We start from the raw sequence: 229,396 nt of genomic DNA, 5'->3' as shown, positions 1-229,396 counted from the left end.
AGAATTGCGAAATGGGCTGTGTTGAAATTCCGTTTAAACGGCCTGTATTCATTTTATTCAGCAGATTGGAACTCTCTTGAGCGCTTATCAAAAGACAATTGGTCGTGCGGTTACGCTTTCGGGCGTCGGCGTTCATGGCGGAGCTCCAGCTTCGGCGACGTTTTTCCCGGCCGATGCCGATACGGGAATCGTATTCCAGCGTTCAGATCTGAAGGGAAAGGCGCCGGAAGTACGGGCCCATGTTTCACAGATTGGCGCCACTGACCTCTGCACGTCGCTCGGACCGAAAGAATCCAAGATCGACACGGTTGAGCACCTGATGGCGGCGGTCGCCGCACTGGGCATTGATAACCTTGTCGTTGAAATCGACGGTCCTGAAGTTCCCATTCTCGACGGTACTTCTGCGCGTTTTATCGAAGCTTTCGATGAGGCGGGTGTTGTCACACAGGAAGCAAAACGACGCTTTATTCGCATTCTGAAAACGGTCCGCGTCGAAGCTGGCGGTTCCTGGGGTGAATTCCGCCCCTTCGCCGGTACGCGGTTTGAAGTTGAGATCGACTTCGAATGCCCGCTGATCGGTCGGCAGAAGTTTGCAGACGATGTGGACGAAGCGACCTTCCGCAAGGAGCTTTCCACCGCGCGGACTTTCGGTTTCATGAAGGATGTGGAACGCCTCTGGGCTTCCGGCCATGCGCTTGGCTCGTCGCTCGACAATTCGCTTGTCATTGGTGACGACAATTCTGTCATCAATCCGGGCGGGCTGCGTTTCAAGGACGAATTCGTTCGTCACAAGACGCTCGATGCCGTCGGCGATCTGGCACTTGCCGGTCTGCCGTTCATCGGCTGTTTCCGTTCCTACCGCAGTGGTCACAGGCTGAATGCGGAAACGGTGAAGGCGCTGCTGTCGGACAAGACGGCGTTCGATATTGTCGAGGCTTCCGGTGTTCGCCAGAACTCGAGAGCATCGGATTTCGTTGCTGTGAAGCCGAATATAGCGGCTCCATGGGCGCTCTAAATTTAGCCAAGAAATAGTATGTATCGGCGCATGGCCTTAATTGAGCCGTGTTCGCCGGTTCACCTCACAATTGAGTCGGTGCGCCGTTCTACGGTGGATTGATCGGGGAGCAACTACCCATACGGGTAGCCAATACCGGGGCCAATTCACACTGGTTACGCGTTTCGATACGCCGTCCGGCGGATTCAGACCACTAGACGATTGCCGATTTCGCCTGCATGTGGTTTATGGACGGCCAAAACAGCGTCAGCTATGTTCGTACATTCGCTGAAGCTGAATGATTTGTATGGATGGAGCTGCCGTGCAGTGCTAGAAGCACGCAACTCCAAACAGGAATGACGCTGTCAGAAGGCCGGAGACCGCATGACGAGTTTCAAATTCAAGGGTGTGACGAAAACCGCGCTGCTGACTGGCGCTATCGCCGTTCTTATCCCGCTCGCCGGTTGTGCCAGCAAGGACGACGACATCGATCTCACCAAGTATGTCGAGACGATTGATCCTGCCGACAAAACCTACAATGAAGGTCTCGCCAATCTGGACGCAGGTCGCCTTGATGAAGCTGCGAAGAAGTTCGCCGCCGTCGATCGCCAGCATCCCTACACGGAATGGGCACGCAAGTCGCTCGTGATGGCTGCCTTCACCAACTACCGCAAGGGCAATTACGAAGAAGCGATCTCGATGGCGAAGCGTTACAACACGCTTTACCCGACTTCGCCTGAATCGGCCTATGCCTATTACATCATCGGTCTTTCCTACTTCCGCCAGATTCCGGACGTGACCCGCGATCAGGCTGCAAGCCGTCGCGCAATCGCTGCGATGCAGGAAGTGGTCGATCGTTTCCCGGATTCCGAATATACGGATGATGCCAAGGCCAAGATCCGCTTCGCCCGCGACCAGCTCGCTGGCAAGGAAATGCAGGTTGGCCGCTATTATCTGGAACGCAAGGAATACCTTGCCTCTATCAAGCGCTTCCGCGGCGTTGTGGAGGAATATTCCAATACCCGTCAGGTGGAAGAAGCACTGGCTCGTCTCGTCGAAGCCTACTATGCGCTTGGCTTGACGTCGGAAGCCCAGATGGCCGCTTCGGTTCTCGGCAAGAACTATCCGGACAGTCCGTGGTACAAGGACAGCTACAAGCTTCTGCAGAGCGGTGGTCTTGAGCCACGCGAAAACGGTAATTCGTGGCTGGCCAAGGCTTCGTCGCTCATCACCGGCGGCGGCTCATAAGCTGATTCTCACATGCTGTCGCACCTGTCGATCCGCGATATTGTTCTGATTGAAAGGCTCGACATCGAGTTCAAAACAGGCTTGTCCGTACTTACCGGTGAAACCGGGGCGGGCAAGTCTATTTTGCTTGATTCGCTTTCACTGGCACTTGGCGCACGTGGCGACGCCTCGTTGGTGCGTCATGGTGCCGATCAAGGGCAGGTGACTGCAGTGTTCGATGTGCCGGGCGCGCATCCGGCTCGGATTTTTCTGCGTGACAACGGTTTTGACGATGATGGCGACATCATTCTGCGTCGCCTGCAGATGGGTGATGGTCGCACGCGCGTCTTCATCAACGATCAGGCGGCGAGCGTCGCGCTTCTTCGTGATCTCGGACGCAGGCTGGTGGAAATCCATGGCCAGCATGACGACCGCGCGCTGATCGATACCGATCTTCACCGTACATTGCTGGATGCTTTTGGCGGTCTCGAGCCAGAGGCCGCAGTGGTTCGCGAGCGTCACAAGGCTTGGCGCGATGCGGAAACAGCACTTGCCAAGCATCGTGCCCGCGTCGAGCAGGCCGAGCGTGAAGGCGATTACCTGCGGTCTTCAGTTGAAGAACTGACCAAGCTGGATCCGCAGCCCGGCGAGGAAGAAGAGCTCGCCGAGCGCCGCGCGATCATGATGAAATCCGAAAAGATCGCGGGTGATGTGAACGAAGCCGGTGAGTTACTGTCGGGGCAGGGATCACCTGTGCCGTCTCTGGCAAGCCTTGTGCGTCGTCTGGAGCGCAAGATCCCGGAAGCGCCGCATCTGCTGGAGCCGGTTTGCAAGGCAATTGACGAGGCGCTCAACAGTCTGGCTCTCGCGCAGGACGGTATAGATCATGCCATGCGCGAAATCGATTTCGATCCGCGCGTGCTGGAACAGGTTGAGGAGCGGCTTTTTGCTTTGCGCGCCGCCGCACGCAAATATTCTGTCGCAGTAGAGGGATTGCCTGCGCTGCGTGACAAGATGGATGCTGATCTTGCCGATCTGGATGCCGGAGCAGAAAAGCTGATCCAGCTTGAAAGTCAGGCGGCCGAAATGCGGGTGGCCTATGACACGGCGGCGGCCAAGCTTTCCAGTTTGCGTAAGGAAACAGCAGAGCATCTAAAGGTTGCAGTAATGACCGAATTGCCGGCGCTGAAGCTTGAGCGCGCCGAATTCATTGTCGAGATGACGACCGACGCGCAAGCACGGGCGGCTGAAGGCATCGATACTGTCGAGTACTGGGTGCGCACCAATCCGGGCACACGGGCCGGGCCGATGATGAAGGTCGCCTCGGGTGGCGAGCTTTCACGTTTCCTGTTGGCACTGAAGGTGGCGCTTGCGGATCGCGGTTCTGCTCCGACGCTCGTATTCGATGAAATCGATACCGGCGTGGGCGGTGCGGTGGCAGATGCCATCGGGCAGCGCCTTGCACGGCTTTCTGGTCGCGTACAGGTGCTTTCGGTCACACATGCGCCGCAGGTGGCAGCGCGTGCTTCCACGCATTTCCTGATTGCCAAGTCTGCGACCAATGAAGACCGTATGTCTACCTCGATCCGTTCCATCGGGGTGGATGAGCGGCAGGAAGAGATTGCCCGCATGCTGGCCGGTGCCAGCATTACCGACGAAGCGCGCGCAGCAGCAGAACGCCTGCTGGCTGAGAATTGAGCATTTCCAGCAAAAGTGCGAAGCGCCTACGCGGGGAAATCAGTCCACTGGACTGATTTCTGATCCCGCTTCGATGCGTCGGATAATGCGTACAAACAAAGAGATAGTGCGCTCGTCTCCTGACATGACGCTGTCAGGGGATATGCATGTTCGTAATGTCGGGCCGGTGTAGGCGCGATGCCATTTCTTGGTTATGTTGAGCAAAATTGAATCAGCAGGTTTTGCTCCGCTTATGACCGATACTCCCGTCGAAAAACTGACTGAACCTGAAGCCGCTTCAGAACTGGAACGGCTGGCGCGTGAAATTGCGCATCATGATGAGCTCTATCATGCCAATGACCGGCCAGAGATTTCGGATGCCGAGTATGATGCGCTGAAGCGGCGTAACGATGCGATTGAAGCGCGCTTCCCGCATCTGGTGCGGACAGACAGCCCGTCCTTGCGTGTTGGTACAGCACCTGTTTCCAAATTTGCGCAGGTTGTTCATGCACGCCCGATGCTTTCGCTCGGCAATGCGTTTTCAGACGATGACGTCCGCGATTTCGTGGGCAGTGTCTATCGCTTTCTGGGGCATCTGCCGGATAATTCCATCGCATTTACCGCTGAACCGAAGATCGACGGGCTTTCCATGTCGATCCGCTATGAGAATGGAATTCTGGTTAGCGGTGCGACGCGTGGTGACGGCACGACCGGCGAGAATGTGACGGCGAATATCCGCACCATTGCCGAAATTCCGAACCGGCTTCCGGCTGGAGCGCCTTCCGTCGTTGAAGTACGCGGTGAGGTCTATATGGCTAAAAGTGACTTCCTCGCGCTCAACGAACAGATGGCCGCTGAAGGCAAGCAGACCTATGTGAACCCGCGCAACACGGCAGCAGGTTCCCTGCGCCAGCTCGATGCCAAGGTGACGGCGAGCCGCAAGCTGAAATTCTTTGCCTATGCCTGGGGTGAGATGTCGGACATGCCTGCCGATACGCAGACGGGTATGGTCGAGGTTTTTCGCGAATGGGGTTTCCCGGTCAATCCGCTGACGAAGCGGCTTCACGGTGCAGATGAATTGCTTGCGCATTACCGTGCCATTGGCCTTGAGCGCGCTCAGCTCGACTACGACATTGACGGTGTCGTCTATAAGGTTGATCGGCTCGATCTGCAGACGCGGCTCGGTTTCCGCTCGCGCAGCCCACGATGGGCCATTGCGCACAAGTTTCCGGCAGAACAGGCTACGACGATCTTGCGCGGCATCGACATTCAGGTCGGGCGCACCGGCGCGCTGACGCCAGTGGCGCGGCTGGAGCCGATCACTGTCGGTGGCGTGGTCGTGACCAATGCGACGCTGCACAACGAGGACTATATCAAGGGTATCGGCCTCAAGGGTGAGCGTATTCGTGCTGATGAGCATGATATTCGCGTCGGCGATACGGTAATCGTGCAGCGCGCAGGTGATGTGATCCCGCAGATTGTCGATGTCGTGCTGGAGAAGCGCAAAGCCGATGCAACGCCGTTTGTGTTCCCGCATGAATGCCCGGTCTGTCACAGCCATGCTGTGCGTGAAGAGGGCGAGGCGGTCTATCGTTGCACCGGCGGCCTGACCTGTGCTGCGCAGGCGGTCGAGCGCATTCGTCATTTCGTATCGCGCAATGCGTTCGATATTGAAGGCCTTGGCGAGAAGCAGGTCGAGTTCTTCTTCCATGCAGAAGATGACAGCCTGAAGATCAAATCGCCTGCCGATATCTTCACGCTGCAAAAGCGACAGGCGGATTCGCCTCTCAAGAAACTGGAGAACATTGAAGGTTTCGGCGCGACTTCCGTGAAGAAGCTTTATGATGCGATCAATGATCGGCGCGAGATTGCCCTGCATCGCTTTCTGTTCGGCCTTGGTATCCGTCATGTTGGTGAGGTGAATGCCAAGCGCTTTGCGCGCGCCTATCTGTCTTATACCGCCTTTGAAAAAGCGGCTCTGGAAGCGGTTCCGCCAAAAGAAGGCGACCGCACCGACAAGGGTAACGACGCCTGGCAGGAATTGATTGCGGTTGAGGGCATCGGTTCCATCGTTGCAGAGGCAGTCGTGGATTTTTATGCGGAGCCGCATAACGTGCAAGTGTTGGCGGCTCTTCTCGCCGAAGTGACGCCGCTTGACGAGGAAGCACGTGTTGCCACCGGTTCGCCGGTCGAAGGCAAGACGGTGGTATTTACCGGCAGTCTGGAACGTATGTCGCGCGATGAGGCGAAAGCCATGGCCGAGCGCTATGGGGCAAAGACGGCTGGATCGGTTTCGAAAAAGACCGATCTTGTGGTGGCCGGACCGGGCGCTGGTTCCAAACTCGCCAAGGCGTCCGAGTTGGGTATCGAAGTCATCGATGAAGACGCCTGGTTCACACTGGTCGGAGAAGAATAATGGCCCCGTTCAGCGGTTTTGGTGAAAAAGCGATCCCGTTTCTGAAAGCTCTGGATTTTCACCAGAATCGCGAATGGTTCGTCGAGAACAAGGATCTTTTCGAGCAGCAATTGAAGGAACCGCTTGGCGATCTTGTCGAGGAACTGACAGGTCGTTTTGCAAAGGCCGGTCTGCCGTTCAAGGGCGACCGGGTGAAATCGCAGTTCCGTATCAAACGCGATACGCGGTTTTCCAAGGACAAGGCCCCCTATAACCGTCACCTGTCTGCGCTGCTGTCGCAATCGGGTACAAAATGGGACGAGAGCGGCTGCTTCTATGTCTGTATCGGCCTGCCGGGTGTTCGCGACTGCTACGCCTGTGTGGCTTGGTGGGGAGCGAGAAAAGAGCTGCTTCTGGCTATACGTACGGCCATTGCCGAGAAGCCGGAAGAATTCCGCGCCATGGTCGCGAAACTCAAGAAAAACGGTTTGAAAATCAGCGATTACGACCGGCTGAAACGCACGCCACGTGGTTTCGAGGCCGTCACTGATGATGATTTGCTGGAAGCAATTCGCAATCGGCATTTCTCGGTGCGGATGGAAATCGACCCTGAAACGATTACCCGTGCCGATCTGGCGGATCGTCTTGTCGACTTCACCGAACGGGCTCGTCCGCTCGTAGACTGGATGCACAAAATCGAAAAGACAGTTCCGCAACAATCATGATCGTTCATGAATGCATCAGCCGGATTTATGAGTGATGCGCAAATGCGGCATTCCTGTTTAATAGTATGATTTTTTGGGAAATCATATTCCAACAGGCCCCAGAATTTCCTAACTACTCTTCATTCGGAGGAGTGAATATTCGTGGATCAGACTTTTCGGCCCGTAAGGGCTTCAGCGCGCGCCGATATTATTGACGGTGTCCGGCGCGGACTTCCGCTTGTCGTTGCCGGCGCGCCCTTTGGCCTGCTGTTCGGTGCGCTTGCTGTCGATAACGGATTGTCGCTCGCCGAAGCGGTGTTCATGAGTTCCATCATCTATGCCGGTGCCAGCCAGATGGTCGGGCTAGATCTTTTCGGCCAGAACATTGCGCCGTGGATGATTGTCATGTCGATCTTCGCCGTCAATTTCCGGCACGTGCTTTACTCGGCGAGCACAGGTCGGCGTATCCGTCACTTCAAGCCATGGCAGAAGGCACTGGCCTTTTTCGTACTGGTAGACATCCAGTATGCGGAAGTTGAACAGCGAGCGGAAGCCGGTAAGCCGGTCACCTTCGTCTGGTATATGGCCATCGGGCTCACATTCTATCTGACCTGGGTTCTCGAAGCGCTGATTGGCGGGCTGTTCGGCAATCTGATCACGAATCCCTACGCCTTCGGCATCGACTTTCTGCTGCCGATCTATTTTCTCGGCATGGTGATGAGTTTCCGTCACCGACAGAACTGGCTGCCGGTCGTTATCGTCAGTGCGATTTCAGCCGTGGCGGCCTACAAGTTCGTGGGATCTCCGTGGCATGTATCGCTGGGCGCACTTGGCGGCATTGTTCTTGCGGCGATTATTGCCAAGCCACGCGAAGGGGAGGCGTAAATGTCCACCACAATCTGGATCATTCTTGCGGGCGCGCTCTGCACTTATCTCACCCGTATTGGTGGGCATCTGGTCCTGTCACGCTTCAGCCGTGTGCATTACCGGGTGGAAGCGGCGCTCAACGCCGTGCCTGCAGCCGTTCTGACGGCCATCGTGGCTGCGCCTGCTTCGGATCATGGCTGGCGGGAACTGCTCGTACTCGCGGTTTGCATCGTGCTTTCGTTGCGGCTCAGCATGATGACCATGTTCTTTGCTGGCGTAGCGCTTTTGATCGCGCTACGCCATTTCACGGTGTGAATGCATTATCAAAGCGGCGCGGTTGCCGCTTCAAGCCATTTGCGTTCAGCGTCCTTGAGGTGGCCTGAAAGCTTCTCGCGCACGCTGGCATGGTAGCTGTTCAGCCAGTCGATTTCCTCGTGCGTGAAAAGTGACTTGTCGATCAGGCGCCGGTCGATAGGGCAGAAAGTCAGTGTCTCGAAGCCCATCATCGGAATGTCGCCGCCTTCCGGCACTTCCGGTTCGGTGACGATGATGAGGTTTTCGATGCGGATGCCGAATGAACCGGGTTTGTAATAGCCCGGTTCATTGGAAAGGATCATGCCCGGCAGCAGTTCCTGCGCGCCCTTTTTCGAAATGCTCTGTGGGCCTTCGTGCACTGACAGGTAGGAGCCGACGCCATGACCGGTTCCGTGCGCATAGTCAAAACCATACTTCCATAGTGCGATGCGCGCCAGAACGTCGATATCCTGCCCGCGTGTGCCTTTCGGGAAACGCGCCGTCGTGATCGCAATCACACCTTTCAACACGAGCGTGAATGCCTTGATCGTCTCTGGCGTTACCTTGCCGATGGGGACGGTGCGGGTAATGTCGGTGGTGCCGTCGCGATATTGTGCGCCGGAATCGACCAGATAAAGCTCGCCATCTTCAAGCGTTCTGTTGGTGTCGGTATTGACGCGATAATGGATGATTGCGCCATTTGGCCCCGCACCGGAGATCGTGTCGAAGGATATGTCTTCCAGCGGCATTTGGAAGTCGCGCCCGGCATCGGCACGCGATTCTTCCAGCTTCTGCGCTGCGCTGATTTCATCGATTGTGCCGGGCTTCTGGCCGTCGACCCATGAGAGGAAATTGACCATAGCCACACCGTCGCGCTCATGGGCGGCGCGTGAGCCATCAAGTTCCGCCTTGTTCTTGATTGCGCGTGGAATACGGGCAGGGTCTTTGCCTTCGATCACACTGCCGCCTGCGCTGGTGACAACGAGGCGGAGCTGTTCAGCCGCAAGGGTCGGGTCGAGAAGAATAGCTTCTGCCTTGGCCGCGAGAGCACTGAGGTGCCCTTCCAGATCGCTCGGTGCCGAGAGCTTGGCGAGCTGGGTCAGATAGGCGCGTGGTTCGATGGCGAGCTTGCGTTCATCAATGAAAAGCTCTGGTTCGCCCTTTGCAGGGATAATGGCAAAGCTCAGCGGCAGTGGTGTGTTGGACACGTCTTTGCCGCGGATATTGAACACCCATGCAACTGATGACGGATCGGTCAGGACAGTTGCGCTGGCGCCGCTTGCGGCGACTGCCGCCTGCATTTCCTTGATCTTGTCTTCCGCTTCATGGCCGGAGAAGCGGGCAGGCTGGATCGTCACCTCTGCCGTTGGCACTTCAGGCTGATCGTTCCATACGGCGTCAACAAGATTGATTTCGACGGGAACGAGCTGACCGCCCTGATTTTCAAGCGCTTCGCGCAAGGCGCGGGCTTCGGAAATTGTATGGAGCCAGGGATCGAAGCCTATATTCAGGCCTTTGCCGTTTTCTGCCAGCCAGGAAGCCGGTGGATTTGTGACAAGGCTTTCATAGGAGAAGACCTTCGGGTCGGTCTGGGCGCGGACCTGCAGTTCATAACGTCCATCGACGAAGATATAGGCGCTGTTCTCGAGGATGAGCGCGGCACCAGCCGATCCGGTGAAGCCGGTCAGCCAGGCAAGGCGCTGCGCATGGGGCGGAACATATTCACCCTGATGCTCGTCTGCGCGAGGAACCAGAAATCCGTCAAGGCCAAGTTCGGCCATTTTCGCGCGCAGCTTCGCAACGCGTGGGCCGCCATTGGCCGGATTTGTGGTGACGTCGAAACTCTGAAAAGCCATAGGTTTAACTCGCTCAAAACAGGAATACGCCGTGGTTCAAACGGCCTGTTATTTCAGATGAATTGCTACCCAGCCTTCGCGATGCAGCGTCTTTTGGTGGGTGAGTCCCTGTGCCTGATAGGCAGCGAGCACTGCATCGTGTTGACTGTCAAGTATTCCGGAAAGAACAATGGAACCGCCGGATGCCAGATGCTCCTTGAGGGAAGGTGCCAGCTCGATAAGCGGATTGGCAAGAATGTTGGCGACGATCAGGTCGAATGGCGAATAGGAACGGAAGATCGGGTGACTGAAGCCTTCCGCCGTTGCCGTAACGATATGTTCTGCCACACCGTTCTTGGCGGCATTTTCTGCGGCGACGGTGACAGCGACAGGATCGATATCGGTAGCCAGTACAGGAATGGGAGCGAGCTTGGCTATGGCGATGGCAAGAACAGCGCTGCCGGTGCCAAGGTCGAGCGCATTGGTCGGATGTTCGCCGTTGACAGTTTCCTCGATCAGTTCAAGGCATCCTGCCGTCGTTCCGTGATGGCCGGTGCCGAAGGCAAGACCAGCATCGATTTCAATGGGGATGTCGCCTGCTTCGATCTTGTCGCGGTCGTGCGAGCCATGGACAAAGAAATGCCCGGCTCTGACAGGCTTCAGACCTTCCAGCGAATGCGTGACCCAGTCGATGTCAGGCAGTTCTTCGACGGAGAAAATGTCCGCACCGACCAACGCATCGATCCGCTTGGCGACATCTTCGGCATCGTCCTCGACATAGACCGACACCTCGAAAATCTGCCGGTCTTCATCGATTTCGGTGATAGCGATGGGGAAGCCGTCTTCCTCGAAAGTCTGTTCGAGAATGTTGTAGACGCGCTCGGCTTCCGCCTTATCCGCCGAAAAGAAAAGTCGTGACTGGGCCATGAAGTAATAAAGCTCTCTATCTTTGAGAGTCTGTACCAAAAGCCGACCTGTATGGCTGCAAATGGCAATTTTTCTGCGTTCCGGTGCTCATGTAGCTTTCTCGGGTGCATAGTCTTATCCGTAAAGTCTGCAACTTTTCGGGACCATGCTCAGAAGTACATTGCGTTCCGGTACTCGAAAATCACCATTTTCGCACATACATGCCGCTTTTTGATTCAGGCTCTGACGCATTTCCGATGGAAATGCTTCGTAGATTCTATTTAGCTCTTTGCAGCGCCTTTGGCCAGATTCTTCAACTTTTCCAGAGCCGTATCCGGGTTTTCCTGATAGGCGATTGTGCTGCGGAAGCGACCGCCTTTGTCGAGCAGAAATACCGATGCTGTATGATCCATCGTATATTCGCCGTCTTCGCCCGGAACCTTCTTGGCATAGACGTGGTAGGATTTGACCATATCAGCAATATTCTGTGGTGTACCGGTGATGCCAATGATGCGGTCGGAAACGTTGCCGACATAGGTCTTCATGACTTCCTGCGTGTCGCGTTCCGGATCAACGGTGATGAAATAAGCCTTGATGTCACTGGCTTCCGGCCCAAGCTGCTTCAGCCAGCCATCAAGCTCATAGAGCGTGGTGGGACAGACGTCCGGGCAATGGGTGAAGCCGAAAAAGATTGCTGCTGGCGCAGCGCGCAGGTCGTTCTCGGTGAAAGGCGTGCCATCCATGGTCACAAGGTTAAGCGGACCGCCGAAGGGTTCTTTAGCCGCTTCCTTGTCTCGGAAAAGATTGAGACCCGCAGCGCCGACGATAACGACGATGAAGGCGATGATGAAGATGGGCAGGAATTTTTTCATGTCCAGTCAGCCTTGAATTTCCGAACGCGCCTTGATGCGCTGATCAACAATCTATCTTTTCTTTATGCGTTGCAGAACGGTCGATATAGCCGCATCCTGCATCATGAAGAGCATGGCGGTAATGTACGGCCATTTGCTCAATTTTCAATAATTTCTGAAACTTTTGACTATTTGTCGCGCGGTGGAAATGGCTCTTCGCACAGTTTGGCTCCTGTCTCATTCGCGTGACCAAAGTTGAACAGCTTCTTCGTTCTTTCTTTTTGCAAGGTTGATCGAACTGATATATTTCGGTCATAAAATTGCAATTTCTTGTGAGAGCAATATTGGAAGTCGATTACGTAATCGCTTGGGTTGACGGGCAGGATCCCGCGCATACGGCTGCCAGAAAAAGGTTCGCGCCAAATTCTGATCGCACGCATTTCGAAGCCGTTACAAACGAACGTTATCTCGATAATGGCGAGATTTATTATAACATCGCTTCCGTCATCAAATTCGCCCCGTTCATCAAGCGCATTTTCATCATCACCGATCATCAGAAGCCACGTTTCCTCGATGCATTCAAGCATGAGGGCAAATGTGATGCTTCTTTTATTCAGATCGTATCACATGATGATATTTTTGATGGTTTGCCGGCTGCTCGCCCTTCGTTCAACGCCCGCGCTATTGAAGGTGCGATGTGGCGGATACCCGGGCTGTCGGAGCATTTTATTTATTCCAACGACGATTTCTTCGTGAATGCTCCGCTGACAGTATCCGATCTTTATGAGAACGAGCGCCCTGTTCTTCATGGCGATTGGGTGCGGCCTGAAAACACCCGCTGGAAGTACAAGCTGCGCCATTTGCTTGGCAAGATATCGCGGTATGAATATACGTTTCCGAAATTCCGCATGGCGCAATGGAAAGGCGCTGTCACTGCTGGCATGAAGGATCGATTCATGTCGATCCATCATCACCCACATCCGTTGCGGCGCAACACGCTGGCGGCTTTTTTCACCGAGAAACCCGGCGTTCTGAATAAGCAGGTCAGTTTCCGATATCGCGATATCGAACAGTTCAATACGGTTGCTCTCGCCAATCATCTGGAGATTTTGCGGCACAAAGCTTCTGTTCGTCCGGCGAGAGAACTGGCTTATCTGGATTTTGTCCAGGAAAAACATTGGGCGGAAGAACTTGAGGCGATCGAGGCCGGTTCAGCGCCCTTCGGCTGCGTGCAGGGTTTTGAGCGTTTCGATCCCGCATTTCGAGCCCAAATTCACCAGACCCTCATTGCGAAGTTTGACGATGTTCTGCCGAATGTTATCAAGGATTATCTTTCCGGCGAGCAAGATAGTTCGCAGGAAGCGGCTTAAGCAGTTCGTTCCAGAGCTGACTGCGCTGCAGGGAAGCTTGAGGTGAGTTTGCAATGATGTCGTCAGATGATCTCCGTTTCCAGAACAGTGAACCCCGCATTCATTCGACGGCTCAACTGAAATCCGTCAAGCTGGGACGGTATGCCGATATTGGCGAGCGTGTGATTCTTCGTGAAGTCATGGTCGGCGACTTCACTTATTTCGAGCGGAACGGCGAGGGAATCTATGCCGAGATCGGCAAGTTCTGTTCTATTGCCGCGAATGTTCGCATCAATGCGCTCGAACACCCGATGGAGCGGCTCACGACTCATAAAGTCAGTTATCGACCGAATGAGTATTTTCGTTATCTGGGCGTTGATGGCGAGTTCCGGGCAAGGCGTCAGGAGCAGCGCGTGATCATCGGCAACGATGTATGGATCGGCCACGGCGCGGTCATCACACCGGGCGTTCAGATTGGCCACGGTGCCGTGATTGGTGCGAATGCGGTCGTGACGAAGAATGTGCCACCCTATCATGTGGTCGGCGGTGTTCCCGCTCGTTTCATCCGCAAACGCTTCGATAATGCTGTCATAGACCGACTGCTCGAACTCGAATGGTGGAACTGGTCGGTGGAAAAGCTCTATGAAGCGGTTCCAGACATCCAGACGCTCGAAATCGAGGCGTTTCTGGAAAAGTGGAGCAGCTGAATTCCGGCTCTTGCAAAGCCGCAATTGTTTACCCACCTTGGCATCACAACAGTTCTGGAGGCTGGAAGATATGGTCGGACTGAAGCGTTTTGCCGGGTTGTTGCTTGCTCCCATGCTGGTCGTTGCGGCTTCGGCCGCTCCGGCCGAAGAAGTTGGCAAGGTTGGCGTCGACTGGCTTGGAAACGATATTGTCATCGATGCGGTACAGGACCCGAAAGTGCAGGGCGTAACCTGTCATCTGGCGTCGTTTTCGCGCGGCATGATCGACCGGCTGCAAAAAGGCAACTGGTTCGAGGACCCGTCCAATGCTTCCATCTCTTGCGAGCAGACAGGGCCGATCACTATCGCAGATATCGATCTCGGTAAGGGCGGGGAACGGGTGTTCTCCGAGCGTACAAGCTTGATCTGGAAGAAGCTTGTCATCACGCGCATATACGACAAGACAAACAATACTCTGCTCTATCTCGCCCATGCGACACAGGTTCAGGATGGTTCAGCGAAAACGTCGCTTTCAACCGTGCCGCTTTACAAGGGTGATGTAACATGGGCGAAGGGCAAGCCGGAATAATCCGGCTGCCCTGATCCTTCATCTGTGATGGAAACTAGATCGGCTGGACGAAACTATCGAGAACGCGCTTCTGTCCGGCCTTGTCGAAATCGATGGTCAGCTTGTTGCCGTCAATAAGCGAGATCGTTCCGTTGCCGAACTTGATATGGAACACGCGGTCGCCCGCCTTGAAGGCCGATGGCTTGTCGGCCACTGACTTGGCCACCAGTTCACCGTCAATCGTGCGTCCCTTGATGGAGCCACGACCAGCTCCAAAACCGGAATCGGTCTCGCCATAGCCGATGCGTTCCACTTTGCTGCCCGAACGAGAACCCCAGTTGTTACGGGTGGCATCGGAGCGATTCTGCTGCGCGCGCTGCCAGCCGGGTGTCGAATAGGAATTCTGGAATGGATCAGCCTTGTCGAAGCGGGACTGTCCATAGCCACCGCCGTAACCGCCGTAATTGCCTTCCAGTTCGGCCACTTCCACATGCGCTTCCGGTAGTTCTTCCAGAAAACGGGAAGGAATGGTCGATTGCCACATGCCGTGGATGCGTCGGTTGGAAACGAACCAGATATGCAGGTTTTTCTTGGCGCGGGTCACGCCGACATAGGCGAGGCGGCGCTCTTCCTCAAGGCCGGAACGCCCGCCTTCATCAAGCGCGCGCTGGTGTGGAAACAAGCCTTCTTCCCAGCCGGGAAGGAAGACGGTTTCAAATTCCAGACCTTTGGCCGAATGCAGCGTCATGATGTTGACGGCATCCAGATCCTCATTCTGCTCGGCGTCCATCACGAGTGCAACGTGCTCAAGGAAACCGCGCAAGCTTTCATATTCCTCCATGGAACGGATCAGTTCCTTGAGGTTTTCAAGCCGGCCCGGTGCTTCTGCTGATTTGTCGTTCTGCCACATGCCCGTATAGCCGGATTCATCAAGGATGGTTTCGGCCAGTTCGGTATGCGGCGTGTTGTCGATCAGGGACTGCCAGCGCAGGAAGTTCTCGACCACTTCGCGCAGTGCGGAACGTGGCTTCGGCTTCAATTCCTCGGTTTCAATGAGATCGCAGGCCGCAGAAAACATCGAAATATCGCGTGCGCGGGCATAATCATGGATCTGGCGGATGGCGGCTTCACCCAGACCACGCTTCGGCGTGTTGATGATGCGCTCCAGCGCCAGATCGTCGGCCGGTTGTGCAACGACACGCAGATAGGCCATCGCATCACGGATTTCGAGCCGCTCGTAGAAGCGCGGGCCGCCGATGACGCGGTAGTTGAGACCGAGTGTGACAAAACGGTCTTCGAATTCACGCATCTGGAAAGAAGCGCGGACGAGGATCGCCATGTTGTTGAGGAGATGCCCCTGACGCTGGGCCTGCTCAATGGCTTCGCCGACAGCACGGGCTTCCTCTTCCGAGTCCCAGGCCGCATGAACTTTGACCCGTGGATCGTCCGGATTGGGTGCTTCGGTAAACAGCGTTTTGCCAAGGCGACCCTCGTTATGTGCGATCAGGTGGGCGGCTGCACCGAGGATATGCGCTGTGGAGCGGTAATTGCGCTCAAGCTTGATGACGACTGCGCCCGGAAAATCCTTTTCGAAGCGAAGAATATTGTCCACTTCTGCTCCGCGCCAGCCGTAAATCGACTGATCGTCGTCGCCGACGCAACACAGATTGACTTTATCTCCGCTCACGCCGAATTCGCTGCGCTCATCGGTCCTGCGGGAGGCTTCGGATGCCTTGGCGGGCTGTACCGGCGAGCCTCCGGCCCGCGTTGGCGCTGTCGTTCGTGATTTTGGTCGTTGCGCCAGCAGACGCAGCCACAAATATTGCGCCGTATTCGTATCCTGATATTCATCCACCAGAATGTAGCGGAATTTCGCGTGATATTCGCGCAGGATATCCGGATGATTGCGGAAGATACGGATCGGATGCAGCAGAAGATCGCCGAAATCGCAGGCGTTCAATGTGCGCAGGCGTTCCTGATAGGCCTGATAAAGCTCGCGTCCGCGACCATTGCCGAACGAGCGTGCATCGCCTTCTGGAATATCGGATGGTCCGAATCCCTTGTTCTTCCAGCCATCGATCATGTTGGCGAAGGTGCGGGCAGGCCAGCGCTTGTCATCGAGGCCTTCAGCCTGAATGAGTTGCTTGATGAGGCGGATCACGTCATCAGTGTCGAGGATGGTGAAATCCGATGTCAGATTTGCAAGTTCCGCATGGCGGCGCAAAAGCTTAACACCGATCGAGTGGAACGTGCCGAGCCACGGCATGCCTTCGACTGCGCCGCCGACCAGATGACCGATACGCTCCTTCATTTCGCGCGCGGCCTTGTTCGTGAAAGTCACGGCGAGAATCTGGCTTGGATAGGCAAGGCCGGTGGTCAGAATATGTGCGATACGCGTTGTCAGAACGCGCGTTTTTCCCGTGCCCGCACCGGCAAGCACCAGAACAGGACCCTCTGTCGTCAGGACAGCCTGACGCTGTTCCGGGTTCAGCCCTTTTAGGTAATCGGGTTCGCCACGCTGCTGGTTGCGTGCTGCCATGGCACGTGCGGCAATGCCACCGGGAGCAGGCGTGCGGCCTGCCGGAGCGTCGTCATCGCCGAAAAACGGCATATCGTCGGGAAAGTCAGACATTTGACCCGAATGTAATGATTCGCGGCTGAAAGACCAGCGAAAGGGTTAAAATATTCGACTACTCTAATTGAGTAACGCGACGATCCGTAAAGTTCAGGCGATGCGAGGCCAGTGCTTCAACCAGTCCACGCAGTTCCGGTTCACGCTGCAGAAGATCATCGAGCTCCGTCATCTGGTTCATTGCGATTAGCCGCAGAATGTCGTCTCGGATGGTCCCATCGGCGCGCCGCGGCAGATGCGCAACCGGCTGGATCAGTTCAACCTTTTGGCCTTTGAGCCTTGCACGCAGACTTTTCTCATCGGCGTTCAGTGTTTCCACAAAAGCGTAGATGCCGACGCCCTTGGCTGGCAGTGAATAGAGCGCGAGCGCTACATCGGTCACGCGTGGATCGGATTTGAGGGCAGCCTGAATTGCAGGGCCTTCATTGTCGATCCGGTCACCAGTGCCTTCACCGTCCGACCAGCTGAAAATGCCGCGAGTGATGAAGTTGTAGACTTTCTTGCCTGTCGCCAGCCAGATGCGCGACGGCAGAGAACGGCGCGCCAGAATGCGCTTTTCCGTCGGTGTCATCAGGTCTTTTGCGAAAGCACGCTTCTGCTTGATGAGATGGCGGAAGTCTTCATAGGCCATCAGGCGATAGAGCGCGCCACGACGACGATGAACGCTTGCAAGCTGGAAATCGATGACCGCTGCTTCACCTTCGGGTGTCATCAGCCAGTTTTGCGGTTTGGCGAGGTCGTTGTGGGTGACACCAAGACGACGCATATCGCGCAGGATGCGGTGCGCGGTGCGATACCATTTCGGATCGGAAGGCCGCGCAAGATGCAGCGGTGTGCCTTCCGTCCAGGATCGATACAGCCCGTCCTTGTCGATGGCGAGGAGCTGTGGGACACCTTCGATGCCGCGTACCGTCTTGAGGCCGCGGATTTCGCGCCGGGCCAATATCCATGCCAGCGGCTTCGACCACCATGGAGCAGCGCTTACGACGCGCCGAATGATGCGGGTCTCGGGGTTGCCTATGAAATAACCGGCATGCGTTTCCGAGAACACGTCGCGCTTGAATACGGCGGTTTCGACAAATTCCGGTATTTGATCGCCTTTCAGAGGCACATCTATATTGGGGTTCTGAACCATAGGGCTCCACTAGTGGATTGCATCCGATCAATCAAGTTTGATGGCGGACAACCCTTATTGCAATCACGTGATCGAAGGCGCACAAGGAACGCACAGATTTCGTGCAGCTCATCGGGGAAATGCAGAGAATGGCACAGGGCGACGACAGCAAGCAGGCGATTGCGCAGATCATTCGGCAGGAACAGGCGCTTATTTTTCCGTCATTTGACGAGAATGAAGCATTCGCGCTTGGTCATCGCATTCGCGATATCGCCGTGAAGGAAAAGCTCGGCATTGCCACCGAAATTTCCCTGTGGGACCGGCAATTGTTTTATGCGACGACCGCCGGAAGCACAGTGGACAATCAGGAATGGTTGCGCCGTAAGTTCAATGTCGTGCGCCGCTTTCATGCTTCGACCTATCGTCTTGTTCTGGAGCAGAATCGCGACGATCGCATGTTTGCTCTCCATAAAGCATTGAATGTCGAAGATTACGCGCTGGCGGGCGGCGGATTTCCGATCCGCGTTGCAGGGGCAGGCGTGATCGGCGCCGTAATCGTATCGGGGCTGCCGCAGCGCGAGGACCATAATCTGGTGATCCGCGCCGTTGCCGAGCATCTTGGACAAGACCCGGTCGCATTGGCGTTGCCTGTCGTTTGACTATGAATTTCGGAGAATGAACGATGTCGCTTGAAAATGTTGTTGCGCTTGCACGCAATGAGGACGGTATTGCCGCAGCAGTGGGTATTCTCAAGCAGCGTTTCGGTGAGCGTGCGCAGACCGGTCAGGCTATCCGCGAACAACACGGTCACACGACGACCTATGTGCCGACGCAGGCGCCGGACATCGTCATCTTTGCCCAGACCGCACAGGAGGTGCAGGATGTAGTCCGCATCTGTGCTGAACATCGCGTTCCGGTTATCGCCTTCGGTGCCGGTTCGTCGCTCGAAGGGCAGGTGAACGCGCCCGCTGGTGGTGTCTCTCTTGACCTTACGCGCATGAACAGGGTGATTGCCGTACATGCGGAAGATCTGGATTGCGTGGTGGAACCGGGTATTACGCGCCGGGAATTGAATGAATATCTGCGCGATACCGGACTGTTCTTTCCAATTGATCCGGGCGCCAATGCCACACTGGGCGGTATGGCTTCCACCCGTGCGTCCGGTACGAATGCGGTGCGTTATGGGACTATGCGTGAGAACGTGCTGGCTCTGAAAGCCGTGATGCCGGATGGACGGCTGATCGAGACCTCCAAACGCGTGAAGAAGACGGCTGCGGGTTACGATCTCACGAGGCTGCTTGTCGGAGCCGAGGGAACACTTGGCATCATCACCGAGCTGACATTGAAACTGCAGGGGATTCCGCAGGCAATTTCCGGCGGTATCTGTCCTTTCCCGGATGTGGCTTCGGCTTGCCGCACGGTGATCGAAACCATCCAGATGGGTATCCCCGTTGCACGTATCGAGCTTGTAAACACGCTTCAGATGCAGGCGTTGATCCTCCACTCCAAACTGCCTTATGAGGCGCAGCCCTATCTGTTTGTCGAGTTCCACGGCACGGAAAGCGGCGTTGCCGAACAGGCGGAATTGTTTGGAGAAATTGCTGCAGGCAATGGTGGTGGCAATTTCCAGTGGACCCACGATGCCGAGGAACGCGACCGGCTATGGCGGGCGCGTCACGACGCCTATCTTGCATCTTTTTTGCTGAGGCCCGGTTGCAAGGGTGTTTCCACTGATGTCTGCGTACCGATTTCGCGTCTGGCCGATTGCATCGGCGAGACGGAAAAAGACCTTGCCGAAACAGGCCTGATAGCACCAATTGTCGGGCATGTGGGGGATGGTAATTTCCATCTTCTCCTGCTTTTGGACACGGATGATATGAGCGAAATGGAGCGTGCCGAAGCATTCATGGACCGATTGGCAAAACGTGCCATTGCCATGGAGGGAACCTGCACCGGCGAACATGGCATCGGGCAAGGCAAGATGAAGTATCTGGCCATGGAGCTGGGTGAAGCCACGGACTACATGCGGGCCATCAAGAAAGCGCTTGATCCAGACAACATCATGAATCCGGGCAAAATACTGATTTCCTGATTCAATTCAGCTGTTTGGGCGGGTTTGCCAAGAGTTTGATTCAGGCAGGCGTGCATATCGATATGGCTGTGATGCAATTTGCCTTGTTGTCGCCGGATCGATGCCGTTATGTTGCGCAGATAAAGACAGCGTGATTCACTCTTTGTTTCGCGCTAACTTACAATCTGTTTGACCGGAGCTGGTTCTTGGGCCGCATATTCGTCATCGTCGGCGGGCTTCTCGTGCTGCTGTTGACGGCAGCACTTGTCGTGCCGCCTTTTGTTGACTGGAGCGGCTATCGTGCCGATTTCGAGCGCGAGGCGAGCCGTGTTCTGGGGCGCCCTGTCAAGGTCGCTGGTGACGTCAACGCCCGATTTTTGCCGTTTCCCTCTGTCGCTTTCTCCGATGTGCGCGTCGGGGCCGATGCTGCTCATCCGGTGATGACCGTCGATACGTTTTCGATGGATGCTGAACTGATGCCGTTTCTGCGCGGCCAACTTCTGATTTTCGATATGCGCGTGGATCGCCCGCGAGCCACGATTTCCCTGGACAAAAGCGGCAAGGTCGATTGGGCGATCCGCCCGTCGACACCGCTCGATCCGACGAAAATCAAGCTGGAGCGGCTTTCCGTTAGTGACGGAATAATTACCCTTCGCGAAGAGGCAAGCGGCCGCAGTCATACAGCTACCGGACTCAATGCCGTGATCTCCGCAAACAGTCTTGCAGGTCCGTGGCAGGCAAACGGAAGTCTCGTTCTTCAGGGCGAAAAGCTGGCGATCGACCTTACAAGCGGCGAGGCGAAGCCGGACGGTTCGCTGCGCGTACGCGCTCGCATTTCGCCGGAGGCAATCCCGGCTACTTTCGAGACCGATGGCGATGTGACCGTGACCGAAGGTCGGCTCGACTACGCCGGTGATTTTTCGCTCCGCTCTTCCGATATGGTTGCCAAGACGGCTAAGGATCAGAAGACACCGACGATAACGCCTTTTTTCAGTGGTGTACGCGTAACCGGTAAATTCAAGGCGGATCGCAGTCGCTTCGATGCCAGCGAATTCCGGATGGAGCAGGGGCCTGCCGACAATCCTTATGTGGTGAATGGCAAGGCATTCATTGATTATGGCGCCAAGCCGCGTTTCGAGGTCAGCGCCGACGGACAGCAGCTTTTCTGGGGCCCGAATGAAGCCGCCAGCGAAGAACAATCCGGTTCTGCCGTGCCGGTTACTGATCGTATTGCGATAGCGCGCCGCGTTCTCGAACAACTTCCCATTCCCACCATACCCGGCAATGTGGATTTGCGCCTTCCTGCCGTCATCGCGGGCGGCACAACGATACGCTCGGTCACAGTGAGCGCGGAACCTGACGGAAAGAACTGGAATATTCGTCAGTTCGCTGCTGATCTTCCGGGGCGAACCAAGGTGGAAGCCAAGGGTACGCTCTCGGTTGGCAAGGATTTCGGCTTCAAGGGGGATATGCTCGTTGCCTCGCGTCAGCCGTCCGGTCTCGCAAGCTGGCTGAACGAGACCGTTGACGATTCCGTGCGCAAGCTCGAAGGCGCGGGTTTTTCAGGACAGGTCGATCTTCGCGACGGAATGCAGCGGATCAACAATCTCGAAATTGCGTTGGGGAAAACCACACTCAAAGGTTCGTTTGTTCGCGAAGTAAAGGGTCTGGCACAGCCTGCAATTACGCTCGCCCTCAATGGTGGAGCGGTGGAAAGCGAAGCGCTGCAAGCTTTTACAGCCTTTTTTTCCAGTGGTGACGGGCTGGATTTTCTCGATGGCCAATCGCTGAACCTGGCATTCAAGGCAGGGCCTGTCCGCTATCAGGACATGGAAGCGGCCAATGTCGACATGGCGCTCCGGCTGCATGACGGGCGCTTCGATTTCGACCGGCTGCTGGTTGGCGATGTAGCGGGCACGACGCTTACTGCAACAGGCACCTACGAACCCTTCTCCAATACGCCTTCCGGCTCGCTCGATGCGACGATACTGTCTGGAGATCTTTCGCGTTTCCTCTCGCTGATGGCCAACCGCTATCCCCAGCTACCGCTGTTTCATGCGCTTTCGTTGCGCGCGGCAAATTTCCCTGGGCTGTTCGAGGATAGCGAGATCAATGTCATCGCCAATGCGGTGGCGCCGTCCGTGCCAGTGGCGGACAAGACACCTGCTAAAGGCGCGGCATCCAAGGGTAAGAGTGCCCGGCCTGCTGAGGCGAACACCAAAAGCGCTCCCGGTGTCGGGGAGTTTTCGTTCAGTGTTACCGGAAAAACAGGCGGCATGAAGCTGGACCTGTCGGGCACGGCGAGCGGTGGCGAGGGTGAGAGCGAGCCGTTGCAGATGCAATTGAACGGCACTGCTACATCGGATCAAGGTGAAGTGGTACTTGCGTTGATCGGTATGCCCGCCTTGCCCTTGGGGCTGGCTGGTGAACTTACCGCCGACCTGAGCATGCAGGGCGCGCCGAGTGCAGGTATGCGGACATTACTCAAACTGGCGGCGCCTGACGGGACGGCCACAACTGATGGCGTGATTTCGCTGGTCGGAGGGGATATCGCTGCCAGTGGCAAGGCCCAGCTGAGTTCCGCCGATCTGCAACCATTCATCGCAACGGTCGGTTTCGCGCTGCCCGGATTTGGTGAAGGTCTTTCAGCAGACCTTACCAGCGATTTTCAGTTCGCAAAGGGTATCTTGCGGTTTCCCAATCTGACAGGAAAGCTGGATGGCGAAGATGTTTCCGCGCGGCTGGAGGCCAATTTTGCCGATAGCGGCCTGCCGCAGTTGAAGGGTGAGGCAAAGCTCGCGACGCTCGAGGTTGATAGTCTTGCTGCTATCATGCTTGGGCAGGATGCATTTGAGCCGGCAAAGCCCACCGCGAAGACAATCTGGCCACGTGGTGCATTCGCGGTCCGTCCGTCCCTGCCGTTATTGCTGGATATGAAGCTCAACGTGGCGCAAGCTCATATGGAAGGGTTCGGGACCGCTACGGAGTTTTCAACACGGCTTCTGAAGACCATGGATAGTCTTCAGTTGAACGAATTGACCGGCAACTGGGCAGGTGGATATCTGGTTGGAAATGTTTCTCTGAGCAATAGCGACAAGAATGCACTCCTCTCGACAGAGCTCAAATGGAGTGGCGCAAAGCTCAAGGATTTTTACCAGCTAGAGAACGGTTCTGCACCGCTGGGCGGTGTGGTGAAAGCTGCCGTCAATCTGAATGGTAGCGGCGAGAGCGTTGCGGCGCTGGTCGGATCGCTGGCGGGAGCGGCAAGTTTTGACGTGGAGAATTTCACCGTCGACGGTCTGGATGGGGCGGCATTGCCTGCAATGATAGCGGCGGCCGATGCAACGGGCGATCAGTTCTCCGGTTCCGACAAGCTTGCTTCCAAGCAATTTGTCGGCATTGCCGACAAGGCAGCCGGGCAGGGCACATTTGCGCCAGGCAACACGCGGTTTGACTTTACGATCAGCGGCGGTGTCGCGCGTATGGCTGCGGCAAATCTGAGCGATGGAAATGCGGCTCTTCTCAGCGATCTGCAATTCGATCTGTCGACACTGGGAATTGGCGGAAACGGTACTTTGACGTTCCAGAACGGGGATGGCGCCGATACAGGTATTTCTCCGCAGGTGGCCTTTTCTCTCGGCGGAAGTTATAGCGCGCCGGAGGTGTCATTCGACAAGCAGCCGCTCGTTCAGTTTCTGACCCAGCGTGCGCTTGAACGCGAACAGGAACGTGTTGAATCCATGCAGGCGAGTTTGATGGAGAAGCAGCGCCTTCGTCGTCAGCTTGGGCTGTTCGAAGCAGATGAAGTGGAACGTGATCGTTCGCAGCGTGAGGACGAGGTGAGACGTCGTGCCGAAGCCAGTGCGCGCGAAGCGGCTCGGAAAACCGCCGCGGAAGCTCAACGGCTTGAGGCTGAGAAGCCGCAAGGCGGACCGGCGGGTGGATCGAAAGATCCTCTGGCATCGCCGGAAGGTGGTCAATCCCTCAACGAATTCCTGAAAAGTCTGGAAACGACGCCTGTGGTGCCTGTACCTCAGCCTTGAGTTACTCTGGATTTGAGCCAATCCAGAACATGAAGTCTAAGTGCGGAAGACAGATTGATTGATCTGTCACGCTTGCTGTCGACTTCTGCGATCAGGGCCGCTACGGAAAGCTCCCGTGTGGCCGCAATTTCCTCAACCAGTTCGAAAAACGGGTCTTCAAGCGTATAGCTGGTTGCGTGCCCGCGAATACTGACGGAATGTTTGCGTAAACGTCCTGACGAGTTCACTTTGTCTCGTCCGGCTTATCGTTTTTTTCCAGACGGTTCTGATCCAGAAAACGTTCCGCTTTTGTCGTCTCCGTGCGAGCGAAAGCTTTTTCGGTCTTCGTACGACCGAATTGAATGCGGTTCTGGTCAGCCTGCTTTTCTTTTTCAGCGCGGGCTTTCTGCTTTTTGAACTGTCTGAGATTGACGATATCGCTCATGGAACCACGCGGAAATGTTGAAGGCTCCTGAAAAATTACCGCGTTTCGGCCCTGTCTCGCAAGCTCGTAATAGGCTGGTTCTACTTCTGTGGATCTTTGGGGTTGGTGAACCACCAGATGGCCAAGGACGCCAGAATAAGAAGTATAAGCCCAACTGTCATCTGCAGAAGCGGAAAGTTGGGTTCGTCTTTTGCCACGAAGAAAGCCGCGACAATGCCGCTTACCCACAATACTGCCTGAGCAATTGCACGAATCATCGAACTCAATCCTGAACTGGTTGCCGTCAGAACAGAGTATAAAGCGCCGGTTTGCTTTTCACCATTGATCACGATCAACAGTGAAACGGAACTGTCCAATCAAACAAACGGGTTTCTGGCCCATTATTCACATGAGGATGGTGTGTGCGGAATTACTTTTTCCGGAAAGCATCCAGTGAAACAACATCGGCAGAAGGTTTGGCTTCCTTGTCGGTGCCATCATCTGGATTGTTGTCTTTGGCCGCAGCGGCTTCTTTTTCGGCTGCAGTCTTGCGCGACTTCGATTTAGGCTTTTCTGCCTTCTCGACCGGTGCTTCCGTGGGGAGGATTTCGATAGGGGCTACATTGCCGCCTTCGTCATTGTCGCTTTCTGGCTGTGCGATCGCGACATCGAATTCGAGTTCGAAATTGACCGAAGGGTCGTAGAAACCACGGACGGCAGAAAAAGGTACAGTCAGCTTTTCAGGAATGTCACCGAAAGACAGACCGACTTCGAACAACTGATCCGTAACGAGCATGTCCCAGAACTGATGCTGTAAAACGATTGTCATCTGCTCGGGATATTTCTCCTTCAGGCGCGAGGAAATTCGCACACCGGGCGCTCCAGTCAGGAACGTGATGAAGAAATGATGGTTGCCTGGCAAGCCAGCCTTGGCCACTTCCGCAAGAACCTTGCGAATGACGCCGCGTAGGGCTTCCTGAGCGAGAATATCGTAACGGATTAGGTCCTGTACCATGGTTTGCTTATCCCACGGATTCGGAGGTCGATGTCAAGTTCGTTCTCGCCGGAACGGATGATATATGATCTGAAAAAGCAATAGGGCGACGCCTGTGGCGGAAAGATGTGCAATTTTTGAACGCAATAGGGTGCGCTTGCCTCTATCGACTTCCGAAGGCCATCAGGAACGTGCGTACTCCGTTGACGGCGCTCTTTTCGATGATTGCATCGTCCACACCCTGACCGGTTAGCATATGGTAGTGCGTGTCGGCATTGATAAGCGCCATAAAATGGCGTGCGGCAAGGTCCGGATCGTCGACGCGCAGATGACCATCCATGGCGAGGCGCGCCAGACGGGCTGCTATGGCCGGGATGGCTTGTGCCGGGCCTTTGGTGCTGCAAATATTGGCTGCAAGCGGCAGGTTGGTCTCATTGGTCTGCATTACCTTGCGCAGAAACGCACCGGACGAATCGTATATGCAATTCCGGCTCATACGGATCGAGAAAGCCACCAGATCATGCTCCAGATTTTCGCCAGTCTGGGGGAAAGTGGCCAGAACTGCGAACAGGCTCGCGTTCATACGTGCAAGCGCATCCTCGACGACGGCAGCAAGCAAAGCTTCCTTATCGCGATAGTGATTATAGATGGTTTGACGTGACACGCCCGCTTCGTTGGCAATGAGGTCTATGCTCGCGCCTTGAAATCCGTCGCGATTGAAAACACGCGCAGCAGAGCACAAAATGAAGTCGCGCTTCATGCACTGTCCGGGCTTTATTACCGCGGAATTCAGGCCCTTTTCGGATGCAGCACGCTTCTCGGGCAGGGCGGCCATGTCGATAATGTCAGTAGGCTTCATGACTCCAACATAAGATAGCTTGACGTTTTGGACAATGGTGTCTAATTTGACATCAGTGTCAAATCTGTTTTGACCATGCGTATAGAATGCCTTTCGCTACAGAGTTTTCAAGTGTCGACCGTAATGGAAAACAGGTCGATATCGTTAAGATGGAACGAAAACCGGTAGCGAATACAAATATTTATCTGTCCTGTACCGGTTTTGCGAGCCCGACGGCGCCATCCTCCCAAGCAAAACCGGAGATCCGAAATCGGTGCGGGAACCTCACGAAACATTGATGAAAGCGCGTCCCCCATGGCTTCCAGTCTTGTGCGCAATGCCATTGTTCTTGGCCTTCTTTCCGCCATTGGCCCATTTGCGATCGATATGTATCTGCCAGCTCTGCCCACCATTGCCGCCGATTTGCACGCGGAAACTGGTGCGGTGCAGATGAGCCTTCTGGCCTTTTTCATTGCTCTCGCGGTTGCGCAGCTTTTCTGCGGGCCGCTGTCCGATATGGTCGGGCGTAAACTTCCGCTCTATGGCGGTCTGGTCTTGTTCGGTATCGGCAGCATTGGCTCCGCCGTCGCGACCGATATAGATGTGCTCGTGCTTTTCCGCTTCGTTCAGGGGCTGGGTGCCGCAGCTGGTATGGTCATCCCGCGCGCCGTCGTGCGAGACCTTCACACAGGTATCGAGGCAGCGCGTCTGATGTCGCTTCTGATGCTGGTTTTCTCCATTTCGCCGATTCTGGCGCCGCTGACCGGTTCCGTCATCATCAGCTTCTTTGGCTGGCGTGGTGTTTTCTGGGCGGTTCTGGTCGCTGCCGTTATTGGTATCATTCTGGTGGCCACTGCACAGAAAGAGACGCGGACAGCAGAGGCCCGGCTTGAAAGCAATCTGGGCAGCGCCTTGCGCGGCTACGGTCGTCTGCTTAAGGATCGCTATTTCCTCGGACTGGTCTTTGTTGGCGGCTTTGGCATCGCGTCCTTTTTCGTCTATCTCGCCAACTCGTCCTTCGTGCTTATCGACCATTACGGCCTGACGCCGACGCAATATGCCATCGCGTTTTCGGCCAATGCAGTATCGTTCTTTGGCGTTTCGCAGTTGAACGGCTGGTTGGGGGCACGCTTCGGGCTTCGCCGTGTCATGCGATTCGCCGTTTCCGGATTTGCAGCGGCAATGCTCGCCATGTTCGCCGCCGCACTCATGGGGCATCAGTCGCTCTGGTTGATCGCAGGCTTCCTGTTCGTTGGCTATGGTTTCCTTGGCCTTGTCATCCCGACAACGGCGGTGCTGGCTCTGGAAGACCACGGCGAGATTGCAGGAACTGCTTCTGCGCTGATGGGTACGCTGCATTTCGTGATTGGCGGCGTTGCCATTGGTGTGACAGGCTCGTTCTTTGACGGAACGGCTGTGCCGATGGTCGGCGGAATTGCCGGTTGTGCGCTCACAGCCTTCGTGCTGACGCAGATCGTTCTTTCGCGCAAGGCAAGTGAACTCGATACGGAAGCCGCCGCTGCATAAGCAATGTGAAAGGGAAAGTGGAGGCTTCTGTTGCCAGGTGCCTCCGAACCCCGCCTTAAGGGGCTAACCCTAAGGACTTTAGAGTGGGTTTCCCGCACCGCCATTAGGCAGCGAGAGCATAACCCTGAGCTTTGTTGTCATTTGCAACTACTCAATTGACCCGATAACGGTGGTATCATGCCGAGTAAAAGAGCGATCTTTACACCCTTGTCGATCCTGTTTCGCCCCCGCCACAATACAAACCGATAGGCTGATTTGTATTCTGGTGGAGGCGCCGGGTACCGCCCCCGGGTCCAATGGGTTTATTACACCGTCCATTTATCACCATAGTCAGCTTGCGCCGACACGCCGTATATAGGCGCGGTTGATCATGATTGGAAGAGGGTGCGTAGTTTTTAACGGGTTTTGCCAATAGGCTCCCGACAACCAGCCCTTGTGTTCATTTTTCATTGACAGCCTGCATTTGCTGGTCAATCCTCGCAACATATCGGGGTCGGCAAGTAAATTCTTATATAGCCGGATTCCGTGGCTGAAACGGGGTGCTGATACCCCATTCGAAGGAGAGTGGATATATGAGTGAATATCTCGCGGATGTCCGTCGCTACGATGCCGGTGCCGATGAAGCTGTAGTCGACAAGATCGTCAAGCATCTGGGTATTGCGCTGCGCAATCGCGATTCCTCGCTCGTTTCGGCAACGGACCCGGAAGAATTGAAGCGCGTCCGCACCAATTGGGTTGCCAAGAAACTCGGCGTTGATGACGAAGCTAAGGGTGACGAAGTCGTCGCGCATGTTGCGGAAGTCATGAAGGGTGATCGCAACAAGAATCGCGTTACCTTCTATTATCTGGTCGCCAAGCAGCTCGGAAAACTCGGCGGCCTTTGATCCACAGCGATCTGGTGAATCCGAAGCCCCGGTGCCTTACACCGGGGTTTTTCTTTATAGTGGCTTAAACGAATCGGATTCTGGATCATCCCCCATGCGCACCTATCTCGATCTTCTTCAACATGTGCTGGATAACGGCACCGACCGTGGTGACCGCACGGGTACAGGTACGCGATCGGTTTTCGGACATCAGATGCGCTTCAATCTCGAAGAGGGGTTTCCGGTTCTCACGACCAAGAAGCTGCATCTTCGCTCGATCATCCATGAGCTGCTCTGGTTTCTGAAAGGTGATACGAATATCGCCTATCTGAAGGAAAATGGCGTCTCGATCTGGGATGAATGGGCAGACGAGAATGGCGACTTGGGCCCGGTTTATGGTTATCAGTGGCGCTCCTGGCCAGCGCCGGATGGTCGTCATATCGATCAGATCGCGAATCTTCTCAAGATGCTGCATGGAAATCCCAATTCGCGGCGACTGATTGTATCGGCATGGAACCCGGCGCTGGTCGATGAAATGGCTTTGCCGCCATGCCACTGTCTTTTCCAGTTCTATGTCGCCGATGGAAAACTCTCCTGCCAGCTTTATCAACGCTCTGCGGACATATTTCTGGGCGTGCCGTTCAATATCGCTTCCTATGCGTTGTTGACGATGATGATCGCGCAGGTTGCCGGTCTGAAACCGGGAGAGTTCATCCATACGCTCGGGGATGCGCATATTTACGCCAATCATTTCGATCAGGCGCGCCTGCAGCTTACCCGAATACCAAAGAAATTGCCGACAATGTGGATCAATCCGGATGTGAAGGACCTCTTTGCCTTTCGTTTCGAGGACTTCCAGCTTGAGGGCTACGAGGCCGATCCGACGATCAAAGCGCCGATTGCTGTTTGAGGCATTCCATGTCCGTACAAGAACCGATTGTTTCGATCATTGTTGCTGCCGCCGAAAACGGCGTCATTGGGCGCGACAATGATATGCCGTGGCGGCTTTCAACCGATCTCAAACGCTTCAAGGCCCTGACGCTCGGCAAGCCGGTTATCATGGGGCGGCGGACTTGGGAATCTATTGGGCGCCCCTTGCCGGGACGGCCCAATATTGTCGTGACGAGGGACAACGGATTTCAGGCTGAAGGTGCAAGTGCTATCGGTTCTCTCGAAGAGGCAATTGCGCTCGGACAAAAACTGGCCGCTGACCTGGGTGTCGGAGAGGTTTGCGTCATAGGCGGCGGGAAAATTTATGCGCAGGCTTTGCCTCTCGCGGACCATATTCACCTGACCCGCGTGCTGGCCGAGATCGATGGAGATACGCATTTTCCAGAAATCGACCTCCAAATCTGGCGCGTCGTTTCGCAGGAGGATGTGCCCGCTGGTGACAAGGATAGTCACCCAACGCGCTATTTTGTGTACGAAAAACGTGCTGTGTAAAGCATAGTTCACGAATTTTGTCGTCTTCGCGTTGAAAGCGGACCTCCCGATGCCTATAAAACGGAAACATTAGTTGATGACGGGAGTGGGCAGCTCGCTTTCCCGTCGCCTGGACGAGAGGTGAGGATGCCCTGGAGTAATCAGAATGGTGGCGGCGGCCCATGGGGTGGCGGCGACGATAATAACAATAACAACAATAACAACAATAATGGCGGTCCTTGGGGACAAGGGCCAAAGGCCCCACGTGGCGGCGGCCAGAACACACCACCTGATCTCGAAGATATTCTGCGCAAAGGACAAGATCGTCTGAAGCAGGTCTTCCCCGGTGGTGGTGGCAAGGGCGGCAGCAATCGCGGCGTTCTTTTCCTTATTGGCGCGGCAGTTGTCGGCTTCTGGCTCTTCCAGTCCGTCTATACCGTGCAGCCGGACGAACTCGCTGTTGAATTGCGCTTCGGCAAGCCGAAGGAAGAAGTGTCCGAACCGGGACTGCATTTCCATTGGTGGCCGATTGAAACCTATGAAAAGGCGCAGATCGTCGAAAAGCAGATCAATATCGGTGGGCAGGGCAACCGAAGTGCGACGCAGGGCCTGATGCTGACGGGCGACCAGAACATCGTCAACGTTCAGTTCTCGGTTTTGTATCGCGTTTCCGATCCGCAGGCCTATCTGTTTAACGTCGATAATCCGGATGCGATGGTGCAGCAGGTTTCTGAAAGCGCGATCCGCGAAATCGTTGGCCGTCGACCGGCTCAGGACGTTTTCCGCGACAACCGTTCGGCAATCGCATCCAGTGTTCGCGATATTGTTCAGCAGACGCTCGATACCTACAAAACGGGTATCCAGATCAATGCCGTTTCCATCGAAGATGCAGCACCGCCGCGTGAAGTGGCTGATGCCTTCGATGAAGTGCAGCGTGCCGAACAGGACGAAGACCGTTTCGTGGAAGAATCGAACCAGTATTCGAACCAGAAGCTCGGTCAGGCTCGTGGTGAAGCAGCCCAGCTTCGCGAAGAAGCAGCCGCTTACAAGAACCGTGTCGTTCAGGACGCGGAAGGTGAGGCGCAGCGTTTCAGCTCCGTTCTGGGTGAATACCAGAAGGCGCCGGAAGTAACGCGTAACCGTCTGTTCCTCGAAACCATGGAACAGGTGCTGAAGAGCACCAAGAAAGTCATTGTCGAACCTGGAAAGGATGTCGTGCCTTATCTGCCGCTGAACGAACTCATGCGCCAGCAGCCACGCCCAGGCGTGAATGCGACCACGACGACCCCGAGCGGAGGTAACCAGTAATGGCTCAGAACAGGCTCCCAATCATTGGCGGCATTATCGCCGTCATCGCTTTCCTGATCTACTCCGCCACGTTCATCGTATCCGAGCGTCAGCAGGCTATCGTGCTTCGCTTCGGTCAGATCGTTGATGTGAAGACGGAACCGGGCATCTACTTCAAACTACCTTTTGGCTTCCTTGATGCAGATACTGTGCAGTTGATCGATGATCGCCTGCTGCGCTTCGATCTGGACGATATCCGCGTTCAGGTTTCGGGCGGCAAGTTCTATGACGTCGACGCGTTCCTCGTTTATCGCATTACCGATGCGCGCAAGTTCCGTGAAACCGTTTCGGGCAGCACGCTGCTTGCCGAGCAGCGTCTTCGTACTCGTCTTGATGCTGCATTGCGTAGCGTCTACGGCCAGCGCGGATTCGAAGCGGCACTTTCGGAAGAGCGTGGCGACATGATGCGCGAAGTGCGTGACCAGCTTCGTCCCGATGCGACGTCGCTTGGCTTGACCATCGCCGATGTGCGTATCCGTCGTACCGATCTGACGGCTGAAGTTTCGCAGCAGACCTATGACCGCATGAAGGCAGAGCGTCTTGCCGAAGCAGAGCGCCTGCGTGCCCGTGGCCGTGAAGCTGCCCAGCGCATCCGCGCTGTCGCGGATCGTCAGGTCGTCGAAACGATTGCAGAAGCGCGCAAGGAATCGGAAATCCTTCGTGGTGAAGGCGATGCGCAGCGCAGTGAGATATTCGCAGGCTCTGCAGGCAAGGACCCTGGCTTCTTCGCCTTCTACCGCTCGATGTCTGCTTATCGTGAAGCCCTTGAGACCCCGGATACAACGCTGGTTCTCTCGCCGGACTCGGAGTTCTTCAAGTTCTTCCGCGATGCTGGCGGCAAGCTGGCAACGCCTGCCCAGTAACAACCGGGTCAAACGCTCATGAGCGATTTTCTAGCCGCCGTAGGTCTTCTCTTCGTTCTCGAAGGGCTGCTCTACGGCGGCTTTCCTTCCTTGGCGAAGAAGCTTGCTCGTGAAGCGAGTGAGACGCCGGAGAACATGTTGCGCATTGCCGGGATTGCAGCGCTCGCAATCGGCGTCGGCATTGTCTGGCTTGTCAGGGGATAAGCCGCTTTCCTTCCGTTATTTATTGTCTGTAGTCTATGCGGGGCCGTAAACAGGCCGTATTTTGCAGCGATCAAGCCTTAGTACATCTATCGCTAATCAAACGACTGCAAGCAGACAGGAACGGAGCAGGGCTTCATGGTAATTGCACCAAAGGCGGGATTTGCTCGCACCCTTTTCGCAACCGTGGCATTGGGGGCGATGACCGTCGCTGGCACTCTTTCGGTAGGAACACCTCCGGCAATCGCGGCTCAGGGGCCGGCTTCTGTTGCCGATTTGGCCGAAGGGCTGCTGGATGCAGTGGTGAACATCTCGACCTCACAGACCGTCAAGGAAGATGGCGAAGGTGACGGTGCGGTTCCGATGCCGCAGGTGCCGGAAGGCTCTCCGTTCCAGGAATATTTCAAGGACTTCTTCGGTGACAAGGGCGGCGCGCAAGGCGATGAATCACGCAAGGTCCAGTCGCTGGGTTCCGGCTTCGTCATCGATGCCGAAAAGGGCTTCATCGTCACGAACAATCACGTCATCGCCGATGCGGATGAGATCGAAGTCAATTTCAACGATGGGTCCAAGCTGAAAGCGGAACTGGTCGGAAAAGACATCAAGACCGATCTGGCGATCCTCAAGGTTGATCCGTCCAAGCATAAGCTGAAGGCCGTAGAGTTCGGTAATTCGGAAAAGGCGCGTATCGGCGACTGGGTCCTTGCGATTGGCAATCCCTTCGGTCTTGGTGGAACGGTGACTGCGGGCATTATTTCGGCCCGCAAGCGAGATATCAATTCCGGTCCCTATGATGACTTCATCCAGACCGATGCGGCCATCAACCGTGGCAATTCCGGTGGGCCGCTGTTCGATATGGATGGCAAGGTGATCGGTATCAACACTGCAATCATCTCGCCCTCGGGCGGCTCTATCGGTATCGGCTTTGCCATCCCTGCGGAAATGGCTGTGGGTGTTATCGACCAGCTCAAGGAGTTCGGTGAAGTTCGCCGTGGCTGGCTTGGTGTACGTATCCAGCCTGTTACCGAGGATATCGCTCAGAGCCTTGGACTGAAGGAAGCCAAGGGCGCGCTGATTGCCGGGCTGATCGAAAATTCCGGTGTCGACAACAAGGCCATTGAAGCCGGAGATGTCGTGATCCGCTACGAAGGCAAGCCGGTCGATACCGCCCGCGATCTGCCGCGACTGGTTGCAGAAACCCCGGTTGGCAAGGAAGTCGAGATTGTCGTGGTTCGTCAGGGTGAGGAAAAGACGGTGAAGGTCAAGCTCGGACGTCTGGTCGAGGATGACAAGAGCACCGAAGCTGCGACGGAAGATCAGGCTCCGCTGCCCGAGGGCGAGGGCGGTGATGAAGGTGCGGAAACGCCGGATACGTCAAAAAAAGAACAGAAGAGTGACGCTGCCCCGAGCGTTCTTGGAATGAAGCTCAGCGAGCTGAATGACGATGTTCGCGGAGAATTTGGCATTGCCGAAGATGTAGAAGGCGTTGCTGTTCTTTACGTCTCTCCTGGTTCAGCTGCTGGCGAGAAGCGTATCGAAACCGGCGATGTTATCGTCGATATCGGGCAGGTGAACGTGAAGACGCCGGAAGACGTGAAGAAGCGCATTGACGCACTGCGCCGAGAAGGACGCAAGAATGCACTTATGATGCTGGCTTCTCGTTCGGGGGAACTGCGTTTCGTGACTGTCCGGATCAATTGATCCTCAATTGAATGTACTGCTGAAGCGGCATTGCAGGGAAATCTGCAATGCCGTTTTGTTTTGCGGTTTGAGCCACTTGGCGCCAGAACCGTACAAAGAGATTCGAGCACTCCCTTATTTGTCGTTCGAAATGGCAGAGCCTTCTGTTTCATTCGCCTCCGGTATGCTATGGACCGGCGCCATTCGGAGTAGGGTGAGTTGGAAACAGTCGATATTGTGGTCATAGGCGCTGGCGCGGCAGGCATGATGTGTGCCATCGAGGCGGCCAAACGCGGGCGTTCCGTGCTGGTCGTGGATCACGCAAAGGCAGCCGGTGAGAAAATCCGCATATCGGGCGGTGGTCGCTGCAATTTCACCAATCTTCATGCAAGTCCGAAAAATTATCTCTCGCAGAACCCGCATTTTTGTATCTCTGCTATGAGCCGCTACACGCAGCGCGACTTCATTGCGCTCGTGGAACGTCATCGTATCGCCTATCACGAGAAGACACTCGGGCAGCTCTTCTGTGATGGCTCGGCGTTGCAGATAATTGAAATGTTGCTGGGGGAAATGAAGCGCCATGGCGCGCGACTAAAGCTTGGTTGCAGTGTCAGTTCGGTCGAAAAATCCGCACATGGTTTTACGCTTCAGCTAACGGATGGACCGGTTCGCTGTCGATCACTGGTCGTGGCCTGTGGCGGGAAATCTATCCCGAAGATGGGAGCTACAAGCTTCGGCTACGATATCGCGACACAATTTGGATTGCGGATTGTCGAAACCCGCCCGGCACTGGTGCCGCTGACATTTGAACCCAACACGCTGGAACGGCTGAAGCCGCTGGCCGGTGTTGCCGTCGATGCCGTTGTCTCCTGTGGCAAAACGAAATTTGCCGAAGCGATGCTTTTTACACATCGCGGTATCAGTGGCCCTTCGATCCTGCAGATTTCTTCCTACTGGCGTGAAGGAGATGAAATCCGCCTTGCGATGCTACCGGAGACGGACATTTTCGAAGCCCTGCGTGAGCAGCGCAAACAGAACGGCAAGCAGGCATTGCAGACCGCACTGGCGCTTTATCTTCCGAGAAAACTTGCGCAGACCATAGCCGAGGAAATTGGTGTGACCGGTCATCTGGCGGATATGTCCGACAAGATGTTCCGCCGTGTCGAGGCCGTGATAAACGACTGGCGCATCAAGCCCGCCGGTTCGGAAGGCTATCGTACGGCGGAGGTTACGCTTGGAGGGGTCGATACGCGCGATCTCGACTCCAAGACCATGGAAGCCAAATCCGTTCCCGGCCTGTTTTTCATCGGCGAAGTCGTCGATGTTACCGGCTGGCTCGGCGGCTATAATTTCCAGTGGGCATGGTCTTCGGGCTGGGTGGCCGGTCAGGCTGCTTGAATGCGGTAGACCGAATGAAGCTTCAAATGCGGAGTTTCATCCGGCACGCGGGGATGGTCGAAATCGCTCGACGGGTCGCCGGTCATGCCGATGCGGCGCATGACGGCTGTAGACCGCTCATTATTATGGACAGCGAAGGAAACCACTTCGGTGAGGCCAAGGGTGCCGAAAGCGTATTCGATCAGCGCTTTGCCTGCTTCGGTCACATAGCCTTTGCCCCAAAAGGGAGGGGCCAGCCGCCAGCCGATTTCAACGGTGCCATCCGGTAAATAAGGTTCAAGGTCAGTGCGGGCGAGACCGGCGAAACCGATGCACTGACCTTCTTCTTTTTCTTCCAGCGCATAGAAACCGAGACCCGTTTCAGAAATCATCTTCCGGAGGTGGTCGAACAGTTCATCCGATTGCGAGCGATTTCTGCGAAAGGGAAAGAAACGCATGACTTCTTCATCGGAATTGATGACATGGAAAAGGTTGCGGTCGCGATCTTCCCAGTTCCGGATGATGAGGCGTGGCGTTTCCAGAATGATCATTGAACGAAATCCGTCTTTCGATAGCCCTGAATATAGAGGAGGGCGGTCAGGTCGCCATGGTCAACCCGCATTCTGGCCTGCGCAGCTACGGTCGGCTTTGCGTGGAGTGCGACGCCGGTGCCTGCAAGCTGAATCATGCCGAGATCGTTCGCCCCGTCACCTACTGCGATTGCATCATCTGGTGTGAGGCCAAGACGTTCGGCGATTTCCTCGAGTTTCTCGACCTTGGCTTCCCGGCCGAGAATTGGTTCTGTGACCAGCCCGGTCAGATGCAAGCCATCGTCGATCAGCCTGTTCGCACGATCTTCGTTGAAGCCGATCATTTCGGCGATACGCTGGGTGAATGAGGTGAAACCGCCGGACACAAGCGCCGTGTAGGCGCCATGTTTACGCATGGTGCGCACGAGTTCCGGGCCGCCGGGCATCAGTGTAATGCGGGTTGAAATGACCTTGTCGATTACGTTGAGCGGCAGACCTTTCAACAAGGCGACCCGCTCGCGCAAGGCTGGTTCGAAAGCGATCTCGCCGTTCATGGCGCGCGCGGTGATTGCAGCCACATGCTCGCGCAGCCCGGCTTCCTCTGCCAGTTCATCGATGCACTCCTGCTGGATCATCGTGGAATCCATGTCGGCAATCAGAATTTTCTTGCGTCGGTGCTCCTGTTCCTGCACCACCACGTCGACCGGCGCGCCATCAAGCGAATGGCGCAGCAGGGTTTCGGCTTCGTCACTGCTGATCCCCGATGGAAGCGCAATGTCGCAGGCAATGTTGTCGGCCAGCCAATAGAGTCCAGTTGCATTCACTGCCGCTGAGGCTTTAATCCCAAGCGCTGATGCAAGCGAGGCCTTGGCCGGATTGGCAATCAAAGTGGCGACGAGAGAAACCTGTTGGGACATGGAGAGCAATTCCGACGATGAATGAGGGTGCGATCACGAATGCAATCCTGATAGCTGGCCCGACGGCCAGCGGCAAGTCGGCACTTGCCATTCGCATGGCTCATGAGACCGGCGGTTTCATCGTGAACACTGATTCCATGCAGGTTTACGATGTTCTTGACCTTCTGACTGCGCGGCCGAACAAAGCGGATCTCGCTGCGGCAGAACATCATCTCTATGGACACGTCGCGCCATCGACGTCCTATTCGACCGGACGATGGCTGGATAATGTAGCTGACCTGCTAACGCAACCTGCCATGAAGCACAGGACCCCGATCTTCGTTGGCGGGACGGGGCTTTATTTCAGAGCGCTTCTCGGTGGACTGTCGCAGATGCCAGAGGTGCCGGGTGATGTTCGCGCCTATTGGCGAGGACGTATGGAGACGGACGGTCCGGAACTTCTTCACCGGCTTCTGAGCGAACGTGACCCGGAGATGGCCGCAACCCTTCAACCTTTCGACAGCCAGCGCATCGTTCGGGCGCTGGAGGTTTTTGAAGGCACTGGAAAGTCGCTTCTTGTATGGCAACAGACGAAGGGACAGGCACTGGTAGACGATGATAGCGCCCGCAAGATCGTCTTGCTGCCGGACCGGACATGGCTTTCAGAGCGTATTGCCCGGCGGTTTGCCCTGATGTGGGACAATGGTGCGATTGACGAAGTGAAGGCATTGCTGGTGCTTGATCTCGACCCGGCATTGCCGGCAATGAAGGCCATCGGTGTGCGTGAAATCACGGCATTTTTGCAAGGCTCGATGTCGCGGGAAGAAGCCATTGAACGTTCGGTTATCGCCACTCGGCAATATGCAAAGCGTCAGTCGACCTGGTTTCGAAATCAGCTTGATGATCGCTGGTGCACGCACGCAAATTCCGATGATGCCTTCGCTCAATTAACGACAACGAAATAACTCGCTGGCACTCTCTGAAACAGGAGAGGTGGGCGCGGGCTATGCGGTTTCATAAATCGGAACGGGCATTTTTTATTCTGATTGTTTTGATGTTCGGTATCGGGCTGTTGCTTTATCAAGCTCGTGTCGACATCGGACAATTGCAGACATTGCCTCTTGATGCGAACGCCTATGAGCTGGTTTCGAGACTCGACCAACTGAACCACGTCACAATCTGGGTGCTGATTGCGACAATCGCTTGCGGGTTGTTCCTGATCTATCCCCAAATTCGCACCGATGCGCTGGACCACGGCAAACTGCAGGTCATCACGCAGGATCTTTCCGAACGGTCGCAGACCCTCGAACATGCCGCGCTGACGGACAGCCTGACCGGTATGCAGAACCGGCGCTATTTCGACGAGGCGCTAAAGGAATATCTGGTCCAGTTCGACCGTATACAGCGGCCTGTCGGACTGATGATTATCGATCTCGATCACTTTAAGGCCGTGAACGATACCTACGGACATGACATTGGCGATGTCGTGCTGCAGGAGGTGGCGCGGTGTCTCAAGGACTATACACGGTATCATGATGTTGTCGCCCGGCTTGGTGGCGAGGAGTTCGCAGTCCTTGCGCCGAACATGGACGCGGAATTGATGATCAAGCTTGCTAATCGTATTCGCAAGGCCATATCGACGCTCGAAATCGATCTTGGCGATGAAAAGCTTGGCGTTACCGTCAGTATCGGTCTTGCGATATGGGATCGGCGCGAGACCTCGAAAGATCTCTATCGTCGCGCTGACAAGATGCTCTATGCCGCGAAGAATATGGGCCGTAACCGCGTCTGCGCCTAGCTTCAGGCTGATAGGACTTTCGGATTCGCTACACTATCTAGCGCTCGCGATCCTTGCGAAAGCTGCGCACCAGTTCGCCCATCTTCTCAATACTCTGTTTTGTGTCGAGACTGAGTGATGTTTGTGGCCTCGGCGAAGAAGATGAGCGATGGTAAGCTTCGTCGGTAGGCGCTTGGTCACGGCGACTGGTGGAGACTGGGCTGCCCCACAGATTATCCTCGTCTCCGAGTTGGTCCACCGGTTCCGTCTGTGAACTGTTCTCAAAAGCACGTAATTTTTCAACGATACGGTCGAGGGATATCTTTTCGTCGTTGCGCCAGCTGGAAAGAGCGCTCTCGCTTTTGCTGCGTCCGGGAAGCTGATGAGGTGGGATGGTTTCGAATGTGAGACGCATCGGTGTTGAGAACGCTTCGCCGAAGGCTATCGCTTCGCGGTTGGCGATGGATGACAGGAAGCCTGCCATGCTCTGTGCGCCGCCGCGAATGGCACCTTTGATGATTTCCTGATCACGTTCATTACCGAGCCGCATCGCAAAAATCGAATTGCACTGTGAGAGGATCGTTGGATCAAGCTCGCCGGGGCGCTGGCTTATAACTCCGAGATAGGAACCGTATTTTCGACCTTCTTTGGCAATTCGGGATATTGCCTGCCTTGTCGGCCAGAACCCGGCGTCGCGGTCGGTTGGAATATAGCGGTGGGCTTCCTCGCAGATTACCAGTGTCTGTAGGCTGCCCTCACTTGAAAGGGCGATATCGAATGCCAGTCTGCACAAGACGGAAGCAACAGCGTTGACAACCTCGGATGGTAAGCCTGCAAGCTGGAATGTGCAGATGGGTTTTCCGTTCAGCGGGATGCGAAAAATCCGGCCAATGGCCTGTCGCATTGTTTCCGAGCCGCCAGTTACAGCGAACATGAAACGGAAGCGGGGATCGGCAGAGATCGATTCAAGCCGAGCTTTGAGGCTGCGCAGATAGGGACGTTCCGCCTTGCTGTCGAGGAGACCCATACGCTCATCGATGAGGGCTATCAGGTCAAGCAGACGGTAGGCGATGGGAGTGTCGGCGCTGACGCTCTGGCGGTCGGCAAGCTGCCGTCGCAATGTTTTCGCGGCTGACAGTTCTGTGCCCTGCATTTTTTCGCGGGCTAGCTGAACCAGATCACGCAATATATCGAGTTCCATCGGGTCCGGCGCGCGCCCGCGAAAGATCACATCTGCAAATTCATCCAGCCGCAGCATCCAGAATGGCAGTTCGATATTCGTCTGATCGACCGCCACGGCCAGATCGGGAAATGCGCTCGCGAACTCATTGTGTGGATCAAGAATGAGCACACGCAGATTGGGCTTTTCGGCGACGATCCGGCGTAGCAGCAGGATGACTGCGCTCGATTTGCCGACGCCCGTTGTGCCGACGATAGCGAAATGTCGGGAGATAAGATCATCGACCGATATGTAAGCCGGAACGGTTGCGTCCTGCGTGAGTGTACCGATTGAAACGCTGCTGTGACCTGTTTGCGCATAAATGGCAGCAAGGTCGGTGGCGCGGATACGGTGAGCAATAGCGCCGGGATGGGGAAACTGCGAAATACCGCCGTTGAAAGTGGTCTGCCCGGTCGGTTGCACGCGAACTTCACCCAGAAACTCGACATGGACATGGAGCGTGTTGTCACCGCCGCGTATCCAGACATCACCGGGAACAAGCACGTTGCGGATGAGTCCCACGACGCGATTGTCGCCTGCCTGAATGGATATAAGCTGGCCTACGGCCCAATAATCGTCAGATGCTGCCGAAGAGGGGCCTGATAGCGCTGAGACGATGGCACTCTCGCCATCGCATTGGATGACATAGCCTTCCGTGCGATTGCGCTGCACATATTCGCTCTGTTCTCGCGCGTTGGAACTGTCCCCGATTTCGCTCATGCTGCCCACTCCGCCCCAACTTTCAACAGGAGGTTTCGCGTCAGGATAAGAATCTTCCGTTGAAATAAAGTTATCGTTTGGGGCGGGTGAGCCTAAGAAAATATCGCGGGCGATGTATTTATGCGTTGACGACGCCAAATCCGGCTATTAGTGTCCGCCACCATGAACACGATTATTATTCTTGTGGTACGGGCGCGCATGGGCAGGATGGTGTAACCATCCGGCGAAAGCTCCCATGCGCGAAAGACAGGCTCCCTCGGGGGCCTTTTTTATTATCCAAATCAGAAATGAAATGCAGACGACGGGAAGAGAACAATGACTGCAGGTAAACGTGAGGCGGACGCAAACGCCGCAGAAACGCAGGAAGCAAGCAATCCACGCGAAATGACCGGCGCAGAAATGGTCATTCAGGCTTTGATCGATCAGGGTGTGGAGAGCATCTTCGGTTATCCCGGCGGCGCTGTGCTTCCGATCTATGACGAACTGTTCCAGCAGGACAAGGTTCAGCACGTTCTGGTCCGACACGAGCAGGGCGCAGGACACGCTGCGGAAGGCTACGCGCGTTCGACCGGAAAAGTTGGTGTGATGCTTGTTACCTCCGGTCCGGGTGCGACCAATGCCGTTACGCCGCTGCAGGATGCCCTGATGGACTCCATTCCGCTGGTTTGCATTTCCGGTCAGGTTCCGACAACGCTGATCGGCTCCGATGCGTTTCAGGAATGCGATACGATCGGTATCACGCGCCCCTGCACCAAGCACAACTGGCTGGTGAAGGACGTCAACGATCTGGCACGCATCCTGCACGAAGCCTTTCATGTCGCTTCCACCGGTCGTCCCGGTCCCGTTGTGGTCGACATTCCTAAGGATATCCAGTTCGCCAAGGGTATTTACACGCCGCCGGAAACCGCGCCGCGCACCAGCTACCGTCCGGTTCTCGACGGCAAGGCGCAGGCAATTTCGGACGCCGTTCGTCTGCTCGTCAATGCAAAGAAGCCCGTCATCTATTCTGGCGGCGGTGTGATCAATTCCGGCCCGGCAGCTTCCCGTCTGCTGCGCGAGCTGGTTGAGATCAGCAATTTCCCGATCACATCCACGCTGATGGGGCTGGGCGCCTATCCGGCCTCCGGCAAGAACTGGCTCGGCATGCTCGGTATGCATGGCACTTACGAAGCCAACATGACCATGCATGACTGCGATGTCATGCTGTGCGTCGGTGCCCGTTTCGATGACCGTATTACCGGACGTCTGAACGCATTTTCTCCGAACTCGAAGAAAATTCATATCGATATCGACCCATCCTCCATCAACAAAAGCGTTCGCGTTGATGTTCCGATCATCGGCGATGTTGCGCATGTTCTGGAAGATATTGTTCGGCAGTTCCGTGCCTCTGACAAGAAGCCGGAAAAGCAGGCAATCGGTGCCTGGTGGGAACAGATCGATCGCTGGCGTGCCCGCAATTCACTCGCCTATGCGCCGAACAAGGACGTCATCATGCCGCAGTATGCAATTCAGCGGCTTTATGAACTGACCAAGGATCGGAAGACTTACATCACCACGGAAGTTGGTCAGCACCAGATGTGGGCTGCGCAATTCTATGGCTTCGAGGAACCGAACCGCTGGCTGACCTCTGGTGGCCTCGGCACCATGGGTTACGGACTGCCGGCAGCGCTCGGAGTACAGATCGCACACCCTGATGCACTGGTTATCGATATCGCGGGCGATGCCTCGATCCAGATGTGCATTCAGGAAATGTCGGCTGCCATCCAGCACAATGCGCCAATCAAGATATTCATCCTGAATAACCAGTATATGGGCATGGTGCGCCAGTGGCAGCAGCTCCTGCATGGCAATCGCCTGTCGCACTCATATACCGAGGCGATGCCGGATTTCGTGAAGCTGGCTGAAGCCTATGGCGCACATGGTATCCGTTGTGACAAGCCGGGCAACCTCGATGCCGCCATTCAGGAAATGATCGACATCGACAAGCCGGTTATTTTCGATTGCCGCGTGGCAAATCTCGCCAACTGCTTCCCAATGATCCCATCGGGTAAGGCGCATAACGAAATGTTGTTGCCGGATGAAGCAACGGATGAAGCTGTCGCCAACGCCATCGATGCCAAGGGCCGCGCGCTCGTCTGATCCGGAGGAAAGAAATCATGAATGCACAGAACCTAGCTTCCGGATCGGCCTATTTCATTGCAGCCGAAACGCAAACGCCGGAAACGCATACGCTTGCGGTACTCGTCGACAATGAGCCGGGTGTCCTTGCCCGTGTGATCGGTCTTTTCTCCGGACGTGGCTACAATATTGAAAGCCTGACGGTTTCGGAAACCGAGCATGAAAAGCACCTGTCGCGCATTACGATCGTGACGCGCGGCACGCCGCACGTGCTTGACCAGATCCGCCACCAGCTGGCCCGGATTGTTCCGGTTCACCGCGTCGTTGATCTCAGCCATCGCGCCTCTGAGCTTGGCCACGACCGTCCGGTTGAACGCGAACTGGCACTGGTGAAGGTTGCCGGCAAAGGCGAGGCGAGGGCGGAAACGCTTCGTCTTGCCGACGCATTCAAGGCCAAGGTGGTTGACGCGACGACAGATCACTTCATCCTGGAGATCACCGGGAAGACTGCCAAGATTGATCAGTTCATCTCGATCATGAAGCCACTCGGACTGGTTGAGACCTGCCGTACGGGTGTTGCAGCCATGAACCGTGGCCCGGAAGGCATGTAAAAGCTTTCAACTGAAATCGATACAATATGTTTGAAAACCGGCACAATGTTTCGATTGTGCCGGTTTTTTATTGAGCTAATTTGTCCCCATAAATTGGGGCCGTCCTATGTCTGTTGAAATTTTTCTGGCGCTTCTTGTCTTCGCCTTCGTGTCGTCCGTTACGCCGGGGCCAAATAATCTCATGCTTCTGGCATCAGGCGTAAATTTTGGTTTCCGTCGAACGATCCCGCATATGCTGGGAATCGGTGTGGGCTTCTTCGTGTTGCTGCTTGCGATCGGCTTCGGGCTCGGCGCTTTGATCGAAACGGTGCCGTCATTCTATGCCGCGCTGAAATTCGCTGGTGGCGCCTATATGCTTTACCTTGCCTGGAAGATTGCTATGTCGCGTTCCATCGGAGAGGCAAAGCATCGAGATAAAGCTGAGCCAATGACTTTCTTGCAGGCAGCGGCATTCCAATGGGTCAATCCGAAAGCCTGGGTAATGGCGATCACGGGAATTGCCACCTATGCCAATCACGACAACTATTATGTCGCCGTGCTCCTGGTCAGCTCCGCCTTCGCGATTGTGAATTTGCCGAGCGTTTCGGTCTGGGCAGGGTTTGGCACATTGCTGCGCAACTGGCTTTCCGATCCTGTTCGATTGAAATGGTTCAACCTTATCATGGCCCTGCTGCTCGTTCTGAGCCTATGGCCGATGCTGAAATAGAGAATGAAGAGGCGAATGATGAACCAGCTTCCAACTTATGATGATGTTATTTCGGCCGCAAAGCAGATCGAAGGATACGCGCACCATACGCCGGTGTTCACGTCGTCAACTATCGACCGCGAAACCGGCGCTCAGTTCTTTTTCAAATGCGAGAACTTCCAGCGCATCGGTGCCTTCAAATTTCGTGGTGCTTTCAATGCTCTGTCGCGGTTTACGGATGAGCAAAAAGCGCGAGGTGTGCTGGCTTTTTCGTCCGGTAATCACGCGCAGGCGATCGCGCTTGCGGCAAAACTGCTCGGTATTGGCGCGACCATCATCATGCCTGAGGATGCGCCGCGCGCGAAACTTGATGCAACGCGAGGCTATGGCGCGAAGGTTGTTACCTATAACCGTTATGAAGAAGACCGCGATGTGCTTTCGAAGCGCCTGGCCGAAGAGGGTGGGCTGACCCTCATTCCGCCATTCAATCATCCTGATATAATTGCGGGGCAGGGAACTGCGGCAAAGGAATTGATTGAGGAAACCGGTCCCTTTGATGCCCTGTTTGTCTGTCTTGGCGGTGGTGGCCTGTTGGCCGGTTCAGCGCTAGCGGCAAAAGCCTTGTCGCCGGAATGCGACGTCTACGGTGTCGAGCCGATGGCCGGAAATGATGGCCAGCAGTCGCTCCGCTCCGGCAAGATTGTGCACATCGACGTGCCGAAGACCTTGGCGGACGGCGCCCAGACGCAAGCTCTTGGCGACATGACCTTTGCCATCATCCGCGAAACTGTTCGTGATATTCTGGCCGTTAGCGACGATGAACTGGTTGACGGCATGAAATTCTTCGCCAGCCGGATGAAAATGGTGGTCGAACCGACAGGCTGTCTCGCTTTTGCTGGCGCACGACAGATGGCGTCGAAGCTGCAAGGTAAGCGTGTAGGGGTGATCGCCAGTGGTGGCAATGTCGATCTCGACAGATTTGCAGCACTGGTGAGCAAAACCGTTTGATCACGGTTTGATCTTGTTTTCGGGCGGCGAATCCTGTCTGAAAGGATCATGCAGTTTTCACCGGAACAGGATCAGGCGCTGAAGGCCGTCGGGCAGTGGCTCAAAGACGGCCGCAGCCCTATTTTCAGATTGTTCGGCTATGCGGGTACGGGCAAGACGACGCTCGCCCGCTATTTTGCCGAGCATGTGGATGGCGATGTGCAGTTTGCGGCCTTTACCGGCAAGGCGGCACAGGTGCTGCGCTCGAAAGGCGCTAGCAACGCACGCACGCTTCATTCGCTGATCTATCGCCCACGTGGCGAAGAAGCGATTGAGGACGAAACGACTGGCAAGACTTCCATCGCGCCGACCTTCTCGCTTAACCGGCAGAGCCCTGTCGCCAAAGCCGCGATGATCGTCGTGGACGAATGTTCCATGGTCGATGAGGCGCTGGGGCGGGATTTGATGAGTTTCGGCACGCCCATCCTCGTTCTTGGCGATCCGGGGCAGTTGCCGCCGATTTCCGGCGGCGGCTTTTTTACGGAACACGAGCCGGATTATCTTCTGACCGAGATTCATCGTCAGGCGCAGGACAATCCGATCATCCGTATGGCGCTTGATGTGCGGGAAGGGCGTGAACTTCCTTATGGTGACCATGGCGCTGCAAAGGTTATCGGAAAAGGCGACGTCAATCAGGAGATGGTGTTAGCCGCCGATCAGGTGCTCGTCGGTACCAACCGGACGCGCCGCCGCTATAACCAGCGCCTTCGGGAGCTAAAAGGCTTTACTGCTGATTACCCGCAGGCTGGCGACAAACTGGTTTGCCTGCGCAACGATCCTGCCAAGGGACTTCTCAACGGATCGCTCTGGAAGGTGATGACATCGTCCAAGGAAACGGTGAAGCCCGGTATCAATCTGCTGGTTACACCTGAGGATGATGATCGCGGTGTGGCGAAGATCAAGCTGCTGAAGGCGCAGTTCGAAGACCCCGACAGTGAAATTCCGTGGCAGACCAAAAAACGCTACGACGATTTCGATTACGGTTATGCTTTAACTGTGCACAAGGCACAGGGCTCCCAATGGGATGAAGTCGTGCTCTTCGATGAAAGTTTTGCGTTTCGCGATACGCGTGAGCGGTGGCTTTATACGGCGATCACGCGGGCTGCCGAACGTTTGACCATTGTAAAATAATTATTCGTCTGTCGGTCGGGCACTCAGCCATTCCCAGGCCTCGTTTTCTTCGTCGGCTTCGAAAGCGCGAAGCTCTATGGACAGGAAAGGCTGCATGAGGGTTATGCTGGCTTGTATCCACAAGGGGCCACCGACGATTGCATAATGTCGGAGCTTTTTCAGGGATTTGGAGCGCATGGACAGCATGCTTTCCGAGAACGCAGCCGTCCAGTCGAAACCTTCATATCCGGTGAGGCGGATCAGGAGGTCAATTTCTTCATGCGTTTCGTAAGCTGCGTCGAGAAGCCCGTAGAGGTTCTCCAATGACGCATCGTCGAGATGTCCTTCAATTGCAAAAGCAAAAACGTCTTCCCGGTTTGTTGGAATGCGGCGAATGACGGGTATGTCCTCATTTCGCATCATAGACCTCCATCATTGATCAGATTTAAACGTCGAAGCGGGGGCAAAGGTTGCGGACAGTCTCCAAATTGATGCGAACTGGAAAAACTATGCAAACCCAGTTTGTTGCAGGCAGATTTCATGGTTGGGGATTGCGGCTGCGGTGCGACGGCAAAGCACTCACATTTTTTCGTGGCAGGCGTTATAAAGCGGGATATCTATCCGGGAGTCTCCAATGCCTGCGAAATTATCGGTCAATCTCAACGCTGTTGCGATGCTGCGAAATCGGCGTGATTTGCCTTGGCCAAGCGTTACCGGTCTGGGCCGCGCTGCGCTTGCAGCAGGCGCTGCGGGATTGACAGTGCATCCGCGTCCCGATCAGCGTCACATCCGGTTTTCCGATCTGGGTGATATACGCGCTTTGATCGATGACGAGTTTCCGCAGGCGGAGTTCAATATCGAAGGTTTTCCAAGCGAAGCATTTCTCGATCTGGTGGAGAAACATCAGCCTGAGCAGGTGACGCTCGTTCCTGATGATCCAACACAGGCGACCTCGGATCATGGATGGGATTTCGTGTCGAAATCTGACTTTCTGGCTCCTATCGTGGCCCGTTTGAAAGTAGGCGGAATGCGGGTGTCATTGTTCGCCGACCCCGATCCGCTTGGATACGAACGCGCAGCTGCTATCGGTGTGGACCGTGTGGAGCTCTATACCGGCCCTTATGGTGCGACCTATGATGACCGGGCAGCCGCAATACGTGAACTGGATCGACTGGAAAAGGCTGCAAATGCCGCTACGGCGCTAGGCCTCGATATCAATGCGGGGCATGATCTTACAGTAGACAACCTGCCGGCGCTGGTAAAACGTATCCCTCAGTTGAGTGAAGTTTCCATTGGACATGGATTGACCGCCGATGCACTCATGTATGGAATGCCGGTAACTGTAAGCCGCTATATTGCGGCATTGGCATAAGATGTTAGTCAATGCGCTTGGTGCATGGCTCGGGTTGAAGCTTTGCAAAAAGCGCATTTGCATTCGGGTGAGACAAGCTTTAGGCGTCCGCCACTATTCAGATGCGTTGGGGGACGCGGGATCGTATGAGGGAAGCATTGAAGCAGTTTTCCGACGTCTGCTTTCTGCGCCGAGGCAGTTCTATTGCGGTTGCGTTTGGACGAATTGCTACGTTCAATCGATACCATGCTTATGATTAAAGCTGATTTGGGCAACGGTGCGGCGGCGATGCGGCAATTCGCAACTTTTTGCGAATACACTCATTATCTGAAATCGATCTCCAGTAACTCCAGCCAGAATCTTTTCAGGAAGTTGCGAGGTGCCTGCATATGAGCGGCGAGCTAAATGGCAATGACACGCCCACACAGGCCGCTATGCCTGCCGTTGGTGTTCCTGAAAGCGTCGCTTTTGCTGAAGATGCCGAACAGCACAATGAGAGCATGAAAACGCTGGTGCTTGGGGCGCTGGGCGTTGTCTACGGTGACATCGGCACCAGCCCCATCTATGCTTTTCGTGAAGCCCTTCATGCGGCGGCGAGCGATGGCATTCTCGCCCGCAGTGACATTCTGGGCGTTGTTTCTCTGATCTTCTGGGCCCTGACGCTGGTTGTGACCATCAAGTATGTGCTGTTTGTTCTGCGCGCTGATAACAACGGTGAAGGTGGCATTCTTTCGCTGATGGCTCTTGTCAGAGGTGCGTTGAAAGGCCGGCCTGACCTTATCTTGGGGGTAGGCATCTGCGGTGCGGCGCTGTTCTTCGGCGACGCGGTCATCACGCCCGCAATCTCCGTTCTATCGGCGATGGAAGGTCTTGAGATTGTCGCTCCTGATCTTACTCCGTTCGTCGTTCCCATAACTGTCGTTATTCTTGTGACGCTGTTTTCGGTGCAGAAACTCGGCACTGGCAAGGTGGCCATCGTCTTCGGACCGATTATGGCATTGTGGTTTTTGGCGCTGGGTGCGTCGGGTCTCTGGCATATTTTCGATGATCCTACGGTGATGGTGGCGCTGAATCCCTATTATGCTGTACGCTTTCTGATGATCAGCCCGGGCATTGCCTTTATCACGGTTGGTGCCGTGTTCCTCGCAATGACCGGTGCCGAAGCTCTTTACGCCGATCTCGGTCATTTTGGACGCAAGCCAATCGTTCGCGCATGGCTTTGGATCGTGTTCCCATGCCTTCTGCTCAACTATTTTGGACAGGCAGCCTTCATCCTTTCACATGGCGAAGCCGCTGCATTGCCATTCTTCCAGATGATGCCGAGCTTCGCGCTGTTGCCCATGGTCCTGCTGGCAACTGCAGCGACTGTTATCGCTAGCCAGGCAGTTATTACGGGCGCTTATTCGGTGGCACGTCAGGCCGTTCAGCTCAACATTCTGCCGCGCCTTGAAATCCAGCACACCTCGGAAAAGCTGCACGGCCAGATTTATATTCCGCGCGTCAACCTGCTTCTGGGGCTGGCGGTGGTTATTCTGGTGCTCGGATTCGAGAAGTCCAGCAATCTGGCCGCTGCATATGGCATTGCAGTTACCGGCAACATGCTGGTCACGACGGTCCTTCTCTATATCGTGATGACACGCATCTGGAATTGGCGCGTGAGCCGCGCCCTGCCGATTATTGTTGGCTTCCTGATCATCGATATTATGTTCTTCGGTGCAAATATCATCAAAGTCCATGAGGGTGGTTGGGCTTCGATTGGTATTGCCGCGATACTTGTTCTCATCATGTGGACCTGGGTGCGCGGAACGCGGCATCTCTTTAACAAGACCCGCAAGGCCGAAGTTCCACTGGATCTGATCGTCCAACAAATGACCAAACGTCCGCCGACCATCGTGCCGGGCACGGCTGTGTTTCTGACGGGCGACCCTAAAAGCGCTCCCACTGCGCTCATGCACAGCTTGAAGCACTATAAGGTTTTGCACGAGAATAACGTCATACTGACGGTTGTGACGGCATCGAAGCCGTGGGTTTCAAGTGCCGACCGCGCGCGTGTATCCCAATATAACGAGCGCTTCATGCAGGTGACGCTTACCTTCGGCTATATGCAGCAACCGAATATTCCACGAGCGCTCGGCATCTGTCGAAAGCTTGGCTGGAAATTCGATATCATGACGACGTCGTTCTTCCTGTCGCGCCGCTCGCTCAAGGCGTCGGCTCATTCCGGCTTGCCGCTATGGCAGGACAAGCTGTTTATCCTGCTTGCCCGAACGGCATCGGACGCGACCGAATATTTCCAGATTCCCACCGGTCGTGTTGTGGAAATTGGAACGCAGGTGAATCTGTAACTCATCTGAATTGATAGTTTTAAAGAGCGCTTTTCCGGTTTTGGGGAGGCGCTTTTTTGCATTTGTTGTCGATGAAAATTAATCCCGCTTTAGGCGACCGTAATTTTTGAAAACATGCTTGACCGCTGAAGAAACAGTAATTATGAATTGGGAACCGTACCGTACGGTACAAGGTGGAGGAAAAGACCCGTGACTGATACCAGCGACGAAATGCAGGCTCAAAAGCAGCAGGCTCTTTCGCCGCGTCAGAACGATGTTCTGGAGCAGGCGTTGCGCCTTCTAGTGGAAGGCGGGGACCGCGCTTTGACGACGGCAAGTATTGCTCGTGCCGCCAACTGCTCGAAAGAAAGCCTCTATAAATGGTTTGGCGATCGCGACGGTCTGTTGACGGCAATGGTTCGCTGGCAGGCATCGAAAGTTCGCGTCGTTCCGCTGACCCGTGAAAAGCTGGATGCGGAATCTCTTTTTTCGAGCCTGGAACATTTCGCGCGCGACTGGCTGCTGGTGCTGTCGGGAAAAACCTCCATTGCCCTGAACCGGCTGGCGGTCAGCCATGCGGCGTCCGGCAAGTCCACATTAGGTGATATCGTGCTGGCCAACGGTCCTGTGGCCATGGCCAAGCGCCTCAAGCCCATTCTCCATATGGGGCAGGAGGCACGTTTGCTGGCCTTCGACGATATCGATGAGGCATTTCGCACGTTTTTCGGGCTTGTCGTCCGGGACATGCAAATACGGTTGCTGCTTGGCGACCATCTCGAACTGACTGACGACGTGGTCATCCGGGACGCCCGGCGCGCCACCAAGCAGTTTTTCGCCCTCTATGGGGCCTAATCACATCGGTGGACGCAAGGAAGCCGAAGAACAATCTGAACGAAGGGAATAAGGAAATGCGCGTTTACTACGATCGGGATGCAGACGTTAACCTGATCAAGTCGAAGAAGGTGGTTATCGTCGGTTATGGCAGCCAGGGCCGCGCCCACGCGCTGAACCTCAAAGACTCCGGTGCCGCTAACGTGCGTGTGGCCCTTCGTGAAGGTTCTGCGACCGCGAAGAAGGCACAGGCTGACGGCTTCGAGGTGATGAATGTTGCTGACGCCGCCAAGTGGGCCGATCTCATGATGATGGCAACGCCTGACGAATTACAGGCTGACATCTACAAGGAACACATTCACGACAATCTCCGTGATGGCGCGGCAATCGCTTTCGCTCATGGTCTCAACGTGCATTTTGGCCTCATCGAGCCGAAGAAGTCGGTTGACGTCGTCATGATCGCACCGAAGGGCCCAGGCCATACGGTGCGCGGCGAATACCAGAAGGGCGGCGGCGTTCCTTGCCTCATCGCCATTCATCAGGATGCCTCGGGCAATGCTCATGATCTGGCTCTCTCCTACGCTTCGGGCGTTGGCGGCGGTCGTTCAGGCGTCATCGAAACTACCTTCAAGGAAGAGTGCGAAACCGATCTGTTCGGCGAGCAGGCTGTTCTCTGCGGCGGCGTGGTTGAGTTGATCCGCACCGGTTTCGAGGTTCTCGTTGAAGCTGGCTACGCGCCGGAAATGGCTTACTTCGAGTGCCTGCACGAAATGAAGCTGATCGTGGACCTGATCTACGAAGGCGGCATCGCCAACATGAACTACTCGATCTCGAACACTGCAGAGTGGGGCGAATACGTCACTGGTCCGCGCATCATCACCGCCGAAACCAAGGAAGAAATGAAGCGTGTTCTGAAAGACATTCAGACCGGCAAGTTCACTTCCGATTGGATGCAGGAATATCGCGCAGGTGCTGCTCGCTTCAAGGGCATCCGTCGCAACAACGATAGCCACCAGATCGAAGAAGTTGGCGAAAAGCTCCGCGGCATGATGCCATGGATCGCAGCGAACAAGCTTGTCGACAAGGCTCGCAACTAAAATCGGCGGGGTTCAGGTTCTGGCCGTCTGCAAATGACATGGGCGCCAGAACCAGAATGCCATCTGGTTTTCGGCCTCGATGAAGGTCGAAAAGAGGGGGCGCTTCTTGCGCCCCCTTCGTAGTTGGCACTCTATGGCCGGGTTGATCGTCAACGTAAGGCGAACGAAAAGAACCCAAATTCTGTGCCAGATTTTTCGTTTCGTGCACTTTGAGGCCCAAAACAATTCCGAATATCTTTATTCCATAGAAGCATGGGAAAAGCTGTTCTCGCTTGCCGAAAAGTGCGCTAGAGCTTCACATCCAATAGCCAAGTTTTGAGGAGACTTAGCTATTACAAGTTCCGTAAAATGTACGGATAGTCTAATTGAGGAGATTTCCCGTGTTGGACTGGGAAAATGTATTTGCAACGCGCTCGAAACGTATGCGCGCATCGGAAATCCGCGAACTGCTGAAGCTTCTGGAACGCCCAGATATTATTTCGTTTGCGGGCGGAATTCCTGATCCGGCTCTTTTCCCGCACGAAGAATTCCAGGCAGCCTATAAGGACATTCTTACGGGTCCAGAAGCCAACGCAGCGCTGCAATATTCCGTTTCGGAAGGCTACAAGCCGCTGCGCACCTGGTTGGTCGGAGAACTTGCCAAGATTGGCATTCCCTGCACGGAAGACAATGTGTTCATCACATCGGGTTCGCAGCAGGCTCTCGATTATCTGGGCAAGCTGTTTTTGTCGCCCGCCGACACAGCACTGGTGACCGCACCGACCTATCTTGGCGCGCTGCAGGCTTTCAACGCTTACGAGCCCAATTACGATATGCTGGCGATCAACGGCAACCGCACGCCGGAATCCTATGCAGAGGCTGCCAAGAAAGCCGGCGGTCAGGTCAAGTTCGCTTATCTGTCTGCCGATTTCAGCAACCCGACAGGGGAAACCGTCGATCTTGCCGGTCGTGAGAAACTGCTCGCACAGGCTGATGAGCTCGATATTCCGGTTATCGAAGATGCGGCTTACCAGTATCTTCGCTACAATGGCGATGCGATTTCGCCAATTCTGGCGTTGGACATTGCCCGCAATGGCAGTGACATCGAGAAGACCCGCACCATCTATTGCGGTTCCTTCTCCAAGACGCTGGCTCCGGGTTTGCGTGTCGGCTATGTGGTTGCGTCGAAGCCAGTCATTCGTAAGCTTGTTCTCATGAAGCAGGCTGCGGACCTTCATTCGTCCACGATCAACCAGATCGCTATTCAGCGTGTTGCGAGCAGCGGCTTTGGTACTCAGGTCGCGAAGCTGCACAAGGTTTATAAGCACCGTCGCGACAAGATGCTCGAAGCGCTGGCGAAATATATGCCTGAAACCACAAGCTGGACGAAGCCTGAAGGCGGTATGTTCATCTGGGTCACGCTGCCGGAAGGCATGGATGGCGCAGCGCTACTTGCTGCATCCATTGATAGCGAGAAAGTGGCGTTTGTTCCCGGGCGGGCATTTTTTGCTGATGGCAGCGGTGCCAACACGCTGCGCCTCAGCTATTCATGCGCCAACGATGAGATGATCGATGAAGGCATCAAGCGCCTTGGTCGTTTGATACGTGCTCATACGAAATCCGCTGCCGCCTAGGTTGGTGGAAATAAAAAAGCCGGGTTCAGACCCGGCTTTTTTCTTACTGGAATGGCGAATTGCAGCCTGTCCTGGGACCAGCCAACGGCTGGAATGTATTGTCGGATGTTCGGTAACTGCGATACCGATTTGAACACCACTGGATATGATTGCTGCTGGGGCGCGCGCCTGCGGTCGGTGGCTGCATCGTGCGTCGATATTGCAGAGTATCGCCGTTCTTGTAGTTTAATACGCCATGTTCGGTGATATAAGTTCCACTTTCCCGGCAAAGCGTTGAACCGTAGCAGTTGCGAGCGCTCGGATCTGTGCGATTGGCACCCGCCTGACCGCCGATAATCAACGGTCCGCTCGGTTTCAGCGAGGGAAGATATTGGCTGTTACGCAGTTCGACGGCTGAACCCACACTTGCAATGCCTGCAACGAATAGCCCTGTCAGTATCGTCAGGCGCACAATTTTTCGCATCGTTTCAGCTCGCTTTAATCATCGTTCTCCCGATATATGGGTATACTTTATATCCAAGTCACCGCTTCGGCAGAAATTTATTGGTTTCGGAAATCATCCTCTTGCCAATCGCCCAGCAAGCAGAGAGATTGCGAAGACATGTTTACCATAGCTACTTTCAATGTCGAAAATCTGATGCGCCGGTTTGATTTTTCCGGCTTTCGCAATGAATTGCATCAGGATCGCACCCTGCAATTGTTCGAGATCAACGATGAGGCGCAGTATCGCCTTCTTGAGCAGGCGCGCGCTGTGGCGCACGCAGACGACACACGCCAGATGACGGCTCTGGCGATTGCCGAAACGCGGGCTGATATTCTCTGCCTGCAAGAGGTGGATAATCTGGCGGCGTTGAATGCGTTTGAATATGGCTATCTTTTCAAGATGATAGGCCACGGTTTCCGACATAAATATCTCATAGATGGCAATGACAGCCGCGGCATAGATGTTGCCGTTATGATGCGCGACACGACACGGGACGGACAGCCCATCGAAGTCGACGAAGTCACCAGCTATGCTTATGTAACCTATAATGATTTTGGCCTCTACGAGCCCGTACTTGGGGAACTTGGGCTGGAACCCCATGACCGAATCTTCAAGCGGGATTGCCTGAATGTGGATATCCGCATTGCCGGGAAGCCCATATCGCTCTTCGTTACGCATCTGAAATCGATGACGGGCGCGCGCAACGGATTTGACGGACGGACAGCATCTCTGCCGGTGCGACGCGCAGAGGCGCGCGCCATGCGCCGTATCATCGAAGATAAGTTCGGACCATCCAATGTTGCAGATCGCCGCTGGCTGATTTGTGGTGATTTCAATGATTATCGTGAGCGGATCATTATCGGGGGCGATGAATGGAACGGCTATCAGTTCACGCCAATGGTTGAAGAAGAAAGTGCGTTGGACGTGCTCTTAGCCGACGGGTTTGCGGTCAATCTGGTCGAGCGCCGTCCCGTTATGGACCGCTGGACGCTTTACCATACGCGCGGGCCGCAGGAGCGTCATCTTTGCCAGCTTGATTACATCATGGCATCGCCTTCTTTTGCGAAGAAGAATGAGAAGGCGGTTCCGAATATCATTCGGCGTGGCCAGCCTTGGCGCACGATTTTTCCACCTGATCAGCAGATCGAGCGTTATCCTAGAACAGGTTGGGATCGCCCGAAAGCAAGCGATCATTGTCCGGTTGCAGTGACATTGAACATGGTTTGAGCGATGAAGCAGGTTCGGGAAAATACTGTCCACATTATTGACAGTGCCGATGTCCGGGTACTGCCCGGTCCTTTATCATATACCGTGGATAACCACGAAGCGATTGCTTCGAACTGGACACGTGAGCGGGCAGCCAACCCCACTTTGTTCGATGGCGAATTCTATCTGGCACCACACGCAGAACTGATTGGCGGCATGTTTCAGGCCGGCTTCAAGCGCACCAGTTTTGCAACGCTGATGCACTGGCGGCATGACGTATCGCAGGAACGTCCGTGGCACATTTTCGGTGTCGGTGTGATTGTCTCGAGCGAAGGACATTTGATCGCCGGGCGTATGAGCACACAAAATGCCGGGGCGGGAAGGGTCTATTTTCCGGCAGGCTCAGTGGATGATAATGACATTGTCGATGGAGCTGTCGATTATGACGCCAATCGGCAACGGGAGGTTCGCGAGGAAACGGGTCTTGATCTTCTTGACGCACGTGCGGAGCGACAGATCAATCTTGTGACAGGAAACCGTAGCATCGCGCTTTTCCGCCGTTATTATTTCGATGCACCGTCAACCGATCTGGTATCACGGATTGAACGATATCTTTCTGCGGAGGAAGAACCGGAACTATCAGAGATCATACCAGTGAAGGCAGCTCAAACGATGGGAGACGCAACACCGTCCTATGTGCGAGCATTTGCCGACTGGCATTTCAACAATCTCTAAAGCTTGGCCAGACTTGCAGATGACAGCGGCGCGAAATTGGCTATGCTCGCAGACAATGCGAAGCATGAGACATTGGAGTGAAACCGACCTCGCAGTCGGTTTTGTGTGTAGGTCGAGGGGAGAATAAGGGATGAATGACGCCGCCGTTTCCGGCAGATTCTATGAGGTTTTCGACGTTTTCGCCGACAAGGCTCTGGCTGGAAATCCGCTGGCTGTCGTCCATGATAGCGAAGGTTTGACCGATGCGCGTATGCAGGCCATCGCACGCGAGTTCAATCTTTCCGAAACGGTTTTCATTTTTCCCCCGAACAATCCCGCACATGAAGCGGCGGTGCGTATCTTCACGCCTGATTATGAGCTTCCCTTTGCCGGGCACCCGACAGTAGGGGCTGCCGTGTCGCTGGCTCGCCGTCGTAAAACGGGTGATGAGACCGACAGGCTCGTGGCTCTGGAAGAGAAGGTCGGTATTGTTCGCTGCGGTGTGATATTGGGAGAGAATAGCGCCTTCGCCGAGTTCGATTTGCCCCGCCTGCCAGAGCGAGTTGATGTCAAGGTCGAGAAAGAGGAGGCCGCTGCTGCGATCGGTCTCGGTACACATGAGATCGGATTTGAGAACCATGTGCCTGGCGTCTGGAGCGCGGGTACACCTTATCTGCTCGTGCCGGTTCACAATCTGATTGCCGCAGCAAAAGTGTCCATTGACCCGGTCTATGTGAACGAAAGCCTCCCACACGTCGATGGCCGACCTTTGCCGATTTACGTCTATTGCCGCGAAACGATTTTGTTCGACAGCAATTTCCATGCGCGCATGTTTGTAACGGGGGCGAATGTCTATGAAGATCCGGCTACGGGCTCGGCTGCAGCCGCCTTTGCAGGCATGATCCAGAAGAACGACAAACCTGTTGACGGCAGTTCGCAGTGGTGGATCGAGCAGGGAATGGAGATGGGGCGACCTTCGCGGATCCGTCTCGAACTGGACGTTGCCAAGCAGCAGCTCACAGGAGCGAGGATTGGAGGCACGGCGGTCAAGATCGCGGAAGGGCGTTTGTTCGTCTGATAAATTAGCTCTGCTTGTGTTTTGATTGCAGTCAAAGCTGTAGGCCCGCCCTATGTTAGTTTGTTGGCAGATAAACAAACAACGGAGGCGTGCCATGATGATCAGGGAAATGTCGGAATACGATATCCGGGACATGATACAGCACACCCATCTCGGGCGGCTGGCTTATGTTCTCGAAAATCGCCCGTTTATCGTACCGCTTAGTTTCCGGTTCAGCGGCGGCTCGCTCTATTCTTTTACCACCGATGGGCAGAAGACCGAGGCCCTGCGCAAGAATGATGCAGTTTGTATTCTTTTCGATCATATCGAATCCCGGACAAACTGGCGCACCGTTGTGCTGAACGGTCATTATCGGGAAATCGATGGTGATGACGAAAAAAATGCGATCGTCGCGCTTATGGCTTCGGAACCGACCTGGTGGGAACCGGCATACATAAAGACGGTCGCGAAGGACGGACACGAACGCAAACTTGAACCGATCTTCTTCCGTATCGATATCGAAAGCGCGACGGGTCACCAGACTGGCTGAAAAGGAAGAAGGTCCGATAATTTCGGGCCCTTTCGATGTGGCTTTATTTTACCACTAGAACCGGTGTGTTGCTGCGCGTCAGGACCTCGTAGGTTTGACTGCCAAGAAGCATACCTTTCAGTCCGCGACGACCATGGGAAGCCATGACGATAAGATCGTTGCGCAGTTCTTTAGAAGTTTCGATGATTGATGTCGCCGGATGTGGCGCAACCACATGCAGCGTATGAACTTCGACTTCCGTTTCTGCCGCCAGTTCGCGCGCACGAGCGAGGGATTTATCGGCATACTCGTTCCATTCTTGTTCGAAGCGCTCGATGAAGGCAGGGCTATCAGTCCAGCCGCCAGGAAGCCCCGAAACGGAATAGGGAGCGGTGACAGTCAGCACCGTCGCCTTCGCGCCGACTGTTCGTGCCAGTTTAAATGCGTGGACGAGCCCGCGCTCTGCAAATTCTGACCCATCGGTGGTTACGAGAATATTCTTGTACATGCTGCCCTCGCTGTTGCTTTTCTATCTTTAAGCTACAGCATCGGGCCAAAAATCGGGATCGATTTTTTGGAAAGCACGATGCGTAATTTCAGTAAATTAGAGCGACCTTTGTGCGTCCAAATGGACCCACGGCGCTCTGATGCGTTAAAGAACCATTTCAAACCCTTGCCTGACGAGTTGTTTAGACGGAACGATTTCATGCCCCTCGACTGCGATGCATTTCATGCCAGCTGGATAGCGACAGTTCTCAATCTCGATTGGCCGTCACGCAGTTCGTCCCGTATCGAGGACGATGCCGAACGCATAAAGCGTCAGAAAGAAGAGCTGCTCAGACTTTTCGATGAAGCATCTGAGCATGGTATCAATGCTGTCATCTTTCAGGTTTCGCCGACTGCCGATGCATTTTATCCGTCATCCTATTTGCCGTGGTCGTCCTATCTGACTGGAACTCTCGGTAAAGATCCCGGCTTTGATCCGCTGAAATTTGCAATTCAGGAAGCGCATAAGCGCGGCATAGAACTGCATGCATGGCTTAATCCCTACCGTGTTTCGATGGATACGAAGCCGTCTACCCGCAAGGAATTGCGGAATTCGTCAAACGAGTCGCCAGTCAGTGTTTTCAAGTCCCATCCCGGCTGGGTCGGTGTTTCAGCCGACCGTTACGTCCTTGATCCTGGCATTCCGGCTGTCCGTGAATGGGTGACGAATGTGACGGCAGAGGTCGTCCAGAAATACGATGTCGATGGGATTCAGTTCGATGATTATTTCTACTACGAAACCGCATCGTCGAAACTCGACGACGACAAATCATATGCACGGTTTGGCACACGCTTTTCGAGCAAATACGAATGGCGACGTTACAATACCCATACATTGGTGCGGGAGATTTCGGACAAGATAAAAGCCATCAAACCAAATGTCCGTTTCGGCATCAGCCCGAGTGGCGTTTGGCGCAACGCTGCGGACGATCCCCGCGGTTCTGCAACCCGCGCCGGGAAAACGAACTATGACGGAGATTTTGCCGACACCCGGCGTTGGGTGAAAGAAGGCATGATCGACTATATCGCGCCGCAGATTTACTGGTCCTTTGGCCGCAAGGATGTGTCTTACGGGACGATTGCGAAATGGTGGGCCGATACCGTTCGCGGCACGAAGACCGATCTTTATATTGGTTTGGCACTCTATCGGGCCGGTTCTGGAACCACACTTGAACCCAGTTGGCAGGCGGGCGAGGGCGTGACCGAAATCAAGCGCCAGCTAGAATTCAATGAATCTTTGCCGGAGGTGAAAGGGAGCATTCTCTTTCGTCAGGGTTTCCTCTCCGACCCGAAGCTGAAAGGTGTGTCGAACTATCTGAAAAAGACGTGGGGCAAGTGCAGGCCCCGGAAAAACTAACGGCAAAAAACGACGACGATTTGCGGAATTGTTGTTTGTTTGATTGAAATCAAAGAGCTTCGTTTGAGTGGGTGCTAACCAACAATCGTTGCCGGTTTCCACCAGAGTCGGTGACCCGGGGTGCCGAGGCCCTACTCGAATGGCACCCCGGCTAAATCAATCTGTCGAGCGCATGAGCGCGATCTTTCTGTAACGTCGTCTATCGACAGCCAGCGGGTGCTGTCGGCGTTACTCCCCTCTGTTTCATAAAATCAGCACCCGCGTCTCTAGCAACATTGTTCTATATTTTAGCAGTTCTTGATCCTAATCAAGGCGGGCAACCTTTACTCCGATTAGAGCAGGTCTAACCGGGAGTTTGCGATTCTGGATCGCTTCCCCCAATTCACCGGTTGCTAAATGAAAAGGTAGTTCCATATCATTCCCGAGAAGGTTCTGGCAGATGCCGGAGGCGGGGCGGTGGGGACAATCAAAACCCTTGCAGGCGGCGACTGCTTGCCGGTGCTTCGTTTGAAGACGGCGTTGTGACGACGATGGCAATGAGGGTGTTTCATTATGGCTTTCAACCGTAAGCAATGGATATTGGCTGGAGCGATTATCGTCCTTGCCGCAAGCGGGTACTATGCTTGGAAAACGCTGAATGGCGATGGGTTGCCGGACGGTATCGCCAAGGGCAATGGACGCATCGAGGCGGTTGAAATCGATATTTCGACGAAGAGCCCGGGACGCATTCGCGAAATCCTCGCAGATGAAGGGGATTTCGTTCAGGTAAATGATATTCTTGCACGTATGGATACGGATCAGCTGGAAAGCCAGCGCAAGCAAGCTGAGGCGCAATTGCGCCGGGCAGAGATCGGTATCGAGACAGCGCGCAGTCTTGTCACGCAGCGCGAAGCCGAACACACGGCTGCAGAAGCGACGGTGGCACAGCGCGAAGCGCAACTGGATGCCGCCCAGCGCCGTCTGGCCCGCTCCCAGCAATTGACGCAATCGCGCACGGTTTCCCAGCAAGTCCTGGACGATGACCGTGCAACTGCGCAGGGTGCAGAAGCTGCTGTCGGTGCAGCCAAGGCGCAACTTGCGGCCACCGAGGCCGCCATTGGGGCTGCCAAGGCACAGGTCGTGGATGCCGAAGCATCGGTTGAAGCCGCCAAGGCGGCAATCGCGAGCATTGAAGCCGATATCAACGACGCCACTTTGAGAGCGCCGAAGCCGGGACGTGTTCAATACCGCGTTGCCCAACCGGGTGAAGTGCTTTCCGCAGGTGGGAGGGTGCTCAATCTTGTAGACGTCAGCGACGTTTACATGACTTTCTTCCTGCCGACGGGGCAAGCCGGGCGGGTGGCCATGGGGGCCGACGCCCGGATTGTTCTCGATGCCGCGCCGCAATATGTCATTCCTGCAAAGATCAGCTTTGTGGCCGATGTGGCCCAATTTACGCCGAAGACCGTAGAAACGGAGGAAGAGCGCCAGAAGCTGATGTTCCGCGTGAAGGCTAAAATCCCGCAAGAACTGCTTCAAAAATATATCCAACAGGTGAAAACCGGATTGCCGGGCATGGCCTATGTCAAGCTTGACCCCAATGCCGAATGGCCGAAGAATCTCGCGGAAACCGTGAAATGAATGGTTCTACTGTCAAAGCTGGCGCCAATGACGACAGCTTTGTCGTCCGGGCGCAAGGCGTAGGGCTGTCCTATGGGAAGACGCGTGCTCTGCGCAACGTCAACGTTGATATTCCCGTCGGCTGCATGGTCGGTCTGATCGGACCTGATGGGGTCGGGAAATCAAGCCTGTTATCGTTGGTCGCCGGAGCGCGAACGATGCAACAGGGACGCATTGAGGTTCTCGGCGGTGATATTTCGGACAAGCGTCATCTTCAGTCTGCCTATCCCCGTATCGCCTATATGCCGCAGGGACTTGGGAAGAACCTCTATCCCACGCTTTCGGTGTTCGAGAATATCGACTTTTTCGGACGGCTGTTCGGGCATAATCGAAAAGAGCGTGAGCGTCGTATCGCCGATCTTCTGGCGCGCACGGGTATGTCGGCTTTCGCCGATCGTCCGGCTGGCAAACTATCGGGCGGCATGAAGCAGAAGACCAGCCTCTGCTGTTCGCTCATCCATGATCCCGATCTACTCATACTCGATGAGCCGACGACCGGTGTCGACCCCTTATCCCGGCGCCAGTTCTGGGAGCTGATTGATGATATCCGCAAGGATCGCCCCGGAATGAGCGTCATTGTCGCGACCGCTTATATGGAAGAAGCCGAGCGTTTCGACTGGCTGGTCGCGATGAATGATGGACAGATTCTGGCGACAGGTACACCGCAGGAATTGCTGCAGCGCACCAACACTCCAAATCTTGATGCGGCCTTCATTGCGCTCCTGCCGGAGGAATTGCGGAAAGGCCATCAGGATATCGAAATTCCGCACCGCGACTTCGGTGCGGATGCTGAAATCGCGATTGAGGCAGAACACGTCACCGTTCGTTTTGGCAGCTTCACTGCGGTGAATAATGTAAGTTTTCGAATTCCGCGCGGTGAAATCTTCGGTTTTCTGGGTTCCAACGGTTGCGGCAAGACCACGACCATGAAGGTTCTGACCGGGCTGTTGCCTGCCAGCGACGGAACGGCGCGACTGTTCGGGCGAGAGGTCGATCCCAAGGATATCGATATACGCCGCCATGTCGGATATATGTCGCAAGCGTTTTCGCTTTATTCGGAGTTGACTGTTCGTCAGAATTTGGAACTCCACGCCAAATTGTTCGATATGGCGCCGGATCTGACCGAACGCCGTATCAAGGAATTGACCGAACGCTTTGATCTCATTGAGGTCATGGATTCCTTACCCGATGCCTTGCCGCTCGGTATCCGCCAGCGCCTGTCACTGGCTGTGGCTTTGATCCATTCACCTGATATTCTCATTCTCGATGAGCCGACATCGGGTGTGGACCCGGTCGCTCGTGATGCTTTCTGGCAAATCCTCGCTGATCTGTCGCGCAAGGACAATGTGACGATTTTCGTCTCTACCCATTTCATGAACGAAGCGGAGCTTTGCGACCGGATTTCGCTGATGCATGCGGGCAAGGTGCTGATCAGCGATACGCCGAAGGCGATTACCAAGAGTCGCAATGCTGAAACTCTGGAAGAAGCCTTCGTCGCATATCTGCAGGACGCTATTGGCGAGACAGAACAGTCAGCGCCATTGCCGGTAGCTATTTCAGATCAAATGGGAGAGGCAGGTGAAGCACATCCAAAGAAGGCTCCAGGCTGGTGGCCGGACCTGCGGCGAATGCTGGCGTACACACGACGTGAGGCTTTGGAACTGAAGCGTGATCCGATCCGCGCAACGCTGGCTATTCTGGGTAGCGTTATCCTGATGTTCGTTATTGGTTACGGTATTAACCTGGATGTCGAGGATTTGAAGTTTGCCGTGCTTGATCGTGACGATACGACGATCAGCCGCGATTACACGCAGCAGATTGCAGGCTCGCGATATTTTTCTGAACAGGTTCCCATAACCGATTATGACGATCTGGACCGACGAATGCGCGATGGCGAGATCAGTCTGGCTATCGAGATACCACCAAATTTCGGCGCAAATGTCATGCGCGGCCGCCCGGTGGAAGTTGCTGCCTGGATTGACGGTGCGATGCCCACTCGTGCCGAGACGATCAAAGGCTATGTTCAAGGCATGCACGCCAACTGGCTGACGCAAAAAGCCCGTGAGCTTTATGGCAATGCGGCGAATGTTGGCAGTTTCAATCTGGAGATACGCTACCGCTATAATCCGGATGTGCAAAGCCTCGTAGCTATGGTGCCGGCGGTGATTCCATTGCTGCTGCTCATGATCCCTTCGATGCTGGCGGTATTGAGCGTAGTTCGGGAAAAGGAACTGGGGTCGATCATCAATTTTTACGTGACGCCGGTGACGAAATTCGAGTTTCTGTTTGGCAAGCAGTTACCCTATATCGGGCTGGCATTTTTGAATTTCCTGATGCTGACAGCCTTTGCGGTGTTTATTTTCCAGGTGCCGTTCACAGGGAGTTTTCCGACTTATGCGCTGGCGGCGCTGCTCTATGTCACAATTGCGACCGGCATGGGGTTGGTGCTGTCCACCTTCATGAACAGCCAGATTGCAGCGATCTTCGGAACGGCACTTCTGACACTCATTCCGGCTGTGCAATATTCCGGTATCATTGACCCCGTATCGTCGCTGCAAGGTGCGGGCGCGTTCATCGGTAAAATCTATCCCGCGACTTATTTTGTGACCATTTCTCGCGGGGTTTTCTCCAAGGCACTGGGTTTTGCCGATCTGGCAGGTTCGTTTTTGCCGTTGTTGATCGCGGTGCCGGTTCTCATGGCGCTCGCTATCGTTCTTCTCAAGAAACAGGCGAGCTAAGATGCGGATATCTAACATATTCCAGCTTGGCGTGAAGGAACTGCGTGGTTTGGCTCGCGATCCGATGCTGCTGATCCTGATTGTCTATGCCTTTACGCTTGCGATCTATACGGCATCGAAAGCAATGCCCGAAACCCTCAACAATGCGGCGATAGCGATTGTCGACGAAGATCAGTCGCCGGTTTCGAGCCGGATCACGACGGCATTTTATCCGCCATATTTCGTGCCTCCGAAGCTGATTTCATCCTATGAAATGGATGTCCGGATGGATGAGGGGCTTGATACTTTCGCTCTGAATATACCGCCGAATTTCCAGCGTGATCTTCTGGCGGGTCGTTCGCCGACAATTCAGCTCAATGTCGATGCAACCCGAATGAGCCAGGCCTTTACGGGTGGCGGCTATGTGCAGTCGATTGTGTCGAGTGAGGTGGGCGAGTTTCTAAATCGCTATCGCGGTGGCGCACAAACGCCGGTTGAACTCAATCTCAGAGCGAGATTCAATCAGGATTTGAACAAGGGCTGGTTCGGCGCGATCAACAATGTGATTTCATCGGTTACGATGTTATCGATCATCCTGACGGGCGCGGCGCTCATTCGGGAACGCGAACACGGAACCATAGAACATCTATTGGTTATGCCCGTGACGCCGGTTGAAATCATGGTCAGCAAGATTTGGTCCATGGGGCTGGTCGTGCTGGTTGCCTCGGCATTTGCATTGGTTTTCGTGGTGCAGGGGCTGCTTGCCGTTCCTATCTATGGGTCGGTGTCGCTGTTTCTCGTTGGTGCAGCGCTCCAGCTTTTTGCGACGACCAGCCTTGGCATCTTTCTGGCAACTGCGGCTGGTTCGATGCCGCAGTTCGGAATGCTGCTCATGCTGGTGCTTCTGCCTTTGCAGGTGCTTTCGGGAGGGACAACACCTCGCGAAAGCATGCCTGAAATCATCCAGACAATCATGCTGGCAGCGCCGAATACGCATTTCGTCATATTGGCCCAATCGATCCTGTTTCGCGGAGCAGGGCTCGGTGTCGTCTGGCCGCAATTTCTGGCGCTGATCGTCATTGGCTCTGTGCTGTTCTACTTCGCGCTTCAGCGTTTCCGTGCGTTCCTGCGATAGGAAAATTCTTTAAAATCAGGAGGCTGAATCCATTCCTTGCCAATGTGATTCAGTTTTCTGTGCCGGATTGTGCTTTAGCGGAGTTGCGAATCCTTAACCATGTTGCTATCGCAATTCTCAGGAAACGGTTCCGCTGTTCAGGCGGATGAAAAGGGAACACGGTGAAGCCATTCTGGTTGATGCCGCGACTGCCCCCGCAACTGTAACCGGAGAGCTATCCTCCACAGCCGTGTGAACGGTAAAAGCCACTGAAAGCATTAGGTGCGATCGGGAAGGCGGAGGGGAAGCGAAGACCCGGAAGTCAGGAGACCTGCCGTATCCGGTCACCCATGCATGGATACGGGGTGTGTCCAGGCGCGGCTGTCCGTGGCGGTGACATTGTTGAAATGTTGCCGTCGGGAAGAAGGGCCTTCAGTGCCACGATCACTTCAACCTGCGGTGCGAGGAAAAGCCGGTATCGTTCTTCGGTTCGGCGGGTTGAGGGAAAAATGCATCTTTTGAAATCATCTGTTTTATTGGTATCGGCCAGCGTTCTTGCGCTGCCGTCCACGACGCTTGCTCAAAGTCTGCCGAACGGTGCTGACAGTGTCGTCCTCGATACAATCGTGGTTACGCCATTGCGCCGCGCGTCTTCGCTGCAGCGCTCGACCTCATCTGTAACGGTTATCGATTCAGCGGATATCGAACGGTCGGCTGCTCCCGATCTCCAATCGTTGCTGAAGTCCTATAGCGGTATCTCCATAAAGACGAACGGCGGGCAGGGCTCGTCGTCGGACATTTACATGCGTGGCATGTCTTCCAAGCAGACGGTTGTTCTCATCAATGGTGTGCGCACAGCGTCGGCGACAACCGGAGCAACTGCGCTTGCGAACATTCCTCTGAGTTCCATCGACCGTGTTGAAATTGCCAAGGGTTCTCATTCTGCGCAATACGGTGCCGATGCCATGGGCGGGGTGATCAATATCATCACCAAGCAAGGCGGAGCCTGCGGTGAGCGCTCGTGGTGCGGCAGTCTTTCTACCGGTGTCAGCCATCCATGGGGTGGATATGCTTCCGGGACCATACAGGGAAGAAGCAACGACGGTGTCGACTATGCCTTTGGTGCGGCCATAACCGGCACGCAAGGATATGACTTCACCACATCGGATGCCTATGGCCATGAACCAGATCGCGATGGATTCTTGCAGGGCTCGTTCAACTTTGCCCTGTCGAAGGATTTCGACTGGGGTAAAATTTATGCGGACGGTCTCCTCAGCCGAGGGCGCAATCAGTATGATGCCAAGGCACCGTCACCGAACCAGGCCGATAGTACCGCATTTACGGGCAAGATCGGAACACGCATTGATCATACGGCGGATTGGTCATCCACGCTGGAATTCAGCACCGGTATCGACAACAGCCGTAACTTCCGAAAAGACGTGAGCGGTTCGGACCGGTTTGAAACCAAGCGTTATGGCGTTTTTGCCTCGACCGAGAAGAGTTTCGACACCGGCACGGTTAACCACACCGTGACCGCCGGTGTGGAAGCCTATCGCGAGGAGATCAACACCACCGTTGCTTATGATGAAACCAGCCGCGATCTGGCTGCTGTATTTGGTCAGTATTCGCTGGAGTATGAGGCGCTGCGCTTCGATGGCGGGCTGCGTTACGACCATAATGGGCAGTTCGGCGATGTCGTGACCTACAATCTCGGTACGAGTTATGAAGTTCTGCCGGACCTTGTTTTGCGGTCATCCTATGCCACGGGTTTTCGGGCGCCGACTTTCAACGAGCTTTATTATCCGGGCTTCGCCAATCCTGATTTGCAGCCGGAAAAGTCCCGATCATATGAAATCGGCTTGAACTGGCAGGCTACGGCTTCGACAAGCCTTGATATGGCTTTCTACCAGACATGGTTGCGCGATGCGATCATGAGCACCGCACCATCCTATCTGCCTTATAATGTTGCCAGCGCGAAGGTTACGGGTTTCGAAGCCACATTGGCGCATCGTTTTGATGATCGCTGGGGCGTCAAAGGTTCTATCGACCTGAAGCAGCCAATCGATGACGATACGGATAAGGATCTTCCTTATCGCGAACGTTTCAAGGCTGCGGCTGAGGTCAATTTCACGCCGATTGAAAAGCTCGATCTGACCGCAAGGCTGATCTATGGCGGTTCGCGTTATGCAGATGCTGCAAATAGCAAGAAACTCGGAGATTATGTGACGGCTGATTTTGTGGCGCTCTATTCCATCGACAAGCAATCGCAGTTGAAGTTCTCGGTCGAGAATATTTTTGACAAGGACTATCAGACCAGCTCTGGCTATATTGCACCGGGACGCACGATCAATCTCGGATTGACCCGGAATTTCTGAGGCTGAACAGAGAATGAAAAGGGCATCCGCAAAATGGATCACCAGCTTCTGCCTCGCGGCGGGGCTGGCCCTATTCGTTCGAAATTCGGCAGACGCGGGGGACATTCCCCATCACGTCGTTTCCATTAATGTATGCACCGATCAGCTGGCATTGTTGCTGGCTAATGAGGGCCAGTTGCGATCGGTTTCTTACTTGTCGCAGGACCCGGAACTATCCGTCATGGCTGTGAAAGCCTGGGAGCTTCCGGTCAACCATGCGCAGGCAGAAGAAGTCTTTCTGATGAAACCTGATCTCGTGCTGGCGGGCACATTCTCGTCGAGAGCAACGGTTGAGCTGTTGCGCAGACTGGGTATCCGTGTGGAAGAGTTCGCGCCCGCCCGCACGTTCGGCGATATAGAAGATCATCTGCGTCGCATGGGTGAGGTGCTTGGAAGACAGGCGGAAGCCGACCGGGAAATCGACAAAATGAAAACCGCTCTGGCGGCAATCCAACCTCCGACCCGTCGCAAGACAGTCGCGCTTTATTATGCCAACAGTTACACATCCGGTCGGGGAACGCTGGTCGATGAGGCTGTGCGTCTTGCCGGACTTGATAATCTGGCCGACAAGGCGGGGGTCAGCGGTTCAGCTCTGCTGCCGCTGGAAAAGCTGGTGCTCGAGAAGCCGGATATTCTGGTGCGTAGTTCAAGAGATCGCGCGCCTGCGCTGGCTTTCGAGAATTTCGAACATCCGGCGTTGCGAGTGCTTGAAAAACAGGCGAGGGCGGTGACGATAGCGGATAATCTGACGGTTTGCGGTGGGCCATTCAGCGTCGAAGCTGTGGCAGAACTTGCGGAGGCGGCGCGTGACTGAACGGAACCGCTTCTATCTTCTGCTCGTCGGACTGGCCATGCTTGTGGCTTTGCTTTTCATCGTTTCGTTGCTGACGGGGCCTGCTGCGATCGGTATGACCGACAGCCTCAGGGCGCTTTTCGGCGATGACAGCGAGATGATCGTACTGGTCATGCGCGAAATCCGCCTGCCGCGGGCACTGCTCGCGCTCCTCATCGGCGCTTCTCTTGGTTTGTCCGGTGCTGCCTTGCAGGGTTACCTGCGCAATCCACTTGCGGAACCCGGCCTGCTTGGTGTGAGTGCATCCGCGTCATTCGGTGCTGTTATTGCTATTTATAGCGGTCTCTCGCTTCTGTTCCCGCTGGCTTTGCCGCTCCTCGCGCTTGCAGGTGCCTTTGTGTCGGTGTTTCTCGTCAAGCTTCTGGCGGGGCGCAATGCTGGTACGCTTGCGGTCATATTGGCCGGTGTCGCGGTGACCAGTCTCGCCGGTGCATTGACGGCGCTGGCGCTCAACCTGTCACCTAACCCCTTTGCTGCAATGGAGATCGTCTTCTGGATGCTCGGTTCACTGGCCGACAGATCGATGACGCATGTGGCTCTCGCCGCACCATTCATCCTTGTTGGCTGGGCGATGCTTCTGGCACTCGGGCGATCACTCGACAGTCTGACACTGGGGGCTGATGCTGCGGCAACGATGGGCGTCAATCTGGCTCGTGTGCAGCTTTTTGCCGTGCTGGGCACAGCGGCCTGCGTGGGTGCTTCCACCGCTGTTGCCGGTGCAATCGGTTTTGTGGGACTGGTGGTTCCTCATCTTCTGCGACCGCTTGTCGGTGCACGTCCGTCACGATTGCTGGTTGCCAGCGGTTTCGGCGGGGCTGCCCTATTGTTGGCTGCTGATGTGTTGGTGCGCATCGTCATGCCGGGACGTGAACTGAAACTGGGCGTCCTGACGGCAATCATTGGCGCACCATTCTTTCTGTGGCTTGTGTTCAAGTATCGGAGGCAACTCGTATGACATCGCTTTCGATAAAGAATCTTTCCGTTACGCTTGGCGGGAAGGCAGTACTCAGCGAGGCAAGTTTCGATATGCATGGTGGTGAATTCATCGGACTGATCGGACCTAACGGTGCTGGCAAGACGACATTGTTGCGCGCTATTTTGGGACTTGTGAGGTCCAGCGGGGAAATTTCGCTCGACACAGGCGATGTGCGCCACATGAGCGCTTCGACAAAAGCACAGAACCTCGCTTATCTGCCGCAGGAGCGTGATGTCGCGTGGCCGGTATCCGTGGAGATGCTTGTTTCTTTGGGACGCTCCGCCTTGAAGCCGGTTTTTGCGAGCATGAGCGCACAGGATAAAATGCTCATCGAGACCGCAATGCAGCGTATGGATGTTACCCGATTTCGGGAACGGTCGGCGATCGAGCTTTCCGGCGGAGAACGGGCACGCGTGCTGATTGCGCGCGTTCTGGCGCAGGATACGCCCGTAATACTCGCCGATGAGCCGGTGGCCGGGCTCGACCCTTCTCATCAGCTTGGATTGATGGAAAGTTTTGCCGAACTTGCAAAAGAGGGGAGGACTGTTGTCGCCTCATTGCATGAGCTGAGCCTTGCGGCACAGCATTGCACGCGCCTTATTTTGCTCGACAAGGGACGTATCGTTGCAGATGGGGAGCCAACGAAAGTTCTCACGCCACAGTTGCTGCACGACGTCTATGGTATTCGAGCGAAAATCATGACGGTGGATGGCGAGTTCATCGTCCATCCGACCTCACGTATTGGCTAGTGGATTGAATTTGACGTTTGATACCCGTCCGATATAAATTTCGTTTCAAACGTCAAATTCGAAAAATCCACTAGATTCATAAAGTTACTAGTGGTCTTTTTGATTCCGACATTTGCTCAGCGCTCATATCCGAGGGATACAAATGTCGGAATCAGACCACTAGACATTTTTCCACCGATGCTCGCGGGAAGAGGCGTAGATGGTTTCTACAGCCTTCTGGACTTCGTAACCCTCGCGGAAGTCGGCGTGATTGGTCTTCTGCCCCGCAATGGCCAACAGGAAGTCGCGAACTTCGATCGTCTTGAGATCGTTGAAGCCGATCTGGTGGCCGCCCGCTACGCAAAATGCGCCATAGGGTTCGTGTTCGGGGCCAGCAAAGATCTTGCGAAAGCCTTGTTGTCCTTTTTTGTCGGAAAAGAGAAACAGGTCGAGCTCATTGAAGCGTTCCTGTGAAAAGAAGAGGGAGCCTTTCGATCCGGAAATTTCGAAGTCGTGCTGCATCTTGCGACCGCTGGCGATCCAGCTCGCTTCGATTGTGCCCGTTGCCCCGTTTTCAAAACGCACGAAAGCGCGGCAGACATCGTCTGTTTCCACGGGTTTCATCTGCGAAAGGTTCAAACTATCTGGGCGTTCATTGATGATGGTGACGGCGTCTCCCATGACCGTTGTTATCGGCCCAACGAGATAGCGCGCGGCGGCAATGATGTGACTGCCGATATCGGCTAATGCTCCGCCCCCACCTGCCGGATAGAGCCGCCAGGTCCACGGAATGCGGGCATCGGCCATGAAATCTTCGGCATGAATACCGCGAAAACTGCGAATTTCACCTAGCTCTCCGCTGTCGATGATTTCCTTGGCCAGTTTTATCATAGGGTTTTTCAGATAGTTGAACCCAACGGCTGTCTGAACACCTCGCCGTTCTGCGGCGAGCGTCATTTCGAGGCACTCGGCAGCGGTGGGTGCAAGCGGCTTTTCGCAATAAACGTGTTTGCCCGCTTCAATGGCGGCGAGCGCCATCTCCTTGTGAAACCGGTTTGGCGTCGTGATGTCGATGAGATTGATATCCGGGTTGGTGATCAATTCCCGCCAATCTCCAGTGGCATTTGCAAATCCCAGTTGTTTTGCGGCTTTTGACGCCGTTTCAGAATTCACATCGGCCAATGTGTGAAGCTGCACATCGATAGGTAGGTCGAAAACGCGATTGACGTTAGCGAGCGCAAGGGCGTGCGTCTTGCCCATGAAGCCGGACCCGATCAAGCCCGCCACCACAACCTCAGCTCTATCAGCCATTGTCATTCCTCCAGAAACGATGGTCGAAGCGTTTGGTGCTGCGCAACTCCTTTGGGAAATAAGCATATCGTCGGCAGCTTATGCGATTGACATGAGCTACCAGAAATGGAATTATAATTCTACGAGAATTTGTTATGAATGTTTCATTCTATTGAAAAGATCCACGATCTGCATGTATTCACGGGTAAAACGCTTGGAGGAGCGCCGGAATACAGCAGGCGGAAGGTAAAGCGTTAACGCAAACCGGCGGGGAGTGCCGGACAAGGGAGGAGTGAACATGCAATCTCTATTGAAATCGGCAGTGGCCGGGGTGGCGTTGCTGGCTGCGTCTTTCGCAGCCCACGCGGCCGATATTAATATCGTTGTCGTCAGTCACGGTCAGGCATCGGATCCGTTCTGGTCTGTCGTCAAGAACGGCGTCGCCGAAGCGGCAAAGGATACGGGCGCAAAGGTCGATTATCGTGCACCGGAAACCTTTGACATGGTGCAGATGGCCCAGCTTATCGATGCGGCGATCAATCAGAAGCCGCAGGGTATTGTGGTTTCCATTCCAGATGCGGATGCGCTTGGACCATCGATCCAGCGTGCTGTAGCAGCCGGTATTCCCGTCATTTCCATGAATTCCGGTTCCGATGCCTCGAAGAAGCTTGGCGCTCTGCTGCATGTCGGTCAGGATGAGTTCGATGCCGGTAAGGTAGCAGGCGAAGCATTGAAGAATGCTGGCGGCAAGAAGGGCATTTGCGTCAACCAGGAAGTGGGTAACGTCTCGCTCGATCAGCGCTGCGCAGGCTTCAAGGAGGGCTTTGGTGATGTAACGGTTCTGCCGACATCGACCGATCCTGCTGAAAACGAAGCCAAGGTTCGCGCTGCTCTGGCATCTGATGCTGCCGTCGACACAATCCTGACGCTCAATGCGACACTTGCAGGAGAACCGGCTGTGAAAGCCGCTGCCGAAAGCGGTCGCAGCGGAATCCACGTTGCGACGTTCGACATGTCGGCTGGCTTCCTGGAAGCTGTTGAAAAGGGACAGGCGGACTTCGCCATCGACCAGCAGCAGTTCCTGCAAGGCTACCTTCCGGTCTCGTTCCTCGCGCTTAATGCAAAGTACGGTTTGATGCCGGGCGGTAATGTTCCATCGGGCCCGAACCTGATCACCAAGGACAAGGCCAAGCAGGTCGTGGAACTTTCGGCCAAGGGCATCCGGTAAGCATTGTTTCGACTATCTGATATCGAACCCGCCCATGAAAATGGGCGGGAACGGGTCTCTGTGCCCAGAATGCATCAGGAGAAGATCATGAGTGAGCCACTTCCCCATGAAAAGGCCAACACAGCGGCGCTATCGAAGGATGAGCGGCTTCAGTCGGCGAGCCCAATGCAACGGCTCCTGAGCCGACCGGAATTAGGAGCGGTATCCGGCCTGATCCTAATTACGGTCTTTTTCGTTTCAGTTGCCAATCCGGCGATGTTTACTGCTGCCGGCATCATGAACTTCATGGCTCCTGCTTCGCAGCTCGGCATTCTGGCAGTCGCCGCAGCGCTTCTTATGATCGGTGGTGAATTCGACCTGTCTATCGGCTCGATGGTAGCTTTTGCAGGCCTGATCTTTGCCGCTGCTCTGGTCGTCTGGCAGGTGCCGCTCGGTGTCGCCATCATCGTCACGCTGCTGTTCGCCGCTTTCGTGGGGATGGTGAATGCGCAGATTGTTATCCGTACTGGATTGCCATCATTTATTGTGACGCTCGCATTCCTGTTCATTTTGCGTGGTCTGTCGCTGGTCGGGCTGAAATGGGCAACAGGTGGCGCTACGCAGCTGCGTGGCGTGAAGGAAGCTGTAGCGGGCAGTTATCTGGCAGGCCTGTTTTCCGGCGATGCTTTTCAGGGACTTTTCGCCTGGATGGCTGAAAACGATCTGATTGACAAATTTCCCAATGGTGAGCCTTCGGTAAAAGGCGTGCCGGTCGAGGTTCTGTGGTTCATCGCCATCGCACTTATTGCAACCTATGTGCTGGTACGCACACGCTTTGGCAACTGGATTTTCGCGGCCGGCGGTGATGCTCTGGCTGCACGCAATTCCGGTGTTCCTGTCCGTCGCGTCAAGACAACGCTATTCATGTGCACGGCAATGGCTGCGGCATTGGTGGCTATTCTTACCGTTCTGGATGCCGGTTCAACCGATGCGCGCCGTGGCTTCCAGAAGGAGTTCGAGGCGATTATCGCTGCAGTCATTGGCGGCTGTCTGCTGACCGGCGGTTATGGTTCTGCAATTGGTGCGTTCTTCGGCGCGATCATCTTCGGCATGGTTCTGATCGGGCTGACCTATACCCAGATCGATCAGGACTGGTATTTGGTCTTCCTGGGAGGAATGCTTCTGATCGCGGTGCTCTTCAACAATTTCATTCGCAAGCGTGCGACCGGCGAGCGCTGAGAGGGAGATTTGCCATGACGACACCCATCATCGAAGTTCGCAATCTCGTTAAACATTTCGGCCCCGTCATAGCGTTGAACGGCGTCTCGCTGAGTGTCGAGCCGGGGCAGGTCCATTGCCTGCTTGGCGACAATGGTGCCGGTAAATCAACGCTGATCAAGACGCTTTCTGGCGTGCACAAGCCGACCAGCGGCGACTTTCTGGTCGAAGGAAAGCCCGTCACCTTCAACAGTCCGCGCGATGCGCTCGATCATGGGATTGCGACAGTTTATCAGGATCTTGCGATGATCCCGCTAATGTCGGTCATGCGGAATTTCTTTCTGGGACGGGAACCGACCAAGGGCATCGGCCCAATACGCTGGTTCGATACGCAGCAGGCGGAAGAAGTTACGCGTGAGGAGATGCGCAAGATCGGGATCGATGTCCGTGACCCGCAGCAGGCTGTCGGAACGCTTTCCGGCGGTGAGCGGCAGTGTGTGGCGATTGCCCGCGCCGTCTACTTCGGCGCGAAAGTGCTGATCCTCGATGAACCGACCTCCGCGCTGGGGGTCCGGCAAACGGCGATGGTTCTCAAATACATCAATCTGGTGCGCTCACGCGGGCTGGGTGTGATCTTCATTACGCACAATGTCCGTCATGCTCATGCGGTCGGTGACAAATTCACAGTTCTCAATCGCGGGATAACGCTTGGAACGCGAACGAAGAACGATGTGGACATGGACGAATTGCAAAGCCTCATGGCAGGTGGGCAGGAACTCGCCGACCTGACTGCTGAACTGGGCGGTCGGGTCTGACCGGGATTTTCGGAGCGTAGAATGAACGGACAATTCAATGGCAAAGTTGCCGTCATTACCGGAAGCACGCAAGGGCTTGGCGCAGCAACTGCGAAACTGTTTGCAGAGAGAGGCGCCAAAGGTCTCGTTATATGCGGGCGTTCGGTTGAAAAAGGGCTAGCGCAAGTCGATCAGTTAGCAAATCTCGGAGCCAAAGCGGTCTTCGTGCAGGCTGATCTTGAGAAGGTGGAAGACTGCCGCAGGATCGTTTCGGAAGCCGACCGTGTTTTTGGAAGGCTTGACGTTCTCGTAAACGCTGCTGGTTTGACGGATCGGGGCACTATTCTGGATACGAGCCCGGAATTGTTCGACCGTTTGTTTGCGGTGAATACACGAGCGCCATTCTTCCTCATTCAAGAAGCGATAGAGCTGTTCCGGCGCGACAAGATCGAGGGAACGATTGTCAATATTTCTTCGATGTCGTCCATGGGCGGCCAGCCTTTCATTGCAGCCTATTGCGCTTCCAAGGGGGCGTTGGACACACTGACCCGCAACGTAGCCTATTCGGTTTTGCGCAATCGTATTCGCATCAATAGCCTGAATATTGGCTGGATGGCATCAGACGGCGAAGACCGTATCCAACGCGAGTTTCACAATGCGCCGGAGAACTGGCTGGATGAAGCGGCTAAGAGCCAGCCTTTCGGAAGGCTGATTGAACCAGTCGAAGTTGCCCGCGCGATAGTATTTTTGGCTTCGGAAGAATCCGGCTTGATGACTGGCGCTATCGTGAATTTCGATCAATCCATTTGGGGCGCTTACGGTTCATCTCCGCATCCCGATCAGCCGCTTTGAGCGTTTGATAGTATCTGTGTGTTTGAATGAACGGGATAGTAACCGGTTCAATAGCTGAAATGGCGCGGAAGGTATTTCGTTGAAATTACCAATGATTTTTGTGTTGCCGTGTTCGAGTATTGCTTGAGAAAGCCCAAAAATATTGTGAGGAACTTTTACGATCCTGCTTGCGCTTGCAATTTCAGGTAGTTAGAGCATCTGTCTGCCTGACCGATTCAGGCTGTGTGTTTTAAGCAGTTGTTTCAGCCGTATTTACGCGATGTCGAAACCTCCCTTTCGTCAGCGAATTCGTTCTGGCAATGGCTTGCACAGACACCGTTTTAATTTGCGCTGAAAGGACCAGCATCGTGGAGCAGGCAAAGAACGGAACCCGTAAGGGTGGGCGCAAGGCGCTGTGGGCGGCAGTTGCGGTAATCGCTATCGCTGCCGCCGGTTTGACCGGATACAAGATCACACTTGAGAAGACGATCACGTCGCAGCTTGAGAAGCGTGGCGGCAAAGCATCTTCCGTCGAAGCCGACTTTCTCGGACGTATTCATCTGCGCGACGTGACGTTGCCGTTGAAGGATGGCTCCAACGTTCGTATCGCTTCGGTTGACGGTCGCCCCAAGTTTCTGTTCCTGACCGGCATGTTGAATGCGTCGGGCATTGATACGGAGATCGGAAACTACAAGATTTCCATTCCAAGCGTGGCAATCGAAGACGCTAATTTCGATACAGCCATGCTGAAGGATACTTTCGGCAATAGTGGTCTGACGCTGCCGGAACGCGTTGGTCGTTTCTCGGCAAAGCGCCTGACTGCGCAGGAAATCAAGGTTGTCCAGACAGTCGCGAATAACGAACAGAACATCGTCTATAAAGACGTTGCGCTGGAAGATATCAACCTCGGTAAGGTTGCTCGTTATACGGCGGGCGGCACGATTTTCGACTTCACGATCCAAGTGCCGGGTGAAGACGGCGAAAAAGTCACGGACAAGATGACAGGCACCATGGGTGCCGCAGAGGGCAAAGACATTGATGGTGTCTTCCTCGCCCGCCTCTATACCGAAAAGGCAGGCCCGGACGATAAGGAAGCAAAGCCGGTCTATGGCCCGTTTTCGGCGAAGAACATCGTCATGAAGACGAAGGATGCGAACTTCAGCTACGATGAGATTCGCAGCAACGGTTTCACGGCTCGTATGCCCGCCGTACCGTTCACCGAAACCTTGGAGAAGCTCCAGTCTCTCGAAAATGCGGACGAACTTTCACAGGAAGAGACGCGCGAGCTTATTCTTCAGTTGAGTTCCCTGTTCGACACGATCGGTAAGGGCGATGTCGAAATGCTCGGCATGAAGATCGAGCCAACTGATGCATCGAAAGGCAAGGGCGGTATCGAACGCGTCGCAGTTGCTTTCGACAATCAGAAGATGGATGCGACCATCAAAGGCTTGGCCTTCTCCGAAGGTCAGGACTACATGAAGATGGAGGAAGCTTCCTTGAAGGGCTTCTCCTGGGCGACTTCAGTCGAAGCCTTGAAGAAGTTTGCGGCGCTGAATGAGGACGAAGTTGAAAACTTCCCTTTCACGACCATGCTTCCGGAATTCGGCACGCTTCGGGTAGTGGGGATCGACGCCGATCTGCCATACGAAAAGTCTGAAGATGTGGACGCAGGCGAGGAAAATGCGGATGAGGGAGAGCAGGCTGCAACCGAAGAATCGTCGGTTCCTTCGCTGCCTGAACGCATTCAGTTTGCCATGAAGAGCTATGAAGTCGCTCTCAACAAGCCTTACAACGGTATTCCGACCGATGTGCGCGTCGCGTACGAAGACATGTCGATCAAAGTGCCGACACAGGCTGATGACGAATTCTACCAGCAGCTTCGGAAGCTTGGCTATGATAGTCTCACCATGTCTTCAAACTTCGAAGCAAGCTGGGATGAGGCAAATCAGGATCTGATCATCAAGGACATTTCGATCAGCGGTAAGGATATGGGTTCCGTATCCATGTCTGGTTTGATGGGCGGCCTGACGAAGGAATTCTTCTCTGGCGATAAGGTGATGATGCAGGTCGCTCTGCTCGGGCTCAAGGCCAAGCAGGTAAACCTGAAGGTTGAGGAAAAGGGCATTATCGCCAACGCGATCAAAATTTATGCCGAAGAAAAAGATATGTCGGAAGACGAAGTACGCGGCACGATGTCTCTGATGGCTGCAGCCGCTCTGCAAGAGCTGGCAGCGGAGCAGCCACAGTTGCAGGATGTTGCGACGGCGTTTTCGACGTTCCTGGCTAAGCCGAATATTTTCGAGCTGACTGTCAAGTCGAAAGCCGAAAAAGGCATTGGCGCTCTCGAAATGGTAGCTGCATCGCAGGATCCGACCTTGCTGCTCGACAAGGTCGATATCGAAGCCAAGGCGGAATGATCGACTATTCCGCTGATCTGAGCGAAACGCCGGCCTTTGGCCGGCGTTTCTGTAATCAGAGCTTCACCAAAACATTACACAAGGGTCATGCCCTTGATATATAAGGGTCCTAGTAAGCCTCGGAAATAACGAGGCCAACATGACCAGAAAAAATGTCCTGCTTATCGTCGTTGATCAATGGCGAGCAGATTTTATCCCCCACCTGATGCGGGCGGAGGGGTGCGACCCCTTCCTCAAAACTCCCAATCTTGATCGCCTTTGCCGGGAAGGCTTGACCTTCCGCAACCACGTCACAACCTGTGTGCCATGTGGACCAGCAAGGGCAAGCCTGCTTACTGGCCTTTACCTGATGAACCATCGGGCAGTGCAGAACACTGTTCCGCTTGATCAGCGCCATTTGAACCTCGGCAAAGCCCTCCGCGCCATCGGCTATGATCCCGCGCTCATTGGTTACACGACGACGACGCCTGACCCGCGTTCGACGTCCCCAAGAGATCCGCGTTTCACGGTTCTTGGCGATATCATGGACGGGTTTCGCTCAGTGGGCGCATTCGAACCCAATATGGACGGATATTTCGGCTGGGTGGCGCAGAACGGTTTTGAACTGCCGGAGAACCGGGAAGATATCTGGCTGCCAGAAGGTGAGCATTCCGTTCCCGGTGCTACCGACAAACCGTCGCGTATCCCGAAGGAATTCTCGGATTCTACATTCTTCACCGAACGTGCGCTGACATATCTGAAGGGCAGGGACGGCAAGCCCTTCTTCCTGCATCTCGGTTACTACCGCCCGCACCCGCCATTCGTCGCTTCCGCGCCTTATCATGCGATGTACAAGGCCGAAGATATGCCTGCGCCGGTTCGCGCGGAAAGTCCGGACGCCGAAGCGGCACAGCACCCGCTTATGAAGCACTATATCGATCATATCAGGCGTGGTTCGTTTTTCCATGGGGCGGAAGGCTCCGGCGCAACGCTGGACGAAGGCGAGATTCGCCAGATGCGCGCCACCTATTGCGGCCTGATTACGGAAATCGACGATTGTCTGGGGCGGGTCTTCGCTTACCTTGATGAAACTGGTCAGTGGGACGACACACTAATCATCTTCACCAGCGACCATGGCGAGCAGCTCGGCGATCATCATCTGCTCGGCAAGATCGGCTACAACGACGAAAGTTTCCGTATTCCTTTGGTTATAAAGGATGCGGGAGAGAACCGGCACGCTGGCCAGATCGAAGATGGGTTTTCCGAAAGCATCGATGTCATGCCAACCATCCTCGAATGGCTCGGCGGGGAAACGCCGCGCGCTTGCGACGGGCGTTCGCTGCTGCCGTTTCTGGGTGAGGGGAAACCCGCCGACTGGCGCACAGAATTGCATTACGAGTTCGATTTCCGCGACGTCTTCTACGATCAGCCGCAGAACTCGGTACAGCTCTCCCAGGATGATTGCAGCCTCTGCGTGATCGAGGACGAAAACTACAAGTACGTGCATTTTGCGGCCCTGCCGCCGCTGTTCTTCGATTTGAAGGCGGACCCGCACGAATTCAACAACCTGGCTGAAGACCCCGCTTATGCGGCTCTCGTTCGCGACTACGCCCAGAAGGCTTTGTCGTGGCGGCTGTCTCATGCCGACCGGACACTGACCCATTACAGATCCGGCCCGCAAGGGCTGACAACGCGCAACCATTGATCTCAGGAGCAACCAAATGATCAATCTGACCCGACGCGGGATGCTTGGCCTTTCAGCCGGTGCCGCCGGTTCGCTCGTCCTGCCGCGATTTGCAATCGCACAGGCTGACAATCGCCCATCGATCACTATTGCTGTGCAGAAGGTGGCAAACAGCAACACGCTCGACGTTCTTCGCGAACAGTCGAATGTCGGCGAACGCGTTTTCTTTTCCAGTATCTGGGAGGCGTTGATCGACCGCGACTGGCTGGGCGGTCTTTCGGCTGTGCCTGGTCTTGCGACCGAATGGACCCGCATCGATGACAAGACGGTTGAGCTAAAGCTCCGTCAGGGGGTGAAGTTCCACAATGGCGATGAGATGACCGCCGAAGACGTTGCCTTCACTTTTGGCAAGGAGCGCATGTTTGGCGACACGCAACCAGCCGAAGGCAAGACGATTTACGTCACGGAGAAAAATCCGCTCGGTCGTGAAAGCAAGGAACTGCCGCTTGAAGTGCCAGCGACGGCCCGTCGTTCCTGGCCAGCCTTGCTGGGTGTCGAAATTGTCGACAAATACACGGTGCGCTTCAAGAACGGTACGCCAGACGTCACCATGGAAGGCCGTATCTCCCGTTACGGCAGCCAGATTATGAGTCGTCGTGGCTGGGAAGAGTCGCCTAGCTATCTCGACTGGGCGCGCAAGCCGGTTACCACCGGGCCCTACAAGGTTGTCGAGTTCAAGCCGGACAACATGTTGGTGCTCGAAGCTCACGACGAATATTGGGGTGGACGCCCACCGCTGAAGCAAATCCGTTTCATCGAGGTGCCGGAAGTTGCCTCCCGCATCAATGGTCTGCTCTCGGGCGAATATCAGTTTGCCTGCGATATTCCACCGGATCAGATCGAAGGTATCGAAAAGAATGACGCTTTCGAGGTTCAGGGCGGTACGATCCTCAACCACCGTCTAACTGTGTTCGACAAGTTCCATCCGCAGCTGGAAAATCCGTTGGTGCGTCGCGCATTTACCCATGCGATCGACCGTCAGGCGATCGTGGATTCGTTGTGGGCCGGTCGTACGGTCGTTCCGGCTGGTCTCCAGTGGGACTACTATGGCGATATGTTAGTTCAGGGCTGGAGTGTTCCGGAATATAACCCGGATCTCGCCAAGCAGCTTCTGAAGGAAGCCGGTTACAAGGGCGATGCCATCCCTTACCGCCTGCTCAACAACTACTACACGAACCAGACCCCAACCGCGCAGATCCTTGTGGAGATGTGGAACCAGGTGGGGCTGAACGTCGAAATTCAGATGCAGGAAAACTGGCAGCAGGTTCTGGAGAAGAGCCCGGGGCGTGCCGTACGCGACTGGTCCAACTCCGCACCGTTCAACGATCCGGTTTCGTCTATCGTCAGCCAGCATGGTCCGAACGGTCAGCAGCAACAGGTTGGTGAATGGACGAATGAGGAGGCGAACAAGCTTTCCGTCATTATGGAAACGAGCACGGATCACGCCAAGCGCAAGGAAGCATTCAAGCGGATGCTGGAAATCTGCGAACGTGAAGATCCAGCCTACACCGTCCTCCACCAGAACGCGACTTTCACCGCCAAGCCGAAGTCATTGAAGTGGAAGGCGGCGCCCGCTTTCGCGATGGACTTCCGCAAAAACAACTGGGCCTGATCCATTTGTAGAGGCGAGCCCGGTTCAATCGGGCTCGCTTTTCCTTTGGGGTTTCAAACCCCGCGACTGTGAATGAACCAGAAGGATTGCATGATGCCGCTGGTCGAAATTTCCAATCTCAAAGTGGCCTTTGATGGCGTACCGGTTCTGCATGGTATCGACCTTTCGATTGAGCGAGGCGAAGCTGTCGGATTAGTCGGGGAGTCCGGCTGCGGCAAGTCTGTCACCTGGCTGGCAGCGCTCGGTCTCTTGCCGAAAAAGGCGTCGATCTCCGGTAGTGTTCTCCTTGAAGGAACAGAATTGCTGACCGCATCGCGCAGCACGCTCGAAGGTGTTCGGGGTGGCCGTATTGCGATGATCTTTCAGGATCCATCGAGTTCCCTAAATCCGGTTATTCGGGTCGGGCGCCAGATTGAGGAGGCCGTGCGGCTTCATCGCAATTTGAGAGGACCTGCAGCCCGATCAGAAGTTTTGCGATTGATGGAACTGGTGGGAATACCCGATGCCCGTCGCCGCATCGATAATTATCCGCACGAATTTTCCGGTGGCCAGAACCAGCGTTTGATGATTGCCATGGCGCTGGCGGGCAATCCTGATATCCTTATCGCGGATGAGCCCACGACAGCACTTGATGCTACGATTCAGGCTCAAATTCTTGATCTATTGGCTGCATTGCGTGCGGAAACCGGCATGGCTGTGGTCTTTATCAGCCATGATCTTGGTGCAGTGTCGCAAATTTGCGAACGTGTTTCCGTCATGTATGCCGGGCGTATCGTTGAACAGGCCCGGACCGAAGCACTCTTTGCTGCTCCGCGCCATCCTTATACGCACGGCCTGTTCGATTCCATTCCGAACCTTGATAGCGGGCGCAATCGTCTGATCCCCATTGAGGGCACAGTTCCTGAGCCGGGCAAGCTTCCGCAAGGTTGCGCATTTTCGCCACGCTGCTTGAGCGCGAATGATCTCTGCGCGCGAAGCCTCCCCAGACTCGGTGTTCCGCAGGACGATGCCGGTGAGGGGCGTATGGTCGCCTGTTTTCATCCCTATTCGGCCGCGTCGTATTTGCTGCCGTCCATCGGCGGCCATATTTCAACCCCGGCGAGCACAAGGGCAATAGCACAATGACAGCCGCTCTCATCGAAGCTCGCGACCTTGTCAAAACCTACACATCGCGCAAAGGTCCGTTCGCAAAACCGGTCGCGGTGCGCGCGGTCGACGGGCTTTCCATATCGGTCGCTCCGGCGACAACACTGGGCATTGTTGGCGAGTCCGGTTCGGGTAAATCCACGACCGGGCGGCTGCTTCTCGGTCTGGAAGATCCCAGCGAGGGAGAGGTGACGTTTGAAGGTTCAGCCCTACCTCGCCAGAAAACCGCAAGCTGGCGCGCTTTGCGGGCGCGTATGCAGCTTGTCTATCAGGACCCTCTGGCAGCTTTGGACCGACGGTTGCCGATTGGCCGTCAGATTGCTGAGCCACTGGAGATTCACGGAATTGGAATCGCTGCTGAGCAGAAAGCGCGTGTTGCAGAGCTGATGCGAGCGGTCGGCCTTCGTCCCGATCAGGCTTCGCGCTATCCGCATGAGCTTTCAGGCGGGCAGCGCCAGCGTGTCGTCATTGCACGCGCCATCGCATGCAAGCCGCAACTCATTGTTTGCGACGAACCTGTATCGGCGCTGGATGTTTCCATTCAGGCGCAGGTTGTGAATCTTTTGCGCGATTTGCAGGAACGCGAAGGCATCGCCATGGTTTTCATCAGCCATGATCTGAAGGTGGTACGCAATATTTCGGATCGTGTTGCGGTCATGTATCTGGGCCGGATCGTCGAAGAGGCGTCCTCGGACGAGATTTTTGCCAAACCGCTTCACCCCTACACGCAGGCGCTGGTGTCCAGTGTCCCTGTCGCTGGAATTCCTCTCAGTAATCGCATCATCCTGCAGGGAGAGCCGCCGAACCCTGCCGCGCGACCTAATGGCTGTGCGTTTCACCCCCGTTGCCGTTTCGCGGCTCCGCGCTGCAGCAGCGAGACACCTGAACTTCTCGACATGCCAGCGGGACGCAAAGTGGCCTGCCATTTTGCAGGAAGCCTGCAGACGGACAATATTCATGCTTAGATTTTTGATGGTTCGCGGGGTTCGCGCATTTGTGACCATTCTTCTTGTGGTGACATTCGCTTTCGTCGTTTTGCGTATGTCCGGTGATCCGGCCCAGATCATCATGGGACCGGACGCGCCACCGGAAGCGATAGCTGCCTTCCGGAAGAACTGGGGGCTCGATGATCCGCTCTGGCAGCAATATTTGCGCTATTTCGGCGCTATTGTGCGCGGCGATCTTGGGATATCGATGCGCGATGGTCAATCTGCAATCGCACTGGTGACCGAGCGCATTCCCGCGACGCTTCAACTTACGATACCGGCATTGTTGATCAAACTTGGGCTTGGCATTCCGGCCGGAATTTATGCTGCGTTGCATCGCAACAGCTTCATAGACCGGGCTGTCATGGCTACTGCCGTCATCGGCTTCACTTTACCGAGTTTTGTACTTGGCTTGTTGCTCGTGCTGGTGTTCTCGGTTTCGTTGGGCTGGTTGCCCTCGGGCGGGCAGGACAGCTGGATGCATGCCATTCTACCCATAATCACCATGGGGCTCGGCGGCGCGGCCATTCTGGCGCGGTTCTCCCGCAGCGCAATGATCGAGATTCTGGGGCAGCCCTATATTCGCACGGCGAGCGCCAAAGGTGTGTCCTGGCGAAATGTTGTCTGGCGTCATGCACTGCCTAACGCGGCCATTCCGATTGTCACTATCGTCGGATTTATGGTCGGATCGCTGATTGCAGGTGCGGTGGTGGTTGAATCGCTCTTTTCTTGGCCAGGCGTGGGCAGACTGCTCGTGGTTTCGGTAGCCAATCGCGATCTTGCTATCGTGCAATGCATATTGCTTCTCGTGGCCGCGACGATGGTGATCTCCAATTTCATTGTTGATCTTCTCTATGGTTATCTCGATCCGCGTCTGCGTCAGGCGCAGGGCAAGGCGTGAGGCTGAACCGATGACGGATATGACCGCCAATACTGCCACTGTTTCCACGCAACCGAAAAAGAGCCGTAAAAGCATTCCGCTGATGGTTATCATCGGCTTTATCTGGATCGCCGCAATGATCCTGATTGCGCTGACTGCGGACTGGATAAAACCCTACAACATCACAGCCTTTGACCTGAAAAACCGCCTCGCACTGCCGGGGAACGCACAGCATTGGCTGGGTACCGATGAGCTGGGACGTGACGTGCTTTCACGCCTTATCGAATCCATTCGCATTTCGCTGCTCATCGCGTTTGGTGCGACGATCATTTCAGCGGTGTTCGGGACGACACTCGGTTTTCTCGCAGCTTATTTTCGAGGCGCGGTGGAGCAGGTTGTGGTCATGCTGGCTGATTTTCAGGCGGCGTTGCCATTCCTGATTTTGTCTCTTGCCGTGCTGGCATTTTTCGGAAGCTCGCTTCTTTTGCTGACCTGCCTGATGGGCTTCTACGGCTGGGAACGTTATGCCCGTATCGCGCGTGGGCTGGCTGTCTCAGCGAATGCACAGGGTTATGCAGCAGCGGTTACCCAGCTCGGCGCTACGCCGTCGCGAGTGTATCTCAAACACATCCTCCCGAACATTGCTTCAACGCTAATCGTCTCGATGACGCTGACATTCCCGGAGATTATTCTCCTTGAAAGCAGCCTCTCGTTTCTGGGCCTCGGTGTGCAGCCGCCGATGACCAGCCTTGGTAATATGGTTGGTTATGGTCGCGAATATCTCACTCGCGCACCGTGGATCATGCTCGCGCCGTCATTTGTGATCATGTTCACGACGCTGTCGATCAGCTTTGTGGGTGATTGGCTACGCGACAAGCTGGACCCGACCACGAGATAAGACCGGTCACCTTCCAACACTTGGACCTTGCGATTCTGAAAGCGAGTTGTTTAGTGTGAGGCGACAGAATTTTTATAGGAACTGACGTCTTATGTTGAAGAATATCAATCCATTGCTGACCGGCTCGCTGCTCGAGGTTCTTGCCGATATGGGGCACGGAGACGATCTCGTGATTGTTGATGCCAATTATCCGGCGCAGTCCTCTGGTGTCCACGTGCTGGACTTTCCGGGGATCACTGCAACGGATATGGCCGAGGCTGTGTTGTCGCTGTTGCCTTTGGACGATTTTGTCGACAAGCCAGCCGCCGTCATGCAGGCGCCCAATGAAACGCCGGCGATTTTCAAGGAATTTGAATCGGTCATAGAAAAGGCTGAAGGGCGAAAGATTTCCGTCGATCCAGTTGAAAGATTTGCTTTTTATCACCGCGCTCGCGATGCGTTCGCGATCATTCGGACCGGTGAGAAGCGGCTTTATGGCAATATCATTTTCAAGAAGGGTGTCATCCGCTCTTGAACGGTTAAATTGACATCGGTGTATGAAAAACCCGGGCATTGAGCCCGGGTTTTTTTATTTCAGCTTTATTCCTGTGGCTTCTCTGCCTGATCCTTCATCGAGCCTTTGTGCTCACCACCTTTGTGGTTGCCCATATGATGTGGACCTTTGTGGTGAGAGCCTCTGGCTTGGTGATGCATCTTCGCGGCGCGCATTTCGCTACGATCGATTTTGCCATCCTCATTTCGATCCAGTGCAGCGAATTCCTTCTTGCGCTGATTTTCCACTTCCGCAAGCGTAACCTTGCCATCACCATTGACGTCGAGGCGACGCTCCATGCGGTCAGCTGCCCGGCTCACGATGCGCTTGAGTGCCAGTGCTTCGATTTCGGCGCGAGAAAGTACGCCGTCGCCATCGGTATCGGCGGCCTTGAGGTCATCCATGCGTGAGAATTTATCAAGGTCGACAGGGCCACGCTTGCCCTTCATGTCCTTGTTTGGGGCAACGGCCGTCTCTGCTGCCGGTTTATCAGTATTTGCACTGCTATTTTCTTGTGCCAGTGCGGGTACAGCAAGCAAAGATGTTGCAATTACAGCGATAAATGCGGTCTTCGATTTCATGGCAATTTGACTCCATTACTCTTTACAGGGGCGCCGCTAAAAGGCGTGCGAGTAATGTCTGTCTTTTTAGATGAACCGCATATGAATATGCCAATTAATTATCGGTAATGTATTGGGGAGTGTATGAGCAAACCAGAGCTGAAGCATTCTCCAAAGCGAAAAATCATCCGCAGGCACTGAGACACATATTCGTTCGGGCGAGAAGAATTTTTCTGATCCATCAGGATCAGTTATCAGCGGAAGCGTTTGTTTTCAGAAGAGAAAATGGTGGGTGATGTAGGGATCGAACCTACGACCCGCTGATTAAGAGTCAGCTGCTCTACCAACTGAGCTAATCACCCACTCGCTTTGCCGAGGCAGCGGCCCCGGTGAAGTGAGCGGTTCTATAACGGCCTCTTTTCCACCTGTCCAGCCTCCAACTGCAAAATTTCTGAAAAAAATAACAGCTTGCGTAAAAAGCCCGGAAATGCGGGCCTTCCGAAAATCCATATCTGCGCGTTACCGGTGTCTTTTTCAGGGTATGTGCATTCTGGTTGTGTTTTCTGGTCGCTCTTTTGAGAATCAAAAATGAGAGATTCTTGATTTGATTCATTTTTTCACGTTTTCGGCGTTGTAAGCGGAACCCTGCGGCTCCATATTCGCCGATGCTGGACTAATACGTGCGGTGGGGAGGTTTCGTTCAGGGAGTAGAGTCACGCTGCAAATGTCGCAGCCATGTCATCAATTATTGATGCTTGTCTGAGAAACTACGGCATATAAAAGACTTGATCGGTTGGTAGTGGTTCTGAAGTCACGGACACCGGCGCCGCCCCTAAGATTTGTCAGAGCAAGGCGCTTTATGCACCGGGTTGCCCTTGCCGAAGAAAACAGAAACGGCTCATATCGTTTCAAAATCCGGTTCGCGACATTTGAGGACGGAATGGAAAGTATAATAGGCGATCTCGGACAGTTTATTTCCGATCATCGGGCATGGGCTGGGCCTATCGTGGGCGTTATCGCCTTCGGCGAATCTCTCGCCATTATAGGAATGTTCATTCCAGCTACGCCGATCATGATCGCTATTGGCGGCCTCGTGGGTGCCGGAATCATCGAACCCATTCCCGTTATAATCGGTGCGATTATCGGCGCAGTGATTGGCGATATCATCTCCTATTTCCTGGGCTGGTGGCTGGGCCGCAATATTATTCACAAGTGGCCGCTCAACAAGCACCGCAGCGGTGTGGCGCGTGCACGCCTTCTCTTCCGTCGCTATGGTTTTTCTGCAGTGTTCCTTGGTCGTTTCTTCGGCCCCGTGCGCTGTACCGTGCCGATGGTTGCCGGTATGATGTCTATGGATCAGACGCGCTTCCAGACAGCCAATGTCCTCTCCGCGCTTGTATGGGCTCCGCTGATGTTCCTTCCGGGCTGGCTGGCAGGTCGTGGAGCAGGCGTTTTCGCCAGAATGGATGGCGATCACATGTTCTGGTTCGTGATCGGAATCACTATCGTCACCATCATTGCGACGGTTATCGGTGTGCGCTTTTTCAAAGCTCGTCCACGTCGGGAGCGTAAGCGCCGCGTTCAGGTCTCTCCAGCCGAATAATCGACCTCTTGTGCTACAGGCTTCGGTCTGCATAATAACAGACCATATGTTCCATGTGGCAACCGGTGTGGCTGAGGATTCAGGCCTCGCGACACCTCATATAAGGTTCATCGCGCTTTATGCCCGACGACAGTTCTGACGATTCGTCTTCTCGAAGTCCGAATTCCCCGGAGGGGTGTTCGGGCTTCCAGCGCATTGAACAATTCCCGATAGACTGCGCCCGGAAGAGACTGGACTGCACAAATGCAGCCCGGTCACAAAGCTGTTGCGACGAATTTCCCAATTTCCATTTCTGCTGATCTTTAAAGGAGCCGACACATCATGGACTGGTCCATGGACTGGATTGCCGACCCCAATGCCTGGATAGGTTTGGTGACATTGGTGGTGCTCGAGATTGTTCTCGGTATCGACAATCTCGTCTTTATTGCCATTCTGGCCGACAAACTGCCCCCACACCAACGTAATCGCGCGCGACTTATCGGCCTTACTCTGGCTCTTTTGATGCGTCTGGTGTTGCTGGCGTCGATTTCCTGGATCGTCACCCTCCGTGAGCCATTGGTTTCGCTGATGGGAATGTCTTTCTCGGGCCGAGACATCATCATGCTAATTGGTGGTCTGTTTCTCCTTGCCAAGGGCACGATGGAGCTGCATGAGCGGCTGGAGGGTGATCATGGGCCTAAGAGTTCCAAGGTCGTACATGCTGTGTTCTGGCAGGTGATCGTTCAGATTGTCGTGCTTGATGCCGTGTTCTCGCTGGATAGTGTCATCACGGCTGTGGGCATGGTTCAGCATCTGCCGGTCATGATGATTGCTGTCATTATCGCCATCGGCGTGATGATGCTTGCTTCCAAGCCGCTGATGGATTTTGTCAACAAACACCCCACCGTTGTCATCCTGTGTCTTGGCTTCCTGATGATGATCGGTTTCAGTCTGGTCGTGGAGGGTTTCGGCTTCCATATTCCAAAGGGATATCTTTATGCGGCGATCGGCTTCTCGGTGTTGATCGAAGCGGCCAACCAGATGTCGCGACACAATCGCGAAAAGCTGGTCACGACCAACGATCTGCGAGAGCGCACTGCGGGTGCCGTCCTGCGTCTACTCGGTGGCAGTCGCGGCGAAAGCCCGCTTTCCGACACGGTTGACGTGATTGCCCAGCAGACAGCGGCCAGTGATGTCTTCCTGCCGGAAGAAAAGGAAATGATCCGCGGCGTTCTTGATCTGGCTGATCGACCTGTGCGTTCCATCATGTCGCCGCGCAACGAGATCGAGTGGCTTGACCTCGATGAAGACGAAGCAGAACTTGATGCGGCCATTCGGGAGCTGTCACATTCTCGCGTCATCGTCGCGCGCCGTCAGGTGGACGAGTTCATCGGTGTGGCGTTGGTCCGGGACCTTTTGCTCGACATTGGTGACAAGAAGCCTGTCGACTGGGACAAGATCGTAAAGCAGCCGCTTGTCGTGCATGAAAATGCAAACGTGCTGCGCGTTATGGAGCAGTTGCGTAATTCACCTGTCCAGATCGCAGTCGTCGTCGATGAGCATGGCTCTTTCGAAGGTGTCGTGACGCCGACCGACGTTCTGGAAGCCATTGCTGGTGAGTTCCCGGATGAAGACGAAGAGGCGGCTGTCGCGCAGTCGGACGGGCAGGGTGGTTATCTTGTAGACGGCTTTACCGATATTCGCCGGTTAAGCGGCCTTCTGGAACGCGACCTTCTGGATGACGGTGACCGTTATACTACCCTTGCTGGCTATGTTCTCTGGCATCTCGGACACCTGCCTTTGGGTGGAGAAAGCTTCGTTGCCGATGGCCTGGAGTTCAAGATTGAGTCGATGAATGGTCGTCATATCGGCAAGGTACGCATTGTCCCCTCATCCGACTATGAGGTTTAACAGGAATGAATTTGCGGGTTGTTTGGTCTGGCTCGCAAATTATTTCACGCAGTTAACTCCGATAAAATAAGTGGGTTATTGACAAAAGCCGAGAAGCCTTCAAAATTAACCTATCGTTCATTGTTGCGGCGAAAACGCGATGATATTTGAGCGTAAGGCAATGAGGAGGCCAGGCATGAAGCGAACCGTTCAGCTGCTCGCTACGAAAATGAAGAATACGGTTTTGCGTGTTCCGGGCTTTCTGGAGCGGCCTTGGAGTGAGATGAAGTTGAATGCGGAAGAGATTGCAGCCCGCCGCCGTAGTCGGCTGGAGCGTGGCGAGCATAACTTTCTCTGGTGCTGGCAGCATCGCGGTTTCTGGTAAGTCCAGAGTCTAAGAAAGTTATGAAGGCAGGAGACGGAGGTCTCCTGCCTTTTTGCATTTCATTTTATGGTTTCGCTCCTGATGAGAATTATTTTCTCACGCCAGCATGAGGTTTGGGTACGGGTTCCATGAATGGCGATAAAAGTAGTTTATATATTTAAATCAATGATTTAGATTGATTTTGTCTCTTCTCTCGTTAGATTTGTTTCCGAAAACAATCCAGTTTAGAGCGCTTTTCGCAAACAGCGTGGTGGGGATGGGTCTAATGAGAAAAATTATTCTATATGCGGCGGTAGCCCTCGGTCTCGGCTCTGCACCGGTTCAGGCACAGGAGCCGAAGGAAATACTCAATGTTTCCTATGACATTGCGCGGGAACTCTACGAACAGGTCAATCAAGCCTTCATCGCTGACTGGAAGACCAAGACCGGCGAGGACTTGACCGTCAATCAATCCCATGCTGGCTCCTCCAAGCAGGCGCGTTCTATTCTGGAAGGGCTTGAGGCGGACGTGGTGACCTTCAATCAGGTGACCGACGTTCAGGTCCTCCATGACAAGGGTAATCTGATTCCCGCGGACTGGCAGAAGCGGCTTCCTAACAACTCCTCGCCTTACTATTCGCTCCCTGCATTCCTCGTTCGTGAGGGCAATCCGAAGAACATCAAGAATTGGGACGATCTGGCGCGTGACGATGTGAAGGTGATCTTCCCGAACCCAAAGACCTCAGGCAATGCGCGCTATACTTATCTTGCTGCGACGGCTTACGCGAACGAGGCGTTCAAGGGTGATCAGGCGAAGGTACACGAGTTCATCGGAAAGATTTTCAAGAATGTTCCCGTCTTCGATACAGGCGGACGTGGAGCAACGACGACTTTTGCCGAACGTGGCATTGGCGACGTGCTGGTGACGTTTGAAGCTGAAACACGCGGGACTGAGAAAGTTCTCGGACCGGACAAGTATGATGTTGTTGTCCCAGAAGTCAGTCTGCTGGCGGAGTTTCCCGTTACGGTCGTCGACAAGGTGGTAGACAAGCGTGGATCGCGCAAGACAGCGGAAGCCTATCTGAACTATCTCTATTCACCGGAAGGTCAGGAAATTCTGGCTCAGAACTTCAACCGTGTGCACGACAAGGATGTCATTGCAAAGCACAAGGACATCTATCCTGATGTGCGTCTCGTGACGGTTGAAGATGCTTTCGGTGGCTGGGAGAAGGTGCAGAAGGAACATTTCGCCGAAGGCGGAGTGCTCGATCAGCTCTTCACTGGTAAGTAAACAGAGCCAACTGGCGATCCCTAACGGGATCGCCTTGCTTTTTGGAAAAATCCAGTGGCGCTTCTAAGCATGAAACGTAATTCTGTGCTGCCGGGGTTCGGACTGACCCTCGGCTGCACTTTGCTTTATCTGGCTGTTATCGTGGCCTTGCCACTGCTGGCCATGATTCTGAAAACGGCAAGTCTTGGCTGGAGTGACTTCTGGAGCATTGTGACTTCAGATCGGGCGCTAGCGACCTATAAGATCACCCTGAGCGCAGCCGCAGTGGCCACCGTTTTTAACGGCTTGTTCGGTCTTCTGCTGGCTTGGGTACTGACGCGATATGAATTTCCCGGCAAACGTCTGATCGATGCCGCCGTCGATCTTCCTTTCGCGCTGCCGACTGCCATAGCCGGTCTGGCATTGGTGACGCTATTTGCCCAAAATGGCTGGTTTGGACGGTTCCTTGAACCGATCGGGATAAAGGTTGCTTATGCGCCGCTCGGCATCATGATCGCGATGTTTTTCACCAGCATCCCGTTCGTTATCCGCACGGTTCAGCCGGTGCTTGAAGATATGAGTGCTGATGTGGAAGAAGCTGCCCGCAGCCTTGGGGCCAGCTCCTGGCAGACATTCTCACACATTATCTGGCCGACCATCTTTCCAGCTTTCCTTGCAGGCTCGTCGCTTTCCTTTGCCCGCAGCCTCGGTGAGTTTGGTTCGATTGTCTTTATCTCTGGCAATCTCCCCTTTGAAACCGAAGTGACGTCGTTGCTCGTTTTCATCCGACTCGACGAGTATGACTATCCTGCGGCCGCTGCACTTGCATTCGTGATGCTCGTTACGGCTTTCGTGATGCTTCTTGTGACCAATCTCATTCAAGCAAGGCAGCTTCGTTATGCCGAACGCTAGCGCAAGCCTGCAGGCACGAAATTCCGGACCGGTGCGCAATCTGTTGATCTGGCTGGCGGCTGGCTTGTCGGTGGTCTGCATTGGAGCGCCTCTGGCCATTATCTTCTCCTACGCATTCAGCAAGGGCGTCGATGTCTTCTTCGGTGAAATATTGAAGCCTGATACATTGCATGCGGTCTGGCTGACCATTCTCACAGCAATCGTCGTGGTGCCGATCAATATGGCGTTCGGTGTTTGTGTTGCTTGGCTTGTAACCAAGTTCCGTTTTCCGGGGCGGCGGTTGCTGATCACTTTCGTTGAGATACCGTTTTCAGTCTCGCCCATCGTGGCCGGTGTGACCTATCTCTTCCTGTATGGATCGCAAGGTTTGCTGGGGCCATTGCTGGAAACTTATGACATCAAGGTGATGTTTACGGTTCCGGCGATCTTCCTTGTCAGTCTCTTCGTCACTTCACCTTTCGTGGCGCGTGAACTGATTCCGCTGATGGAAGTGCAGGGGAGCGATGAAGAAGAAGCGGCTCTGACGCTTGGCGCCAATGCCTGGCAAACCTTCTTCTATGTCACCTTGCCCAATATCAAATGGGCTTTGCTCTATGGTGCGGTGCTTTGCAATGCGCGCGTGATGGGAGAGTTTGGGGCAACGTCGGTCGTTTCGGGTGCAATCCGAGGCAAGACCAATACGCTGCCGCTTCAGGTGGAACTACTGTTCAATGACTATAATGTCGCTGGTGCATTCGCTGCGGCTTCGACGCTCGCTTTGATCGCTCTTCTGACGCTCGTCTTGAAGGTTCTGCTTGAACGCAGGCAAGGTGCTTAAATACAAAAGAGCTGGAGCGGTTCCATTTTGACTGGAACCGCTCTCACGGTCACGCTGCTTGGGAAAGCGTGTTGGCTACCGGTTCTCTGTGAAGAGAGGATGCAAGGATAATCCCTTCCGGCCAGCGACTGAAACCACTTGCTACGTTGATATGGCCGGCATGGCCGAGATCGACAAATCCCGATCCCCAAACGTGCGAAAGGGCTTCAGCTTTGGCAAAGCTCATATATTCATCGTTGCGGCTTGCCACGACGATGGAAGGGAAGCCCAGCTCATGGCGCGGCAGCGGGGCAAAGCTCTGGAAACGGCTGTCCTTGCGGGCCATAGTTTCCGCGTCGGCAGGTGCAACGAGAAGGGCGCCCGCCACATGTGCTGCTGACGGTCGGCTGGCCAGATGTGCGACCAGTGCGCAGCCGAGACTATGGGCGACCAGAACGGCGCCCGGATTTTCGGCGAGTTTGGCTTCGAGTGCGTGCATCCAGTCGGATAGCACCGGATAGTGCCAGTCGTCCTGTTCGACGAGCAATGCTGACGGATCGTCATGCAACCATTGGCGCTGCCAGTGGCCTGCTTCCGATCCCTTGTAGCCGGGGATGATCAATGTCGCAGGCATGCGTTTTTCCTCTTGGATAAAGCCTTGGGAGGGCGTTTAATTTCGCAATTCGTTCCGTTTGCGAAACTGGTTCCAAGATAGGCGGCCATGGCCGCCATTTTAAGGAAAACAAATTCAAATTATGGCGGGTTTTGTAAAAAATATGCTCCGTCGTTATCTGCTTCTATTTTCTCTGTTTATCGTTCCAGCGCAGGAGAAACTGGGATTTCTCGAAGACCAGCACGACCACAAGCGACATCGCGAACGGGATAAGCAGGTAGAGCAGACGGAAGACGATCAGCGCAGCCAGAACATCAGCCTGATTCATATCCGGCAAGCCAGTCAGGAAAACGAGTTCCAGAACACCAAGGCCGCCCGGTGCGTGCGATATCAGGGCTGCAGAGAATGAGACCAGGAAGATGCCAAGAACAATGAGGAAACCGGGATTGCCGGCCTCTGGCAAGGCAAAATAAATGATACCCGCGGCACCGATCAGCTCCAGCGGTGCGACGATGAGCTGCTGCACCACAACCGACAGCCGCGGATATTCCAGACGGAAACTGCCGATCTGAAGCGGGCGCAGGCGCAGCCAGCTACCGAAGACATAAAGCAGTACGAATGCCAGCATCAAAAGCGCAATGACGATGGAGACGGTTGGTGTCAGTTCCTCGTTGAAGCGCATGAGAATATGCGGCTCCAGCAGGAGAACGACGCTGGAAGTAATGACAACACCAAGAATGAATGTGAATGAACAGAAAGCGATGAGGACGGCGATTTCGCTGCCGGGCATGCCTTGAGAAGAATATGCCCTGTAACGCACGACCGCACCGGAGACGACTGAAGCGCCAATATTGTGCGACAGCGCGTAGGTGGTGAAGGAGCAAAGCGCGATAAACAGCCAGGAAATCTTGCGTCTGAGGTGCAGCAGCGCGATGCGATCATAACCAGCAAGCGAACTGTAGGCCAGAAGTGCTGAAGCCGCCGCGAGTGCCCAATGATGGGCGCGGATGGCGTAAAGACTGTCCAGAACATCATCGAGCGAAATGCTGCGAAGTTCGCGATAGAGAAGCCAAGCCGAAATACCGACTGCGCAAATACCCACGACCGGCCAGATGTAATCCTTTGCTTTCATCAACCGGTCACCATGCCTTCATGCTTCATATCATCCCCTTTTTTGCCCATGATATCGGTCGACCCATCTCCCGATACTATCCCTAATGCGTCGGCCTGAAATTCGTTTTCCTCTGAAACGGTTTCGGTATTTTTCCTCTTGATCTCAGTTCCGATTGCCTTTGCCATGGCTGCTGCGATTTCTTCTTCTCCCAGAATGACGAAATCTGCGCCAAGATCATGCAAATATTGTGCTTCTGCCTTTGAACAGGCCCGCACGACGATGCTGATTTCCGGATTGGAGGCTCTGGCCAATGCCGTCACCCGCCCAGCCTCGAAAGCGTTGGGTATTGCAATAACCAGGTTTCGAGCCGTTACCGGACTGGCCGCCTTCAGTATATCTGAATCCGAGGCGTTCCCTGTAATAACCTGGATGCCTTTATCCTTGAGCGAGGCGCTGACTTTCGACGAATCCTCAATGACGAGAAAAGGCGTCTCTGCCTGCAATCCTGCTGCGATCCTTTCGCCGATCTGGCCGTAACCAACGATAATCGTGTGTGCGGTCAGTAAAGTCTGCGGCAATGGCTCGGGCTCGGAAATACTGAGTTCGGCACTGGTGTTATCACCGGCTGACGTTTCGCCTTTGCTTCGCTTTTCGATCCATGGTCGCATCCGTTCCGCGACAATGAACATGACCGGATTGAGGAAAATCGAGAGGATTGCGCCTGCGAGAATGAGGTCGCGTCCGGCTGGCGGGAGGAGATTTAGGCTGACGCCCAATCCCGCAAGAATGAAGGAGAACTCACCAATCTGCGCAAGGCTCGCCGAAATGGTGAGCGCTGTGCTGACAGGGCGACGGAAGGCGCGCACGATGAAGAATGCTGCGACCGATTTACCGATCAGAATGATGGCGAGCGTTCCGAGCAGGGGCAGCGGATCTCGAAGTAGACTCATCGGGTCGAACAACATGCCGACAGAGATGAAGAACAGCACTGCGAAAGCGTCGCGCAAGGGGAGGGACTCCTCCGCGGCTCGATGGCTGAGTTCGGATTCGCTCATCACCATGCCGGCGAAGAATGCGCCCAATGCGAAGGAAACGCCAAACAGATGGGCTGCGCCGAAAGCGACGCCCAGCGCAATCGCGAGCACACCAAGACGAAACAGTTCGCGAGAGCCGGTCTGAGCCACGACGTTCAGAAGCCACGGTATGACCTTACGCCCGACTATGAGCATCAGGGCGACAAACAGAACAACCTTGGCAATGGTGAGAAGGATGATGCCGCCAATGCCGAGGCCAAGCCATGAAACGATAGGATCACTCGCTGCTGAGCCTTCTGCACGGCCGGTTACACTGGCGACTGCTGGAAGCAACACCAGTGCCATGACCATGGCAAGGTCTTCGACGATCAGCCAGCCTACTGCGATGCGTCCACGTTCGGTGTCGATCAGGCGGCGCTCTTGCATGGCGCGCAACAGGACGACGGTACTGGCGGTCGAAAGTGCGAGGCCAAAAACCAGACCTGCCTGTACATCCCATCCAAGGGCGAGCCCAAGGCCCGTGCCGAGGGCTGCGGCTGCTGCAATCTGCGCGAGCGCGCCGGGTACTGCTATGGCTTTGACGGAAAGAAGATCTTTGAGGGAAAAGTGCAGGCCGACGCCGAACATCAGCAGGATGACGCCAATTTCGGCTAGCTGCAGAATCAGATCCTGATCAGCGACGAATCCGGGCGTGTGCGGGCCAGCAATGACACCAGCCAGAAGATAGCCGACGAGGGGGGAGATTTTCAGGCGGGTGGCTATCGCACCGAAGATGAAGGCCAGGCATAACCCGATGACGATTGTCGCTATCAAAGGCGTGTCATGGGGCATCAGGTGCCTTCCCCCTCTGGCTTTTCAATTATGTAAGTGGGAGCCGGGCAAAGCTTGAGCCTTGCCCGGCAAGCGGGTTATTTCTGCGCTGCGGCGCTGTCTTCAATTGCCTGATGGGCTTCCTTGCGGTGCTGCCACCAGTTGCCGAGCAGAAGCAGGATCGGAGCGGCGATGAAGATCGACGACGATGTAGCGATAAAGATACCGAACAGCATCGGCACGGCAAAATTATGAACCGCGCTACCGCCCCAGATTGCCATCGGGAGCATACACAGGAACGTCGTCATCGATGTGTAAACACAGCGGACGAGCACCTGATTGATACTCATATCGACAATCTCGCGTAGCGGCTTTGATTTATAAAGACGCATGTTTTCACGCATGCGGTCATAAACCACGACCTTATCGTTTACCGAGTAACCGATAGCGGTCAGAAGCGCTGCGATAGCTGTCAGGTTAAAATCGAGCTGGAACAGCGCGAAGAAGCCGACCATCTTCGTGGTGTCGAGGATAAGCGTGATGATTGCGCCCATCGCAAAGAACCACTCGAAGCGCCACCAGAGATAGATGAGCATGCCGAGTGCCGACAGGATGACGGCGATGAAGCCTGAACGGGCCAGTTCACCGGAGACTTTCGGGCCGACGACTTCTGTCCGCTCGATTTTCACACCTGGATCAAGTTCGGTCACGGCTTCGCGCATCTTGTTGACGGCAACGGTCTGCGCTTCCTCGCCACCTTCCTGACGCTGGACGCGGATCAGGACATCATTTGGGCTACCGGCTGACTGAAGCGCTACTTCGCCAAGACCCAGTGCGCCTAGCTTGGCGCGAAGTTGCGCCAGATCGGCTGGCTGTGACGTGACGATTTCCGCCTGAATGCCGCCCTTGAAGTCAATGCCGTAATTCAATCCCGGTTTGAAGAACAGACCAATGGACAGAATAGACAGCACAATCGAGACGCCAATGCCGATGAAGCGTGCATTCATGAAGCTGATATTCGTCTTCTCAGGAACGAATTTCAGGAACGGCTCGATGACGAGCACTTTCAGCTTACGCTTGCGAACGTACCACGCCATGACCATGCGTACCAACGTCACATCAGTGAACATGGAGATCGCGATACCGAGCATCATGGTAATCGCAAAGCCGCGAACCGGGCCTGTGCCGAAGGTGAACAACAGCAAGGTCGAGATCAGGGACGTGACGTTAGCATCCACAATGGTAGAGAAGGCGCTATGGAAGCCCTTGTCCAGCGCGGCCATGGCCCCGAGGCCGCGTCGCGTTTCTTCGCGGATACGTTCATTAATGAGAATATTGGCGTCAACCGCGATACCAATACCGAGAATAATACCGGCGATACCGGGCAATGTCAGCGTTGCGCCAATGAGGCTCAAGGCAGAGAAGGTAAGCAAGGTGTGGAGCAACAGCGCCACGTTGGCAATCGTGCCCCAGACGCCATAAAGGAGCTGGATGAAGACCGCGACGAGTACGAAGCCCACGATACCTGTAATCAGACCCATCTTGATGGCATCGCCGCCAAGATCAGGACCAACAGTACGTTCTTCGATAACGGTCAGCGGAGCGGGCAGGGCGCCAGCGCGCAGGAGTGCCGAAAGAACAACTGTGTCCTGAACCGTAAAGCTGCCGGAAATCTGGCCCGAGCCGCCGGTGATCGGTTCACGGATGACCGGGGCGCTTAGCACCTTGCCATCGAGCACGATTGCGAACGGACGATTGACGTTTTTCGTCGTAATGTCCGCGAACTGGCGTGCACCGAGGCTATCGAAACGGAAAGACACGATCGGCTCGTTGGTGCGCTGGTCGAAACCTGCACGCGCGTCGGTGAGACGCTCGCCGGAAAGGGCGATCTGATCCTCGATCGGGTACTTGATGTTCGGATCCTTGGAATCCGGCATGATGGTCACGCCCGGAGGCGGCGCATCGTTCGGATTGGCATCGGCGACCATATGGAAGCTCATTTTCGCCGTGCTTCCGAGAAGCTGGCGAAGCTGCGCCGGGTCTTGAAGACCGGGAAGCTGAACGACGATACGGTCCGAGCCTACGCGCTGGATGGACGGTTCTGCAACGCCGACCTGGTCGACGCGCTGACGGATGATTTCAAGGCTCTGCTGAAGAGCGGCATCAAGACGATAGTTGAAACCTGCTTCGGTGAGGGTCAGGCGTACCTGATTGTCGTTCGAGGCAACATCTATGTCGTTGATCGCCGTGCCGAAACCGCTGGTATTGACCTGCGAAATCAAGGTGCGAAGTGCAGTTTCCGCCTTGGAACGCTGGTCCGCATCAGGGATGGTCACGACGACCGCATCTCCGACAGCACGGATCGACTGCGGCTGGATGCGTTCGGCACGCAGCTTGCTGCGGGCATCGTCAAGCAGAGAGCGCAAACGGTCTTTCTTCAGGCTCGCTGCATCGACTTCGAGCACGAGATACGAGCCGCCGCGCAAGTCGAGGCCGAGCGTGACCTGACGCTTCGGGAACCAGGACGGCATCGCCTCAAGTTGCTTTTGGGTGAAAAAGTTGGGCAAGGCAATGATAACGCCGATCGCAACGATCAGGCTATAAAGCACAACCACCCATTTGGAAGTACGCATGGATTAAGGTTCCGGTTGGTACGCCCCAATTGCCACTCATCAAGCAGCGGTGCGGGCATCGTTTGTAATGGTGTCAGGATTGGTTAAAGCCAATCTTCGAGGATGGCATATTATGCGCTTTTAGGAGGCGCACGGGCAGAGCCAAAATGTCTCTGCAAAACTGCGAGGCGCTGGAAATTCAGCGCCGCTTTGGCTGCTGCCGACTTTGGAAGAGCAAAAGCCACTGCCGCCACGGGCAGCGCTGCTCCGGTGCCATCAAGGTAAACAGCTTTGATCTTGGCTGCGATCGCTTCGATCAAGATCGCCCGCATGGGCTGCGGCGAGGGGGTGGATTGCTGGCGAACAGGGGTTGTCGGAGTGCCTTCGACCTGTCTTGCGACGATGCCGCCGGAGTGACCACGGGCAACATCTTCGTCCGGCGTTGAAAAATCCACGGCAAACAGAAAAGCCGTAAACGACAGAACGCACGTAACGAACAGCATGAAACCATGCCGCTTGTGCTGTTCCGTGTTTTTCATGCCCTTCATCAAATCGCCAAGACTTTCTTTAGAGTCTATCCGTGGAGTTGAGCCAGCTTTTCACACTCATTGAGAATCCTCATTAATCATTTGTGTTCGCACGAACAAGGAAATACTGGCATCAAGGCTCGTCTTATACGTTATGGGTCCGCTTCCTGCGCACCGTGAAATCTTGTAGACGGCCTACGCCTTGCATCCGTTTTAGGGCGCTTTATGTTGAAACCATGTCTTGTTTAACGGCAGAATTGAATTGGCATATTCATCGACGTTTCGTGTTCTTGCATTTTCTCTTCTGATCGGCGTTCTGTCGCCGGGTGGCATTGCGCCTGCCTTTGCGCAGGATAACAAGCCCTCGACTCCGCCGGCGGCACAAACTGCGCCCGCTGCCGCTCCGCAAAACGACTCAGCCCAGCAAGCGCCCGCTGCCACCGATCAGCAACAGGCACCAGCGCCTGTTTCCAGCGTTGTTCAGCAACAAAAGCCTGTCATCAACGATCTGAAGCAACAGACGAAACGGATCAGTGATCAGCTTCCCAAGGCCACTTCGAACGATGAAACGCTGGCCAATCTCAAGCTCCAGCTGGACTCTCTTTCGAAGAAGCTTCTGGATGCTGGCGTTTCATTCCGTCCGCGTCTGACCGAAATAAATACGCGGCTGGAACAGCTTGGCCCCGCACCCTCTGGCGATCAGCCGCCAGAACCGACAATCGTCAGTGAAGAACGCGCGCGACTGACCGCCGAAAAGGCCGAGATCAATGCCATTGTCGGTGAGACGGAGGACACATCGCTTTCCGTCAATCAGATGTCCGCAAAGATCGGCGACATGCGCCGAGACCTTTTTGCACGCACACTTTCACAACGCGTGAATCTCGATACGACGCTGGGTACAGAGGTTGCTTCGGCTGCCAGTAACCAGATGGTTTCACTCTGGCGCATCGTTCAGTCGTGGTGGCGTTTTGTAAGTACGTTCAAGCTCAAGTCATTTCTCGCTGCCGCGTTTTTTGCGTTTGCGGCGGCGCTGGTCATCCAGCTGGGTGCAAGGCGCGTCCTCGGAACGCTCTATCAACGCGATCCAACGATCGAATCGCCCTCCTATCTAAGTCGCCTCTCAGTGGCTTTCTGGTCTACGGTTATACCGTCCGCAGCCGTGGGCGTTTTTCTGGCGACGACTTACTTTTTAATGAACTATTTCAACGTTTTGAGAACAGATATTGCCGCTCTGATTCAGTCGCTTTTTCTCGTTCTTGGGCTCGTTTTCTTCATTCATAGGCTGGCGTCTGCCTGTATCAGCTCGGATATGCCGCAGTGGCGACTGGTTCCGGTCGCACCACGTCCAGGACGCGTGTTGGGGTTGCTGATAACTGCCACGGCGCTGACAAGCGGGCTCGATTCTTTCTTCGGAAAGGTCAACCAGATTTTGTCATCGCCTCTGTCGCTGACGATGGCGAAAAGCCTGCTTGCCACGGTGATGGTCGGCGTTCTGATTCTGGCGATTGCGTTTCTGAAACCGGTTGAGCGCGAAAAGGATGGCGCTGTCCGTTCATGGCCGCGCGCATTCAGAACATTCCTGATCATATTGGGGCTTTTACCCATTCTGACCGCGCTGTTTGGCTATATCGGCATGGCGCGCTTCATATCGCAGCAGATCGTGGTGACGGGCGCATTTCTGGTTACGATGTATATGGGCTTCTTGACTGGGCGTGCAATTTCCGAAGAGCAGGCTTTCGCATCCAGCCAGATTGGCAAGGCAATGCGAGAGCGTTTTCATTTCGACGACGCAACCCTTGATCAGCTTGGCCTTGTGGCGGGCATATTGATCAATCTCGTCGTTGCCTTGATCGGCATTCCGCTTGTTTTGATGCAGCTCGGCTTCCAGTGGGCCGAACTTAAAAGCACCTTCTATCAGTTGATGACCGGCTTCCAGATCGGCAATATTTCGATCTCGCTCATGGGACTATTGACCGGCGTGCTGCTGTTCGTGATCGGCTATCTTCTGACGCGCTGGTTCCAGAACTGGCTCGACAACAGCGTTATGGCGCGCGGGCGGGTCGATTCTGGTGTACGCAATTCAATCCGCACAGTCATAGGCTATGTTGGCCTTTGTCTTGCCGCTCTGGTTGGTGTATCGGCAGCCGGGTTCAATATGTCGAACCTGGCCCTTATCGCCGGTGGTTTGTCTCTCGGCATCGGTTTTGGTCTCCAGAATATCGTCCAGAATTTTGTTTCTGGTCTCATTCTGCTCGCCGAACGTCCGTTCAAGGTCGGCGACTGGGTAGAAGCCGGCACGGTCAGCGGTATCGTCAAGAAGATCAGCGTGCGCGCAACGGAAGTGGAAACTTTCCAGAAGCAATCGATCATCGTGCCGAATTCGACGCTTATCAACGGTAACGTCGGCAACTGGACCCATCGCAACAAGCTCGGGCGCATCGATATCAATGTACAAGCCTCTTATACGGAGGAGCCACGCCGGGTCCACGCGCTGCTTCTCGAAATTGTTCGCGGTCATCCGTCGATCTTGAAGAATCCTGAGCCGTTCGTTTCGTTTCAGAACATGAACGATTCACTGATGATTTTTGATATCTACGCCTATGTGGCCGATATTACAGCGACGGGTGGTATCAAGAACGAGTTGCGATTCCAGATTGTAGAGCGCTTCCATGAGGAAGGATTACACCTGTCGTCTACCAGGACTGATCTCGTTCTCAGTGTGCCTGAAATCGAAAAACTCTCCGATTTGATGCAGAAGGAGAAAGAGCCCTCATCATCAGCCAAGAAGAAAAAGGCCCTGGCAGAGAAGCCGGAAGTCGACGAGGATGCCGACGACCGGGCTTGATGAACGTTTCGTTCAGTTGCAGTTCAGTTTTGTCCGCTTATAAAGGGGATGACAGAGGGCAATAGGGCTCTTGCGACATTGGACATATCGCGGCGGGAGCGATGGAAAGGTCGGGACGGTATGAACAGAAATCAGGCCAACAGCTTGGGGAAGCTCGTTCTTGGTGCAGCAATCGGTTTTGCGGTTTCGGCTGGCAGCGCCTACGCCGCGCAGATTTCCAATAATGATAGCGGCCCTCAGACGATTGTCGTTACGGAAGGCGCTTCCAAGCGCGAAATGATTGTCGCGCCCGGTGAAACTGTTGAATTCTGCGCCTCGGGCTGCTTCGTAACGTTTCCGAACGGGGACCGCGAAGCGTTGACCGGCGATGAAACGATCACGATCAGTGGTGGCAAAGCCACGTTGAAATAGTTTTCCCATTGCGAAATGTGAAAAGCCGAGGTGTTGCCTCGGCTTTTTTGTATGGAAAGTGTCTCGGTCAGCTGCGAGGCTTGAGGTTTTCCGGATCGTAGAGAGGCTTGTAACCTATCGAGAGCACTTCAACCGGATAAGTCTCACCGAAATATTCCACATTCAGCTTGCGACCTTCCTGACAATAGGCCCATGGCAGGTACGCGAGCGCGATGTTCTTGCCAATCGTCGGGCCATAGGCGACTGAGGTCGTGAAAGACCGGCGGCCAAGTTCGTCAATGAGTGTTTCTCCGGTATCCAAATCCTGTACTGGCATGATGCCGACAGGATACCTGGCCACACCTTTCGAATCGACATTGTCGGTTATGACCAGCGTGCAGAGCATGGCAGGCTGATGCTCGCGGGCGCGATATTCCACATGCTTTGCCTTGCCGCGGAAATCCGCCTCCTTGACCTTCGGGCGAGCAAGATCGGCTTCGAGAAGGTTATACTCGGTCAGCAGATCGGCATTCTGCAGGCGTAAGCTCTTTTCCATGCGACGCGTGTTGGCATAGGTCTCGACGCCTACCGCAATTACGCCGGTGGAGCGAAGCGCATCCCAGACGGCAAGGCCGTCTTCGTAACGCATATGCAATTCCCAACCCTGTTCACCGACATAGGAAATGCGGAACGCGGTAACATCCTTGCCCGCAATCCGGATTGGCTTGATGGCAGCGAAGGGGAAGTTTTCCGCATCAAGACCTTCAGGTCTCTCAACGACCTTCTTCAGGTTCTCGCGCGCATTCGGACCCCAGATGCCGATGGTGACGTATTTTTCCGTCACATCGGTGATCGTAACGTCAAAGCCCTTATCTTCGGCCACGCGGCGCATATAGTGGAAGTCGCGAGGCCCGGCATCGGCGCCATTGATCATACGGATGCGGTCTGTCATGCGGATTGCCGTGAAGTCGGCCCGCACCATGCCTTCGTCGTCGAGGAAGTGGGTATAGATGCCCTTGCCGATATTGGCGTCGCCGCCGATTTTAGCTGCACAGAGCCACTCCATCAGCTCGACATGGTCGGGGCCTTCAATGTCGTACATGGCGAAGTGCGAGAGATTGATGATACCGCAATTTTCGGTCAGTTCGAGGTGTTCGGCATTGGAGACGCGCCAGAAGTGGCGGTTATCCCATTCGTTTTCGCGCACCGGTACGCGATCACCATATTTTTCGAGAAGGTGTTCATTGGCGGCATAGCCGTGCGCGCGTTCCCAGCCGCCAAGCTCCATGAAATGGCCACCGAGTTCGACTTCGCGTTCATAGAATGGTGAGCGGCGGATATTGCGGCCCTTGGAGAAGGGTTCACGCGGATGAACCGCCGGATTGTACACCTTCATCGCCGTTTCCGTGCAGCGATCCCAGATGAACTGCTCGGTCATCTGATGCGGGTAGAAACGGGAATAGTCGACGGCGTGATGATCAATGGACGTGCGACCGTCGGTCATCCAGTCGGCAATGAGCTTACCCATGCCGGGACCGTCCTTGACCCAGATGGCGACTGCATACCATAGGCCGCGCACCTTCTGGCTTTCGCCCATGGATGGGCCGCCGTCGGTCGTGACCTGCAGGAAGCCGTTGAAGGAGTGGCTTTCATTGTAGCCAAGCTCGCCCAGAATGGGCGTCAGCTCGATGGCGCGCTCAAGCGGTTCGAGAATCTGGTCCATCTCAAGATCGCGCTGTGATGGCGAGAGACGTGCTTCATGCTTTTCCAGAAGGTCACGCGGATGGCACAAGCGCGGGTTCTTTTCTTCGTAATAACCCCATTCGATCTGGCCGCCTTCGGCAGTTTTCGGATCGCCGGTGTCGCGCATATAGGCGGAGTTACCCTGATCGCGCATGAGCGGCCAGCCGATTTCCTTACCGGTGCCTTCAAACTCGTTATAGGGACCGAAGAATGTTAGCGGATGGTCAATTGGCATGACTGGCAGGTCTTCACCAACCATTTCGGCAATCAGACGTCCCCAAAGGCCAGCGCAGATGATGACATAGTCAGCTTCGATGGTGCCGCGATGCGTGACGACACCCTTGATGCGTCCGTTTTCGACGATTAGCGACTGGGCCGGTGTGTTGGCGAAGCTTTGTAGCTTGCCTGCAGCTTCAGCCTGATCAATCAGCTTGCCGGCGACGGTCTGCGAGCGCGGAATGACCAGACCGGCATCGGGGTCCCACAGGCCGCCTTGAACCAGGCTTTCCTCGATGAGCGGGAATTTTTCCTTGATCTCTGACGGTTCCATCAGGCGAGCACGAGTGCCGAAAGCTTTACCCGATGCGACCTTGCGCTTGATTTCGTCCATGCGGGCATCGTCACCGACGCGCGCTACCTCGATGCCACCGACGCGGGCGTAATGCCCCATCTTTTCATAGAAATCGATGGAGTAGAGCGTTGTCCAGCACGACAGGAAGTCATGGCTGGTCGCATAGCAGAAGTCCGATGCATGGGCAGTAGAGCCGATGTCGGTCGGGATACCCGATTTGTCGATGCCGACGATATCGTCCCAGCCGCGCTCGATCAGATGGTGTGCCACCGAGGCGCCGACGATACCGCCAAGCCCGACGATCACAACTTTTGCCTTCTTAGGAAACTCTGCCATTTTATGCGTCCCTAGAGCATTTCCAGCAAAAGTGCGTAGCGGTTTTGCGTCGGATAATGCGTGAAAAAGATGGATAGAGCGGTTCCAACGACTCCGTATTACCTGAAACCGCTCTCGTTGGTATTTGACAAAACCATAGTCGTTGCCCGGTCGCGACATTTGCCTTTATACGACATATTCGCAGCGTCAGACGACTGCATGTCAGCTTCTGGAAATCCCGGAAGGTTGAGCATCGGCTGTCCTGTTCGCGACATATCCAACAATCCTGCATCCACAGATGGTCGGTCTGTAGAACTGATTCCGGAAAAGCCTGTATGGTTTTGATTTTATTCTGAAAGCTGACAGTAGTGGAGCTGCTCCATTCAAGATGCAGCTCTATCTTTCTTTAGTGTCGTGCTTAAGCGGCGATGAGCATTTTGCGCTCGGCCCGTTCCTGTTGCGGCGAGCGTCCGTATAATTCCCGATAGCATTTGGAAAAATGCGACGCCGAAACAAAGCCACAGGCGACGGCGACCTCGACCACAGGCATGGATGACTGCAACAATAGATGCCGTGCGCGATCGAGTCGAATTTCCAGATAATAACGTGCCGGAGACCGGCCCATCTCCTGTCGGAAAAGACGCTCCACCTGACGCCGCGAAAGACCAATCGTATGGGCTACATTGATCAGTGCCTGCGGCTCTGAAAGATTGGCTTCCATCATCTCGATGATGGTGAGCACCTTGGAGTTCTGAATGCCGAGACGGGCCCGCAGCGGCAGGCGCTGGCGATCCTGTGGGCTGCGGACACGGTCGGTCAGTGCCTGTTCACAGATCTTGTTGACCAGATTGGCGTCGAAATCATCTCCAATCAGCTTCAGCATCATATCGAGAGAGGCGGTTCCGCCCGCGCAGGTGTAAAGGTTGCCATCGACCTCAAAGAGATCGGCATAGACCTCGGCCTTGGGAAAGGCTTCCGAGAAACCAGGGAGATTTTCCCAGTGAATGGCACAGCGTTTGCCAGATAGAAGCCCGGCCGCGGCCAGTATATGGGCGCCGGTACAAAGTCCACCGACTGCCACGCCGCGATTATATTCCTCACGCAGCCACGCAAAGACCGACTTGTTTCTGAATTCTTCCACGTAGACGCCGGAACAGACGAATACCATCGAGGGGCGCTGCTCGCGCTGCAGGAAACGTCGCTCGTCTTCCAACGATGCATTGACGGCGCATTCCACACCGTTGGATGCGGTCACCGGTTTTCCATCAACCGATGTCAGTCGCCATCTATAGGCGTCATAACCCAGCATCCGATTTGCAATGCGCAATGGCTCAATGGCCGTTGCGAATGCAATCATCGAAAAGTTTGGAACCAGGAAAAAGACAATAGACCGCTTAACCGATGAAGCTTGGATCATGCCCGATCGTTCCCATTTTCGAAAGGCTCTGGCTGCGGTTCCCGACGCAGTTGAAGCCTTGTGTCTCCGTCACGACTCCGGGTCTTTTGGGCCCGGTTTTCTCCGGTCGCTTTCAGACCGGCAATCTTGCTGCGTTGGCCCGGATTCGCAGGGGGAGGGCGATGGCGCAAACAAGATAGTGTTCTATTGAGACACAGAACGGGTAGGTTGCAAAGTGCGGCTAAATGCCTGCCGCGAAAAGGTATTTTAATGTCGGGAAATTGAGGGCGGATCGCATGACCGCCCTCAATTGGCTTTACTGCCCACGCTTGAACTCTGCTGTGTTTTTGGCGATGCCCGGCAGACGATCATCAACGTTTGGCCAGCCGATATCGTGCAATATGTGTTCAGGTAGCGATTCCAGCACACGACGGCTGCGTTTCACCCGACGTTCGTACGACCAGGCTTCGATCTGTTTTTGCACTTCGGAGTAAAATGCCAGAAACCATGACTGTGCGTTCGCAACGGATGACGTTGATGTAAAGCGCACGACTGATGCCCGGCCGTTGGGAGCGGATTGGCATTGAACGGTCATTTTCTATCTCCTCATTCAGGAAGTTCGGTTGATACGCTCGCTGCAGCTCTGCTTGTTCGTGTCCTCAATGTGCATTCTGCTTGACGTTCAATCAAACGAAATATAGAAAGGCTTAAGATCAGAAAATTTGAACAAAGAGTGGAAAACGGAGTCCGTCATGACAGCGCCCGTTCAACATCCCCTTCCGATGCTCGATATCGATGTGCTGCGCACATTTGTGGCAATTGCCGATACGGGAAGTTTCTCCTCTGCTGCGAACGCGGTGTTCCGCACGCCCTCTGCCGTTTCGATGCAGATCAAGAAGTTAGAGGAGCAGATTGGTGTTGCAGTTTTCGATCGGGACGCACGCTCGGTTACGCTCACCAGCGATGGCGAGATTCTGCTCGGATATGCGCGTCGTCTTCTGGCTCTCAATCGAGAGGCAGTCTCGAAATTTGTTGCGCCCACAGTGACCGGAGTGGTTCGGCTTGGGTCGCCGGATGATATCGGCGAATGCGTATTGCCGCTTGTCTTGAAGCGTTTTGCCGAAAGCCATCCGGGCGTAACAGTGGATGTCGTGATCGACCAGAGTAGCAATCTGCGCAAGCGGCTCGATGAGCGACGGCTCGATGTTACGCTGATCAACATGTCTCATACGATACTAAACAAAGGCGATGTGGAAGTTCTGCTGGATGAGGAACTCGTCTGGGCGGGTGCCAAGTGTGGTACGGCTTATCGTCGGGAGCCTCTGCCTCTTTCGATTTGGGAAGAAGGATGTGCCTGGCGCGGCAATGCGCTTGAAGCGCTTGAGACTAGCGGCCGTCCTTACCGCATTGCCTATATGAGCTCACATTCGACAGGACAGCGGGCTGCGATCATGGCTGATCTTGCCATTGCGCCATTTGGTAAAACGCTATTGAGCGATGGAATTGTCGCTCTGGGGCCGGAACATGGTTTGCCCGCTCTGGGACGTTATCAGCTGGGTATAATTGTGAAGCCGGAAGCCGGGCCGCACATTCAGGTCGTTGCTGACCATCTGCGGAATGTTTTCGAAGGTTATCGCCGTTCCGGCCGGTTTGAGACTTTTCGTTCCAGCTGATGACAGATCACAGTTTATTGGGACGGGAACTAATGCATTCTCTTGCCAGCGAAAAACGCTGCGCTAGATTTCTTTTGTGACAGCCGAGTGAATCGGCTTCACCGCCAGATGCCGGGCAGGGGCTTCGTATGTGGCGGGAGGCATAACTGGTTTGAATAGACTTGGAACTCTATGCACCTAACCCTGAAGGGGGAGGATTGCACATCCCATTGGAGAGACTGTCATGAAGCTGACCCGACTTGTCCCAGTTGCTATCGTTCTCTGCGCATTCACGCTTGCGTCCTGTGCAAATACTGTACGCGGCGTTGGCCGCGACGTAAAAGGCACCGCTAATGCGGTTCAGGAAACAGTAGAATAAGAGAATAAATGGCCCGGGTTTCCCGGGCCTTTCCTTTATGGAACCAGAAAATAGCTGACGGTTATGTGCTTGTCTGGTCGGGTTTTATATTCAATCTCGGTGGTAGCGATACCGTCATGAGGTATTGTGATGTTCGCATTTTGCAACAAGGTAGCAATGCGTTCATTGGGTTCAGCGCCACCGAACCACATAACGAGTACGGGTGATGTCAGGTGAGCTCTGGCATCTGGCGTTTCGGGATGAACCACACGCAACGACGAATCAAATAGTCTGAAATTGCCCGGTATCTGTGCATTGTCCGTCAAGATCGTCTTGAACGGGCCTTTCGCCTGCACTTCCTCGTAGAAATGACGATAGTCGAGCTGACCGTAAGGCGGAGAGCTGGAGCCATAGGTCAGGTAATAGCTTAGCACCGGTGGGACGATAAGAGCTACGACAGCGCTCACGACAGCGAAGTCGATCAAGGCCCGGTTTCCGGTCCTGTAACGAGCAAAAAGGCTCGCTATCAGTGCTGGAGTGAGGAACAGAACGGGCTGCAGCCAGCGATCTTTCACGTTATTTGCGCCGGTGGCGATAACGCCAACGAGAACAATAACCAGTCCGACTAGGATCAAGAGCCGCAGGAATTTCTCGCCGGTGGTCAGCGGAACGGAGGGGGCGGTTTTCTTCTGCCAGTGAATGAGTGCGATGATACCCGCGATTGCCAGGGCAAGGATCGAGAACAGAAAGGCTGCTTCTATCAGGCTCTCGACGCCCATCAGCCGGTCGAAGAAGACATTGCCGGAAGCGCCGATTTCAAACTTGCTCGCGCGCGCCATGACGCTGGATTTGTGTGCGAACATCCAGAGCGCAGTTGGTCCGAAGCAGATGGCGAATGCCAGAATCGTAACGAAACTCAGCTTGGAGAGCAGTATCCGGCGGTATTCGGGAATGAGAAGTCCTGTCATGATCAGCATGATCAGGAAGAATGAGGCATTGAATTTGCCGAGGATAGCTGCAGCCATCGCGATGCCTAATGCGGCGGCAGAGACGACACTGCGCCTGCGCATATGCCAGGCAAAGGCCAGGAAGGCCCAGCCACAACCGGCGGTGCCTGCAACTGAATGGGTCAGGGCGCGTTGTGATTCCCAGCCGATTTGCGGGATGAGAAACAGACCAAGCATACCGGCTGACGCGACGATGCGCGAAAAACCGAGCAGTCTCATAGCGCCGTAAACGCTTAGGAACAGGCTTGCAAGAATGCTGAATTTCACGATCTGGAGTGTGAGCATCGATGTGCCCAGCACCGATGCAACCAGATTGGTAATCCAGGTATAGAGAGGGGGTTGTGATCCGCCATACCCCCAGTCCAGGTAGCCAATATTGGCCAACTGCTCGGCGTCATCAAGGCCTGCGCCGTTGGAAACAACGGTGACGAGAATGGTTTGGAACGCGAAATAGCACAGCACAAATATTACAGCCAAAGGCAGGCCGAAAAGTTTCTTATCGGCAGTGGAAACAGCGGTGGCTGGTCGTTGTGCAGTCAAATTCATTGCCCTGAATAAAAATCACCTGTGTAGCAGGCTTCATTGGAAGCGTTCTGCATTTCACAGGATTATGTCCGGATTTCAATCGAACAGCTCTAAATGTTTTGTAACAAAGGCGTGTAATTGTGCATTCCCTTGTGATCAAGGGCAACGGGCCAGTTTCAGGCAACTATTTGTAGGCTGAAATGGCAAAAACCGCGCTGCCAGAGGTGCACGGTTTTGCCAATTACGCATGGCATCTCCGCCGAACAATACACTGGCGGGATATACTGAGCTCCGGTACGCAGTACCAGATCCGGAGCGTCGAGCCGGGTGAACCCGTCTCGTGCTCCTTTCTAGCTCAACATCGTTACCGTACGGTTATCAGAGACTTAAGCAAATCTAAACAATGCGATTTTTTTGCGTGGGCAATTGTTTACTTTGCTCCTGATTTGGAGCGCAGGTAATTGATGATGCCTGAGAAGTCTTCGGCGCCATGGCCTTCACCATCAAAAAGACTGTAAAGCTCCTGTGCATGTGCACCGAGCGGTGTTTCAGCGCCAGCGCTTTGCGCGGCTTCCTGCGAGAGCTTGAGGTCTTTCAGCATCAAAGCTGCCGCAAAACCGGGTTTATAGTCGCGGTTTGCAGGTGATGTTGGAACCGGTCCCGGAACCGGACAGTAGGTTGTCAGTGACCAGCATTGCCCCGATGATGTTGACGCCACATCGAAGAGCGCTTGGTGGGACAGGCCCAGTTTCTCAGCCAGAACAAAGGCCTCGCTGACACCGATCATCGATATGCCGAGGATCATGTTGTTGCAGATTTTCGCCGCTTGTCCTGCGCCGTCACCGCCGCAATGCACGATCTTTCCAGCCATTGGCTGCAGGATCGGCTCTCCGCGTGTGAATGCGTCGTCGCTGCCGCCAGCCATGAAAGTCAATGTCCCTGCGGAAGCGCCACCGGTGCCACCGGAAACAGGCGCATCAATGGAAAGATGTCCGTGGCTTGCGGCCAGCTCATGTGCCTTGCGTGCTGAATCTACATCGATTGTCGAGCAGTCGATGAAAAGTGAGTCTTTTCGAGCATTTGGTGCAATGTCCTTATAGACGGAGAGAACGTGCTTTCCGGCGGGCAGCATGGTGATCACCACGTCAACGTCGGCAACCGCATCCTGCGCGCTCGAGGCTATCGAGAGACCATTGGCCTTTGCCTCATCGAGATGTTGCGGCAGGAGGTCGAAGCCGCGAACGGTGTGACCGGCTTTCACAAGATTGGCGGCCATCGGGCCACCCATATTGCCAAGGCCGATAAATGCTATTGTGGCCATAAAAAAATCCTCCCTTGGCGGTTACTAATTCAGAACTAGCGTCCGATCATCTGGCGTGCGATGATCACACGCATGATCTCGTTCGTACCTTCGAGGATCTGGTGTACGCGCAGATCGCGGACAAGCTTTTCGATCCCGTATTCATGCAGATAGCCGTAGCCGCCGAAGAGCTGCAGCGCTTCGTTCGCCACATTGAAACCCGTGTCAGTGACAAAGCGCTTGGCCATTGCCGACCATTTGCCCGCATCGTGGGTTTTGCGATCAAGCTTGCTGGCAGCGGAGTAAAGAAGAAGGCGTGACGCGGAGAGTTCCGTCTCCATGTCCGCCAGGCGGAATTGCAGCGCTTGAAAACGGTCAATTGTCTGACCGAAGGCTTTGCGCTGGCTGCAATATTCCAGTGACTTGTTGAGCGCCGATTGTGCGCCGCCGAGCGAACAGGCAGCAATATTGAGCCGACCGCCGTCAAGCCCGGCCATCGCTATGCGAAACCCTGTTCCTTCTTCACCGAGAAGGTTTTCAGCCGGGACGCGACAATTGTCGAAAATGACGGTTCTTGTCGGTTGTGCGTTCCAGCCCATCTTGAATTCATTTGCACCAAACGAAAGGCCGGGTGCATCTTTTGGCACAACGATGGTGGAAATCCCCTTGGGGCCGTCCTCGCCGGTACGCACCATCGTCACATAGACATCCGTGGCGCCTGCACCGGAAATGAACTGCTTGGAACCATTGAGGATATAATGATCGCCATCGCGTGTAGCGCGTGTTCTGAGCGCCGCCGCATCCGAACCCGATCCGGGCTCGGTCAGGCAGTAGCTGGCAAGCCATTCCATTGACGTGAGCTTCGGCAGAAAGCGCAGGCGCTGTTCGTCATTGCCGAAAGTGTCGATCATCCATGCAGCCATGTTGTGGATGGAGACAAAAGCCGAGAATGAAGGGCATGCAGTTGCCAGTGCTTCAAAAATGAGCACTGCGTCGAGCCGCTTCAGCGCCGAGCCGCCCACATCTTCACGCACATAAATGCCGCCCATGCCGAGCGGTCCGGTCTCTTGCAATATGTCGACGGGGAAATGCTTGTCGCGATCCCATTGCAATGCATGCGGGGCAACGCGATCACTGGCGAAGGCTCGCGCCATATCCTGAATGGCAAGCTGATCTTCGTTCAGCTCGTACTGGTTCTGGTCGGCAGCATCCATGGTTTCCTCCCTGTAGCACCGCACCTTGTCACCGGACTAGATCATAACCGTGTGAGACTGCCAACGCTCCATTGGAATAATGTTGCTCACATTTGTAATAAACTGATGCGCATTTTTGCATAGACGCTCGCCGATTGAGGTCCCGTTGCCAGAAAGTTCAGTTTAAGCTACGCAGCAGTCCATGGCACGCGCAATCATGTTTCAGGGAACGGGTTCAGACGTCGGCAAAAGTGTTCTTGTTGCCGGATTATGCCGGGTTGCGCGCAATCGCGGCCTGAATGTTCGGCCGTTTAAGCCGCAAAACATGTCCAACAATGCGGCGGTCAGCGACGACGGCGGCGAAATTGGTCGGGCGCAGTGGCTGCAGGCGCTGGCTTGCGGTGTGTCGTCGTCTGTCCATATGAATCCGGTACTCCTCAAACCGCAGACTGACATGGGTAGTCAGGTTGTCGTGCAGGGACAAGTGCGAGGCGAGGCGCGCGGGCGCTATTATCAGGAATTGAAGCCACAACTTATGGCGGCTGTCATGGAATCTTTCGCCAAGGTCAGCGAAGGCGTGGACCTTGTGCTGGTGGAAGGGGCAGGGTCACCGGCTGAAATCAATCTCCGGGCCGGTGATATCGCCAATATGGGGTTTGCCACACAGGCCGATGTCCCGGTTGTTCTGGTCGGTGACATAGACAGAGGTGGCGTGATTGCGTCTCTCGTCGGCACGCACACTATTCTGTCCGAACAGGACCGCGCCATGGTTCGCGGATTTCTGATCAACAAGTTCCGGGGCGATATTTCGCTTTTTGATGACGGGCTGGCTGCCATTACCCGGTTTACCGGCTGGCGCTCTTTCGGCGTTGTCCCGTGGCTGAAAGCGGTATCGCGATTACCAGCCGAAGATTCTGTCGTTCTTGAGCGTGCTGTACGCGGAGACAAGAAGCCGCTTGTGGTTGCTGTGCCGATGTTGCCGCGCATCGCCAACTTCGATGATCTTGATCCGCTAAAGGCTGAACCGGATGTAGAAGTGGTCATGGTGCCGCCTGGTTCGAGCATTCCCGGCGATGCGGGCCTTGTCGTTCTGCCGGGGACAAAGTCCACGATAGCCGATATGCAGGCGGTTCGGGACAATGGCTGGGATCGCCAATTATCTGCCCACGTGAAACGAGGCGGTCATGTGCTTGGTATCTGCGGCGGGTTCCAGATGCTTGGTCGCCACATCAGCGATCCTGCTGGTATCGAGGGGCATGTACGCGACATTGATGGTCTTGGGCTGCTCGATATCGAAACGGTGATGGAACCTGAAAAAGTGGTCCGCAACGTGCAGGCGACCGCGCTTCTCCATAATGTGCCGCTGGAAGGTTATGAAATCCATATCGGACGAACGACCGGACCGGATATGGGGCGGCCTTTCGCCCGAATTGGCGAGCATGACGATGGAGCCATATCGCCAGATGGGCACATAATGGGAACTTACCTCCACGGTGTTTTCAATGCAGACGAATTTCGCCGGAGATTTCTGGAGGATCTTGGTGTGCGTAGCAGTTCAGTAAACTATCGCGCTGGCGTTGAGGCTGCATTGGATGAGCTGGCCGAAGGGCTGGACGCATGTCTCGATATCGATGCACTGTTTAACTTGAAATGAGGTCGTCAATCATCGGTCGCGATTGACGACGATGGGGCGAAAGCCTAGTGTCGAAACCATGCAACAGGTTTTTGCCGGGACGAATCCCGGCAATACCAAAAAGGGAATGCGACGGACGGACCCAATCCGGGCGTCTTTATCGCAGCCGACCCCGCGACTGTAGAGCGGAGAGGGATGAGGCAAGCCGGGCAACCGGTAACCACTGGAGGCTGTAAAGCTTCTGGGAAGGTAGTTTCAATCCCCGTGACCCGTGAGCCAGGAGACCTGCCTGCTGCGTGAGGGCATTGAGCCCGAGCCCCATGGGAGGTTTTTCCCTGCTGCCTGCACGGAGGTTGTCATGGCTGCACGTACTCAAAATTCTGTTTCCAGCACACTCGCAATGCCGCTCGCTGCTCGTCTGGGCACGGCTGTGGTTTCACTGCTTCTCGGCGCGTTCCTGATCTACGGCGTAGGGCTTGCCCATTCTGATACGTTGCACGATTCAGCGCACGATACGCGCCATTCCTATGGTTTTCCCTGCCACTGAGCAGTTTAACATCTTTCGGAATTGAAGCTGAGCAAAGCTCGATGGTGGACGGCCATCGGCGCGAAATTGCTATTGAGGGACAGAAATGTTGATCCGTTATTTGTTGGCGACGCTTGCTGCGGGGCTTCTGGCCGGGCTGCTGGTTACTCCCGCCATGTATTTGAAGACAGTGCCTTTGATCCTGCAGGCCGAAACCTATGAAGATGCTGGCGGTGGCCATAGTCACGGCGAGGCGGAAGCCACACCGCATGATCATGGCGCCGCTGCCGAAAGTGCCGAGGAAGAAGGGGCTGAACTACCATTTGGGCGGTTGGGCAATACGATCCTTGCCAATCTCGTAGCAGGTGCAGGTTTTGCCTTGCTGCTTGGTGGCATGGCCTTGCTTCTCGGACGCCGCATTACGGTGCAGAATGGGATTTATTGGGGCGTTGCCGGTTTCTTCGCGGTCGCGTTTCTGCCTGCATTGGGTTTATCGCCGGAATTGCCGGCAATGCCTGCGGCTGATCTGGCTGAACGCCAGCTCTGGTGGCTCGCTACCGTGGTGCTAAGCGGTTTAGGCCTCTATCTCATCGTGTTGCGCCAGGAAGGCTGGGCAAAGATCCTCGGTCTGGTGCTGATCGTGGCGCCGCATCTTTACGGTGCTCCGCATCCGGAAGACATCTCGTCACCGATTCCGTCATTGCTTGCTTCGCAATATGCAGTCGCATCGCTGGCGACGAACCTGTTCATGTGGGCCGTGATCGGCCTCGCACTTGGCTGGTTCATCCAGCACTACGCATCGTCCGAGATTGAGGGCTGATGAAAATGGCTTCGCCGGGAAAATCGGTTCTGGTTCTTGGCGGAGCCCGTTCGGGTAAGTCGTCCTATGCCGAGAAAATGGTTGAGTCCTCGGGGCTTCAGCCGCTCTATCTGGCAACAGGACGTGCCTTCGACAAGGAAATGGAAAACCGCATTGCCATTCATCGTGACCGACGTGGTTCCGAATGGCAGACGGTGGAGGAGCCACTCGATCTGATCGGTGCACTGACATTGAATGCTGCTACGGATCGGTTCGTGCTGGTCGATTGCCTGACCCTGTGGTTGACCAATCTGATGATGGCCGAGCGCGATATAACGACAGAGACGGCAAGTCTTGTCGCCATGCTGCCGAATCTTGCCGGGCCTGTGGTTTTTGTTTCGAACGAAGTTGGACTTGGGATCGTGCCTGAAAATCGCATGGCACGGGAATTTCGCGATCATGCAGGCTTTCTGCATCAGGCAGTGGCCGCGATTGCGGATGAAGTTTATTTCATGGCGGCAGGGTTGCCGCTCAGGATGAAGGGATAAATCGATGCAGGGACAGAAAATTCCCGCAACAGTCATCACGGGTTTTCTCGGATCGGGCAAAACGACGATGATCCGCAACCTGTTGGAAAACGCCAATGGAAAACGCATTGCGTTGATCATCAATGAGTTCGGCGACCTCGGTGTCGATGGCGGTATTCTGAAAGGTTGCGGTATCGAGGCATGTCGTGAAGAAGATGTGATCGAGCTCAACAATGGTTGCATCTGCTGCACCGTTGCCGATGATTTCATCCCGACCATGACCAAGCTTCTGGACCGCGCTGATCGCCCCGATCATATCGTGATCGAGACGTCCGGTCTGGCCTTGCCGCAGCCGCTGGTCGCAGCTTTCAACTGGCCTGAAATCAAGACGCAGGTAACAGTCGACGGTGTAGTAACCGTGATCGACGCCGCAGCGGTGGCCGAGGGGCGTTTTGCCGATGACCACGACAAGGTGGATGCGCAGCGCGCAGCAGACGAATCTCTTGACCATGAAAGCCCCTTGGAGGAACTTTTTGAGGATCAGATTCATGCAGCCGATCTGATTGTTCTCAACAAAGCTGACCTGATCGACGCCTCAAGGCTGGATAGTGTGAAAGCCGATGTGGCCGAGCGTTCACCGCGCCGGGTGAATATGGTTCCTGCGAGCTTTGGCAAGCTTGGAGCTGACGTTCTGCTCGGCCTCGGCGTCGGCACGGAAGACGACATCGCCAACCGCAAATCCCACCATGAAATCCATCATGCGGATGGACACGAGCACGATCATGACGAGTTCGAGAGCTTCGTGGTCGAAGCGGGCTCTGTGGCCGATCCCAAGCTGTTCACGGAAAAGCTGAAAGCGGTCATTGCGAAACACGATATTCTTCGTCTGAAGGGCTTTGTCGATGTGCCGGGCAAGCCGATGCGACTGGTCGTGCAGGCGGTTGGTCCGCGTATTGAGCATTATTTCGACCGTCCATGGGGCAAGGATGAAGCGCGCTCCACGCGACTGGTTGTGATCGGGCTGCATGATATCGATGAAGCAGCCATCGCCAAGGCCGTGAAAGACGCTGTCTGACCGATGCATCTTCTTCTTGCCCAGAAAGGAACAATCAGCGACGGCAATGAAGCCGTCGATCTCGGCCAAACGCCGGGAGAGATATTGTTCCTTTCCGCTGCCGATACCGAACTGGCCAGTTTGGCGCAGGCACACAGACTTGCGCCGGATTTGCCAAGCTTGCGACTGGCGAATTTCTTGAGTCTCACCCATCCCATGTCGGTGGACGCTTATGTGGAGCGTACTGCCAGATATGCGAGCCTCATCGTGGTGCGCATCATTGGCGGCGAGACATACTGGCCTTACGGGTTAGAAGCGCTGCATGCTTGCGCACTCAATCACGGTATCAAGATTGCCGTATTGCCGGGAGACGACAAGCCGGATCATGGGCTGGACCGGTTTTCAACGATCTCTGCGCACGAGCGAAATGAACTCTGGCAGTATCTGATCGAGGGCGGGGCTGTGAATGCCGGCGCATTTCTTCAATATTGCGCCGCACTGGTTGCAGGCTCCGAAAAGCCGGAAAGTGCGGCTCCTTTGCTCAAGGCTGGTCTGTGGTGGCCGGGAGAGCATGTCTCCTCGCTGGATAGTATTCGCACGCACTGGAGCGATGCAAAAGCACCTGTCGCTGGCATTATTTTCTATCGGGCGCTGGTGCAAAGCGGACAGACGCAGCCGGTCGATGCACTGATTGCTGCTTTGCAGGCAAAAGGTCTCAATCCGCTCCCGATATTCGTTTCGAGCCTCAAGGATCGATTGTCTGCGGCGGTCGTCGACGGTCTGTTCGAGGATTGTCCGCCGGATATCGTTTTGAATGCCACGGGGTTTGCAATTTCTTCGCCGGGGGCGGAGCGCAAGCCGACTGTCCTCGACAAGCGCGGCAATATGGTGTTGCAGGTGATCTTCTCCGGCACACCGAAGGCAGTTTGGGAAACGTCACAGCAGGGCTTGTTGGCGCGCGATCTGGCGATGAATGTCGCTTTGCCCGAAGTGGACGGGCGTGTGCTTTCGCGTGCCGTATCCTTCAAGTCTGCAAAGCAGTTTGATGCGGCAGTGGAAGCGAATATCGTGACGCACGAGCCGCATGAAAACCGCGTGGGTTTTGTGGCGCAGCTCGCTGCAAACTGGGCGCGGTTGAAGCGGAAATCGCCCGATGAAAGACGTGTTGCGCTTATCCTTGCGAATTATCCGAACCGCGACGGGCGGCTCGGAAACGGGGTAGGGCTCGATACGCCAGCCGGAACGGTTGAAGTACTGCACGCCATGGCGAAGGGCGGCTATCCCGTCGCTGACCTGCCCGTGGACGGTGATGCATTGATGCGTGCGTTGACGGCAGGCCCGACCAATGCTGCGCGTGACGGACGTGAGATTCGCGAAACGATTTCACTGAATCAATACAAGGCTTTCTTCAAAAGACTTCCCATTGCGATTCAGAAAGAAATCGAAGAGCGATGGGGGGCGCCGGAAGATGACCCTTATTTTGCGCAGGAGCTTGTCGCTTTCGCATTGCCGTTGATGCGGCTGGGCGAAACTTTTGTCGGTATCCAGCCCGCACGGGGCTACAATATCGACCCGAAAGAGACTTATCACTCGCCTGATCTGGTGCCGCCGCACGGCTATATTGCCTTCTACGCTTTTCTGCGCGAGGTCGCCGGCATCGATGCCATTGTGCATATGGGCAAACATGGAAATCTGGAATGGCTGCCAGGGAAGGCGCTTGCGCTGTCCGAAAACTGCTACCCCGAGGCCGTGTTCGGTCCTACACCGCATATCTATCCTTTCATCGTGAATGATCCGGGCGAAGGCACGCAGGCCAAGCGTCGCGCCAGCGCGGTTATTATCGACCACCTGACGCCGCCGCTCACGCGCGCTGAAAGTTATGGGCCGCTGAAAGACCTTGAAGCGCTGGTGGACGAATATTACGAGGCCTCCGGCGTCGATCCGCGCCGCCTGCTCAGACTGAAAGGACAGATACTCGATCTCGTGCGCGACATCGGGCTTGATCGCGATGCGGGCATTCACGACCATGACGATGAAGACATGGCGCTGCAAAAGCTTGACGCCTATCTCTGCGATCTCAAGGAAATGCAGATACGCGACGGTCTGCATATTTTCGGATTGGCGCCTGAAGGCAGGCTGCTGACGGATCTTCTGGTTGCGCTGGCACGTGTGCCGCGTGGCGTGCCGGTTTCGCTTGGCGGCGCGCCGGGCGATCAAAGTCTCCAGCGTGCAATCGCTGCGGATTGTGGGCTTGGCGAAACATTCGATCCGCTGGACTGCAATATGGCAGAGGCGTGGACAGGCGCCAAACCGGAACTCCTGCTGGCTGCGAGCCCTGCAACATGGCGCATTGCGGGCGATACGGTGGAGCGTATCGAACTGCTGGCCGCCAGCTTTGTTGCAGGCGCGATAGAGTGCCCCGCAGACTGGCCGCAGGCGCAGGCGGTTCTCCAATCCATAGAAGAACATCTGCGCCCCATGGTGGTTTCCTGCGGGCCTTCGGAAATAGATGGATTTCTTGCCGCACTTGGCGGGCGGTTTGTGGCGCCGGGACCATCCGGTGCACCGACACGCGGCCGTCCCGATGTGCTGCCAACCGGTCGCAATTTCTTCTCTGCTGATAGTCGCGCCGTTCCCACTCCGGCAGCATGGGAACTGGGACGCAAATCGGCGGAGCTCCTGATTACCCGCTACACGCAAGATCATGGTGAATGGCCGACATCGTTCGGCCTAACCGCGTGGGGCACATCGAATATGCGCACCGGCGGCGATGATATTGCACAGGCCCTGGCGTTGATCGGCGTCAAACCGGTCTGGGATATGGCGTCACGCCGGGTGACTGGATACGAAATCGTTCCGATTGCAAAGCTTGGTCGTCCACGTGTCGATGTGACATTGCGCATTTCCGGCTTTTTCCGCGACGCGTTTCCAGAACAGATTGCATTGTTCGACAAGGCCGTGCGTGCAGTCGGCGCTCTTGATGAGGATGCCGAAGACAATCCAATCGCAGCACGCATGCGGATTGAGCAAGCGCGCCTCGTTGCAGAAGGGGCAGACGAAAAGACTGCGGAGCGGCGTGCAGGCTATCGTGTCTTCGGGGCCAAACCCGGCGCTTATGGAGCAGGCCTGCAGGCATTGATCAACGAGAACGGCTGGGCGGGACGCAACGATCTGGCGGAAGCCTGGCTTGTCTGGGGCGGTTACGCCTATGGCGCAGGCGAGGAAGGGCAGGCTGAGCGCGGCCTTCTCGAAGAACAGCTGCGTTCGGTTCAGGCTGTTGTGCAAAATCAGGACAATCGTGAGCACGACCTTCTCGATAGCGACGATTACTACCAGTTCGAAGGTGGGATGGCTGCGACCGTTGAAAGTTTGAGTGGCGCAATGCCCGCAGTTTATCATAACGACCATTCCCGCCCGGAAAAGCCAGTGATCCGTGCGCTGGAAGAAGAACTTTCGCGCGTCGTACGCGGTCGCGCAGCCAACCCCAAATGGATCGCAGGCGTCATGCGCCACGGCTATAAGGGTGCGGCAGAGATTGCGGCAACTGTCGACTATCTGTTCGCCTTCGCGGCGACTACCGGCAAGGTTGGGAACCATCATTTCGAGGCGGTCTATCAGGCTTATATCGCCGACAAGTCGGTGCATGATTTCATGGCCGAGAAAAACCCGGCAGCACTTGCCGAGACGGCAGCGAAACTCAACGATGCTATCTTGCGCGGCTTCTGGACGCCTCGCTCCAACTCTGCGCGGTTCGAGCTGGAAACATTGAGTTCAAATCTTCAAAAATTGAATCCGGAAAGGGCGGTAAATGGCTGAGAAATCGGAAAAACTTCTTTCGATGACGGAAGAGGAACTGAATGCACGCCATGCGGACAAGATGCGCAAGAAGAAAGCTGCCCGCGACAAGATTCAGGCGACAAAGACTGAAGAAAAAGGGTTGGTGATCGTCCATACCGGTAAAGGCAAGGGCAAGTCGACTGCCGGTTTCGGGATGGTTTTCCGTGCGCTGGGTCACGGAATGAAAATCGGCGTCGTGCAGTTCGTCAAAGGCTCGTGGGACACGGGTGAGCGCTGGGTGCTCGAAAAATTCCCCGAACAGGTGACTATTTCAGCGCTAGGCGAAGGCTTTACCTGGGAGACTCAAGACCGGACGCGAGATATCGCCATGGCGCGTGGGGCATGGGAACAAGCCAAAGCCATGATATTGGATGAAAGCTACGATATGGTGCTTTGTGATGAGCTGAATATCGTGCTTCGCTACGATTATCTACCGGTCGAGGAAGTGATCGAGGTTCTCGAAGCGAAGCCGGAGATGAAGCATGTCATCATTACCGGTCGCAATGCCAAGGATGAGCTGATTGAAGCGGCCGACCTCGTGACGGAGATGGAAATGATAAAGCATCCGTTCCGCTCTGGTGTGAAGGCACAGAAGGGTATTGAGTTTTGATGATTGCTAGCTGGCAATTCTGGGCACTGATGTCGGCGGTGTTTGCCGCATTGACCGCCATCTTCGCTAAGGTCGGTATTCAGGGCATCAATTCTGATTTCGCCACGCTCGTGCGCACGCTGGTCATCATTGGCGCGTTGTGCCTGTTCCTGACCGTTACCGGCCAATGGCAGAAACCCGGCGAGATTTCCGGAAAGTCGTGGCTGTTTCTGGTGCTTTCAGGTCTGGCGACCGGTGCTTCGTGGCTTGCCTATTTCCGGGCCTTGCAGATCGGGGATGCATCGCGCGTCGCGCCGATTGATAAATTGTCGGTTGTGCTGGTGGCACTGTTCGGTGCGGCATTCCTTGGCGAGCGCATGTCCACCCTCAACTGGTTTGGCATTCTGCTTATCGGCTGTGGCGTGGTGCTAGTCGCGCTTCGGGTTTAGAGCGTATCCCGAAAAGTGTGAAACGGTTTTCGGAAAAGATGCGCGATTCAAAACAAATATTTAGAGCGCCGATCTGATCCAATCAGATCGAAACGCGCTCTAAAACCCAACCCACTGGCGCAGCGGATTGGTTCCGTCCATCAAAAGGCGAACTGCCAGTGCCAGACTGACAACGATCAAAAGCGGTTTGATAATGCGTGAGCCGACCTTCATGGCGAGGCTTGCGCCAATCTGTGCACCGATAAACTGGGCGACGCCCATACAGATACCGATCTTCCAGTTGATAACGCCGACAGCGGCAAAGGTTGCAAAGCCGCCGACATTGGACGCGCAGTTGAGAAGTTTCGTATGGGCCGTAGCTTTCAGCACACCGAAACCGGCCAGTGCCACGAATGCGAGCATGAAGAACGATCCGGTTCCGGGACCAAAGAGGCCATCGTAAAATCCGATCAGCGGGACAAGCGTTACGCCGAAAAGAAACGGGCCGATACGTCGCGCACGATCAACATCGCCAAGACTCGGCTTGATGGCAAAATAAACCGCAATCGCGATGAGGAGGATTGGCAGCGCTGCACGCATGATGTCGACCGGCAGAACCGTTGCGAGTAAAGCGCCGAACACTGAGCCGATGAGCGATGCAAGTGCTTCAGGCCACTGTTCCTTGATGTTTACATGCCCTTTGCGCGCATAGGCGATGGTTGCCGATGACGAGCCGAACAAGCCTTGCAGCTTGTTCGTGCCAAGCGCTTCAACGGGTGGAACTCCGGCCAGCAACAAGGCGGGAATTGTAATCATTCCGCCACCACCGGCGATGGAATCGATGATCCCGGCGATGAATGCCGCAGCCGTCAGGAGCAGGGTAAGCGTATCGAAAAATTCAAGCATCGGGGAAGCCCAAGGGAGAGGTGGGCGCAACATAGAGCAGCTGCTTTCCTAACGCTAGTCGGACAAGGATAATCTCCGAAGAAAGCCAGTGCGTTGAGCGAGATTGTTTTCCGGTGTATCCGGCGCTATTCATTATATTCAGGCTGAAAGTTTTGAGGGGTTCCATGAGCGAGAGCATCTTTGAGCGGATTACCGCTTTTCTCAGCAAGAAGAGCGCCGTGCAGCGCGTGGCCGATGATCCGGCGCTCGCATCTGAATTGCTTTTGCTGTTGCATGTGGTGTTTGCCGATGGCGACCAGCATCCGGCTGAAATAGCGGCGTTCAAGGAAATTGCCGAAAGGAATTTCGGCATTCCGCCGGAAGAGCTTCCGGAAGTGGCCGAGTATCTCAAGGATTTCGCTTACGAGACCACAACCAAGCAAGCTGCCAACATGCTGGCCGAGATGGCGCCGGATCGCCGTTTGGCGCTGCTTAGTGACCTCGTAAAGATTGCCTGTTCCGATCACCGGCTTGACCGTTCCGAGGCAACGATGATCCAGCGCATTGCCGATACACTCGGCGTCAAGCCGGAAGAGCTGCACAAAGCACGCCAGTCGTCGCCCTGTGGGTTCTAAAAACTACAGCACAGTCCTCGGCATGGGCGGTTCGTCCGGCGTGACATTCGACGAGCTTTTGGCTTTGGCCGATCAGGTGTTGTCGCAAGGCTGCTGTTCGCGGCCTGACGCTATCGCAACGTTGAGTACCAAGTGTGGCGAGCTCGCATGGAACGAGCTTGCAGCGCACTATGAATGTGCGCTGTGTTTCTTCGATGCCGAGCGGCTGGAAAAGGAAACTCCGCGTCTCGAAAACCCATCGGAGACTGTTCTCGAGGCAGTTGGATGTCATGGTGTCGCTGAAGCGGCTGCGCTTGCTGCCACCGGTCCGAATGGCTTTCTTGTGGTCGAAAAAACCGTATCAGGCCGGGCAACTGCCGCATTGGCTGTCGCCCGGTCCCGACTTCGGATTATGCGGTAACAGTCTTACGTCGCTGAATAATGTAGGCCACGAGCGTAGCGATCGAAAGCAGAGTTGCGGTCGCTGTGATGACGGCAACATAAGCACTCTCAAAAGCCGCCGATGCCAGTGCCGTCAGAGTTTGTGCATCTGCTGGCGGTAGGGATTGAGCTGCCAGAAGTGCTTCATCCAGACTGTCGCGCACGATTGCGGGGATACCTGCGCCTTCAGGGATCACAAGGCTTGCCGTGTAGAATACGGACAGAATGCTTCCGAAAACCGTGACACCGAGAGCGTTACCGAGTTCAAAGGAAACTTCTTCAACGGAAGCTGCCATGCCTGCCTTTTCAACCGGTGCATTGGTCATGATCGCCGACGATGCACCTGTCATGGCAGCTCCCACGCCGAAGCCGAGAATCGCAAGCCCGACCAGATAGAACGATGCCGAAGTCTTGTAAGTCAGAATGTAGACAATAACGCCAAGTGCTGTGATCCCCAGCGACGACCACAGAAGCTTGCCGGTACCAAGGCGCGGCAGCATGATGCCAGCGAGCGGCCCTGCAACGAAAGCGGCCAGAGGAATAGGCAGGATTGATAATCCGGCATGCAAGGGTGTCATGCCTTCGATCAGCTGCATGCGCTGGCTGAAGACGAGTTCCATCCCCGTCATTGAACCGGACGCCACCAGAGCTGCGAAAACACCCATCGAAAACAGCTTGTTGTTGAACAGAGAGAAGTCGATCAGCGGTGCTTCGCTTGCGAGCTGCCTGCGCACGAAGATGAATGATGCGACCAACCCGATTGCCAGCGCGGCTGTAAATACAGTCATGGACGCATCGCGCTTTGCGAGTTCCTTCACGGCATAGGTGAGTGCAATCAATCCAACCATAATCTGGATCGAACCGATCAAATCCCATTTGCGCTTGGAGCCGAGCGGACGGTTTTCAAGTGTGAAGACGGAGAGTGACAGCGCAACCAGTACGACGGGTACGTTGATAAGGAAGACCGATCCCCACCAGAAATATTCCAGCAGAACGCCGCCTGCCACAGGGCCGATGGCGGCACCGCCTGATGCAATAGCCGCCCAGATGCCGATTGCAAGCGAGCGCTCCTTGTCATCGGTGAACGTCAACCGAATGATGGAGAGCGTTGCGGGCATCATCATGGCTGCGCCGCAAGCGAGAAATGCGCGAGCGGCAATAAGGAATTCCGGGTTTGGCGAGTAGGCCGCGCAAAGAGAGGCAAGTCCGAAAACTGCGAGTCCAGACATGAACATACGCTTGTGGCCGACCTTGTCGCCAAGCGTTCCTAGGCCGGGCAGGAGACCTGCAACGACGAGCGGATAGATGTTCATGATCCAGAGCTTTTCGGAAGCGCTGGCCGCGAGATCGTGGGTGAGGCGGGGTAGCGCCGTATAAAGCACCGTCATGTCCACGACGATCAGAAACAATGCGCTGGAAACAATGGTCAGAACCAGCCAGCGATTTTTCGGCAACATTGGATAGCACCTTTTCAATACGCTTGTATTCAAACTTGCGAGGAGGGCTCACTTAATATAAATCCGTCTGTATGGAAAGTGAAAATTTGCACAAAATAGGCAGGCCGCGCTCAATCGACCGTGACCATGTGCTCGATATGGCTGAAAAGCTCGTCGCCGAAGGTGGGCTGGTCGCCCTCACCATGGATGCCGTCGCACAGGCTTCTGGTGTGACCAAAGGAGGCGTTCAGTATTGCTTCGGCAATAAGGACGGGCTTTTGAAAGCGATGATCGGGCGGTGGGGCGATCGTTTCGACGCACAGGTCGACAAGAAAAAGCAAGGCCGCATGGACGCGCTTTCTCATATCGCCGCCCATATTCGCGTGACCCGCGAAAGCGATGCCGAAGACGACTCGCGCTTTGCGGCCATGATGACCAGTCTCATTCCCAACACCGAACATCTGGATGAAACCCGTCTCTGGTATCGCAAGCAATGGGATGGGCTTGATGTCTCCACACCGGAAGGGCGCAGGACTCGGCTGGCCTTCATAGCCAATGAAGGTGCATTCCTGTTGCGCAGCTTCAATTTCTTCGAACTGACGGATGAGGAATGGCAGTCGATCTTCAACGATATCGAAGAGCTTCTGCCGGAAACGGATTGACTTTCGACATCACGGAAAGTCATGTCCGCAGTTCAGGAAGGGGAAATCGTGACTGTTCATTTCATTGGAGCCGGCCCCGGCGCGGCGGACCTTATCACCGTGCGCGGTCTGCGCCTCATCGAGCAATGTCCCGTCTGCATCTATGCGGGGTCGCTGGTGCCGAAGGAGGTTGTTGCCGTAGCACCGAAGGATGTGCGTCTGGTCGACAGTTCATCGCTAACGCTGGACGAGATTATCGCTGAGATGAAAGCAGCACATGTGCAAGGCCTCGACGTTGCGCGAGTGCATTCGGGCGACCCGTCGATTTATGGCGCTATGGCCGAACAGATGCGTCGGCTGGACAGTCTAGGCATTCCATATGATGTGACGCCGGGGGTGCCAGCTTTTGCAGCCGCTGCCGCTGCCATGAAGCAGGAACTGACCATTCCCGAGGTCAATCAGACAATCATCCTGACCCGTACCTCGATGAAATCGTCTGCCATGCCTGAAGGCGAAGACCTTACCACACTCGGGCGGTCGGGTGCGACGCTGGTGATCCATCTTTCCATCCGGAACCTCAACAAAATCGAGGCCGAGCTGACACCTCTTTACGGTGCTGATTGTCCGGTGGTTATCGCCTATCGCGTTGGATGGCCTGATGAACAAATTCTACGCGGTACGCTGTCAGATATAGCGGAGAAGGTGGCTGCATTCGGGTTGAAACGTACGGCAATGATTTTTGTCGGGCGCGGACTGGACCCTAAAAGCTTTCGCGATTCAGCGCTTTACCATGAAGCGCACAACCACGCGGCGCGTTCAAAAACCTAGTGCTTTGCGGGCGAATATGATTGCCTCTTCTGGCGAGGTGACAACGTTTCTGGCCGCAACCGGTGGACGGGAAATCATCATGACCGGAAGTCCCAGTGCACAGGCAGCCTCGATTTTTGCATAGGAAATGGTGCCGCCCGAATTGCGGCTGACGATCAGCCCGATCCTGCGGCCTTCCAGAAAACGCTTCTCCGCAGCGTAATCGCCGGGTCTCGCCAGAACGATTTCGCAATCCTGTGGTAGTGCCACATCCGGTGGATCGATCATGCGGATGACGAAATGAACATCAGCGCGCTCCGCGAAAGGCGCGATGTGCTGGCGACCAAGCGCCAGAAATACACGCTCACCGGATGGGATAGCATTTACTGCCTCGGCTTCATCGGAAATATTGATCCAGCGGTCGCCCGGCTTTTCCTCCCAGGCAGGGCGCTCCAGCCTCACCAATGATATGCTGCGCTTGCCTGCCGCCTGCATTGCATTTTGCGAGATGCGTGCGGCATAGGGATGGGTCGCGTCAATGATGAGGTCTATCCGTTCTTCGTCGAGATAGGCAGCAAGACCATCAACACCTCCGAAGCCACCGCTTCGAACCGTTCCGGTCAGTTTGGCTGGATTGCTGGTACGCCCGGCAAGCGAGGTAATGGCATTGACGGGCAGCCCTGCGAAGGCCGTTGCAAGTGCCGCAGCCTCGGTCGTTCCGCCGAGAATGAGTATCTTGGGGTCAGACGCGCGCAAGGATATTCCCACTGCGATCAGTTACGATAATCTCGACTGCGACCGGCGCGCCGCGAAGGGTTTCGAGCGCGGTTTCCTTCGCCTTGAGCGCAATTGGCGTGGCTATGTCGAGCCCGATTGATTGAGTCAGTTCAAGCACTTCCAGCGCAGTGTTCGCAAAGAGAATCTGATCCTTCATGCTTTCCGGCGCGCCAGCCTTTTCGGCGATGGTCCAAAGGAAACTCTTGTCCACTTGCGACCGTGAAGAATGGAGGTCGAGCGCACCTTGCGCAAGCTTCGTCAGCTTGGCGAAACCGCCTGCGATCGTAAGTTTGTCGATAGGATGCTCGCGCAGATATTTGAGCACACCGCCAGCGAAATCGCCCATGTCGAGAATGGCAAAATCGGGCAGATCATAGAGCGCCTGCGCAGCATCCTCGGACGTCGAACCTGTCGCGCCGAGGACATGTTTCTGCCCGGCTGCGCGGGCAACGTCGATGCCGCGATGGATCGAATGTATCCAGGCTGAACAGGAAAATGGGTGGACCACACCAGTGGTGCCGAGAATGGAAATACCGCCGACGATACCGAGACGCGGGTTCCATGTCTTTTTGGCAATCTCTTCGCCGCCGGGCACCGATATCGTAATGACGATATCCGCGGGCAGGCCGTATTCGGCGCAAATCTGCTCGCAGATTTCGGTCATCATACGACGCGGGACCGGATTGATGGCAGCTTCACCCGGAGGAATCTGCAAGCCGAGCCGCGTAACTGTGCCAACGCCTTCACCTGCACGAAAGACGACGCCGGTTCCGGGTGGGGCCGGGAATACGGTCGAGATGATCGTGGCACCATGGGTCACGTCGGGATCGTCGCCGGCATCCTTGACGATGCCTGCCATCGCATAGCCATCGCCCAGCCCTTCATAGGCGAGCTGGAAATAGGGTACTTCCCCCTTGGGCAGAATTATACCGACGGGATCAGGAAATTCACCGGTAATAAGCGCCGTCAATGCCGCCTTGGTGGCAGCGGTTGCGCAGGCGCCCGTGGTCCAGCCGCGGCGGAGTTCGGCTTTTTCCTGACTTTTATTCGTTGGAGCGGTTTCGTCATTCATGGACGCCTTATAATGTATCTGATAGCTGTGCCGCCAGATAGAATAGTGGTTGATGAAAATGAACAAGGCTGAAGAAACGGCTGCATGTGTCATTGCGAGGAGCAAAGTAACCTTGCCTGCGATGGAACCCGGCCATGTCTGGCTCGTTGGGGCCGGGCCGGGCGATCCCGGTCTTTTGACGCTTCACGCTGTCAACGCCTTACAGCAGGCAGATGTCATCGTTTACGACGCGCTGGTGGATGATGCCTGCCTGTCTCTCAAGAATGCGGATGCCGCTCTGGAATATGCAGGCAAGCGCGGCGGCAAGCCTTCGCCAAAACAGCGTGATATATCCCTGCGGCTTGTTGAACTTGCAAAATCGGGAAAGAAGGTGCTGCGCCTGAAAGGCGGTGATCCGTTCGTATTTGGGCGGGGAGCAGAAGAGGCGCTGACCTTGGTAGAGCATGGCGTTCCGTTTCGCATCGTTCCCGGAGTGACTGCCGGAATTGGCGGCCTCGCCTATGCGGGTATTGCCGCTACCCATCGCGATATCAATCAATCGGTGACCTTTCTGACCGGTCACGATGCCAGCGGCTCGATACCTGACGGGATCAACTGGACTGGGATCGCCAAGTCTGCGCCGGTTATCGTCATGTATATGGCGATGAAACATATAGACCTTATCGCCGGGCGGCTGATCGAGGCCGGGCGTTCGCCGGATGAGCCTGTCGCCTTCGTGTGCAATGCAAGCCTCCCCAACCAGATCGTACTTGAAACGACATTGGCGCGGGCTGCAAAAGATGTTGAAGCGGCGGGGCTGAACCCGCCTGCAATTGTGGTCGTAGGTGAAGTGGTTCGTCTGCGCGCCGGGCTGGATTGGATGGGTGCGTTGAACGGTAAAATCCTGTCCAGCGATCCGCTTGCCAGACGAAATCAAAATGAGGGAGTGAGAAGCGCATGAAGGGGTTCATGATAGCAGCGCCGGCTTCCGGGTCTGGCAAGACAACGGTAACGCTGGGTTTGCTGCGCGCCCTGAAACGGCGGGGAGAAGCGCTTGCGCCGGTCAAGGCCGGTCCCGACTATATCGACCCCGCCTACCACAAGGCTGCAAGCGGGGTGGATTGCTTCAATCTGGACCCTTGGGCGATGCGCCCTGAACTTATCAGTGCACTGTCCTCCCGCATGACGGAAAGTGGTGCCAAGCTATTGGTTGCCGAGGGCATGATGGGGCTCTTTGACGGAGCGATGGACGGCAAAGGTTCATCTGCCGATCTTGCCCGGCTTCTCGATCTGCCGGTGGTGCTGGTGGTGGATTGTGCCCGGCAATCACATTCCATTGCCGCTCTTGTCTGGGGTTTCAGCCAGTTTCGCAAGGATGTGCTGATTGCGGGCATCATCCTCAATCGCGTTGGCAGCTCCCGGCATGAGGCTATGTTACGCGGCGCATTGGAGCCGCTCCGTATTCCGGTTCTTGGTGCATTGCCCCGCGATACTGCTCTTTCCTTGCCGGAAAGGCACCTGGGGCTGGTGCAGGCGGGCGAGCACTCTGATCTTGAGAGCTTTCTCGAACACGCTGCAGATGCAATGGAAACGCATATCGATCTCGATGCTTTGCAAACGATCTGGTCGCGACGAAGCGCTTCGATGCGATGGCCAATGTGCCGCGCTTGAAGCCGCTGGGCAACCACATTGCCGTTGCCCGCGATGACGCATTTGCCTTTGCCTATGCGCATTTGTTTGAAGGCTGGCGCAGGCGAGGGGTGGAGATTTCATTCTTCTCACCGCTCGACGATGAGTCTCCGAGACAGGATGCCGATGCAATCTATCTGCCGGGCGGCTATCCTGAATTGCATGCAGGGCGTTTGGCGCAGGCAGGACGTTTTGAGGCGGGCATGCGCGAAGCTGCAGCCCGTGGGGTAACAGTTTACGGCGAATGTGGCGGCTACATGGTTCTCGGCGAAAGCTTGCAGGATGCAGAGGGTGTCATACACCCGATGCTGGATCTTCTGCCGCTAGAAACGAGCTTTGCAAAAAGAAAGCTGCATCTCGGCTACCGCATGCTGGAACCGCTTGCAGGTGCGCCTTGGACCGAGACATTGAAGGCGCATGAGTTTCACTATGCCAGCATCGTGCGTGAAGGAAAGGCTGATCGTCTTTTCCGTGTGCGTGATGCTGTCGGCGACGATGTTGGCGAGGCAGGCCTGAGAGTCGGCTCCGTTTCAGGCTCGTTCATGCATGTCATCGATTTTTGCGGAGAGAAAGCTTGAGTGCAGAAATCGAGCATGGCGGCGCGCTCGACAAGGCCGTCGCGCGTTTTGGTGGCAGGCCGCAAGACTGGCTCGACCTTTCGACGGGCATCAATCCAGAGCATTTTCCGCTTCCCGAACTGACACCTGAAATCTGGAACCGTCTGCCTGATGAAGGATTGTTACAGGAAACGTTGCGACTGGCCCGCAGCTATTATCGGCTGAACGAGAAAGCACCGATCGTTGCAGCGCCGGGCACGCAGGCTTTGATCCAGCTCGTTCCAACGCTGATCGCGCCGTCGACGGTAGCCATCCTCGGACCGACCTATCAGGAACACGCTGCTTCGTTCGCCGCTTCCGGCTGGAAGGTTGTGCAATGTGTGACGCTTGATGAAATTCCGAGTGAGGCAACAGCGGCAGTCATCGTTAATCCGAACAATCCAGACGGTCGCGTGATTTCGAAAGAGGCTCTCCTGCAACTTGCACAGAAACTCGGTGCTCGCGGGGGCTTTCTGGTTGTTGATGAGGCGTTCGCCGACGCGCATGAGGCCGTCACCATTGCGGCAAATGCAGAAGATGCACCGATGATCGTGCTGAAATCCTTCGGCAAGTTTTTCGGGCTTGCTGGCGTTCGTCTGGGCTTTGCAATTACAGGCGGTCGTTTTGTTGAAGCGTTGGAGCGGCGGCTTGGACCATGGGCGGTTTCTGGCCCGGCACTGGCAATCGCCAATCATGCTTTCAGCGATGCCGGAACGCTTGCGGATTATCGCACACGTATTGATCTGCGGCGGGCGGAATTGTCGGCTGTTCTGGACAAAAGCGGTCTGAGGGAAATTGGCGGCACGGCGTTGTTTTCTCTCGTCGAACACGCGGATGCAATCGGGATTTACACCAGATTGTGCGAGAGACATATTCTGATCCGGAAATTCGATTACGCCCCGCGCTGGTTGCGCATTGGTTTGCCTTTGGATGATGTGGCGCTTGCGCGGTTCGAAAAGGCGTTGAAATTTTGATTCAGTTTTTCTGGTCAAGCTCATGGAAATAAAGCTGATTATTCTTTCGCTGGCGCTTCTTCTGGATCGCTTTGTCGGCGACCCGCCGCAGCTATGGCAGAAGGTGCCGCACCCCGTCGTCCTGTTCGGGAAAGCAATTTCGTGGGGCGAAAAGCGCTGGAACAATCGCAATCTCTCTGCCTCGGTGCTTCGCCGAAACGGCATGTGGCTGACGATCGGGCTGGTGATGGCCTGTGTGGTTCTGGGGCTCATCCTTGAACTCTCGTTACCCTTCGCCGGGACTGCCGGTGCAGTTGCCGAAATCCTGATCGTGACGGTGCTGCTTGCACAGAAAAGCCTTGCCGATCATGTGCAGGCGGTCGCACTGGCATTGCGTGAGGAAGGGATCGAAGGCGGTCGTCGGGCTGTGTCGATGATCGTCGGGCGCAATCCCGAACATCTCGATGAAGGCGGTGTCAGTCGTGCAGCGATAGAAAGCCTCGCGGAAAACGCTTCAGATGGTATCGTTGCACCTGCGTTCTGGTTTCTGGTCGGTGGGCTACCCGGTTTGTTCGCCTACAAGCTGATCAATACCGCTGATTCCATGATCGGCCATCTGAATGATCGCTATCGTGACTTTGGTCGTTTTGCCGCAAAGCTGGACGATGTCGCTAATTATATCCCAGCCAGACTGACCGGACTGCTCGCCTCCCTTGCCACCGCGATCACGAAAGACAGGCTTTCAGGCAAAGAAGCGTTTTCCGTCATGCGCCGTGATGCACGTCTGCATCGCTCGCCCAATGCTGGCTGGCCGGAATCGGCTTTTGCAGGCGGGCTGGGGCTGGCGCTTGCCGGTCCGCGCCAATATGGGGCGGAGAAAGTCGAAGGGCCGATGCTGAATGCATCCGGCAAGCGCGACGCCAACGCTGATGATATCGATGCCGCGCTTCATCTTTTCTGGTCGACGATGAGCCTGATGACCGGACTGGTGATTGCTGCGAGCCTGATTGGGCTACTTGTCGGCTAGCACGAACCGCTTGCCATCGAAACGTTGCAGGCGGTTCGGGTTGTCGGTTCGGACACCATTGCCATCGAACTTGATCGAGCCAAGAACGGTTTCAAAGGAATTATTGCGGAGTGTGTCGATAATCGGCAGCTTCTGCTCGTCGGCACGCTTGATCACATCCGCAGGGATTTCCGCACTGGCATAACCAATGATTGCATAGGCGTCTGCAAGTTTCCCGGCCTGACGCAATGCATCGATTGCTGGCTTTGCCGTCGAGAGTTCCTGCGGACGGAGCGGGGCAATCATCAACGTGCCTTGACTTAAGGGCTGTGTGCCAGGTGCTGCGTCAAGAAGGCTGCCGCCAGCAATCGTCAGGGAATAGTTGAGCGCGGCAGCGCTTGCGCCTATAGCGGCGATATCGTCGCGCTCACCGCCGACATAAACATGGGTAGCGCCTGCGCGCCGCAACCGGGCGACCAGAGCATTCTGGTTATCGAGACCCGGTCGGTAGGTGTCTGTGAAAACCGGCTGTAGTTGTTGCTCTTTAAGGCTGGCTAAAACGCGTGCAGCTCGTTCACGTCCTTCGATGGTGCCATCATCGATGATTGCGAAAGATTGCGCGCGCCAAAGGCTGCCAAGGAAGCTCCCGGTTGCCTGCGTTTCCTTGTCTAGGCCGGTTGCAAGACGGAATACCGCCATCGGCGCGGGCGCACGTCTTTCAGTTAGCGTGGCTTCGCTGACGCCTGATGTCACAACAGGTATGTTGCCGGCTGCGAGAACCGGAAGTGCTGCTTCAAGTGCTTCCGGGCACAGAAAGCCGGTGACGACCCGGACGTTTTCCTTGACGAAGCGTTCTGCGGCTTCCTTGCCGCCTTCAGCATCGCAGCGATCATCGAAAATAACAAGTTCTGCGCCTTTTGCCGTGGCGGCTACACGAGCGCCTTCCGCCAGCTGATTGCCCAATGGAGCGAACGTTCCGGACAGCGGTGCTGCGAGCCCGACGCGCATATCCTCCGCCTGCGCCAGTACTGAACTGGCCAGCAGTATAAGGATGATACTTGTCAGTACTGCGGTCGGACGTTTCCCAAGCTCGATCACGTGATCCGTCTTCATTAAACAATTCGTGGCATTTTCAACGAAAAGTGGGTAGCTGTTTCCTGGCCTTTGTGCAATGCCCGTTATGTGGGGCCCTTATTTGGGCTCGTTATGCGGGCTTGTTACCAAGGTAGCTGGCTTCAGATAACATGCCATAGGGCGAGACGGATTCTGTTGGACGTGCAAACGATTAAGAACATCATTTCAAGTGCAGCTTCGGTGGAATCCAAGTCCTATCGGGATGCCATGAGCCATTACGCCGGCGCAGTACAGATCGTCACGACTGCCGGTAGTGCGGGAAGGCGTGGTCTGACGCTGACGGCGGCCTGTTCGGTTTCGGATAATCCGCCGACGATCCTAATTTGCCTGCAAAAGATTCATGAAGAAAACCGGCTGTTCATCGAAAACGGCGTGTTCGCCGTCAACACGCTCGCGGGGTCGCACCAACAGCTCGCAGACGCTTTTTCGGGCCGTATCGGCCTGACCCAGGATGAGCGGTTCGAACTGGCGCGCTGGGATGTTCAGGTGACCGGAGCACCCATATTGCAGGGTGCACTTGCTGCTTTCGATTGCCGGGTGGTCAGCGTGCAGGATCACTCCACGCATCACGTCCTTTTCGGGGAAGTCGTGGGCCTGCGGTCCAAAGCCGAGGACGAGGCGCTGGTCTATCTCAACAGGCGCTATCATACGCTGGAGCTGTAATCCGATGAGCCATAGAATGTTGAAGCATGGAATAGGTGGCCTGTTTGGGGCATTGTTTCTGTTTTCAACTGTGATGGCATCCGGGGCAGCGTCTTTGCCGCCATACAAGGACGATTATTTCGCCTATCCCGGCATTATCAGCAGCGCTGACAATGATGATTACAAGGTTATCGATTACAACGAGATGCGCGATATCAACGGGCGCGATGCGGTGCCTGAAAAGCGCGTGAAAGATGCCTATGTCTCGCTGAAGGCGCGCGCTTACCAGAAGGACGTTACCTTTCAGACTGCTGCCGGGCCGGTGAAGGCCATGACAGCAGGCAGGCGCGAAGGCGCGTCCTTTATCGTCATCTACCTGCATGGTAGGGGCGGTAATCGCCTGCAAGGTATGAATGATTTTACCTTTGGCGGCAATTTCAACCGTGTGAAGAATCTCGCGGCACTGAATGGCGGTCTCTATATCACGCCGGATTTCAAGGATTTTGCCGATGCGGGTGAGGCGCAGATTGCCGGATTGATCGAAGCAGCCAAGGCATCATCACCGAGCGCTCCGTTGATCCTGTCCTGCGGCTCGCAAGGCGGAACACTATGCTGGCGCATAGCGGCTAATGAAAAGGCGGGGAACCAGCTCGCAGGACTTATTCTGCTCGGCTCGCTTTGGGATGACGGATTTTTCAAGTCACCCGCATTCAAGAAACGTGTGCCGATCTTCTTCGGACATGGCAGCCGTGATCCGGTTTTTGCAATCGACAAGCAGGAAGCCTTCTATCGCGAGATAAGCAAGCGCGCGCCGGGTTATCCGGTCCAGTTCCGGCGTTTCGAAAGTGGTAATCACGGCACGCCGATCCGCATGTCCGACTGGCGCGAGATGCTGAACTGGATTCTAGCAAAACAGTGATGCCAGACTGTGGATGCGAATCGAAATTCTGGCAATGTGACCTTCCTGCCACTCGACAATCGAGCAAAACCGAATAGTTATCGAACTTAAAATTTTACCTACTCAGCAGATCCTATGAGGTAGATCATGTACGGACGCGCCCGCACCGGAGCCCGTTTTCTAGCCATTGCCATGTTGGCCCCGCTTGCCGCTGCCTGCACGACGACTGTACCAACCACGACGGCGACGCCGGGCAAGACCGATGCCCCGATCAGCGCGCCGACGATTTCGATGCCTCGCTTCACGCCGACAGCTTATGTCGATCCGGCGCTCGCGCAGCCGTGCATCACTGCCGCTGCCAACAAGTATTTCCTGCCGGAACACGCTATCTCTGCCATCAACTCCCGTCCGGGTGCAGCAGGCGGCACCGATGTCGATCTCAAGGTCGATCTGCGTACCGCTGTTTGCCAGCTGACCGCCAAGGGCGGTGTGCGCGCTGTTATCGATACGTCGCCGAAGAGCGCCGATCAGGTTGCAGCTGAAGCGGCAGCAGCCAAGGCCGATGCAGCCGCCGCTGCCCAGCCGAAAAAGGCTAAGGCGAAGAAGAACTGATTCAACAATCAGGGATAACACATGAAAAAGGCAGGGTTTTCCCTGCCTTTTTTGTTTGTCATTTCTCTGGCTTTTCGCCGTACCAGCGCGGTGTATAAACCCACTCCCTGCCATCAGATTTCGCAAAAACCTGCGTGTGGGACGAGCCGACAATCACAACGGTTCGCATGTCGACATCATCTGGTGTCAGTGCGCCGAGCGTGGTTGTCCGTGTAGTCTCAGCCGGTCTGCCTATGTCGCGCCCAAGGACAACGGGCGTTTCGGGAGACCGATATTGCCGCAGGATTTCAAGCGCGCGACCAAGCTGATGCGGACGTGCCCTGGAAATGGGATTGTAGAACGCCATGGCGAGATCGGCTTCGGCGGCAAGCGCAAGGCGCTTTTCGATAATTTCCCAGGGTTTCAGATTGTCCGACAGTGAAACGATGCAGAAGTCGTGTCCGAGCGGCGCTCCGATCCGCGATGCGGCGGCCATTGCAGCGGAAATGCCGGGCTGGATGACGAGCTCCACGCCGTGCCATGCCGCATTTTCCGTTTCGTGAAGCGCCTCCACGACTGCCGCAGCCATGGCGAAGACACCGGGATCTCCCGAAGAAACCATGGCGACATGTCGCCCGGAAGCAGCGAGTTCGAATGCATGACGTGCCCGCTGCATTTCTTCCCGATTATCAGTCATATGAACGATCTGATCGGCGCGGAAAGGACGAAGGTTTTCTTCCGCCATCCGCACATAGGTCTCATAGCCGAGAATGTCTTCGGCCTGTTCCAGTTCGTGCTGAACGGCAGGCGTCATTAGCTCTCGTGATCCGGGCCCAAGGCCGATAACGACCAGCTTGCCACGTTTTCGACCGACAAACAGAACATCTGCCGGGGTGGCAGCCACGGCAATGGCAAGCCCCAAGCTCTCCATCAGTTGAACCGGCTGTTCCACCGAATGAAGAACGATCTCACGAGCATCGGTTGCATTCGCCACATAGCGCAGCGGGACACCAATTTTCGCCGCAGCCTCTTGGAGCCGCGGCGAAGTGCAGTCTTTTTCGTGGGCGAGAAGCAATGCCAGCGACGCGGGGGCAATGCCTGCATTGGCGAGAGCATCTTCAATATCGTTCTGAATGTTCTCGCTGACCCTATCGACGCCAATCGCCACACTGCGCGGATGATAAATCAGCTCGTCTGGCTGGGGTGTGCGGATGTGGGGCGTTATGCTGATCGTCAGCGCACCGTCATTGGCGAAAGGCAGTTTGGAATCTGCAAGCCAGCGTGATTTTCCGTCAAGCTGCACCTTCTGTCCCGCAAGCAGGTTCGACGTGAAATTTTTCGCGTCGTCAGGATTGGCAAGGGTCAGTTCGGCAGGCGGGTGCAGCAGATTGATTCCGAACCGCAGTTCGCCGGACGTGGTTATGGCAGGCGCAACCTCAAGTGCCGCTGCAATTCGCCGGGCCATGTCATTGACACCGGAGAGACCACCCAGAAGCGGCACAACTGCGCTTCCATCTTCGGCGACAGCAAGAACCGGCGGTTCGACGCGCTTGTTCTGCAGCAATGGTGCCAGCGCCCGGATGACGATACCGGCTGCACAAAGCGCGATGATGGGGCGGCCCTCCTCATAAAGCGACCTGACCGCATCGCCGAAATGCACGAAGGTTTCATCCAGCGACGCAACACGGTTCTGGAGGCCGCGTATTTCGGCACGTTCCAGCACCGATGCGATCCGCCGCGCGGCAGGAACCGCGGCTTCTCCGAGAACCAGAATTGCGGGAATCACGCGCCGTTCCATTTTTGCCCCGGAACGAGAATGATCGAGAAATAGGGACAGTCGCTACCATTGACTTCGGCAAGTGGCACAATGCGCTGATTGGCCATGGTGGCGCGCTCAATATAGAGCGCACGGTCCATGAGACCGAGCTCGCCCAGCACAGCGCGGACCTTATCGAGGTTTTTGCCAAGCTTCATGATAGCTGCAGCGCCTGTATCCGCGAGCCGTCGCGTCAGTTCTTCTGCGCTCATGACGCCGGAGAGAACGGATAATGTCTGATTGCGATAGACCAGTGGCGCGCCCAGCACAGCTGAAGCGCCAAGAACGGAGCAGACACCGGGCACGACTTCCGTTTCATACTGATCGGCAAGCCGGTCATGAATATACATGAACGAGCCGTAGAAAAACGGGTCGCCTTCCGCTATCACGGCCACATCCTGACCTCTATCAAGGTGGCTCGCTATCGTGCTCGTTATCTCGCCGTAGAAATCGCTGACGATCTGTTCGTAATCCATATGCGCGGGAAGCTTTTCCGTCGTCACTGGATAGATCAACGGCACCAGAACCTGTTCCGGTGAAAGATATTCCTCGACTATTGTGAGGGCATTGCCCCTCTTCCCCTTGGCTGCGTGATAAGCCACAACCGGTGCGCTTTTGAGGAGACGCAGGGCTTTCAGCGTTATCAGTTCGGGATCGCCGGGGCCAACGCCCAGGCCAAACAGTCTGCCTTTTACCGTCATTATTCGCGCTCCGACGCGAGCGCATTGACTGCCGCTGCCGTCATGGCGCTGCCACCACGTCTTCCGCGTACAATCACATAAGGTACACCGCGGCTGTTTGTGGCGAGTTCGTCTTTGGATTCTGCCGCGCCGACAAAGCCAACCGGCATGCCGATGATGAGCGCAGGTCTTGGCGCGCCAGCATCCAGCAATTCGAATAGGCGGAAAAGGGCGGTCGGTGCATTCCCGATTGCAACAATGCTGTTGCCGAGATGCGGGAGCCAGAGGTCGAGCGCTGCAGCCGAGCGGGTATTGCCGATCTTCGTTGCAAGCTCGGGAACCGATGGGTCGTTCAGCGTGCAGATGACTTCATTATTGGCAGGCAGACGAGAGCGGGTAATGCCTTCGGCCACCATGCGTGCATCACAAAGAATGGGCGCACCGGCGAGCAGAGCGTCGCGTCCGGCTTTGCCAGCGCCTTGCGAGAAAGCGAGGTCATTGACCACATCCACCATGCCGCAGGCATGAATGACACGGACTGCAAGCTTTTCCAGATCGGCTGATATCCGGCTTAGATCGGCCTCGGCGCGAATGATGGCGAAGGACCGGTCGTAAATGGCCTGCCCATCGCGAATATAGTCTGTCATGGTGACCGCTCTAATCAGTGTCGGGCGTTCAGAAGGCACGCCGCTTCGTCAATGGTGATATCAGTCGCCAATAGCCGTCCAAAGCGCGATGGTCCAGCCCCGTCTTGCGGAAACGTCTCTTGCGCATAAAGATCGTAGCGACCTGTCGAGCGCGCCAGAAGCGTGTGCGGCAAAGGTGCAAGTGCTGCGCATGACTTGGCGCATCCCGTGATGTGCACGGATGATTTTCCCGGCGCCAGATATGTTGCCAGCCTTTTACCGTCTGTCTGTGTGTCGGCGAGTGCGGAGACGCAGCCATTTGATCCCGAACAGGCACGAAGCCGCGCATGTGGGGCTTCGGCTGTCGTTTCGAGGTCAAGCGAACGAAGTTTTTCGGTTAGTTCACCAATCTGGGTTTCGCCTGCATAAGGCAGGATAACGCCTTGCCACGGCGTCAGACGCAGTCCACGCCTTCCGCTGTCGGAGAGATCTGCCAGACCTGCTAGTTGCGCCGATGTCAGGCGTCCCAGGAGCGGCACGGCGCCGACATAAAATGAACCGTCAGACTGCTGGTTGTTGCCAAGATGCGAAAATGGCATCGGTGCCTTGCGCTTCCAGCCGGTTGCGGGATGAATCGGGAACGACAATTCCCGGCTCAGACCTGCCACAAACTCTGATGCTGGGATGGCTTCAAACAGATGTTTCATCCGCGCAAAGCTGGCATGGCGTAAAAAACGACGCAGCATCGTTTCGATGAAGGGCAGGGCATGCTGCGCGTCTACGGCCCCCAGCGCTTCCCTGTCGGGAGACGAAGCAAGGCCAAAAGCAAAGGTTTCGCCGTCTATCGCCGAAAGCCAGATGTCACCCGGATGAGAAATCATCGCGCAGTTTTCGCCGCCGTCGATCTGCAGCGAGAATTTCGGCGACAGGGCATAAAAAGCCTCATTCGCCTGCAGCATGTCCAGCACAGACGATGCCAGTCCGGTGACGTCGCATATCTGGCCCCGGTCAATGCCAGCGGTGGGGCTGACCATCACATTGCGAATATCATCCGCACCGGGATTGTCGGCGCCAAGGCCAGCCTCGTGAAGTGCCGCGACGGCATCGTTCCAATGTCTGGGCGTAATACCGCGCAACTGGATATTGGAGCGAATCGACAGCTCTATCGCGCCTGCATCGAAACGTTCGGCTATTGCTGCAATTGAACGCGCCTGATCAGCTGACAGGCGACCAAGCCTCAGTTTGATACGGGCAATAGCCCCATCCCTGGCCATAACCATACGCGAAAGACCGGGGCAGGCGTTGCGCCTGTCGGGTTGGGCTTGCCGCGACTGAGTGATTTGCTGGCTCGACATTTCAGCCTTATACGCCTTGCCGCTTGCACTTGCTACTGCCCCGCCATACGAACAGGGAAAAGGAGCATCGCGCATGGCACGCTGGCTGACAGTGATCGGAATCGGTGAGGATGGGTTTGACGGGCTTGGGAAAACCGCGCTCGCCGCGCTCAACTCTGCTGCGGTCATTTTCGGCGGCAAGCGCCATTTGGACTTTCTGAGTGGCGATATCAAAGCCGAGCGCGTAGCCTGGCCATCTCCATTCGACGAAGCTTTCGTGATGATTGAGGCGTATCGCGGCCAGCCGGTGGTTGTGCTGGCAAGCGGCGATCCAATGTTTTTTGGTGTGGGAGCGACTTTGTCCCGGCATTTCTCGCCAGAGGAAATGCTTGTTCTTGCCTATCCGTCCTCTCTTTCACTCGCCGCTGCGCGCATGGGCTGGCCTCTTCAGGATGTGCGGTCTGTTAGCGTGCACGGTCGCCCGTTCGAACTTTTGCTCCCGCACATTCTGCCCGGCGAGAAACTTCTCGTGCTCAGCAATGATGGTTCGACGCCAGCAAAAGCCGCGGCAATGCTCAAGGACAAGGGTTTGGCCAAAGCCTGATGACGGTGCTTGAACATATTGGCGGGCCAAAGGAAGGCCGGGTTCAGGGTTCCGCCGAAAACTGGTCCCATGAGCGATGCGCCGATCTCAATGTACTGGCGATTGAATGTGTTGCTGCGCCGGATGCGCGCGTGTTTTCTCCCGTCGCGGGTCTGCCCGATGAAGCGTTTGAGAATGACGGACAACTGACCAAGCGCGACGTTCGTGCTGTCACTCTATCGCGATTGCAGCCATTGCCGCGTCAATTGCTTTGGGATGTCGGCGCCGGTTGCGGATCGATCGGCATTGAATGGATGCGTGTTCATCCTTCATGTCGCACGATTGCCATAGAAGCGGACGAACAGCGGCAGGGGATGATCGAGCGAAATCGCGCGGCATTGGGTGTCCCCGGATTGCAGTTGGTCAAGGGCGGGGCGCCCTGTGCACTGGAAGGGCTGGAAGCGCCGGATGCGATCTTCATCGGCGGCGGTGTAACGGATGACGGCGTTCTGGAAGCCTGCTGGAACGCGCTGAAACCGGGTGGCAGGCTTGTCGCGAATGCAGTGACCTTGCAAAGCGAGATGCTGCTTTTCAACTGGCGTGAGAAATTCGGCGGAGAATTGACGCGTCTTGGCGTTGCGCAAGCGGGTGCACTTGGCTCTTTCGATGTCTGGCGACAGGCACTGCCCGTCACAATTTATTGCGGGTTCAAATCGAAATGATGACTTGAATAGTCATGTTATATTCGGGTAAGGCTGGGGAAATTGTTTCCCAAAGGAGGACGGGGCATGTCCGAACTCAACGCCAATACCCGCTTTGCGCTCACAAATGCCGGTCATGTGGTCAATCAGCTCCTCGATCATTTTGTCGAGCATGCCGACGTGCATCGGCAGGGCAGCACGGCCAAGCTGGTGCTGAGCTTCGGTCAGGCTGATGTGCAATGGGATGATGAAACGGTTAGCGTCGACGTCAAAAGCGAGGACGAAACCGGTCTTGCCTATATGAAATATTCCATCGCCGAGCATGTGCTGGAATTTCTCGACAAGGGCAGCGCCAAACCGAAAATCATCTGGGAAGGTGATGGGGCCGCCGGGTTGCCGCTGCCTTACTTCCGCGAGATGCAGGTCGTTGCAGTATCGAACGTAACGCCGCATATGCGTCGTATTCGTCTGAAGGGCGACAACCTGTTCCGCTTCTCGCAGTTGGGTCTTCATATCCGCCTGCTGTTTCCGCCGGAAGGTCTTGCCAAACCGCAATGGCCCACAACCGGCGAAGATGGCCGTCCTGTCTGGCCGGATGGCGAAGCCAAGCTTGCCACACGTGTCTATACGATCCGCAACATCGATAGCGTAGCCGGCTGGGTGGATATCGATATGGTCGTCCATGGCGATGATTGCGACGCGCCGGGTTCCGGCTGGGCTGTCAGCGCCAAGCCGGGCGATATTGTCGGGATGACGGGGCCGGGCGGTGGCGATGCGGGCGATGCGAAGTGGTATCTGCTTGCGGGTGACGAAACCGCGCTACCTGCCATCGGGCGCATTCTGGAGCGTCTGCCGGAAGGGACCAAGGCGGTCGTGCGCGTCGAGATCGGCAGTGCTTCGGAAGAGCAGGAACTTGTCTCTCGTGCCGATGTCGATCTGCAGTGGCTGAACCGTGACGGTGCGGAAGCCGGAACGACGACATTGTTGCAGGATGCGGTCCGCGCAGTCGAACTACCGGAAGACGAGGAAGACATTTACGTCTGGGCCGGTTGCGAGTTCAACGCATTCCGGTCGATCCGCACCTATATGCGCAAGGAACGTAATGTTGCGAAGGATCGCCAGCTTATTGTCGCCTATTGGCGGCGCGGGCAGGATGGCGACACACCGCGCAAGGCATCCGACGATTGATGCAATGAAAAAGGGGACCGGCAGGTCCCCTTTGTTTTTTGCATGTCTTTATCCCCCAAACCGATTACCACTTTTGGGAGACAAGTTTTTGCATTACCTGCGGAAGCCTTCGCTGGCCTGCATCAGGTTCTTCGTATAGTCGGCATGGATATTGCCGCTAACAAGATCGTCTGCCTGCAGCTGTTCCACGACCTCTCCATTACGCATGACAGCAAGCCGGTCGCACATATGGGTCACAACGCCAAGATCGTGGCTGACCATGACGAAGGTCAGGTTGCGGTCACGCCGAACCTGCTCCAGCAGATTCAGCACTTCCGCCTGAACCGATGCATCGAGCGCCGAGGTCGGCTCATCGAGCAGCAATATGCTGGGCTCAACGATCAGGGCGCGGGCAATGGCAATACGCTGGCGCTGGCCGCCTGAAAGCTGGTGCGGATAGCGAAAGCGGAAGCCGGAACCGAGGCCGACTTCATCGAGCGCCTTCACGATGCGCTGTTCGGTGTCGCCGACGCCGTGGATGGCAAGCGGTTCCAGCAGCAGCCGGTCCACCGTTTGCCGGGGATGCAGCGAGCCGTAAGGGTCCTGAAACACCATCTGGACATTGCGATAGAATGCCTTGTCGCGCGGCGTCTTCAGCAATTGCCCGTCTATGCGGATTTCGCCGTCTTCAACGGGTGCCAGTCCTGCAACGGCACGTAGCAGGGTCGACTTGCCGGAACCGGATTCACCCACGAGGCCGTAGGATTCGCCGCGCGCTACGTCGATGCTCACCGATTTCAGCGCATGGAAATGGTCGAAATAGACGTCGATATTGTCGACGCTCAGTGCAGATGCCGTGCTCATAGTTTCCCCTGTCATAGCTTCCAAGCCTCCTCGCGCTGCAAGGTTGGCAGGGGATGGCGATCGGCTCCGATTTTCGGCATGCAGTTCAGCAATCCTTGCGTATAGGGATGTTTCGCATTGGCGAGGTCCTTCGCCGCAATTTCCTCCACGATCTTGCCCGCATACATGACGATAACGCGGTCGCAGAATGAAGAAACGAGGCGCAGGTCGTGGCTGACGAAGATCAGCCCCATGCCGCGTTCGGCAACCAGCTTGTCCAGAATGCCGAGCACTTCAAGCTGAACCGTCACGTCGAGGGCCGAAGTTGGTTCGTCGGCGATCAGCATTTCCGGCTCGGCGACCAGCATCATGGCGATCATGACGCGCTGGCCCATACCGCCCGAAACTTCGTGCGGATAAAGGCTCATGACGCGTTCAGCATCGCGAATCTGCACGGCTTCGAGCATGGCGATTGAGCGCTTGCGGATTTCATCGCTGCTGAATTTGCCATGGGCCTTCAGCGTTTCGGCGATCTGCTTGCCGATGGTCATGACAGGGTTGAGCGAATATTTCGGGTCCTGCAACACCATGGCTATGCGGCCACCGCGCAAGGCGCGGCGTTCACGGGCCGACGCGTTTAGAAGGTCGATGCCATCGAACTCGAGTTTTCTGGCGGTGATCTTCGCATGGAGCGGGGTAAGCCCCATGATGGCGCGGCCGGTCTGGGATTTGCCAGAACCGGATTCGCCAACAATACCGAGACGCTCGCGGCCAAGCTCGAAGCTGACACCGCGCACGGCCTCGATTGCGCCTGTGCGCGTCGGGAAGGTGACGCGCAGGTCTTCAACAGTGAGAAGAGGCTTCATTGATTGTTACCCCGCGGATCGAGCGCATCGCGCAGGCCATCGCCCAGAAGATTGAAGCCAAGGCTGACGATCAGGATCGCAATACCCGGCATGGCTGCAACCCACCACTGGTCGAGAATGAAGCGGCGACCGGAAGCGATCATCGCGCCCCATTCAGGCAATGGCGGCTGAGCGCCGAGGCCGAGGAAGCCGAGGCCCGCTGCCGTCAGGATGATGCCTGCCATGTCGAGCGTCACACGCACGATCAGCGAAGATGTGCAGAGCGGCATGATGTGGCGCACGACGATACGGATCGGCGAAGCGCCCATCAGGCGAACAGCGGAGATATAATCCGAGTTGCGCACCGTGAGCGTTTCCGCGCGCGCAATACGCGCATAGGGTGGCCATGAGGTGATCGCGATGGCGATGATGGCATTTTCGATGCCGGGTCCGAGAGCAGCAACGAAGGCCAGCGCGAGAATGAGCTTCGGGAAGGCAAGGAAGATATCGGTGATGCGCATCAGTACGGCATCGACCCAGCCGCCGGCATAACCGGCGACAGTACCAACCAGAAGGCCGATAGGCGCGGCGATGATGGCGACCAGCAACACCACATAGAGAGTGAGGCGGGAGCCATAGATCAGACGCGAAAGAATATCGCGGCCCTGATCGTCGGTGCCGAGCAGATAGCCGGGTGTTCCCGGCGGCAGCAGGCGGGCATTGGCCAGATCGCCGATAACCGGCGAATGCGGCGCCAGCACATCGGCCAGCGCTGCAACGACGAGCAATCCGATGATGATCAGGAGGCCGAGAACCGCCAGCTTGTTGGCGGTGAAACGCCGCCAGACCATATAGGCCCGGCCGAGACGGGCTTGCGTGCGTGATTGTGGCCGCTCGGTAAGCAGCCATTCACGCCATGAGAGGTTGGAAGTATCTGTCATTTGGCTCATCGTACGCGCGTCCTTGGATCGAGAACCCGATAGAGAAGATCGGACACGAGGTTGAGCGCGATAAAGACCGACCCGATAACGATAGTGCCACCGAGAACGGCATTCATATCAGCGTTTTGGAGGGAATTGGTGATATAGAGTCCGAGGCCGGGCCAGGAGAAGATGGTTTCGGTCAGAACCGAACCTTCCAGAAGTCCGGCATAGGAAAGCGCAATCACTGTCACGAGCGGGACGGCGGCATTGCGCAGCGCATGGCCCCAGATGATGCGGGTTTCCGAAATACCCTTGGCACGAGCAGCAACGATATATTCCTGTTCCAGCTCGTTGAGCATGAAGGAACGGGTCATGCGGCTGATATAGGCCAAGGAGAAATAGCCGAGCAAAGCCGACGGCAGGATAAGGTGGGAGACGATATCCTTGAGAGCTGGCCAGTCGCGCTGGATGATCGCGTCGATCAGGTAGAAACCGGTGATCGGCGTGAACGTGTATTCGAATGTGATGTCGATACGTCCGGGACCCGAGGTCCAGCCGAGCCGCGCATAGAAGATCAGAAGTGCCAGCATACCGAGCCAGAAGATCGGCACCGAATAGCCAACGAGGCCGATCACGCGCACAATCTGGTCGACGAGGCTACCACGCTTCACGGCGGCGAGAACGCCGAGCGGAATGCCGAACAAAGCGCCGATGATGGTGCCGACGGTAGCGAGTTCCATGGTCGCGGGGAAAACGCGGCGAATGTCGGTCATGACCGGATTGGTCGTCAGTACCGAAGTGCCAAAATCGCCCTGTAGCACACCCTTAACGTAAAGATAGAACTGCTGGTAATAGGGCAGGTTAAAGCCCATTTCTTCCCGCACGCGCGCCACGACATGCGCAGGAGCGCGGTCGCCGACGATGGCAAGCACAGGGTCGATCGGCACCACACGGCCGATAAAGAATGTGACGGCCAGAAGGCCCAGATAGGTCGTGACGACGATGACCAGAAAACTGGCTAACGACGCGGCAAGGACCGTTGAACGCCGTGGCGCTCGCCTTACCTTTTTGGTGGTTCCAGTGTTGCTCAATGTTTTGACCGCTTCCGACAATGAGAGCATTTCAGAACAGGTTCTGGTCTGAAGCCTCAGTCATCTTTGCTTGAAAAGCCCTAGAACGGTTTCGATGAGCCGTTCCATTTCCTGTTGTGACGCATTTCCGGGAGCGAAACCGGTTCGCTGGAAATGCTCTGGAGCGGCTTTCCGTTTTGATTCAGAAAACCGCTCCATCCTTTTGTTTTTAAGCCGATTCAGCGCATGAAAAGCTTTCATGCGCTGAGGCGCAGCCAACTATTCCTTGCTGATGGGCGCCAGGAAATTGGAGTCGAATGTCGGGCCGAGCTTGTAGCCCTTCACGTTGCCGGCGATACCTGCAACTTCAACCTGCTGGAACAGCATGACGAACGGGCTCTGGTCGAGAGCTTCCTGCTGAAGCTTCTTGTACTGTTCAGCACGCTTGTCGTTATCGCGTTCCAGAAGAGCTGCCTGCGTCTGCTTGGTCAGCTCAGGAATGTCCCAGGCGTTGCGCCATGCAAGCGTTTTGGTCGATGCGTCGTCGCTGTTATCCGGGTTGCTGGTGAAAGCTTCGGCATTGGAATTCGGATCCCAATAGTCCATGCCCCACTGGCCAATATACATGTCGTGGTTACGGGCACGATACTTGGTCAGTGTCTGCTTGCCGTCGCCGGGGATGATTTCGATCTTCACGCCAGCCTGAGCAGCGGTCTGCTGGAAGGATTCGGCAATGCCGGTGACCGGTTGGCCGTTACGGACGTCGAACGTGACCGATAGACCATCCTTCAGGCCTGCCTTGGCGAGCAGTTCCTTCGCCTTGGCTACGTCGAGCTTGTAGGGTGCAGCATCGAGAGAACCAAGAACGCCCTTTGCCTGATAGGTCTGACGGATTTCACCGATGCCCTTGATGAGGGTTGAACCGATTGCATCATAATCGACCAGATATTTGAACGCTTCGCGAACTTCCGGCTTGGCCAGGTTTTCGTTCTTCTGGTTGAGGCTGATGTAATAGACCGTGCCCTTGGCAGCGCTGGCGGTCGTCAGCTTGTCGTTCTTCAGAACGGCTTCATAGTCGCCCGGTTCCAGATTGCGCGCCACATCGACGTCGCCGGATTCAAGCATCAGGCGCTGCGTCGCGCTTTCCTTGACGTGACGATAGAAAACGCGCTTGAGCTTTGCCTTTTCGCCGTAGAAATTGTCGTTGCGTTCCAGAATGACGACTTCATTGGCGCGCCATTCGCGGATCGTGAACGGGCCCGAGCCTGCCGACTTGGTCTTCAGCCATGCGTTGGCATAGTCGGTGTCGTATTTGTAATCGTCGGTCGGCGTGACCTTTGCGGCATGCTCTTCGAGGAGCTTCTTGTCGACGATTGCGGCCACGGTCGCGGTCAGGCAGTTCAGCACGAAGCTTGGTGCATATGGCTTGTCGACGGTGAAGACGAAGGTAGTATCGTCTACGGCTTTCGCCTTTTCGTTGACGTTATCCTTGGTCAGGCCGAACTGGGTCAGGATGAAAGCCGGGCTCTTGTCGAGACGCACAGCGCGTTCGAAAGAATAAGCCACGTCGGCAGACGTTATCGGGTTGCCGGAGGCGAACTTGATGTCCTTCTTCAGCTTGAACGTATAGGTGAGACCATCGTCAGAAACGGTCCAGCTTTCAGCGACGCCCGGTATGACTTTCGACGTGTCGTTGATATCGAGGCGAACGAGCATGTCATAAGCGTTGCCGATGAATTCGGCCGGGCTCAGTTCGAAGGATTCTGCCGGGTCCAGCGTGATCGTGTCATCGATGGCCCATGCCTGAACCAGTGTGTCGGCTGGCGTGGCCGACCAGGCTGGATTTGCGGCCAGTACCGCGGCAAGTGCTGCACCCGCAGCCAGAATACGAAAACGTCCGAAATGCATCATGTTGAGAGTCCCCTTCCTATGATTTTGTTTGGGATTTTGTCTTTGTTTTTTCGCGCATCTTATTCCGAAAACCATTTCACACTTTTCGGGATGCGCACCAGATCAGGCCGCTTCGTGCCAAGCCTGTTTCAGAACCCGTACCCAATTGTCCTGGCAAAGTTTTGCTAGCTCTTGTTCACTATAGCCCGCTTTTCGCAGTGCATCGACAAGGTTTTGCGTGCCTGCGGCATCGCCAATTTCGGCTGGAATTGTTGCGCCGTCATAGTCCGAACCGAGCGCTACGCAGTCGATGCCCATGCGTTCAACCATGTAATCCACGTGGCGAACTACATCGGACAGCGGCGTGTTGGCGTCTTCCTTACCGTCCGCGCGCAGCATCGTCGTGGCGTAGTTCAGTCCGGCAAGACCCTTGCTCTCGCGGATCGCATCAAGCTGACGGTCGGTCAGGTTGCGGGCGACAGGAGTGAGGGCGTGTGCGTTGGAATGGCTGGCGACCAGCGGCTGATCGCTCAGTTTGGCCACATCCCAGAAACCTTTTTCGGTGATATGCGCCAGGTCGATCAGAATGCCCTTGGTGTTGCACGCTTTGACCAGGCGCTTGCCTGCATCGGTCAAGCCCGGGCCAGTATCGGGGCTCATCGGATAGGCGAATGGAACACCGTGAGCGAAAACGTTGTTGCGGCTCCAGACCGGTCCGAGCGAACGCAAGCCGGCAGCATAAAAGACCTCAAGAGCAGCCAGATCGGCATCGATGGCTTCGCAGCCTTCCATGTGCAGCACGGCGGCGAATGTGTCGCTGTTCAGCGTTTCGTCGAGTTCACGACCGTTGCGGCAGAGCTTCCAGCCCCCGGCAGCTTCCAGCTTCAACGCGATGGCTGCGATTTCGAGAGCGATGTCGAGGGAGGGGCTACGTTCCAGCGGCACTGAAAGCGGCGTTTCGTAGTGGCCATTGGCATCAGGCTTGCCCAGTTCGATATGCTCGCCCGAAGGTATGTAGATGGCGCATATGCCACCGGCGAGACCGCCCTTGCGCGAACGGGGCAGATCGATATGGCCGATATCCGTCCCGTCGATAAATTCCTTGATCGGGTCTTGGCCCTTGCGGGCATTTTCCCAAAGCCGCAGAAGGACATCGTTGTGTCCGTCAAAAACGCGCTGCATTCTTTCATTCCTGACTGCATGGTCTGCGACAGCAGAGCCACATATCCAAGTGTTCAGGCGCGAGGAAACAACACGGCAAGGTAAGATAACCTCCCGATATGGTGGTTGAGCTTTTCGCTCTTATTGTTCCCCGCACTTCCACTACCAATTTATAATCGGTTAGTGCCTGTCGGAGTCAAGCCATCGAATGACGTAGTCAGACTGCGAAATGAAGATAAATTTATGCAAAACGAAAGGGCTGCGCTATGAAACGCAGCCCTTTGTGCAAATGCAGAATTGCTTGATGCAAAAACAGAATGAAGTTTCGCATCGGATCGCGAGGCCTAGAACTTGTAGTTCAGACCGGCCTTGATCGAATGGTTCTTCAGATTGTTGCGCTGTTCCACGCCGTTGACACGGGACTTCACATCGTTAAAGCGCTGGAAGTCATATTCGGCCTTTACGGAAAGCGGGCCGCTCAGGGCCTGTTCAACACCAGCGCCAACCAGTGCGCCACCTTCCCAGCCCGGAGCCGAGGTGGTGTTGTCCTTGGCCTTGAAGCGGGTCACGCCGTAGCCAGCCGTGCCGTAAACGAGCGTCTTGTCGAAAGCATAGCCGACCTTGCCCTTGGCATTGCCGTTCCATGACTGCTGAAGGCTGCCGCCATTGCCGATGCGATGTTCGGCTTCGGCGAAGTTTCCTTCGAGTTCTCCGCCAAACACGACATTGCCGCTCTGCATGTTTTTGCCCACGACAACGCCGCCAAGAGCACCAGTGCGGTTGGTGAAAGGACCGGGAACCCTGGACGAAGAAGCGCCAACCTGTGCGCCGATATAGTTGCCGGACCAGTCATGCGGGCCTGCGGCGACAGGATCATTATAGGAATAGTCGGTTGCTCCCATCATGTCGGCAGCGAAAGCCGAACCTGCAAAAGCAACGATTGCGGCGCCAAGCGCCACTGCGGTGATAGAACGCTTCAACATTTTTTACTCCGATTTTCCCGTCTGGAAACGTTGGCGGGAAACATGCCTGAATTCATTATACCCATCGAAAGGCCGTGCCTTCGAACTGGCTCTCGTCTCACCTCTGATTGTGTCCAAATTTAAGAAAATTCGAGCGATTTCCATGCAATGCGCAACCATTCTTCGCGCTATGCTTAACAATCGGTAACTGCTGGATGCGGAAATTTTTGTTAGATCAATCCCAGTCCACGGAAGCTGGCATGGCCGTGCTTTCCGACGATGACATGATCATGCACCGTGATGTTGAGTGCTTTGGCAGCGTTGACGAGCTGCTTGGTCATATCGATGTCGGCGCGCGATGGTGTGGGATCACCGGAAGGATGGTTGTGGACCAGAATAATGGCGGTGGCGGAGAGTTCCAGAGCCCGTTTGACCACTTCGCGCGGATAGACCGGCGTGTGGTCCACCGTGCCCGTCTGCTGGACTTCGTCGGCAATCAGTTTGTTCTTCTTGTCGAGAAACAGGATGCGGAACTGCTCGCGGGTCTCGTAAGCCATGGCCGCGGTGCAATATTCGATCACCTTGTTCCAAGAGCCGAGTACTTCGCGCTCCATGACAGTGCTGCGCGCACTTCGCTTGGCGACAGCCTCTACAAGCTTGAGTTCATGCGCCACAGTAGGACCGGCGCCGGGAACTTCGGCAATCAGCTTTTCGGGGGCGGCCAGTACTTCGGCAATCGAGCCGAACCGCATCAGCAGAGCTTTGGCAAGCGGCTTGGTGTCGGCGCGGCGAATGGCGCGAAACAACAACATTTCGAGCAGTTCATAGTCCGCCAGCGCATCGGGAGTATCCCGAAAGCGCTGTTTGAGACGATCACGATGCCCGGCATAATGCGGTTTGTCGATCTTCGGCGTAAGTTGAAGTGTATCACTGAAACCGGGCAACTCAATGTTACCCGGCTCATTCTTGCTCTTTGCCATCCTGTTTAAACCCCCGCAAAAACAGACCAGACAATTACCGAGAACTATATCTCTTCGTTGTTATCTCATGGAAGATGGGCCGAAGACATTGGCCGGAGAGAGTGTAAATATCTCGCAGCCATCCTTCGTAACACCCACCGTATGTTCATATTGTGCCGTCAGCGAACGGTCTCTGGTAACCGCGGTCCAGCCGTCGGCGAGAACCTTCACGTGCGGCTTGCCGAGATTGATCATCGGCTCGATCGTGAAGATCATGCCTTCCTTGATCTCAACACCTTCATTCGGCGTGCCGTAATGGAGGATATTCGGCGCATCATGGAACAGCTGTCCCACGCCGTGACCACAGAAATCGCGCACAACGGAACAGCGCTCGCCTTCGGCAAAAGTCTGAATTGCGGCGCCGATAGCGCCGGTTTTCACGCCAGGCTTTACGGCGGCAATCCCACGCAGAAGGCTTTCATAGGTGACTTCAAGCAACCGCTCAGCGGCGCGCTTGATTTCGCCTACCGCATACATGCGGCTTGAATCGCCGTGCCAGCCATCAAGGAGATAAGTCACGTCGATATTGACGATATCACCCTCGCGCAGTGGCTTCTCGTTCGGAATGCCATGGCAGACGACGTGATTGATCGACGTGCAGGTTGATTTCGTGTAGCCGCGATAGTTCAACGTTGCCGGAAACGCGCCGTGATCCATGCCGAACTCGAACACGAAGCGATCGATTTCATTGGTGGTCACGCCCGGCTTGACGATATCGTTGAGGGCATCGAGACAGCGTGCCGTCAGGTTGCAGACCGTGCGCATACCCTCGAAAGCCTCGGGGCCATAGAGCCTGATCTGGCCCGTATATTTCATGGGTGCGCTTGTTGCTTCGATATAGGTTACCATCACTCGATCCGTCTTAATCTACTCAATTGGCACCAGCTTACTGGCATCAATGCTTTTGTCCGTTATGTGGCACCGAACGGCCCAAGCCTCAACCCCGTTTGCACGCGCACGTTCAAAAGCGCGTGCGTAAGTGGGGTCGAGATCACCCGAAATGCTGAATCTGCTGCAATCGTTTCGCTGGATAATAAACAGCATCACGCCCCGATGACCAGCGGCAACAACGTCGACGAGTTCATCAAGATGTTTTGCGCCTCGCGCCGTCACCGTATCGGGGAATTCCGCCAATCCGAGCGTGCGAATAAAGTGTACATTCTTGACCTCGACATAGGCTCGCTGGCGCGGGCCGTCATCCAATAAAAGGTCGATGCGCGAGTTGCGGCCATATTTCTGTTCACGCTTGAGGCTGGCATATCCTGCGAGGTCAGGAATGAGACCGTTGAGGATTGCTTCTTCGGCGATCCTGTTCGGCAAGCCGGTGTTCACGCCGACCAGTGTGTTATCCGCTTCGACAATCTGCAGCGTATGGGCATATTTCCGGTGAGGGGCATCCGAAACACTCAGCCAGACGCGAGAACCTGGAGCGGTCAATCCGAGCATGGAGCCGGTATTGGGCACGGAAGCAGTGATGAAACGCCCATCGTCAAGTGTGACGTCGGCCAGAAATCTTTTGTAGCGGCGTTCCAGCCTGCCGGTAACCAAAGGTGTTTGAAAAATCATGTGCCGATTTAGAGTAGTTCGGCGCGTGCGCGAAAGGCTTTTCTGATTACGTTGCGAAATTAGTCAGTGAACGAGAGCAGTTGGCCTAGAACAGCGCCTTAACGACGTCGGCCCAGCTCATATCCGCACCGAGAACCATTGCGGCTGCAACGAGGCCGGCCCCGAGAAAGGTGAGGGTGGTTCTTGTTTCGCTTGTCATTATTCTTCCCCATCAAATCACTTGTTCGAAGTTGGGAAGAATTTCGCGGGAGAATTTGCCCGGATTGTGATGCGATAATGGCTATTCCGGGCAATTTGCGGGCTTTTTACAGATAGGGTAAACGCCGCCCCGCTTGTGTTACTGTTTTACCCAATTGAAGACGAGTTCCTCGCGGAAAGCGAAGCGGACGACGTGACTTGCCACGACCTCTTCGAGGCGGGCGAGGTTTTCTTCCGAGGTTTCAACCGTTGTGGTCAGTTTTTCCGCATCGGCATCGAGAATCACGAGACGATTCTCGCCGAGATCGATGGTGCCGTGTTCCGGCGTGAATTCGACTGCGAATTTGTGCGCCCAATGTTTGCAGAGCTGCTGAAGGTAGCGGCTGGCATGGGCGGTGGGAACGATTGCTGTTGCTTTCGACATTATGCTGTCCTTTCGAAAAGGTTGCAGCCCGGCGCGTAACAGCATCCTGGCAATTCAGCCAGTAATATTTGCGTCAATTCTAAAGGAAAAGAAAAACCAGCAATGGTACGCCCAAGGGGAATCGAACCCCTGTCTGCGCCGTGAAAGGGCGCTGTCCTAACCGCTAGACGATGGGCGCCTGCTGGTGTGGGGCGCTTATAGTCAGGAAATTTCTGACATGCAAGCCCCTTTTTTCACCTGTCTGTGAATAAGTTCAGGCAGCACGAAACGGCGCCAATCAAGCGCTAATGGATTGAATTATAAGGGAAAAGAAAAACCAGCAATGGTACGCCCAAGGGGAATCGAACCCCTGTCTGCGCCGTGAAAGGGCGCTGTCCTAACCGCTAGACGATGGGCGCCTGCTGGTGTGAGTGGGCTTATATTCAGGAAGGTTCTGACTCGCAAGCCCCAAAAAACACTTTTCTGAAAAAAATCGAATGTACTGCAAAAATGGGGGAAACTTCGGCGGGTGGATTCCTTATTTCCTTGAATATAAAGACAAAAGAAAAAGCCGGATCATATGATCCGGCTTCCGTGTATCCTTGGGACGCCTCTTTTTTAGCCCTTGCAGCGCCAGTTCCAGTCGCGTTCCGGCCCAACGTCGACGTGAACCGAAGTCGTGTGGCAATAGGTGCCGACGCCGCCACGTCCCGACATGGACCGGGCGAAGCGAGCGACTTCCCACTTGGAAACGCCGTCGATCTGAATATCTGCGGCTGCACAGATCATATGGAGCGATTTGCGGGCACCATTGACTTTCCGGTTATAGGACGGGCTGCGATAGCCCGAAGTTACCATTACCGGACGGCGGAAATGCCGCTCCATGGTTTTCAGCATGGATACGAGTTGCGGCTTGAGACAGGCAACATCGACGGTCTGTCTTTGTACTTTCAGGCCATTGGGCGCAAGGCGGGCAAGACCCGGAGCCGAAGCAAGTGTTACGCTCGCAAATTCATCATCTTCGTTCGCGTCAATATCGCTATCGTCATAAAGACTGTTGCGATGCTTGATTTCAACGCCGCCATTGGGGCGCACGCCCGGCAGCGAATAATTGTATTCATGCTTCGCAGATGGCGAAACCGGTTTGGCGACAGCAAGCTTCTTGTTTTCGGTTCTGTCTGAGCGTTTTCCGGTCGATTCGTCCGAGAAAAGTCGGGATATGCTGCCTTGCGAAGCCGTTGGGCGCTGCGGCGAGGCGTAAGCGCTCTTCGTGGAGCCGAACAATGAAGCGACCTGAACGGGCTTTTCAGCTTCGGCAGGTTTTGCCGCTGCGGTTTGCTGTGTTTCTGCAGCTTCGGCAGGCTTTTCGTCCTTTGCCGGTTCCTGCTGCTTTTTCGTGGTTTCGGCTGGAGCGGCTGCCGCAGGTTGTTCTGCGGCTTGCGCAGGTTCAGGTTCAGCGGGCTTGTTGCCACCGAACATGCCGAAAAGCGATGAACTCTTCGGCTGCTGCGGGGCGAGGGCTGCTACCTGTGCGGGCTGTTGTTCCGTGGCCGTTGCAGTCTCGACCGGTTTTGCCTGCTCTTTATTATTGGTGTTTGTCGCTTCAGCCACTGTGGCGGGTTTAGTTTCGCCCGGCTTGGCTTCGGCCTTTTTCTCTTCTGTCGACGGAGTTGCAGCCGTCGCTTCTGCGGCAGCTGTCTGATCGGCGGCACTTTGCAATGTGTCCGCAATCATGGAGCCACCGGTTGCAGAGGTCATCTGGAGCGGTTTGCCGTCAAGGCCTGTACCGGTTGACGTGCAGGACGCGACAAGAAGCGCAAGCAAAGCCACGCTGCCTGAAAGAAACCTGCCGGTGGTCCGGTGTGTAGAATGCGCAAATTTCAACAGTCTGCTCCAGCTCGATTTCCCTGACCAGTTTGGCGACCCGAATCCATTCGGGCCTACCTGGTTTCGGGAGATCGGCTCTCCCGTGCGAGGCTGACATCATCCCTGATGGCTATCGTCCCCACAGCTCCCGACTGTTCGTGCCGGGAAAGAAATTCAGAAATATCAGCGTGTTATGATGGTCACTTCAGAGTTATGACTGTCATTTCGCTGTATTGGACAAATCACCTGATTGGCAATTGGTTACCAATTTTTAAGTTTTTTAATCGCCGAGCGCAACTATTGATGCACATTTAGAGTTAAAAGACTTCGCAGTCCGTGCGGAATATTCGACAATAACGAAATATTACTTTATGTAACCATTGGTTACATTCGCCGTTCCTATCCGTCGCGCACGATAGTCTGCGAGCCCTGATCCGGCTTCACGGCAAGGCGAATTTCCGATTTACATCACTCACTTGTTGACAGGGTGCCTCGACTTGGTGCTATCCCTTCGCAATTGCTTTATCTTTGTCTGGTGTTGTGGCCAACGGCACCTTATGCGGCATTAACCGGGAACAGAAACATGACCAATCGCACGCGGCAGATCGCCAATCTTTTGCTGGCAGCAACGGCGGCGGCGATGCTCACGGCATGCGCGGGCGGAAAAGAGTTTCAGGGTACGCCGCAGGAAGGTGCTTCGCGCACCGGTGTTTTCCCCACATTCGGCCATATGCCGAAGGCTGCGACCACGCAGATCACCGCAGAAGAAAAGCAGCAGCTTACAACCAAGCTTGATGCCGACCGCACGCGTCTGGCGGCATCCAGAGGCACTGGCGCCGGCTTCACGCCCGCCGAGGCTGCGAGCTTGCGTCAGCAGGCGCAGCAGGAAACGGACGCTACCCTGAAACAGATCGAAAGCGGGGAAGAGTAAATCCTCTTCCTTGGTTTTTTGGCGCGCATCTTATCCGAAAACCGTTTCACACTTTTCGGGATGTGCTCTAAAGACGAAATCCGCGTTCTTTGACGCGGCAACACGTCTCGACCCGATTCGAGAACAGGTGTATAGCTCCATTGCGGCGCATACGCGCCATTACGTTCAACCCTCCACTGGAACAGGATCATGTCGGAAGAATTCCATAAAGTCCGTCGTCTGCCCCCTTATGTCTTTGAACAGGTCAATCGTCTGAAGGCATCGGCGCGAGCGGCGGGTGCCGACATCATCGATCTGGGCATGGGCAACCCCGATCTGCCGACCCCGCAGAACATTGTCGACAAGCTGTGTGAGGCCGTGCAGGATCCGCGCGCGCATCGTTACTCCTCATCCAAGGGGATTCCGGGGCTGCGTCGCGCGCAGGCACAATATTATGCGCGCCGCTTCGGTGTGAAGCTCAATCCCGATACGCAGGTCGTTGCCACGCTCGGTTCCAAGGAAGGTTTCGCCAATATGGCGCAGGCCATCACCGCGCCGGGCGATGTGGTTTTGTGCCCGGACCCGACCTATCCGATTCACTCCTTCGGCTTCATCATGTCGGGCGGGGTGATCCGTTCAGTTCAGGCCAAGCCGGATGATACCTTCATTCCGACACTTGAGCGCGGCGTGAAGCACTCGATCCCGAAGCCGATCGCATTGATCCTGAATTTCCCGTCCAACCCGACGGCCTATGTAGCAACGCTTGATTTCTACAAGGATGTCGTCGCATTTGCGCGCAAGCATGACATCGTCATCCTGTCGGATCTAGCCTATTCGGAAATCTACTTCGATGGCAATCCGCCACCGTCGGTGCTGGAAGTGCCGGGCGCCATGGATGTGGCGGTGGAGTTCACCTCCATGTCGAAGACGTTTTCCATGCCGGGCTGGCGCATGGGGTTTGCGGTTGGCAATGAGCGCCTGATCGCGGCTCTTACCCGCGTGAAGTCCTATCTCGACTATGGTGCGTTCACACCAATCCAGGTTGCCGCGACGGCAGCGTTGAATGGTGACGGTTCGGACATCGCCTATGTGCGCAATGTCTATAAACAGCGCCGCGATGTGCTGGTCGAAAGCTTCGGTCGGGCGGGCTGGGATGTTCCGCCGCCAGCGGCAACCATGTTCGCCTGGGTTCCGATCCCTGAACGCTTCCGTCCACTGGGTTCGCTCGAATTTTCCAAGCTTCTGGTCGAGCAGGCCGATGTGGCCGTTGCGCCGGGCATCGGTTTTGGCGAACACGGCGACGATTATGTGCGTATCGCGCTGGTCGAGAACGAACATCGCATTCGTCAGGCCGCGCGCAACATCAAGCGGTTCCTCTCCACCAAGGATGAGAACCTGCAGAATGTGATACCGCTCGAAGGTCGTCGCGGATAATATTTCAAAAGGCTACGGGCGGCATCATGCAGCCCGTGGCATCTCACCCGATAAGCCACTCCATACAGAAGGTCGATATAATGAGTGATGCATTACGGATCGGCGTTGCCGGGCTCGGCACCGTTGGTGCTTCGGTGTTGCGTATCCTGCGTGACAAGTCCGAAATGCTCACGCGCCAATGCGGCAAGCCCGTAACGGTTACGGCGGTCAGTGCCCGCGACCGCACGCGGGACCGCGGTATCGATCTTTCCGGTATTGCCTGGTTCGACGATCCGGTGGAACTGGCCAAATCTGCCGATATCGACGTTTTCGTCGAGCTGATCGGCGGTGAGGACGGCCCGGCCAAGGCTTCCGTGGAAGCAGCTCTGCGCGCCGGTCGCCATGTCGTCACCGCAAACAAGGCCCTGCTTGCGCGCCATGGCGTTGCGCTTGCCAAGATCGCCGAAGACAAGGGCGTTCTGCTCAATTTTGAAGCGGCTGTTGCGGGTGGCATTCCGGTCATCAAGGCGATGCGTGAATCGCTGACCGGCAATACGGTTTCGCGCGTCTATGGCATCATGAACGGCACTTGCAACTATATCCTGACCCGGATGTGGGAAGAGGGTATTTCGTTTGAAGACTGTCTCAAGGACGCGCAGCGCCTCGGTTATGCTGAAGCTGATCCGACGTTCGACATCGAAGGTAATGATACGGCGCACAAGCTGGCGCTCCTGACCAGCCTTGCCTTTGGTACGCAGATCGCTGCCGACGATATCTATCTGGAAGGCATCAGCAATATCTCGCTGGCCGATATTCGCGCCGCTGATGAACTCGGCTATCGCATCAAGCTTCTGGGCGTCGCGCAGAAGACCGATACGGGCATTGAACAGCGCGTGCACCCGACCATGGTGCCGACCTCGTCGGTCATCGCGCAGGTTCATGGCGTCACCAACGCCGTGGCAATCGAAACCGATCTTCTGGGCGAGCTTTTGCTTTCCGGTCCCGGTGCAGGTGGCAATGCGACGGCTTCCGCCGTGATCGGCGATGTTGCGGATATCGCCAAGAGCCGTCCGGGTTTCCAGCACGGTCCTGTGTTCGGTACGCCTGCCAAGGCATTGCAGCCTTACAAACGGGCCAAGATGCGCAAGCATGCAGGCGGTTACTTCATCCGTCTGACCGTCCTTGACCGCATTGGCGCTTTTGCGGCCATTGCCAAGCGCATGGCTGAAAACGATATTTCGCTGGAATCGATCGTCCAGCGTCCACCAATGGATGGCGCAGCCAACGAAGGCATCAAGACGGTCATCCTCGTCACGCATGAGACGACTGAAGCAGCCGTCAAGAAAGCGCTGGAAGCAATCCTCAAGGACGATCATCTGGTCGATAAACCGCAGATGATCCGCATCGAACGCGCCGGGTGAGAACCGGCGTGCCTGCCTCTCTTGCAGGTTGGATTCACCTTTGTTATGAAAGCCGGGTCGGATTTGATCCGGCTTTATTCGTTTCAAGAGACAAAACAGGAAAAGGAGGGCTGTATGATGTATGTGACGCGTCATGATTATCACCGTCAGCACGGCCCCGATTTTGCCCTGCATAAGTAACTTGTGCAGGGCGGAAAAAGACTGAAATCACTGTCTTGTTCTGCCTTTTCCTGAAGGCGCGGTCGTTGAACCGCTGCCGGACATTCGCCAGCACATCTATTCGTGTCACGGTTTGGAAACCGGACATTCGTGCGTGGCAGAATTGGGCTGATTGCCATGTCTCTTGTTTCTATCCAGAATCTTTCCCTGACCCTTCATGAACCTCTGTTTGCCAATCTCGATCTCGTCATAGGCGAGGGCGAGCGGCTTGGCATCGTCGCTGCCAACGGGCGCGGCAAGACCAGTCTTCTGCGTCTCCTTGTCGGGGAGGGCGATCCGACACTTGGCACCATCACGCGGTCGCGCGGGTTGAAGATCGGCTATGTCAGCCAGTATGTGCCCGAAAACCTGTTGAACCGCAGTTTCTATGAGGTCGTGCTGGATGGGCTTGACGAAGAAGAGCGCGATTATGAAAGCTGGCGCGCCGATATCGTGCTGGATGACCTCAACGTCACCGAAGAACTGCGGCAGCGCTCCATCGGGCAGTTGAGCGGCGGCTGGCAGCGGCTTGCACTTCTGGCGCGCGCTTGGGTTTCCGAACCTGATGTTCTTCTTCTCGACGAACCGACCAACCATCTGGACCTTGAAAAAGTGAGGTTGCTGGAAGACTGGCTGAATGCGCTGCCGCGTTCGGTTGCGGTGGTGGTCAGCAGTCACGATCGCGCATTTCTGGATGCGGTTACGAAGCGAACGCTGTTTCTGCGGGCGGAAAAATCACCGGTTTTCGCCTTGCCATATAGTCAGGCGCGTGTTGCGCTCGATGAAATCGACGCGGCCGATGCCCGGCAATTTGAAAAGGACATGAAAACAGTCCAGCAGTTGCGCAAGCAGGCGGCGAAGCTCAACAATATTGGCATCAATTCGGGTAGTGATCTGCTTGTGATCAAGACCAAGCAGTTGAAAGCGCGGGCCGACAAGATCGAGGAAAGCGCCAAGGCGGGGCATGTGGAGCGCTCAGCCGGCAAGATCATACTGAGCAGTCGAGGCAGCCACGCCAAGGCACTGGTTGTTCTCGATCAGGTCGAAATTGCCACGCCCGATAGGCGACTTCTCTTCAAGACAGGACAGCTTTGGATCAATCCCGGTGACCGAATTGTTCTGCTGGGGGCCAATGGCATGGGCAAGACCCGGTTGCTGACGCTCGTGCGCGAGGCCATCCTTGCGCCGGATCAGGCACAAGCCGGTATCAAGGCAACGCCGTCACTGGTGCTTGGATATAGCGATCAGGCCCTGTCGGAACTTCGCTCGAACTGGACGCCATTCGAGACGATTGCAAGAAGGTTCGATATTGGCGACCAGCGGACGCGATCCTTGCTGGCCGGGGCGGGCATGACGCTTGAAATGCAGGCCAAGCCGCTTGAACGCTTGTCTGGCGGGCAGAAGGCGCGACTTGCCATGCTGGTTCTGCGACTGACCAATCCGAACTTCTATATTCTTGATGAACCAACCAATCATCTCGATATCGAAGGTCAGGAAGCGCTGGAGGTGGAACTGCTGCGCAACGAGGCGGCGAGCCTGATCGTCTCGCATGACCGCAGTTTTGTTCGCAATGTCGGCAACCGTTTCTGGATGATCGAAAGAAAAAAGCTGGTCGAAGTGGAAACTCCGGAGTTTTTCTTTGATGGAATCGGAAGCTGATTGCCCGCAACATCTTTTGGTTGTTTAACAATTTCTGCAACTTCTGGCCGGGTGTGAGCGTTCACATCCGGCCCGGACATGAAACGAAGCGTGTATAGCTTAAATCGATTAAGAGTTTGAGCGTACATTGTTTTTAGCTCTATCGCCCTTGCGGGGGGCGGGGGACTTTGACAAAAGGTTTGCACAGTGTCGCTATAAGAGGCGGCAATCGCGGGCTTCATGCGCCGCGTCCACGCAATTCGAATTCAGGACTTTGTTCAAATGGCCAAGACCGCAGAGCAGCACCCCCACGGACTGGATCGCATTCTCACACTCGAACTGGTCCGCGTGGCCGAGCGTGCAGCGGTCGCCGCGGCGAGGCTGCGTGGCCGTGGCGACGAAATGGCTGCTGATCAGGCCGCCGTCGATGCCATGCGTCAGGAATTGAACCGTCTTCCGATCGCCGGAACGGTTGTTATCGGTGAAGGCGAGCGTGACGAAGCGCCGATGCTCTATATCGGCGAAGAAGTTGGCACCAAGCAGGGACCGGACGTCGATATCGCGCTTGATCCGCTGGAAGGCACCACGATTTGCGCCAAGAATCTGCCGAACTCGCTTGCTGTCATCGCGATCGCCGAGAAGGGCAATCTGCTTTATGCGCCTGATGTCTACATGGAAAAGATCGCCGTTGGTCCGGGCTACTCGAAGGGCGTCGTGGACCTTGATGCCAGCCCGACGGATAACATCATGTCGGTCGCCAAGGCGAAGGGCGTGAAGCCGAATGAAATCACCGCCTGCATCATGGATCGTCCGCGCCATGCCCGTTTGATCGAGGAAGTGCGGGCGACCGGCGCTGCCATCCGCCTCATCGGCGACGGTGACGTGGCCGGTGTGATGCATACGACCAACCCGGACGAAACCGGTATCGACATCTATATCGGTATTGGCGGCGCGCCTGAAGGCGTTCTGGCTGCGGCAGCGTTGCGCTGCATTGGTGGCCAGATGCAGGGTCGTCTGCAGCTCAATACCGATGAAAAGATTGCTCGTGCCGCGAAGATGGGCATTGCGGACCCGAAGAAGGTCTATTCGCTGGAAGAAATGGCCAAGGGCGACGTTCTTTTTGCCGCTACCGGCGTGACGGATGGCAACATGCTCTCCGGTGTGAAGTTTGCCCGCGACTATATCCAGACGCACACTATCGTCATGCGTTCAAGCTCGCAGACGGTGCGTGAAATCAAGGCAAGGCATCAGGATCTGTCCAAGTTCTAGGGGATTGCGCGAGAACGGTTCAGCCTAAATCTTGGCAGGATTGAGCGTAGAATAGTCAAAGGCGGCATTGCAAAAATGCCGCCTTTGTCATGTTCTCGTTATCTCAGGTTTTGGGCATAGACTGCAATGCTTTCAGAACCAGCTTTGTGATATCCGCGTGGATGTCCGCACGCGGACGGCGGGCATCGTCACTGCAAATGGGGTCTACCTCACCCGCAGATTTGAGCCGGTCTGCAGCGCCTTTCTTGCATTCGGGCAGAAAGCTGAAATGGGTTGCGCCAGCGACAGTGACATAAGTTCCCTGCGGTGTGATCGATGCCAGCTTATCGGCAACCACTCCCGTAGGGATTGTCTCAACTTCTCCAAGATTGATGAAGCTCATGGGAATTGAAATCGATGCAAGGCTTTGTGCATCGTAAGCTTGCGCGAGGCCGGGGTCGATCATTATGGCTGACGCGATGCGGCGGTCGAGATTGGATTGCTCGAAGCGGCTCTTGTCCACTGAGCGCAGATCGACTTTATCGACTTTTATCTGCTTATCATCTCGGTAGCCGATGCCGCCAGCATACCATGCGCAGTCCCACTTGCCGTAGGTGTCGCAATAACGGGCATAAGCTTCGAGATTGGCTCTTGCCCCCGCAATTTCCATTGCTGCGGCGCCGCCGAGCGAGAAGCCGAGAACGCTAATCTTGTTTTTGTCGATTATTCCGCTCCATGCGGGATCTGTAGTCATCGTATCGATTACTGCTGACAGGTCGCCTGTGCGTTGCCAGATTTTCGGCGTGTCTTGTGGGGTGGAATCACCGCTGGTCGTGCCGGGGTGATTGGGGGCCGCGACGATAATGCCTGCCTTGACTAGTTCGGTTGCAAGCCAGGCCATACCCTGAGCGCGGCCGCCGGAGCCATGCGACATGACAAGCAGTGGGAAGCTACCCTTTTCCGGTGTGGCGTCGATTACAGCCGGAGCGCCTTTGAAAATTATATTGTCCCCGATAAGGGTAGCTTTGCCATCGATTGCGGCTGGGTACCATACACTGACTTCAAGATTGCGGCCCGGTTCAGCGCCGCTGATTTTGATTTCTCGCTGGCCGACATCATGGGCCTGGCTGGGTACGGCGATAAAAAGGGTGAGAAGGGCGCTGACGATATGAAAACGAAACATGGTTATCTCCCGTGGTTGACAGAACACGGAAAACGTCACCTGTTTTCGCGAGAGTTGCGTCCTTAATCATGATTCAGGTCGTTTCTAATCGCGATTTCGGCCATGATCGGTTGTCTGCATATTGATCGTGTGTGCTTTATGATTTTCATTCCTTTGCCATTCGTCTCCACACTTTTGCTTCTGTTACTGCTGGCCGTATTGCTGCACCGTTTCGGTTGGAACGGAGCGAACCGCCCCTTCCTTTTCGTGTTGGGATTGAGTGCCTTGCAATCCCTCATTGTAGGACTGCGCTGGGGCTATGGCGTTACGGAACTCCGCTATGTTTTACCTGTTCTGGCCAGTTGTTTGCCGGGGCTGACGCTCACGAGTTTCAGAAGCCTGATCCATCGGGATGAAGCAGGCGATAACGTTCTTGGCTGGTTTCACGTGTTGCCGCCATTTGGTGTTGCTGCACTTGTATATTTTGCACCGGGTCTGATCGATCTGGCGCTGATTGGACTTTACGTTGGCTATGCATTTGCCCTGTTGTTGCTTGGGCGCTCAGGTCCAGATGCATTGGATGCGGCACGCCTGGATAGTGCGGTGGCAGCGCATCGGGCTCTTGTGATTGCTGCTGCATCGCTGTGCCTTTCTGCCTTGTTTGATCTGGTGGTGGTTCTGGATTTCCAATGGCAGAAAGGCGATTCTGCGGCTGCGATCATCGGCAATGGCAATCTATTGGGTCTGTTTCTCATCGGCCTGACAGCGTTGGTGGCAGCCCGCGCGAAAGTCGCGCCGGAACTGGATTTCGAAACAGCACCACCCGAACCAAACGCGGAAGCGGATCGCAATGTTCTGGACAAGATCGAAGCGCTCTTGACTGAACAAAGACTTTTTCTCGATGAGAACCTGACGCTATCGCGGTTGGCGCGGCGCGCCTGCATTCCGACACGTCAAATATCGGGAGCCATCAATCGGCTGACAGGCAAGAATGTTTCCCGCTTCATCAATGACTATAGAATTGCCGAAGCTTGTCGGCGGCTTCAAAAGTCCGACACTTCTATAACGGCTGTAATGTTTGAATCCGGATTTCAGACCAAATCGAACTTCAATCGCGAGTTTCGACGGGTGACGTCGCTTAGTCCCGCTGATTGGCGAGATAAAAATCGTCTGTCTTGACCGTTTGCCGCCTTTTGTGTCTTTAGAAACTTATGACGACAGAGCGCTTTTTCCTCGGAATAAAACAATCCGCAACCGGACAGAAATGGGTAGACCGGCTTGGCCTGCGGGAGGCCAATACGGCGCTTGCCATTGCGCAGCATCACGGCATTTCCGATCTGGTTGCACGCGTGCTTGCCGGGCGGGGGGTGTCGGTAGAAAACGCGCCGGAATTTGTCGATCCGACGCTGCGCAATCTCATGCCCGACCCGGCGACGCTCACAGATATGGAAAATGCGGCAAGCCGTATTGCCGATGCCATTCTGCGTCGCGAGACCGTGGCCATTTTTGGCGATTACGATGTCGATGGGGCGTGTTCTTCCGCCTTGATGGCGCGTTTTCTCAAACATTACGGCATTCAGCACTCCATCTATATTCCCGACCGGATTTTTGAAGGTTACGGCCCCAATCCCGATGCCATGCGCGATCTGGTCGCCAAGGGTGCGACCCTTATCGTCACAGTCGATTGTGGCACCAACAGCGCACCGTCGATTACAGCCGCCAAGCAGGCTGGAGCGGATGTCGTCGTGCTCGATCACCATCAGGTCGGCGGCGATCTGCCTGAAGATGCGGTGGCTATCGTCAATCCCAACCGGGAAGACGATATTTCGCAGCAGGGGCATCTTTGCGCCGCAGGCGTGGTCTTTCTGACATTGGCACAGGTGACCAAAATCCTGCGTGAGCGCGGCAAGGGACCAGGCCCTGATCTTCTTTCCCTGCTCGATCTGGTGGCGCTGGCAACGGTTTGCGATGTGGTGCCGTTGACCGGCGTGAACCGCGCTTTCGTCGTCAAAGGACTGGTCGTTGCTCGGTCGCAGAGCAATGTCGGCCTTGCGGCTTTGGCGCGCGTTGCCCGCATTGGCGAACCGCTCAATGTCTTTCACCTCGGCTATCTCATTGGGCCGCGCATCAATGCTGGCGGGCGTATCGGCGATGCGGGGCTTGGCGCTCGATTGCTCACGCTGGATGATCCCGCAACCGCGGATCGTATTGCCGTGGAACTTGACCGGCTCAATCAGGAGCGTCAGGCCATGGAAGCCGAGATGCTTATGGAGGCGGAAGCGGAAGCTTCGCTGGAAATATCCGGCGGTGCGGGCGCATCGGTGATCGTGACGGCAAGTGACCGCTGGCATCCCGGTATCGTCGGGTTGCTGGCCTCGCGGCTTAAGGAAAAGGCCCGGCGGCCAGCCTTTGCCATTGCTTTCAACGCCAATGGTGTCGGATCGGGTTCCGGTCGCTCGATCATGGGGCTTGATCTCGGCAAGCTGGTGCGGGGCGCGGTGGAACGCGGGCTGCTCGTCAAGGGTGGTGGCCATGCCATGGCGGCCGGTATCACCATCGAGCGCGCAAATCTCGGCGCGTTGCGGGCTTATCTTGAAGAAGAATCGGCGCATATCGTTTCGCGCCTGCGCGAAAACCAGAGCCTGTCCATCGACGGTGCGCTGGCCGCATCGGGCGCAACAGTGTCGCTCTACGAAGCCTTGCAGAAGGCTGGGCCCTATGGTTCTGCGCATCCGCAGCCTATATTGGCGCTGCCGCATCATATATTGGCCGATGTGCGTGGCGTGGGGCGCGATCATGTGCGTGTCGCGTTGCGTGGCGCGGATGGAAAGCGCGTCAATGCCATCGCCTTCCGGGCGGCGGAAGGCGATCTGGGGCGCTTCCTGTTCAACAATATCGGTCAGAGCGTCCATGTGGCAGGCAATCTGTCACTAAATCATTGGAATGGCTCGGTCACGCCTCAGATACAGATTCTGGATGCCGCTTTGCCTGTTTAAAGTTTCGGGCTCGTTTGAAGGTTCTGGGTCCATTTGAAATTTCTGGATTTTTTGTCTTCACGCTCTTGTGAGGTGTGGGGGCGAATTCCCATATGAGCACTGATTTAAACATTCAGACATGACTCTAAGTGGGAGAAACCGATGCCGGGTTCCGGAAGCCGCCTGACCAAACTGACAGCTGCAATGGTATTAGGGCTGATTGCCTCTTTTGCTGCGGTCGATTTCGCCGAGGCTCGCCGTGCGGGCGGTGGCGGTTTCGGCAGCCGTGGCGCGCGCACTTATCAGGCGCCAGCGCCGACGCGCACTGCACCTAACAATGCCGCGCCGATGGAACGTTCGATGACGCCGAATACCGGCGCGACGCAGACCAACCGTCCGGGCGCAACAGGCACGCAGAATGCTGCGCAGGCACAGCGTTCCGGCGGTATGTTCGGTAACTTCGGTCGTTCCATGCTGGGCGGTCTTCTCGTCGGTGGCCTGATCGGCATGCTGCTCGGCAACGGCCTTGGCGGTCTTGCCGGCATGTTCGGCCTGTTGTTGCAGGTTGCGGTGATCGCGCTCATTGCGATGTTTGTCATGCGTATGTTCGCAAATCGTCGCCAGCCGGCAGCGGCGGGCGCCGGTAACACAGGCGCACAGCCTTTCGGTGCGGCAAAGACAGCAGCCCCGCAAGCTGGTTCACAGGCCGGTTTTGGTGGTCGTACGCCTTCGGTGAACCCGTTCGAGACCAAGCAGGCAGCCGCTCCGGTCACTCCCGCCGCTTCGGCGGTTGAAGATGAACCGATGGATGTCGGTCAAGAGGATCTGGATCGTTTCGAACAGATGCTTGCTGAAGTCCAGACCGCTTATGGCCGCGAGGATTATGCAGCGCTGCGCAAGCTCGCTACCCCGGAAGCCATGTCCTATCTGGCGGAAGAACTGGGCGAGATCGCTTCCAGCGGCATGCGCAACGAAGTGAAGGACGTCAAGCTTCTGCAGGGTGACGTTTCCGAAGCCTGGCGCGAAGGCGATGTCGAATACGCAACCGTTGCAATCCGCTATTCGGCGATCGACGTGATGCTGGATCGCAATACCGGTGCTGTCGTCGAAGGCAATCCGGATGAGCCGGTGGAAAGCGTTGAACTCTGGACGTTCACCCGCACGGATGGCGGTGAATGGCTTCTCGCAGCCATTCAGGGAACGGAATAACCGTTCAGAATTGAGAAAAAGCCCGGTCGTGAGACCGGGCTTTTTGTTTTACGCATGTCTTTTTCCCGAAACCGGCTTCCACTTTCGGGAGACATGGTCTGTTACCAGCTACCGATATTTTCGGCTGAAGCCCAAGGCTCCTGCGGCGCCAGACGGTCGCCCTTCTGGATCAGTTCGATGGAAATGCCATCGGGCGATTTGATGAAGGCCATGTGCCCGTCACGCGGCGGACGATTGATGGTGACGCCTGCATCCTGCAGCTTCTGGCAAGTGGTGTAGATGTCATCGACCATATAGGCGAGATGGCCGAAATTGCGGCCGCCCGTATAGGTCTCCGGATCCCAGTTGAAGGTGAGTTCCAGTTCCGGCGCCCGCTCTGCCTTCGCCCGATCCGTATCGGAGGGCGCAGCAAGAAAAATCAGCGTGAAGCGGCCTTTGTCATTTTCAGTGCGGCGGATTTCTTCAAGGCCGAGTTTGTTTACATAAAAATCGAGAGATTCGTCGATGTCGCGAATTCGGACCATCGTGTGCAGATAGCGCATAGTCTTTTCCTCGGCTGTTGTAATTCGGGCGGTTGACGTTCGGGAAACGCAAGGACATCGAATCCGATGTCGGAGGCCGAACGTCAAGTTATCATGGACAGAGTGACGTTCAAAAATTTTGAGCAGCAGATGTGACCGGAAATGTCCTGAACATGTCATTGCCAAATTGACGACCGGCCATATTTCAGGTGGTGGGTCAGTTTCAAACGCTGCTGTGCCGGGAAAAGTAACCATGAAGTTGTGAAGTCTGTGGTCTTCATGGGGACGGATGCAAGTTTGGGCTTGCCGCCTCCGGTTAAGGAAGTGTTATTCTTTGGACAAGAATCAGGTCGGAATCGCAACGGAAGAACAGAGGAGGGGCGAACGCATGGCGGACAAGTCTGTGTCTAATGACCAGTTTCACAGCCAGCACGCCTCGGAAGAGCTGGGCGATATCATCGAAGTCTCGGGCCATATCAAATGGTTCGACGTAGCCAAGGGCTACGGCTTCATTGTTCCAGACCAGCCGGGCCTTAATGACATTCTTCTCCATGTGACGTCACTGCGCCGCGACGGCTTCCAGACTGCTCTGGAAGGTGCACGCATCGTTTGTGAAGTTCGCAATGGCGATCGCGGCCTGCAATGTTTCCGCGTCCTGTCGATGGATACGTCTACTGCCGTTCACCCGGCGCAGATGCCGCCACAGCGCACTCATGTGACTGTTACGCCGTCGAGCGGCCTTGAGCGCGTGATCGTCAAGTGGTTCAACCGCACCAAGGGCTTCGGCTTCCTGACGCGCGGCGAGGGGACGGAAGATATTTTCATCCATATGGAAACGCTGCGTCGTTTCGGCATGATGGAGCTGCGCCCCGGTCAGGTCGTGCTTATTCGCTTCGGCGAAGGCGACAAGGGCCTGATGGCGGCTGAAATCCATCCGGATATCGGCACGGCAATCCCGGTTTCGCATTAGAGCATGTCTCCCGAAAGTGGGAACCGGTTTCGGGGTAAAGACATGCTTAAAAACAAATGGATAGAGCGGTTCCAATGATTCCGCTTTAACCAGAACGGATCTAGGGCGCGACCGTTAAAAGCGCGCCAAATTTCTCAATTCTTGTAACAAGCAGGTGAAGGCCGCTTTGTGCGGCCTGAGCGGTCTTGTCGTCACTCCGTCCCGTTGCTAGGTTCCAAGCCTGTTTGTTTACAAGCAAGTTTGTTTATCTGAGTGGGCAGGGTATGGGCCGCATTTTTCTCGCTTTTGCATTTGTTTTCTTCGCATTCGTTGCTCAGGCCGATGAGACACAGCCGATGCGGCTGCCGGTCGACAAGGAACCGCTGACATTCATTACCTCCAATGGCAACAAGGTAAATTTTGCGCTGGAAGTGGCTGAAAGCGACGATGCGCGTGTGCGCGGCCTGATGTGGCGCACGGATTTTCCCAAGGATCGCGCCATGATCTTCGTGTTCGGAGAAATGCGCCGTGTCATGATGTGGATGCAGAATACACCGTCGCCTCTTGATATGATTTTCCTTGATGACAAGGGACGCGTATCGGCCATTCACCAAAATGCGGTGCCATTCTCCGAAAATATCATTTCATCTGAAGTGCCGGCAGCGTATGTCGTGGAGGTTCTGGCCGGTACGGTTAAACGAACCGGGATAAAGATTGGTGACAAAGCGGTCCATCGTGTGATTTGTGGCGAATGCCGGTCGTGACGCTGCTGTAATAAAATCAAGAGGAATAATCAGGTGAGTGCCCTCGATATCGAATATTTCGAACATGACGGTTTGCGTCTGGCATATCGTCAGGACGGAGAAGGCGATCCGATCCTGCTCATTCATGGCTTTGCTTCTTCAAGTCTCGTCAACTGGGTTTCGCCCGGCTGGTTCCGTACGCTGACCGAAGCCGGATACCGCGTTATCGCCATCGATAATCGTGGGCACGGGCTTTCCGCGAAGCCCCACGACACAGACGAATACACGCCGACCAAAATGGCGGCTGATGCCGCAGCCCTGCTCGATCATCTCGGGATCGAAAAGGCGCATGTCATGGGCTATTCCATGGGCGCACGCATCACCGCATTTCTGGCGATTGAACACGCCGAGCGCGTTCATAGCGCTGTTTTCGGCGGGCTTGGCATCGGTATGGTGACTGGCGCTGGCGACTGGGAGCCTATTGGCGAGGCGCTGCTTGCAGAAGATCCGACCACGATCACCCATCCACGTGGGCAGATGTTCCGGAAATTTGCCGACCAGACGAAGAGTGACCGTATCGCCCTTGCAGCCTGTGTGATTACCTCCAAGGAGCTGGTTCCCGCCGCTGCGATTGCACGCATTATGCAGCCTGTTCTCGTGGCCGTCGGCACGACCGATGATATTGCAGGCAGCGCGCAGGAACTCGCCGATCTTCTGCCAAATGGACAGGCCGTCGATATTCCGGACCGCGACCATATGCTGGCCGTTGGTGACAAGGTCTACAAGCAGGCGGTGTTGCAGTTTTTGAAAGAAAATCCGCTCTGACGGGAATTTGATCTTGGACAAAGAGCGCGCCGACAGGGCGCGTCAAATTCGGCTGTGTCAAGGCAAACCATTTTAAGTTATGCTGCGCGCCGAACTCGTATTGCGGCGTGGGGACTGAGCGAAAGTTCGGCTGCCGTCTCCTCCTCGCGCGGTGCAAAACTGGAGTATGCATATGTCCGTTCGCACATCAGCGAAAGCGACCCCCGGTCTGGGGCAGGTCGATCCTATCTGGCATTCCATCCGTGCCGAAGCGGAGGAAGCCGCCAAGAACGATCCCGTATTGGGCACGTTCCTTTATGCGACGATCCTCAACCAGCCGAGCCTGGAAGATGCGGTCATGCATCGTATCGCCGAGCGTCTCGGCCATGCCGATCTGAGCGCCGATATTCTGCGCCAGACCTTCGACGCGATGCTGGATGCCAATCCGGAGTGGTCGCAGATTGTCCGCGTTGATATTCAGGCGGTTTATGATCGCGATCCGGCCTATAGCCGCTTCATGGACCCTATCCTTTATCTGAAGGGTTTCCATGCGATCCAGACCCATCGTCTGGCGCATTGGCTTTACCATGAAGGCCGCAAGGATTTTGCCTATTACCTGCAAAGCCGCTCGTCATCGATCTTCCAGACCGATATTCATCCGGCCGCACGGCTTGGCAGCGGCCTTTTCCTTGATCATGCGACCGGACTTGTGGTCGGCGAAACAGCGTTGATCGAAGACAATGTTTCGATTCTTCACGGTGTCACACTCGGCGGTACGGGGAAGTCGAGCGGCGACCGTCATCCGAAAATCCGTCACGGTGTGCTGATCGGTGCTGGCGCGAAAATTCTCGGCAATATCGAAGTCGGTCATTGCTCGAAAATTGCAGCCGGTTCGGTGGTTCTGAAGCCTGTTCCGAACAATGTCACGGTAGCCGGTGTACCGGCCCGGATCATGGGCGATACGGGTTGTGCCGAGCCTTCCCGCGTCATGGACCAGATGCTGGGCGAAGGGATTTAGGCGATACATCGTATCGTTGCAGCTTGAACAAGGCCGCTTGCTGGTTTTTTCCAGTATGCGGCCTATATTCTGTCTAAAGAGGCTATTGGACGCCAACATCCCTTGAGTCCCCGTTTATCGGGGGTTTACATAGGAAATTGCCGGGTGCAATAAACCGGCTCAATTCAATATCAGGAGAAGCCGGTTGAAACCCGAAGAACTCAACAAACTGGACGCCTATTTCAAACGGACTTTCAATAATCCCGGCCTGCAGGTGAAGGCGCGTCCGCGCAAGAACGACTCCGCCGAGCTTTACCTCAACGACGAATTCCTGGGCCTGGTCTATAAGGACGAGGATGAAGGCGAACTCTCCTACAATTTCTCGATGGCCATTCTTGACGTCGATCTTTGATCAGTCACGGCAATCGCGTCGCGAACGACGCTGATGCCGGGCAGGAATGTTCTTTGACGCCCTTTCCTATGGAGAGGGCGTTTTGTTGTCCAGATATGACTCCAGATATGACTAATGAGGATTCATGAAGATCATCGCTGCTACGCTGGCCCTTTCTGTCATGCTGCCGTCAGTCGTCCGTGCGCAGGCTATCGAGGATGACGGAACCTGCCCGAAGCTCGCAGAGAACTTCAAAACCATCTATTTCGGATTTCCTGATATCAAAAAGGATTCCATCGCGCGGATCGCGAGCTGGAAAGCCTCTTGCGCGAGCAAGGCGCCCGTCGGCAAGGAAAATGTCGTCGCTTTATGCACCGCCCATATGACGAGCGAAGGCAGCGTTTTCTTCTGGATCAAGGCGGGCGTGGAATCAGAGCTGAGCGGTTATGAGATTTGCGATTATCCCTGAGAACGCCAGATAGTTTTGACCCTTGGGTGTCTTTATGAAATTCGGTTTTTCATTGGCCATGCTTTTGGTGGCCCTGTCCTTAGCGGCGCGCGCAGAAGTCCTCGGCACTATCGAAACCGGGCAGGACGATGGCTCACGATCGGTCATTGAGATCCTCGATGAACCGCAAAGCATCGGGAAATGCGACGGCGCTTATGCCGCCGCAGCCTATGTTATGGACCACAACTACTCGCTTCTCGCAGGAAAAGGATGCTGGAAGTTTCTTGGGTCGGCAGAAATACTAAAGCTGGAGATCGTGCTGGCTGCCACGGAGGAGCATCTTTTGAGCGGCGTTCCGCTCAGCCAGATCAAGTTCGCTGAAGACGGTCGCTCCAAATTTCAGTATCTGGTTGGGCAATAAAGCGTGTCGCGCTTTATCAATTTGAAAGGCACGCTTTAAGCTTTTGTTTTCAAGCATGTCTTTATCCCATCGTAGCGGGGATCAGAAATCAGTCCAGTGAACCGATTTCCCCGCGGAGGCGGTTCCCACTTTTAAGCAACATGCTTTGAGATCAGTCGATCTGTTTCGTATCGTTTCCCAGAAGATGCGCGTTCGCAAAATCGACGATCGCCTTGTCCAGTGACTTCCATTCGCCAAGCATGGAGCGGGGGAAGCGATAAAGTATCTGCAAGTCGCGGCCGAACTGGACGTCGCGCTCGCATGAATTGAAGCTTTCCGCACCGCTATCCGCAAGACATCGTGCAACGAATTCCGGCTTGCCGCTGCTCGGATCGGACAGGACGAGTTCCTCGCCCTTGTAACCGCTGCTTTCCAGAAAACGGTGTACCGTCAGGTTTCCGGGGGCGGTTTCCCCGTTCGGGTCTATCAGCTCGGCATAGATGGCCAGATAGCGCCCGCTCATGTCGCGGGACATGGTTCGCTGTTCGATAGACATGAAAATGAGATGCCGCTTCGAAGTGAGAAGGTTGAAGATGGCGCGGTCGCGTTCCGTATAGCCGGTAAGGCCCGGCCAGCGGGCATAAAGATCGAGACGCCTCGTCACCCCGTCACGTCGCTGGTTCGAAAAGCGGATCATATTGGCTGGAATCGACAGGACATTGTTGCCAATGATGATTTCATAACCGTGCGTGCTGTCGGAGTGTCCGCCGCGCGCAATCAGCGGGCCAAGCAGACGCCCGCCAACATTTACGGCAACCGAAAGCAGAATCAGGACGATAACCGCCAACAGCAGCCAGCCGAAGAGGCGGCTTCCCATTTTCGAGGCGGTGTAATCTGGTGCTGTTTCCATCTGGGTGTCATGGTGATGATATTGCAAAAGAATATCGGTCTTTTATGGTTAACAGAGCGTGAAGTCGTGCTTGTATGACTGCTTGAAACGGCTTAGCGATTCAATATCGAGTTTGCTGATGGAGGAAGAACATGCCGATCTATGCATATAACGGGCACAAGCCGCTATTCGCGGACCGCAGCAGCAACTGGATCGCGCCTGATGCGACCCTGATCGGCAAGATCGTTGTGGGTGAGAATGCCGGGTTCTGGTTCGGTGCCGTATTGCGCGGCGATAATGAGCCGATCACCATTGGCGATGACACCAATGTTCAGGAACACACCATCATGCATACCGATATCGGCTTTCCGCTCACAGTCGGTGCAGGGTGCACCATCGGGCATCGGGCCATACTTCATGGCTGCACCGTTGGCGACAACACATTGATCGGTATGGGAACCATCGTTCTCAACGGCGCGAAGATTGGAAAAAACTGTCTGATCGGGGCAGGGGCGCTTGTGACCGAGGGCAAGGAAATACCGGACAATTCGCTGGTCGTCGGTTCTCCTGCGCGAATCCTCCGGGAACTGGACGATGCTGCGGTCGAGAAACTCAGACTTTCCGCGGAGCATTACGTCGAGAAGGCCCGGTCTTTCATGCGTGGGCTGGAGCCGGCCTGAAAATAAAAAGGACGGGGCCAGAGGGAGACTGACGGCCCGTCCTTGTTTGTTTTGTCTTTTGGTTAGTTCTTGATGCTGCCGACCAAGAGTTCGCGGTCGCTCTTGATTGAGACCCAGCTACCGGTGTTCGTGGTCGACTGGCGCTTGAGATAGGTATAGTCGGTCTTGTTCCAGGCGAGAACGCGGGTATCGAGATTGTCGAGAATGAAGTCGCCACGGTCGGTGCGAACGGTCAGAACCGCATGGCCTTCACCGTTTGGCTGGCGAACCACTGTGAAAAGCAGCGTATTTGCCGGGATGCCGAGCGCCATCAGTTCACGACGCTTCAAAAGCATGTAGTCGTCGCAGTCACCGACTGTTGTCGGATATTCCCAGTATTCCTCGCGACCCCAGGCTTCCATATCGGTCATCGGCGCAATCTTTTCGTTGACGCTCGCATTGACCGCGATGATCTGTTTCCAGATTTCCGGTGTCAGCTTCAGCATATTGCTGTTGCGGCTGGTGATGTTGCATTCGGACTTGTAGCGATCGCAGAATTCGTAGTGGCCAATCGGCTGCGAAGTGCGTTCGCCGGTCGTCATCCACGGTGAATTGGAGGCGGGGCTTGCTGCCTCTGCCAGTCCGATTCCAAGCAGCATCAGGATGGCTGCGATGATTGTTTGTTTTGTCATTCTTTTGTCTCCCTGTTGGAGACCAAGATGACTTAGACAATTTGAAGGCACGCAAATTTGCGCGCGAAAATGCGAGTCAAATTCGATTAAAACTGCAAATAACGCTGAAACTTTTTGTCAACGAACGGACAAATTCAGGGCAAAATGGGCTGTTTTTGCGGCTTTTTCGTGAATGCGGGCATTTCGTGGTTTGCCATTCCGTAACCTTGACGCGCGTTCATCTTTTGGGCGGATGCTTTCAGCCGAAAAGATTGTCCAGCGTTGTGCTGGTCTGGATGGTGGCGAACTCGATTGCAAAGCCGCCTTGGAAATGACGGACGACAGTTCCCCGGATCGGTCCAAGCATGACGCCGCTCTTGATCGCGGGCTTGAACTCGCTTTCGATTGCCGCACCGGAAAGCGAAAGGTCCGCAATGCGGCACAGTCTTTGGGCGCCATCGGCAAAAGTAATGTTCTGCTGGGTCTTGCGTGGCACAACACGTTCGTGACGGCGATCTTCGGGCAGGGCAAGTTCGTGCTTGTTGGCAAGCCAGGTCAACTGTGCGGAAAGCTTGTCTTTCTTCTGTTCGGAGGTCGACAGGAGAATGTGGAAACCTTCGGATGTAACCTCGTTGGCAATTCCTTCAATCCGTCCCACGTGATCGATATAGGCGATGATCCGTTCGCCGTTGCGCGGCGTTGCAATTCCGCTCATCAGGGCAGTTCCGGGCGACATACGCTTGATGATGCAGGGAAATTCGCTGCGATTTTCCAGCATGTAGCGACCGTTGAGATCGACATTCACGGCGTTGAAATTTTCCTGCCGCACATTGCTTGCAGTAGATGCCGCAGCAAATCTATTCATCAAAGCCGATCCATCTCGAAATTGGGTACTCTTATTATCCGTCACAATACAGTAGCCGTCGATAAAGAGAAATCGCGATTTCAACCCTACGTCAGGCTTTGCCGCCCTTGATGACGCGCAATTTCGGAGCGGCGTGCTCCTGTGGCTGCGTCAGGCGAACATTCGTCCATTCCCGGCCTGTTCGGGGTGCATTCACCGTGATGGCAGCCGATTTTCGGATGTCATCCGCAAGAATCAGATCGGGCGCCACCGGGTCGATGGAATTCAAATGCCCGAGGACGATTGGATCGGCTCCGACCCATGCGACGGAATCAAGCACGGCGATGCTGCCAAGCAGGCTGATCTGCCCGTTTGGCGCCTCCAGCGGGGCGAGAAACATTTCCAGCCCGAGGCTTCGCCCGGACATGCTGATTCCCACATGCGATACGAGGGCAGGGACTTCCAGGCTACTTACATTTTCCGACAGTTCGCCAAGGGCTGCCCGGTCCCGCTCGGACCAGAGTGAGAGAAACCGTGTGTTCTTCAGTTCGCGACCGAAAAGGGTGCAGATGCGTGTTCCGGCCAGACGAAACGACAGGTCGCCGTCTTTTTCAGCCTCAAGGAAGAAGAGGTCGGATAGATGGCGCCCGAGCTTGCGCGGCTCGATCTGTTCGCGCATCGGCGCGCGAAAGAAACCGCTTTCAGTGCGGGCCAAGCGCTGCCATTCGGCGAAAATCGCGATCGTACTGCGGTGTTTCATCATGCGCCGTTGATTTGTCCGTTGCACGCGGAGGCTGGCTCCGCTGTTGAACGCATTAAAATAGTATTAACGGCGAGGATGCCAGTTTAACCCTTTCTTCATCCACCGGGCTCGTCCGTTAAGGTTAATAATAAGTAATGGTTGCACGGCACTGAAAGACGCGCTTTGATAGGGCATCAGACGAAGCCTTTGACTTGGTTGGCGTTTTTCTGAGCTCCAGATTTAATTTCGCGAAAGATTTCTGTTCGCGTGAAGGCCGACCGGGAACCTCCGTCGGCCTTTATTTTTAACAAATTCTGCCCTATCAACATGCATCGACCAGACGCAAAAGGCTCCTTCGGTCCAATTGCGGTGCTTCGCATAAAATAGAAAGCAGCAGTTCATGAGCGTTCCCCAGCCGGAAATGAACGGCAGTAACCGCCGGTCGGGCGGTAGTGAGCCGATGTTCAATATTCCGGGCGTTGTTCTCGCTCTGATTGGCCTCTGCGCCGCAGTCTATATTTATCAGAACTACCTCATCAGCGAGCAGCAGAACTATGAATTCATGCTGAACTTCGCGCTCGTTCCGGCGCGGTTCTCGCTGGCGGACGGGTTCACCGATCCCGCCGCACTTTTTACGCTCATCAGCTATTCCTTCATGCATGGCGGCTTCGCCCATATTGCCGTCAACATGATCTGGCTTGCGGCTTTCGGTTCCCCGTTGGCCGGGCGCATCGGTACCGGACGAATGATCGTTTTCTGGATATTCACTTCGGTGATTGCCGGGTTGACCCATTATGCGATCTATCCGGACAGCGTTTCGCCACTGGTGGGCGCATCGGGCGCGATTTCGGGAATGATGGGTGCAGCGGCGCGTTACGGTTTTCGTCGCATCGGCCATGGACGCAGATCGGAATTCGCAGGCCCCGTTCTTCCGGTGGGGCTGACCCTGACGCTGAAGCCCGTCCTGACTTTTGTGGGTGTCTGGTTCCTGATCAACATTATTACCGGTCTTTACTCGACTGGCGGGGCGGACCTTTCCAGCATTGCCTGGGAAGCGCATATTGGCGGCTTCATCGCCGGCTTTTTCGGTATTTCACTGATGGACCGCCCACGCAGCTATGATGCCGTGCTGAGGCGATAGGGTTCTGCACTCTTTTGGCTTTGACAAAGCCACCTCCTCATTTGATGCCACTTGCTAATCGGACGATCGAAGCGCACCATCATGGAACGTGGTGGGAGGAGCTGCGTTCTGCTTCATATGGCGTTTGAACGCCAGAAGCAGCGAGTGCTAAATCTTGGAGGGACTTGGCATGACCGTAAGATCGATTCTCGAAACAAAGGGCAGGGATGTAGTGGTTATCGCACCTGCCGATACACTATCCCATGCTGTCGCCATGTTGAACAAATACAAGATCGGCGCTCTGGTGGTGTGCGACGAGGCCGGTCGAATCAAGGGAATCCTGTCAGAGCGCGATGTGGTGCGTGCTGTTGCCGCTCAAGAAACCAAGGCCATGAGCATGCCGGTCACCGAGGTCATGACGGCAAAAGTGCAGGTTTGTCGCGAACATCACACGATCAATCAGGTGATGGAAATCATGACACGAAGCCGATTCCGCCATATGCCGGTGGAAGAACATGGCAAGCTCGTGGGAATCATCTCGATTGGTGACGTTGTGAAGCGGCGCATCGAAGATGTTGAGCGCGAGGCGGAAGATATTCGCACCTATATCGCCACTGCCTGAGAGTATTTCCAGCGAAAGTGCGAAGCGGTTTCGCGTAGGATAATGCGTACAAACAAAGAGATAGAGCGGTTCCACGCTTCTGTTTGAGCTGGAACCGCTCCGGGTCATCGCGATTCGATATCTGTATCTCCCGGCAGGACAACCGGCCGGGAGGCATTTCATTGAAGAGTCATACTCGAATCAACGTGCGCGCAGATATCGCTCAGCAGCAAAAAGCGAGATTGCAGCCGCATTCGATACGTTGAGCGACTTGATTTCGCCCGGCATGTCGAGGCGGGCAAGCGCGGTGACTGTTTCGCGCGTCTTTTGACGCAGACCTTTGCCTTCTGCACCCAGTACCAGGGCGATTCGTCCGCCGGACAAGGTGGCTTCCATTTCCTGCGGCCCTTCCGAATCAAGACCGATGGTCTGGAACCCGAGGCTGTGCAGCTCTTCAATCGCTTCGGCCAGATTGCGCACTTCGATATGAGAGATCATTTCGAGTGCACCGGAGGCGGCCTTCGCCAGAACGCCGGTTTCCTGCGGGCTGTGACGGCTTGTCGTAATCAGCGCGCCAGCACCGAAGGCGACGGCTGAACGCATGATAGCGCCGACATTGTGCGGATCCGTCACCTGATCGAGAACGAGAAGCAGCGGGCTGTCCTTCAGTTCGGACAGTTTACGGGCGCGCAGCGGTTCAGCTTCTATCATGACGCCCTGATGGACGGCCTCGGAACCCGTTTCCTTGTCGATATCGCGCGGATCAACGATTTCGACAGGGAAGGGGAGAGATTCAGCCTCTCCGATCTCAAGTCGGGCGAATCCGTTTCGCGTCGCGCGCATGCGCAATATCTTGCGTTCCGGGTTTTCCACGGCGGCGCGGACTGTATGCAGGCCATAAAGCCGTACGGTTCCCTCAGTCACGGCGCTTGCCGAAATGGAAGGACGCTGCGGTTTGCGCGGTGATTTGCCTTCGGTCACGGCCTTCTGGTCGCGATGCTGGCGGCGCAGGCGCGCATAATGAGAATCTTTTGGGGTGCGGGGCGAGTTTTGATCGGTCATGGCGTGCTTATAACTCTTTAGGTGAGCGGAAGATAGCGACTTCACCTGTGATTGCTATCAGGCTGTTCTGATTGCAAAATAATCTCTGATGGCTGGAAAATCCTGAGAAATGCGGGCGTTTGAGCCTATGGAACAGGAGCGTGGAAGAGGATCTTTCCACGACGTTGTGGACGGACATGCATTCTTTTCGCTTTTACCCTGTTGACAGGGGATAAGCTTATCGTCATAAGGCCCCTCGCGGATCGACGGCTGGCCCAACAGTCAGCCAGAAGCCCCGCGGAAATGCCTAGTCGCTCGACTCTGCTGATAGTGATATCTGGAGGGATGCCCGAGTGGTTAAAGGGGACGGACTGTAAATCCGTTGGCTATGCCTACGTTGGTTCAAATCCAACTCCCTCCACCACTGTCGGATCAGAGTTAAGAGTGCGCGGGTATAGCTCAATGGTAGAGCAGCAGCCTTCCAAGCTGAATACGCGGGTTCGATTCCCGCTACCCGCTCCAAATTTTTCAGAGCGGTTTGGCGTGTAAGGAATCATCGACGGGCGGTTCGCCGTTCCGTTTTGGCATAAATGCTGGCCCGGAAGCCAAAAGGCTTTTGTGCTGGCGCTTGAGCGGTTCTAGAACAAAGAGAACAACGGCGATGGCAAAGAGCAAATTCGAACGTACGAAGCCCCACGTTAACATCGGCACGATTGGTCACGTTGACCATGGCAAGACGTCGCTGACTGCAGCGATCACGAAGTTTTTCGGCGAGTTCAAGGCGTATGACCAGATCGACGCCGCTCCTGAAGAGCGCGCCCGCGGCATCACGATCTCGACGGCACACGTCGAGTACGAAACGCCGAACCGTCACTATGCACACGTCGACTGCCCAGGTCACGCTGACTATGTGAAGAACATGATCACCGGTGCTGCCCAGATGGACGGCGCAATTCTGGTTGTTTCGGCCGCTGACGGCCCGATGCCGCAGACCCGTGAGCACATCCTGCTCGCTCGTCAGGTTGGCGTTCCGGCAATCGTCGTGTTCCTGAACAAGTGCGACCAGGTTGACGATGCAGAACTGCTCGAACTGGTTGAACTGGAAGTACGCGAACTTCTGTCGAAGTACGACTTCCCGGGCGACGAAGTTCCGATCATCAAGGGCTCGGCTCTTGCTGCTCTGGAAGATTCTTCGAAGGAACTGGGCGAAGACGCCGTTCGTTCGCTGATGGCCGCTGTTGACGACTACATTCCGACCCCGGAACGTCCGATCGACCAGCCGTTCCTGATGCCGATCGAAGACGTGTTCTCGATCTCGGGCCGTGGTACGGTTGTGACGGGTCGCGTTGAGCGCGGTATCGTCAAGGTTGGTGAAGAAGTTGAAATCGTCGGCATCAAGGCGACGGCGAAGACGACGGTTACCGGCGTTGAAATGTTCCGCAAGCTGCTCGATCAGGGCCAGGCTGGCGACAACATCGGCGCTCTGATCCGCGGCGTTGGCCGTGAAGACGTTGAGCGCGGCCAGGTTCTCTGCAAGCCGGGTTCTGTGAAGCCGCACACCAAGTTCAAGGCAGAAGCCTACATTCTGACCAAGGACGAAGGTGGCCGTCATACGCCGTTCTTCACGAACTACCGTCCGCAGTTCTACTTCCGCACGACGGACGTGACCGGTGTTGTCACGCTGCCGGAAGGCACGGAAATGGTTATGCCTGGCGACAACGTCGCTATGGACGTCACCCTGATCGTGCCGATCGCCATGGAAGAGAAGCTCCGCTTCGCTATCCGTGAAGGCGGCCGCACCGTCGGTGCAGGCATCGTCTCCTCGATCATCGAGTAATCAATTTGACTGGCGGTTACGCCGCCAGTCTGGCATTCTGCCGATCAGGCATTGCAATGCCGCATAGGGGTATAGCTCAGTTGGTAGAGCGACGGTCTCCAAAACCGTAGGTCGCGGGTTCGAGCCCTGCTGCCCCTGCCATTTTATAACGGGTGCTCATGGCTTGACTATGGGCGCCCGTTTTCTATATTATAAGTTAGGCGGCAATCTATGCCGCCTTACCTTTTCGACGGTGGCGCAGGCTTCGGCAAGGCGACGTCGTTGAAAATGATAATTCCCTGCGGGATTTGTTGGCCGGGTAGGGAAGGATCGCCGCCGCACGATTGGATGGTGCGCCGAGTGATATTCGCAAGGATCGGATTTCCGATAAGCCTGTATGGTATTCTTTTAACCTTTGGGCTTGTTTTTTTCGGGAATCGATTCTATGTAGCGTCAACAGACACGCGGCGCGTGGGGCTGAATTTTCAGCTTTGCGTGCCGTATACGCGTGACTTCAGGCTTCTGATTCGTTTCGACGGGTTGGGGTTTGGGGGGTAGCGCCGGATCAATGACAGAGCGGCAGATGGCATCCAAAACGAATCCGATCACCTTTTTTCAGCAGGTTCGCGCCGAAACGGCGAAGGTGACCTGGCCTACACGGCGTGAAACGGTCATCTCCACCATTATGGTGGTGATTATGGCGTTTCTGGCTGCCGCGTTCTTTTTTCTTGCCGACCAGCTTATGGCCTATGGCGTAGAATTTATTCTCGGCCTTGGTCGATAAGTTAGGATTGGGGAGTTTTTAGATGACGGCGCGCTGGTACATCGTTCACGCCTATTCCAATTTCGAAAAGAAGGTCGCCGAGGATATCGAAGCCAAGGCGAAGCAGAAGGGTCTGTCCGAGCTGATCGAGCAGATCGTTGTGCCGACCGAGAAGATCGTTGAAGTGCGCCGCGGCCGCAAGGTTGACGCAGAGCGCAAGTTCTTCCCGGGTTACGTGCTGGTTCGTGCAACCCTCACGGATGCCGTCTTCTCGCTTATCAAGAATACCCCGAAAGTCACTGGTTTCCTTGGCGATTCCAAGCCTGTTCCGGTTTCCCAGAAGGAAGTCGACCAGATTCTGAACCAGGTTCAGGATGGTGTCGAACGTCCAAAGACTTCGGTATCCTTCGAGATTGGCGAAAACGTTCGCGTTTCCGATGGTCCGTTCGCTTCGTTCAACGGCATCGTTCAGGAAGTCGACGAAGAACGTGCGCGTCTCAAGGTTGAGGTTTCCATCTTCGGGCGCGCAACGCCTGTGGATCTGGAATACGGTCAGGTCGACAAGCTCTGATCGTTTTGCCCGCAAGGGCATTCACCCTGACCGAATTTCGGGCGGGGTGAAATGGTGGAAGGGAAGGCGGCTTAGCCGGTCGTCGAGCTCCGAACCACCGAACTGCCCGCCAGTTCAGCTGGCGTCAGTCGAGAGCCGGAACTTCCGGCATTAATCGAGAAAGCCGGATTTTCCGGCAAATTAAAAAGGCAGAAAGCAATGGCTAAGAAAATTGCAGGCCAGCTTAAGCTCCAGGTAGCGGCAGGTGCGGCCAATCCGTCGCCCCCGATCGGTCCGGCCCTGGGTCAGCGCGGCATCAACATCATGGAATTCTGCAAGGCGTTCAACGCTGCCTCGCAGGAAATGGAAAAGGGTTCGCCGATTCCAGTCGTGATCACCTATTATCAGGACAAGTCTTTCACTTTTGTGATGAAGACCCCTCCGGTGACCTACTTCCTCAAGAAGGCCGCTAACCTCAAGTCCGGTTCGAAGACCCCGGGCAAGGCGAGCGCCGGCACGATCTCCCGCGACAAGGTTCGCACGATCGCTGAAGCGAAGATGAAGGATCTGAACGCCGCTGATATTGAAGCAGCGATGCGCATGATCGAAGGTTCTGCCCGTTCGATGGGCCTGGAAGTGGTGGGCTGAGACGATGGCGAAGATTTCCAAGCGCATTAACAAGATCCGTGAAGGCGTCGATCGCAACAAGCTGTACGATCTGTCGGCTGCTATCGGCCTCGTCAAGGAACGTGCTGTCGCCAAGTTCGATGAAACCATCGAAATCGCGATGAACCTCGGCGTCGATCCGCGCCACGCTGACCAGATGGTCCGCGGCGTTGTCAACCTGCCGAATGGCACGGGCCGTACGGTTCGCGTTGCTGTTTTCGCTCGCGGCGACAAGGCTGAAGAAGCCAAGAAGGCTGGCGCCGACATCGTCGGTGCGGAAGAACTGTTCGAAATCGTCAATGGCGGCAAGATCGACTTCGATCGCTGCATTGCAACCCCGGACATGATGCCGCTCGTTGGCCGTCTTGGTAAGGTTCTCGGCCCGCGTGGCATGATGCCGAACCCGAAGGTTGGCACCGTCACCACCGACGTTGCAGCCGCTGTTGCTGCTTCCAAGGGCGGTGCAGTCGAATTCCGCGTCGAGAAGGCTGGTATCATCCATGCCGGTATCGGCAAGGTTTCCTTCGACAATGCCAAGCTCGAAGAAAACATCAAGGCTTTCGCTGACGCCGTCATCAAGGCAAAGCCGTCGGCTGCCAAGGGTGAATACGTCAAGCGCGTATCGCTTTCCTCGACCATGGGCGTTGGCGTCAAGGTCGATCCGGCAACCGTCAAGGTCGTCGCCTAAGTTTTCATGGGCTCCGGTTCGCCGGAGTCCAAGCCTTTCCGGTTGGGGAGGCGTGGCTGCCAGCCAGTCCTGTAAAGCAGGGCGAAAGGCAAAAATTCCGGATCGCAAGATCCGGATAGCCGGACGAAAGTCCGGTTATCCTGTCCGAGATTGCAGGCGGATCATCATCTTCGGATGATTGTCCTTAAACATGTGGCCTGCATGAGACGTGGAATAACCCTGTTTCGCGTGAATACGCATGCAAGGTTTGAACCGTAGTTGCCTTTGAGTGACGCCTGGCTTCCAGGATAGCTGAAGGGGACAGGATCCTCGAACGTCGGGCTGACTGTGAAGTTCGTCCGGCAAAGGCAACCGGCAGGGCCATGTGGTCCTGCCTACTGGAGAGAGACAGTGGATAGAGCGGAAAAACGCGAATTTGTCTCGTGGCTGAACGGCGCTTTTAAAGAGTCCGGTTCGGTCGTCGTGGCCCACTATACCGGTCTCACCGTTGCGCAGATGAGCGATCTTCGCTCGAAGATGCGTGATGCAGGTGGGTCCGTTAAAGTCGCGAAAAACCGCCTTGCCAAGATCGCTCTTCAGGGCACGGAATCGGAAGGCATTTCTGATCTGTTTACAGGTCAGACGGTTGTTGCTTATGCAAACGACCCGATTGCTGCTCCGAAAGTAGCCGTCGAATTCGCCAAGGCTAACGACAAGCTCGTTATCCTCGGTGGTGCAATGGGTGCAACGACGCTTAACGCCGATGGCGTCAAGTCGCTTGCTTCGCTCCCATCGCTCGACGAACTGCGCGCAAAGCTGGTTGGAATGATCCAGACCCCGGCTCAGCGTCTCGCAGTACTTACCAGCGCACCAGCGGGCCAGATCGCTCGCGTTATTGGCGCGCACGCCCGGAAGAACGAGGCGGCGTAAGGCCGTTTTTCGCTGTCAATTGTTCAAACCTTGAAACTAAGGAAATACCAAAATGGCTGATCTCGCAAAGATCGTTGACGACCTGTCGGCACTGACCGTTCTCGAAGCTGCAGAGCTTTCGAAGCTTCTCGAAGAGAAGTGGGGCGTTTCGGCTGCTGCTCCTGTTGCAGTTGCTGCTGCTGGTGGCGCTGCTCCGGCTGCTGCTGCTGAAGAAAAGACCGAATTCGACGTCGTTCTCGCTGACGGCGGCGCTAACAAGATCAACGTGATCAAGGAAGTGCGCGCAATCACCGGTCTCGGCCTCAAGGAAGCCAAGGACCTGGTCGAAGGCGCTCCTAAGGCTGTCAAGGAAGGCGCTTCGAAGGACGAAGCTGAGAAGATCAAGGCACAGCTCGAAGCTGCTGGCGCCAAGGTCGAACTCAAGTAAGTTCGGACTATTCTGGCGGATGGTTTTCCATCCGCCAGTTCCCGCCGGACTTTCCTGGTGGGTCGGATGACTGGAACCCTTTTCCTGAGTGCCGGAACGGCTTTCAGGAAACGGGTTTTAGCCCGTTAAGAGCGCCGCGTGCCGGTAACGATGCGGAAGGCAGCTCTGGAAAGTTTGCACATGATCCTTTTCGATCCATCCGATCTGAAGGGGCCGATCTGAAGGACCATGTGCTCGAAGGACCGCCGAAGGGCGGCGCATGATAAAGGCCGCAAGGCGTGAGCAAGCCGCAAGGCTATAGAACGAGGAGCGACGATGGCTCAGACCCATTCATTCAATGGTCGCAAGCGCGTACGCAAATTTTTCGGCAAGATCCCAGAGGTCGCCGAGATGCCGAACCTTATCGAGGTTCAGAAGGCATCTTACGACCAGTTCCTTATGGTTGAAGAACCATCCGGTGGGCGTTCTGACGAGGGTTTGCAGGCGGTTTTCAAGTCTGTTTTCCCAATTCAGGATTTCTCCGGCGCTTCAATGCTCGAATTCGTTCGCTACGAATTCGACGCACCAAAATTCGACGTTGACGAATGCCGTCAGCGCGATCTGACGTATTCGGCGCCACTCAAGGTGACGCTGCGTCTTATCGTGTTCGATATTGACGAAGATACCGGCGCGAAGTCGATCAAGGACATCAAGGAGCAGGATGTCTACATGGGCGATATGCCGCTCATGACCGACAACGGCACCTTCATCGTCAATGGCACAGAGCGCGTGATCGTTTCGCAGATGCACCGTTCGCCGGGCGTCTTCTTCGACCACGACAAGGGCAAGACCCATTCTTCGGGCAAGCTCCTGTTCGCCGCGCGCGTCATCCCTTACCGCGGTTCCTGGCTCGATATCGAGTTCGATTCCAAGGACATCGTCTACGCACGTATCGACCGCCGCCGCAAGCTGCCGGCCACCACGCTGCTGATGGCTCTCGGCATGGACGGCGAAGACATTCTGTCGACGTTCTACAAGACTGTCACCTATACGCGTGACGGCGACAACTGGCGCATTCCGTATTCGGCTGACCGCTTCAAGGGCATGAAGATCATCTCCGATCTCATCGATGCGGACACCGGTGAAGTCGTTCTTGAAGCCGGCAAGAAGCTGACCGCCCGTTCGGCCAAGCAGCTTGCTGAAAAGGGCCTCAAGGCCATCAAGGCGACGGAAGACGATCTGTTCGGTTCGTATCTTGCGGAAGATGTCGTCAATTACGCAACCGGCGAGATTTATCTCGAAGCTGGTGACGAAATCGACGAGAAGGTCCTCAAGACTCTGATCGACACCGGCGAGACGGAAATCAACGTCCTCGACATCGATCATATCAACATCGGTGGCTACATCCGCAACACGCTGGCTGTCGACAAGAACGAAAGCCGTCAGGAAGCCCTGTTCGACATCTATCGCGTCATGCGTCCGGGCGAACCGCCTACGATGGATTCCGCCGAAGCGATGTTCAACTCGCTGTTCTTCGACGCTGAGCGCTACGACCTTTCGGCCGTTGGTCGCGTCAAGATGAACATGCGTCTGGATCTCGACGCGGAAGACACCGTGCGCGTTCTGCGCAAGGAAGACATCCTGGCCGTGGTCAAGATGCTGGTGGAACTGCGCGACGGTCGCGGCGAAATCGACGACATCGACAATCTCGGCAACCGCCGTGTGCGTTCGGTCGGCGAACTGATGGAAAATCAGTATCGCGTCGGTCTGCTCCGTATGGAGCGCGCGATCAAGGAACGTATGTCCTCGATCGAAATCGACACGGTCATGCCGCAGGATCTGATCAACGCGAAGCCGGCTGCTGCAGCCGTGCGCGAGTTCTTCGGTTCCTCGCAGCTGTCGCAGTTCATGGATCAGACCAACCCGCTTTCGGAAATCACCCACAAGCGCCGTCTCTCGGCTCTTGGACCGGGCGGTCTGACCCGCGAGCGCGCTGGCTTCGAAGTCCGCGACGTGCATCCGACCCACTATGGCCGTATCTGCCCGATTGAAACGCCGGAAGGCCCGAATATCGGTCTGATCAACTCGCTTGCAACTTTTGCCCGCGTCAACAAGTACGGCTTCATCGAAAGCCCGTACCGCAAGGTTGTCGACGGCAAGGTAACGAACGACGTTGTCTATCTGTCGGCGATGGAAGAAGCCAAGCACTCGGTTGCGCAGGCTAACGTCGAGCTGGACGAGCGGGGCGGTTTCGTTGACGAATTCGTCATCTGCCGTCATGCAGGCGAAGTGATGATGGCTCCGCGTGAAAACGTGGATCTGATGGACGTGTCGCCGAAGCAGCTCGTTTCGGTTGCTGCGGCTCTCATCCCGTTCCTTGAAAACGACGACGCCAACCGCGCTCTCATGGGCTCGAACATGCAGCGTCAGGCTGTGCCGCTCGTTCGCGCTGAAGCGCCGTTCGTCGGTACGGGCATGGAAGCTGTCGTTGCGCGTGACTCCGGTGCCGCTATTGCAGCACGCCGTGGCGGTGTGGTCGATCAGGTTGACGCAACGCGTATCGTTATCCGTGCGACTGAAGATCTCGATCCGTCCAAGTCGGGCGTCGATATCTATCGCCTGATGAAGTTCCAGCGTTCGAACCAGAACACCTGCATCAATCAGCGTCCGCTCGTACGCGTTGGCGATCCCATCCAGAAGGGTGACATCATCGCTGACGGTCCGTCGACGGATCTGGGCGATCTGGCTCTCGGCCGTAACGTGCTCGTCGCGTTCATGCCGTGGAACGGCTACAACTACGAAGATTCGATCCTTCTTTCCGAGAAGATCGTTTCGGACGACGTGTTCACTTCGATCCATATCGAGGAATTCGAAGTAGCTGCCCGCGACACCAAGCTTGGACCTGAGGAAATCACTCGCGACATTCCGAACGTTTCGGAAGAAGCGCTGAAGAATCTCGACGAAGCCGGTATCGTGTACATCGGTGCCGAAGTGCATCCTGGCGACATTCTTGTCGGCAAGATCACGCCGAAGGGTGAAAGCCCGATGACGCCGGAAGAGAAGCTCCTGCGCGCCATCTTCGGTGAAAAGGCATCGGACGTCCGTGACACCTCCATGCGTATGCCGCCCGGAACCTACGGTACGGTTGTGGAAGTTCGCGTTTTCAATCGCCACGGCGTTGAAAAGGACGAACGCGCCATGGCTATCGAACGCGAGGAAATCGAGCGTCTCGCCAAGGACCGTGACGACGAACAGGCTATCCTGGATCGCAACGTCTATGGCCGTCTTGCCGACATGATCGATGGCAAGGTCGCTGCAGCGGGTCCGAAGGGCTTCAAGAAGGGCTCGACGATCACCCGTGAACTGATGACCGAATATCCGCGGTCGCAGTGGTGGCAGTTTGCTGTCGACGACGAGAAGCTCCAGGGCGAACTCGAAGCTCTGCGTGGCCAGTATGACGAATCCAAGAAGCTGCTCGAAGCACGCTTCATGGACAAGGTCGAGAAGGTACAGCGTGGCGACGAGATGCCTCCAGGCGTCATGAAGATGGTCAAGGTCTTTGTCGCTGTGAAGCGCAAGATCCAGCCAGGCGACAAGATGGCTGGCCGTCACGGCAACAAGGGTGTGGTTTCCCGCATTCTGCCAGTCGAGGACATGCCGTTCCTCGAAGACGGTACGCATGCCGACATCGTGTTGAACCCGCTTGGCGTTCCGAGCCGTATGAATGTGGGCCAGATTCTGGAAACCCACCTCGGCTGGGCATGCGCTGGCATGGGCAAGAAGATCGGTGAACTCATCGACGTTTATCGCAAGACGGCCAATATCGAGCCGCTGCGCGATACACTGGAGCACATCTATCCGGACAACGACCGCAACGAACCGGTCCGGTCTTATGACGACGATTCCGTCCTCATGCTGGCCAACCAGGTGAAGCGCGGCGTGTCGATCGCAACGCCGGTCTTCGACGGTGCGGTGGAAGCCGACATCAACGCGATGCTGACGGATGCGGGTCTTGCAACGTCTGGTCAGTCGACGCTTTACGATGGCCGTACGGGTGAGCCGTTCGACCGTCAGGTGACCATGGGCTACATCTATATGTTGAAGCTCCACCACCTGGTCGACGACAAGATCCACGCTCGTTCGATCGGACCTTACTCGCTCGTTACGCAGCAGCCTCTGGGCGGCAAGGCCCAGTTCGGTGGCCAGCGCTTCGGCGAAATGGAGGTCTGGGCTCTGGAAGCATACGGTGCGGCTTACACGCTGCAGGAAATGCTGACCGTCAAGTCGGACGACGTGGCAGGCCGTACCAAGGTCTACGAAGCGATCGTGCGCGGCGACGATACGTTCGAAGCAGGCATTCCGGAGAGCTTCAACGTTCTCGTAAAGGAAATGCGTTCGCTCGGTCTCAATGTCGAGCTGGACGATACACGCGACGAACAGCAGCAGGCCCTGCCTGACGCAGCGGAATAAAGCTCAAGGGCGCGCCACGGTATTGCCGCGGCGCGCCCGTATAATCGTTTCCAGAATATGCGGAACACGGTTCCGCACCGGAAACGAAACTACGGCAAGCCAGTTCATAACTGCGTAGTACCGCGATTTCTTTTCAGGATGGCAAGGATTTTCAGCTTGTCATCGACGACACAGGGCGACGGATCGCCCTCAAGGAGAACGGCATGAACCAAGAGGTCATGAATCTTTTCAATCCTCAGGCTCCGGCACAGACGTTCGATTCCATCAGAATCTCGATTGCCAGCCCTGAGAAGATTCTGTCCTGGTCATACGGCGAGATCAAGAAGCCGGAGACGATCAACTACCGCACGTTCAAGCCTGAACGCGATGGTCTCTTCTGCGCGCGCATCTTTGGCCCGATCAAGGACTATGAATGCTTGTGCGGCAAGTACAAGCGTATGAAATACAAGGGCATCATCTGCGAAAAGTGCGGCGTGGAAGTCACGCTCTCGCGCGTTCGTCGCGAGCGCATGGGCCACATCGAACTCGCAGCCCCGGTTGCCCACATCTGGTTCCTGAAGTCGCTGCCGAGCCGTATCGGCACGCTCCTGGACATGACGCTCAAGGATATCGAGCGCGTCCTGTACTTCGAGAACTACATTGTTACCGAACCGGGCCTGACCTCGCTGAAGGAGCATCAGCTTCTTTCGGAAGAGGAATACATGATCGCCGTCGACGAGTTCGGCGAAGATCAGTTCACGGCTCTCATTGGTGCTGAAGCTATCTACGAGCTTCTGGCTTCGATGGAACTCGAAAAGATTGCCGCCGATCTGCGCGTTGATCTTGCCGAGACCACCTCGGACCTGAAGCAGAAGAAGCTGATGAAGCGTCTGAAGATCGTCGAAAACTTCCTGGAGTCGGGAAACCGCCCGGAATGGATGATCATGAAGATCGTTCCGGTTATTCCGCCGGATCTGCGTCCGCTCGTGCCGCTGGATGGCGGTCGTTTCGCGACGTCGGATCTGAACGATCTCTATCGCCGCGTCATCAACCGTAACAACCGTCTGAAGCGCCTGATCGAACTGCGCGCACCGGGCATCATCATCCGTAACGAAAAGCGCATGCTGCAGGAAGCTGTGGACGCGCTGTTCGATAACGGCCGTCGTGGTCGCGTCATCACCGGTGCTAACAAGCGTCCGTTGAAGTCGCTGTCCGACATGCTCAAGGGCAAGCAGGGTCGCTTCCGTCAGAACCTGCTCGGCAAGCGCGTCGACTATTCCGGTCGTTCGGTCATCGTGACCGGTCCGGAACTCAAGCTGCACCAGTGCGGCCTGCCGAAGAAGATGGCGCTCGAACTGTTCAAGCCATTCATCTACGCACGTCTTGACGCCAAGGGTTACTCCTCGACCGTCAAGCAGGCGAAGAAGCTGGTTGAAAAGGAACGTCCGGAAGTCTGGGATATCCTCGACGAAGTGATCCGTGAGCATCCGGTTCTTCTGAACCGCGCGCCTACGCTGCACCGTCTTGGTATCCAGGCCTTCGAACCCACGCTGATCGAAGGCAAGGCTATCCAGCTGCATCCGCTCGTTTGTACGGCGTTCAACGCCGACTTCGACGGTGACCAGATGGCTGTTCACGTTCCGCTGTCGCTCGAAGCCCAGCTTGAAGCACGCGTGCTGATGATGTCGACCAACAACATCCTGCACCCTGCCAACGGCGCACCGATCATCGTTCCTTCGCAGGACATGGTTCTCGGCCTCTATTATCTGTCCATCGTGGCAGACAAGGAGCCGGGCGAGGGCATGATGTTCGCCGATATGGGCGAGCTGCAGCATGCGCTTGAGAACAAGGTCGTCACGCTGCACACCAAGATCAAGGGCCGTTTCAAGACGGTCGATGCCGAAGGCAAGCCTGTGTCGAAGATCTACGACACGACGCCTGGCCGCATGATCACCGGTGAGCTGCTGCCGAAGAACGTCAACGTGCCTTTCGATATCTGCAATCAGGAGATGACCAAGAAGAACATCTCCAAGATGATCGATCACGTCTACCGCCATTGCGGTCAGAAAGAGACGGTTATCTTCTGCGATCGCATCATGCAGCTCGGCTTCGCGCATGCCTGCCGTGCAGGCATTTCCTTCGGCAAGGATGACATGGTCATTCCGGATACGAAGGCGAAGATCGTTGCCGACACCGAAGCGCTTACGACCGAGTACGAACAGCAGTACAATGACGGCCTGATCACTCAGGGCGAAAAGTACAACAAGGTCGTCGACGCCTGGGGCAAGGCTACCGACAAGATCACCGAAGAGATGATGGCGCGCCTGAAGGCCGTCGAATTCGATCCGGTGACCGGTCGCCAGAAGCAGATGAACTCGGTCTACATGATGTCGCATTCGGGTGCCCGTGGTTCGGTCAACCAGATGCGTCAGCTGGGCGGCATGCGTGGCCTTATGGCCAAGCCGTCGGGTGAAATCATCGAAACCCCGATAATCTCGAACTTCAAGGAAGGCCTGACCGTTAACGAGTACTTCAACTCGACCCACGGTGCCCGTAAGGGTCTGGCAGACACCGCCTTGAAGACTGCTAACTCGGGCTACCTGACCCGTCGTCTCGTTGACGTTGCACAGGATGCGATCATTTCGGAAGTCGATTGCGGCGCCGAAATCGGTCTCACCATGCAGCCGATCGTCGATGCCGGCCAGATCGTGGCTTCGATTGGCCAGCGCGTTCTGGGCCGCACGGCTCTCGATCCGATCCTGCATCCGACCACCGGCGAAGTCATCGTCGAGGCTGGCCGCATGATCGAGGAAAAGGACGTCGAGATCATCGAGAAGGCTGCCATCCAGTCGATCCGCATCCGCTCGGCCCTGACCTGCGAAACCCGCAACGGCGTTTGCGCCAAGTGCTATGGTCGCGACCTTGCACGCGGTACTCCGGTCAACCAGGGCGAAGCTGTCGGCGTTATCGCCGCTCAGTCGATCGGCGAGCCGGGCACTCAGCTCACCATGCGTACCTTCCACCTTGGCGGTACTGCACAGGTTGTTGACAGCTCGTATCTCGAAGCTTCGTACGAAGGCACCGTCAAGCTGCGTAACCGCAATGTGGTTCGCAACTCCGATGGCAACCTCGTGGTGATGGGCCGTAACATGGCTGTGCTGATCCTCGACAATACGGGCAAGGAACGTGCGGTCCATCGCGTGACCTACGGTTCGCGTCTGTTCGTTGATGAGGCCGACACGGTTAAGCGCGGTCAGCGTATTGCCGAGTGGGATCCGTACACCCGTCCGATCATGACCGAAGTTGAAGGCTACGTTGAGTTCGAAGATCTCGTCGATGGTCTCTCGGTTTCGGAATCGGCTGACGAGTCGACCGGTATCACCAAGCGCGTCGTTATCGACTGGCGTTCTACCCCTCGCGGTTCGGACCTCAAGCCTGCCATGGTCATCAAGGACAAGGCCGGCAAGATCCTGAAACTGTCGAAGGGTGGCGATGCCCGCTTCATGCTCTCCGTGGAATCGATCCTTTCGGTCGAGCCGGGCGCGCATGTTAAGGCTGGTGACGTTATCGCCCGTCTGCCGATGGAAAGCGCCAAGACCAAGGACATCACCGGTGGTCTGCCGCGCGTTGCGGAACTGTTCGAAGCACGTCGTCCGAAGGACCATGCCGTCATCGCCGAGATCGATGGTACCGTTCGTTTCGGTCGCGACTACAAGAACAAGCGTCGCATCATCATCGAGCCGAACGACGACACGATCGAGCCGGTCGAGTACCTCATTCCGAAGGGCAAGCCGTTCCATCTTCAGGACGGTGACGTCATCGAAAAGGGTGAGTACATCCTCGACGGCAACCCGGCACCGCATGACATTCTGGCGATCAAGGGCGTCGAAGCTCTGGCTTCGTACCTCGTGAACGAAATCCAGGAAGTCTATCGTTTGCAGGGCGTTTTGATCAACGACAAGCACATCGAAGTGATTGTCCGTCAGATGCTGCAGAAGGTGGAAATCACGGAATCCGGCGATACCGGTTACATTCCGGGCGACCACGTCGACCGCATCGAGCTGGAAGAGATCAACGAACGTCTTATCGAAGAAGGCAAGAAGCCGGGTTCCGGCAATCCTGTCCTCCTCGGTATTACCAAGGCTTCGCTGCAGACGCCTTCGTTCATCTCGGCTGCGTCGTTCCAGGAGACGACCCGCGTGCTTACCGAAGCTGCGGTTGCCGGCAAGATGGACACGCTGCAGGGTCTCAAGGAAAACGTCATCGTCGGCCGTCTCATTCCGGCCGGTACTGGCGGCATGACCAACCAGATCCGTCGCATCGCAACTGCACGCGACGAGCTGATCATCGATGAGCGCCGCAAGTCTTCGGGTTCTACCGAAGCCAATGCAATGCTGGTCGATATGACCAACAACGCTGCCGAGTAAGATCGACAGATATGAAACTGAAAAAGGCCGCCTTTCGAGGCGGCCTTTTTGTATTTCGATATTTCCTGCAAAAGCGGGTGCGGCTTGATGCTGGATAAAAAAATGCCGGTCGGAACCGGCACTTTCTTCTGATGCTTATTCTTCTTCTTCGTCGTCGCCGTCGAATTCGATCAGCGCGACTTCGCCGCTGAGCGCGGTGGCCCAGGCACTCTTGTGCGGCTCTTCTTCCGGTTCTTCGGTCAGCGTGCCCATCTCGAGAAGCTCGGCTTCATGGTAGCCTTCTTCGGCAAGAATGCTGAGGACCGTCTGGACGAGATCTTCATTCTCGTCTGATTTCAAAAGCAGGTGCACTTCTACCGGAGATTCTTCACCTTCATTCCAGACGTCAGCGATGACGAGATGGACGGTTGGCGAATCGTCGCCGGCTGTTGGGGATGTGGAAGACATTGAGAAACCCTTAATATTCTGTTGCGTTTCGACTCAGATGTGCTTCAATAACCTTTACCAAGTGGCTGCGCCATGCTTGCATAGGAAAATGACGGTTTTGATCGCGAAATATTAGCGAATAGACGTCAAATGCGGCGCAATAACCTGTCCGGGCGAAGCCAAAACGCTGGTTTCGGACCGTCCATTGAAGAAACTTGAGCCGCTGCCCTTGACGAAACGTCGCTAAAGACGTATCAGCACCCCATCTGAGCCGATGTGAGACAAGCTTTTTCGGGGCAACGCGCCCTGAAGTTCATCTCAAACAGGGTTCGTTTTACGATCGAAATGCAACTTGCCGTTCGCATGAAGCGTCAGCTTCCTCTGCTTTTGTTCGGGGTGGTCACCGGTTGTCGTGACTTGTCCCGAATTCGTGCATCAGCATGGCGGTGAAACGGCCCGTATGGGCGTGGATACGAGATTTTTTATAGAGGAAGGTTGTATGCCAACCGTAAACCAGCTTATCCGCAAGCCGCGCATTGCGCCGGTAAAGCGTAATAAGGTTCCTGCACTGCAGGCAAACCCTCAGAAGCGCGGCGTTTGCACCCGCGTTTACACGACGACCCCGAAGAAGCCGAACTCGGCTCTCCGTAAGGTTGCCAAGGTTCGTCTGACGAACGGCTTCGAAGTCATTGGTTATATCCCTGGTGAAGGGCATAACCTGCAGGAGCACTCCGTCGTCATGATCCGCGGCGGTCGTGTAAAGGACTTGCCGGGTGTGCGTTACCACATCATCCGCGGTGTTCTCGATACCCAGGGTGTCAAGAACCGCAAGCAGCGCCGTTCGAAGTACGGTGCAAAGCGTCCGAAGTAAGATTTTCCGGGGATACCGGCCGCCAGAAGGCGAGCTGAGCCCGATGTAATTGAAAGAAGAGACGAAATGTCCAGACGCCATAAGGCTGAGAAGCGTGAGATCAATCCGGATCCGAAGTTCGGCGATCTCGTTATCACGAAGTTCATGAATGCAGTCATGCTTCATGGCAAGAAGTCGGTTGCTGAAAGCATCGTTTACGGTGCGCTCGATGTAATCGAAGCCAAGGCCAAGTCCGAGCCGGTCGCGCTGTTCCATCAGGCGCTCGACAATGTAGCTCCGCACATCGAAGTCCGTTCGCGCCGCGTTGGTGGTGCAACCTATCAGGTTCCGGTTGATGTGCGTCCAGAACGCCGCCAGGCACTTGCCATCCGTTGGCTCATCAATGCTGCTCGTGGCCGTAACGAGACGACGATGATCGATCGTCTTTCCGGTGAGCTGCTTGACGCTGCTAACAACCGTGGTTCTGCTGTGAAGAAGCGTGAAGACACGCACCGCATGGCTGAAGCCAACCGCGCCTTCTCGCATTACCGCTGGTAATCGTCGAAACCTATTCAAAGAGCGACTATCATGGCCCGCGAATATAAAATCGAAGACTACCGCAATTTCGGTATCATGGCTCACATCGACGCCGGTAAGACGACGATGACCGAGCGCATTCTGTTCTATACCGGTAAGAACCATAAGATCGGCGAAACCCACGATGGTGCGTCGACCATGGACTGGATGGAGCAGGAGCAGGAACGCGGTATCACCATCACGTCCGCTGCCACGACCACGTTCTGGCAGGGTCAGGATGGCAAGAAGCGCCGCTTCAACATCATCGACACGCCGGGCCACGTTGACTTCACGATTGAAGTTGAACGTTCGCTCCGCGTTCTCGACGGCGCAATTGCACTGCTCGACGCCAACGCTGGCGTTGAGCCTCAGACCGAAACCGTGTGGCGTCAGGCTGAAAAGTACCACGTCCCGCGTATGGTCTTCGTCAACAAGATGGACAAGATCGGTGCCGATTTCTACCGTTGCGTAGAAATGGTCGGTTCGCGTCTTGGCGCAGTAGCACTTCCGGTTCAGCTGCCGATCGGCGCTGAAAACGAGTTCGAAGGCGTCATCGACCTGATCGAAATGAAGGCGCTGACCTGGGATGGCACGATCGGCGCAGCTGCGACCGTTGGTGAAATTCCTGAGCATCTCAAGGATCAGGCTGAAGAATACCGCGAAAAGCTCATCGAGCTGGCTGTGGAAATCGACGAAGCTGCCATGGAAGCTTACCTCGAAGGCACGATGCCTACGAACGAACAGCTCCGTGCGCTGATCCGTAAGGGCACCATCGAGGTCAAGTTCCACCCGATCCTTTGCGGTACCGCGTTCAAGAACCGTGGCGTTCAGCCGCTTCTGGACGCTGTTGTGGAATTCCTTCCGGCTCCGACCGACGTGCCAGCGATCAAGGGCATCGACGTCAAGACGGAAACCGAAACCACCCGTGAATCTTCGGATGAAGCACCGCTTTCGATGCTCGCATTCAAGATCATGAACGACCCGTTCGTTGGTTCGCTGACCTTCGCTCGTATCTACTCGGGCAAGCTGACCAAGGGCGTTTCGCTCGAAAACACCGTCAAGGGCAAGCGTGAGCGTATCGGCCGTATGTTGCAGATGCACTCCAACAGCCGTGAAGACATCGAAGAAGCCTTTGCAGGCGACATCGTTGCTCTGGCTGGCCTCAAGGAAACCACCACTGGCGATACGCTCTGCGATCCGCTGAAGCCGGTTATCCTCGAGCGCATGGAATTCCCGGATCCGGTTATCGAAATCGCTATCGAGCCGAAGACCAAGGCCGACCAGGAAAAGATGGGCATTGCGCTCAATCGTCTGGCTGCCGAAGATCCTTCTTTCCGCGTCAAGTCGGACGAAGAATCCGGTCAGACCATCATCGCCGGCATGGGCGAACTTCACCTCGACATTCTCGTCGATCGCATGAAGCGCGAATTCAAGGTTGAAGCCAACGTCGGTGCCCCGCAGGTTGCTTACCGTGAATCGATCACCCGTCAGGCTGAAATCGATTACACCCACAAGAAGCAGTCGGGTGGTTCGGGTCAGTTCGCTCGCGTTAAGATCATCTTCGAACCGCATGATGGCGACGATTTCATCTTCGAATCGAAGATCGTCGGCGGCTCGGTTCCGAAGGAATACATTCCGGGCGTCCAGAAGGGTATCGAAAGCGTCATGGGTGCAGGCCCGCTGGCTGGCTTCCCGATGCTCGGCGTGAAGGCCACCCTGATCGACGGCGCATACCATGACGTTGACTCGTCTGTTCTCGCCTTCGAAATCGCATCCCGTGCAGCGTTCCGTGAAGGTGCGCAGAAGGCAGGCGCTCAGCTCCTCGAGCCGATCATGAAGGTCGAGGTTGTCACGCCGGAAGATTACGTTGGTGACGTTATCGGCGATCTGAACTCGCGTCGCGGTCAGATTTCCGGCACCGAAGCCCGCGGCATCGCCACGGTCGTCAATGCAAATGTTCCACTCGCCAACATGTTTGGTTACGTGAACAACCTGCGTTCGATGTCCCAGGGCCGTGCACAGTACACGATGCAGTTCGACCATTATGAGCCGGTTCCGACGGCGGTCGCACAGGAAATCCAGAAGAAGTTTGCGTGACCTAAGGGTCACGCTCCCAATTAAAAGAATGCCTGAGCAGGCTAAATTTACGGAGAGCTCAAATGGCAAAGAGTAAGTTTGAACGTACGAAGCCCCACGTTAACATCGGCACGATTGGTCACGTTGACCATGGCAAGACGTCGCTGACTGCAGCGATCACGAAGTTTTTCGGCGAGTTCAAGGCGTATGACCAGATCGACGCCGCTCCTGAAGAGCGCGCCCGCGGCATCACGATCTCGACGGCACACGTCGAGTACGAAACGCCGAACCGTCACTATGCACACGTCGACTGCCCAGGTCACGCTGACTATGTGAAGAACATGATCACCGGTGCTGCCCAGATGGACGGCGCAATTCTGGTTGTTTCGGCCGCTGACGGCCCGATGCCGCAGACCCGTGAGCACATCCTGCTCGCTCGTCAGGTTGGCGTTCCGGCAATCGTCGTGTTCCTGAACAAGTGCGACCAGGTTGACGATGCAGAACTGCTCGAACTGGTTGAACTGGAAGTACGCGAACTTCTGTCGAAGTACGACTTCCCGGGCGACGAAGTTCCGATCATCAAGGGCTCGGCTCTTGCTGCTCTGGAAGATTCTTCGAAGGAACTGGGCGAAGACGCCGTTCGTTCGCTGATGGCCGCTGTTGACGACTACATTCCGACCCCGGAACGTCCGATCGACCAGCCGTTCCTGATGCCGATCGAAGACGTGTTCTCGATCTCGGGCCGTGGTACGGTTGTGACGGGTCGCGTTGAGCGCGGTATCGTCAAGGTTGGTGAAGAAGTTGAAATCGTCGGCATCAAGGCGACGGCGAAGACGACGGTTACCGGCGTTGAAATGTTCCGCAAGCTGCTCGATCAGGGCCAGGCTGGCGACAACATCGGCGCTCTGATCCGCGGCGTTGGCCGTGAAGACGTTGAACGCGGCCAGGTTCTCTGCAAGCCGGGTTCTGTGAAGCCGCACACCAAGTTCAAGGCAGAAGCCTACATTCTGACCAAGGACGAAGGTGGCCGTCATACGCCGTTCTTCACGAACTACCGTCCGCAGTTCTACTTCCGCACGACGGACGTGACCGGTGTTGTCACGCTGCCGGAAGGCACGGAAATGGTTATGCCTGGCGACAACGTCGCTATGGACGTCACCCTGATCGTGCCGATCGCCATGGAAGAGAAGCTCCGCTTCGCTATCCGTGAAGGCGGCCGCACCGTCGGTGCAGGCATCGTCTCCTCGATCATCGAGTAATGAAGGTTTGTGCAGGAACGCTCGCTTTGGAGCGAGCGTTCCCGCGTAACAAGGAACAGATGAAATGAACGGTCAAAACATCCGCATTCGCCTCAAGGCGTTTGATCATCGGATCCTTGACGCTTCGACGCGGGAAATCGTGTCGACTGCCAAGCGTACCGGTGCAAATGTGCGCGGACCGATCCCGCTTCCTACGCGGATCGAGAAGTTCACGGTTAACCGGTCGCCGCACATCGACAAGAAGAGCCGCGAGCAGTTCGAGATGCGCACGCACAAGCGTCTTCTCGATATCGTTGACCCGACCCCGCAGACGGTGGACGCGCTGATGAAGCTCGATCTGTCCGCCGGTGTCGATGTCGAGATCAAGCTTTAATCGGCTTGAGGACGGAAGGAACGAACCCGATGCGTTCAGGTGTTATTGCACAGAAGCTGGGCATGACCCGCGTCTATAACGACGCCGGCGAGCATGTGCCGGTGACGGTTCTCCGCATGGAGAATTGCCACGTGGTAGCTCAGCGTACAGTTGAAAAGAATGGTTACACGGCTGTTCAGCTTGGCGTTGGACTTGCCAAGGTAAAGAACACGTCCAAGGCTATGCGCGGTCATTTCGCGAAGGCCGAGGTCGAGCCAAAGGCGAAGGTCGCGGAATTCCGCGTTTCGCCGGACAACCTCCTCGAAGTCGGCGCTGAAATCACCGCCGAACACTTCGTCGCTGGCCAGAAGGTCGATGTGACGGGTACTTCGATTGGTAAGGGCTTTGCTGGTGTTATGAAGCGTCATAACTTCGCCGGTCATCGCGCTTCCCATGGTAACTCCATTACCCACCGCGCTCACGGCTCGACCGGTCAGCGTCAGGACCCGGGTAAGGTGTTCAAGGGCAAGAAGATGGCTGGTCACATGGGCCAGACCCGCGTAACCACGCAGAATATTGAAGTTGTCTCGACGGACAGCGATCGCGGCCTCATTCTGGTTCGCGGTGCGGTTCCTGGCTCCAAGGGCGCCTGGATCATCGTGCGCGATGCGGTAAAGGTCTCGCTGCCTGAGAACGCGCCGAAGCCGGCCGCTCTGCGTGCAGGTGCCGCGAAGGCTGAAGCTGTCGCGACTGAGGGAGCCGAATAATGGATCTCACGATTACCACTCTTGAAGGCAAGGATGCCGGCAAGGTCAAGCTGAACGAAGAAATCTTCGGCCTCGACCCGCGTGACGACATTCTTCAGCGCGTTGTGCGCTGGCAGCTGGCTCGCCGCCAGCAGGGCTCCCATAAGGCTCAGGGCCGTGGCGACGTAAGCCGCACCGGCGCAAAGATGTACAAGCAGAAGGGTACGGGTCGCGCTCGTCACCATTCGGCTCGCGCTCCGCAGTTCCGCGGTGGTGGTCAGGCTCACGGACCGGTTGTCCGTTCGCACGATCACGATCTGCCGAAGAAGGTTCGCGCTCTTGGCCTGCGTCATGCCCTGTCTGCAAAGGCAAAGGCATCTGACCTGATCATCATCGATGATCTGGCTGCAACGGAAGCCAAGACGAAGCAGCTTGTTTCGCAGTTCGCCAAGCTCGGTCTTGAAAATGCACTCGTCATCGGCGGTGCAGAGATCGACGTGAACTTCCAGCGCGCGGCTTCGAACATCCCGAACATCGACGTTCTGCCGGTGCAGGGCATCAATGTTTACGACATCCTTCGCCGCGGCAAGCTCGTTCTTTCCAAGGCGGCTGTCGAAGCCCTCGAGGAGCGTTTCAAATGACTGATCTTCGCCATTACGACGTGATCGTCAGCCCGGTTATCACCGAGAAGTCCACCATGGTTTCCGAACACAACCAGGTTGTCTTCAACGTAGCCCGCAAGGCAACGAAGCCGGAAATCAAGGCTGCAGTCGAAGCGCTGTTCGGCGTCAAGGTTACCGCAGTCAACACTGCAGTGCGCAAGGGTAAGGTTAAGCGGTTCCGCGGCCTTATCGGGCGCCAGAGCGACGTCAAGAAAGCGATCGTTACTTTGGCCGAAGGCCAGAGCATCGACGTTTCGACCGGTCTCTGAGAGGCCATGGAGTAAGAGACAATGGCACTCAAGCATTTTAATCCGATCACGCCAGGCCAGCGTCAGCTGGTCATCGTGGACCGTTCGGGACTCTACAAGGGCAAGCCGGTCAAGTCCCTGACCGAAGGTCTGTCCAAGAAGGGTGGCCGTAACAACACCGGTCGTATCACTGTTCGCTTTCAGGGCGGTGGTCACAAGCGTACGTACCGTTTCATCGATTTCAAGCGTCGCAAGCTTGACGTCGTCGGCACTGTCGAACGTCTGGAATACGATCCGAACCGCACCGCGTTCATCGCGCTGATCCGTTACGAAGACGGTGAACTGGCATACATCTTGGCTCCGCAGCGTCTGGCTGTTGGTGACAAGGTTGTTGCAGGCAACTCCGTTGACGTGAAGCCGGGCAACGCAATGCCGCTCGCTTCCATGCCGGTTGGTACGATCGTTCACAACGTCGAACTGAAGCCTGGCAAGGGCGGTCAGATCGCTCGTTCGGCTGGCACCTACGCTCAGCTGGTTGGTCGCGATCAGGGCATGGCCATTCTGCGCCTCAACTCCGGTGAACAGCGTCTGGTTCCAGGTGCCTGCTTCGCTTCGGTCGGTGCAGTGTCCAACCCGGACCACGGCAACATCAACGACGGTAAGGCCGGTCGTTCGGTGTGGCGTGGCAAGCGTCCGCACGTTCGCGGCGTTGCAATGAACCCGGTCGATCACCCGCATGGTGGTGGTGAAGGTCGTACCTCGGGTGGTCGTCACCCTGTCACTCCGTGGGGCAAGCCTACGAAGGGCAAGAAGACGCGCTCGAACAAGTCGACCGACAAGTTCATCATGCGTTCGCGCCATCAGCGCAAGAAGTAAGAGAGGTAGTCTGAAGTGGCTCGTTCAGTTTGGAAAGGTCCGTTCGTCGATGGCTATCTTCTCACGAAGGCTGAGAAGGTACGCGAAGGCGGTCGTAATGAAGTTATCAAGATGTGGAGCCGTCGCTCCACCATCCTGCCGCAGTTTGTCGGTCTGACTTTCGGCGTCTACAACGGCAACAAGCATGTGCCGGTGTCGATTTCGGAAGAAATGGTCGGACACAAGTTCGGTGAATTCGCGCCTACACGTACCTACTACGGTCACGGCGCGGACAAGAAGTCGAAGAGGAAGTAACGATGGGCAAGGCTAAAGCTCCCCGTCAGCTCAAGGACAACGAAGCGCAAGCTGTTGCCCGTACGCTGCGCGTCAGCCCGCAGAAGCTGAACCTTGTTGCGAGCATGATCCGCGGCAAGAAGGTGAATGCGGCTCTTGCCGATCTGACGTTCTCGCGCAAGCGGATCGCCGATACGGTTAAGAAGACGCTCCAGTCCGCAATTGCGAACGCAGAAAACAACCATGACCTCGACGTCGATTCTCTGATCGTCGCCGAAGCCTATGTAGGTAAGTCGATCGTCATGAAGCGCTTCCACGTCCGTGGCCGTGGCCGCGCGAGCCGTATCGAGAAGCCGTTTTCGCATCTCACCATTGTTGTCCGCGAAGTCGCGGAAAAAGGGGAGGCCGCATAATGGGTCAGAAGATTAATCCGATCGGTCTTCGTCTCGGCATCAACCGCACCTGGGATTCGCGTTGGTACGCGAATACCGGTGAGTACGGCAAGCTGCTGCATGAAGATGTCAAGATCCGCGAATTCCTCACCGAGGAACTGAAGCAGGCTGCGATCTCCAAGATCGTAATCGAGCGTCCGCACAAGAAGTGCCGCGTGACGATCCATTCGGCTCGTCCGGGCATCATCATCGGCAAGAAGGGTGCAGACATCGAAAAGCTCCGCAAGAAGCTTTCCGAGATGACCAATGCCGATACGTCGCTCAACATCGTTGAAGTTCGCAAGCCGGAAATCGACGCTACGCTGATCGCTCAATCGATCGCTCAGCAGCTCGAACGCCGTGTGGCATTCCGTCGCGCCATGAAGCGTGCCGTTCAGTCGGCAATGCGTCTTGGAGCCGAAGGTATCCGTATCAACTGCTCGGGTCGTCTGGGTGGCGCGGAAATCGCTCGCATGGAATGGTACCGTGAAGGTCGCGTTCCGCTTCATACGCTTCGCGCCGATATCGACTACGGCACGGCAGAAGCGAAGACCGCTTATGGTATCTGCGGCGTGAAGGTCTGGGTCTTCAAGGGCGAGATTCTTGAACACGATCCGATGGCTTCCGAGCGTCGTGCGGTCGAGGGTGACAATCAGGGTTCCTCGTCGAACCGCCGCCGCGAAAACGCTTAAAAAGCGGGCCGCGGGCGAGAAATTTGGAGTAGAGAACAATGATGCAGCCTAAGCGCACCAAGTTCCGCAAGCAGTTCAAGGGCCGTATTCACGGCAACTCGAAAGGCGGCACGGATCTGAATTTCGGTGCATTCGGTTTGAAGGCCGTTGAGCCGGAACGCGTCACTGCACGTCAGATCGAAGCGGCCCGCCGCGCGATCACCCGTCACATGAAGCGTGCCGGCCGCGTGTGGATCCGCATCTTCCCTGACCTGCCAGTTACGTCGAAGCCTACCGAAGTCCGTATGGGTAAAGGTAAGGGTTCGGTTGACTACTGGGCATGCCGTGTGGCACCAGGTCGCGTGATGTTTGAGCTTGACGGCGTACCCGAAGATGTGGCACGCGAAGCCCTCAGACTCGGCGCAGCAAAGTTGCCGATCAAGACGCGCTTTATCCAGCGCATTGCTGAATAAGAGAGAGGCAACTATGAAAGCCGCAGACGTTCGGGCGAAGAGCCTCGATCAACTGAATGACGAGCTGGGCACCCTGAAGAAAGAGCAGTTCAACCTGCGCTTTCAGAAGGCCACCGGCCAGCTCGAAAAAACCGCGCGCGTGAAGCAGGTTCGCCGCGACATCGCGCGTATTAAGACTATTGCCCGCCAGAAGGCGGCCGCAAGCAAGGCATAAGGAAAAATATAATGCCTAAACGCGTTCTGCAGGGCGTTGTCGTCAGCGACAAGAATGACAAGACTGTTGTGGTCAAGGTTGAGCGCCGCTATTCGCATCCGCTCCTCCAGAAGACCGTGCGTCAGTCTAAGAAGTACAAGGCGCATGACGAAAACAACCAGTTCAAGGTTGGCGATCTCGTTTCCATTCAGGAATCGGCTCCAATCTCGAAGGACAAACGCTGGGTCGTTCTCACGAACGAAGCAGCAGGCTAAATTATAAACACGCAGCTTAGGTAGGGCAGGAGCCCTTAACCAGCTGAGAGGAAAGAAGGCGGCCAGTCATGATTCAGATGCAAACAAACCTCGACGTGGCGGATAACTCCGGCGCACGTCGTGTCATGTGCATCAAGGTGCTGGGCGGCTCGAAGCGGCGTTACGCTTCCGTTGGCGACATCATTGTGGTGTCGATCAAGGAAGCTATTCCGCGCGGCCGCGTCAAAAAGGGTGATGTGATGAAGGCGGTTGTTGTACGCACCGCCAAGGACATCCGTCGTCCGGACGGCAGCGTTATTCGTTTCGATAACAATGCAGCCGTTCTCATCGATAACAAGAAAGAGCCGATCGGCACGCGTATCTTCGGACCGGTTCCGCGCGAACTTCGCGCAAAGAACCACATGAAGATCATCTCGCTGGCCCCGGAAGTTCTGTAAGGAAGCAAGACGATGCAGAAGATTCGCAAAGGCGACAGCGTTGTCGTGCTGTCCGGTAAGGACAAGGGCCGTAAAGGCGAAGTTCTCAAGGTTATGCCTAAGGACGAGCAGGCGCTCGTTCGCGGTATCAACGTTGTGAAGCGTCATCAGCGTCAGACCCAGACCCAGGAAGCCGGCATTATCTCCAAGGAAGCGCCGATCCAACTGTCCAACCTGGCAATTGCTGATCCCAAGGACGGTAAGCCGACCCGCGTCGGTTTCCGCGTCGAGGACGGCAAGAAGGTTCGTGTCGCAAAACGTTCTGGAGCGCTGATCGATGGCTGAAGCTAAGGCACTTCCCCGCTTCAAGAAGCTTTACAACGAAAACATTCGTAAGGCTCTGCTTGAAGAATTCAAATACGACAACGAGATGCAGATCCCACGCATCACCAAGGTTGTCCTCAACATGGGCGTTGGCGAAGCCACTGGCGACTCCAAGAAGCCGGCTGTAGCTGCTGAAGACCTTGGCTTGATTGCTGGTCAAAAGGCTGTTATCACCCGCGCCCGTAACTCGATCGCAACATTCAAGTTGCGTGAAGGCATGCCGATCGGCACGAAGGTCACCCTTCGCCAGGACCGCATGTACGAATTCCTTGATCGTTTCATCACGATCGCTCTTCCTCGCGTTCGCGACTTCCGCGGCCTGAACCCGAAGAGCTTTGACGGACGTGGCAACTATGCCATGGGTATCAAGGAGCACATCGTGTTTCCGGAAATCAACTACGATAAGGTTGATCAGATCTGGGGCATGGACATCATCGTTTGCACGACCGCCAAGACGGATGATGAAGCGCGCGCTCTTCTGCGTGCATTCAACTTCCCCTTCCGGCAGTAACGGCAAGCGTAGCGAGGTATAATAATATGGCCAAGACTAGCGCAGTCGAAAAAAACAAGCGCCGCGAAAAGTTGGTTAAGCGTCATGCTGACAAGCGTGCACGTCTGAAGGCGATCGTAATGGATCAGGGCCTTCCGCTGGAGGAGCGCTTCCGCGCCACTATCCGGCTTGCCGAACTGCCGCGCAATTCATCGAAGGTTCGTATTCGCAATCGTTGCGAAGTTTCGGGCCGTCCGCGTGGTTATTACCGTAAACTGAAGATGTCGCGTATTGCGCTCCGTCAGTTGGGTTCGCTCGGTCAGATCCCGGGCATCGTCAAGTCGAGCTGGTAAGGAGTAGCATATGTCTGTGTCAGATCCTATCGGCGACATGCTGACCCGTATTCGTAACGCAGTAGGCCGCAAGAAGACCAAGGTTTCGACCCCGGCTTCCAAGTTGCGCGCTCGCGTTCTTGATGTTCTTCAGTCTGAAGGTTACATCCGCGGATACACGCAGAGTGAATTCGTGAACGGCAAAGCCGAGATCGAAATCGAACTGAAGTACTATGAAGGCGTTCCAGTCATTCGTGAACTGACCCGCGTTTCGAAGCCTGGCCGCCGTGTATACGTGTCGGTCAAGTCGATCCCGCAGGTTGCGAATGGTCTTGGCATCTCGATCCTGTCCACCCCTAAGGGTGTGATGGCTGATCATGAAGCCCGTGAACAAAACGTTGGTGGTGAGCTGCTCTGCCGCATCTTCTGATGCGGTTGACAGCGAACAGATAAAAGACAGGTATTAAAATGTCTCGTATCGGTAAAAAACCCGTGCCGGTCCCGGCAGGCGTGACCGCCAGTGTTGATGGGCAGATCGTCAAGGCCAAGGGCGCGAAGGGTGAACTCTCCTTCGTCGTGCACGATGAAGTTCTGGTCAAGATGGAAGACGGCGCTGTCAGCGTCGATCCGCGCGACCAGTCGAAGGAAGCTCGTTCGAAGTGGGGCATGTCCCGCACGATGATCTCCAACATTTTTGTTGGCGTGAAGGACGGCTTCGAAAAGAAGCTCGAAATCAGCGGCGTCGGTTACCGTGCTGCCATGCAGGGTAAGAACCTGCAGCTTTCGCTCGGCTTCAGCCACGAAGTGGTCTACGACGTGCCTGCTGGCATCACTGTTGCCGTTCCGAAGCCGACGGAAATCGTCGTCACCGGTATCGACAAGCAGCAGGTCGGTCAGGTCGCGGCTGAGATCCGCGAATATCGCGGCCCCGAGCCTTACAAGGGCAAGGGCGTCAAGTATGCTGGCGAGAAGATCGTCCGCAAAGAAGGCAAGAAGAAGTAAGGGAAGCGCGTCATGGCATCGCCAAAAGAAACTTTGCAGCGTCGCGCTGCTCGTGTACGCCGTCAGGTCAAGGCTGTTGCAAACGGCCGTCCGCGTCTCAGCGTGCACCGCTCTTCCAAGAACATCTACGTTCAGGTTATCGACGACGTTCGCGGTGTTACCATCGCCGCTGCTTCGACCCTGGATGGCGACCTGAAGGGCAAGCTCAAGACTGGCGCCGACTCCGCAGCAGCAGCTGCAGTTGGCAAGCTGGTTGCCGAGCGTGCCGTTAAAGCAGGCGTCAGCGAAGTAGTGTTCGACCGTGGTGCATTCATTTACCACGGCCGTGTGAAGGCTCTCGCCGAAGCTGCCCGCGAAGGCGGACTGAGCTTCTAATAGCATTTTGTGCTTCCGGAAAAGAAAAAGGAAATCAGGATATGGCACAGAGAGAACGTAACCGCGAAGATCGCGGCCGTGAGGAGCGCGACAGCGAATTCGTCGATAAGCTCGTTCACATCAACCGCGTTGCCAAGGTCGTCAAGGGCGGCCGTCGCTTCGGTTTTGCTGCGCTCGTCGTTGTTGGCGACCAGAAGGGCCGCGTAGGCTTCGGTCATGGCAAGGCTCGTGAAGTGCCGGAAGCTATCCGTAAGGCTACGGAAGCTGCCAAGCGCGACATGATCTTCGTACCGCTGCGTTCGGGCCGTACGCTGCACCACGATGTTGAAGGCCGTCACGGCGCTGGCAAGGTTCTGCTCCGCGCAGCTCCTGCTGGTAAGGGTATCATCGCCGGTGGTCCGATGCGTGCAGTGTTCGAAACGCTCGGCGTTCAGGACGTTGTCGCCAAGTCGCTCGGTTCGTCGAACCCTTACAACATGGTTCGTGCGACGTTCGATGCTCTGAAGCATCAGATGCATCCGAAGGACATCGCTGCACAGCGCGGCATCAAGTACTCGACCCTTCAGGCTCGCCGCCATGATGTGGTCGGTTCGGAAGAGTAGCCGATAGTTTGTGTTCGTCCGGGGCCGCTCAGGCCACCGGATACGCCATAGACAAGGGATTTGAGTGATGGCTGAGAAGAAGGGCAAGACGGTTACGGTCGAGCAGATCGGAAGCCCAATCCGTCGTCCAGCCGAGCAGCGCGCAACGCTGATCGGTCTGGGTCTTAATAAAATGCACCGCCGCAGCACGCTGGAAGATACTCCGGCAGTTCGTGGCATGATCGCCAAGCTTCCACACCTCGTTCGAGTTGTGGACGAGGCGTGATAGCGCAGGAGATAGAGATATGAAACTCAACGATCTGCGTGACAAGCCAGGTTCGGTCAAAGCACGCAAGCGTGTTGGCCGCGGTATCGGTTCGGGCACCGGCAAGACCGGTGGTCGTGGTGTCAAGGGGCAGAAGTCCCGTTCGGGCGTCGCGATCAACGGCTTCGAAGGCGGCCAGATGCCAATCTACCGCCGTCTGCCGAAGCGCGGCTTCACCAACATCTTCGCAAAGAGCTTCAACGTTGTGTCGCTCGGCCGTGTTCAGGCCGCTATCGATGCAGGCAAGCTTGATGCCAAGGTAGTTGTGAACCTCGATTCGCTGAAGGCTGCTGGCGTGATTCGTCGCGCCAAGGACGGCGTTCGCATCCTTTCGGACGGCGAACTGAAGGCAAAGGTTGCTTTCGAGGTAGCCGGTGCTTCCAAGGCTGCGGTCGAAAAGATCGAAAAGGCTGGCGGTAGCATCAAGCTTCCTGAAGCCGCTGCCGAATAAGGCTTCGATACAAAAATAAAAAGCGGCGGCCTCAGTGCCGCCGCTTGCACATTTATGCCAATGCGCATATCTGGGTAGGGTCTTTTTAGTCTCGAGGCGCGACCGCAATAGATTGCGCTGACGGGGGCGGAGGACCGGAGACTTTTCACCGGAGAAATTTAATGGCATCGGCTGCTGAACAGCTAGTTTCCAATCTCAATTTTTCAGCTTTCTCGAAAGCAGAAGAACTCAAGAAGCGCATCTGGTTCACGCTAGGTGCTTTGCTCGTATACCGGTTCGGCACCTATATTCCGCTTCCCGGCATCAATCCTGACGCGCTTGCGCAGGCTTTCCAGCAGCATAGCCAGGGTGTGCTCGGGCTTTTCAACATGTTCGCCGGTGGCGCCGTCGGTCGTATGGCCATTTTCGCGCTCGGCATCATGCCTTATATCTCTGCCTCCATCATCGTGCAGCTCATGACGTCGGTTGTTCCGTCTCTTGAAGCGCTGAAGAAGGAAGGCGAGGCAGGTCGCAAGATCATCAATCAGTATACGCGTTACGGCACGGTGCTTCTGGCGCTTGTTCAGGCCTACGCGATTTCTGTCGGCTTGCAGTCGGGCAACGGTATTGTCACCAATCCGGGACCGTTCTTCGTCGTTTCGTCGGTGATCACCCTTGTTGGCGGCACGATGTTCCTGATGTGGCTCGGCGAGCAGATCACTGCACGCGGTATCGGCAACGGTATCTCGCTGATCATCTTCTCCGGTATCGTGGCCAACCTGCCGCACGCTATTTCCGGCACGCTGGAACTTGGCCGTACCGGCGCGCTGTCGACGGGACTCATTCTGGGCGTTATCATTCTTGCCATCGTGCTGATTGCGGTCATCGTATTCGTTGAACGTGCGCAGCGTCGCCTTCTGATCCAGTATCCGAAGCGTCAGGTCGGCAACCGCATGTTCCAGGGCGATACGTCGCATCTGCCGTTGAAGCTCAATACCGCAGGCGTCATTCCTCCGATTTTCGCCTCGTCGTTGTTGCTTCTGCCTGCGACGGTCGCCGGTTTCGCCAACACGACAGAAATGCCGGCCTGGGCTACTACCGTTCTCAATGCACTCGGTCATGGTCAGCCGCTTTACATGCTGTTCTATGCCGCATTGATGGCATTCTTCTGCTTCTTCTACACGGCCATTGTGTTCAATCCCAAGGACACTGCTGACCAGCTCAAGAAGCATTCCGGCTTTATTCCGGGCATTCGTCCGGGTGAGCGTACCGCCGAATACATAGACTATGTGCTGACACGCATCACTGTTGTCGGCGCCATCTATATCGTGCTTGTCTGTCTCCTGCCGGAATTCCTGATTTCCGCAACCGGTGTGCCGTTCTATCTTGGTGGCACCTCGCTGCTGATCGTTGTGAGCGTAACGCTTGACACGGTTGCGCAAATTCAGGGGCATCTGATCGCCCATCAGTATGAAGGGCTGATCAAGAAGTCCAAACTCAGAGGTGGGAAACGCAATAAATGAGACTGATACTTCTTGGGCCGCCCGGAGCAGGTAAGGGGACGCAGGCTGGACTTCTTACCAAGAAGCATGGAATTCCTCAGCTCTCGACCGGCGACATGCTGCGTGCAGCAGTCGCCCAGCAGAGCGAGATCGGGAAGCGCGCCAAGGCCGTGATGGACGCCGGGCAACTGGTTTCCGATGAGATCGTGAACCAGATCGTTTCGGAGCGCATCGATGCGCCTGACTGCGCGAACGGTTTCATCCTTGACGGTTATCCACGCACGGTTCCACAGGCTCAGGCTCTGGGAACGATGCTGGCGGGGAAGGGCCTAAAACTCGATGCAGTCATTGAGCTGAAGGTTGACGAGAATGCTCTGGTCAAGCGGATGGAGAGCCGCGTGGCTGAAACGATTGCCAAGGGTGGTCAGGTCCGTTCGGACGACAATCCTGAGGCGTTCCGTAAGCGTCTCGTGGAATACCGCGAAAAGACTTCGCCGCTTTCGAGCTATTATGCCGGAACTGGTGAACTGCGCGTCATCAATGGCATGGCGCCGGTTGAAGAAGTTACTGCCGAAATCGAGAGAATTCTGGTTCCGGCATGAAAATTGAAGAGGCTTGAAGAAGCCTCATTCCAATACGGGCAGGGAAAGCGTGAAGCGTTTTCTGCCCGTTTATTACTTCCAGAAGTTGCTTGAGTTGCCTGTCAGGCCGGTTTGATGGCTTTACGGACAGTTAAGAGTTGACTTTTTCGGGCGATTCCGTCAAAGACTGCGCCACTTCAACTGGTTTTGAATGGCGGGTATCGGCGGAAATCGAAAGAGGCCGGTACCGGTCGTTTAATGCTGTCTGGTTGATCGCATCTGCCAGATGGAAATTTTTATAACTCAAGGAGAACAGACGTGGCACGTATCGCTGGCGTCAACATCCCGACGAACAAGCGCGTTGTTATTGCGCTTCAGTACATTCACGGGATCGGACCGAAATTTGCTCGGGAAATCGTAACGAAGGTCGGCATTGCTGACGATCGTCGCGTTAACCAGCTGTCGGATGCTGAAGTCCTTCAGATCCGCGAAGCAATCGATGCTGACTACCAGGTCGAAGGTGACCTGCGTCGTGAAGTTTCGATGAACATCAAGCGCCTGATGGACCTGGGCTGCTACCGCGGTCTGCGTCATCGTCGTTCGCTGCCGGTTCGCGGCCAGCGCACGCACACCAACGCACGCACCCGCAAGGGTCCGGCGAAGGCAATCGCAGGCAAGAAGAAGTAATTTCGACGGGACATATGTTCCGTCGGGCCTTTCCGGTGCGCCGGTTGGGTTTGATGCTGGTCCTTTCTTGAGGACCGGTGTAGCCGCTGGAATTACGGCGGTGTAGAGATCGATTGAAAGGACTGTCATGGCCAAGGAAGCCACGCGCGTTCGCCGTCGCGAGCGTAAAAACATCTCGTCGGGCGTTGCCCACGTAAATTCGACGTTCAACAACACCATGATCACCATCACGGATGCTCAGGGCAATGCGATTGCCTGGTCGTCTGCCGGTGCTCAGGGGTTCAAGGGTTCGCGTAAGTCGACCCCGTTCGCCGCTCAGATCGCTGCCGAAGATTGCGCCAAGAAGGCTCAGGAACACGGTATGCGCTCCCTCGAAGTCGAGGTTTGCGGACCGGGCTCTGGCCGTGAATCCGCGCTGCGCGCCCTTCAGGCTGCCGGCTTTGTGATTACGTCGATCCGCGATGTTACGCCGATCCCGCACAACGGTTGCCGTCCGCGCAAGAAGCGCCGGGTCTAATCCTCGTTCACATGCCGTACGAGCCTCGGGCTTTTCAAGTTCGGGGTTCCTCTGCGGTTTCTACACTTGATCGCTACGATAGGATGGTAGCGACGATTGATAGAGGGATACTTACATGATCCAGAAGAACTGGCAGGAACTCATCAAGCCGAATAAGGTGGATTTCATCACCAACGGCTCCCGCACGCATGCAACCGTCGTTGCTGAGCCGCTGGAACGCGGTTTCGGTCTGACGCTCGGTAATGCTCTGCGTCGCGTGCTTCTGTCGTCGCTTCGCGGCGCTGCCGTGACCGCCATTCAGATCGATGGCGTTCTGCATGAATTCTCTTCGATTCCGGGCGTCCGCGAAGACGTTACGGATATCGTTCTGAACGTCAAGGAAATCGCCATCCGCATGGAAGGCGAGGGCCCGAAGCGCATGGTCGTCCGCAAGGAAGGCCCAGGCGTTGTTACGGCTGGCGACATTCAGACTGTCGGCGATGTCGAGATCCTTAACCCGGATCACGTCATCTGCACGCTGGACGAAGGCGCTGAAATCCGCATGGAATTCACCGTCAACACCGGCAAGGGCTATGTGCCTGCCGACCGCAACCGTGCGGAAGATGCTCCGATCGGGCTTATCCCGGTTGACAGCCTCTACTCTCCGGTTCGCAAGGTGTCGTACAAGATCGAGAACACCCGTGAAGGTCAGGTTCTCGATTATGACAAGCTGACGCTGAACATCGAGACAAACGGCTCGGTCAGCGGTGAAGACGCAGTGGCGTATGCTGCTCGTATTCTCCAGGACCAGCTGGCGATCTTCGTCAACTTCGAAGAGCCCCAGAAGGAAGCTCCGCAGGAACAGGTTGCGGAACTGGCTTTCAACCCGGCTCTGCTCAAGAAGGTCGACGAACTCGAACTGTCCGTCCGTTCGGCAAACTGCCTGAAGAACGACAACATCGTCTACATCGGCGATCTGATCCAGAAGACGGAAGCCGAGATGCTGCGGACTCCGAATTTCGGCCGCAAGTCGCTCAACGAGATCAAGGAAGTTCTGGCATCGATGGGTCTCCATCTCGGTATGGAAATCCCGTCCTGGCCGCCAGAAAACATCGAAGATCTCGCAAAGCGCTACGAAGACCAATATTAAGACCGGCAATCCGGCTAGAACTAATTAAGGAGAAGGCCATGCGCCACGGTAATGGACAGCGTAAGCTGAACCGCACTGCCTCGCATCGCAAGGCAATGTTCGCCAACATGGCGGCTTCGCTCATCGAGCATGAACAGATTGTGACCACGCTTCCTAAAGCTAAGGAAATCCGTCCGATCGTAGAAAAGCTTGTCACTCTCGGCAAGCGCGGCGATCTGCATGCACGCCGTCAGGCCATCTCGGCTATTCGCGACGTTAAGCTCGTTGCAAAGCTGTTCGATACGCTGGCTGCTCGCTATGCAACCCGCAACGGCGGCTACATCCGCATCATGAAGGCTGGCTTCCGCGCTGGCGACAACGCGCCTCTGGCTGTTGTTGAATTCGTGGAACGCGACGTCGATGCAAAGGGCAAGGCTGACCGCGCCCGCGTCGAAGCCGAACAGGCTGCTGAAGCAGACGCAGCATAATCTGCACTGTTTCTGATTATTGAAAAGGGCCGCCTTGAGCGGCCCTTTTTGTTTGTTCTTGCTGCTGTTCGGCTCTTTCGGATCGATATGTTTCACGAAAAATTGCCGTGCTGCACTTCAAGGTCACAATGTGGCCCTTTATCCTTGTCCTCAGTTGACTACATATGGACGACGAATCTCATATTTTTTCACGGAAGATATGAGTGCCCTCGGAAAGCGCGGAGTATGTGCATGAATTGGCGACGTTTAGGTGTATTGGGTCTTATGCTGACATCCGTCGGGCTGGTTATGCCGCAGGCAATGGCGCAGGATGCGCCTGCAACACCTCCCAAAGAAGTGCCGCTCAGCCGCGCTGATATGCAACTTTCCTTCGCTCCTCTTGTGAAAGAGACGACACCAGCTGTTGTGAATGTCTATGCGGCGCGACAGGTGCAGGCACGGGCACAATCGCCATTTGCAGGCGATCCGTTCTTCGAGCAGTTTTTCGGGCGGCAGTTCGGGGAAAGCAAGCCACGTATCCAGCAGTCGCTCGGGTCCGGCGTGATTGTCGATAGTTCAGGCATTGTCGTGACGAACAATCACGTCATCAAGGATGCCGACGAAATCAAAGTCGCCTTGTCGGACGGTCGCGAGTTCGAAAGCAAGCTGCTTCTGCGTGATGAAACCACCGACCTTGCCGTGTTGAAAATTGAAGCCAAGGACAAGTTTCCAGTGTTGGGCCTCGGCAATTCCGACGAAGTCGAAGTTGGCGATCTGGTGCTGGCCATCGGCAATCCGTTCGGCGTCGGACAGACTGTGACGAGCGGTATCGTGTCGGCGCAATCCCGAACACAGGTTGGCATTTCCGATTTTGATTTCTTTATCCAGACGGATGCGGCTATCAATCCCGGCAACTCCGGTGGCGCATTGATTGACATGCGCGGACGCCTGATAGGTATCAACACAGCGATCTATTCACGTTCTGGCGGTTCCGTGGGCATCGGCTTTGCTATTCCGTCCAATATGGTCCGCGCTGTCGTGGAAGCTGCGCAGAATGGCAGCAAAAGTTTCGAGCGCCCCTATATCGGCGCGACTTTCCAAGGGGTCACCTCCGATCTGGCCGAAGGGCTTGGAATGGAAAAGCCCTACGGTGCCCTGATCACGGCAGTTGCAAAAGGTGGTCCTGCAGAAGCCGCAGGGCTGAAGATCGGCGATGTGGTTCTGTCCGTTCAGGGCGTTCGTGTCGATAATCAGGATGTGCTTGGTTATCGTCTATCGACGGCTGGCATTGGTAACACCGTGTCGGTCGAAATCATGCGGGATGGAAAGAACCAGACCATCCCGGTGAAGCTTTCCAAAGCGCCTGAAGTCAAGGAAACTGCGCCGCAGGTGATCAAGGGCGATAATCCCTTCGCCGGTGCAGCTGTTCTTGTGCTGACGCCATCCACCGCTAAAAAGCTGCGTCTCAAGAGTGAAAGCCAGGGGGTGGTCGTTGTTGACGTCTATTCCGGCTCGCCGGCGGCACGGCTCGGATTGCGCCCGGGCGACATTGTTCGAAGCATCAACGGAAATCCTATCCGCTCCGTGGAGGATATGACCGCGATTCTGGATGGGGGACGTGGTCTTGCCTGGCGGCTTGAGGTGGAACGCAACGGAACGTTGTTGCGTCAGTTCGTGCGTTAAAACTGTCGGCCAGTATATCGCCAAAAGTTGCATGCCGCTTCGGGTAGGATTATGCCTGAAGCGGCATTTAATTTATCGATCGAGCGAATGAAATGAGCGACCTTTTCTCAGCAGCGGCAGACCCGAACGCGGACCGCAACCGGCCGCTTGCTGACCGTCTGCGCCCGAAGCATTTGTCGGAAGTAACCGGTCAGGAACATCTGACCGGACCAGAAGGTGTGCTGACGCGCATGATTGCATCCGGTTCGCTCGGTTCCATGATCTTCTGGGGACCTCCGGGAACCGGCAAGACGACCGTTGCCCGCCTGCTTGCCGGAGAAACTGATCTCGCGTTTGAGCAGATTTCGGCGATCTTCTCCGGCGTTGCCGATCTCAAGAAGGTTTTCGAGACTGCTCGTGCGCGGCGTATGTCGGGCCGGCAGACACTGCTTTTCGTAGACGAAATTCATCGCTTTAATCGCGCCCAGCAGGATTCGTTTTTGCCGGTCATGGAAGACGGCACTGTTATCCTGATCGGCGCCACGACGGAAAACCCGTCTTTCGAGCTCAATGCTGCTCTTTTGTCCCGGGCGAGGGTGCTTACTTTTCATCCCCATGATGGCGAGAGCATTGCAACACTTCTGACCCGTGCCGAAGAGCAAGAAGAACGTCCATTGCCGCTGGACGAGGAAGCACGGGTAAGCCTTGTTCGCATGGCTGACGGCGATGGACGTGCTGCGCTGACGCTTGCCGAGGAAGTCTGGCGTGCGGCCCGTCCCGATGAAGTGTTTACTGCCGAAAAGCTGCAGGATGTCGTGCAACGTCGCGCCCCGGTTTATGACAAGGGGCAGGACGGGCATTACAATCTGATTTCGGCGCTGCATAAATCCGTTCGGGGATCGGACCCTGACGCAGCGCTCTACTATCTTTCTCGTATGTTCGATGCGGGCGAAGATCCGTTATATCTTGGGCGGCGGCTGGTGCGCATGGCGGTGGAAGATATCGGCTTGGCCGACCCGCAGGCACTGGTCATCTGCAACGCCGCCAAGGATGCCTATGACTATCTTGGTTCGCCGGAAGGCGAACTGGCGCTCGCACAGGCCTGTGTTTATCTTGCAACGGCTCCGAAATCGAACGCCGTCTATGTGGCCTATAAAGCCTCAATGCGTGCGGCCAAGGAGAACGGTTCCCTGCTGCCGCCGAAGCATATTCTCAACGCGCCGACCAAGCTTATGAAGAATGAGGGCTACGGCGATGGCTATGCCTATGACCACGACCAGCCAGACGCGTTTTCAGGACAGGATTATTTCCCGGAAAGCATGGGCAGGCAAAAGTTCTATGATCCGCCGGAGCGAGGTTTTGAGCGAGATATCCGCAAGCGCCTCGAATACTGGGCGCGGTTGCGGCAGGAGCGCCGCTGAAGTTTGGAGCGGTTCTGTTCCAGCGGAATCGCTCTAACCATTGGTTTTCACGCAGTTTCGACCGCTGAAAATACGCTATCCCCATAGTTATCCACATTCATCCACAGTTCGGGCCGCTGTCATATTGGCAGCGGCTTTTACTTTGCTTCTTCACGCGAGTTTGAAGGCCCCGGAAAGGGGTGACCTGTCGTTAGAAAGGTCTTCTTAATTTTTACGCTTTATCAATCTTTGCAAAGAGACGAGGTTTTCCATGATGCGCGTTTTGTTTCTCGTCGCGCTCGTGATCCTAGGAGGCTGCGCGACTGCCCCACGGCAGGTCAACAATGTGTGTGCGGTCTTCGATCAACGCGACGGTTGGTTCAATAACTGGCAGACGGCTGCCACGCGGGTTCGCGCGAATTCGGCGTGCCGGTTCCGGTTCTGATGGCCACAATCTATACCGAATCCGGCTTCCAGCCCTATGCCCGCCCGCCACGGACCAAGATTCTCTGGATCATACCGTGGAAGCGGGCTTCCAGCGCCTATGGCTATTCCCAGGCGCTGAACGGCACGTGGGATCGTTACAAGCGGGAAACCGGTCGCTGGACTGCATCGCGCACCAATTTCGCGGACGCTATCCATTTCATTGGCTGGTATCACTATCAAAGCTATCTGAAAAACGGCATCAATCGCGCCGATGCATATAGCCTTTATCTCGCTTACTATTCGGGTCACGGCGGTTACGCTCGTGGTGTCTGGCGCGGGAATGCTACAGCGCTCAATGGCGCAAAACGTGCCCAATCCATGGCCAATCGTTACGCCACGCAGTTGCGCAGTTGCGGAGGCTTCAGTTAAAAAGCGAAAGGCTGGATTCAAACTCGCATTTGAGACACCATCCGGCCTTAATCGCTATTATCATGCGACGGATTCGCTAATTGAGGATGACCATTTCATGCTGAAGAAGATCGGTATTGCCCTTTTCGCCGCCACATTTCTGGCAGGCTGCACCACCGACCCCTATACCGGGGAACAGAAGATGTCGAACACCGCAGGTGGTGCTGCAATTGGCGCGGCTGTGGGCGCTCTTGGTGGCCTGATGGTCGGCGGTTCCAGCCGTGCACAGCGCAATGCCGTTCTGATTGGTGCCGGTATCGGTGCACTTGGCGGCGGCGCAATCGGCAATTACATGGATCGTCAGGAAAACGAGCTCCGTGCACAGTTGCAGGGCACTGGCGTGTCTGTGACCCGTAACGGCGACCAGATCATCCTTAATATGCCGTCCAGCATCACTTTCGATACCGATCAGGATCAGGTGAAGAGCCAGTTCTACCCGACGCTTAATTCGGTCGCGATTGTACTGCGCAAATTCAACCAGACACTTGTGGACGTTTATGGCCACACCGATTCGACCGGTAGCGTCAGCCACAATCAGGCTCTTTCGCAGCGCCGCGCCGCGTCGGTCGCGAGCTATCTCGGTTCGCAGGGTATCGATCCGCGTCGCTTCGCCGTTATCGGCTATGGCGCGAGCCAGCCCGTTGCCACTAACGCAACACCGGAAGGCCGTGCGCAGAACCGTCGCGTGGAAATCCAGATTTCTCCGCTTCGCGCCGCCAGCTGATTCCCTTCCAAGGGTTAATAGGCTTCAAACAACGCAGTTCTTCGATAGAAGAGCTGCGTTTTTCTTTGCTTTTCCGAATCGGTGGATGGGCAGTTTGGTTTGAATTAAGTTAATTCGTGGATAGTTCGATTATTTTCGTAATTGCTGATGTTAGAGAACGATTATAGAACAAAATTTCGGAACTGTTTTTAATCAATGAGTTAGCCCTATTGTCAAATGAGAACAAAACGAATACAAATAGATCATAGCAACGAGCCTGCCGGGCTTCTAGCGAGACAAGAGGATGGTGTAAGATGTCTCAGAATTCATTGCGACTTGTTGAGGAAAATTCAGTGGACAAGACTAAGGCTCTCGATGCGGCATTGTCGCAAATCGAAAGGGCGTTCGGTAAGGGCTCGATCATGCGTCTGGGGAAAAATGCCCCGGTTATCGAGATCGAAACTGTTCCGACCGGCTCGCTTTCTCTGGACATCGCGCTGGGTGTCGGCGGCTTGCCCAAAGGACGTATTGTTGAGATTTACGGACCGGAAAGCTCCGGTAAGACGACACTCGCGCTGCACACGATTGCGGAAGCACAGAAGAAGGGCGGTATCTGTGCATTCGTCGATGCGGAACATGCGCTTGATCCTGTCTATGCACGCAAGCTGGGTGTCGATCTGGAAAACTTGCTGATTTCGCAGCCAGATACGGGTGAGCAGGCACTTGAAATTACCGACACGCTTGTGCGTTCGGGCGCCATCGACGTTCTCGTCGTCGACTCCGTCGCAGCCTTGACGCCACGTGCGGAAATCGAAGGCGAAATGGGTGACTCCTTGCCTGGTCTTCAGGCTCGTCTCATGAGCCAGGCGCTGCGCAAGCTTACTGCTTCGATCTCGCGGTCGAACTGTATGGTGATCTTCATCAACCAGATTCGTATGAAGATCGGTGTGATGTTCGGTTCGCCGGAAACGACGACTGGCGGTAACGCTCTCAAGTTCTATGCTTCGGTTCGTCTCGATATTCGCCGTATCGGTTCGATCAAGGAGCGCGACGAAGTTGTTGGTAACCAGACCCGCGTGAAGGTCGTCAAGAACAAGCTTGCGCCGCCCTTCAAGCAGGTCGAATTCGACATCATGTACGGTGCTGGCGTTTCCAAGACCGGCGAGCTGGTCGATCTTGGCGTAAAGGCCGGTGTCGTCGAGAAGTCCGGTGCGTGGTTCTCGTATAATTCCCAGCGACTGGGACAAGGCCGTGAAAACGCCAAGCAATATCTCAAGGACAACCCGGAAGTGGCCCGCGAGATCGAAACCACGCTTCGTCAGAATGCCGGTTTGATTGCCGAACAGTTCCTCGAAGATGGCGGACCAGAAGACGATGCGAGTGACGCTGCCGAAATGTAAGATCGCCAGCATTGAATGAATTATCGAAGCCCCCGTGCAATTGCATGGGGCTTTTTGTTTAGCAGTGGGGGTTTTTGCGAAGTGAATGGTGCTGGTTTTATCGCTTTCCGGCAGAAATTGCTTTTATGGCGCAGCGTACTTATCTGGACAGAAAAGCAAGGCACCGCTAAAAGCGGTCAACCGAAAACTCCACTTCACCTCCTGGCAGTGCGGGAGAGCCTCGGGCCTTCAATAACGGTTGGCGGCTATGGGAGTTTGAACAGGATAATTGATACAGCTTTCTGCAGAGCTGTATCCGTGCAGGGCAAAAAAGCCCAAGGGTGACTTATGGCTGGCGTCAACGAGATTAGGTCCACATTCCTCGATTATTACCGTAAGAACGGGCATGAGGTCGTTCCATCGAGCCCACTTGTCCCACGCAACGATCCGACGCTGATGTTCACCAATGCGGGTATGGTTCAGTTCAAGAACGTTTTTACGGGTCTTGAACACCGTTCCTACAATCGCGCGACGACTTCCCAGAAGTGCGTGCGTGCCGGTGGCAAGCACAACGATCTGGACAATGTCGGCTATACCGCTCGTCACCATACATTCTTTGAAATGCTCGGCAATTTCTCGTTTGGCGACTATTTTAAGGAAGATGCCATCAGCTTCGCCTGGAACCTGATCACGAAGGAATTCGGCCTTCCGAAGGACAAATTGCTCGTCACCGTTTATCACACGGACGACGACGCTGCGAATTACTGGAAAAAGATTGCTGGTCTTTCCGATGACCGCATCATTCGCATTGCCACCAGCGATAATTTTTGGGCTATGGGCGATACCGGTCCATGCGGTCCGTGTTCAGAAATCTTCTTCGACCACGGCGACCATATCTGGGGCGGACCTCCCGGATCAGCTGACGAAGACGGTGACCGTTTCATCGAAATCTGGAACCTCGTTTTCATGCAGTTCGAGCAGATTACGCCCGAACAGCGCATCGACCTGCCGCGTCCGTCTATCGACACCGGAATGGGGTTGGAGCGCGTCGCTGCGGTTCTGCAGGGCGTGCACGACAATTACGATATCGATCTCTTCAAGGCATTGATCCGCGCTTCGGAAGAAGCAACCGGCGTCAAGGCTGAGGGCGAATTCCGCGCCAGCCACCGCGTGATTGCTGATCATCTGCGCGCTTCGAGCTTCCTGATCGCTGACGGTGTTCTGCCGTCCAACGAAGGCCGCGGCTATGTGTTGCGTCGCATCATGCGCCGTGCAATGCGTCATGCCCAGCTCTTGGGCGCCAAAGAGCCGTTGATGTGGCGCCTGCTGCCGGCCTTGATCCGCGAAATGGGACAGGCCTATCCGGAACTGATCCGCGCCGATGCCTTGATCTCCGAAACGCTCAAGCTTGAGGAAACCCGTTTCCGCAAGACGCTGGATCGCGGTCTTGGCCTCCTGTCGGATGCGACGGAAAGCCTTGTTGAAGGGGATCGCCTCGACGGCGAAACCGCTTTCAAGCTTTACGACACCTATGGCTTTCCGCTGGATCTGACGCAGGATGCACTTCGTCAGCGCGGTATTGCCGTCGATACGGATGGCTTCAGTGCCGCCATGCAGCGCCAGAAGGCCGAGGCCCGTGCGAACTGGGCTGGTTCTGGTGAAGCTGCAACCGAAACGATCTGGTTCGGTATCAAGGATAAGGTCGGTGCGACGGAATTTCTTGGATACGAGACCGAGGTTGCCGAAGGCGTTATCACTGCGCTTGTCCGCGATGGCGCGGAAGTACAGTCCGTTGCTGAAGGCGATGTTGTTTCGGTCGTAGTCAACCAGACCCCGTTCTATGGAGAATCCGGCGGCCAGCAGGGCGATACCGGCACGATCTCCGGAGAAGGTTTTGCTATCGCAATCAAGGATACGCAGAAGAAGGGCGAGGGCGTCTTCGTTCACATCGGCGAAGTCACCAAGGGGACGGCGAAGACCGGCGATGCGGTCGAGCTGAAAGTGGATTCGGTACGCCGCACGCGCATCCGCTCTAACCATTCGGCGACGCACCTTCTGCATGAGGCGCTGCGTGAAACGCTCGGCAGTCATGTTGCACAGAAGGGTTCGCTCGTTGCACCGGATCGTCTGCGTTTCGACTTTTCGCATCCGAAGCCGATTTCGGCTGAAGAGCTGACGCAGGTGGAAACTCTCGCCAACGAAATCATTCTGCAGAACGCTCCTGTCAGCACCCGCTTGATGGCCGTTGACGATGCCATTGCCGAGGGTGCTATGGCACTGTTCGGTGAAAAATATGGCGATGAAGTTCGTGTTGTTTCCATGGGCACCGCCAAGCACGGTTCGAAGGAGGGCAAGGCTTATTCGGTTGAGCTTTGCGGCGGTACGCATGTGCGCCAGACCGGCGATATAGGTCTCGTCCGCATTGTTTCGGAAGGCGCGGTTGCCGCTGGTGTTCGTCGTATGGAAGCGCTGACGGGTGAGGCAGCACGTCTTTACCTTGAAGAGCAGGACGAGCGCGTAAAGGCCATCGCCGGTGCATTGAAGACGACACCGTCTGAAGCGCTGGAACGTGTCAACGCATTGCTTGATGAACGCAAGAAGCTGGAACGCGAACTTGCTGATGCGCGCAAGAAGCTTGCGCTTGGCGGTGGTTCGGCAGATGGCGGCAGCGCCGTTGAAGCTGTGAATGGCGTCAACTTCCTCGGCAAGATCGTAACTGGCGTTTCCCCGCGTGATCTCAAGCCGCTTGCCGACGAAGGCAAGAAGCAGGTCGGCTCCGGTGTGGTGCTGTTCATTGGTATCGGCGAAGATAGCAAGGCCAGCGCGGTGGCTGCGGTGACGGAAGATCTGGTTGGTCGCTTTAGTGCGGTCGATCTGGTTCGCGCTGCTTCTGCGGCCCTTGGTGGCGCAGGTGGCGGCGGTCGCCCGGACATGGCGCAGGCCGGCGGGCCGGATGGCGATAAGGCCGACGCTGCGATTGCAGCAGTCAAGGCACTGATCATCTAATTCAAAAGGCCGGGTTAACCCGGCCTTTTTTTATCGGTGGAATTAAGCCGCATGAATTGTGCGGCTGTCGTCAGGCGCTTCGCTTCGTTCATCCAGACCATAGTCACGCATGACGCTGGCTACACGCAAACGGTAGTTTTCAAAAACACCATTGCGCCCTTGCCCCTGTGCTACCCTATGAGATGGCAGGTTGCGCCATTCACGCACCGCATCGTCGTCGCGCCAGAACGAGAGCGAAAGCAATTTGTCGGGATCGGCCAGGCTTTGAAAACGCTCGATCGACAGAAAACCGTCAATCCTGGAAAGATCTTCGCGCAGGCTTGCGGCAATATCCAGATACTGTTCACGCCTGTTGTCATCGGCTGGCCAGACTTCGAATATGACGGCAATCATGGCTTGATGAACTCCCCATGCGGTGCGGATTGGAGTTTAAGGAAGATGCGGTCTTCGGATCGGATGAATTGTTCTCTGCGCGCAAATTCGTAATTCTCGCGTCCCAGCGGATCGGCGGCAAGCCGTGCCCGATATGCTTCATACGCGGCAAGGTTTTCGACTGAATAGACGCCGTAGGCTGTGGTCGACGAACCTTCATGCGGCCCGAAATAGCCGATGAGATCAGCGCCGCAGCGCGGAATCGCCTGTCCCCAATTGCGCGCATATTCTGCAAAGGCATCCGCTTTGAACGGGTCGATCTGATAGCGGATGAAACAGGTAATCATGCGTGTCTCCTTCAAAAGCATGTCTTCGATGCTGACAATGTAGCAATTGAAAGTTCTCCATAGTTCGGTTAGCATCGAAGTATGAAAGATGGCCCGATCATAGCTTCTGTTGCCGCGCTCCTAGGTGATCCGGCGCGTGCAAACATGCTCACGGTGCTGATGGATGGTCGTGCGCTGACTGTCAGTGAACTCGCGTCAGCCGCAGGCGTGACGCTGCAAACCGCCAGCGGACATCTTGCAAAGCTCGATGCGGCCAATTTGCTGGTTGCGGAGAAGCAGGGGCGGCACCGCTATTTCCGGCTTTCTGGAACAGACGTGGCGCAGGTTCTGGAAGGTTTGATGGGGCTTGCGCAACGCACCGGCGCTGTGCGGGTGCGGACCGGCCCGAAAGATCAGGCACTACGCAAGGCGCGTATCTGCTATGATCATCTGGCCGGTGAGCGTGGGGTGGAAATGCTCGATGCCTCGCATCGGCTCGGGCTGATTGTTGATGACAATGAGCCGGTGCTGACAGAAAAGGGCAAGTCGTTTTTCAGTTGCCTTGGCGTTGATGTGACCACTCTGGAGCAGGGCAAGCGCCCGGTCTGTCGTCACTGCCTCGACTGGAGTGAACGTCGCAACCATCTGGGCGGAGCGCTCGGTGCAGCGCTGTTGAACCATTTCATTTCAAAGGGCTGGGTACGCCGCGAAGCGGGGCGTGTCATCGCGTTCTCGCCAAAAGGTGCACAGGCATTCTCACACACGTTTGAGCTGGCTGGCCAGATTACGTGACCTGAACAGCCAGCATTATGTTGTTAATGCTGTGTGGCTGCGGCTGCTGCCTCGTCCAGTTCCGTGGCGCGCTTCATGGCAGGACGATCTTTTAGTCGGTCCCAATAGGCGACGAACGCTCCTCTGGCCGGCAACGTGCCGAAGCGCAGGCCCCAGCCGATGTGCGAGCCGACATAAACGTCAGCCGCCGTGAAGCGGTCGCCGGTGATGTATGGATGGTGCGAAACCGCTTTCTCCAATGTGTTGACCACTGTATCGTAATTGCCGTAGCCGACCATTCCCTGCTTGTCTGCGGGGATTTCAAAGCCGAGCGCATGGTTGGATAAGGCGGCTTCCACAGGACCAGATGTAAAGAACAGCCAGCGGAAGAAATCCGCGCGCTCATTGGGGTGAGGCGCTAGACCAGCTTCGGGAAATGTTGTTGCCAGATAGGCGCAGATTGCAGCCACTTCCGTCACCACCGCATCGCCGTGGCGCAGGGCAGGAACTTTGCCCATCGGATTGATTGTGCAGTAGTCAGGCCCCTTCATCGGTGGCCCGAAATCCAGAATTTCCACATCATAGGGTTTGCCGATCTCCTCCAGCATCCAGCGCGCGATGCGTCCGCGCGACATCGGGTTGGTATAGAGCTTCAACTCAGCCATTTCATCCTCCCTGTAAGCGGTGGCAGGATGCGCTTTTTCCCTTGAAAAGGAAATGAAAAAACCCGGCAGCGAGGCTGCCGGGTTTTCCATATCGACGATAAGCGTCGAATATTTTATCAGGCGGCCATGGCCTTCTGAAGGTTCTCGTCGATCTTGTCGAGGAAACCGGTGGTCGAGAGCCAAGGCTGATCCGGACCGATGAGCAGGGCCAGATCCTTGGTCATGTAGCCGCTTTCAACGGTGTCGACGCAGACCTTTTCCAGCGTGTCGGCAAAACGCTTAAGCTCGGCATTGTCGTCGAGCTTGGCGCGGTGTGCGAGACCACGCGTCCATGCGAAGATCGAAGCGATCGAATTGGTCGAGGTTTCCTCACCCTTCTGATGCTGGCGGTAGTGACGGGTCACGGTGCCGTGTGCAGCTTCTGCTTCAACAGTCTTGCCATCCGGCGTCATCAGAACGGAGGTCATCAGGCCGAGCGAGCCAAAACCCTGAGCCACGATATCCGACTGCACGTCGCCGTCGTAGTTCTTACAAGCCCAAACATAGCCGCCGGACCACTTGAGCGCCGAAGCGACCATGTCGTCGATGAGACGATGTTCGTACCAGATCTTTGCAGCCTTGAACTTGTCAGCGAATTCGGTCTGGTAAACTTCTTCGAAGATGTCCTTGAAGCGACCGTCATAAGCCTTGAGGATAGTGTTCTTGGTCGAGAGATAGACCGGGTAGTTGCGCTGCAAGCCGTAGTTCAGCGAAGCACGGGCAAATTCGCGGATCGATTCGTCGAGGTTGTACATGGCCATTGCCACACCAGCCGCCGGAGCCTGATAGACTTCGTGTTCGATGGTCTCGCCATCTTCACCGACGAACTTGATCGACAGAGTGCCCTTGCCCGGGAATTTGAAATCGGTCGCGCGGTACTGATCGCCGAAAGCATGACGGCCAACGATGATCGGCTGGGTCCAGCCCGGCACGAGGCGCGGAACGTTCTTGCAGATGATCGGTTCGCGGAAGATCACGCCGCCGAGAATGTTGCGGATCGTGCCGTTTGGCGACTTCCACATTTTCTTGAGCTTGAATTCTTCAACGCGGGCTTCGTCCGGGGTGATGGTTGCGCATTTTACGCCAACGCCGTGTTCCTTGATGGCATTAGCCGCATCAATGGTAACCTGGTCATTGGTGGCATCGCGGTGCTCGACTGACAGATCGTAATATTTCAGATCAATGTCGAGGTAGGGATGGATCAATTTGTCCTTGATGAACTGCCAGATGATGCGGGTCATTTCATCGCCGTCGAGTTCAACGACCGGGTTCGCAACCTTGATTTTTGCCATGGATGAAGCCTCTTTTTCAATGCGTCGCGCCCGTATAGCACTCACGACGAATAAGGCAAAGCGTAAGAGGCTTATTCTTTGGCCTATAGAGCGTTTAGGCGGTCAAAATTTCGGGAGAGACTTGCGAAAAGCGTGAAATGGCTTTTGACGGCACCGATTATGCGGCGCGGTGTGCAGTGCGATTGTCATCACGAGATTTCTCCCAGGAAGATTGCCGCTGGCGATAGTTTTCCTGTTCCCTGACCAGAATGGTATCTGCATCCAGTGTAGAGATGGCGGTCGACTTGTCTGTGGGAACAAGGCCGTTCAGCTGCAACGAAAGATAGCGTCCACAGCAGACCCGCAGGAACGACGCGAAATTGTCGAGGTCGTGCCCCTCATTCCGGGATTCATCGTAAAGCTTGCCGATAAGGCGGCTGACCGTGAGATCATCGCGTGCTGCAATATCTTCGAGAGCCCACCAGAAGAAATTCTCAAGCCGGACGCTTGTCACGACGCCGTCGATGCGCAGCGAACGTGTTACGCTCAGCCAGAGCTCAGGATCGGCACCGATGAACAGCCTGCACATGATTTCCTCCGGATCATTCTCCCAAACTTACTGTCGCGCAGTTTCGCCCTGCCTGCAACCTTGTTGGGAAACAGGCAGGGCGTTGCGATCAGCTGTGGGTGATCCTGGTGCCGAGCACAGTAAGGAACTGTGACAGCCACGCCGGATGGGCGGGCCATGCGGGCGACGTGACGAGATTTCCATCCGTAACCGCCTGATCGACCGGAATATCGGCATATTTGCCACCGGCGAGTTCAACTTCCGGGCGACAGGCCGGGTAGGCAGAACAGGTGCGACCTTCCAGAACGCGCGCTGCGGCCAGCAATTGCGCGCCGTGGCAGACTGCAGCGACTGGCTTGTTCGCTTCAAAGAAATGCTTCACCACGGCGATAACCTTATCGTCGAGACGCAGATATTCCGGTGCCCGACCCCCGGGAATGACCAGAGCGTCATAGTTCTCAGGCTTAACATCGGCGAAGGTCGCGTTCAGCGTGAAGTTATGGCCGGGCTTTTCTGTATAGGTCAGGTGGCCTTCGAAGTCGTGAATGGCTGTCGCGATATGATCGCCAGCCTTCTTGCCGGGGCAGACCGCATGAACCGTATGACCAACAGTCAAAAGCGTCTGGAACGGGACCATGGTTTCATAGTCCTCACCAAAGTCGCCGCAAAGCATGAGTATCTTCTTACCGGACATGGTTTCCTCCCTTTGATCCTGTATCTGGTGGAACAGTCTGGCATGAATGGGCAGCAAATAGGTGTTATCGGGCTACTACACAGGCTTTTCCCTAAAACACGTAAGGGGAATCTTTGCGATTCTGCGTCAATTATGTAAGGGAAACGCCACGATACGATAGCTAATGCGGAAGAGATCATGGCAGGAACAGATAAACAGCGCCCCTTCATCGCGGAAGGACCGGCAATCGTGCTGGTGGAGCCGCAATTGCCGGAGAATATCGGCATGGTGGCGCGCGCCATGGCGAATTTTGGTCTGGCTGAATTGCGCCTCGTCAATCCGCGCGAAGAGTTTCCGAGTGAGAAGGCAAGGGCGGCAGCCAGCAAGGCCGATCATGTGATCGACAATGCGGTAGTCTATGACGACCTGCCGTCCGCTATCGCCGATCTCAATTTCGTCTATGCGACGACGGCACGTGAACGTGATGGCTTCAAGCAGGTTCGCAGCGCCGTGGAAGCGGGGGGCGAACTGCGCCGTCGTTTCCGGACTGGTGAGAAGACCGGCATCCTGTTTGGCCGTGAACGCTTCGGTCTCAGCAATGAAGAGGTCGGTCTTGCGGATGAACTGGTGACGTTTCCGGTCAATCCGGCTTTCGCATCGCTGAATATCGCTCAGGCCGTTTTGCTGATGTCCTATGAATGGATGAAGTCGGGCCTTGAGACGGAAACGGAGACCGTGTTCCGCGGGCCGGAGCTTGAGATGGCGCCAAAACAGGAGTTGCAGGGGCTCTTCAATCATCTCGAAGAAGCCCTTGATGTTCGGGGATATTTCCGTCCGGAAGCCCGCAAGGAAATCATGGTCAACAATCTGCGCGCCGTGTTGACGCGTGCTGGTTTCGCATCCGCAGAACTCAAGTTGCTGCGCGGTGTTGTCACGTCGCTTGACGTGTTCACGCCGAAGAAACCACGCGGTTCCGGTGCCCCGGAAGGACGTGCGCGTAAGCCTGCGAGTGAGGCTCCGGCAATGAAGGACGAGGACGAATGAAAAACGCACCCGCTGTGAGCTTTGCCGCCATGCCTTCTGCCGATGTCGAAAGACCTATTTTGGTTTTCGACAGCGGTATCGGAGGCCTGACGGTTTTGCGCGAAGCGCGGGTGCTTATGCCGGATCGCCGCTTTGTCTACGTTGCCGACGATGCCGGGTTTCCCTATGGCGGATGGGAAGAGGATGCGTTGAGGGAGAGGATTGTCGAGCTGTTCGGCAAGCTCATTGCCGCCTATGACC

Annotated in this window: 218 protein-coding genes, 6 tRNA genes, 1 other RNA gene, 3 pseudogenes and 2 riboswitches (1 of these 230 running past the window's edge); of the genes and pseudogenes, 159 read left to right on the top strand and 69 right to left on the bottom strand. The window is 55.7% G+C overall.

Annotated features, from left to right (window positions below; translation table 11 throughout):
• Positions 1-76 precede the first annotated feature (76 nt).
• The 7 genes from lpxC to LJ361_RS17520 all read left to right on the top strand — a co-directional run bounded on the left by lpxC (position 77) and on the right by LJ361_RS17520 (position 8,179).
• On the top strand, positions 77-1,015 hold the full coding sequence (gene lpxC / locus LJ361_RS17550) for a UDP-3-O-acyl-N-acetylglucosamine deacetylase (protein ID WP_010659736.1): 939 nt from the start codon (positions 77-79) through the stop codon (positions 1,013-1,015).
• 363 nt (positions 1,016-1,378) lie between these two features.
• Positions 1,379-2,242, top strand: a complete 864-nt coding sequence (locus tag LJ361_RS17545; protein ID WP_010659737.1) for an outer membrane protein assembly factor BamD — start codon at positions 1,379-1,381, stop codon at positions 2,240-2,242.
• 12 nt (positions 2,243-2,254) lie between these two features.
• Positions 2,255-3,919, top strand: coding sequence for a DNA repair protein RecN (gene recN, locus LJ361_RS17540; RefSeq protein WP_010659738.1), 1,665 nt, complete (start codon positions 2,255-2,257; stop codon positions 3,917-3,919).
• Positions 3,920-4,151: 232 nt separating this feature from the next.
• Entirely contained in the window at positions 4,152-6,314 is a 2,163-nt protein-coding gene (gene ligA / locus LJ361_RS17535) for an NAD-dependent DNA ligase LigA (protein WP_010659739.1), read from the top strand.
• Complete coding sequence (locus LJ361_RS17530; RefSeq protein WP_010659740.1) at positions 6,314-7,018, top strand: DUF2461 domain-containing protein; 705 nt, start codon at positions 6,314-6,316, stop codon at positions 7,016-7,018. The genes ligA and LJ361_RS17530 overlap by 1 nt, the downstream gene beginning before the upstream one ends.
• Positions 7,019-7,159: 141 nt before the next feature.
• Positions 7,160-7,882: an AzlC family ABC transporter permease gene (locus tag LJ361_RS17525; protein ID WP_010659741.1), complete on the top strand. Its 723-nt coding sequence runs from the start codon at positions 7,160-7,162 to the stop codon at positions 7,880-7,882.
• A complete protein-coding gene (locus tag LJ361_RS17520; protein WP_010659742.1) occupies positions 7,883-8,179 on the top strand; it encodes an AzlD family protein in 297 nt (98 codons plus the stop codon). It begins immediately after the preceding gene.
• 8 nt (positions 8,180-8,187) lie between these two features.
• Here the strand turns inward: LJ361_RS17520 and LJ361_RS17515 are convergent, their stop codons facing one another.
• The 4 genes from LJ361_RS17515 to LJ361_RS17500 form a co-directional block, all read right to left on the bottom strand.
• Positions 8,188-10,014, bottom strand: coding sequence for an aminopeptidase P family protein (locus LJ361_RS17515; RefSeq protein ID WP_010659743.1), 1,827 nt, complete (start codon positions 10,012-10,014; stop codon positions 8,188-8,190).
• Positions 10,015-10,062: 48 nt separating this feature from the next.
• Positions 10,063-10,920: a 50S ribosomal protein L11 methyltransferase gene (locus tag LJ361_RS17510; RefSeq protein ID WP_010659744.1), complete on the bottom strand. Its 858-nt coding sequence runs from the start codon at positions 10,918-10,920 to the stop codon at positions 10,063-10,065.
• 260 nt (positions 10,921-11,180) lie between these two features.
• A complete protein-coding gene (locus LJ361_RS17505) occupies positions 11,181-11,771 on the bottom strand; it encodes an SCO family protein (RefSeq protein ID WP_010659745.1) in 591 nt (196 codons plus the stop codon).
• 167 nt (positions 11,772-11,938) lie between these two features.
• Positions 11,939-12,304, bottom strand: coding sequence for a hypothetical protein (locus tag LJ361_RS17500; RefSeq protein WP_226622316.1), 366 nt, complete (start codon positions 12,302-12,304; stop codon positions 11,939-11,941).
• Here LJ361_RS17500 and LJ361_RS17495 point away from each other — a divergent pair.
• From LJ361_RS17495 to LJ361_RS17485, 3 genes are all read left to right on the top strand, one after another.
• Positions 12,233-13,120: a hypothetical protein gene (locus LJ361_RS17495; RefSeq protein WP_226622288.1), complete on the top strand. Its 888-nt coding sequence runs from the start codon at positions 12,233-12,235 to the stop codon at positions 13,118-13,120. The two genes, LJ361_RS17500 and LJ361_RS17495, sit on opposite strands and share 72 nt — an antisense overlap.
• A gap of 53 nt (positions 13,121-13,173) precedes the next feature.
• Positions 13,174-13,806, top strand: coding sequence for a DapH/DapD/GlmU-related protein (locus LJ361_RS17490; RefSeq protein ID WP_010659747.1), 633 nt, complete (start codon positions 13,174-13,176; stop codon positions 13,804-13,806).
• Between the two features lie 70 nt (positions 13,807-13,876).
• A complete protein-coding gene (locus LJ361_RS17485; protein WP_010659748.1) occupies positions 13,877-14,374 on the top strand; it encodes a CreA family protein in 498 nt (165 codons plus the stop codon).
• 34 nt (positions 14,375-14,408) lie between these two features.
• Here the strand turns inward: LJ361_RS17485 and LJ361_RS17480 are convergent, their stop codons facing one another.
• Together LJ361_RS17480 and LJ361_RS17475 are read right to left on the bottom strand one after the other, a co-directional pair.
• Entirely contained in the window at positions 14,409-16,985 is a 2,577-nt protein-coding gene (locus tag LJ361_RS17480; RefSeq protein ID WP_010659749.1) for an ATP-dependent helicase, read from the bottom strand.
• Between the two features lie 58 nt (positions 16,986-17,043).
• The gene (locus tag LJ361_RS17475) at positions 17,044-18,120 is read right to left on the bottom strand and encodes a serine/threonine protein kinase (protein ID WP_010659750.1); all 1,077 of its coding nucleotides are present in this window, start codon (positions 18,118-18,120) and stop codon (positions 17,044-17,046) included.
• A 128-nt stretch (positions 18,121-18,248) separates the two neighbouring features.
• Between LJ361_RS17475 and LJ361_RS17470 the strand changes: the two genes are divergently transcribed.
• The 3 genes from LJ361_RS17470 (at position 18,249) to LJ361_RS17460 (ending at position 24,213) form a co-directional block, all read left to right on the top strand.
• Entirely contained in the window at positions 18,249-18,758 is a 510-nt protein-coding gene (locus LJ361_RS17470) for a heme-degrading domain-containing protein (RefSeq protein ID WP_010659751.1), read from the top strand.
• 23 nt (positions 18,759-18,781) lie between these two features.
• Positions 18,782-20,191: an FAD-binding oxidoreductase gene (locus LJ361_RS17465; RefSeq protein ID WP_010659752.1), complete on the top strand. Its 1,410-nt coding sequence runs from the start codon at positions 18,782-18,784 to the stop codon at positions 20,189-20,191.
• 185 nt (positions 20,192-20,376) lie between these two features.
• Positions 20,377-24,213, top strand: coding sequence for an AsmA family protein (locus LJ361_RS17460; RefSeq protein WP_264812070.1), 3,837 nt, complete (start codon positions 20,377-20,379; stop codon positions 24,211-24,213).
• On the opposite strand, the gene LJ361_RS17455 is transcribed toward LJ361_RS17460, so the two are convergent.
• The 5 genes from LJ361_RS17455 to LJ361_RS17435 all read right to left on the bottom strand — a co-directional run bounded on the left by LJ361_RS17455 (position 24,204) and on the right by LJ361_RS17435 (position 26,469).
• Entirely contained in the window at positions 24,204-24,440 is a 237-nt protein-coding gene (locus LJ361_RS17455) for a ribbon-helix-helix domain-containing protein (RefSeq protein WP_010659754.1), read from the bottom strand. The genes LJ361_RS17460 and LJ361_RS17455 overlap by 10 nt on opposite strands.
• The gene (locus tag LJ361_RS17450; protein WP_010659755.1) at positions 24,437-24,637 is read right to left on the bottom strand and encodes a DUF4169 family protein; all 201 of its coding nucleotides are present in this window, start codon (positions 24,635-24,637) and stop codon (positions 24,437-24,439) included. Before LJ361_RS17450 ends, LJ361_RS17455 begins: the two co-directional genes overlap by 4 nt.
• A gap of 80 nt (positions 24,638-24,717) precedes the next feature.
• Positions 24,718-24,972: a hypothetical protein gene (locus tag LJ361_RS17445; RefSeq protein ID WP_115179278.1), complete on the bottom strand. Its 255-nt coding sequence runs from the start codon at positions 24,970-24,972 to the stop codon at positions 24,718-24,720.
• Positions 24,973-25,046: 74 nt separating this feature from the next.
• Positions 25,047-25,631, bottom strand: a complete 585-nt coding sequence (locus LJ361_RS17440; RefSeq protein ID WP_010659757.1) for an SspB family protein — start codon at positions 25,629-25,631, stop codon at positions 25,047-25,049.
• Between the two features lie 142 nt (positions 25,632-25,773).
• Positions 25,774-26,469: a TetR/AcrR family transcriptional regulator gene (locus tag LJ361_RS17435; protein ID WP_029376072.1), complete on the bottom strand. Its 696-nt coding sequence runs from the start codon at positions 26,467-26,469 to the stop codon at positions 25,774-25,776.
• 294 nt (positions 26,470-26,763) lie between these two features.
• Here LJ361_RS17435 and LJ361_RS17430 point away from each other — a divergent pair, with 294 nt between their 5' ends.
• Entirely contained in the window at positions 26,764-27,975 is a 1,212-nt protein-coding gene (locus tag LJ361_RS17430) for a multidrug effflux MFS transporter (RefSeq protein ID WP_010659759.1), read from the top strand.
• A 16-nt stretch (positions 27,976-27,991) separates the two neighbouring features.
• On the opposite strand, the gene ssrA is transcribed toward LJ361_RS17430, so the two are convergent.
• Positions 27,992-28,359, bottom strand: a transfer-messenger RNA (tmRNA) gene (gene ssrA, locus LJ361_RS17425).
• 188 nt (positions 28,360-28,547) lie between these two features.
• Here ssrA and LJ361_RS17420 point away from each other — a divergent pair.
• The 8 genes from LJ361_RS17420 to LJ361_RS17385 all read left to right on the top strand — a co-directional run bounded on the left by LJ361_RS17420 (position 28,548) and on the right by LJ361_RS17385 (position 35,749).
• On the top strand, positions 28,548-28,859 hold the full coding sequence (locus LJ361_RS17420) for a DUF2853 family protein (RefSeq protein WP_010659760.1): 312 nt from the start codon (positions 28,548-28,550) through the stop codon (positions 28,857-28,859).
• A 94-nt stretch (positions 28,860-28,953) separates the two neighbouring features.
• Positions 28,954-29,748 (top strand): thymidylate synthase, encoded by a 795-nt coding sequence (locus LJ361_RS17415; RefSeq protein WP_010659761.1) that lies wholly within the window; start codon positions 28,954-28,956, stop codon positions 29,746-29,748.
• Positions 29,749-29,756: 8 nt separating this feature from the next.
• Positions 29,757-30,281, top strand: a complete 525-nt coding sequence (locus LJ361_RS17410) for a dihydrofolate reductase (RefSeq protein WP_010659762.1) — start codon at positions 29,757-29,759, stop codon at positions 30,279-30,281.
• Positions 30,282-30,407: 126 nt separating this feature from the next.
• Positions 30,408-31,568: an FtsH protease activity modulator HflK gene (gene hflK, locus LJ361_RS17405; RefSeq protein WP_264812069.1), complete on the top strand. Its 1,161-nt coding sequence runs from the start codon at positions 30,408-30,410 to the stop codon at positions 31,566-31,568.
• Complete coding sequence (hflC, locus tag LJ361_RS17400; protein WP_010659764.1) at positions 31,568-32,470, top strand: protease modulator HflC; 903 nt, start codon at positions 31,568-31,570, stop codon at positions 32,468-32,470. The genes hflK and hflC overlap by 1 nt, the downstream gene beginning before the upstream one ends.
• Positions 32,471-32,488: 18 nt before the next feature.
• Positions 32,489-32,674, top strand: a complete 186-nt coding sequence (locus LJ361_RS17395) for a DUF2065 domain-containing protein (RefSeq protein ID WP_006467185.1) — start codon at positions 32,489-32,491, stop codon at positions 32,672-32,674.
• Between the two features lie 135 nt (positions 32,675-32,809).
• Positions 32,810-34,372 carry a Do family serine endopeptidase gene (locus LJ361_RS17390; RefSeq protein WP_010659765.1) on the top strand — a complete coding sequence of 521 codons (1,563 nt, stop codon included), beginning with the start codon at positions 32,810-32,812 and terminating at the stop codon, positions 34,370-34,372.
• Between the two features lie 198 nt (positions 34,373-34,570).
• Complete coding sequence (locus tag LJ361_RS17385; protein ID WP_010659766.1) at positions 34,571-35,749, top strand: NAD(P)/FAD-dependent oxidoreductase; 1,179 nt, start codon at positions 34,571-34,573, stop codon at positions 35,747-35,749.
• Here LJ361_RS17385 and LJ361_RS17380 read toward each other — a convergent pair.
• Together LJ361_RS17380 and serB are read right to left on the bottom strand one after the other, a co-directional pair.
• A complete protein-coding gene (locus tag LJ361_RS17380; protein WP_010659767.1) occupies positions 35,737-36,279 on the bottom strand; it encodes a GNAT family N-acetyltransferase in 543 nt (180 codons plus the stop codon). The genes LJ361_RS17385 and LJ361_RS17380 overlap by 13 nt on opposite strands.
• Positions 36,276-37,175: a phosphoserine phosphatase SerB gene (serB, locus tag LJ361_RS17375; RefSeq protein WP_010659768.1), complete on the bottom strand. Its 900-nt coding sequence runs from the start codon at positions 37,173-37,175 to the stop codon at positions 36,276-36,278. Before serB ends, LJ361_RS17380 begins: the two co-directional genes overlap by 4 nt.
• A 17-nt stretch (positions 37,176-37,192) precedes the next feature.
• On the opposite strand from serB, the gene miaA reads away from it, so the two are divergent.
• Both miaA and LJ361_RS17365 read left to right on the top strand, forming a co-directional pair.
• A complete protein-coding gene (gene miaA, locus LJ361_RS17370; RefSeq protein ID WP_010659769.1) occupies positions 37,193-38,119 on the top strand; it encodes a tRNA (adenosine(37)-N6)-dimethylallyltransferase MiaA in 927 nt (308 codons plus the stop codon).
• Positions 38,120-38,160: 41 nt separating this feature from the next.
• The gene (locus LJ361_RS17365; protein ID WP_010659770.1) at positions 38,161-38,952 is read left to right on the top strand and encodes a GGDEF domain-containing protein; all 792 of its coding nucleotides are present in this window, start codon (positions 38,161-38,163) and stop codon (positions 38,950-38,952) included.
• A 37-nt stretch (positions 38,953-38,989) separates the two neighbouring features.
• Here LJ361_RS17365 and LJ361_RS17360 read toward each other — a convergent pair whose 3' ends face one another.
• The gene (locus LJ361_RS17360) at positions 38,990-40,870 is read right to left on the bottom strand and encodes an ATP-binding protein (protein WP_010659771.1); all 1,881 of its coding nucleotides are present in this window, start codon (positions 40,868-40,870) and stop codon (positions 38,990-38,992) included.
• A 315-nt stretch (positions 40,871-41,185) separates the two neighbouring features.
• Between LJ361_RS17360 and LJ361_RS17355 the strand changes: the two genes are divergently transcribed.
• The 5 genes from LJ361_RS17355 to LJ361_RS17335 all read left to right on the top strand — a co-directional run bounded on the left by LJ361_RS17355 (position 41,186) and on the right by LJ361_RS17335 (position 46,462).
• Positions 41,186-43,009, top strand: a complete 1,824-nt coding sequence (locus LJ361_RS17355) for an acetolactate synthase 3 large subunit (RefSeq protein WP_012091798.1) — start codon at positions 41,186-41,188, stop codon at positions 43,007-43,009.
• 17 nt (positions 43,010-43,026) lie between these two features.
• Positions 43,027-43,599 carry an acetolactate synthase small subunit gene (gene ilvN, locus LJ361_RS17350; protein ID WP_010659773.1) on the top strand — a complete coding sequence of 191 codons (573 nt, stop codon included), beginning with the start codon at positions 43,027-43,029 and terminating at the stop codon, positions 43,597-43,599.
• Positions 43,600-43,705: 106 nt separating this feature from the next.
• The gene (locus LJ361_RS17345; protein WP_010659774.1) at positions 43,706-44,305 is read left to right on the top strand and encodes a LysE family translocator; all 600 of its coding nucleotides are present in this window, start codon (positions 43,706-43,708) and stop codon (positions 44,303-44,305) included.
• Positions 44,306-44,323: 18 nt separating this feature from the next.
• Entirely contained in the window at positions 44,324-45,292 is a 969-nt protein-coding gene (locus LJ361_RS17340) for a threo-3-hydroxy-L-aspartate ammonia-lyase (protein ID WP_264813607.1), read from the top strand.
• Between the two features lie 48 nt (positions 45,293-45,340).
• Entirely contained in the window at positions 45,341-46,462 is a 1,122-nt protein-coding gene (locus LJ361_RS17335; RefSeq protein WP_010659776.1) for an ATP-dependent DNA helicase, read from the top strand.
• Here LJ361_RS17335 and LJ361_RS17330 read toward each other — a convergent pair whose 3' ends face one another.
• Complete coding sequence (locus LJ361_RS17330) at positions 46,463-46,861, bottom strand: STAS/SEC14 domain-containing protein (protein ID WP_012091800.1); 399 nt, start codon at positions 46,859-46,861, stop codon at positions 46,463-46,465.
• Between the two features lie 214 nt (positions 46,862-47,075).
• Between LJ361_RS17330 and LJ361_RS17325 the strand changes: the two genes are divergently transcribed.
• The 5 genes from LJ361_RS17325 (at position 47,076) to LJ361_RS17305 (ending at position 53,657) form a co-directional block, all read left to right on the top strand.
• Positions 47,076-47,813, top strand: coding sequence for a pyridoxine 5'-phosphate synthase (locus LJ361_RS17325; protein ID WP_010659778.1), 738 nt, complete (start codon positions 47,076-47,078; stop codon positions 47,811-47,813).
• Positions 47,814-48,181: 368 nt separating this feature from the next.
• On the top strand, positions 48,182-50,137 hold the full coding sequence (locus tag LJ361_RS17320; protein ID WP_010659779.1) for a potassium transporter Kup: 1,956 nt from the start codon (positions 48,182-48,184) through the stop codon (positions 50,135-50,137).
• Positions 50,138-50,326: 189 nt separating this feature from the next.
• Complete coding sequence (locus LJ361_RS17315; protein WP_010659780.1) at positions 50,327-50,968, top strand: TetR/AcrR family transcriptional regulator; 642 nt, start codon at positions 50,327-50,329, stop codon at positions 50,966-50,968.
• Between the two features lie 56 nt (positions 50,969-51,024).
• Positions 51,025-52,044 carry a ketol-acid reductoisomerase gene (gene ilvC, locus LJ361_RS17310; protein WP_010659781.1) on the top strand — a complete coding sequence of 340 codons (1,020 nt, stop codon included), beginning with the start codon at positions 51,025-51,027 and terminating at the stop codon, positions 52,042-52,044.
• A 380-nt stretch (positions 52,045-52,424) separates the two neighbouring features.
• On the top strand, positions 52,425-53,657 hold the full coding sequence (locus LJ361_RS17305; RefSeq protein ID WP_010659782.1) for a PLP-dependent aminotransferase family protein: 1,233 nt from the start codon (positions 52,425-52,427) through the stop codon (positions 53,655-53,657).
• A gap of 43 nt (positions 53,658-53,700) precedes the next feature.
• Here LJ361_RS17305 and LJ361_RS17300 read toward each other — a convergent pair whose 3' ends face one another.
• Positions 53,701-54,120, bottom strand: a complete 420-nt coding sequence (locus LJ361_RS17300) for a BA14K family protein (RefSeq protein WP_010659783.1) — start codon at positions 54,118-54,120, stop codon at positions 53,701-53,703.
• A gap of 138 nt (positions 54,121-54,258) precedes the next feature.
• Here LJ361_RS17300 and LJ361_RS17295 point away from each other — a divergent pair, with 138 nt between their 5' ends.
• The 4 genes from LJ361_RS17295 to LJ361_RS17280 all read left to right on the top strand — a co-directional run bounded on the left by LJ361_RS17295 (position 54,259) and on the right by LJ361_RS17280 (position 57,668).
• The gene (locus LJ361_RS17295; protein ID WP_010659784.1) at positions 54,259-55,368 is read left to right on the top strand and encodes an endonuclease/exonuclease/phosphatase family protein; all 1,110 of its coding nucleotides are present in this window, start codon (positions 54,259-54,261) and stop codon (positions 55,366-55,368) included.
• 3 nt (positions 55,369-55,371) lie between these two features.
• Positions 55,372-56,082, top strand: a complete 711-nt coding sequence (locus LJ361_RS17290; protein WP_010659785.1) for an NUDIX domain-containing protein — start codon at positions 55,372-55,374, stop codon at positions 56,080-56,082.
• Between the two features lie 130 nt (positions 56,083-56,212).
• Positions 56,213-57,139, top strand: coding sequence for a PhzF family phenazine biosynthesis protein (locus tag LJ361_RS17285; RefSeq protein ID WP_010659786.1), 927 nt, complete (start codon positions 56,213-56,215; stop codon positions 57,137-57,139).
• A 94-nt stretch (positions 57,140-57,233) separates the two neighbouring features.
• A complete protein-coding gene (locus LJ361_RS17280) occupies positions 57,234-57,668 on the top strand; it encodes a pyridoxamine 5'-phosphate oxidase family protein (protein WP_010659787.1) in 435 nt (144 codons plus the stop codon).
• Positions 57,669-57,711: 43 nt separating this feature from the next.
• Here the strand turns inward: LJ361_RS17280 and LJ361_RS17275 are convergent, their stop codons facing one another.
• Positions 57,712-58,155 (bottom strand): universal stress protein, encoded by a 444-nt coding sequence (locus LJ361_RS17275; protein WP_010659788.1) that lies wholly within the window; start codon positions 58,153-58,155, stop codon positions 57,712-57,714.
• A gap of 198 nt (positions 58,156-58,353) precedes the next feature.
• Here LJ361_RS17275 and LJ361_RS17270 point away from each other — a divergent pair, with 198 nt between their 5' ends.
• The 8 genes from LJ361_RS17270 to LJ361_RS17235 all read left to right on the top strand — a co-directional run bounded on the left by LJ361_RS17270 (position 58,354) and on the right by LJ361_RS17235 (position 70,032).
• Positions 58,354-59,550 (top strand): glycoside hydrolase family 10 protein, encoded by a 1,197-nt coding sequence (locus LJ361_RS17270; protein ID WP_010659789.1) that lies wholly within the window; start codon positions 58,354-58,356, stop codon positions 59,548-59,550.
• Between the two features lie 552 nt (positions 59,551-60,102).
• Positions 60,103-61,170 (top strand): HlyD family secretion protein, encoded by a 1,068-nt coding sequence (locus tag LJ361_RS17265; protein ID WP_010659790.1) that lies wholly within the window; start codon positions 60,103-60,105, stop codon positions 61,168-61,170.
• The gene (rbbA, locus tag LJ361_RS17260) at positions 61,167-63,947 is read left to right on the top strand and encodes a ribosome-associated ATPase/putative transporter RbbA (protein WP_264812068.1); all 2,781 of its coding nucleotides are present in this window, start codon (positions 61,167-61,169) and stop codon (positions 63,945-63,947) included. Before LJ361_RS17265 ends, rbbA begins: the two co-directional genes overlap by 4 nt.
• Position 63,948: 1 nt before the next feature.
• A complete protein-coding gene (locus LJ361_RS17255; protein ID WP_010659792.1) occupies positions 63,949-65,061 on the top strand; it encodes an ABC transporter permease in 1,113 nt (370 codons plus the stop codon).
• A gap of 108 nt (positions 65,062-65,169) precedes the next feature.
• Positions 65,170-65,394: riboswitch (cobalamin riboswitch) on the top strand.
• Positions 65,395-65,549: 155 nt separating this feature from the next.
• Positions 65,550-67,415, top strand: a complete 1,866-nt coding sequence (locus tag LJ361_RS17250) for a TonB-dependent receptor domain-containing protein (RefSeq protein ID WP_010659793.1) — start codon at positions 65,550-65,552, stop codon at positions 67,413-67,415.
• A gap of 13 nt (positions 67,416-67,428) precedes the next feature.
• The gene (locus LJ361_RS17245) at positions 67,429-68,268 is read left to right on the top strand and encodes an ABC transporter substrate-binding protein (RefSeq protein ID WP_010659794.1); all 840 of its coding nucleotides are present in this window, start codon (positions 67,429-67,431) and stop codon (positions 68,266-68,268) included.
• A complete protein-coding gene (locus tag LJ361_RS17240) occupies positions 68,261-69,262 on the top strand; it encodes a FecCD family ABC transporter permease (RefSeq protein ID WP_010659795.1) in 1,002 nt (333 codons plus the stop codon). Before LJ361_RS17245 ends, LJ361_RS17240 begins: the two co-directional genes overlap by 8 nt.
• Positions 69,259-70,032 carry an ABC transporter ATP-binding protein gene (locus LJ361_RS17235; RefSeq protein ID WP_010659796.1) on the top strand — a complete coding sequence of 258 codons (774 nt, stop codon included), beginning with the start codon at positions 69,259-69,261 and terminating at the stop codon, positions 70,030-70,032. The genes LJ361_RS17240 and LJ361_RS17235 overlap by 4 nt, the downstream gene beginning before the upstream one ends.
• 159 nt (positions 70,033-70,191) lie before the next feature.
• Here the strand turns inward: LJ361_RS17235 and LJ361_RS17230 are convergent, their stop codons facing one another.
• Entirely contained in the window at positions 70,192-71,322 is a 1,131-nt protein-coding gene (locus LJ361_RS17230) for a Gfo/Idh/MocA family protein (protein ID WP_010659797.1), read from the bottom strand.
• Between the two features lie 277 nt (positions 71,323-71,599).
• Here LJ361_RS17230 and LJ361_RS17225 point away from each other — a divergent pair, with 277 nt between their 5' ends.
• From LJ361_RS17225 to LJ361_RS17170, 12 genes are all read left to right on the top strand, one after another.
• Positions 71,600-72,529, top strand: a complete 930-nt coding sequence (locus LJ361_RS17225; protein WP_012091817.1) for a sugar ABC transporter substrate-binding protein — start codon at positions 71,600-71,602, stop codon at positions 72,527-72,529.
• An 87-nt stretch (positions 72,530-72,616) separates the two neighbouring features.
• Positions 72,617-73,747 (top strand): ABC transporter permease, encoded by a 1,131-nt coding sequence (locus tag LJ361_RS17220; protein ID WP_010659799.1) that lies wholly within the window; start codon positions 72,617-72,619, stop codon positions 73,745-73,747.
• Positions 73,748-73,761: 14 nt separating this feature from the next.
• On the top strand, positions 73,762-74,541 hold the full coding sequence (locus LJ361_RS17215) for an ATP-binding cassette domain-containing protein (RefSeq protein ID WP_010659800.1): 780 nt from the start codon (positions 73,762-73,764) through the stop codon (positions 74,539-74,541).
• Between the two features lie 21 nt (positions 74,542-74,562).
• Complete coding sequence (locus LJ361_RS17210) at positions 74,563-75,372, top strand: SDR family oxidoreductase (RefSeq protein WP_010659801.1); 810 nt, start codon at positions 74,563-74,565, stop codon at positions 75,370-75,372.
• Positions 75,373-75,719: 347 nt separating this feature from the next.
• The gene (locus tag LJ361_RS17205; protein WP_010659802.1) at positions 75,720-77,768 is read left to right on the top strand and encodes a hypothetical protein; all 2,049 of its coding nucleotides are present in this window, start codon (positions 75,720-75,722) and stop codon (positions 77,766-77,768) included.
• A gap of 139 nt (positions 77,769-77,907) precedes the next feature.
• Entirely contained in the window at positions 77,908-79,452 is a 1,545-nt protein-coding gene (pehA, locus tag LJ361_RS17200) for a phosphoric/sulfuric ester hydrolase PehA (RefSeq protein ID WP_029376076.1), read from the top strand.
• A 16-nt stretch (positions 79,453-79,468) separates the two neighbouring features.
• Positions 79,469-81,103: an ABC transporter substrate-binding protein gene (locus tag LJ361_RS17195; protein WP_264812067.1), complete on the top strand. Its 1,635-nt coding sequence runs from the start codon at positions 79,469-79,471 to the stop codon at positions 81,101-81,103.
• A gap of 90 nt (positions 81,104-81,193) precedes the next feature.
• On the top strand, positions 81,194-82,228 hold the full coding sequence (locus LJ361_RS17190; protein ID WP_010659806.1) for an ABC transporter ATP-binding protein: 1,035 nt from the start codon (positions 81,194-81,196) through the stop codon (positions 82,226-82,228).
• Positions 82,225-83,214: an ABC transporter ATP-binding protein gene (locus LJ361_RS17185; RefSeq protein WP_010659807.1), complete on the top strand. Its 990-nt coding sequence runs from the start codon at positions 82,225-82,227 to the stop codon at positions 83,212-83,214. The genes LJ361_RS17190 and LJ361_RS17185 overlap by 4 nt, the downstream gene beginning before the upstream one ends.
• Positions 83,207-84,136, top strand: coding sequence for an ABC transporter permease (locus LJ361_RS17180; protein WP_010659808.1), 930 nt, complete (start codon positions 83,207-83,209; stop codon positions 84,134-84,136). Before LJ361_RS17185 ends, LJ361_RS17180 begins: the two co-directional genes overlap by 8 nt.
• Positions 84,137-84,146: 10 nt before the next feature.
• On the top strand, positions 84,147-85,013 hold the full coding sequence (locus LJ361_RS17175; RefSeq protein WP_010659809.1) for an ABC transporter permease: 867 nt from the start codon (positions 84,147-84,149) through the stop codon (positions 85,011-85,013).
• 91 nt (positions 85,014-85,104) lie between these two features.
• A complete protein-coding gene (locus tag LJ361_RS17170; RefSeq protein WP_010659810.1) occupies positions 85,105-85,527 on the top strand; it encodes an RbsD/FucU family protein in 423 nt (140 codons plus the stop codon).
• A 65-nt stretch (positions 85,528-85,592) separates the two neighbouring features.
• On the opposite strand, the gene LJ361_RS17165 is transcribed toward LJ361_RS17170, so the two are convergent.
• The gene (locus tag LJ361_RS17165; protein ID WP_010659811.1) at positions 85,593-86,126 is read right to left on the bottom strand and encodes an EF-hand domain-containing protein; all 534 of its coding nucleotides are present in this window, start codon (positions 86,124-86,126) and stop codon (positions 85,593-85,595) included.
• 265 nt (positions 86,127-86,391) lie between these two features.
• A tRNA-Lys gene (locus LJ361_RS17160) sits at positions 86,392-86,467 on the bottom strand.
• Between the two features lie 578 nt (positions 86,468-87,045).
• Here LJ361_RS17160 and LJ361_RS17155 point away from each other — a divergent pair.
• The 6 genes from LJ361_RS17155 to cysW all read left to right on the top strand — a co-directional run bounded on the left by LJ361_RS17155 (position 87,046) and on the right by cysW (position 92,940).
• Positions 87,046-87,708 carry a DedA family protein gene (locus tag LJ361_RS17155; protein ID WP_010659812.1) on the top strand — a complete coding sequence of 221 codons (663 nt, stop codon included), beginning with the start codon at positions 87,046-87,048 and terminating at the stop codon, positions 87,706-87,708.
• Between the two features lie 321 nt (positions 87,709-88,029).
• On the top strand, positions 88,030-89,598 hold the full coding sequence (locus LJ361_RS17150) for a TerC family protein (protein ID WP_010659813.1): 1,569 nt from the start codon (positions 88,030-88,032) through the stop codon (positions 89,596-89,598).
• Between the two features lie 175 nt (positions 89,599-89,773).
• Positions 89,774-89,962: a hypothetical protein gene (locus LJ361_RS17145; protein WP_010659814.1), complete on the top strand. Its 189-nt coding sequence runs from the start codon at positions 89,774-89,776 to the stop codon at positions 89,960-89,962.
• Positions 89,963-90,227: 265 nt separating this feature from the next.
• Complete coding sequence (locus LJ361_RS17140; protein ID WP_010659815.1) at positions 90,228-91,232, top strand: sulfate ABC transporter substrate-binding protein; 1,005 nt, start codon at positions 90,228-90,230, stop codon at positions 91,230-91,232.
• A 69-nt stretch (positions 91,233-91,301) separates the two neighbouring features.
• Positions 91,302-92,123: a sulfate ABC transporter permease subunit CysT gene (cysT, locus tag LJ361_RS17135; protein WP_010659816.1), complete on the top strand. Its 822-nt coding sequence runs from the start codon at positions 91,302-91,304 to the stop codon at positions 92,121-92,123.
• Entirely contained in the window at positions 92,110-92,940 is an 831-nt protein-coding gene (gene cysW / locus LJ361_RS17130; RefSeq protein ID WP_010659817.1) for a sulfate ABC transporter permease subunit CysW, read from the top strand. Before cysT ends, cysW begins: the two co-directional genes overlap by 14 nt.
• A 49-nt stretch (positions 92,941-92,989) precedes the next feature.
• Here cysW and LJ361_RS17125 read toward each other — a convergent pair whose 3' ends face one another.
• The 5 genes from LJ361_RS17125 to LJ361_RS17105 all read right to left on the bottom strand — a co-directional run bounded on the left by LJ361_RS17125 (position 92,990) and on the right by LJ361_RS17105 (position 99,650).
• Entirely contained in the window at positions 92,990-93,553 is a 564-nt protein-coding gene (locus LJ361_RS17125; RefSeq protein WP_010659818.1) for an alpha/beta hydrolase, read from the bottom strand.
• Between the two features lie 163 nt (positions 93,554-93,716).
• On the bottom strand, positions 93,717-94,664 hold the full coding sequence (locus LJ361_RS17120) for a lysylphosphatidylglycerol synthase domain-containing protein (protein WP_010659819.1): 948 nt from the start codon (positions 94,662-94,664) through the stop codon (positions 93,717-93,719).
• The gene (gene ybaL / locus LJ361_RS17115) at positions 94,664-96,511 is read right to left on the bottom strand and encodes a YbaL family putative K(+) efflux transporter (RefSeq protein ID WP_010659820.1); all 1,848 of its coding nucleotides are present in this window, start codon (positions 96,509-96,511) and stop codon (positions 94,664-94,666) included. Before ybaL ends, LJ361_RS17120 begins: the two co-directional genes overlap by 1 nt.
• Positions 96,512-96,588: 77 nt before the next feature.
• Positions 96,589-99,123 carry a protein translocase subunit SecD gene (secD, locus tag LJ361_RS17110; protein WP_012091842.1) on the bottom strand — a complete coding sequence of 845 codons (2,535 nt, stop codon included), beginning with the start codon at positions 99,121-99,123 and terminating at the stop codon, positions 96,589-96,591.
• 110 nt (positions 99,124-99,233) lie between these two features.
• Entirely contained in the window at positions 99,234-99,650 is a 417-nt protein-coding gene (locus tag LJ361_RS17105; protein WP_010659823.1) for a hypothetical protein, read from the bottom strand.
• A gap of 241 nt (positions 99,651-99,891) precedes the next feature.
• Between LJ361_RS17105 and LJ361_RS17100 the strand changes: the two genes are divergently transcribed.
• On the top strand, positions 99,892-102,474 hold the full coding sequence (locus LJ361_RS17100; protein ID WP_010659824.1) for a mechanosensitive ion channel family protein: 2,583 nt from the start codon (positions 99,892-99,894) through the stop codon (positions 102,472-102,474).
• 120 nt (positions 102,475-102,594) lie between these two features.
• Positions 102,595-102,885, top strand: a complete 291-nt coding sequence (locus LJ361_RS17095; protein WP_010659825.1) for a hypothetical protein — start codon at positions 102,595-102,597, stop codon at positions 102,883-102,885.
• A gap of 67 nt (positions 102,886-102,952) precedes the next feature.
• Here the strand turns inward: LJ361_RS17095 and LJ361_RS17090 are convergent, their stop codons facing one another.
• The 3 genes from LJ361_RS17090 to LJ361_RS17080 all read right to left on the bottom strand — a co-directional run bounded on the left by LJ361_RS17090 (position 102,953) and on the right by LJ361_RS17080 (position 107,484).
• The gene (locus LJ361_RS17090) at positions 102,953-105,514 is read right to left on the bottom strand and encodes a GcvT family protein (protein ID WP_036579678.1); all 2,562 of its coding nucleotides are present in this window, start codon (positions 105,512-105,514) and stop codon (positions 102,953-102,955) included.
• 397 nt (positions 105,515-105,911) lie between these two features.
• On the bottom strand, positions 105,912-106,910 hold the full coding sequence (locus tag LJ361_RS17085) for a GlxA family transcriptional regulator (RefSeq protein ID WP_012091847.1): 999 nt from the start codon (positions 106,908-106,910) through the stop codon (positions 105,912-105,914).
• 295 nt (positions 106,911-107,205) lie between these two features.
• Positions 107,206-107,484, bottom strand: coding sequence for a DUF1127 domain-containing protein (locus LJ361_RS17080; protein WP_010659828.1), 279 nt, complete (start codon positions 107,482-107,484; stop codon positions 107,206-107,208).
• A 157-nt stretch (positions 107,485-107,641) separates the two neighbouring features.
• On the opposite strand from LJ361_RS17080, the gene LJ361_RS17075 reads away from it, so the two are divergent.
• Positions 107,642-108,562, top strand: coding sequence for a LysR family transcriptional regulator (locus tag LJ361_RS17075; RefSeq protein ID WP_012091849.1), 921 nt, complete (start codon positions 107,642-107,644; stop codon positions 108,560-108,562).
• Between the two features lie 223 nt (positions 108,563-108,785).
• The gene (locus tag LJ361_RS17070) at positions 108,786-108,920 is read left to right on the top strand and encodes an entericidin A/B family lipoprotein (protein WP_010659830.1); all 135 of its coding nucleotides are present in this window, start codon (positions 108,786-108,788) and stop codon (positions 108,918-108,920) included.
• A gap of 35 nt (positions 108,921-108,955) precedes the next feature.
• Here the strand turns inward: LJ361_RS17070 and LJ361_RS17065 are convergent, their stop codons facing one another.
• The 3 genes from LJ361_RS17065 to LJ361_RS17055 all read right to left on the bottom strand — a co-directional run bounded on the left by LJ361_RS17065 (position 108,956) and on the right by LJ361_RS17055 (position 112,945).
• Positions 108,956-110,452: a glycosyltransferase family 39 protein gene (locus tag LJ361_RS17065; RefSeq protein ID WP_010659831.1), complete on the bottom strand. Its 1,497-nt coding sequence runs from the start codon at positions 110,450-110,452 to the stop codon at positions 108,956-108,958.
• 409 nt (positions 110,453-110,861) lie between these two features.
• Positions 110,862-111,752, bottom strand: a complete 891-nt coding sequence (mmsB, locus tag LJ361_RS17060; protein WP_010659832.1) for a 3-hydroxyisobutyrate dehydrogenase — start codon at positions 111,750-111,752, stop codon at positions 110,862-110,864.
• 35 nt (positions 111,753-111,787) lie between these two features.
• The gene (locus tag LJ361_RS17055) at positions 111,788-112,945 is read right to left on the bottom strand and encodes an isobutyryl-CoA dehydrogenase (protein ID WP_010659833.1); all 1,158 of its coding nucleotides are present in this window, start codon (positions 112,943-112,945) and stop codon (positions 111,788-111,790) included.
• Between the two features lie 181 nt (positions 112,946-113,126).
• On the opposite strand from LJ361_RS17055, the gene LJ361_RS17050 reads away from it, so the two are divergent.
• The 8 genes from LJ361_RS17050 to LJ361_RS17015 all read left to right on the top strand — a co-directional run bounded on the left by LJ361_RS17050 (position 113,127) and on the right by LJ361_RS17015 (position 122,338).
• Complete coding sequence (locus tag LJ361_RS17050; RefSeq protein WP_036579691.1) at positions 113,127-114,578, top strand: cobyric acid synthase; 1,452 nt, start codon at positions 113,127-113,129, stop codon at positions 114,576-114,578.
• Positions 114,579-114,626: 48 nt separating this feature from the next.
• Positions 114,627-114,865, top strand: a riboswitch (cobalamin riboswitch).
• A 50-nt stretch (positions 114,866-114,915) separates the two neighbouring features.
• Positions 114,916-115,104 (top strand): CbtB domain-containing protein, encoded by a 189-nt coding sequence (locus LJ361_RS17045; protein WP_006467114.1) that lies wholly within the window; start codon positions 114,916-114,918, stop codon positions 115,102-115,104.
• Positions 115,105-115,189: 85 nt separating this feature from the next.
• Complete coding sequence (locus LJ361_RS17040; protein WP_264812066.1) at positions 115,190-115,903, top strand: CbtA family protein; 714 nt, start codon at positions 115,190-115,192, stop codon at positions 115,901-115,903.
• Positions 115,904-115,908: 5 nt separating this feature from the next.
• Complete coding sequence (gene cobU, locus LJ361_RS17035; protein WP_010659836.1) at positions 115,909-116,430, top strand: bifunctional adenosylcobinamide kinase/adenosylcobinamide-phosphate guanylyltransferase; 522 nt, start codon at positions 115,909-115,911, stop codon at positions 116,428-116,430.
• Between the two features lie 4 nt (positions 116,431-116,434).
• Positions 116,435-117,484 (top strand): cobalamin biosynthesis protein CobW, encoded by a 1,050-nt coding sequence (gene cobW, locus LJ361_RS17030; RefSeq protein WP_010659837.1) that lies wholly within the window; start codon positions 116,435-116,437, stop codon positions 117,482-117,484.
• Positions 117,485-117,487: 3 nt separating this feature from the next.
• Positions 117,488-121,279, top strand: coding sequence for a cobaltochelatase subunit CobN (cobN, locus tag LJ361_RS17025; RefSeq protein ID WP_264812065.1), 3,792 nt, complete (start codon positions 117,488-117,490; stop codon positions 121,277-121,279).
• On the top strand, positions 121,272-121,910 hold the full coding sequence (cobO, locus tag LJ361_RS17020; protein ID WP_010659839.1) for a cob(I)yrinic acid a,c-diamide adenosyltransferase: 639 nt from the start codon (positions 121,272-121,274) through the stop codon (positions 121,908-121,910). The genes cobN and cobO overlap by 8 nt, the downstream gene beginning before the upstream one ends.
• A complete protein-coding gene (locus tag LJ361_RS17015) occupies positions 121,910-122,338 on the top strand; it encodes an EamA family transporter (protein ID WP_010659840.1) in 429 nt (142 codons plus the stop codon). Before cobO ends, LJ361_RS17015 begins: the two co-directional genes overlap by 1 nt.
• Positions 122,339-122,437: 99 nt before the next feature.
• On the opposite strand, the gene LJ361_RS17010 is transcribed toward LJ361_RS17015, so the two are convergent.
• Positions 122,438-123,223: a TSUP family transporter gene (locus LJ361_RS17010; RefSeq protein ID WP_029928915.1), complete on the bottom strand. Its 786-nt coding sequence runs from the start codon at positions 123,221-123,223 to the stop codon at positions 122,438-122,440.
• A gap of 164 nt (positions 123,224-123,387) precedes the next feature.
• Between LJ361_RS17010 and LJ361_RS17005 the strand changes: the two genes are divergently transcribed.
• Positions 123,388-123,837, top strand: a complete 450-nt coding sequence (locus LJ361_RS17005; RefSeq protein ID WP_010659842.1) for a TerB family tellurite resistance protein — start codon at positions 123,388-123,390, stop codon at positions 123,835-123,837.
• A gap of 22 nt (positions 123,838-123,859) precedes the next feature.
• On the top strand, positions 123,860-124,237 hold the full coding sequence (locus tag LJ361_RS17000) for a cobalamin biosynthesis protein (RefSeq protein ID WP_010659843.1): 378 nt from the start codon (positions 123,860-123,862) through the stop codon (positions 124,235-124,237).
• Here LJ361_RS17000 and LJ361_RS16995 read toward each other — a convergent pair.
• Positions 124,227-125,714, bottom strand: a complete 1,488-nt coding sequence (locus LJ361_RS16995; RefSeq protein ID WP_010659844.1) for an MFS transporter — start codon at positions 125,712-125,714, stop codon at positions 124,227-124,229. The two genes, LJ361_RS17000 and LJ361_RS16995, sit on opposite strands and share 11 nt — an antisense overlap.
• 86 nt (positions 125,715-125,800) lie before the next feature.
• Between LJ361_RS16995 and LJ361_RS16990 the strand changes: the two genes are divergently transcribed.
• Positions 125,801-126,355, top strand: a complete 555-nt coding sequence (locus tag LJ361_RS16990) for a TetR/AcrR family transcriptional regulator (RefSeq protein WP_010659845.1) — start codon at positions 125,801-125,803, stop codon at positions 126,353-126,355.
• Positions 126,356-126,403: 48 nt separating this feature from the next.
• On the top strand, positions 126,404-127,162 hold the full coding sequence (gene cobM, locus LJ361_RS16985) for a precorrin-4 C(11)-methyltransferase (RefSeq protein WP_010659846.1): 759 nt from the start codon (positions 126,404-126,406) through the stop codon (positions 127,160-127,162).
• Here the strand turns inward: cobM and LJ361_RS16980 are convergent.
• Together LJ361_RS16980 and LJ361_RS16975 are read right to left on the bottom strand one after the other, a co-directional pair.
• Complete coding sequence (locus tag LJ361_RS16980; protein WP_010659847.1) at positions 127,151-127,897, bottom strand: cobalt-precorrin-6A reductase; 747 nt, start codon at positions 127,895-127,897, stop codon at positions 127,151-127,153. The genes cobM and LJ361_RS16980 overlap by 12 nt on opposite strands.
• Positions 127,884-128,990 (bottom strand): cobalt-precorrin-5B (C(1))-methyltransferase, encoded by a 1,107-nt coding sequence (locus tag LJ361_RS16975; RefSeq protein ID WP_010659848.1) that lies wholly within the window; start codon positions 128,988-128,990, stop codon positions 127,884-127,886. Before LJ361_RS16975 ends, LJ361_RS16980 begins: the two co-directional genes overlap by 14 nt.
• 58 nt (positions 128,991-129,048) lie before the next feature.
• On the opposite strand from LJ361_RS16975, the gene cobA reads away from it, so the two are divergent.
• The 4 genes and pseudogenes from cobA (at position 129,049) to cbiB (ending at position 133,234) form a co-directional block, all read left to right on the top strand.
• Complete coding sequence (gene cobA / locus LJ361_RS16970) at positions 129,049-129,930, top strand: uroporphyrinogen-III C-methyltransferase (RefSeq protein ID WP_036579711.1); 882 nt, start codon at positions 129,049-129,051, stop codon at positions 129,928-129,930.
• Positions 129,927-131,236: pseudogene (locus tag LJ361_RS16965) on the top strand (cobyrinate a,c-diamide synthase). The gene cobA and the pseudogene LJ361_RS16965 overlap by 4 nt, the downstream one beginning before the upstream one ends.
• A complete protein-coding gene (cobD, locus tag LJ361_RS16960; RefSeq protein WP_010659851.1) occupies positions 131,233-132,228 on the top strand; it encodes a threonine-phosphate decarboxylase CobD in 996 nt (331 codons plus the stop codon). The pseudogene LJ361_RS16965 and the gene cobD overlap by 4 nt, the downstream one beginning before the upstream one ends.
• A 22-nt stretch (positions 132,229-132,250) precedes the next feature.
• On the top strand, positions 132,251-133,234 hold the full coding sequence (cbiB, locus tag LJ361_RS16955) for an adenosylcobinamide-phosphate synthase CbiB (protein WP_010659852.1): 984 nt from the start codon (positions 132,251-132,253) through the stop codon (positions 133,232-133,234).
• Here the strand turns inward: cbiB and LJ361_RS16950 are convergent.
• Positions 133,220-134,311: a branched-chain amino acid ABC transporter substrate-binding protein gene (locus LJ361_RS16950; RefSeq protein ID WP_010659853.1), complete on the bottom strand. Its 1,092-nt coding sequence runs from the start codon at positions 134,309-134,311 to the stop codon at positions 133,220-133,222. The genes cbiB and LJ361_RS16950 overlap by 15 nt on opposite strands.
• A 177-nt stretch (positions 134,312-134,488) precedes the next feature.
• Here LJ361_RS16950 and LJ361_RS16945 point away from each other — a divergent pair, with 177 nt between their 5' ends.
• The 3 genes from LJ361_RS16945 (at position 134,489) to LJ361_RS16935 (ending at position 136,499) form a co-directional block, all read left to right on the top strand.
• Positions 134,489-135,010 carry a flavin reductase gene (locus tag LJ361_RS16945; RefSeq protein ID WP_010659854.1) on the top strand — a complete coding sequence of 174 codons (522 nt, stop codon included), beginning with the start codon at positions 134,489-134,491 and terminating at the stop codon, positions 135,008-135,010.
• Between the two features lie 4 nt (positions 135,011-135,014).
• Positions 135,015-135,908 (top strand): alpha/beta hydrolase, encoded by an 894-nt coding sequence (locus LJ361_RS16940; RefSeq protein ID WP_105529070.1) that lies wholly within the window; start codon positions 135,015-135,017, stop codon positions 135,906-135,908.
• A 126-nt stretch (positions 135,909-136,034) separates the two neighbouring features.
• A complete protein-coding gene (locus LJ361_RS16935) occupies positions 136,035-136,499 on the top strand; it encodes a hypothetical protein (protein WP_010659856.1) in 465 nt (154 codons plus the stop codon).
• Between the two features lie 58 nt (positions 136,500-136,557).
• Here LJ361_RS16935 and cobJ read toward each other — a convergent pair whose 3' ends face one another.
• From cobJ to cobG, 4 genes are read right to left on the bottom strand one after another with little or no spacing between them, the layout of a single operon-like run.
• On the bottom strand, positions 136,558-138,276 hold the full coding sequence (gene cobJ, locus LJ361_RS16930) for a precorrin-3B C(17)-methyltransferase (protein ID WP_151576250.1): 1,719 nt from the start codon (positions 138,274-138,276) through the stop codon (positions 136,558-136,560).
• Complete coding sequence (locus LJ361_RS16925) at positions 138,261-138,995, bottom strand: precorrin-2 C(20)-methyltransferase (RefSeq protein ID WP_010659858.1); 735 nt, start codon at positions 138,993-138,995, stop codon at positions 138,261-138,263. The genes cobJ and LJ361_RS16925 overlap by 16 nt, the downstream gene beginning before the upstream one ends.
• Positions 138,995-139,621: a precorrin-8X methylmutase gene (locus LJ361_RS16920; protein WP_010659859.1), complete on the bottom strand. Its 627-nt coding sequence runs from the start codon at positions 139,619-139,621 to the stop codon at positions 138,995-138,997. The genes LJ361_RS16925 and LJ361_RS16920 overlap by 1 nt, the downstream gene beginning before the upstream one ends.
• A gap of 14 nt (positions 139,622-139,635) precedes the next feature.
• The gene (gene cobG, locus LJ361_RS16915; RefSeq protein WP_029376084.1) at positions 139,636-140,955 is read right to left on the bottom strand and encodes a precorrin-3B synthase; all 1,320 of its coding nucleotides are present in this window, start codon (positions 140,953-140,955) and stop codon (positions 139,636-139,638) included.
• Between the two features lie 73 nt (positions 140,956-141,028).
• On the opposite strand from cobG, the pseudogene cbiE reads away from it, so the two are divergent.
• A pseudogene (gene cbiE, locus LJ361_RS16910) lies at positions 141,029-142,239 on the top strand (precorrin-6y C5,15-methyltransferase (decarboxylating) subunit CbiE).
• 66 nt (positions 142,240-142,305) lie between these two features.
• A complete protein-coding gene (locus LJ361_RS16905) occupies positions 142,306-143,406 on the top strand; it encodes a siderophore-interacting protein (RefSeq protein ID WP_010659862.1) in 1,101 nt (366 codons plus the stop codon).
• 93 nt (positions 143,407-143,499) lie between these two features.
• On the opposite strand, the gene LJ361_RS16900 is transcribed toward LJ361_RS16905, so the two are convergent.
• The 14 genes from LJ361_RS16900 to LJ361_RS16835 form a co-directional block, all read right to left on the bottom strand.
• Positions 143,500-144,249 carry an ABC transporter ATP-binding protein gene (locus LJ361_RS16900; protein WP_029928879.1) on the bottom strand — a complete coding sequence of 250 codons (750 nt, stop codon included), beginning with the start codon at positions 144,247-144,249 and terminating at the stop codon, positions 143,500-143,502.
• Between the two features lie 11 nt (positions 144,250-144,260).
• Complete coding sequence (locus LJ361_RS16895; RefSeq protein ID WP_010659864.1) at positions 144,261-145,094, bottom strand: ABC transporter ATP-binding protein; 834 nt, start codon at positions 145,092-145,094, stop codon at positions 144,261-144,263.
• A complete protein-coding gene (locus tag LJ361_RS16890; RefSeq protein WP_010659865.1) occupies positions 145,091-146,023 on the bottom strand; it encodes an ABC transporter permease in 933 nt (310 codons plus the stop codon). Before LJ361_RS16890 ends, LJ361_RS16895 begins: the two co-directional genes overlap by 4 nt.
• Entirely contained in the window at positions 146,020-147,117 is a 1,098-nt protein-coding gene (locus LJ361_RS16885) for an ABC transporter permease (protein WP_373418737.1), read from the bottom strand. The genes LJ361_RS16890 and LJ361_RS16885 overlap by 4 nt, the downstream gene beginning before the upstream one ends.
• A 228-nt stretch (positions 147,118-147,345) precedes the next feature.
• Positions 147,346-148,977: an ABC transporter substrate-binding protein gene (locus LJ361_RS16880; protein ID WP_010659867.1), complete on the bottom strand. Its 1,632-nt coding sequence runs from the start codon at positions 148,975-148,977 to the stop codon at positions 147,346-147,348.
• 102 nt (positions 148,978-149,079) lie between these two features.
• A complete protein-coding gene (locus LJ361_RS16875) occupies positions 149,080-150,138 on the bottom strand; it encodes a dipeptidase (RefSeq protein WP_029928876.1) in 1,059 nt (352 codons plus the stop codon).
• A 323-nt stretch (positions 150,139-150,461) separates the two neighbouring features.
• On the bottom strand, positions 150,462-151,100 hold the full coding sequence (locus tag LJ361_RS16870; protein ID WP_010659869.1) for an outer membrane protein: 639 nt from the start codon (positions 151,098-151,100) through the stop codon (positions 150,462-150,464).
• Positions 151,101-151,309: 209 nt separating this feature from the next.
• Positions 151,310-152,059 (bottom strand): RadC family protein, encoded by a 750-nt coding sequence (gene radC / locus LJ361_RS16865; RefSeq protein ID WP_010659870.1) that lies wholly within the window; start codon positions 152,057-152,059, stop codon positions 151,310-151,312.
• Positions 152,060-152,119: 60 nt separating this feature from the next.
• Positions 152,120-152,947, bottom strand: a complete 828-nt coding sequence (gene map / locus LJ361_RS16860) for a type I methionyl aminopeptidase (RefSeq protein WP_010659871.1) — start codon at positions 152,945-152,947, stop codon at positions 152,120-152,122.
• Positions 152,948-152,965: 18 nt separating this feature from the next.
• On the bottom strand, positions 152,966-153,664 hold the full coding sequence (sfsA, locus tag LJ361_RS16855) for a DNA/RNA nuclease SfsA (RefSeq protein ID WP_010659872.1): 699 nt from the start codon (positions 153,662-153,664) through the stop codon (positions 152,966-152,968).
• Between the two features lie 337 nt (positions 153,665-154,001).
• Positions 154,002-154,286, bottom strand: coding sequence for a DUF2218 domain-containing protein (locus tag LJ361_RS16850; protein ID WP_010659874.1), 285 nt, complete (start codon positions 154,284-154,286; stop codon positions 154,002-154,004).
• Positions 154,287-154,389: 103 nt separating this feature from the next.
• A tRNA-Glu gene (locus LJ361_RS16845) sits at positions 154,390-154,464 on the bottom strand.
• 145 nt (positions 154,465-154,609) lie between these two features.
• Positions 154,610-154,684, bottom strand: a tRNA-Glu gene (locus LJ361_RS16840).
• Positions 154,685-154,883: 199 nt separating this feature from the next.
• Positions 154,884-156,149: a YcbK family protein gene (locus LJ361_RS16835; protein ID WP_010659875.1), complete on the bottom strand. Its 1,266-nt coding sequence runs from the start codon at positions 156,147-156,149 to the stop codon at positions 154,884-154,886.
• Between the two features lie 565 nt (positions 156,150-156,714).
• Between LJ361_RS16835 and LJ361_RS16830 the strand changes: the two genes are divergently transcribed.
• The 5 genes from LJ361_RS16830 (at position 156,715) to glpX (ending at position 162,980) form a co-directional block, all read left to right on the top strand.
• Complete coding sequence (locus LJ361_RS16830) at positions 156,715-157,062, top strand: hypothetical protein (protein ID WP_010659876.1); 348 nt, start codon at positions 156,715-156,717, stop codon at positions 157,060-157,062.
• A 189-nt stretch (positions 157,063-157,251) separates the two neighbouring features.
• Positions 157,252-158,475 (top strand): LL-diaminopimelate aminotransferase, encoded by a 1,224-nt coding sequence (locus LJ361_RS16825; RefSeq protein ID WP_010659877.1) that lies wholly within the window; start codon positions 157,252-157,254, stop codon positions 158,473-158,475.
• Positions 158,476-158,555: 80 nt separating this feature from the next.
• Positions 158,556-159,875 (top strand): homoserine dehydrogenase, encoded by a 1,320-nt coding sequence (locus tag LJ361_RS16820; protein ID WP_010659878.1) that lies wholly within the window; start codon positions 158,556-158,558, stop codon positions 159,873-159,875.
• A 336-nt stretch (positions 159,876-160,211) separates the two neighbouring features.
• The gene (locus tag LJ361_RS16815; protein WP_010659879.1) at positions 160,212-161,732 is read left to right on the top strand and encodes an ABC-F family ATP-binding cassette domain-containing protein; all 1,521 of its coding nucleotides are present in this window, start codon (positions 160,212-160,214) and stop codon (positions 161,730-161,732) included.
• Between the two features lie 261 nt (positions 161,733-161,993).
• Positions 161,994-162,980 carry a class II fructose-bisphosphatase gene (gene glpX / locus LJ361_RS16810; protein WP_010659880.1) on the top strand — a complete coding sequence of 329 codons (987 nt, stop codon included), beginning with the start codon at positions 161,994-161,996 and terminating at the stop codon, positions 162,978-162,980.
• A 103-nt stretch (positions 162,981-163,083) separates the two neighbouring features.
• On the opposite strand, the gene LJ361_RS16805 is transcribed toward glpX, so the two are convergent.
• Positions 163,084-164,142, bottom strand: a complete 1,059-nt coding sequence (locus LJ361_RS16805; RefSeq protein WP_010659881.1) for an alpha/beta hydrolase family protein — start codon at positions 164,140-164,142, stop codon at positions 163,084-163,086.
• A gap of 138 nt (positions 164,143-164,280) precedes the next feature.
• Between LJ361_RS16805 and LJ361_RS16800 the strand changes: the two genes are divergently transcribed.
• The 3 genes from LJ361_RS16800 (at position 164,281) to LJ361_RS16790 (ending at position 168,305) form a co-directional block, all read left to right on the top strand.
• Positions 164,281-165,300: a helix-turn-helix domain-containing protein gene (locus LJ361_RS16800; RefSeq protein WP_010659882.1), complete on the top strand. Its 1,020-nt coding sequence runs from the start codon at positions 164,281-164,283 to the stop codon at positions 165,298-165,300.
• 32 nt (positions 165,301-165,332) lie between these two features.
• Positions 165,333-167,117, top strand: a complete 1,785-nt coding sequence (gene recJ, locus LJ361_RS16795) for a single-stranded-DNA-specific exonuclease RecJ (RefSeq protein ID WP_010659883.1) — start codon at positions 165,333-165,335, stop codon at positions 167,115-167,117.
• Between the two features lie 141 nt (positions 167,118-167,258).
• Positions 167,259-168,305, top strand: a complete 1,047-nt coding sequence (locus LJ361_RS16790; RefSeq protein WP_010659884.1) for a Tim44 domain-containing protein — start codon at positions 167,259-167,261, stop codon at positions 168,303-168,305.
• 101 nt (positions 168,306-168,406) lie between these two features.
• On the opposite strand, the gene LJ361_RS16785 is transcribed toward LJ361_RS16790, so the two are convergent.
• On the bottom strand, positions 168,407-168,847 hold the full coding sequence (locus tag LJ361_RS16785) for a VOC family protein (protein ID WP_010659885.1): 441 nt from the start codon (positions 168,845-168,847) through the stop codon (positions 168,407-168,409).
• 367 nt (positions 168,848-169,214) lie between these two features.
• Here LJ361_RS16785 and LJ361_RS16780 point away from each other — a divergent pair, with 367 nt between their 5' ends.
• The 7 genes from LJ361_RS16780 (at position 169,215) to LJ361_RS16750 (ending at position 173,579) form a co-directional block, all read left to right on the top strand.
• On the top strand, positions 169,215-169,796 hold the full coding sequence (locus tag LJ361_RS16780) for a cold-shock protein (protein WP_010659886.1): 582 nt from the start codon (positions 169,215-169,217) through the stop codon (positions 169,794-169,796).
• A gap of 263 nt (positions 169,797-170,059) precedes the next feature.
• Positions 170,060-170,539, top strand: coding sequence for a DUF192 domain-containing protein (locus LJ361_RS16775; RefSeq protein WP_010659887.1), 480 nt, complete (start codon positions 170,060-170,062; stop codon positions 170,537-170,539).
• A gap of 33 nt (positions 170,540-170,572) precedes the next feature.
• Positions 170,573-171,343 carry an alpha/beta fold hydrolase gene (locus LJ361_RS16770; RefSeq protein ID WP_010659888.1) on the top strand — a complete coding sequence of 257 codons (771 nt, stop codon included), beginning with the start codon at positions 170,573-170,575 and terminating at the stop codon, positions 171,341-171,343.
• 172 nt (positions 171,344-171,515) lie between these two features.
• On the top strand, positions 171,516-172,340 hold the full coding sequence (gene cysE / locus LJ361_RS16765; RefSeq protein WP_010659889.1) for a serine O-acetyltransferase: 825 nt from the start codon (positions 171,516-171,518) through the stop codon (positions 172,338-172,340).
• 184 nt (positions 172,341-172,524) lie between these two features.
• Positions 172,525-172,731, top strand: coding sequence for a DUF3126 family protein (locus LJ361_RS16760; protein WP_264812064.1), 207 nt, complete (start codon positions 172,525-172,527; stop codon positions 172,729-172,731).
• 124 nt (positions 172,732-172,855) lie between these two features.
• Complete coding sequence (locus LJ361_RS16755) at positions 172,856-173,179, top strand: hypothetical protein (protein ID WP_010659891.1); 324 nt, start codon at positions 172,856-172,858, stop codon at positions 173,177-173,179.
• 34 nt (positions 173,180-173,213) lie between these two features.
• Positions 173,214-173,579, top strand: a complete 366-nt coding sequence (locus tag LJ361_RS16750) for a hypothetical protein (RefSeq protein WP_029376086.1) — start codon at positions 173,214-173,216, stop codon at positions 173,577-173,579.
• Between the two features lie 151 nt (positions 173,580-173,730).
• On the opposite strand, the gene LJ361_RS16745 is transcribed toward LJ361_RS16750, so the two are convergent.
• Complete coding sequence (locus tag LJ361_RS16745; protein ID WP_010659893.1) at positions 173,731-174,468, bottom strand: hypothetical protein; 738 nt, start codon at positions 174,466-174,468, stop codon at positions 173,731-173,733.
• A gap of 131 nt (positions 174,469-174,599) precedes the next feature.
• On the opposite strand from LJ361_RS16745, the gene LJ361_RS16740 reads away from it, so the two are divergent.
• Positions 174,600-175,127 (top strand): gamma carbonic anhydrase family protein, encoded by a 528-nt coding sequence (locus tag LJ361_RS16740; RefSeq protein ID WP_010659894.1) that lies wholly within the window; start codon positions 174,600-174,602, stop codon positions 175,125-175,127.
• Between the two features lie 62 nt (positions 175,128-175,189).
• Here the strand turns inward: LJ361_RS16740 and LJ361_RS16735 are convergent, their stop codons facing one another.
• The 3 genes from LJ361_RS16735 to LJ361_RS16725 all read right to left on the bottom strand — a co-directional run bounded on the left by LJ361_RS16735 (position 175,190) and on the right by LJ361_RS16725 (position 177,381).
• Positions 175,190-175,798 (bottom strand): transglutaminase-like cysteine peptidase, encoded by a 609-nt coding sequence (locus LJ361_RS16735; protein ID WP_010659895.1) that lies wholly within the window; start codon positions 175,796-175,798, stop codon positions 175,190-175,192.
• 238 nt (positions 175,799-176,036) lie between these two features.
• The gene (locus LJ361_RS16730; protein WP_010659896.1) at positions 176,037-176,642 is read right to left on the bottom strand and encodes a PilZ domain-containing protein; all 606 of its coding nucleotides are present in this window, start codon (positions 176,640-176,642) and stop codon (positions 176,037-176,039) included.
• Between the two features lie 91 nt (positions 176,643-176,733).
• Positions 176,734-177,381, bottom strand: coding sequence for a PAS domain-containing protein (locus LJ361_RS16725; protein ID WP_029376087.1), 648 nt, complete (start codon positions 177,379-177,381; stop codon positions 176,734-176,736).
• Positions 177,382-177,763: 382 nt separating this feature from the next.
• Here LJ361_RS16725 and LJ361_RS16720 point away from each other — a divergent pair, with 382 nt between their 5' ends.
• Positions 177,764-178,504 carry a rhomboid family intramembrane serine protease gene (locus LJ361_RS16720; protein WP_010659898.1) on the top strand — a complete coding sequence of 247 codons (741 nt, stop codon included), beginning with the start codon at positions 177,764-177,766 and terminating at the stop codon, positions 178,502-178,504.
• Between the two features lie 169 nt (positions 178,505-178,673).
• Entirely contained in the window at positions 178,674-179,105 is a 432-nt protein-coding gene (locus LJ361_RS16715) for a CBS domain-containing protein (protein ID WP_010659899.1), read from the top strand.
• A gap of 180 nt (positions 179,106-179,285) precedes the next feature.
• On the opposite strand, the gene rlmB is transcribed toward LJ361_RS16715, so the two are convergent.
• On the bottom strand, positions 179,286-180,146 hold the full coding sequence (rlmB, locus tag LJ361_RS16710; protein WP_264812063.1) for a 23S rRNA (guanosine(2251)-2'-O)-methyltransferase RlmB: 861 nt from the start codon (positions 180,144-180,146) through the stop codon (positions 179,286-179,288).
• A gap of 318 nt (positions 180,147-180,464) precedes the next feature.
• On the opposite strand from rlmB, the gene LJ361_RS16705 reads away from it, so the two are divergent.
• The 12 genes from LJ361_RS16705 (at position 180,465) to rpoC (ending at position 194,799) form a co-directional block, all read left to right on the top strand.
• A tRNA-Tyr gene (locus tag LJ361_RS16705) sits at positions 180,465-180,549 on the top strand.
• Positions 180,550-180,573: 24 nt separating this feature from the next.
• Positions 180,574-180,647: transfer RNA gene (locus LJ361_RS16700), tRNA-Gly, on the top strand.
• A gap of 139 nt (positions 180,648-180,786) precedes the next feature.
• The gene (gene tuf, locus LJ361_RS16695) at positions 180,787-181,962 is read left to right on the top strand and encodes an elongation factor Tu (RefSeq protein ID WP_012091906.1); all 1,176 of its coding nucleotides are present in this window, start codon (positions 180,787-180,789) and stop codon (positions 181,960-181,962) included.
• 65 nt (positions 181,963-182,027) lie between these two features.
• A tRNA-Trp gene (locus LJ361_RS16690) sits at positions 182,028-182,103 on the top strand.
• A 421-nt stretch (positions 182,104-182,524) separates the two neighbouring features.
• Positions 182,525-182,725, top strand: coding sequence for a preprotein translocase subunit SecE (secE, locus tag LJ361_RS16685; RefSeq protein ID WP_002964376.1), 201 nt, complete (start codon positions 182,525-182,527; stop codon positions 182,723-182,725).
• Between the two features lie 22 nt (positions 182,726-182,747).
• Positions 182,748-183,275: a transcription termination/antitermination protein NusG gene (gene nusG / locus LJ361_RS16680; RefSeq protein WP_006467043.1), complete on the top strand. Its 528-nt coding sequence runs from the start codon at positions 182,748-182,750 to the stop codon at positions 183,273-183,275.
• 198 nt (positions 183,276-183,473) lie between these two features.
• Positions 183,474-183,902: a 50S ribosomal protein L11 gene (gene rplK / locus LJ361_RS16675; RefSeq protein ID WP_010659903.1), complete on the top strand. Its 429-nt coding sequence runs from the start codon at positions 183,474-183,476 to the stop codon at positions 183,900-183,902.
• 4 nt (positions 183,903-183,906) lie between these two features.
• Positions 183,907-184,608 (top strand): 50S ribosomal protein L1, encoded by a 702-nt coding sequence (gene rplA / locus LJ361_RS16670; RefSeq protein WP_010659904.1) that lies wholly within the window; start codon positions 183,907-183,909, stop codon positions 184,606-184,608.
• Positions 184,609-184,998: 390 nt separating this feature from the next.
• On the top strand, positions 184,999-185,517 hold the full coding sequence (gene rplJ / locus LJ361_RS16665) for a 50S ribosomal protein L10 (RefSeq protein WP_010659905.1): 519 nt from the start codon (positions 184,999-185,001) through the stop codon (positions 185,515-185,517).
• Between the two features lie 52 nt (positions 185,518-185,569).
• Positions 185,570-185,944 carry a 50S ribosomal protein L7/L12 gene (gene rplL / locus LJ361_RS16660; protein ID WP_010659906.1) on the top strand — a complete coding sequence of 125 codons (375 nt, stop codon included), beginning with the start codon at positions 185,570-185,572 and terminating at the stop codon, positions 185,942-185,944.
• Positions 185,945-186,259: 315 nt separating this feature from the next.
• Positions 186,260-190,393: a DNA-directed RNA polymerase subunit beta gene (gene rpoB / locus LJ361_RS16655; RefSeq protein WP_010659907.1), complete on the top strand. Its 4,134-nt coding sequence runs from the start codon at positions 186,260-186,262 to the stop codon at positions 190,391-190,393.
• Between the two features lie 203 nt (positions 190,394-190,596).
• Positions 190,597-194,799: a DNA-directed RNA polymerase subunit beta' gene (gene rpoC / locus LJ361_RS16650; RefSeq protein WP_012091907.1), complete on the top strand. Its 4,203-nt coding sequence runs from the start codon at positions 190,597-190,599 to the stop codon at positions 194,797-194,799.
• Positions 194,800-194,934: 135 nt separating this feature from the next.
• Here rpoC and LJ361_RS16645 read toward each other — a convergent pair whose 3' ends face one another.
• Positions 194,935-195,246, bottom strand: coding sequence for a hypothetical protein (locus LJ361_RS16645; RefSeq protein ID WP_010659909.1), 312 nt, complete (start codon positions 195,244-195,246; stop codon positions 194,935-194,937).
• A 478-nt stretch (positions 195,247-195,724) separates the two neighbouring features.
• On the opposite strand from LJ361_RS16645, the gene rpsL reads away from it, so the two are divergent.
• From rpsL to alaS, 37 genes and pseudogenes are all read left to right on the top strand, one after another.
• A complete protein-coding gene (gene rpsL, locus LJ361_RS16640) occupies positions 195,725-196,096 on the top strand; it encodes a 30S ribosomal protein S12 (protein WP_006471111.1) in 372 nt (123 codons plus the stop codon).
• Between the two features lie 66 nt (positions 196,097-196,162).
• Positions 196,163-196,633 carry a 30S ribosomal protein S7 gene (rpsG, locus tag LJ361_RS16635; protein ID WP_010659910.1) on the top strand — a complete coding sequence of 157 codons (471 nt, stop codon included), beginning with the start codon at positions 196,163-196,165 and terminating at the stop codon, positions 196,631-196,633.
• 30 nt (positions 196,634-196,663) lie between these two features.
• Positions 196,664-198,748, top strand: coding sequence for an elongation factor G (fusA, locus tag LJ361_RS16630; RefSeq protein ID WP_010659911.1), 2,085 nt, complete (start codon positions 196,664-196,666; stop codon positions 198,746-198,748).
• A 62-nt stretch (positions 198,749-198,810) separates the two neighbouring features.
• The gene (gene tuf, locus LJ361_RS16625) at positions 198,811-199,986 is read left to right on the top strand and encodes an elongation factor Tu (protein WP_012091906.1); all 1,176 of its coding nucleotides are present in this window, start codon (positions 198,811-198,813) and stop codon (positions 199,984-199,986) included.
• Positions 199,987-200,050: 64 nt separating this feature from the next.
• Positions 200,051-200,359, top strand: a complete 309-nt coding sequence (gene rpsJ, locus LJ361_RS16620; protein WP_002964363.1) for a 30S ribosomal protein S10 — start codon at positions 200,051-200,053, stop codon at positions 200,357-200,359.
• A gap of 29 nt (positions 200,360-200,388) precedes the next feature.
• Entirely contained in the window at positions 200,389-201,105 is a 717-nt protein-coding gene (gene rplC, locus LJ361_RS16615) for a 50S ribosomal protein L3 (RefSeq protein ID WP_012091910.1), read from the top strand.
• Positions 201,105-201,725, top strand: a complete 621-nt coding sequence (gene rplD, locus LJ361_RS16610; protein ID WP_010659915.1) for a 50S ribosomal protein L4 — start codon at positions 201,105-201,107, stop codon at positions 201,723-201,725. Before rplC ends, rplD begins: the two co-directional genes overlap by 1 nt.
• On the top strand, positions 201,722-202,015 hold the full coding sequence (locus LJ361_RS16605) for a 50S ribosomal protein L23 (protein WP_006467028.1): 294 nt from the start codon (positions 201,722-201,724) through the stop codon (positions 202,013-202,015). Before rplD ends, LJ361_RS16605 begins: the two co-directional genes overlap by 4 nt.
• Before the next feature lie 21 nt (positions 202,016-202,036).
• The gene (rplB, locus tag LJ361_RS16600; RefSeq protein WP_010659916.1) at positions 202,037-202,870 is read left to right on the top strand and encodes a 50S ribosomal protein L2; all 834 of its coding nucleotides are present in this window, start codon (positions 202,037-202,039) and stop codon (positions 202,868-202,870) included.
• A gap of 15 nt (positions 202,871-202,885) precedes the next feature.
• Complete coding sequence (gene rpsS, locus LJ361_RS16595) at positions 202,886-203,164, top strand: 30S ribosomal protein S19 (RefSeq protein ID WP_010659917.1); 279 nt, start codon at positions 202,886-202,888, stop codon at positions 203,162-203,164.
• Between the two features lie 2 nt (positions 203,165-203,166).
• The gene (gene rplV, locus LJ361_RS16590) at positions 203,167-203,556 is read left to right on the top strand and encodes a 50S ribosomal protein L22 (RefSeq protein ID WP_010659918.1); all 390 of its coding nucleotides are present in this window, start codon (positions 203,167-203,169) and stop codon (positions 203,554-203,556) included.
• Positions 203,556-204,266 carry a 30S ribosomal protein S3 gene (gene rpsC, locus LJ361_RS16585; protein WP_006467024.1) on the top strand — a complete coding sequence of 237 codons (711 nt, stop codon included), beginning with the start codon at positions 203,556-203,558 and terminating at the stop codon, positions 204,264-204,266. Before rplV ends, rpsC begins: the two co-directional genes overlap by 1 nt.
• Positions 204,267-204,304: 38 nt before the next feature.
• Positions 204,305-204,718 (top strand): 50S ribosomal protein L16, encoded by a 414-nt coding sequence (gene rplP / locus LJ361_RS16580; RefSeq protein ID WP_006467023.1) that lies wholly within the window; start codon positions 204,305-204,307, stop codon positions 204,716-204,718.
• 13 nt (positions 204,719-204,731) lie between these two features.
• Complete coding sequence (gene rpmC, locus LJ361_RS16575; protein ID WP_006467022.1) at positions 204,732-204,932, top strand: 50S ribosomal protein L29; 201 nt, start codon at positions 204,732-204,734, stop codon at positions 204,930-204,932.
• An 11-nt stretch (positions 204,933-204,943) separates the two neighbouring features.
• On the top strand, positions 204,944-205,186 hold the full coding sequence (gene rpsQ, locus LJ361_RS16570) for a 30S ribosomal protein S17 (protein WP_010659919.1): 243 nt from the start codon (positions 204,944-204,946) through the stop codon (positions 205,184-205,186).
• Positions 205,187-205,254: 68 nt separating this feature from the next.
• Positions 205,255-205,623, top strand: coding sequence for a 50S ribosomal protein L14 (gene rplN, locus LJ361_RS16565; RefSeq protein ID WP_004683923.1), 369 nt, complete (start codon positions 205,255-205,257; stop codon positions 205,621-205,623).
• Between the two features lie 12 nt (positions 205,624-205,635).
• Positions 205,636-205,947, top strand: coding sequence for a 50S ribosomal protein L24 (rplX, locus tag LJ361_RS16560; protein WP_264812062.1), 312 nt, complete (start codon positions 205,636-205,638; stop codon positions 205,945-205,947).
• Positions 205,940-206,497 carry a 50S ribosomal protein L5 gene (rplE, locus tag LJ361_RS16555; RefSeq protein WP_010659921.1) on the top strand — a complete coding sequence of 186 codons (558 nt, stop codon included), beginning with the start codon at positions 205,940-205,942 and terminating at the stop codon, positions 206,495-206,497. Before rplX ends, rplE begins: the two co-directional genes overlap by 8 nt.
• A 26-nt stretch (positions 206,498-206,523) precedes the next feature.
• Complete coding sequence (gene rpsN, locus LJ361_RS16550; RefSeq protein WP_010659922.1) at positions 206,524-206,829, top strand: 30S ribosomal protein S14; 306 nt, start codon at positions 206,524-206,526, stop codon at positions 206,827-206,829.
• A 10-nt stretch (positions 206,830-206,839) separates the two neighbouring features.
• Positions 206,840-207,238 carry a 30S ribosomal protein S8 gene (gene rpsH, locus LJ361_RS16545; RefSeq protein ID WP_007875325.1) on the top strand — a complete coding sequence of 133 codons (399 nt, stop codon included), beginning with the start codon at positions 206,840-206,842 and terminating at the stop codon, positions 207,236-207,238.
• A 38-nt stretch (positions 207,239-207,276) separates the two neighbouring features.
• Positions 207,277-207,810: a 50S ribosomal protein L6 gene (rplF, locus tag LJ361_RS16540; protein WP_010659923.1), complete on the top strand. Its 534-nt coding sequence runs from the start codon at positions 207,277-207,279 to the stop codon at positions 207,808-207,810.
• Positions 207,811-207,822: 12 nt separating this feature from the next.
• Positions 207,823-208,185: a 50S ribosomal protein L18 gene (rplR, locus tag LJ361_RS16535; RefSeq protein WP_010659924.1), complete on the top strand. Its 363-nt coding sequence runs from the start codon at positions 207,823-207,825 to the stop codon at positions 208,183-208,185.
• Between the two features lie 41 nt (positions 208,186-208,226).
• Positions 208,227-208,787, top strand: a complete 561-nt coding sequence (rpsE, locus tag LJ361_RS16530; protein ID WP_006467009.1) for a 30S ribosomal protein S5 — start codon at positions 208,227-208,229, stop codon at positions 208,785-208,787.
• Positions 208,788-208,854: 67 nt separating this feature from the next.
• A complete protein-coding gene (gene rpmD / locus LJ361_RS16525) occupies positions 208,855-209,052 on the top strand; it encodes a 50S ribosomal protein L30 (RefSeq protein WP_002967737.1) in 198 nt (65 codons plus the stop codon).
• Positions 209,053-209,071: 19 nt separating this feature from the next.
• Complete coding sequence (gene rplO / locus LJ361_RS16520; protein WP_010659925.1) at positions 209,072-209,542, top strand: 50S ribosomal protein L15; 471 nt, start codon at positions 209,072-209,074, stop codon at positions 209,540-209,542.
• A 161-nt stretch (positions 209,543-209,703) separates the two neighbouring features.
• The gene (secY, locus tag LJ361_RS16515) at positions 209,704-211,044 is read left to right on the top strand and encodes a preprotein translocase subunit SecY (RefSeq protein WP_010659926.1); all 1,341 of its coding nucleotides are present in this window, start codon (positions 209,704-209,706) and stop codon (positions 211,042-211,044) included.
• The gene (locus tag LJ361_RS16510) at positions 211,041-211,625 is read left to right on the top strand and encodes an adenylate kinase (RefSeq protein ID WP_010659927.1); all 585 of its coding nucleotides are present in this window, start codon (positions 211,041-211,043) and stop codon (positions 211,623-211,625) included. The genes secY and LJ361_RS16510 overlap by 4 nt, the downstream gene beginning before the upstream one ends.
• Before the next feature lie 297 nt (positions 211,626-211,922).
• Positions 211,923-212,291: a 30S ribosomal protein S13 gene (gene rpsM, locus LJ361_RS16505; protein WP_006467002.1), complete on the top strand. Its 369-nt coding sequence runs from the start codon at positions 211,923-211,925 to the stop codon at positions 212,289-212,291.
• A gap of 127 nt (positions 212,292-212,418) precedes the next feature.
• Positions 212,419-212,808 (top strand): 30S ribosomal protein S11, encoded by a 390-nt coding sequence (rpsK, locus tag LJ361_RS16500; RefSeq protein WP_002964339.1) that lies wholly within the window; start codon positions 212,419-212,421, stop codon positions 212,806-212,808.
• A gap of 115 nt (positions 212,809-212,923) precedes the next feature.
• A complete protein-coding gene (locus tag LJ361_RS16495; protein ID WP_006467001.1) occupies positions 212,924-213,937 on the top strand; it encodes a DNA-directed RNA polymerase subunit alpha in 1,014 nt (337 codons plus the stop codon).
• A gap of 38 nt (positions 213,938-213,975) precedes the next feature.
• Complete coding sequence (gene rplQ / locus LJ361_RS16490) at positions 213,976-214,404, top strand: 50S ribosomal protein L17 (RefSeq protein WP_010659928.1); 429 nt, start codon at positions 213,976-213,978, stop codon at positions 214,402-214,404.
• A 231-nt stretch (positions 214,405-214,635) separates the two neighbouring features.
• Positions 214,636-216,066: a DegQ family serine endoprotease gene (locus LJ361_RS16485; RefSeq protein ID WP_010659929.1), complete on the top strand. Its 1,431-nt coding sequence runs from the start codon at positions 214,636-214,638 to the stop codon at positions 216,064-216,066.
• Between the two features lie 92 nt (positions 216,067-216,158).
• Positions 216,159-217,466, top strand: coding sequence for a replication-associated recombination protein A (locus LJ361_RS16480; RefSeq protein ID WP_010659930.1), 1,308 nt, complete (start codon positions 216,159-216,161; stop codon positions 217,464-217,466).
• 250 nt (positions 217,467-217,716) lie between these two features.
• Positions 217,717-218,300, top strand: a pseudogene (locus LJ361_RS16475) (transglycosylase SLT domain-containing protein).
• A gap of 97 nt (positions 218,301-218,397) precedes the next feature.
• Entirely contained in the window at positions 218,398-219,063 is a 666-nt protein-coding gene (locus LJ361_RS16470; RefSeq protein ID WP_010659932.1) for an OmpA family protein, read from the top strand.
• 293 nt (positions 219,064-219,356) lie between these two features.
• Positions 219,357-220,442 carry a recombinase RecA gene (gene recA, locus LJ361_RS16465; RefSeq protein ID WP_010659933.1) on the top strand — a complete coding sequence of 362 codons (1,086 nt, stop codon included), beginning with the start codon at positions 219,357-219,359 and terminating at the stop codon, positions 220,440-220,442.
• A 327-nt stretch (positions 220,443-220,769) separates the two neighbouring features.
• On the top strand, positions 220,770-223,427 hold the full coding sequence (gene alaS / locus LJ361_RS16460; RefSeq protein WP_010659934.1) for an alanine--tRNA ligase: 2,658 nt from the start codon (positions 220,770-220,772) through the stop codon (positions 223,425-223,427).
• 42 nt (positions 223,428-223,469) lie between these two features.
• Here the strand turns inward: alaS and LJ361_RS16455 are convergent, their stop codons facing one another.
• Positions 223,470-223,820 carry an antibiotic biosynthesis monooxygenase family protein gene (locus LJ361_RS16455; protein WP_010659935.1) on the bottom strand — a complete coding sequence of 117 codons (351 nt, stop codon included), beginning with the start codon at positions 223,818-223,820 and terminating at the stop codon, positions 223,470-223,472.
• Entirely contained in the window at positions 223,817-224,146 is a 330-nt protein-coding gene (locus tag LJ361_RS16450; RefSeq protein WP_010659936.1) for an NIPSNAP family protein, read from the bottom strand. Before LJ361_RS16450 ends, LJ361_RS16455 begins: the two co-directional genes overlap by 4 nt.
• An 81-nt stretch (positions 224,147-224,227) precedes the next feature.
• Here LJ361_RS16450 and LJ361_RS16445 point away from each other — a divergent pair, with 81 nt between their 5' ends.
• Positions 224,228-224,917 carry an ArsR/SmtB family transcription factor gene (locus LJ361_RS16445; protein WP_010659937.1) on the top strand — a complete coding sequence of 230 codons (690 nt, stop codon included), beginning with the start codon at positions 224,228-224,230 and terminating at the stop codon, positions 224,915-224,917.
• Between the two features lie 23 nt (positions 224,918-224,940).
• Here LJ361_RS16445 and LJ361_RS16440 read toward each other — a convergent pair whose 3' ends face one another.
• From LJ361_RS16440 to LJ361_RS16425, 4 genes are all read right to left on the bottom strand, one after another.
• Positions 224,941-225,561 (bottom strand): glutathione S-transferase family protein, encoded by a 621-nt coding sequence (locus LJ361_RS16440; RefSeq protein WP_012091919.1) that lies wholly within the window; start codon positions 225,559-225,561, stop codon positions 224,941-224,943.
• A 116-nt stretch (positions 225,562-225,677) separates the two neighbouring features.
• Positions 225,678-226,892, bottom strand: coding sequence for an NADP-dependent isocitrate dehydrogenase (locus LJ361_RS16435; protein WP_010659939.1), 1,215 nt, complete (start codon positions 226,890-226,892; stop codon positions 225,678-225,680).
• A 157-nt stretch (positions 226,893-227,049) separates the two neighbouring features.
• Complete coding sequence (locus LJ361_RS16430; protein ID WP_010659940.1) at positions 227,050-227,460, bottom strand: ribbon-helix-helix domain-containing protein; 411 nt, start codon at positions 227,458-227,460, stop codon at positions 227,050-227,052.
• A gap of 88 nt (positions 227,461-227,548) precedes the next feature.
• A complete protein-coding gene (locus LJ361_RS16425) occupies positions 227,549-228,133 on the bottom strand; it encodes a DJ-1/PfpI family protein (RefSeq protein WP_264812053.1) in 585 nt (194 codons plus the stop codon).
• A gap of 177 nt (positions 228,134-228,310) precedes the next feature.
• Here LJ361_RS16425 and LJ361_RS16420 point away from each other — a divergent pair, with 177 nt between their 5' ends.
• Both LJ361_RS16420 and murI read left to right on the top strand, forming a co-directional pair.
• Positions 228,311-229,156 (top strand): RNA methyltransferase, encoded by an 846-nt coding sequence (locus LJ361_RS16420; RefSeq protein ID WP_010659942.1) that lies wholly within the window; start codon positions 228,311-228,313, stop codon positions 229,154-229,156.
• Positions 229,153-229,396 carry the start of a glutamate racemase gene (murI, locus tag LJ361_RS16415; RefSeq protein ID WP_010659943.1) on the top strand. Its footprint extends 593 nt past the window's final position, so only the first 244 of its 837 coding nucleotides appear in the window; its start codon is at positions 229,153-229,155; the stop codon falls past the right edge of the window. The genes LJ361_RS16420 and murI overlap by 4 nt, the downstream gene beginning before the upstream one ends.

The organism is Brucella sp. JSBI001 (assembly GCF_026014005.1).
Taxonomy (GTDB): domain Bacteria; phylum Pseudomonadota; class Alphaproteobacteria; order Rhizobiales; family Rhizobiaceae; genus Brucella; species Brucella anthropi.
Note: the sequence above shows the minus strand (reverse complement) of the source record. Positions and strands in the feature narration are given on the sequence as shown.

Bases quoted from the DNA above. Each gene is read 5' to 3' on its own strand.
- rpoC (WP_012091907.1), top strand. From the start codon at position 190,597: ATGAACCAAGAGGTCATGAATCTTTTCAATCCTCAGGCTCCGGCACAG.
- LJ361_RS17285 (WP_010659786.1), top strand. From the start codon at position 56,213: ATGAATGACGCCGCCGTTTCCGGCAGATTCTATGAGGTTTTCGACGTT.
- LJ361_RS17365 (WP_010659770.1), top strand. From the start codon at position 38,161: ATGCGGTTTCATAAATCGGAACGGGCATTTTTTATTCTGATTGTTTTG.
- rplD (WP_010659915.1), top strand. From the start codon at position 201,105: ATGGATCTCACGATTACCACTCTTGAAGGCAAGGATGCCGGCAAGGTC.
- rpsL (WP_006471111.1), top strand. From the start codon at position 195,725: ATGCCAACCGTAAACCAGCTTATCCGCAAGCCGCGCATTGCGCCGGTA.
- LJ361_RS17510 (WP_010659744.1), bottom strand. From the start codon at position 10,920: ATGGCCCAGTCACGACTTTTCTTTTCGGCGGATAAGGCGGAAGCCGAG.
- LJ361_RS16890 (WP_010659865.1), bottom strand. From the start codon at position 146,023: ATGAGCCAAATGACAGATACTTCCAACCTCTCATGGCGTGAATGGCTG.
- LJ361_RS16850 (WP_010659874.1), bottom strand. From the start codon at position 154,286: ATGTCGAAAGCAACAGCAATCGTTCCCACCGCCCATGCCAGCCGCTAC.
- rbbA (WP_264812068.1), top strand. From the start codon at position 61,167: ATGAATGGTTCTACTGTCAAAGCTGGCGCCAATGACGACAGCTTTGTC.
- LJ361_RS17075 (WP_012091849.1), top strand. From the start codon at position 107,642: ATGACAGCGCCCGTTCAACATCCCCTTCCGATGCTCGATATCGATGTG.
- nusG (WP_006467043.1), top strand. From the start codon at position 182,748: ATGACGGCGCGCTGGTACATCGTTCACGCCTATTCCAATTTCGAAAAG.
- LJ361_RS16870 (WP_010659869.1), bottom strand. From the start codon at position 151,100: ATGTTGAAGCGTTCTATCACCGCAGTGGCGCTTGGCGCCGCAATCGTT.
- LJ361_RS17190 (WP_010659806.1), top strand. From the start codon at position 81,194: ATGATGCCGCTGGTCGAAATTTCCAATCTCAAAGTGGCCTTTGATGGC.
- LJ361_RS17255 (WP_010659792.1), top strand. From the start codon at position 63,949: ATGCGGATATCTAACATATTCCAGCTTGGCGTGAAGGAACTGCGTGGT.
- LJ361_RS17520 (WP_010659742.1), top strand. From the start codon at position 7,883: ATGTCCACCACAATCTGGATCATTCTTGCGGGCGCGCTCTGCACTTAT.
- cbiB (WP_010659852.1), top strand. From the start codon at position 132,251: ATGGAAATAAAGCTGATTATTCTTTCGCTGGCGCTTCTTCTGGATCGC.
- rplB (WP_010659916.1), top strand. From the start codon at position 202,037: ATGGCACTCAAGCATTTTAATCCGATCACGCCAGGCCAGCGTCAGCTG.
- rpsE (WP_006467009.1), top strand. From the start codon at position 208,227: ATGGCACAGAGAGAACGTAACCGCGAAGATCGCGGCCGTGAGGAGCGC.
- ligA (WP_010659739.1), top strand. From the start codon at position 4,152: ATGACCGATACTCCCGTCGAAAAACTGACTGAACCTGAAGCCGCTTCA.
- rplK (WP_010659903.1), top strand. From the start codon at position 183,474: ATGGCTAAGAAAATTGCAGGCCAGCTTAAGCTCCAGGTAGCGGCAGGT.
- LJ361_RS17430 (WP_010659759.1), top strand. From the start codon at position 26,764: ATGGCTTCCAGTCTTGTGCGCAATGCCATTGTTCTTGGCCTTCTTTCC.
- rpoB (WP_010659907.1), top strand. From the start codon at position 186,260: ATGGCTCAGACCCATTCATTCAATGGTCGCAAGCGCGTACGCAAATTT.
- rpsC (WP_006467024.1), top strand. From the start codon at position 203,556: ATGGGTCAGAAGATTAATCCGATCGGTCTTCGTCTCGGCATCAACCGC.
- LJ361_RS17450 (WP_010659755.1), bottom strand. From the start codon at position 24,637: ATGAGCGATATCGTCAATCTCAGACAGTTCAAAAAGCAGAAAGCCCGC.
- rplP (WP_006467023.1), top strand. From the start codon at position 204,305: ATGATGCAGCCTAAGCGCACCAAGTTCCGCAAGCAGTTCAAGGGCCGT.
- LJ361_RS17105 (WP_010659823.1), bottom strand. From the start codon at position 99,650: ATGAAGGGCATGAAAAACACGGAACAGCACAAGCGGCATGGTTTCATG.
- rplX (WP_264812062.1), top strand. From the start codon at position 205,636: ATGCAGAAGATTCGCAAAGGCGACAGCGTTGTCGTGCTGTCCGGTAAG.
- map (WP_010659871.1), bottom strand. From the start codon at position 152,947: ATGGTAACCTATATCGAAGCAACAAGCGCACCCATGAAATATACGGGC.
- LJ361_RS17335 (WP_010659776.1), top strand. From the start codon at position 45,341: ATGCAGTTTTCACCGGAACAGGATCAGGCGCTGAAGGCCGTCGGGCAG.
- hflC (WP_010659764.1), top strand. From the start codon at position 31,568: ATGGCTCAGAACAGGCTCCCAATCATTGGCGGCATTATCGCCGTCATC.
- LJ361_RS16455 (WP_010659935.1), bottom strand. From the start codon at position 223,820: ATGATTGCCGTCATATTCGAAGTCTGGCCAGCCGATGACAACAGGCGT.
- LJ361_RS17530 (WP_010659740.1), top strand. From the start codon at position 6,314: ATGGCCCCGTTCAGCGGTTTTGGTGAAAAAGCGATCCCGTTTCTGAAA.
- LJ361_RS17320 (WP_010659779.1), top strand. From the start codon at position 48,182: ATGAGCGGCGAGCTAAATGGCAATGACACGCCCACACAGGCCGCTATG.
- LJ361_RS17300 (WP_010659783.1), bottom strand. From the start codon at position 54,120: ATGCGAAAAATTGTGCGCCTGACGATACTGACAGGGCTATTCGTTGCA.
- rpsQ (WP_010659919.1), top strand. From the start codon at position 204,944: ATGCCTAAACGCGTTCTGCAGGGCGTTGTCGTCAGCGACAAGAATGAC.
- LJ361_RS17360 (WP_010659771.1), bottom strand. From the start codon at position 40,870: ATGAGCGAAATCGGGGACAGTTCCAACGCGCGAGAACAGAGCGAATAT.
- LJ361_RS17080 (WP_010659828.1), bottom strand. From the start codon at position 107,484: ATGACCGTTCAATGCCAATCCGCTCCCAACGGCCGGGCATCAGTCGTG.
- LJ361_RS16740 (WP_010659894.1), top strand. From the start codon at position 174,600: ATGCCGATCTATGCATATAACGGGCACAAGCCGCTATTCGCGGACCGC.
- LJ361_RS16830 (WP_010659876.1), top strand. From the start codon at position 156,715: ATGACCAATCGCACGCGGCAGATCGCCAATCTTTTGCTGGCAGCAACG.
- LJ361_RS16895 (WP_010659864.1), bottom strand. From the start codon at position 145,094: ATGAAGCCTCTTCTCACTGTTGAAGACCTGCGCGTCACCTTCCCGACG.
- LJ361_RS17470 (WP_010659751.1), top strand. From the start codon at position 18,249: ATGGCACAGGGCGACGACAGCAAGCAGGCGATTGCGCAGATCATTCGG.
- LJ361_RS17170 (WP_010659810.1), top strand. From the start codon at position 85,105: ATGTTGAAGAATATCAATCCATTGCTGACCGGCTCGCTGCTCGAGGTT.
- LJ361_RS17295 (WP_010659784.1), top strand. From the start codon at position 54,259: ATGTTTACCATAGCTACTTTCAATGTCGAAAATCTGATGCGCCGGTTT.
- cysT (WP_010659816.1), top strand. From the start codon at position 91,302: ATGAAACGTAATTCTGTGCTGCCGGGGTTCGGACTGACCCTCGGCTGC.
- LJ361_RS16875 (WP_029928876.1), bottom strand. From the start codon at position 150,138: ATGCAGCGCGTTTTTGACGGACACAACGATGTCCTTCTGCGGCTTTGG.
- tuf (WP_012091906.1), top strand. From the start codon at position 180,787: ATGGCAAAGAGCAAATTCGAACGTACGAAGCCCCACGTTAACATCGGC.
- rplV (WP_010659918.1), top strand. From the start codon at position 203,167: ATGGGCAAGGCTAAAGCTCCCCGTCAGCTCAAGGACAACGAAGCGCAA.
- cobW (WP_010659837.1), top strand. From the start codon at position 116,435: ATGCAGGGACAGAAAATTCCCGCAACAGTCATCACGGGTTTTCTCGGA.
- LJ361_RS16495 (WP_006467001.1), top strand. From the start codon at position 212,924: ATGATCCAGAAGAACTGGCAGGAACTCATCAAGCCGAATAAGGTGGAT.
- LJ361_RS16470 (WP_010659932.1), top strand. From the start codon at position 218,398: ATGCTGAAGAAGATCGGTATTGCCCTTTTCGCCGCCACATTTCTGGCA.
- LJ361_RS16420 (WP_010659942.1), top strand. From the start codon at position 228,311: ATGGCAGGAACAGATAAACAGCGCCCCTTCATCGCGGAAGGACCGGCA.
- LJ361_RS17395 (WP_006467185.1), top strand. From the start codon at position 32,489: ATGAGCGATTTTCTAGCCGCCGTAGGTCTTCTCTTCGTTCTCGAAGGG.
- LJ361_RS17490 (WP_010659747.1), top strand. From the start codon at position 13,174: ATGATGTCGTCAGATGATCTCCGTTTCCAGAACAGTGAACCCCGCATT.
- LJ361_RS17435 (WP_029376072.1), bottom strand. From the start codon at position 26,469: ATGAAGCCTACTGACATTATCGACATGGCCGCCCTGCCCGAGAAGCGT.
- alaS (WP_010659934.1), top strand. From the start codon at position 220,770: ATGGCTGGCGTCAACGAGATTAGGTCCACATTCCTCGATTATTACCGT.
- LJ361_RS16805 (WP_010659881.1), bottom strand. From the start codon at position 164,142: ATGTTTCGTTTTCATATCGTCAGCGCCCTTCTCACCCTTTTTATCGCC.
- LJ361_RS17465 (WP_010659752.1), top strand. From the start codon at position 18,782: ATGTCGCTTGAAAATGTTGTTGCGCTTGCACGCAATGAGGACGGTATT.
- LJ361_RS17330 (WP_012091800.1), bottom strand. From the start codon at position 46,861: ATGCGAAATGAGGACATACCCGTCATTCGCCGCATTCCAACAAACCGG.
- LJ361_RS16725 (WP_029376087.1), bottom strand. From the start codon at position 177,381: ATGAAACACCGCAGTACGATCGCGATTTTCGCCGAATGGCAGCGCTTG.
- LJ361_RS17245 (WP_010659794.1), top strand. From the start codon at position 67,429: ATGAAAAGGGCATCCGCAAAATGGATCACCAGCTTCTGCCTCGCGGCG.
- cobU (WP_010659836.1), top strand. From the start codon at position 115,909: ATGGCTTCGCCGGGAAAATCGGTTCTGGTTCTTGGCGGAGCCCGTTCG.
- LJ361_RS16780 (WP_010659886.1), top strand. From the start codon at position 169,215: ATGGCGGACAAGTCTGTGTCTAATGACCAGTTTCACAGCCAGCACGCC.
- LJ361_RS16820 (WP_010659878.1), top strand. From the start codon at position 158,556: ATGAGTGATGCATTACGGATCGGCGTTGCCGGGCTCGGCACCGTTGGT.
- LJ361_RS17420 (WP_010659760.1), top strand. From the start codon at position 28,548: ATGAGTGAATATCTCGCGGATGTCCGTCGCTACGATGCCGGTGCCGAT.
- LJ361_RS16440 (WP_012091919.1), bottom strand. From the start codon at position 225,561: ATGGCTGAGTTGAAGCTCTATACCAACCCGATGTCGCGCGGACGCATC.
- LJ361_RS17050 (WP_036579691.1), top strand. From the start codon at position 113,127: ATGGCACGCGCAATCATGTTTCAGGGAACGGGTTCAGACGTCGGCAAA.
- pehA (WP_029376076.1), top strand. From the start codon at position 77,908: ATGACCAGAAAAAATGTCCTGCTTATCGTCGTTGATCAATGGCGAGCA.
- LJ361_RS17500 (WP_226622316.1), bottom strand. From the start codon at position 12,304: ATGATCGGTGATGATGAAAATGCGCTTGATGAACGGGGCGAATTTGAT.
- LJ361_RS16940 (WP_105529070.1), top strand. From the start codon at position 135,015: ATGAGCCATAGAATGTTGAAGCATGGAATAGGTGGCCTGTTTGGGGCA.
- cobG (WP_029376084.1), bottom strand. From the start codon at position 140,955: ATGTCGAGCCAGCAAATCACTCAGTCGCGGCAAGCCCAACCCGACAGG.
- LJ361_RS17175 (WP_010659809.1), top strand. From the start codon at position 84,147: ATGACGGATATGACCGCCAATACTGCCACTGTTTCCACGCAACCGAAA.
- rpsN (WP_010659922.1), top strand. From the start codon at position 206,524: ATGGCCAAGACTAGCGCAGTCGAAAAAAACAAGCGCCGCGAAAAGTTG.
- recA (WP_010659933.1), top strand. From the start codon at position 219,357: ATGTCTCAGAATTCATTGCGACTTGTTGAGGAAAATTCAGTGGACAAG.
- LJ361_RS17180 (WP_010659808.1), top strand. From the start codon at position 83,207: ATGCTTAGATTTTTGATGGTTCGCGGGGTTCGCGCATTTGTGACCATT.
- LJ361_RS17325 (WP_010659778.1), top strand. From the start codon at position 47,076: ATGCCTGCGAAATTATCGGTCAATCTCAACGCTGTTGCGATGCTGCGA.
- LJ361_RS16775 (WP_010659887.1), top strand. From the start codon at position 170,060: ATGGGCCGCATTTTTCTCGCTTTTGCATTTGTTTTCTTCGCATTCGTT.
- rpsH (WP_007875325.1), top strand. From the start codon at position 206,840: ATGTCTGTGTCAGATCCTATCGGCGACATGCTGACCCGTATTCGTAAC.
- LJ361_RS16880 (WP_010659867.1), bottom strand. From the start codon at position 148,977: ATGATGCATTTCGGACGTTTTCGTATTCTGGCTGCGGGTGCAGCACTT.
- LJ361_RS16445 (WP_010659937.1), top strand. From the start codon at position 224,228: ATGAAAGATGGCCCGATCATAGCTTCTGTTGCCGCGCTCCTAGGTGAT.
- rpsJ (WP_002964363.1), top strand. From the start codon at position 200,051: ATGAACGGTCAAAACATCCGCATTCGCCTCAAGGCGTTTGATCATCGG.
- cobJ (WP_151576250.1), bottom strand. From the start codon at position 138,276: ATGGAACGGCGCGTGATTCCCGCAATTCTGGTTCTCGGAGAAGCCGCG.
- LJ361_RS16925 (WP_010659858.1), bottom strand. From the start codon at position 138,995: ATGACGGTAAAAGGCAGACTGTTTGGCCTGGGCGTTGGCCCCGGCGAT.
- LJ361_RS17165 (WP_010659811.1), bottom strand. From the start codon at position 86,126: ATGAAATCGAAGACCGCATTTATCGCTGTAATTGCAACATCTTTGCTT.
- rplR (WP_010659924.1), top strand. From the start codon at position 207,823: ATGGCATCGCCAAAAGAAACTTTGCAGCGTCGCGCTGCTCGTGTACGC.
- LJ361_RS17340 (WP_264813607.1), top strand. From the start codon at position 44,324: ATGAACCAGCTTCCAACTTATGATGATGTTATTTCGGCCGCAAAGCAG.
- LJ361_RS17270 (WP_010659789.1), top strand. From the start codon at position 58,354: ATGCCCCTCGACTGCGATGCATTTCATGCCAGCTGGATAGCGACAGTT.
- LJ361_RS16750 (WP_029376086.1), top strand. From the start codon at position 173,214: ATGAAATTCGGTTTTTCATTGGCCATGCTTTTGGTGGCCCTGTCCTTA.
- LJ361_RS17040 (WP_264812066.1), top strand. From the start codon at position 115,190: ATGTTGATCCGTTATTTGTTGGCGACGCTTGCTGCGGGGCTTCTGGCC.
- LJ361_RS16485 (WP_010659929.1), top strand. From the start codon at position 214,636: ATGAATTGGCGACGTTTAGGTGTATTGGGTCTTATGCTGACATCCGTC.
- rplA (WP_010659904.1), top strand. From the start codon at position 183,907: ATGGCGAAGATTTCCAAGCGCATTAACAAGATCCGTGAAGGCGTCGAT.
- radC (WP_010659870.1), bottom strand. From the start codon at position 152,059: ATGGCAAAGAGCAAGAATGAGCCGGGTAACATTGAGTTGCCCGGTTTC.
- cobA (WP_036579711.1), top strand. From the start codon at position 129,049: ATGAACAAGGCTGAAGAAACGGCTGCATGTGTCATTGCGAGGAGCAAA.
- LJ361_RS16790 (WP_010659884.1), top strand. From the start codon at position 167,259: ATGCCGGGTTCCGGAAGCCGCCTGACCAAACTGACAGCTGCAATGGTA.
- LJ361_RS17280 (WP_010659787.1), top strand. From the start codon at position 57,234: ATGATGATCAGGGAAATGTCGGAATACGATATCCGGGACATGATACAG.
- cobN (WP_264812065.1), top strand. From the start codon at position 117,488: ATGCATCTTCTTCTTGCCCAGAAAGGAACAATCAGCGACGGCAATGAA.
- rplC (WP_012091910.1), top strand. From the start codon at position 200,389: ATGCGTTCAGGTGTTATTGCACAGAAGCTGGGCATGACCCGCGTCTAT.
- rpsK (WP_002964339.1), top strand. From the start codon at position 212,419: ATGGCCAAGGAAGCCACGCGCGTTCGCCGTCGCGAGCGTAAAAACATC.
- LJ361_RS16975 (WP_010659848.1), bottom strand. From the start codon at position 128,990: ATGAATGACGAAACCGCTCCAACGAATAAAAGTCAGGAAAAAGCCGAA.
- LJ361_RS17070 (WP_010659830.1), top strand. From the start codon at position 108,786: ATGAAGCTGACCCGACTTGTCCCAGTTGCTATCGTTCTCTGCGCATTC.
- rplF (WP_010659923.1), top strand. From the start codon at position 207,277: ATGTCTCGTATCGGTAAAAAACCCGTGCCGGTCCCGGCAGGCGTGACC.
- LJ361_RS17390 (WP_010659765.1), top strand. From the start codon at position 32,810: ATGGTAATTGCACCAAAGGCGGGATTTGCTCGCACCCTTTTCGCAACC.
- LJ361_RS17045 (WP_006467114.1), top strand. From the start codon at position 114,916: ATGGCTGCACGTACTCAAAATTCTGTTTCCAGCACACTCGCAATGCCG.
- LJ361_RS17150 (WP_010659813.1), top strand. From the start codon at position 88,030: ATGGACTGGTCCATGGACTGGATTGCCGACCCCAATGCCTGGATAGGT.
- LJ361_RS17480 (WP_010659749.1), bottom strand. From the start codon at position 16,985: ATGTCTGACTTTCCCGACGATATGCCGTTTTTCGGCGATGACGACGCT.
- LJ361_RS16785 (WP_010659885.1), bottom strand. From the start codon at position 168,847: ATGCGCTATCTGCACACGATGGTCCGAATTCGCGACATCGACGAATCT.
- LJ361_RS17380 (WP_010659767.1), bottom strand. From the start codon at position 36,279: ATGATCATTCTGGAAACGCCACGCCTCATCATCCGGAACTGGGAAGAT.
- LJ361_RS16800 (WP_010659882.1), top strand. From the start codon at position 164,281: ATGATTTTCATTCCTTTGCCATTCGTCTCCACACTTTTGCTTCTGTTA.
- rpsG (WP_010659910.1), top strand. From the start codon at position 196,163: ATGTCCAGACGCCATAAGGCTGAGAAGCGTGAGATCAATCCGGATCCG.
- LJ361_RS17145 (WP_010659814.1), top strand. From the start codon at position 89,774: ATGAAGCGAACCGTTCAGCTGCTCGCTACGAAAATGAAGAATACGGTT.
- LJ361_RS17065 (WP_010659831.1), bottom strand. From the start codon at position 110,452: ATGAATTTGACTGCACAACGACCAGCCACCGCTGTTTCCACTGCCGAT.
- LJ361_RS17475 (WP_010659750.1), bottom strand. From the start codon at position 18,120: ATGGTTCAGAACCCCAATATAGATGTGCCTCTGAAAGGCGATCAAATA.
- hflK (WP_264812069.1), top strand. From the start codon at position 30,408: ATGCCCTGGAGTAATCAGAATGGTGGCGGCGGCCCATGGGGTGGCGGC.
- fusA (WP_010659911.1), top strand. From the start codon at position 196,664: ATGGCCCGCGAATATAAAATCGAAGACTACCGCAATTTCGGTATCATG.
- LJ361_RS17545 (WP_010659737.1), top strand. From the start codon at position 1,379: ATGACGAGTTTCAAATTCAAGGGTGTGACGAAAACCGCGCTGCTGACT.
- LJ361_RS16480 (WP_010659930.1), top strand. From the start codon at position 216,159: ATGAGCGACCTTTTCTCAGCAGCGGCAGACCCGAACGCGGACCGCAAC.
- LJ361_RS17210 (WP_010659801.1), top strand. From the start codon at position 74,563: ATGAACGGACAATTCAATGGCAAAGTTGCCGTCATTACCGGAAGCACG.
- LJ361_RS16730 (WP_010659896.1), bottom strand. From the start codon at position 176,642: ATGAATAGATTTGCTGCGGCATCTACTGCAAGCAATGTGCGGCAGGAA.
- LJ361_RS16995 (WP_010659844.1), bottom strand. From the start codon at position 125,714: ATGTTGCCGAAAAATCGCTGGCTGGTTCTGACCATTGTTTCCAGCGCA.
- LJ361_RS17515 (WP_010659743.1), bottom strand. From the start codon at position 10,014: ATGGCTTTTCAGAGTTTCGACGTCACCACAAATCCGGCCAATGGCGGC.
- LJ361_RS17155 (WP_010659812.1), top strand. From the start codon at position 87,046: ATGGAAAGTATAATAGGCGATCTCGGACAGTTTATTTCCGATCATCGG.
- LJ361_RS16745 (WP_010659893.1), bottom strand. From the start codon at position 174,468: ATGGAAACAGCACCAGATTACACCGCCTCGAAAATGGGAAGCCGCCTC.
- LJ361_RS17195 (WP_264812067.1), top strand. From the start codon at position 79,469: ATGATCAATCTGACCCGACGCGGGATGCTTGGCCTTTCAGCCGGTGCC.
- cobO (WP_010659839.1), top strand. From the start codon at position 121,272: ATGGCTGAGAAATCGGAAAAACTTCTTTCGATGACGGAAGAGGAACTG.
- LJ361_RS16605 (WP_006467028.1), top strand. From the start codon at position 201,722: ATGACTGATCTTCGCCATTACGACGTGATCGTCAGCCCGGTTATCACC.
- LJ361_RS17120 (WP_010659819.1), bottom strand. From the start codon at position 94,664: ATGAAAGCAAAGGATTACATCTGGCCGGTCGTGGGTATTTGCGCAGTC.
- rplL (WP_010659906.1), top strand. From the start codon at position 185,570: ATGGCTGATCTCGCAAAGATCGTTGACGACCTGTCGGCACTGACCGTT.
- rplN (WP_004683923.1), top strand. From the start codon at position 205,255: ATGATTCAGATGCAAACAAACCTCGACGTGGCGGATAACTCCGGCGCA.
- tuf (WP_012091906.1), top strand. From the start codon at position 198,811: ATGGCAAAGAGTAAGTTTGAACGTACGAAGCCCCACGTTAACATCGGC.
- LJ361_RS17250 (WP_010659793.1), top strand. From the start codon at position 65,550: ATGCATCTTTTGAAATCATCTGTTTTATTGGTATCGGCCAGCGTTCTT.
- LJ361_RS17000 (WP_010659843.1), top strand. From the start codon at position 123,860: ATGGGCGGTTCGTCCGGCGTGACATTCGACGAGCTTTTGGCTTTGGCC.
- LJ361_RS16715 (WP_010659899.1), top strand. From the start codon at position 178,674: ATGACCGTAAGATCGATTCTCGAAACAAAGGGCAGGGATGTAGTGGTT.
- LJ361_RS16900 (WP_029928879.1), bottom strand. From the start codon at position 144,249: ATGAGCACGGCATCTGCACTGAGCGTCGACAATATCGACGTCTATTTC.
- recN (WP_010659738.1), top strand. From the start codon at position 2,255: ATGCTGTCGCACCTGTCGATCCGCGATATTGTTCTGATTGAAAGGCTC.
- LJ361_RS17265 (WP_010659790.1), top strand. From the start codon at position 60,103: ATGGCTTTCAACCGTAAGCAATGGATATTGGCTGGAGCGATTATCGTC.
- miaA (WP_010659769.1), top strand. From the start codon at position 37,193: ATGAATGAGGGTGCGATCACGAATGCAATCCTGATAGCTGGCCCGACG.
- ybaL (WP_010659820.1), bottom strand. From the start codon at position 96,511: ATGCCCCATGACACGCCTTTGATAGCGACAATCGTCATCGGGTTATGC.
- LJ361_RS17090 (WP_036579678.1), bottom strand. From the start codon at position 105,514: ATGGCAGAGTTTCCTAAGAAGGCAAAAGTTGTGATCGTCGGGCTTGGC.
- LJ361_RS17125 (WP_010659818.1), bottom strand. From the start codon at position 93,553: ATGCCTGCGACATTGATCATCCCCGGCTACAAGGGATCGGAAGCAGGC.
- LJ361_RS17010 (WP_029928915.1), bottom strand. From the start codon at position 123,223: ATGCTTGAATTTTTCGATACGCTTACCCTGCTCCTGACGGCTGCGGCA.
- glpX (WP_010659880.1), top strand. From the start codon at position 161,994: ATGGCCAAGACCGCAGAGCAGCACCCCCACGGACTGGATCGCATTCTC.
- LJ361_RS17140 (WP_010659815.1), top strand. From the start codon at position 90,228: ATGAGAAAAATTATTCTATATGCGGCGGTAGCCCTCGGTCTCGGCTCT.
- sfsA (WP_010659872.1), bottom strand. From the start codon at position 153,664: ATGATTTTTCAAACACCTTTGGTTACCGGCAGGCTGGAACGCCGCTAC.
- LJ361_RS16450 (WP_010659936.1), bottom strand. From the start codon at position 224,146: ATGATTACCTGTTTCATCCGCTATCAGATCGACCCGTTCAAAGCGGAT.
- recJ (WP_010659883.1), top strand. From the start codon at position 165,333: ATGACGACAGAGCGCTTTTTCCTCGGAATAAAACAATCCGCAACCGGA.
- rpmC (WP_006467022.1), top strand. From the start codon at position 204,732: ATGAAAGCCGCAGACGTTCGGGCGAAGAGCCTCGATCAACTGAATGAC.
- secY (WP_010659926.1), top strand. From the start codon at position 209,704: ATGGCATCGGCTGCTGAACAGCTAGTTTCCAATCTCAATTTTTCAGCT.
- LJ361_RS16720 (WP_010659898.1), top strand. From the start codon at position 177,764: ATGAGCGTTCCCCAGCCGGAAATGAACGGCAGTAACCGCCGGTCGGGC.
- LJ361_RS17220 (WP_010659799.1), top strand. From the start codon at position 72,617: ATGAGTGAGCCACTTCCCCATGAAAAGGCCAACACAGCGGCGCTATCG.
- LJ361_RS16825 (WP_010659877.1), top strand. From the start codon at position 157,252: ATGTCGGAAGAATTCCATAAAGTCCGTCGTCTGCCCCCTTATGTCTTT.
- secD (WP_012091842.1), bottom strand. From the start codon at position 99,123: ATGCGTACTTCCAAATGGGTGGTTGTGCTTTATAGCCTGATCGTTGCG.
- LJ361_RS17440 (WP_010659757.1), bottom strand. From the start codon at position 25,631: ATGGTACAGGACCTAATCCGTTACGATATTCTCGCTCAGGAAGCCCTA.
- LJ361_RS17505 (WP_010659745.1), bottom strand. From the start codon at position 11,771: ATGAAAAAATTCCTGCCCATCTTCATCATCGCCTTCATCGTCGTTATC.
- LJ361_RS16435 (WP_010659939.1), bottom strand. From the start codon at position 226,892: ATGGCAAAAATCAAGGTTGCGAACCCGGTCGTTGAACTCGACGGCGAT.
- LJ361_RS17085 (WP_012091847.1), bottom strand. From the start codon at position 106,910: ATGATCCAAGCTTCATCGGTTAAGCGGTCTATTGTCTTTTTCCTGGTT.
- ilvN (WP_010659773.1), top strand. From the start codon at position 43,027: ATGAATGCACAGAACCTAGCTTCCGGATCGGCCTATTTCATTGCAGCC.
- rplQ (WP_010659928.1), top strand. From the start codon at position 213,976: ATGCGCCACGGTAATGGACAGCGTAAGCTGAACCGCACTGCCTCGCAT.
- LJ361_RS16430 (WP_010659940.1), bottom strand. From the start codon at position 227,460: ATGTGCAGGCTGTTCATCGGTGCCGATCCTGAGCTCTGGCTGAGCGTA.
- LJ361_RS16905 (WP_010659862.1), top strand. From the start codon at position 142,306: ATGTCCGAACTCAACGCCAATACCCGCTTTGCGCTCACAAATGCCGGT.
- LJ361_RS17005 (WP_010659842.1), top strand. From the start codon at position 123,388: ATGAGCGAGAGCATCTTTGAGCGGATTACCGCTTTTCTCAGCAAGAAG.
- LJ361_RS16645 (WP_010659909.1), bottom strand. From the start codon at position 195,246: ATGTCTTCCACATCCCCAACAGCCGGCGACGATTCGCCAACCGTCCAT.
- LJ361_RS17290 (WP_010659785.1), top strand. From the start codon at position 55,372: ATGAAGCAGGTTCGGGAAAATACTGTCCACATTATTGACAGTGCCGAT.
- LJ361_RS16425 (WP_264812053.1), bottom strand. From the start codon at position 228,133: ATGTCCGGTAAGAAGATACTCATGCTTTGCGGCGACTTTGGTGAGGAC.
- LJ361_RS17225 (WP_012091817.1), top strand. From the start codon at position 71,600: ATGCAATCTCTATTGAAATCGGCAGTGGCCGGGGTGGCGTTGCTGGCT.
- LJ361_RS17055 (WP_010659833.1), bottom strand. From the start codon at position 112,945: ATGGATGCTGCCGACCAGAACCAGTACGAGCTGAACGAAGATCAGCTT.
- LJ361_RS17015 (WP_010659840.1), top strand. From the start codon at position 121,910: ATGATTGCTAGCTGGCAATTCTGGGCACTGATGTCGGCGGTGTTTGCC.
- LJ361_RS16755 (WP_010659891.1), top strand. From the start codon at position 172,856: ATGAAGATCATCGCTGCTACGCTGGCCCTTTCTGTCATGCTGCCGTCA.
- LJ361_RS16885 (WP_373418737.1), bottom strand. From the start codon at position 147,117: ATGCTCTCATTGTCGGAAGCGGTCAAAACATTGAGCAACACTGGAACC.
- rpmD (WP_002967737.1), top strand. From the start codon at position 208,855: ATGGCTGAGAAGAAGGGCAAGACGGTTACGGTCGAGCAGATCGGAAGC.
- LJ361_RS17185 (WP_010659807.1), top strand. From the start codon at position 82,225: ATGACAGCCGCTCTCATCGAAGCTCGCGACCTTGTCAAAACCTACACA.
- LJ361_RS17095 (WP_010659825.1), top strand. From the start codon at position 102,595: ATGAACAGAAATCAGGCCAACAGCTTGGGGAAGCTCGTTCTTGGTGCA.
- rplE (WP_010659921.1), top strand. From the start codon at position 205,940: ATGGCTGAAGCTAAGGCACTTCCCCGCTTCAAGAAGCTTTACAACGAA.
- rplO (WP_010659925.1), top strand. From the start codon at position 209,072: ATGAAACTCAACGATCTGCGTGACAAGCCAGGTTCGGTCAAAGCACGC.
- LJ361_RS16510 (WP_010659927.1), top strand. From the start codon at position 211,041: ATGAGACTGATACTTCTTGGGCCGCCCGGAGCAGGTAAGGGGACGCAG.
- LJ361_RS17410 (WP_010659762.1), top strand. From the start codon at position 29,757: ATGTCCGTACAAGAACCGATTGTTTCGATCATTGTTGCTGCCGCCGAA.
- LJ361_RS17275 (WP_010659788.1), bottom strand. From the start codon at position 58,155: ATGTACAAGAATATTCTCGTAACCACCGATGGGTCAGAATTTGCAGAG.
- rlmB (WP_264812063.1), bottom strand. From the start codon at position 180,146: ATGACCGATCAAAACTCGCCCCGCACCCCAAAAGATTCTCATTATGCG.
- LJ361_RS17230 (WP_010659797.1), bottom strand. From the start codon at position 71,322: ATGGCTGATAGAGCTGAGGTTGTGGTGGCGGGCTTGATCGGGTCCGGC.
- LJ361_RS17215 (WP_010659800.1), top strand. From the start codon at position 73,762: ATGACGACACCCATCATCGAAGTTCGCAATCTCGTTAAACATTTCGGC.
- LJ361_RS17485 (WP_010659748.1), top strand. From the start codon at position 13,877: ATGGTCGGACTGAAGCGTTTTGCCGGGTTGTTGCTTGCTCCCATGCTG.
- LJ361_RS16735 (WP_010659895.1), bottom strand. From the start codon at position 175,798: ATGACAAAACAAACAATCATCGCAGCCATCCTGATGCTGCTTGGAATC.
- LJ361_RS17345 (WP_010659774.1), top strand. From the start codon at position 43,706: ATGTCTGTTGAAATTTTTCTGGCGCTTCTTGTCTTCGCCTTCGTGTCG.
- ilvC (WP_010659781.1), top strand. From the start codon at position 51,025: ATGCGCGTTTACTACGATCGGGATGCAGACGTTAACCTGATCAAGTCG.
- cysW (WP_010659817.1), top strand. From the start codon at position 92,110: ATGCCGAACGCTAGCGCAAGCCTGCAGGCACGAAATTCCGGACCGGTG.
- LJ361_RS17235 (WP_010659796.1), top strand. From the start codon at position 69,259: ATGACATCGCTTTCGATAAAGAATCTTTCCGTTACGCTTGGCGGGAAG.
- LJ361_RS16920 (WP_010659859.1), bottom strand. From the start codon at position 139,621: ATGACAGACTATATTCGCGATGGGCAGGCCATTTACGACCGGTCCTTC.
- secE (WP_002964376.1), top strand. From the start codon at position 182,525: ATGGCATCCAAAACGAATCCGATCACCTTTTTTCAGCAGGTTCGCGCC.
- serB (WP_010659768.1), bottom strand. From the start codon at position 37,175: ATGTCCCAACAGGTTTCTCTCGTCGCCACTTTGATTGCCAATCCGGCC.
- cysE (WP_010659889.1), top strand. From the start codon at position 171,516: ATGTCCGTTCGCACATCAGCGAAAGCGACCCCCGGTCTGGGGCAGGTC.
- mmsB (WP_010659832.1), bottom strand. From the start codon at position 111,752: ATGGCCACAATAGCATTTATCGGCCTTGGCAATATGGGTGGCCCGATG.
- LJ361_RS17355 (WP_012091798.1), top strand. From the start codon at position 41,186: ATGACTGCAGGTAAACGTGAGGCGGACGCAAACGCCGCAGAAACGCAG.
- LJ361_RS16935 (WP_010659856.1), top strand. From the start codon at position 136,035: ATGTACGGACGCGCCCGCACCGGAGCCCGTTTTCTAGCCATTGCCATG.
- LJ361_RS16815 (WP_010659879.1), top strand. From the start codon at position 160,212: ATGTCTCTTGTTTCTATCCAGAATCTTTCCCTGACCCTTCATGAACCT.
- LJ361_RS17415 (WP_010659761.1), top strand. From the start codon at position 28,954: ATGCGCACCTATCTCGATCTTCTTCAACATGTGCTGGATAACGGCACC.